203 protein-coding genes, 7 pseudogenes and 1 other annotated feature (1 of these 211 cut by a window edge) are annotated in these 217029 nt (G+C 45.9%); of the genes and pseudogenes, 106 read left to right on the forward strand and 104 right to left on the reverse strand.

All coding sequences use genetic code 11. The annotated features are described in order from the left end of the window. The 5 genes from FZD51_RS13020 to FZD51_RS13040 form a co-directional block, all read left to right on the forward strand. Positions 1 to 997, forward strand: the 3' portion of a protein-coding gene (locus tag FZD51_RS13020; protein ID WP_148975361.1) for an AMP-binding protein. It extends 659 nt beyond the left edge of the window; only the last 997 of its 1656 coding nucleotides appear in the window; its start codon lies off the left edge, out of view; its stop codon occupies positions 995 to 997. A 392-nt stretch (positions 998 to 1389) separates the two neighbouring features. Further along, positions 1390 to 2268: a gamma-glutamylcyclotransferase gene (locus FZD51_RS13025; protein ID WP_148975170.1), complete on the forward strand. Its 879-nt coding sequence runs from the start codon at positions 1390 to 1392 to the stop codon at positions 2266 to 2268. A gap of 60 nt (positions 2269 to 2328) precedes the next feature. Next, positions 2329 to 2586: a hypothetical protein gene (locus tag FZD51_RS13030; protein ID WP_262380907.1), complete on the forward strand. Its 258-nt coding sequence runs from the start codon at positions 2329 to 2331 to the stop codon at positions 2584 to 2586. Between the two features lie 51 nt (positions 2587 to 2637). Next, positions 2638 to 2841 (forward strand): DUF6501 family protein, encoded by a 204-nt coding sequence (locus tag FZD51_RS13035; RefSeq protein WP_009793789.1) that lies wholly within the window; start codon positions 2638 to 2640, stop codon positions 2839 to 2841. A gap of 106 nt (positions 2842 to 2947) precedes the next feature. Further along, a complete protein-coding gene (locus tag FZD51_RS13040) occupies positions 2948 to 3550 on the forward strand; it encodes a GNAT family N-acetyltransferase (RefSeq protein WP_148975171.1) in 603 nt (200 codons plus the stop codon). Here the strand turns inward: FZD51_RS13040 and FZD51_RS13045 are convergent. The 3 genes from FZD51_RS13045 to FZD51_RS13055 all read right to left on the reverse strand — a co-directional run bounded on the left by FZD51_RS13045 (position 3543) and on the right by FZD51_RS13055 (position 5296). Continuing rightward, positions 3543 to 4085 carry a YhcN/YlaJ family sporulation lipoprotein gene (locus FZD51_RS13045; protein ID WP_187445744.1) on the reverse strand — a complete coding sequence of 181 codons (543 nt, stop codon included), beginning with the start codon at positions 4083 to 4085 and terminating at the stop codon, positions 3543 to 3545. The two genes, FZD51_RS13040 and FZD51_RS13045, sit on opposite strands and share 8 nt — an antisense overlap. Before the next feature lie 94 nt (positions 4086 to 4179). Beyond that, positions 4180 to 4968 carry a membrane protein insertase YidC gene (yidC, locus tag FZD51_RS13050; protein WP_148975173.1) on the reverse strand — a complete coding sequence of 263 codons (789 nt, stop codon included), beginning with the start codon at positions 4966 to 4968 and terminating at the stop codon, positions 4180 to 4182. Positions 4969 to 4993: 25 nt separating this feature from the next. Next, positions 4994 to 5296 carry a hypothetical protein gene (locus FZD51_RS13055; protein WP_148975174.1) on the reverse strand — a complete coding sequence of 101 codons (303 nt, stop codon included), beginning with the start codon at positions 5294 to 5296 and terminating at the stop codon, positions 4994 to 4996. A 168-nt stretch (positions 5297 to 5464) separates the two neighbouring features. Between FZD51_RS13055 and FZD51_RS13060 the strand changes: the two genes are divergently transcribed. Further along, positions 5465 to 6361 (forward strand): lysylphosphatidylglycerol synthase domain-containing protein, encoded by an 897-nt coding sequence (locus FZD51_RS13060; RefSeq protein WP_148975175.1) that lies wholly within the window; start codon positions 5465 to 5467, stop codon positions 6359 to 6361. A gap of 42 nt (positions 6362 to 6403) precedes the next feature. Here FZD51_RS13060 and FZD51_RS13065 read toward each other — a convergent pair whose 3' ends face one another. Together FZD51_RS13065 and FZD51_RS13070 are read right to left on the reverse strand one after the other, a co-directional pair. Beyond that, positions 6404 to 6982, reverse strand: a complete 579-nt coding sequence (locus tag FZD51_RS13065) for a biotin transporter BioY (protein ID WP_148975176.1) — start codon at positions 6980 to 6982, stop codon at positions 6404 to 6406. Positions 6983 to 7123: 141 nt separating this feature from the next. Continuing rightward, on the reverse strand, positions 7124 to 7900 hold the full coding sequence (locus tag FZD51_RS13070) for a glycoside hydrolase domain-containing protein (RefSeq protein ID WP_129612188.1): 777 nt from the start codon (positions 7898 to 7900) through the stop codon (positions 7124 to 7126). Between the two features lie 221 nt (positions 7901 to 8121). Here FZD51_RS13070 and FZD51_RS13075 point away from each other — a divergent pair, with 221 nt between their 5' ends. Genes FZD51_RS13075 through nadE form a run of 3 tightly spaced genes read left to right on the forward strand, consistent with a single transcriptional unit; the run spans position 8122 to position 10987 of the window. Further along, entirely contained in the window at positions 8122 to 8667 is a 546-nt protein-coding gene (locus FZD51_RS13075) for a cysteine hydrolase family protein (protein ID WP_148975177.1), read from the forward strand. 16 nt (positions 8668 to 8683) lie between these two features. After that, positions 8684 to 10147: a nicotinate phosphoribosyltransferase gene (locus tag FZD51_RS13080; RefSeq protein WP_148975178.1), complete on the forward strand. Its 1464-nt coding sequence runs from the start codon at positions 8684 to 8686 to the stop codon at positions 10145 to 10147. Positions 10148 to 10162: 15 nt separating this feature from the next. Further along, positions 10163 to 10987: an ammonia-dependent NAD(+) synthetase gene (gene nadE, locus FZD51_RS13085; protein WP_148975179.1), complete on the forward strand. Its 825-nt coding sequence runs from the start codon at positions 10163 to 10165 to the stop codon at positions 10985 to 10987. Positions 10988 to 11066: 79 nt separating this feature from the next. On the opposite strand, the gene FZD51_RS13090 is transcribed toward nadE, so the two are convergent. After that, a complete protein-coding gene (locus FZD51_RS13090; RefSeq protein WP_148975180.1) occupies positions 11067 to 12116 on the reverse strand; it encodes a hypothetical protein in 1050 nt (349 codons plus the stop codon). A 184-nt stretch (positions 12117 to 12300) separates the two neighbouring features. Here FZD51_RS13090 and safA point away from each other — a divergent pair, with 184 nt between their 5' ends. Beyond that, a complete protein-coding gene (safA, locus tag FZD51_RS13095) occupies positions 12301 to 12924 on the forward strand; it encodes a SafA/ExsA family spore coat assembly protein (RefSeq protein ID WP_148975181.1) in 624 nt (207 codons plus the stop codon). 637 nt (positions 12925 to 13561) lie between these two features. Here the strand turns inward: safA and FZD51_RS13100 are convergent. Further along, on the reverse strand, positions 13562 to 14017 hold the full coding sequence (locus FZD51_RS13100; RefSeq protein ID WP_148975182.1) for a cupredoxin domain-containing protein: 456 nt from the start codon (positions 14015 to 14017) through the stop codon (positions 13562 to 13564). Between the two features lie 166 nt (positions 14018 to 14183). Here FZD51_RS13100 and FZD51_RS13105 point away from each other — a divergent pair, with 166 nt between their 5' ends. From FZD51_RS13105 to FZD51_RS13115, 3 genes are all read left to right on the forward strand, one after another. Further along, the gene (locus tag FZD51_RS13105; protein WP_148975183.1) at positions 14184 to 15401 is read left to right on the forward strand and encodes a DHH family phosphoesterase; all 1218 of its coding nucleotides are present in this window, start codon (positions 14184 to 14186) and stop codon (positions 15399 to 15401) included. Between the two features lie 76 nt (positions 15402 to 15477). After that, positions 15478 to 16464, forward strand: a complete 987-nt coding sequence (locus FZD51_RS13110; RefSeq protein WP_262380908.1) for a glycine-rich domain-containing protein — start codon at positions 15478 to 15480, stop codon at positions 16462 to 16464. 250 nt (positions 16465 to 16714) lie between these two features. Next, entirely contained in the window at positions 16715 to 17878 is a 1164-nt protein-coding gene (locus tag FZD51_RS13115) for a D-alanyl-D-alanine carboxypeptidase family protein (RefSeq protein ID WP_148975184.1), read from the forward strand. A gap of 67 nt (positions 17879 to 17945) precedes the next feature. Here the strand turns inward: FZD51_RS13115 and FZD51_RS13120 are convergent, their stop codons facing one another. Beyond that, a complete protein-coding gene (locus FZD51_RS13120; protein WP_148975185.1) occupies positions 17946 to 18191 on the reverse strand; it encodes a YkuS family protein in 246 nt (81 codons plus the stop codon). 105 nt (positions 18192 to 18296) lie between these two features. On the opposite strand from FZD51_RS13120, the gene FZD51_RS13125 reads away from it, so the two are divergent. Continuing rightward, the gene (locus tag FZD51_RS13125; RefSeq protein WP_148975186.1) at positions 18297 to 18434 is read left to right on the forward strand and encodes a YuzL family protein; all 138 of its coding nucleotides are present in this window, start codon (positions 18297 to 18299) and stop codon (positions 18432 to 18434) included. 85 nt (positions 18435 to 18519) lie between these two features. Here FZD51_RS13125 and FZD51_RS13130 read toward each other — a convergent pair whose 3' ends face one another. Beyond that, entirely contained in the window at positions 18520 to 20139 is a 1620-nt protein-coding gene (locus tag FZD51_RS13130; RefSeq protein ID WP_148975187.1) for an ABC-F family ATP-binding cassette domain-containing protein, read from the reverse strand. Between the two features lie 307 nt (positions 20140 to 20446). On the opposite strand from FZD51_RS13130, the gene FZD51_RS26615 reads away from it, so the two are divergent. Beyond that, complete coding sequence (locus tag FZD51_RS26615; protein ID WP_009793811.1) at positions 20447 to 20581, forward strand: hypothetical protein; 135 nt, start codon at positions 20447 to 20449, stop codon at positions 20579 to 20581. 168 nt (positions 20582 to 20749) lie between these two features. Here FZD51_RS26615 and FZD51_RS13135 read toward each other — a convergent pair whose 3' ends face one another. From FZD51_RS13135 to FZD51_RS13145, 3 genes are all read right to left on the reverse strand, one after another. Then, on the reverse strand, positions 20750 to 21349 hold the full coding sequence (locus FZD51_RS13135; RefSeq protein WP_148975188.1) for an SCO family protein: 600 nt from the start codon (positions 21347 to 21349) through the stop codon (positions 20750 to 20752). Positions 21350 to 21548: 199 nt separating this feature from the next. After that, positions 21549 to 23033 (reverse strand): aldehyde dehydrogenase family protein, encoded by a 1485-nt coding sequence (locus FZD51_RS13140; RefSeq protein WP_148975189.1) that lies wholly within the window; start codon positions 23031 to 23033, stop codon positions 21549 to 21551. A 383-nt stretch (positions 23034 to 23416) separates the two neighbouring features. Continuing rightward, positions 23417 to 24634, reverse strand: coding sequence for a NupC/NupG family nucleoside CNT transporter (locus FZD51_RS13145; RefSeq protein ID WP_148975364.1), 1218 nt, complete (start codon positions 24632 to 24634; stop codon positions 23417 to 23419). Between the two features lie 277 nt (positions 24635 to 24911). Here FZD51_RS13145 and FZD51_RS13150 point away from each other — a divergent pair, with 277 nt between their 5' ends. The 4 genes from FZD51_RS13150 to FZD51_RS26200 all read left to right on the forward strand — a co-directional run bounded on the left by FZD51_RS13150 (position 24912) and on the right by FZD51_RS26200 (position 26514). After that, on the forward strand, positions 24912 to 25565 hold the full coding sequence (locus FZD51_RS13150; protein WP_148975190.1) for a phospholipid phosphatase: 654 nt from the start codon (positions 24912 to 24914) through the stop codon (positions 25563 to 25565). Between the two features lie 154 nt (positions 25566 to 25719). Further along, positions 25720 to 25998 carry a hypothetical protein gene (locus FZD51_RS13155; protein WP_148975191.1) on the forward strand — a complete coding sequence of 93 codons (279 nt, stop codon included), beginning with the start codon at positions 25720 to 25722 and terminating at the stop codon, positions 25996 to 25998. 94 nt (positions 25999 to 26092) lie between these two features. Beyond that, positions 26093 to 26200, forward strand: a complete 108-nt coding sequence (locus FZD51_RS13160) for a YjcZ family sporulation protein (RefSeq protein ID WP_009793819.1) — start codon at positions 26093 to 26095, stop codon at positions 26198 to 26200. Positions 26201 to 26355: 155 nt separating this feature from the next. Further along, positions 26356 to 26514, forward strand: a complete 159-nt coding sequence (locus tag FZD51_RS26200) for a hypothetical protein (protein WP_009793820.1) — start codon at positions 26356 to 26358, stop codon at positions 26512 to 26514. A 39-nt stretch (positions 26515 to 26553) separates the two neighbouring features. Here FZD51_RS26200 and FZD51_RS13165 read toward each other — a convergent pair whose 3' ends face one another. After that, on the reverse strand, positions 26554 to 27585 hold the full coding sequence (locus FZD51_RS13165; protein ID WP_148975192.1) for a class I SAM-dependent methyltransferase: 1032 nt from the start codon (positions 27583 to 27585) through the stop codon (positions 26554 to 26556). Between the two features lie 256 nt (positions 27586 to 27841). Beyond that, entirely contained in the window at positions 27842 to 29068 is a 1227-nt protein-coding gene (locus FZD51_RS13170) for an MFS transporter (RefSeq protein WP_148975193.1), read from the reverse strand. Positions 29069 to 29363: 295 nt separating this feature from the next. Between FZD51_RS13170 and FZD51_RS13175 the strand changes: the two genes are divergently transcribed. Beyond that, complete coding sequence (locus FZD51_RS13175) at positions 29364 to 30197, forward strand: manganese catalase (protein WP_148975194.1); 834 nt, start codon at positions 29364 to 29366, stop codon at positions 30195 to 30197. A gap of 188 nt (positions 30198 to 30385) precedes the next feature. Here FZD51_RS13175 and FZD51_RS26620 read toward each other — a convergent pair whose 3' ends face one another. Continuing rightward, positions 30386 to 30520: a hypothetical protein gene (locus FZD51_RS26620; protein WP_262380909.1), complete on the reverse strand. Its 135-nt coding sequence runs from the start codon at positions 30518 to 30520 to the stop codon at positions 30386 to 30388. An 82-nt stretch (positions 30521 to 30602) separates the two neighbouring features. On the opposite strand from FZD51_RS26620, the gene FZD51_RS13180 reads away from it, so the two are divergent. Then, the gene (locus FZD51_RS13180; protein WP_083783107.1) at positions 30603 to 30788 is read left to right on the forward strand and encodes a cold-inducible protein YdjO-related protein; all 186 of its coding nucleotides are present in this window, start codon (positions 30603 to 30605) and stop codon (positions 30786 to 30788) included. Between the two features lie 546 nt (positions 30789 to 31334). Here the strand turns inward: FZD51_RS13180 and FZD51_RS13185 are convergent. Together FZD51_RS13185 and FZD51_RS13190 are read right to left on the reverse strand one after the other, a co-directional pair. After that, positions 31335 to 31571 (reverse strand): transcriptional regulator SplA domain-containing protein, encoded by a 237-nt coding sequence (locus FZD51_RS13185; protein WP_009793826.1) that lies wholly within the window; start codon positions 31569 to 31571, stop codon positions 31335 to 31337. Between the two features lie 14 nt (positions 31572 to 31585). Beyond that, entirely contained in the window at positions 31586 to 31777 is a 192-nt protein-coding gene (locus tag FZD51_RS13190; protein WP_262380910.1) for a hypothetical protein, read from the reverse strand. Positions 31778 to 31926: 149 nt separating this feature from the next. Between FZD51_RS13190 and FZD51_RS13195 the strand changes: the two genes are divergently transcribed. Next, the gene (locus tag FZD51_RS13195) at positions 31927 to 33177 is read left to right on the forward strand and encodes an erythromycin esterase family protein (RefSeq protein WP_148975195.1); all 1251 of its coding nucleotides are present in this window, start codon (positions 31927 to 31929) and stop codon (positions 33175 to 33177) included. Positions 33178 to 33215: 38 nt separating this feature from the next. Here the strand turns inward: FZD51_RS13195 and pepF are convergent, their stop codons facing one another. Both pepF and yhfH read right to left on the reverse strand, forming a co-directional pair. After that, the gene (gene pepF, locus FZD51_RS13200) at positions 33216 to 35033 is read right to left on the reverse strand and encodes an oligoendopeptidase F (protein ID WP_148975196.1); all 1818 of its coding nucleotides are present in this window, start codon (positions 35031 to 35033) and stop codon (positions 33216 to 33218) included. A 144-nt stretch (positions 35034 to 35177) separates the two neighbouring features. Continuing rightward, positions 35178 to 35312: a protein YhfH gene (yhfH, locus tag FZD51_RS13205; protein ID WP_148975197.1), complete on the reverse strand. Its 135-nt coding sequence runs from the start codon at positions 35310 to 35312 to the stop codon at positions 35178 to 35180. A gap of 274 nt (positions 35313 to 35586) precedes the next feature. On the opposite strand from yhfH, the gene FZD51_RS13210 reads away from it, so the two are divergent. Beyond that, complete coding sequence (locus FZD51_RS13210; protein WP_148975198.1) at positions 35587 to 36432, forward strand: 3D domain-containing protein; 846 nt, start codon at positions 35587 to 35589, stop codon at positions 36430 to 36432. Positions 36433 to 36483: 51 nt separating this feature from the next. Here the strand turns inward: FZD51_RS13210 and FZD51_RS13215 are convergent, their stop codons facing one another. After that, positions 36484 to 37131, reverse strand: a complete 648-nt coding sequence (locus FZD51_RS13215; RefSeq protein WP_148975199.1) for a hypothetical protein — start codon at positions 37129 to 37131, stop codon at positions 36484 to 36486. A 159-nt stretch (positions 37132 to 37290) separates the two neighbouring features. Here FZD51_RS13215 and FZD51_RS13220 point away from each other — a divergent pair, with 159 nt between their 5' ends. Then, complete coding sequence (locus FZD51_RS13220) at positions 37291 to 37710, forward strand: hypothetical protein (RefSeq protein WP_148975200.1); 420 nt, start codon at positions 37291 to 37293, stop codon at positions 37708 to 37710. Positions 37711 to 37739: 29 nt separating this feature from the next. On the opposite strand, the gene FZD51_RS13225 is transcribed toward FZD51_RS13220, so the two are convergent. Beyond that, positions 37740 to 37943 carry a DUF2188 domain-containing protein gene (locus FZD51_RS13225; RefSeq protein ID WP_022543855.1) on the reverse strand — a complete coding sequence of 68 codons (204 nt, stop codon included), beginning with the start codon at positions 37941 to 37943 and terminating at the stop codon, positions 37740 to 37742. A gap of 112 nt (positions 37944 to 38055) precedes the next feature. Between FZD51_RS13225 and FZD51_RS26205 the strand changes: the two genes are divergently transcribed. From FZD51_RS26205 to FZD51_RS13235, 3 genes are all read left to right on the forward strand, one after another. Further along, positions 38056 to 38202, forward strand: coding sequence for a hypothetical protein (locus tag FZD51_RS26205; RefSeq protein ID WP_022543854.1), 147 nt, complete (start codon positions 38056 to 38058; stop codon positions 38200 to 38202). Positions 38203 to 38270: 68 nt separating this feature from the next. Next, positions 38271 to 38417, forward strand: a complete 147-nt coding sequence (locus tag FZD51_RS13230; RefSeq protein WP_022543853.1) for a lmo0937 family membrane protein — start codon at positions 38271 to 38273, stop codon at positions 38415 to 38417. A gap of 295 nt (positions 38418 to 38712) precedes the next feature. Further along, complete coding sequence (locus FZD51_RS13235; RefSeq protein ID WP_148975201.1) at positions 38713 to 39210, forward strand: hypothetical protein; 498 nt, start codon at positions 38713 to 38715, stop codon at positions 39208 to 39210. A 68-nt stretch (positions 39211 to 39278) separates the two neighbouring features. Here FZD51_RS13235 and FZD51_RS13240 read toward each other — a convergent pair whose 3' ends face one another. Both FZD51_RS13240 and FZD51_RS13245 read right to left on the reverse strand, forming a co-directional pair. Further along, positions 39279 to 40181: an aldo/keto reductase gene (locus tag FZD51_RS13240; protein WP_148975202.1), complete on the reverse strand. Its 903-nt coding sequence runs from the start codon at positions 40179 to 40181 to the stop codon at positions 39279 to 39281. Positions 40182 to 40232: 51 nt separating this feature from the next. Next, positions 40233 to 41195: a 3'-5' exonuclease gene (locus tag FZD51_RS13245; RefSeq protein WP_148975203.1), complete on the reverse strand. Its 963-nt coding sequence runs from the start codon at positions 41193 to 41195 to the stop codon at positions 40233 to 40235. Positions 41196 to 41513: 318 nt separating this feature from the next. Between FZD51_RS13245 and FZD51_RS13250 the strand changes: the two genes are divergently transcribed. The 22 genes and pseudogenes from FZD51_RS13250 (at position 41514) to dacB (ending at position 65976) form a co-directional block, all read left to right on the forward strand. Further along, positions 41514 to 41945: a hypothetical protein gene (locus tag FZD51_RS13250; RefSeq protein ID WP_262380911.1), complete on the forward strand. Its 432-nt coding sequence runs from the start codon at positions 41514 to 41516 to the stop codon at positions 41943 to 41945. A 44-nt stretch (positions 41946 to 41989) separates the two neighbouring features. Next, positions 41990 to 42259 carry a hypothetical protein gene (locus tag FZD51_RS13255; RefSeq protein WP_148975205.1) on the forward strand — a complete coding sequence of 90 codons (270 nt, stop codon included), beginning with the start codon at positions 41990 to 41992 and terminating at the stop codon, positions 42257 to 42259. Positions 42260 to 42388: 129 nt separating this feature from the next. After that, positions 42389 to 43660: a glycosyl hydrolase family 18 protein gene (locus tag FZD51_RS13260; RefSeq protein ID WP_148975206.1), complete on the forward strand. Its 1272-nt coding sequence runs from the start codon at positions 42389 to 42391 to the stop codon at positions 43658 to 43660. A 625-nt stretch (positions 43661 to 44285) separates the two neighbouring features. Then, positions 44286 to 44651 (forward strand): annotated as a pseudogene (locus FZD51_RS26875) (CAP domain-containing protein); the annotation flags it as partial. A 114-nt stretch (positions 44652 to 44765) separates the two neighbouring features. Beyond that, positions 44766 to 45986, forward strand: a complete 1221-nt coding sequence (locus FZD51_RS13270) for an MFS transporter (RefSeq protein ID WP_148975207.1) — start codon at positions 44766 to 44768, stop codon at positions 45984 to 45986. A 108-nt stretch (positions 45987 to 46094) separates the two neighbouring features. Next, the gene (locus FZD51_RS13275; protein ID WP_148975208.1) at positions 46095 to 48332 is read left to right on the forward strand and encodes an AAA domain-containing protein; all 2238 of its coding nucleotides are present in this window, start codon (positions 46095 to 46097) and stop codon (positions 48330 to 48332) included. Between the two features lie 294 nt (positions 48333 to 48626). Then, complete coding sequence (locus tag FZD51_RS13280; RefSeq protein ID WP_148975209.1) at positions 48627 to 49607, forward strand: ring-cleaving dioxygenase; 981 nt, start codon at positions 48627 to 48629, stop codon at positions 49605 to 49607. A 198-nt stretch (positions 49608 to 49805) separates the two neighbouring features. Continuing rightward, positions 49806 to 50546 (forward strand): STAS domain-containing protein, encoded by a 741-nt coding sequence (locus FZD51_RS13285; protein WP_148975210.1) that lies wholly within the window; start codon positions 49806 to 49808, stop codon positions 50544 to 50546. A 93-nt stretch (positions 50547 to 50639) separates the two neighbouring features. Beyond that, positions 50640 to 52709 (forward strand): transglycosylase domain-containing protein, encoded by a 2070-nt coding sequence (locus FZD51_RS13290; RefSeq protein ID WP_148975211.1) that lies wholly within the window; start codon positions 50640 to 50642, stop codon positions 52707 to 52709. A gap of 210 nt (positions 52710 to 52919) precedes the next feature. Then, entirely contained in the window at positions 52920 to 53117 is a 198-nt protein-coding gene (locus FZD51_RS13295) for a hypothetical protein (RefSeq protein WP_148975212.1), read from the forward strand. 119 nt (positions 53118 to 53236) lie between these two features. Continuing rightward, positions 53237 to 53755 carry an HD domain-containing protein gene (locus FZD51_RS13300; protein WP_148975213.1) on the forward strand — a complete coding sequence of 173 codons (519 nt, stop codon included), beginning with the start codon at positions 53237 to 53239 and terminating at the stop codon, positions 53753 to 53755. A gap of 192 nt (positions 53756 to 53947) precedes the next feature. Further along, a pseudogene (locus tag FZD51_RS26880) lies at positions 53948 to 54487 on the forward strand (protoglobin domain-containing protein); the annotation flags it as partial. A 294-nt stretch (positions 54488 to 54781) separates the two neighbouring features. Next, a pseudogene (locus FZD51_RS26885) lies at positions 54782 to 55252 on the forward strand (methyl-accepting chemotaxis protein); the annotation flags it as partial. Positions 55253 to 55650: 398 nt separating this feature from the next. Then, positions 55651 to 56064, forward strand: a complete 414-nt coding sequence (locus tag FZD51_RS13310; protein WP_187445766.1) for a peptidylprolyl isomerase — start codon at positions 55651 to 55653, stop codon at positions 56062 to 56064. A gap of 97 nt (positions 56065 to 56161) precedes the next feature. After that, on the forward strand, positions 56162 to 56701 hold the full coding sequence (locus FZD51_RS13315) for a mismatch-specific DNA-glycosylase (RefSeq protein ID WP_148975216.1): 540 nt from the start codon (positions 56162 to 56164) through the stop codon (positions 56699 to 56701). 23 nt (positions 56702 to 56724) lie between these two features. After that, complete coding sequence (locus tag FZD51_RS13320; protein WP_148975217.1) at positions 56725 to 57480, forward strand: exodeoxyribonuclease III; 756 nt, start codon at positions 56725 to 56727, stop codon at positions 57478 to 57480. Between the two features lie 113 nt (positions 57481 to 57593). Further along, positions 57594 to 58667, forward strand: a complete 1074-nt coding sequence (locus FZD51_RS13325; RefSeq protein WP_187445745.1) for an undecaprenyldiphospho-muramoylpentapeptide beta-N-acetylglucosaminyltransferase — start codon at positions 57594 to 57596, stop codon at positions 58665 to 58667. A 145-nt stretch (positions 58668 to 58812) separates the two neighbouring features. Next, a complete protein-coding gene (locus FZD51_RS13330; RefSeq protein ID WP_148975219.1) occupies positions 58813 to 59775 on the forward strand; it encodes a S8 family peptidase in 963 nt (320 codons plus the stop codon). Beyond that, positions 59772 to 60581, forward strand: coding sequence for an endonuclease I family protein (locus tag FZD51_RS13335; protein WP_148975220.1), 810 nt, complete (start codon positions 59772 to 59774; stop codon positions 60579 to 60581). Before FZD51_RS13330 ends, FZD51_RS13335 begins: the two co-directional genes overlap by 4 nt. 30 nt (positions 60582 to 60611) lie before the next feature. Beyond that, on the forward strand, positions 60612 to 60941 hold the full coding sequence (locus FZD51_RS13340) for an MGMT family protein (RefSeq protein WP_148975221.1): 330 nt from the start codon (positions 60612 to 60614) through the stop codon (positions 60939 to 60941). 22 nt (positions 60942 to 60963) lie between these two features. After that, positions 60964 to 61200: a binding site (T-box leader), on the forward strand. Positions 61201 to 61258: 58 nt separating this feature from the next. Beyond that, positions 61259 to 64324 (forward strand): isoleucine--tRNA ligase, encoded by a 3066-nt coding sequence (gene ileS, locus FZD51_RS13345; protein WP_148975222.1) that lies wholly within the window; start codon positions 61259 to 61261, stop codon positions 64322 to 64324. Between the two features lie 167 nt (positions 64325 to 64491). After that, entirely contained in the window at positions 64492 to 65976 is a 1485-nt protein-coding gene (gene dacB / locus FZD51_RS13350) for a D-alanyl-D-alanine carboxypeptidase/D-alanyl-D-alanine endopeptidase (protein WP_187445746.1), read from the forward strand. A 188-nt stretch (positions 65977 to 66164) separates the two neighbouring features. Here the strand turns inward: dacB and FZD51_RS13355 are convergent, their stop codons facing one another. Next, complete coding sequence (locus FZD51_RS13355; RefSeq protein ID WP_148975224.1) at positions 66165 to 66422, reverse strand: YpbS family protein; 258 nt, start codon at positions 66420 to 66422, stop codon at positions 66165 to 66167. A 183-nt stretch (positions 66423 to 66605) separates the two neighbouring features. On the opposite strand from FZD51_RS13355, the gene FZD51_RS13360 reads away from it, so the two are divergent. From FZD51_RS13360 to FZD51_RS13375, 4 genes are all read left to right on the forward strand, one after another. Further along, positions 66606 to 69188, forward strand: a complete 2583-nt coding sequence (locus FZD51_RS13360) for a helicase-related protein (RefSeq protein ID WP_148975225.1) — start codon at positions 66606 to 66608, stop codon at positions 69186 to 69188. A 267-nt stretch (positions 69189 to 69455) separates the two neighbouring features. Further along, entirely contained in the window at positions 69456 to 69842 is a 387-nt protein-coding gene (locus FZD51_RS13365) for an IDEAL domain-containing protein (protein WP_148975226.1), read from the forward strand. 37 nt (positions 69843 to 69879) lie between these two features. After that, positions 69880 to 70848 (forward strand): LLM class flavin-dependent oxidoreductase, encoded by a 969-nt coding sequence (locus FZD51_RS13370; RefSeq protein WP_148975227.1) that lies wholly within the window; start codon positions 69880 to 69882, stop codon positions 70846 to 70848. Positions 70849 to 70910: 62 nt separating this feature from the next. Continuing rightward, positions 70911 to 71903 (forward strand): LLM class flavin-dependent oxidoreductase, encoded by a 993-nt coding sequence (locus FZD51_RS13375; protein WP_148975228.1) that lies wholly within the window; start codon positions 70911 to 70913, stop codon positions 71901 to 71903. A gap of 773 nt (positions 71904 to 72676) precedes the next feature. On the opposite strand, the gene FZD51_RS13385 is transcribed toward FZD51_RS13375, so the two are convergent. Continuing rightward, positions 72677 to 74086, reverse strand: a complete 1410-nt coding sequence (locus FZD51_RS13385) for an aldehyde dehydrogenase (RefSeq protein ID WP_148975230.1) — start codon at positions 74084 to 74086, stop codon at positions 72677 to 72679. Positions 74087 to 74242: 156 nt separating this feature from the next. Between FZD51_RS13385 and FZD51_RS13390 the strand changes: the two genes are divergently transcribed. From FZD51_RS13390 to FZD51_RS13440, 11 genes are all read left to right on the forward strand, one after another. Continuing rightward, positions 74243 to 75421: a M20 family metallopeptidase gene (locus tag FZD51_RS13390; RefSeq protein WP_148975231.1), complete on the forward strand. Its 1179-nt coding sequence runs from the start codon at positions 74243 to 74245 to the stop codon at positions 75419 to 75421. 221 nt (positions 75422 to 75642) lie between these two features. Further along, complete coding sequence (speD, locus tag FZD51_RS13395) at positions 75643 to 76458, forward strand: adenosylmethionine decarboxylase (protein ID WP_148975232.1); 816 nt, start codon at positions 75643 to 75645, stop codon at positions 76456 to 76458. Positions 76459 to 76757: 299 nt separating this feature from the next. Beyond that, the gene (locus FZD51_RS13400; RefSeq protein ID WP_148975233.1) at positions 76758 to 77648 is read left to right on the forward strand and encodes a nitrilase-related carbon-nitrogen hydrolase; all 891 of its coding nucleotides are present in this window, start codon (positions 76758 to 76760) and stop codon (positions 77646 to 77648) included. Positions 77649 to 77716: 68 nt separating this feature from the next. Continuing rightward, a complete protein-coding gene (locus tag FZD51_RS13405) occupies positions 77717 to 79096 on the forward strand; it encodes an NAD(P)-dependent oxidoreductase (RefSeq protein WP_148975234.1) in 1380 nt (459 codons plus the stop codon). After that, on the forward strand, positions 79089 to 80378 hold the full coding sequence (gene preA / locus FZD51_RS13410; RefSeq protein WP_148975235.1) for an NAD-dependent dihydropyrimidine dehydrogenase subunit PreA: 1290 nt from the start codon (positions 79089 to 79091) through the stop codon (positions 80376 to 80378). Before FZD51_RS13405 ends, preA begins: the two co-directional genes overlap by 8 nt. A 23-nt stretch (positions 80379 to 80401) precedes the next feature. Then, positions 80402 to 81817, forward strand: a complete 1416-nt coding sequence (gene hydA, locus FZD51_RS13415) for a dihydropyrimidinase (protein WP_148975236.1) — start codon at positions 80402 to 80404, stop codon at positions 81815 to 81817. A gap of 141 nt (positions 81818 to 81958) precedes the next feature. Further along, the gene (locus FZD51_RS13420; protein WP_148975237.1) at positions 81959 to 83413 is read left to right on the forward strand and encodes an NCS1 family transporter; all 1455 of its coding nucleotides are present in this window, start codon (positions 81959 to 81961) and stop codon (positions 83411 to 83413) included. Between the two features lie 21 nt (positions 83414 to 83434). Continuing rightward, on the forward strand, positions 83435 to 83662 hold the full coding sequence (locus tag FZD51_RS13425; RefSeq protein WP_148975238.1) for a hypothetical protein: 228 nt from the start codon (positions 83435 to 83437) through the stop codon (positions 83660 to 83662). Positions 83663 to 83790: 128 nt separating this feature from the next. Beyond that, a complete protein-coding gene (locus FZD51_RS13430) occupies positions 83791 to 85254 on the forward strand; it encodes a CoA-acylating methylmalonate-semialdehyde dehydrogenase (protein ID WP_148975239.1) in 1464 nt (487 codons plus the stop codon). Between the two features lie 31 nt (positions 85255 to 85285). Then, the gene (locus FZD51_RS13435) at positions 85286 to 86641 is read left to right on the forward strand and encodes an aspartate aminotransferase family protein (protein ID WP_148975240.1); all 1356 of its coding nucleotides are present in this window, start codon (positions 85286 to 85288) and stop codon (positions 86639 to 86641) included. Positions 86642 to 86731: 90 nt separating this feature from the next. Next, positions 86732 to 87196 carry an SRPBCC family protein gene (locus FZD51_RS13440; protein ID WP_148975241.1) on the forward strand — a complete coding sequence of 155 codons (465 nt, stop codon included), beginning with the start codon at positions 86732 to 86734 and terminating at the stop codon, positions 87194 to 87196. A 5-nt stretch (positions 87197 to 87201) separates the two neighbouring features. Here the strand turns inward: FZD51_RS13440 and FZD51_RS13445 are convergent, their stop codons facing one another. Next, on the reverse strand, positions 87202 to 87738 hold the full coding sequence (locus FZD51_RS13445) for a ribonuclease H-like YkuK family protein (RefSeq protein ID WP_148975242.1): 537 nt from the start codon (positions 87736 to 87738) through the stop codon (positions 87202 to 87204). 232 nt (positions 87739 to 87970) lie between these two features. Between FZD51_RS13445 and FZD51_RS13450 the strand changes: the two genes are divergently transcribed. The 7 genes from FZD51_RS13450 to FZD51_RS13480 all read left to right on the forward strand — a co-directional run bounded on the left by FZD51_RS13450 (position 87971) and on the right by FZD51_RS13480 (position 95654). After that, complete coding sequence (locus FZD51_RS13450) at positions 87971 to 88597, forward strand: flavodoxin family protein (protein ID WP_148975243.1); 627 nt, start codon at positions 87971 to 87973, stop codon at positions 88595 to 88597. A 161-nt stretch (positions 88598 to 88758) separates the two neighbouring features. Continuing rightward, on the forward strand, positions 88759 to 90171 hold the full coding sequence (locus tag FZD51_RS13455; RefSeq protein ID WP_148975244.1) for a flavin monoamine oxidase family protein: 1413 nt from the start codon (positions 88759 to 88761) through the stop codon (positions 90169 to 90171). Positions 90172 to 90305: 134 nt separating this feature from the next. Continuing rightward, positions 90306 to 90902 (forward strand): branched-chain amino acid aminotransferase, encoded by a 597-nt coding sequence (locus tag FZD51_RS13460; protein ID WP_148975245.1) that lies wholly within the window; start codon positions 90306 to 90308, stop codon positions 90900 to 90902. Positions 90903 to 91088: 186 nt separating this feature from the next. Then, on the forward strand, positions 91089 to 92183 hold the full coding sequence (locus tag FZD51_RS13465) for a branched-chain amino acid aminotransferase (protein WP_148975246.1): 1095 nt from the start codon (positions 91089 to 91091) through the stop codon (positions 92181 to 92183). A gap of 168 nt (positions 92184 to 92351) precedes the next feature. After that, positions 92352 to 93776 (forward strand): FAD-binding domain-containing protein, encoded by a 1425-nt coding sequence (locus tag FZD51_RS13470; RefSeq protein ID WP_148975247.1) that lies wholly within the window; start codon positions 92352 to 92354, stop codon positions 93774 to 93776. A gap of 217 nt (positions 93777 to 93993) precedes the next feature. Next, positions 93994 to 95040: a tRNA 2-selenouridine(34) synthase MnmH gene (mnmH, locus tag FZD51_RS13475; protein WP_148975248.1), complete on the forward strand. Its 1047-nt coding sequence runs from the start codon at positions 93994 to 93996 to the stop codon at positions 95038 to 95040. Between the two features lie 98 nt (positions 95041 to 95138). After that, complete coding sequence (locus FZD51_RS13480) at positions 95139 to 95654, forward strand: NUDIX domain-containing protein (RefSeq protein ID WP_148975249.1); 516 nt, start codon at positions 95139 to 95141, stop codon at positions 95652 to 95654. Positions 95655 to 95675: 21 nt separating this feature from the next. On the opposite strand, the gene FZD51_RS13485 is transcribed toward FZD51_RS13480, so the two are convergent. The 6 genes from FZD51_RS13485 to FZD51_RS13510 form a co-directional block, all read right to left on the reverse strand. Further along, a complete protein-coding gene (locus FZD51_RS13485; protein WP_262380914.1) occupies positions 95676 to 96302 on the reverse strand; it encodes a polysaccharide deacetylase family protein in 627 nt (208 codons plus the stop codon). 58 nt (positions 96303 to 96360) lie between these two features. Beyond that, entirely contained in the window at positions 96361 to 97113 is a 753-nt protein-coding gene (phnC, locus tag FZD51_RS13490; protein WP_148975251.1) for a phosphonate ABC transporter ATP-binding protein, read from the reverse strand. 15 nt (positions 97114 to 97128) lie between these two features. Further along, on the reverse strand, positions 97129 to 97884 hold the full coding sequence (gene phnE / locus FZD51_RS13495) for a phosphonate ABC transporter, permease protein PhnE (RefSeq protein ID WP_148975252.1): 756 nt from the start codon (positions 97882 to 97884) through the stop codon (positions 97129 to 97131). Positions 97885 to 97895: 11 nt separating this feature from the next. Next, the gene (phnD, locus tag FZD51_RS13500; RefSeq protein ID WP_148975253.1) at positions 97896 to 98798 is read right to left on the reverse strand and encodes a phosphate/phosphite/phosphonate ABC transporter substrate-binding protein; all 903 of its coding nucleotides are present in this window, start codon (positions 98796 to 98798) and stop codon (positions 97896 to 97898) included. Positions 98799 to 98918: 120 nt separating this feature from the next. Next, positions 98919 to 99968: a selenide, water dikinase SelD gene (selD, locus tag FZD51_RS13505; protein WP_187445748.1), complete on the reverse strand. Its 1050-nt coding sequence runs from the start codon at positions 99966 to 99968 to the stop codon at positions 98919 to 98921. Positions 99969 to 100014: 46 nt separating this feature from the next. Then, positions 100015 to 101010 carry a glycosyltransferase family 4 protein gene (locus FZD51_RS13510; RefSeq protein ID WP_187445749.1) on the reverse strand — a complete coding sequence of 332 codons (996 nt, stop codon included), beginning with the start codon at positions 101008 to 101010 and terminating at the stop codon, positions 100015 to 100017. A 246-nt stretch (positions 101011 to 101256) separates the two neighbouring features. Here FZD51_RS13510 and htpG point away from each other — a divergent pair, with 246 nt between their 5' ends. Both htpG and FZD51_RS13520 read left to right on the forward strand, forming a co-directional pair. Continuing rightward, on the forward strand, positions 101257 to 103128 hold the full coding sequence (gene htpG / locus FZD51_RS13515; RefSeq protein WP_148975255.1) for a molecular chaperone HtpG: 1872 nt from the start codon (positions 101257 to 101259) through the stop codon (positions 103126 to 103128). A gap of 150 nt (positions 103129 to 103278) precedes the next feature. Further along, positions 103279 to 104166 (forward strand): vanadium-dependent haloperoxidase, encoded by an 888-nt coding sequence (locus FZD51_RS13520; protein ID WP_148975256.1) that lies wholly within the window; start codon positions 103279 to 103281, stop codon positions 104164 to 104166. Positions 104167 to 104246: 80 nt separating this feature from the next. On the opposite strand, the gene ade is transcribed toward FZD51_RS13520, so the two are convergent. Further along, positions 104247 to 105998, reverse strand: coding sequence for an adenine deaminase (gene ade, locus FZD51_RS13525; protein WP_148975257.1), 1752 nt, complete (start codon positions 105996 to 105998; stop codon positions 104247 to 104249). Between the two features lie 32 nt (positions 105999 to 106030). After that, positions 106031 to 106483: a nucleoside deaminase gene (locus FZD51_RS13530; protein WP_148975367.1), complete on the reverse strand. Its 453-nt coding sequence runs from the start codon at positions 106481 to 106483 to the stop codon at positions 106031 to 106033. 245 nt (positions 106484 to 106728) lie between these two features. On the opposite strand from FZD51_RS13530, the gene FZD51_RS13535 reads away from it, so the two are divergent. Further along, a complete protein-coding gene (locus tag FZD51_RS13535) occupies positions 106729 to 107100 on the forward strand; it encodes an rRNA methyltransferase (RefSeq protein WP_148975258.1) in 372 nt (123 codons plus the stop codon). Between the two features lie 526 nt (positions 107101 to 107626). Here the strand turns inward: FZD51_RS13535 and FZD51_RS13540 are convergent. The 11 genes from FZD51_RS13540 to FZD51_RS13590 form a co-directional block, all read right to left on the reverse strand. Next, positions 107627 to 108103, reverse strand: a complete 477-nt coding sequence (locus FZD51_RS13540) for a staygreen family protein (protein ID WP_148975259.1) — start codon at positions 108101 to 108103, stop codon at positions 107627 to 107629. Between the two features lie 77 nt (positions 108104 to 108180). After that, a complete protein-coding gene (locus FZD51_RS13545) occupies positions 108181 to 108951 on the reverse strand; it encodes a hypothetical protein (RefSeq protein ID WP_148975260.1) in 771 nt (256 codons plus the stop codon). A gap of 266 nt (positions 108952 to 109217) precedes the next feature. Then, on the reverse strand, positions 109218 to 110663 hold the full coding sequence (locus tag FZD51_RS13550; protein ID WP_148975261.1) for an alanine/glycine:cation symporter family protein: 1446 nt from the start codon (positions 110661 to 110663) through the stop codon (positions 109218 to 109220). Positions 110664 to 110902: 239 nt separating this feature from the next. Next, on the reverse strand, positions 110903 to 113335 hold the full coding sequence (gene parC / locus FZD51_RS13555) for a DNA topoisomerase IV subunit A (protein WP_148975262.1): 2433 nt from the start codon (positions 113333 to 113335) through the stop codon (positions 110903 to 110905). Continuing rightward, positions 113332 to 115311, reverse strand: a complete 1980-nt coding sequence (gene parE, locus FZD51_RS13560; protein ID WP_148975263.1) for a DNA topoisomerase IV subunit B — start codon at positions 115309 to 115311, stop codon at positions 113332 to 113334. Before parE ends, parC begins: the two co-directional genes overlap by 4 nt. A gap of 349 nt (positions 115312 to 115660) precedes the next feature. Continuing rightward, positions 115661 to 116074: a CoA-binding protein gene (locus tag FZD51_RS13565; protein ID WP_148975264.1), complete on the reverse strand. Its 414-nt coding sequence runs from the start codon at positions 116072 to 116074 to the stop codon at positions 115661 to 115663. 179 nt (positions 116075 to 116253) lie between these two features. After that, on the reverse strand, positions 116254 to 117117 hold the full coding sequence (locus FZD51_RS13570) for a GNAT family N-acetyltransferase (protein ID WP_148975265.1): 864 nt from the start codon (positions 117115 to 117117) through the stop codon (positions 116254 to 116256). A 108-nt stretch (positions 117118 to 117225) separates the two neighbouring features. Then, complete coding sequence (locus FZD51_RS13575; RefSeq protein ID WP_148975266.1) at positions 117226 to 118530, reverse strand: purine/pyrimidine permease; 1305 nt, start codon at positions 118528 to 118530, stop codon at positions 117226 to 117228. A 96-nt stretch (positions 118531 to 118626) separates the two neighbouring features. Further along, positions 118627 to 120345 carry a glycosyl hydrolase family 18 protein gene (locus FZD51_RS13580; RefSeq protein WP_148975267.1) on the reverse strand — a complete coding sequence of 573 codons (1719 nt, stop codon included), beginning with the start codon at positions 120343 to 120345 and terminating at the stop codon, positions 118627 to 118629. A gap of 213 nt (positions 120346 to 120558) precedes the next feature. Further along, positions 120559 to 121995, reverse strand: coding sequence for a phospholipase D family protein (locus tag FZD51_RS13585; protein WP_148975268.1), 1437 nt, complete (start codon positions 121993 to 121995; stop codon positions 120559 to 120561). A 126-nt stretch (positions 121996 to 122121) separates the two neighbouring features. Continuing rightward, positions 122122 to 122442, reverse strand: coding sequence for a DUF3243 domain-containing protein (locus tag FZD51_RS13590; RefSeq protein ID WP_148975269.1), 321 nt, complete (start codon positions 122440 to 122442; stop codon positions 122122 to 122124). 195 nt (positions 122443 to 122637) lie between these two features. Here FZD51_RS13590 and FZD51_RS13595 point away from each other — a divergent pair, with 195 nt between their 5' ends. Beyond that, positions 122638 to 123111 carry a DinB family protein gene (locus FZD51_RS13595; RefSeq protein ID WP_148975270.1) on the forward strand — a complete coding sequence of 158 codons (474 nt, stop codon included), beginning with the start codon at positions 122638 to 122640 and terminating at the stop codon, positions 123109 to 123111. A 59-nt stretch (positions 123112 to 123170) separates the two neighbouring features. Here FZD51_RS13595 and FZD51_RS13600 read toward each other — a convergent pair whose 3' ends face one another. Next, positions 123171 to 123428, reverse strand: coding sequence for a type B 50S ribosomal protein L31 (locus tag FZD51_RS13600; protein WP_101547710.1), 258 nt, complete (start codon positions 123426 to 123428; stop codon positions 123171 to 123173). A 261-nt stretch (positions 123429 to 123689) separates the two neighbouring features. Here FZD51_RS13600 and plsY point away from each other — a divergent pair, with 261 nt between their 5' ends. Continuing rightward, complete coding sequence (gene plsY / locus FZD51_RS13605; protein WP_148975271.1) at positions 123690 to 124277, forward strand: glycerol-3-phosphate 1-O-acyltransferase PlsY; 588 nt, start codon at positions 123690 to 123692, stop codon at positions 124275 to 124277. A 323-nt stretch (positions 124278 to 124600) separates the two neighbouring features. Further along, positions 124601 to 125737 (forward strand): two-component system sensor histidine kinase NtrB, encoded by a 1137-nt coding sequence (locus tag FZD51_RS13610; RefSeq protein ID WP_148975272.1) that lies wholly within the window; start codon positions 124601 to 124603, stop codon positions 125735 to 125737. Between the two features lie 475 nt (positions 125738 to 126212). Here FZD51_RS13610 and FZD51_RS13615 read toward each other — a convergent pair whose 3' ends face one another. Then, on the reverse strand, positions 126213 to 126473 hold the full coding sequence (locus FZD51_RS13615) for a hypothetical protein (RefSeq protein ID WP_148975273.1): 261 nt from the start codon (positions 126471 to 126473) through the stop codon (positions 126213 to 126215). Positions 126474 to 126709: 236 nt separating this feature from the next. Here FZD51_RS13615 and FZD51_RS13620 point away from each other — a divergent pair, with 236 nt between their 5' ends. Beyond that, on the forward strand, positions 126710 to 127000 hold the full coding sequence (locus FZD51_RS13620; RefSeq protein ID WP_148975274.1) for a HesB/YadR/YfhF family protein: 291 nt from the start codon (positions 126710 to 126712) through the stop codon (positions 126998 to 127000). A gap of 40 nt (positions 127001 to 127040) precedes the next feature. Here the strand turns inward: FZD51_RS13620 and FZD51_RS13625 are convergent, their stop codons facing one another. From FZD51_RS13625 to acnA, 10 genes are all read right to left on the reverse strand, one after another. After that, a complete protein-coding gene (locus tag FZD51_RS13625; RefSeq protein WP_148975275.1) occupies positions 127041 to 127331 on the reverse strand; it encodes a hypothetical protein in 291 nt (96 codons plus the stop codon). Positions 127332 to 127339: 8 nt separating this feature from the next. Further along, entirely contained in the window at positions 127340 to 127774 is a 435-nt protein-coding gene (locus tag FZD51_RS13630) for an acyl-CoA thioesterase (RefSeq protein ID WP_148975276.1), read from the reverse strand. Further along, complete coding sequence (locus FZD51_RS13635; protein WP_148975368.1) at positions 127749 to 130112, reverse strand: AAA family ATPase; 2364 nt, start codon at positions 130110 to 130112, stop codon at positions 127749 to 127751. The genes FZD51_RS13630 and FZD51_RS13635 overlap by 26 nt, the downstream gene beginning before the upstream one ends. 158 nt (positions 130113 to 130270) lie before the next feature. Beyond that, the gene (gene tlp, locus FZD51_RS13640; protein WP_148975277.1) at positions 130271 to 130507 is read right to left on the reverse strand and encodes a small acid-soluble spore protein Tlp; all 237 of its coding nucleotides are present in this window, start codon (positions 130505 to 130507) and stop codon (positions 130271 to 130273) included. Between the two features lie 172 nt (positions 130508 to 130679). After that, positions 130680 to 130823 carry an acid-soluble spore protein N gene (locus FZD51_RS13645; protein ID WP_009790921.1) on the reverse strand — a complete coding sequence of 48 codons (144 nt, stop codon included), beginning with the start codon at positions 130821 to 130823 and terminating at the stop codon, positions 130680 to 130682. Positions 130824 to 130879: 56 nt separating this feature from the next. Further along, on the reverse strand, positions 130880 to 131011 hold the full coding sequence (locus FZD51_RS13650) for an FbpB family small basic protein (protein ID WP_022543828.1): 132 nt from the start codon (positions 131009 to 131011) through the stop codon (positions 130880 to 130882). A gap of 821 nt (positions 131012 to 131832) precedes the next feature. After that, positions 131833 to 132339 carry a peroxiredoxin family protein gene (locus FZD51_RS13655; protein ID WP_148975278.1) on the reverse strand — a complete coding sequence of 169 codons (507 nt, stop codon included), beginning with the start codon at positions 132337 to 132339 and terminating at the stop codon, positions 131833 to 131835. A 24-nt stretch (positions 132340 to 132363) separates the two neighbouring features. Beyond that, on the reverse strand, positions 132364 to 132780 hold the full coding sequence (locus FZD51_RS13660; RefSeq protein WP_148975279.1) for a hypothetical protein: 417 nt from the start codon (positions 132778 to 132780) through the stop codon (positions 132364 to 132366). A gap of 83 nt (positions 132781 to 132863) precedes the next feature. Next, entirely contained in the window at positions 132864 to 133913 is a 1050-nt protein-coding gene (mtnA, locus tag FZD51_RS13665) for an S-methyl-5-thioribose-1-phosphate isomerase (RefSeq protein ID WP_148975280.1), read from the reverse strand. 137 nt (positions 133914 to 134050) lie between these two features. After that, a complete protein-coding gene (gene acnA / locus FZD51_RS13670; RefSeq protein ID WP_148975281.1) occupies positions 134051 to 136759 on the reverse strand; it encodes an aconitate hydratase AcnA in 2709 nt (902 codons plus the stop codon). A gap of 331 nt (positions 136760 to 137090) precedes the next feature. On the opposite strand from acnA, the gene sspO reads away from it, so the two are divergent. After that, on the forward strand, positions 137091 to 137240 hold the full coding sequence (gene sspO, locus FZD51_RS13675; protein ID WP_035400962.1) for a small acid-soluble spore protein O: 150 nt from the start codon (positions 137091 to 137093) through the stop codon (positions 137238 to 137240). Positions 137241 to 137315: 75 nt separating this feature from the next. On the opposite strand, the gene FZD51_RS13680 is transcribed toward sspO, so the two are convergent. Further along, positions 137316 to 137576 carry a hypothetical protein gene (locus tag FZD51_RS13680; RefSeq protein WP_148975282.1) on the reverse strand — a complete coding sequence of 87 codons (261 nt, stop codon included), beginning with the start codon at positions 137574 to 137576 and terminating at the stop codon, positions 137316 to 137318. 110 nt (positions 137577 to 137686) lie between these two features. Here FZD51_RS13680 and FZD51_RS13685 point away from each other — a divergent pair, with 110 nt between their 5' ends. After that, positions 137687 to 137830 carry a small acid-soluble spore protein P gene (locus FZD51_RS13685; RefSeq protein WP_009790913.1) on the forward strand — a complete coding sequence of 48 codons (144 nt, stop codon included), beginning with the start codon at positions 137687 to 137689 and terminating at the stop codon, positions 137828 to 137830. 25 nt (positions 137831 to 137855) lie between these two features. Here the strand turns inward: FZD51_RS13685 and selA are convergent, their stop codons facing one another. Then, on the reverse strand, positions 137856 to 139280 hold the full coding sequence (gene selA / locus FZD51_RS13690) for an L-seryl-tRNA(Sec) selenium transferase (protein WP_148975283.1): 1425 nt from the start codon (positions 139278 to 139280) through the stop codon (positions 137856 to 137858). 96 nt (positions 139281 to 139376) lie between these two features. Between selA and FZD51_RS13695 the strand changes: the two genes are divergently transcribed. Further along, positions 139377 to 139748: an Hsp20/alpha crystallin family protein gene (locus tag FZD51_RS13695; protein ID WP_148975284.1), complete on the forward strand. Its 372-nt coding sequence runs from the start codon at positions 139377 to 139379 to the stop codon at positions 139746 to 139748. Between the two features lie 65 nt (positions 139749 to 139813). Here FZD51_RS13695 and FZD51_RS13700 read toward each other — a convergent pair. Continuing rightward, a pseudogene (locus FZD51_RS13700) lies at positions 139814 to 139993 on the reverse strand (Rdx family protein); the annotation flags it as partial. Positions 139994 to 140349: 356 nt separating this feature from the next. On the opposite strand from FZD51_RS13700, the gene FZD51_RS13705 reads away from it, so the two are divergent. Then, positions 140350 to 141090: an arylamine N-acetyltransferase family protein gene (locus tag FZD51_RS13705; protein ID WP_148975285.1), complete on the forward strand. Its 741-nt coding sequence runs from the start codon at positions 140350 to 140352 to the stop codon at positions 141088 to 141090. A gap of 53 nt (positions 141091 to 141143) precedes the next feature. On the opposite strand, the gene FZD51_RS13710 is transcribed toward FZD51_RS13705, so the two are convergent. The 4 genes from FZD51_RS13710 to FZD51_RS13725 all read right to left on the reverse strand — a co-directional run bounded on the left by FZD51_RS13710 (position 141144) and on the right by FZD51_RS13725 (position 145185). Beyond that, positions 141144 to 142091 carry an L-threonine 3-dehydrogenase gene (locus FZD51_RS13710; protein WP_148975286.1) on the reverse strand — a complete coding sequence of 316 codons (948 nt, stop codon included), beginning with the start codon at positions 142089 to 142091 and terminating at the stop codon, positions 141144 to 141146. A gap of 47 nt (positions 142092 to 142138) precedes the next feature. Continuing rightward, entirely contained in the window at positions 142139 to 143329 is a 1191-nt protein-coding gene (locus FZD51_RS13715) for a glycine C-acetyltransferase (RefSeq protein ID WP_148975287.1), read from the reverse strand. A 619-nt stretch (positions 143330 to 143948) separates the two neighbouring features. Continuing rightward, on the reverse strand, positions 143949 to 144269 hold the full coding sequence (locus FZD51_RS13720; RefSeq protein WP_187445752.1) for an 8-amino-7-oxononanoate synthase: 321 nt from the start codon (positions 144267 to 144269) through the stop codon (positions 143949 to 143951). A gap of 19 nt (positions 144270 to 144288) precedes the next feature. After that, on the reverse strand, positions 144289 to 145185 hold the full coding sequence (locus tag FZD51_RS13725; protein ID WP_148975288.1) for an HD domain-containing phosphohydrolase: 897 nt from the start codon (positions 145183 to 145185) through the stop codon (positions 144289 to 144291). Between the two features lie 389 nt (positions 145186 to 145574). Here FZD51_RS13725 and arcA point away from each other — a divergent pair, with 389 nt between their 5' ends. Beyond that, positions 145575 to 146804 (forward strand): arginine deiminase, encoded by a 1230-nt coding sequence (arcA, locus tag FZD51_RS13730; RefSeq protein WP_148975289.1) that lies wholly within the window; start codon positions 145575 to 145577, stop codon positions 146802 to 146804. A 31-nt stretch (positions 146805 to 146835) separates the two neighbouring features. Here arcA and pdxR read toward each other — a convergent pair whose 3' ends face one another. Then, a complete protein-coding gene (pdxR, locus tag FZD51_RS13735; protein ID WP_148975290.1) occupies positions 146836 to 148212 on the reverse strand; it encodes a MocR-like pyridoxine biosynthesis transcription factor PdxR in 1377 nt (458 codons plus the stop codon). Positions 148213 to 148318: 106 nt separating this feature from the next. Here pdxR and FZD51_RS13740 point away from each other — a divergent pair, with 106 nt between their 5' ends. Next, the gene (locus FZD51_RS13740; protein WP_187445753.1) at positions 148319 to 148867 is read left to right on the forward strand and encodes a pyridoxamine 5'-phosphate oxidase family protein; all 549 of its coding nucleotides are present in this window, start codon (positions 148319 to 148321) and stop codon (positions 148865 to 148867) included. A gap of 61 nt (positions 148868 to 148928) precedes the next feature. On the opposite strand, the gene trhO is transcribed toward FZD51_RS13740, so the two are convergent. Next, positions 148929 to 149894 (reverse strand): oxygen-dependent tRNA uridine(34) hydroxylase TrhO, encoded by a 966-nt coding sequence (trhO, locus tag FZD51_RS13745; protein WP_148975291.1) that lies wholly within the window; start codon positions 149892 to 149894, stop codon positions 148929 to 148931. A 292-nt stretch (positions 149895 to 150186) separates the two neighbouring features. On the opposite strand from trhO, the gene FZD51_RS13750 reads away from it, so the two are divergent. Then, positions 150187 to 150531 (forward strand): ATP-binding cassette domain-containing protein, encoded by a 345-nt coding sequence (locus FZD51_RS13750; protein ID WP_262380919.1) that lies wholly within the window; start codon positions 150187 to 150189, stop codon positions 150529 to 150531. A gap of 621 nt (positions 150532 to 151152) precedes the next feature. On the opposite strand, the gene FZD51_RS13755 is transcribed toward FZD51_RS13750, so the two are convergent. Genes FZD51_RS13755 through FZD51_RS13770 form a run of 4 tightly spaced genes read right to left on the reverse strand, consistent with a single transcriptional unit; the run spans position 151153 to position 155897 of the window. Then, positions 151153 to 152712, reverse strand: coding sequence for a fatty acid--CoA ligase (locus tag FZD51_RS13755; RefSeq protein WP_148975292.1), 1560 nt, complete (start codon positions 152710 to 152712; stop codon positions 151153 to 151155). 42 nt (positions 152713 to 152754) lie between these two features. Then, a complete protein-coding gene (locus FZD51_RS13760) occupies positions 152755 to 153903 on the reverse strand; it encodes a thiolase family protein (RefSeq protein ID WP_148975293.1) in 1149 nt (382 codons plus the stop codon). Between the two features lie 29 nt (positions 153904 to 153932). Beyond that, complete coding sequence (locus tag FZD51_RS13765) at positions 153933 to 155084, reverse strand: acyl-CoA dehydrogenase family protein (RefSeq protein WP_148975294.1); 1152 nt, start codon at positions 155082 to 155084, stop codon at positions 153933 to 153935. Between the two features lie 45 nt (positions 155085 to 155129). Continuing rightward, a complete protein-coding gene (locus FZD51_RS13770) occupies positions 155130 to 155897 on the reverse strand; it encodes a 3-hydroxyacyl-CoA dehydrogenase (protein WP_148975295.1) in 768 nt (255 codons plus the stop codon). A 212-nt stretch (positions 155898 to 156109) separates the two neighbouring features. Here FZD51_RS13770 and FZD51_RS13775 point away from each other — a divergent pair, with 212 nt between their 5' ends. Both FZD51_RS13775 and FZD51_RS13780 read left to right on the forward strand, forming a co-directional pair. Further along, complete coding sequence (locus FZD51_RS13775) at positions 156110 to 156961, forward strand: DegV family protein (protein WP_148975296.1); 852 nt, start codon at positions 156110 to 156112, stop codon at positions 156959 to 156961. 102 nt (positions 156962 to 157063) lie between these two features. Beyond that, a complete protein-coding gene (locus tag FZD51_RS13780) occupies positions 157064 to 157810 on the forward strand; it encodes a metallophosphoesterase family protein (RefSeq protein WP_148975297.1) in 747 nt (248 codons plus the stop codon). Between the two features lie 422 nt (positions 157811 to 158232). Here FZD51_RS13780 and FZD51_RS13785 read toward each other — a convergent pair whose 3' ends face one another. The 18 genes and pseudogenes from FZD51_RS13785 to FZD51_RS13865 form a co-directional block, all read right to left on the reverse strand. Beyond that, complete coding sequence (locus FZD51_RS13785) at positions 158233 to 159369, reverse strand: homogentisate 1,2-dioxygenase (RefSeq protein ID WP_187445768.1); 1137 nt, start codon at positions 159367 to 159369, stop codon at positions 158233 to 158235. A gap of 29 nt (positions 159370 to 159398) precedes the next feature. Further along, a complete protein-coding gene (locus FZD51_RS13790) occupies positions 159399 to 160316 on the reverse strand; it encodes a fumarylacetoacetate hydrolase family protein (RefSeq protein ID WP_148975299.1) in 918 nt (305 codons plus the stop codon). Between the two features lie 4 nt (positions 160317 to 160320). Beyond that, positions 160321 to 160941, reverse strand: coding sequence for a flavin reductase family protein (locus FZD51_RS13795; RefSeq protein ID WP_148975300.1), 621 nt, complete (start codon positions 160939 to 160941; stop codon positions 160321 to 160323). Between the two features lie 2 nt (positions 160942 to 160943). Next, a complete protein-coding gene (gene hisC, locus FZD51_RS13800) occupies positions 160944 to 162035 on the reverse strand; it encodes a histidinol-phosphate transaminase (RefSeq protein WP_148975301.1) in 1092 nt (363 codons plus the stop codon). 28 nt (positions 162036 to 162063) lie between these two features. Continuing rightward, on the reverse strand, positions 162064 to 163179 hold the full coding sequence (gene hppD / locus FZD51_RS13805) for a 4-hydroxyphenylpyruvate dioxygenase (protein ID WP_148975302.1): 1116 nt from the start codon (positions 163177 to 163179) through the stop codon (positions 162064 to 162066). A gap of 101 nt (positions 163180 to 163280) precedes the next feature. Further along, complete coding sequence (locus tag FZD51_RS26625) at positions 163281 to 163694, reverse strand: hypothetical protein (RefSeq protein ID WP_420886251.1); 414 nt, start codon at positions 163692 to 163694, stop codon at positions 163281 to 163283. A gap of 39 nt (positions 163695 to 163733) precedes the next feature. Beyond that, positions 163734 to 164711: pseudogene (locus tag FZD51_RS26630) on the reverse strand (dihydrolipoyl dehydrogenase family protein); the annotation flags it as partial. Continuing rightward, positions 164711 to 165886 (reverse strand): dihydrolipoamide acetyltransferase family protein, encoded by a 1176-nt coding sequence (locus FZD51_RS13815; RefSeq protein WP_148975303.1) that lies wholly within the window; start codon positions 165884 to 165886, stop codon positions 164711 to 164713. The gene FZD51_RS13815 and the pseudogene FZD51_RS26630, both read right to left, overlap by 1 nt. Before the next feature lie 37 nt (positions 165887 to 165923). Next, complete coding sequence (locus tag FZD51_RS13820; protein ID WP_148975304.1) at positions 165924 to 166919, reverse strand: alpha-ketoacid dehydrogenase subunit beta; 996 nt, start codon at positions 166917 to 166919, stop codon at positions 165924 to 165926. Positions 166920 to 166921: 2 nt separating this feature from the next. Next, a complete protein-coding gene (pdhA, locus tag FZD51_RS13825; RefSeq protein WP_148975305.1) occupies positions 166922 to 167980 on the reverse strand; it encodes a pyruvate dehydrogenase (acetyl-transferring) E1 component subunit alpha in 1059 nt (352 codons plus the stop codon). 36 nt (positions 167981 to 168016) lie between these two features. Beyond that, positions 168017 to 169123, reverse strand: a complete 1107-nt coding sequence (locus FZD51_RS13830) for a Leu/Phe/Val dehydrogenase (RefSeq protein ID WP_148975306.1) — start codon at positions 169121 to 169123, stop codon at positions 168017 to 168019. A gap of 56 nt (positions 169124 to 169179) precedes the next feature. Further along, a complete protein-coding gene (locus FZD51_RS13835) occupies positions 169180 to 169578 on the reverse strand; it encodes a thioesterase family protein (protein WP_148975307.1) in 399 nt (132 codons plus the stop codon). Positions 169579 to 169740: 162 nt separating this feature from the next. Beyond that, the gene (locus FZD51_RS13840; RefSeq protein ID WP_148975308.1) at positions 169741 to 170535 is read right to left on the reverse strand and encodes an ABC transporter ATP-binding protein; all 795 of its coding nucleotides are present in this window, start codon (positions 170533 to 170535) and stop codon (positions 169741 to 169743) included. Beyond that, positions 170519 to 171541, reverse strand: coding sequence for an ABC transporter permease (locus FZD51_RS13845; RefSeq protein ID WP_148975309.1), 1023 nt, complete (start codon positions 171539 to 171541; stop codon positions 170519 to 170521). The genes FZD51_RS13840 and FZD51_RS13845 overlap by 17 nt, the downstream gene beginning before the upstream one ends. 19 nt (positions 171542 to 171560) lie before the next feature. After that, entirely contained in the window at positions 171561 to 172568 is a 1008-nt protein-coding gene (locus FZD51_RS13850; RefSeq protein WP_148975310.1) for an ABC transporter substrate-binding protein, read from the reverse strand. Between the two features lie 179 nt (positions 172569 to 172747). Next, the gene (locus FZD51_RS13855) at positions 172748 to 173731 is read right to left on the reverse strand and encodes an NAD(P)H-dependent flavin oxidoreductase (RefSeq protein ID WP_148975311.1); all 984 of its coding nucleotides are present in this window, start codon (positions 173729 to 173731) and stop codon (positions 172748 to 172750) included. A 492-nt stretch (positions 173732 to 174223) separates the two neighbouring features. Next, positions 174224 to 174421, reverse strand: coding sequence for a hypothetical protein (locus FZD51_RS13860; RefSeq protein WP_094769206.1), 198 nt, complete (start codon positions 174419 to 174421; stop codon positions 174224 to 174226). A 36-nt stretch (positions 174422 to 174457) separates the two neighbouring features. Next, positions 174458 to 175951, reverse strand: coding sequence for a hypothetical protein (locus tag FZD51_RS13865; RefSeq protein WP_148975312.1), 1494 nt, complete (start codon positions 175949 to 175951; stop codon positions 174458 to 174460). Between the two features lie 119 nt (positions 175952 to 176070). Between FZD51_RS13865 and FZD51_RS13870 the strand changes: the two genes are divergently transcribed. From FZD51_RS13870 to FZD51_RS26645, 4 genes and pseudogenes are all read left to right on the forward strand, one after another. Further along, positions 176071 to 176688 (forward strand): hypothetical protein, encoded by a 618-nt coding sequence (locus FZD51_RS13870; protein ID WP_148975313.1) that lies wholly within the window; start codon positions 176071 to 176073, stop codon positions 176686 to 176688. Between the two features lie 28 nt (positions 176689 to 176716). Next, complete coding sequence (locus tag FZD51_RS13875; protein ID WP_262380915.1) at positions 176717 to 177619, forward strand: glycosyltransferase; 903 nt, start codon at positions 176717 to 176719, stop codon at positions 177617 to 177619. Between the two features lie 552 nt (positions 177620 to 178171). Beyond that, positions 178172 to 179261 (forward strand): annotated as a pseudogene (locus tag FZD51_RS26640) (Gly-Xaa-Xaa repeat protein); the annotation flags it as partial. A 457-nt stretch (positions 179262 to 179718) separates the two neighbouring features. After that, entirely contained in the window at positions 179719 to 180699 is a 981-nt protein-coding gene (locus tag FZD51_RS26645; protein WP_262380916.1) for a collagen-like protein, read from the forward strand. A 167-nt stretch (positions 180700 to 180866) separates the two neighbouring features. On the opposite strand, the gene FZD51_RS13890 is transcribed toward FZD51_RS26645, so the two are convergent. Further along, positions 180867 to 181610, reverse strand: a complete 744-nt coding sequence (locus FZD51_RS13890) for a glycosyltransferase (RefSeq protein ID WP_148975315.1) — start codon at positions 181608 to 181610, stop codon at positions 180867 to 180869. A gap of 143 nt (positions 181611 to 181753) precedes the next feature. Here FZD51_RS13890 and FZD51_RS13895 point away from each other — a divergent pair, with 143 nt between their 5' ends. Next, positions 181754 to 182848 (forward strand): glycosyltransferase family 4 protein, encoded by a 1095-nt coding sequence (locus FZD51_RS13895; RefSeq protein ID WP_148975316.1) that lies wholly within the window; start codon positions 181754 to 181756, stop codon positions 182846 to 182848. An 86-nt stretch (positions 182849 to 182934) separates the two neighbouring features. Here FZD51_RS13895 and FZD51_RS13900 read toward each other — a convergent pair whose 3' ends face one another. After that, positions 182935 to 184170: a BMQ_0737 family morphogenetic spore coat protein gene (locus tag FZD51_RS13900; RefSeq protein ID WP_187445754.1), complete on the reverse strand. Its 1236-nt coding sequence runs from the start codon at positions 184168 to 184170 to the stop codon at positions 182935 to 182937. Between the two features lie 160 nt (positions 184171 to 184330). Here FZD51_RS13900 and FZD51_RS13905 point away from each other — a divergent pair, with 160 nt between their 5' ends. Together FZD51_RS13905 and FZD51_RS13910 are read left to right on the forward strand one after the other, a co-directional pair. After that, on the forward strand, positions 184331 to 185536 hold the full coding sequence (locus FZD51_RS13905) for a hypothetical protein (RefSeq protein WP_148975317.1): 1206 nt from the start codon (positions 184331 to 184333) through the stop codon (positions 185534 to 185536). A 96-nt stretch (positions 185537 to 185632) separates the two neighbouring features. After that, on the forward strand, positions 185633 to 186475 hold the full coding sequence (locus tag FZD51_RS13910) for a hypothetical protein (protein WP_148975318.1): 843 nt from the start codon (positions 185633 to 185635) through the stop codon (positions 186473 to 186475). A gap of 85 nt (positions 186476 to 186560) precedes the next feature. Here the strand turns inward: FZD51_RS13910 and FZD51_RS13915 are convergent, their stop codons facing one another. Further along, positions 186561 to 187301, reverse strand: a complete 741-nt coding sequence (locus FZD51_RS13915; protein ID WP_148975319.1) for a glycosyltransferase family 2 protein — start codon at positions 187299 to 187301, stop codon at positions 186561 to 186563. A 21-nt stretch (positions 187302 to 187322) separates the two neighbouring features. Next, the gene (locus FZD51_RS13920; protein WP_148975320.1) at positions 187323 to 188183 is read right to left on the reverse strand and encodes a glycosyltransferase family 2 protein; all 861 of its coding nucleotides are present in this window, start codon (positions 188181 to 188183) and stop codon (positions 187323 to 187325) included. A 187-nt stretch (positions 188184 to 188370) separates the two neighbouring features. Between FZD51_RS13920 and FZD51_RS13925 the strand changes: the two genes are divergently transcribed. After that, positions 188371 to 189906 (forward strand): glycosyltransferase, encoded by a 1536-nt coding sequence (locus tag FZD51_RS13925; protein ID WP_148975321.1) that lies wholly within the window; start codon positions 188371 to 188373, stop codon positions 189904 to 189906. Between the two features lie 272 nt (positions 189907 to 190178). Here FZD51_RS13925 and FZD51_RS26405 read toward each other — a convergent pair whose 3' ends face one another. From FZD51_RS26405 to FZD51_RS13945, 4 genes and pseudogenes are all read right to left on the reverse strand, one after another. Beyond that, positions 190179 to 190508 carry a hypothetical protein gene (locus FZD51_RS26405; protein WP_222928619.1) on the reverse strand — a complete coding sequence of 110 codons (330 nt, stop codon included), beginning with the start codon at positions 190506 to 190508 and terminating at the stop codon, positions 190179 to 190181. A gap of 69 nt (positions 190509 to 190577) precedes the next feature. Continuing rightward, positions 190578 to 192429, reverse strand: a pseudogene (locus FZD51_RS26650) (hypothetical protein); the annotation flags it as partial. Positions 192430 to 193276: 847 nt separating this feature from the next. Further along, a complete protein-coding gene (locus FZD51_RS13940; protein ID WP_148975322.1) occupies positions 193277 to 193633 on the reverse strand; it encodes a hypothetical protein in 357 nt (118 codons plus the stop codon). 500 nt (positions 193634 to 194133) lie between these two features. Next, positions 194134 to 196305 (reverse strand): glycosyltransferase family protein, encoded by a 2172-nt coding sequence (locus FZD51_RS13945; protein ID WP_148975323.1) that lies wholly within the window; start codon positions 196303 to 196305, stop codon positions 194134 to 194136. Positions 196306 to 196510: 205 nt separating this feature from the next. On the opposite strand from FZD51_RS13945, the gene FZD51_RS13950 reads away from it, so the two are divergent. Genes FZD51_RS13950 through FZD51_RS13975 form a run of 6 tightly spaced genes read left to right on the forward strand, consistent with a single transcriptional unit; the run spans position 196511 to position 201450 of the window. After that, a complete protein-coding gene (locus FZD51_RS13950; RefSeq protein ID WP_148975373.1) occupies positions 196511 to 197635 on the forward strand; it encodes a DegT/DnrJ/EryC1/StrS family aminotransferase in 1125 nt (374 codons plus the stop codon). After that, entirely contained in the window at positions 197586 to 198266 is a 681-nt protein-coding gene (locus tag FZD51_RS13955; RefSeq protein WP_338120382.1) for an acetyltransferase, read from the forward strand. Before FZD51_RS13950 ends, FZD51_RS13955 begins: the two co-directional genes overlap by 50 nt. Positions 198267 to 198307: 41 nt before the next feature. Then, positions 198308 to 199195, forward strand: a complete 888-nt coding sequence (gene rfbA / locus FZD51_RS13960; RefSeq protein ID WP_148975324.1) for a glucose-1-phosphate thymidylyltransferase RfbA — start codon at positions 198308 to 198310, stop codon at positions 199193 to 199195. 2 nt (positions 199196 to 199197) lie between these two features. Next, on the forward strand, positions 199198 to 200154 hold the full coding sequence (gene rfbB / locus FZD51_RS13965; RefSeq protein ID WP_148975325.1) for a dTDP-glucose 4,6-dehydratase: 957 nt from the start codon (positions 199198 to 199200) through the stop codon (positions 200152 to 200154). Continuing rightward, positions 200151 to 201002 (forward strand): dTDP-4-dehydrorhamnose reductase, encoded by an 852-nt coding sequence (gene rfbD, locus FZD51_RS13970; RefSeq protein WP_148975326.1) that lies wholly within the window; start codon positions 200151 to 200153, stop codon positions 201000 to 201002. Before rfbB ends, rfbD begins: the two co-directional genes overlap by 4 nt. Beyond that, the gene (locus tag FZD51_RS13975) at positions 200992 to 201450 is read left to right on the forward strand and encodes a dTDP-4-dehydrorhamnose 3,5-epimerase family protein (protein ID WP_148975327.1); all 459 of its coding nucleotides are present in this window, start codon (positions 200992 to 200994) and stop codon (positions 201448 to 201450) included. The genes rfbD and FZD51_RS13975 overlap by 11 nt, the downstream gene beginning before the upstream one ends. 46 nt (positions 201451 to 201496) lie before the next feature. On the opposite strand, the gene FZD51_RS13980 is transcribed toward FZD51_RS13975, so the two are convergent. Beyond that, positions 201497 to 202729, reverse strand: coding sequence for a glycosyltransferase family 4 protein (locus tag FZD51_RS13980; protein WP_148975328.1), 1233 nt, complete (start codon positions 202727 to 202729; stop codon positions 201497 to 201499). 155 nt (positions 202730 to 202884) lie between these two features. Here FZD51_RS13980 and FZD51_RS13985 point away from each other — a divergent pair, with 155 nt between their 5' ends. Beyond that, positions 202885 to 203589 (forward strand): glycosyltransferase, encoded by a 705-nt coding sequence (locus tag FZD51_RS13985; RefSeq protein WP_148975329.1) that lies wholly within the window; start codon positions 202885 to 202887, stop codon positions 203587 to 203589. A 2-nt stretch (positions 203590 to 203591) separates the two neighbouring features. On the opposite strand, the gene FZD51_RS13990 is transcribed toward FZD51_RS13985, so the two are convergent. The 4 genes from FZD51_RS13990 to wecB are packed head-to-tail and all read right to left on the reverse strand — an operon-like array spanning position 203592 to position 207412. Continuing rightward, the gene (locus FZD51_RS13990; protein WP_187445755.1) at positions 203592 to 204518 is read right to left on the reverse strand and encodes an NAD-dependent epimerase/dehydratase family protein; all 927 of its coding nucleotides are present in this window, start codon (positions 204516 to 204518) and stop codon (positions 203592 to 203594) included. Further along, positions 204515 to 205342, reverse strand: coding sequence for an SDR family oxidoreductase (locus FZD51_RS13995; protein ID WP_148975331.1), 828 nt, complete (start codon positions 205340 to 205342; stop codon positions 204515 to 204517). The genes FZD51_RS13990 and FZD51_RS13995 overlap by 4 nt, the downstream gene beginning before the upstream one ends. After that, positions 205339 to 206328 (reverse strand): polysaccharide biosynthesis protein, encoded by a 990-nt coding sequence (locus FZD51_RS14000; RefSeq protein ID WP_148975332.1) that lies wholly within the window; start codon positions 206326 to 206328, stop codon positions 205339 to 205341. The genes FZD51_RS13995 and FZD51_RS14000 overlap by 4 nt, the downstream gene beginning before the upstream one ends. Beyond that, complete coding sequence (gene wecB, locus FZD51_RS14005) at positions 206321 to 207412, reverse strand: non-hydrolyzing UDP-N-acetylglucosamine 2-epimerase (RefSeq protein ID WP_148975333.1); 1092 nt, start codon at positions 207410 to 207412, stop codon at positions 206321 to 206323. The genes FZD51_RS14000 and wecB overlap by 8 nt, the downstream gene beginning before the upstream one ends. Positions 207413 to 207718: 306 nt before the next feature. Between wecB and FZD51_RS14010 the strand changes: the two genes are divergently transcribed. The 4 genes from FZD51_RS14010 (at position 207719) to FZD51_RS14025 (ending at position 212959) form a co-directional block, all read left to right on the forward strand. Further along, entirely contained in the window at positions 207719 to 209482 is a 1764-nt protein-coding gene (locus tag FZD51_RS14010) for an SLC13 family permease (RefSeq protein WP_148975334.1), read from the forward strand. A gap of 15 nt (positions 209483 to 209497) precedes the next feature. After that, complete coding sequence (gene cysC, locus FZD51_RS14015; protein ID WP_148975335.1) at positions 209498 to 210112, forward strand: adenylyl-sulfate kinase; 615 nt, start codon at positions 209498 to 209500, stop codon at positions 210110 to 210112. Between the two features lie 5 nt (positions 210113 to 210117). Then, positions 210118 to 211254, forward strand: a complete 1137-nt coding sequence (gene sat, locus FZD51_RS14020) for a sulfate adenylyltransferase (protein ID WP_148975336.1) — start codon at positions 210118 to 210120, stop codon at positions 211252 to 211254. Between the two features lie 193 nt (positions 211255 to 211447). Next, on the forward strand, positions 211448 to 212959 hold the full coding sequence (locus tag FZD51_RS14025) for a glycine betaine uptake BCCT transporter (RefSeq protein WP_148975337.1): 1512 nt from the start codon (positions 211448 to 211450) through the stop codon (positions 212957 to 212959). Between the two features lie 704 nt (positions 212960 to 213663). On the opposite strand, the gene paaX is transcribed toward FZD51_RS14025, so the two are convergent. From paaX to FZD51_RS14040, 3 genes are all read right to left on the reverse strand, one after another. After that, entirely contained in the window at positions 213664 to 214539 is an 876-nt protein-coding gene (gene paaX / locus FZD51_RS14030; RefSeq protein ID WP_148975338.1) for a phenylacetic acid degradation operon negative regulatory protein PaaX, read from the reverse strand. 126 nt (positions 214540 to 214665) lie between these two features. Next, positions 214666 to 215868, reverse strand: coding sequence for an acetyl-CoA C-acyltransferase (locus FZD51_RS14035; RefSeq protein ID WP_148975339.1), 1203 nt, complete (start codon positions 215866 to 215868; stop codon positions 214666 to 214668). After that, positions 215865 to 216728, reverse strand: a complete 864-nt coding sequence (locus FZD51_RS14040; RefSeq protein ID WP_148975340.1) for a 3-hydroxyacyl-CoA dehydrogenase — start codon at positions 216726 to 216728, stop codon at positions 215865 to 215867. Before FZD51_RS14040 ends, FZD51_RS14035 begins: the two co-directional genes overlap by 4 nt. Positions 216729 to 217029: the final 301 nt, after the last annotated feature.

The following is a 217029-nucleotide window of genomic DNA, read 5'->3' on the forward strand; positions in this document are numbered from 1 at the left end:
AGGCTGCATGGAACTGGGAAAAGAGGACCGTCTATGCATTCCTGTCCCTTTTTTCCACTGCTTTGGATGCGTGCTTGGCACCCTCGCCTGCGTCTCTGTAGGAGCTACTATGATCCCTGTCCGGGAATTCAGCCCGAAAGAGGTGCTGCTGACCGTCCAGAATGAAAAGTGCACCGGCCTTCATGGTGTCCCGACGATGTTCATTGCCGAGCTTAACGACCCCTCCTTTGGCGAATATGACCTTTCTTCACTGAGGACAGGGATCATGGCCGGCTCCAACTGCCCGATTGAGGTGATGAAAGCTGTCATTGAGAAAATGGGAGCGGCTGAAATTACGATTGCATACGGACAGACAGAATCATCCCCGGTCATCACACAGACAAGGACAGACGACCCCATAGAGCTTCGGGTAGAGTCAGTTGGGAAGGCGCTGCCGCATGTCGAAGTCAAGGTTGTTACTCCAGGGACTTCACACGAAGTTCCCCGGGGAACCCAAGGTGAATTATGTACAAGGGGCTATCATGTCATGAAAGGCTACTACAACAATCCTTATGCGACAAAAGAGGCCATTGACAGTGAAGGCTGGCTTCATACAGGGGACCTTGCTGTGATGGATGAGAACGGCTATTGCAGCATCACCGGCCGCCTGAAGGATATGGTGATCAGGGGAGGAGAAAATATATATCCCCGTGAAATTGAAGAATTCATATATACCCATCCCAAGGTACTTGACGTGCAGGTTACCGGGGTTCCTGACCCGATTTTCGGCGAAGAGCTGATGGCATGGATCATCCTGAAGGAAGGGGAAACCGCCGGGAAAGAGGAACTCAGGTCATTCTGCAGGGGAAAAATATCCAGGCACAAAATTCCCCGGTATTTTGAGTTTGTCAAAGAATATCCGATGACAGCCTCCGGGAAAATCCAAAAGTTTAAATTAAGGGAAAAAGCTAGAGAGATTGCAGAAAAAGAACAAGAAGCCCTGTTACGGCAGAAATAAGATACTTCCTTTTTCAATCAAAAGTCTGATAACTGTTCCTCCTTCCCGCCAATGATGCAGAATGCTCTGCGGATTATAATGAGAATATCATAAAGCGGGAGGCGCAGAACGATGTATGAAGAGACGTATGTATTTGAGAAGCTCAGTCAAAACAAGGAAAAGGAATTGGCAAGTATGGTGTTTTTAGAAAAGGAAAAAAGAAAAAAACCCCCTTTTTACTGTCACTTTTCATTATTTAGGAATAGGCCGGCATGCCAATGCAGCCAGCTTAATCTGTAGCCAGGGAAAGCAGGGTCTTCATTAGCCCCTGCTTTTTATTTTCTGTATAATAGGCGTAAGGCAGGAATGACGGGAATCTACATTTCATCTTATATCATTATGGAGGTTTGACATTGTCTTACGTAAAGCTGTTTGTGTACGGTACATTGAGAAAGCATGAAGAGAATCACTTTCTGCTGGAAACCGGCAGGTGCCTGGCAGAGCAGGCATGGGTATACGGGGAACTGTATGACACAGGGCTGGGCTATCCTTCCATGAAGGCCTCTGCCAACCAGAAAGTATACGGGGAATTATATGAAGTGCACTTGGATCAATTCAAGGACCTTGATGAATTGGAGGATTATATTCCCGGCCGGAAGGATAATCTCTATGACAGGGTGGAGCAGGACATCCATACGGATGCCGGCTCCTTCAGGGGTTTTGTTTATATATCCAATAGAGATGATCTTTTGGTGAAGCCGATTCTTCATGGCGATTGGAAACTTTACAGATTTTTGGAAGAACGCCCTGCAGATGTATTATATTTTGCTTACGGTTCCTGTATGGACGATGAACGCTTCAGACTGGCAAAGGTGGATCATTTTTTTCAGCAGATCATTGGATCAGGCATCTTAGAAGGCTACTCAATGAAATATCTTCTGGAGAGGCCGGACGGGGGCAGGGGAGATATCATTGAGGATGGCGGATCGACTGAAGGGATCCTTTACCGATTGCCGTATGATGCAGTCGAATACCTGTTCATCCGTGAAGGTTTTCATGGAGGACTGTACAGGCCTGTTTTCCTTGATATCAAATCAGAAGGCATTTTGCATAAAAATGTCCTTTCCTTTCATGTTTATAATAAACGGGATGAGCTTGCACCTCCTGACCATTATGCTGCAGAGATCCTTCGGGGTGCAAAGGGGAGGCTTAGCGGGGAATATTTCAAGAAGCTAGAAGGAAAGATCGCCGCTCTCCGCTCCCAAAGCCCTTTAGCAGGCCAAAAGGAATAAAAATTTCTGCTATAGCATATCCATAGGTTTAATACTGGCTCCCCGGGTGGTAAATAACCTTTGCCATCATCTCAGAAAGAGGGTCAGCATATGTATATGATTATGGATAATGGCTTGCTGATTGAAGTAATCTATAAGAAAAAACTTTATCAATACTTAGAATTCATCCGGCTAGATAATATTTGCCAAAAAACATATGTAACATGCAAGAATATTGTGACAGGTGAAATGTACACGTTTGATGAAGAATATATTGATAACATCATCACTAATATCCAGCCAAAACCGGATGAAGAGGAAAATCCAGTTGCTATATAGGCTCCCGATTCTTTATACTAAAAGGTGAAAAAGCTGAAGGAGTGGCAAAAGATGATCCATTTAGACTGGCATGAACGCCCAACATTAAAAACAGTAAAATGCGTCCATACGAATGCAGCCAAATATATTGTGAACAGGGCGCTTACTGAGGGCAAAGAGTATGAAGTGAAAAATGAGACAGAAGAGTTTTATTTTGTCGTAGACAATTCCGGAAAAGTGAGCGGTTTTTATAAAGATTACTTTCAGGAAGCTTAAGAAGAGAGCCCCGGGCATATGCCTGGGGCTTTTTGTTTTTGAAAAAGGATTTTTCTCACCCATTGTCGAATATAGTTTTTCTTAGCAGAACAGGAGGAGAACTTTTATGGCATTATGGATAGATCCGCCCATCCTTGAAGGAAATTCCATCAGGCTGAGCCCGATGCGTGAGGAACAAAGCAGTTTGCTCTGGGAGGCGGCTGATTATAAGGAGATCTGGGAATATACTGCATCAAAAATCTTTAGTCTTGATGAAATGAAATCAGATATCCGGAAAGCGGAGGCTTTGGAGAAAGAAGGGAAACTTCTTGCTTTTTCGGTGGCCCTGAGGGAATCCGGCAGGCTTGTGGGCAGTACCAGGTTTCTGGACATCCTGCCGGAAAACAAAACACTAGAAATCGGCTCAACTTGGTATACGCCAGAGGTCTGGAGGACTTCTGTGAATACGGAATGCAAGTTTCTCCTTCTTAGGCACGCTTTTGAACAATGGGATATGAACAGGGTCCAGCTAAAAACGGACAGCAGGAATGTCAGATCCCAGAAGGCCATTGAAAGGCTCGGTGCAGTTAAAGAGGGCATTCTTCGGAAAGACAGGATCATAGCAGATGGATACGCCAGGAATACTGTATTTTACAGCATCTTAAGAGAAGAATGGCCGGAAGTAAAAGAAAATCTTATACAGAAAATGGGGAATCTCTATCCTATTTAGGATTTGGAAATGTTTTTTCTGCAAGCATTATAAACTCCCGGTACAGCTGATCAACCGGCTTTCCGGCATTGATTGCATCCTGATAGGATTTTAGGTGCTTATAAAACTCTGCATCCTCTGTTATATAAACATTTCTTGCAGAGTTTTCGGCCTGCATTGCCTGTTTGATTTCCTGCCTGGAGTTTTCGGCAAGCTGGTAATCATTACCTGGCTTTACCGCGACAAACGTGCGGTTATTCGTTTTAATAACGACCGCATCATTAACCATGTCCATACTGCTGATCCTTTTAGAAGCATTTTCATCCAGGATCAGCCTGGGCGCTTCATTTTTCCCTTCATAAGATGTCCTTGTTGGATCCGTCAGCTTCGTGTTTGTTTCACTGTCTTCCTTCGGGGTGCTGACGAGATTTTCAGTCTGTTTGCTTCCCATATCCCTGATAGCTGTATCATCATATGTATCTTTTTCATTGATACCGCAGCCAGGCAGAACAGAGAGGGCTGCAAATCCCGTTAGAAATAGTCTTTTGCTGATCAAAATCCCACATCCTTTCTATTCATCATTATTTCAGAGTTCCATGCCATTTATACAAAAAAGAAGCATGAAGATTTCCCTCATGCTTCTTTCGATATTATTTGGATATTTCCGCTTCTTTGGCTGCAGGAGCCGTCTGATAAAGCCTGCGTCCGATAAGGGTCTGCAGGATAAGGAAAGTTCCTCCTACAGTCCAGTATAAAGGAAGGGCTGCTGGAGCACTGAAAGAGAAGACCACAATCATGACCGGCGAGAGCAGTCCCATGAACTTCATCTGGTTCTGCTGCTGGACCGGCATATTGGCCTGAGTCACTTTAAACTGCAGATAATAGACTATGCCTGCTGCAGCTGTTATGAGCAGATCAGGCTGTCCAAGGTTGAACCATAGAAAAGAATGTGCAGCAATTTCATGAGAACTTCTGATGGCATAGTAAAAGCCCATCAGAATAGGCATTTGAATCAGGATAGGAAGACAGCCCATATTGAGCGGGTTGACTCCATGCTTGCGGTAAAGGGCAAACATTTCCTGCTGCAGCTTTTGCTGTTCTTTTTGATCTTTCGTCTTTTTCAACTGGGCCTGTATTTTGTCCATTTCCGGCTTCATCAGATCCATTTTACCTTTCATATCCTGCTGCCTTTTGTACTGCTTAAGCATGAGCGGCATAAGGGCAAGGCGGATGATCAGCGTAATAAGAATGATGGAAAGGCCGAAATTGCCATTGAATAATTCAGCGACCATGTGGATGGCACTCGCAAACGGCTGGACGAGATAGGTGTTGAAGAAGCCATCACTCTGCTGGCCAGGCTGTGATGCCTGGCATGCGGAAAGAAGGATAGCTGTTAAAGATAGAACAAGAAATGCAGCAGGATTTTTTTTCGATTTCAATTTAATTCCTCCATTAGTTTAAATTTTAGATAACAAATTTAAGCTTGATGGAGGAGTCTGCATCCTCAGAATCGCTGCCCGATCCTTCCTTGGCGCGTATATGTTTGGCAATCCAGCGGAGAAGGGGGCTAAAGGGCATGCCGCAAGCTTCATAAAGCTTAAGGCCTGCGGAACCGGCTCCCAGTTCGGCTGGCCTGCAAGTAGATTCCATAAAAGAGTATTCAATATTCCATGCCCATAAGAACTTTACTGTAAGGCCAAGCATGAAGCTCGCATACAGAGTATATTCAGCCGGAATATTTGTAAAATCCATTAAAAGATCAAACATTCATTCACCCCATACATTAGTAGGCCAATACTGTCATTATATGCTATTTCAGCACTAAAGGCAATGTTGCCCGGCGGCGGCCCAACTGATTCAGGAGGCTGCAGATTCTTTTTAAAGGAAAGAATGAATAGGATAAGTTATAGCAGATTAACAGGGAGGAGGTAAAGGGTGGCAATAAAAAATAAATATATCTTTCTACTGAAACTTGCCCTGCCAGCCTTATTTTTCATTGTCTTAGGCTATGAGGCAAAAGGCATGCTCTCCAAATTGGACTGGGATGCTTCTGCCGGATTGGCCCGCAGTCTTTCATTCCTGGATTTGCTCTATATATTTACTCTTGGAATCGCCGCCCTTACTCCTATGTACTTTTATGATGTTGTATTGCTTCAGATGTTTTCTGTCCATATACCGAAAACAAAATTATTCTTTTATTCACTTTCAGCAAACGCGTATTCCAATATCGTGGGTCTGGGCGGCATAGCAGGGGCCACCCTCAGGACATATTTCTATAAGAAATATCTTCCAAAGGACAGTCCGCTGGTCTTGACGGCTGCCAAGCTCTCGTTCTTCTTTTTAACAGGTCTTTCTTTTTTTGCAATTGCTGTTCTAACCAATTCTGCAGGGCCGCTGGATGGCTGGGAGAGTGTGCCCTTATGGGCGATTGCACTTTACAACCCGTTTTTTTTGGCACTTTACTGGCGCCGGAAGCCTTTTTGGGATATTCCAGGAAACCGGAAGGGCTTTGTATCTGAACTGGTTGCCATTTCAATCTTTGAATGGCTGTTCATCGTCCTATGCATATGGGGGATATCCCATACAATCGGGGTGAACATATCCTTTTTTCAGCTGTTCCCAATCGTCATCATCGCGCTGTGTACTGGAATTATCAGCATGATTCCGGGCGGTGCGGGATCATTTGATCTGATCTTCCTCTTAATGATGCAGAGGGAGGGGGTTGCAGGTGAAGCTGCCATGCTTATCCTGTTTTTGTACAGGCTCAGCTATTATCTATTCCCAGTTCTTCTGGGAACACCGTTTATTCTAAAAAAAATACTGGGAAAATAAAAAGGCTGCCCTCATAACGGACAGCCTTCAATTTTTATCATATTATGCAGACTCTTTTACTGCGGGTCCTGAAGTGAAGAGGAGCCTTGCGCTTACAAGCCTGCGCCTTACAATGATCCCGGCCCAGGCTGCCAGGGCCGCTTTTATGACTCCTACAGCAAGGAAAGGCGTAAATCCTCCTGCAAATGCAGCACCCCATCCAAGCCCCGCTGCAATCTTAAGCCAGGCAGTTCCAAAGATCAGGGTTACGAACATCCCGATTATGTTGGCCACTAAAGCATGCTTGAAGGTAAAACCCGTTTTTTCAATATACAGCCCGGTGATAAAAGCGGCAGGAATAAAGCCGACAAGATACCCTCCCGTTGGACCGGCCAGCTTTGAAATGCCTCCTGAAAATTCAGCAAAAACAGGAACACCGGCAGCGCCGATAATCAGATAAAGAATAACCGATAAAGTTCCGTAACGGGAGCCAAGTATGGTAGCTGCCAGTCCGATTGCCAGCGTCTGGCCGGTAATTGGCACGAGAGGCAGCGGGACAGTAATCTGTGCCAGCACCCCGATGATCGCTGCAAATAATGCAGTCACAATCATTGACCTAAGTTTAAGTTGATCTTTCGTCATCATGATTCTCCTTTTCAGTAAACTATAATCTTATGTATGTTAACAATTAAAATGTAAACCTTTCAGAATTTAATGTCAACCAAAAAATATATAAGTTTACTTAAAAGTAAAGTCCGGCTTCATGAAGCCGGACTGACGGTTCTACTTCCATATATATTCAATCATACGCCCCTTAAATAGATTGGTATCAATATTGCAGGCTTCGGCATCTAGTCCATATTGCCAGCCCAACACAGCTGACCCTTCCGGTGCTTCCGGACTGTAGGCAGGTGCCTCGCTTTCAGTGGAAATCCCAGCTTGAGGATAAGCTGTCCAAATAATTACATTCTCCTTCAATCCCGCTGAGTCTGCGGCAGCATTATTATAAGCGGCATACAGAGTGCTGTTGCTGGAAAAAACACCATAAATCCCTGCCTCATATGGAGATTCACTCATAGCGCCGTAATAGCCTCTAATAAAGTCAGAGTCAACCGGATAGTCAGGTTCTATATCAGCAAAAATGGCTGTACCATCCGGAACCCCCAGCTCACTGGCAAGCTGAATCCCCAGATTCCCTATTTCTGTTCCATTTTCCATGCCTGTAGCATCTGTGAATTGGTTATTGATCAGCAGGATTCCGGCATTATTGGATTGCAGAAAGGCCGCTTCCTCTTTTGTCAGTCCTTGTGAAACTCCTTCTTTAGTTCCCAGATATCTTCCCCAGATCTGAGGGTTCCCAAAGTTATCTCTAACACAGGAAAATAGTTCCTCTGTCGTCAGGCTGGCGGAATCGACTCCCCACACCACCGATTCGGGATCGGTCTCATTTCCGCCGCTGTCATCTCCCTTTGAAGGACCCCAGTGGAAAATAATAAAAGGAATGGCCGCTATCAGAAGGACCGGGATCAATACAGCAAAGAACTGCTTCCAATTAATCATCTGTCACACTCCTTTCATCGTTACATGATATTCTCAGGCCCGGGAGTGTGCTTGGGCTGTCAAAGATTCTGAGCCGGTTGCAGGGCTTTATAAGAGTAAATAGCTTTAAGTTGGGGTATCATCGTAAAAGATGAACCATTTTGGAGAAAGCTCCGGGATGATTCCTTCCATGAATTGGCTTATAATAGATTTATTCTTAAGAAGCAAGGGAGGAATTCTGTATGAAAAAAGCATTAATCAATATTGATTACACTTATGATTTTGTAATCGGAGCCCTGCCGTGCGGCAAGCCTGCCCAGGAAATCGAAGAATACATAACAAACCTTACTGAGACCTTCATAAAGGAAGGGCATTATACCGTTTTTGCCATTGATCTGCACAAAGAAAATGATCCTTTTCATCCTGAAACAGAGCTATATCCGCCCCATAACATAGAAGGGACTAAAGGGCGGGATTTATATGGCAGCCTGAAAAATGTGTTTATGCAGCACCAGAGTAAGGAAAATGTCTACTGGATGGACAAAACGCGCTATAGCGCCTTTGCAGGAACCGATCTCGAGCTTAAGCTGCGGGAGCGGGGGATAGAAGAACTCCACCTGGCAGGTGTCTGTACCGATATCTGTGTTCTTCATACAGCTGTGGATGCTTATAATAAAGGCTTTAAAATCATCGTGCATGAGAAGGCGGTCGCAAGCTTTAACCAGGCAGGCCACAGCTGGGCCCTGGAACATTTTAAAGGCAGCCTGAATGCTTCGGTAATACAGTAATCTTTGGAGGTAGGACATGACTGGAAAGTATATGGACGACAGTATGACTCTTCATACTGACTTATATCAAATCAATATGGCTGAAACTTACTGGGAGGATGGTGTACATAACCGTAAAGCGGTTTTTGAACTGTTTTTCCGTAAACTTCCGTTTGGGAACGGCTATGGTATTTTTGCCGGCCTTGAAAGGGTGATAAGCTATCTGGAAGATTTCCGTTTTACAGAAAGTGATATTGCTTATTTAAGGGATGAGCTTCACTATAGGGAAGATTTCCTGGAGTATCTGGCTGGATTGCGATTCACCGGGTCTGTCCGTTCCATGGCAGAAGGTGAACTTGTTTTCGGAAACGAGCCGATCATGAGGGTAGAGGCCCCGCTTGCCCAGGCGCAATTGGTTGAAACGGCGCTTTTGAATATTATTAATTACCAGACTCTCATTGCAACCAAGGCTTCCCGCATCAAGCAGGTGGTCGGCGAGGAAACGGCAATGGAATTCGGAACGAGAAGAGCACAGGAAATGGATGCTGCGATCTGGGGAACAAGAGCAGCCTATATAGGAGGCTTCAATGCTACCTCCAATGTGCGGGCAGGCAAGCTGTTCGGCATCCCTGTTTCCGGTACACATGCACATGCGCTTGTACAGGCTTACCGGGATGAATATACAGCATTCCACAAATATGCACGCCGGCATAAAGACTGTGTATTCCTGGTAGATACTTATGACACCCTGAAATCCGGTGTTCCAAACGCCATTAAGGTTGCGAAGGAACTTGGCGATAAGATCAACTTTATAGGGATAAGGCTGGACAGCGGCGACCTTGCCTATCTTTCAAAAGAAGCCAGAAGGATGCTGGATGAAGCCGGGTTCCCTAATGCAAAGATAGTGGCATCCAATGACCTCGATGAATACACCATCATGAACCTGAAAGCCCAGGGAGCAAAAATAGACACATGGGGCATTGGGACAAAGCTTATCACAGCTTATGAGCAGCCTGCACTCGGTGCCGTTTATAAGCTTGTATCCATTGAGGACGAAGAAGGCAACATGAAAGACACCATCAAAATCAGCGGCAATCCTGAAAAGGTCACAACCCCTGGCCTGAAAAAGGTTTACAGAATCATCAATACGGCTAATCAAAAATCAGAGGGCGACTATATTGCCATGGAGCATGAACGGCCTGAAGAAGAAGAAAGGCTGAAAATGTTCCATCCGGTCCATACCTTTATCAGCAAATTCATCACCAGCTTTAAGGCACAGGAGCTGCATCATGATATTTTCCGTGATGGCAAGCTTGTATATGAAACCCCTGAGCTTAACAAAATACAGGCTTTTGCAAAGAGCAATCTGCATGTGCTCTGGGATGAATATAAGCGCTCCCTCAATCCTGAGGAATATCCGGTCGATCTGAGCACATTATGCTGGGAAAATAAAATGCGCAATATTGAGCAAGTCAGAGAAAAGGTGAAACGGAATCAATAAAGGAGGAGAAACAAAATGAATCTGCAAAAAAGAATTATGGAAGAGTTGAATATTAAGCCAGAAATTAATCCTTCTGAAGAAATCAGAAATAGAGTCCAATTCTTGAAGGATTACCTGGTGGCCTCCAAGGCAAAAGGATATGTGCTCGGAATCAGCGGGGGCCAGGATTCAACCCTTGCCGGCAGGCTGGCCCAGATGGCAGTGGAGGAATTGAGGAGTGAAGGGCATGAGGCACGCTTCATAGCCGTCCGCCTTCCGTATGGAGTGCAGCAGGATGAGGATGACGCGCAGCTTGCTCTTTCATTTATCAAGGCTGACTCAGAATACTCTTTCAATGTAAAAAATGCTGTAGATGCCGTTAAAGAAGAATTTGACACAATCACAAAAGGCGAGCCTTTGTCTGATTATCATAAGGGTAATGTAAAAGCCAGGATGCGCATGATTGCCCAGTATGCTATTGGCGGCCAGGAAGGACTACTTGTCATCGGCACAGACCATGCAGCAGAGGCAGTTACCGGCTTCTTTACGAAATATGGCGACGGCGGAGCAGATATACTTCCTCTCACAGGCCTCACGAAACGCCAGGGGAAGGCGCTCCTGAAGGAAATGGGTGCAGAAGAACGCCTCTACCTCAAGACTCCTACTGCCGACCTTCTTGATAATAAGCCGGGACAGGCGGATGAGACTGAGCTGGGGATCAGCTATGATGAGCTCGATGATTACCTGGAAGGAAAAGAGGTTTCATCTGAATCAGCAGAAAAGATTGAACAAAGATACCTGATCACCGAACATAAAAGACAGCTGCCTGCTTCCATGTTTGACAGCTGGTGGAAAAAATAAAAAACGGACCAATGGCAGAAATGCCGGACGGAGCCAGTAAATACTAATAAAAAGCCGTCCAATCAGTGGACGGCTTTTCTTACTTTGGAAGCCTGGATTTAAGTTCTTCGGCGAATGCCTGCGGATCATCAGCATCCAGAACAATCCGGTCAGCCTGCTGGACAATTCCGAAAGGCATCAGTACTTTCCCAGGCTCCTTAAGCCTGATTTCGATCTGCGGCTTTTCCTGCATAAAGTCAATAGCCCTTGCATCATAGAGAGTTTGCAGTTCTGTTTTTGTAAACTTTTCGGGACCTTCGTAAAAAGATATGCTCTCAATATTGCCGAGTTTCACTTCCATGCTTTTAGAAAGACCTGTTTGCAGCAAAAGGACTTCTTGTGTCAATAGATAAGGGGTCAGCCGCATGGCATGCAGCTCTGCGATGAAATACAATACTGCATACACATTCAATATAAGAAGAATATAAGAAATAGCCGCATTCCATTGATGCAGAAAGAAGTGCAGTCCAACCGATTCCAAAACTGTTGCATGAATCAGCATGATATAAACGGCCGATGAGCTTTTCTTTTTATGATAGGTAAATACAGTGCCAGTGTCTGTGACAGGCTTTCTTTTCCAAGAAAATAAGGAATAGTGGAAAAGGGCGATTTCAGACATTAAAAGCCTGAGAGCCGCTGAATCAGAAAAATGTTTTTCTGCGGTTTTTTCAAGATTATATTTCAGGAAAGAATCTTGGCGGTTCCGCTCTTTAAGTTCTTTAAAAAACCGCCAAAATTTTTCTTTGTTTCCCAGCAGTGCTGCTGAGAGGACAAAGACTTCTCCCAGAACAAGCATAAAACGCAGCATATTGGCTGATTGCAGATGCCCGTCAGGGATGATGAGTTGCGAGAGCCCATAAGCGGCAAGAAGGACGGGGCTTAAGTACAGAATAGAGTGTTTTTTCCTTAGAAGGAGAAAATAAACCATAGCTGGCAGGACAATATACAAATCCACCAACGTGCCCCAATAAACTCCCTTAGGGACAGGAGCTAAATAAGATGTCCGATAAAGCAGGCAGTTTGCTGCGATAACCATGCCTGCAAGTACTGCAAAAATACTTTTATCATACCTTTTAATGGACAACAACATAGTTCTCACCTCATTTCCATTATATAGGAAACAAGGGAGTGCAAGAAGGTCTTTGATTGCAGCTTTGTGAAAAGTTTATGAATATTTGACTTCTTTTCCAAGTTTCATCAGAGAGGGTAAATCCCGCAAAAATGGCCAATATTTACCGCTGGCTCCGAGACTATCTATCTGGTTAAATAGCAGTATGAAAACATTACTGAAATATTCTATCATTTTATTGCTTTCCGTCACCTTTGTCTTTGGAACACGCTTAACAGCGGACGCTTCAACCGTACATACTGTACAAAAAGGGGATACGATGTGGAAAATAGCCCAGCAGTACCAGGCGGGCATCACAGAAATCATCAATCTGAATTCACATATCACAAACCCTCATTTTATTTATCCTGGCCAGAGGATCACCATTCCTTCCGCAGCAGCCGAACAATCAGCCGAAGAACAGGTAGTCCAGCTGGTAAACAAAGAAAGGGCGAAATACGGCCTGAAGCCTTTAAAGTCCAATTGGGAGCTTTCAAGGACGGCAAGGTACAAATCACAGGATATGATCAGCAGAAACTATTTTGACCACAACTCTCCAACCTATGGTACGCCGTTTGATATGATGAAGAGCTTTGGAATCTCCTACAGGACAGCAGGAGAAAATATCGCTGCCGGCCAATCCACACCTCAGGCAGCAGTCACCGCCTGGATGAACAGTGAAGGCCACCGCAAAAACATCCTCAGCAGCAGCTTCACCGAAATCGGCGTCGGATACGCCAAAGGAGGCAGCTACGGCCATTACTGGACACAGATGTTTATTGGGCGATAGGAAGGCATTGGCGGCTGTTAACGTGAACGAATAAAGGGCCAAGCTCTCATTCAGTGACAATATCGAGTAATATACATTCCAGCGGCCATCAGTTAAGCTAAGGCTATATAAAACAGCAGATTGTTTCTCATAAAAAAAGGGTTCCAGCCTAGTGCGCTGAAGCCCTCTGTTTCGTAAAATGCTCACCAGAGGGGCTTAGTCGGCTGAACTAGAACCCTCTGTTTCGTAAAATGCTCACCAGAGGGGCTTAGTCGGCTGAACTGGAACCCTCTGTTTCCTGAAATGCTCACCAGAGGGTCTTAGTCGGCTGAACTGGAACCCTCTGTTTCGTGAAATGCTCACCAGAGGGTCTTAGTCGGATAATATGAAGCACTCTAATCCGAGAAATGCTAGGCAGAGTGTCTCAAATGGATGATATGAAGCACTCTGATCCGAGAAATGCTAAGCAGAGTGTCTCTGGTAGAATACATCAGGCACTCTGATCTGAGATCTTAATTTCTCCACTAATCGGAACCGCCTTTGTTTTATCAAATAGGTTTCAAGATATCCTTCCTTCCAAGCAGAAAAAAACAAAAATTTCAACATATTCCCTTTCCCAATCTCAACCACCCGGCAAACATAAAGGCGGAGGTCCCTTTCAATCCACAACAATATACCCGATCATCGGCCCGTTGCTGTCTCTATCAGGATGGGTAAGGCAGACCAGGCGGTAAATGCCTTCTTTATCAATCTTGACCGGAACTGATGTTTCACCGCCTTTTTTCACAATCCCTTTTATATCAGTTCCTTCAATGATGAATGGATGCTCCATGCCGTTGATGCCGGAAATCTTTAAAACGACCTCTTCGCCTTCCTTGATGAAAATCGTTCCAGGATCCCAGCGGTATGCTTCAAGTTCCTTGCCATCAGGCAGCGTCGCCTTGAATTCGCCAGTGACCATGTGTATTTCCCTTGGTGCCGTCGCTGCTTTATCCTGGCTGAACACACTTAAGCTGTCCTTCCCCAGAAAAAACCAGCCTGCTGCCGACACGACAGCTGCCAGCAGAACCAGTGCGAAAATAACGGTACTTCTTTTTAAAACTAAAAATGGCATATAAGATCCCCCTTTGAATTGATCTATATTAAAGATATGCCAGGGGGACGGGGGAACTTGTCTTATTGCACAAAATATTTTTAATTTTTGTTCCAGCTGGGTAAAAGGCATAAAACAGGAAAGTTTCACCACACTATTCAGGACAACAATTTTGGCGAGGTGTAGTATGTACCGATTATTTACACATAACGATCTTGATGGGATAGGCTGCGGCATTTTAGCAAAGCTTGCATATGGTGACAAGGCAGAAGTCCGCTATAATTCGGTCTCCGGATTGGATATACAGATCAGCCGGCATTTGGACCGGCTGAAAAACAAAGAAAAGAAACAGGATATACTGCTGATTACAGATTTATCTGTTAATGAAGAAAATGAACAGCGGTTAAGCCAGCTGCAAAAGGAAGGCGGGACCGTAAAGCTGATCGATCATCACAAGTCGGCTCTGCATCTGAATGCCAGCAGCTGGGCGAGCGTTACCGTGGAATATGATGACGGAAGGCTGGCTTCAGCCACCTCCCTTTTCTTTGATTACCTGATAAATGAAAATCATATTACCCCAACAGAAGCGCTTCAAGAATTTGTAGAGCTCGTCAGGCAATATGATACATGGGAATGGGACCAGAACGGGAACATGAAGGCAAAACAGCTGAATGATCTCTTCTTCCTTCTTTCCATAGAAGAATTTGAAGAGAAAATGCTCGACCGGCTTAAAGACAGCGCATCATTCGAGTTTGATGAATTTGAGAAAAAACTTCTCGAAATGGAAGAAGGCAAGATTGAGCGTTATATGAGAAGAAAAAAGCGGGAAATCGTCCAGGCTTTTATAGGGGATCATTGTGCGGGAATTGTCCACGCGGAATCTTACCATTCCGAGCTTGGCAATGAGCTTGGAAAGGAATTCCCTCACCTGGACTATATTGCCCTGCTCAGCATAGGCGGTAAAAGGATAAGCTACAGGACCATCCATGATCATATCGATGTTTCAGAAATAGCGGGAAGGTTCGGAGGCGGCGGGCATGCCAAAGCATCAGGCAGCAGCATGACTGAAGAGGCATTTTCCCTTTTTGTGAAGGACGTTTTTTCAGATGAACCCATTAAGGGTGACGCCTATAAAAATGAACATAATCATAAAGAATCCGGTTCAGGCTCTCTTTTTGAGAACAAAAAGGGAGATCATTTCCTCATCTTCAAGGACAACGGCTCATGGAGAATTGATGTGAATGGCCGCACGGCAGGGGAAGAATATGACAGCTTTACGGCTGCGGAACATGACCTTAAAAGGAACCATTCCGCCTGGCTGGCCAGGGACGAAATTTTCATCGATTATTTAAAAGATTTTTTCCTTGAAGCAAAATTGAATTCCAGCAAGGAAAACCGCCATTAATAATATGGCGGTTTTTTCCTGTAAAAAACAGGCATGACAGAATATAATGGTAGTATCAGTCATAAGGAGGGGGAAAATGGCAGGTTTCATTGTATTTATCATCGTTTTCGTATTCATCTTAGGTATGGCGGTTTCTATCATCAGCGGCAATAAAGGAAAAAGGCGTCCGAGGCTGTATGCGGATGAATTGCCTGAAGGGCTTGGCATCGAAAATGATGCAGCCAAATCGCTTGCACAGCATTTAGAAAAGGCGCTGTCTGACGGATTTCAGTCCAATATAAAAAACAGAATGCTTAAAGAGCATCCTTCCTGGTCGGAAAAGCATTTTGACTGGGTATTCTTTGAGCTTAAAAGATTCTTTGTGCTAAGCAGCATCTTAAAATCGGTGCCGATGTTCAGCGGGAAAGTGGACGCAGTCTGGCATGAGATGCTTATGTTCACTAGAGATTATGAGAATTTCTCGAAAAAGTTCTACAACAGCTTTTTGCACCACACACCTAATATGGAGACAGTTCCCATCCCAGGGGAAAGAGCCTTTTTCGACTGGGTCTACCTTCAGGTATTTTCTCCGGCAAGAAACAGCCGCTTGATTTGGGGAGAATTTTTAAGAACACCGATAGAGCAGGGCATTTTGCATGATTTCAGAACCAAATCTGAAGGAGAGCTTATGGCAAAGTATTTCAGGGAAGGAGAAGCAGCAAGAGATGTTCAGCTTTATCTGATCCGGCAGCTCAAAATTGACATCCGGGAAGCAGAAATGACTTTCAGCAAAAATGAAAAAAAGCCATTCACGCGGATTTCTTCTTCCCATGATATGAGCATGCTTCTTCCGGCAGCCGTATTTTTCTCGATGTATGAGCATGATGATTATTCATCACATATTGAAGAGGTGCTTCCTGTGGAAATGATGAAGAGCGGGTATGCGGGTGCGACCTCTTGTTCCGGTTTTGCCTGCAGCACTGATCATGATTCAGATTCCGGCAGCTGTTCAGGGGGTTCGAACTGTTCAAGCGGATCCAGCTGCTCAAGCTGCGGAGGAGGTGGCGGCTGCGGGGGAAGCTAGAACTCTGCTGCGCTGGAAAAAAGTGTTCAAACTGAATATGCAGCTTTTTAAAAAAGCAGACTGTTTGAAGCCGTCATAATAGATGGCTTTTAAATTTGGCCAGCTGCCTGCCCAGTCTCAACATTCACCAAATTTGTTATTTTTCATTTTTGTAACAATTCATAAACAAGCCCATTTGCCGCAAAATATTTTGGTACAATCAAAATTAGGGAATTTAGCACTATCAAAATCAGCAAATGGAGATTGACAGATGAAGAAATTTTTATCCGCTTTAATGATTTTCATGCTTACTGTACACGCCGGACAAAACGCTGATGCAAAAGAAGAAAAGGAACCTGCCATAGTGAGTGAGGCTGCGGTTTTAATTGATTCGCAATCAAATGCTATTTTATACAGCAAAAATGGATCTGACCGGATGTATCCAGCCAGCCTGACAAAGATTGCCACTGCTATTTATGCAATAAAAAAAGGAAATCTGGATGACATGGTGACTGTCAGCAGGAGTGCTGTTGAAACAGAAGGGACCAAGGTTTATTTAGAAGAAGGCGAGAAGACAACACTCAGGCACCTGATCGAGGGGATGCTGATAAACTCAGGGAATGATGCTGCTGCGGCAATTGCCGAGCATCTTGACGGAAGTATGGAAGAGTTTGAGAAAAATTTGAACACATTCCTGGAAAAAGAAGTGCATGTCCATAATACTCATTTCACAAACCCGCATGGCTTGTTTGATGAAAGACATTATACAACAGCTGAGGACATGGCTCTTATTACCAGCTATGCCTTGAAAAACAATGCCTTCAGAACGATCTACGGGACAAAAGAGCTCGCATGGGATGGAGAAAGCTGGGATACAACGATATTTACCCACCATCGGATGCTTAAAGGGGAAGTGCCATATACCGGGATAACCGGCGGAAAGACAGGGTTTGTGAACGAAAGCAAGCAGACGCTGGCCACATCGGCAGAAAACGGAAAAATACAGCTGACTGCAATCGTCATGAAAGCAGATTTCAAGAGGGATATCTATAATGATACAAAAACCTTATTTGACTACGGCTTCAGCCGTTTCAAGTCTTCGGTGATCAGCAAAGAAACTTCCTTTCAAAAAGGGGACCAGCGTTATTTTAGCGGAAAAGACCGCTTTGTCACATTACCGCTGAATCATTTTGAAAAAATTGTCACCGAAGAAGGCCTTTTGAAAATTGTTGATGGAAGCGGAAAACTGATTCAAATCTTCCCCCTCGAGCCGGAGGCCGTAAAAGCAGCAGGTCCTTCTGAAGCGGTCCAGGCACAGAAAATTGAGGAGACACCGGTTAAGTCAGGGGTCTTTTACATGGTATTTGTGCTGGTACTGGCTTCTCTTTACATTATGTCACGGAAAATATACCGCAGAATCAAACAAAGGCATTGAATCAGCTGATTCAATGCCTTTTTATAAAAGAAAAGACTAAAGAGTAACCTTTAGTCTTCTGCGCCATTTATTGAAGCCTTGATTCAACCTGCTGGCAAACTTCATCTGCCGATAACCCGTTTGCCTCGATGACTGAAGATTGAGTGAAAGTATCCTGCATTCCCATTACATTGGAGTCCAGTCCTGTCACTACACAGCAGGAGCAATTCTGGGCATCCTCCTGTGTTTTCATGTCAACTACATCATAGCCTTTCGCACGGAGTGCCTCCTGGATATTGGTAAGAGATTGTTCTACCGCAATACGTTTCGCCATAACTAACACCTCCTCTGAATGTTATGATGCCTGAAAGAGCGTGGTCTTATTCCCAGGAATGAGATGGGGCTTGGGAGTTAAAAGTAATTAATGGAGGTGTTTAAGATGGCCAAGCATAAAAAAGATCCTTCCAAAACCGGCTTAAGCTCGCCTGATGTCGAGGGACAGGGCACGACCAATAGTGAAACAGGCAGGATCAAAGCTGATTCAGCAAGAAAAAAGACAAAAAAACAAGATGTCTGACACCTGAAAACCTTAGCCTGATACTAGAACGGAACTGGATCAGGAATAAGAAAAACCAGGAAAGCAGTGCTTTCCTGGTTCATTTTTATTTATACATTTCAGCTACCTGTTTTTGCAGGTCTGCGTTTTCCAAGTATTCATCATAAGTCATTTGCTTATCAACAGTGCCATTCGGAGTGATTTCAATGATCCGGTTTGCAATGGTCTGGATGAACTGATGGTCATGAGAAGCGAAGATCATGGAACCTTTGTAGCTTGTCAGTCCGTTATTCAATGCAGTGATGGATTCAAGATCCAAATGGTTTGTCGGCTCATCAAGAAGAAGCACATTTGCACCGCTCAGCATCATCTTTGAAAGCATGCAGCGGACTTTTTCTCCACCGGAAAGCACGCTGGCTTTTTTCAGCACTTCTTCGCCTGAGAACAGCATTCTGCCAAGGAATCCGCGCAGGAAGCTTTCACTCTCATCCTGAGGGGAGAATTGGCGCAGCCAGTCAACAAGGTTGAGTTCGCTGTTTTCAAAATACTGCGAGTTGTCTTTAGGGAAATACGCCTGCGAAGTCGTGATGCCCCATTTGAATGAACCGCTGTCCGGTTCCATTTCTCCGGTAAGGATTTTGAATAATGCCGTTTTTGCAATTTCATCTGTACCGACAAGGGCGATCTTGTCGTCTTTATTCATGATGAAGCTGACATTGTCGAGCACCTTCACACCGTCGATCGTCTTGCTGATGCTGTCCACCCTTAAAAGATCATTTCCGATTTCGCGCTCAGGCGTGAATCCAACATAAGGATAACGGCGGGAAGAAGGCTTGATATCATCAAGGGAGATCTTATCGAGCAGCTTTTTCCGGGAAGTTGCCTGCTTGGATTTTGACGCATTTGCACTGAAACGGGCAATAAAGCTTTGCAGCTCTTTGATTTTTTCTTCTTTTTTCTTATTTGCATCAGAAGCCATCCTGGAAGCCAGCTGGCTTGATTCATACCAGAAATCATAGTTCCCGACATAAACCTGGATTTTTCCGAAATCAAGATCGGCAATATGCGTACAAACTTTATTGAGGAAGTGCCTGTCATGGGAAACAACAATGACGGTGTTTTCGAAGTTGATCAGGAACTCCTCAAGCCAGCGGATTGCTTTGATATCCAAGTGGTTTGTAGGCTCATCGAGCAGAAGGACATCAGGCTTGCCAAAAAGTGCCTGTGCAAGCAGGACTTTTACCTTATCTGATCCTGTAAGATCTTCCATCTTTTTATTATGGAGCTCTTCGCCAATGCCAAGGCCTTTAAGCAGGATGGCCGCTTCAGATTCAGCTTCCCAGCCGTTCAATTCAGCAAATTCACCTTCCAGCTCAGCTGCCTTCATTCCATCTTCATCAGAGAAATCAGCTTTCATATAGATGGCGTCTTTTTCCTGCATAACCTGGTATAGGCGGGCATGGCCCATGATGACCGTCGTAAGTACCTCATGCTCCTCATACTCATAATGGTTCTGCTTTAATACTGCAAGGCGTTCTCCTGGGCCAAGTGATACATTACCCGTCTGGGACTCGATTTCTCCAGAGAGGATTTTCAGGAAAGTCGACTTCCCGGCACCATTGGCGCCGATAAGGCCATAGCAGTTCCCGGGATTGAATTTAATATTAACATCTTCGAACAGCTTCCTGTCGCCATAACGAAGACCTACGTTGCTCACAGTTATCATATAGGTTTGATTCCTCCAAAAAAACAATATCGTAAGAATTATAACACTTTCAGCGTCCAAGAGCGAATCTTTCCGACAGGTCCTGATGAAAAGAAAAAGGCAGAAAAAGAAGAAAGGCAAGAGAAAAAGTTTCAGCTGAGAAGAAATGGGAAATAGATAGAGTAAATCAGCTGACTCAGAATGCTTGCCAATTTTTATAAATAAAATTATCAAAAATTATTCACATTTAATTTGCCGAATGTCATAGTTTTTTCATATTTTTCATGTAAAATGAAAACATACAGGCAAAACAAAGGAGTTTTTTGACATGGCTAAAAAGCAGCTCGTCGATTTAGTTAACCGTTTGAAAAAATCCGGCATAAAGATAAGCTTCACTAAGCCAAAATCTGACTACCTGCTGCACATTAACCAGGCCGGAAAGATATCTTCCTCAACGAACTGAGACCAGAGAGGTACAGGAGACAGGCATATATACAGCTGTCTCCTGTTGTGCAGCCTGAAGAACATAAGAAACATACGAATGAATATATTACAAAAGGCTGATCTGCCTCTCCGGCAGTCAGCCTTTTTCGTGCTTCAAGTAAAAATCCCGGCCGTGGGAACCTGGATTTTACAGCTCCTTCAAAATCTTCTTATATACTTCTTTTCTATCAAAACTTTCACCCATTGGGAACTTTTTAATATATTTATTATCTTTATCCAGGAGATAAACATAGGTGCTGTGCACATAGAAGCCATCCCCGGGATCACGGTACTGAAACTGGAAAGCATTGGCGAGCTCCTGTATTTCCTGCTGGTCTTCTTTCATGCTGTCTTGGTCTCCAGTCAGGAACACCCAGTTCCCGTCTTTTTTGATATCAAAAGTGTCCATATACTTACTCAGCACTTCAGGTGTGTCGCGATAAGGATCGATGGTTACTGTCATGAATTTTACTTTATTGCCAAAAACATGATCTTTCTCCAGATCGCTTCTGAGCATATTCATTTTTTGCGTTGTTGTGGGACAGATATCAGGACAATGGGTATAAATAAATTCAACTAATGTTAAGGTCTGTCCACGCTCGCCGAAATCGTAGGTTTCACCATTTTCATCAATTAATGATAGATCTTCAGGAATTTCTGCTGAATGATCCCTGATGACAAAAAAAGCAATCCCGGCAGAAATCCCGGCAGCAATAAGGATAGAGCTGATCCAATAAAGTTTCTTCATTTCGTTCCCTCCCACTTAAGAATAGGGAAGAGAAGGAAAAAATGACATGGATATTATGTGAAATTTTAAAAGCAGGAGCAAAAATATCTTCTTCCGGACCTTTTCGTATGGAACGCACTTTCTGGATGATTCGATAATTTAAAAAGGGGGGTTCTAAAAGAAAAAAAGGAGCCCGCAGGCCCCTCTTTTGATGATCGAATCAGTTCATTCCAATCCAGACGCTCTTTACTTCTGTGTAATTATTCAAGGCGTAGGACCCCATTTCCCGGCCCATGCCAGACTGCTTATAGCCGCCAAATGGGGAGGCTGCGTCAAAGGCATTATAGCAGTTGACCCAAACAGTTCCTGCCCTGAGCTGGCTGGCGATATAATGGGCTTTGGAGACGTCCTTCGTCCAGACGCCCGCCGCCAGGCCGTATTCGCTGTTATTTGCCCTGGCAATCAGCTCATCAAGATCTTCATACGGCATCGCCGAGATGACAGGACCAAAGATTTCTTCTTTGGCGATCGTCATTTCGTCCCGGACATCGGCAAAAATGGTAGGGGAGACAAAATAGCCTTCCTCGTACGGCTTATTTCCGCCAACAAGCAGTTCTGCCCCTTCGCTGACGCCTTTTTCAATATATCCAAGGACCCTGTTCTGCTGTTCCGTCGAAACGAGAGGGCCGATCTGCGTATCAGCATGAAGCCCCGCACCCTGCTTGATCTTCTTGGCATGATCAACCATATCTGACACTACATTATCAAACTGCTTTTTCTGGATGAATACACGCGATCCTGCACAGCATACCTGGCCCTGGTTGAACATGACTCCGTTCAATGCGCCTGGGATGGCCTTTGTCATGTCGGCATCAGGAAGGATGATATTCGGGGACTTCCCGCCAAGTTCCAGCGTGACACGCTTCAGTGTCTTGGAAGCCCTTTGCATGATCATTTTTCCGACCTCTGTAGAACCGGTGAACGCAATTTTATCGACCTGAGGATGATCCACAAGCGGCTGGCCTGCTGTTTCACCAAAACCAGGGACGATATTCACGACTCCTTCAGGGAAGCCAGCTTCCTGGATTAATTCCGCCAGATACAGGGCGGAGAGAGGTGTCTGCTCTGCCGGCTTGAGGACAACCGTACATCCTGTGGCGAGTGCCGCCCCAAGCTTCCACATTGCCATGAGGAGAGGGAAGTTCCAAGGGATGATCTGTCCGACCACTCCAACAGCCTCGTGGCGTGTATAGTTAAAGAATGGGCCGTTTACCGGGATTGTCTGTCCGACGATTTTTGTCGTCCAGCCCGCATAATAGCGCATATGCTCAACGGCAAGCGGGATATCAGCTGCAGAGGTTTCCCTGATTGGCTTTCCGTTGTCCAGGGTTTCAAGCTGTGCCAGCTCTTCTTTGTGTTCTTCCATCAAGTCTGCGAGTTTATACATTAATCTGCTTCTTTTAGCGCTGCCCATCTTGGACCATTTTCCTTCGTCAAATGCCTTCCTTGCAGCGAGCACGGCTTTATCAATATCTTCAGGACCTGCTTCATACAGGGTCGCCAGAACTTCACCGGTAGCAGGGTTATAGCTTTCAAATGTTTTCTGAGAGGCGCTTTCCACGAATTCTCCATTAATGAAAAGCTTTTTCTTTCCGGCCAGGAACTTTTCTACTTTTTCCTTCAAATTAATTGTTAATTGGGTCATTGCAATTCCTCCCTAAAATTAATTTATGTAGCCAAAAGCCTATTTTGATAGCGCTTCCATAAACTATGTTAGCATTTACAGATTCTATTATTCAAATAAAAAGAGAACAAATTTTCAGATAGTTTTCGACAATATTTTATAGAGTCGCCTTTTCGGGAGATTCAATCCTTTGAGAAACGTAAAAAAACCATAAAAATGAAAGGCTTTAATGGCATGAAAGGAGATTCCCCCTTTAAAATAGCAAAAAATATGGATGCTTAAAGGCAGGCAGACAAGTCAACCTTAATGTGAAGTTGTGATTTTGAAAAAAGGATGATTCATTCACGTAAAAAAGGAAAGAAGCGGAGTGCTTCTTTCCTTTTTTACATAATTGTCGAGGTTTCTTATAACAGCATCCCTGCAATTGCTGCGCTCAGCAATGAAGCCAGCGCACCTGCTGCGACTGCTTTGAATCCTAGTTTAGCGATATCGCCTCTCCGGTCGGGAGCCAGGTTTCCAAGACCGCCAAGAAGGATGGCCATCGATGAAATATTGGCAAATCCGCAAAGAGCGAAGCTGATGATGGCTGAAGTTTTTTCAGATAGATTCCCGATTTCAGGGGCAAAGGAAGAATAGGCCACAAATTCATTCAGAACAAGCTTTTGACCGATATATCCTCCAGCCTGTACTGCTTCTGACCACGGCACACCGACCGCAAATGCAATTGGCGAGAAAACATAGCCGAGAATCATTTCAAGAGACAGATTATCAATACCAAACCTTCCGCCGACAAAGCCGATCAGTCCGTTGATCATGGCAACAAGCGCTATGAAAGCCAATAGCATGGCACCGATATTCAACGCAAGCTGAAGACCGACACTGGCGCCTTTTGCGGCTGCATCCACTACATTGACAGACTCTGTATCTTTCTCAATCGTAATCTCTTTATCTGTCTGTGATTGTTCTGTTTCCGGAATCATGATCTTTGCCATTACCAAGCCTGCAGGAGCAGCCATGAAGCTGGCAGCAAGGAGATATTCCAGCGGCACGCCCAGCAGGGAATAACCGATAAGGACTGAACCTGCAACTGAAGCAAGTCCGCCCGTCATGACAGCGAATAATTCCGACCGGGTCATCTTACTGATGAATGGACGGACAATGAGAGGAGCTTCTGTCTGGCCCACAAAAATATTTGCAGCTGCAGAAATGGATTCTGCCTTGCTTGTCCCCAGCAGTTTTGAAAGGCCTCCGCCGATAATCTTGATAACCCACTGCATGACACCAATGTAATAAAGAACAGAAATTAAAGACGAGAAGAAAATGACAGTCGGCAGAACCTGAAAGGCAAATACCATCCCGATATTCGTTCCATCAGCAAACAGGCCGCCAAACAGGAAGTTAATTCCTTCGTTCGCATATCCTACGATATTGTTCACCTTTTCGGTGAGCAGCTCAAGTGCTTTTTTTCCTGCACTCCATTTAAGTACAGCAAAAGCAAAAATCAGCTGAATGGCAAGGCCACCAGCAATTGTCCTAAGATTGATCGCTTTTCTGTTTGAAGAGAAGAGAAGTGCGATTCCAAGAACGACTGCTATCCCAAATAGTCCCCAAAGTAAATTCATCATTTCCACCCCTTAAAAACTAATAGTAATCTCTAGCTTATAAAAATCTTCATAAACGTCTTCCAAATGTTGTATGAGAACAGACGTCAGACATCCAACTAATTAACCTGTTTCATTTTAACATGAATCCGTTTACAGTCCAGTATTTTGTTTAATAAAATTGTTTAGAAAATTAATACATGGATTCTGTTTTCCATATATGCCATTGCGGAAAATTAAATATGGTTAGTCTGATCAGGTTCAGGGAAACAGAAGAAAAAAACAAAGGGGGGATTGGATGGATCCTTATTTTTTCGGTATTTATGCTTTCATTTACACTCTGCTGCTTGTTTGGGGAATTTATCTTTTATTTAAAAAGGGAAGGCCCGCATACGGAGATGTGCTGCTAGTTGTGATTGCCGGCCTGATCTACGATAATAGCATCCTTGCAGCAGGACAGATAGCCGGGGAATCTGAAATGCTTCTGTCCCTCAATAGAATGCGATTTATTTTACATGCCGCCGCAACACCTCTCCTAGTTCTCTTTGCCTGGTATGCTGCAAAAGAATCGGGTGCAAGGGTGCTTGATCAAAAGAGAAGCCTGGGGTTTGCCTGGATATTGACCATTGCTTTAATGTCCATAGAATTCTTGGCCATCAGGGATCTTCAGCTTGAGGCAGTAACTGAATACGGGGTGCTGAAATATGCACCATTGCATGCTCACGGTCCTCCTGTAATGGTGATCGGCGTATCGGTCTTTCTCTTGATATCCGGAGTTATTGTCTGGAAAAAAACAGGCTGGTTCTGGATGTTTGCGGGAATTGCTATTATGACTGCAGGAAGTGCTGTACCATTTGATCCAGGCAGTGCCGCTGTTACGAATCTGTTTGAGCTTATCTTAATTGCCAGCCTGCTTTTGACAAAAAGATATTTGGATAGGAGTGGCGGATGAAAATGCGGGGCAGAAATTGCTCCGCATTTTTTTCCGCAAAATATACTGGTCCAGCTTTTGGCTAATATCCGCATTTGCCCCCTGACGTTTGTCCATTAGCTGACAGGCCCTCCTGCATATGATGTTAGCGGACAACATATCGGAGGTGATTGAAATGTCAAGAAGCTATTACAATCAGTGCAGAGGCGGCATGGGCCGAATGGTGCGGATCCGGACTGTGCATGGAAGAGAGCATGTGGGAGTTATAGAACGTGTTACACCTTCAAAGGTTTTTATCAGACCTGCGGGCGGCAGAAATTACGGCGGTTACGGCTATGGAGAGTTTGATGGATTTGCGTATCCTTACGGCTGGGGCTGGGGCTGGGGAGGCTTTGGCATCGGCATTGCGTTCGGAGCCATTGCCGCTTTAGCTTTTGTCCCATTTCTATGGTAAGAGCTCAATTAAGCACAAAGATACTATTAGCCCATTCAAAACAGCCATCCTTCTCATACAATACCCTAGGTCGTGCATAAAGGGGGTGCAATGAATGAGCGGTGGAGCTGGTTACGGCTACGGCGGAGGGTTTGCCCTTATCGTCGTGCTTTTCATCCTTTTGATTATCGTTGGTGCTGCTTATGTTGGGGGAGGCTTCTAATCCTTTCTGAATCAAGAGCAAAAAGGAATCTGTTTTCAGACAGATTCCTTTTTTCGTTTTACTCCGAAACAATTCTTGCTCGCAAGGACGGTCTCTCTGAATTAAAATCCTGAAAAAGAAAACAATATAATGACAGCCGCAAGGAGGGATTCATCATGCCAAAAGAAGCACAGGATGACATGTCACAATACAAAATGCCGGATGCGTTAAAGAAACAGCGCAATTCATCCTACCAAGTCGGCTATACCGCTACAACAGGCAATCAGACCGGCGGAGAACCTGAAGTGGGCAAAAGGGCAGACTATAAGAATTAACTTGAATCAAGCTGCGCTATGCAGCTTGATTCTGTCATTTTATCTTGCTCTTGCTACAATGCCATTGTGCACTTTTATAAAGCCGTGCTGAAGAATTTCCAGTCCGTTTTCATACAAATAAAGCCCCATCTGTTCGACTGTCATAAGCTCCCGGTACGTGTGGTTCATGACATCGGCCATTATTTCATAATAAAGCTTGGACCTGAGCTGAGCTCTTGGGGTCGTCATGATGATATAACCTGATGGTTTCACAAAACTTCTATGCCAATCGACCACCTCGGGCTTCATTTTGTCAGGGAAATGCTCCAGCAGGCCCACACTTAAGACAATATCAAATTCCTTCCCATAAGGCAGATTCCTGATATCCTCCACTACATAGTCGATCTGGAAATCATTTTTGTAAAAAGCTTTTCTGCCTCCTGTTTGTATATTCTGGCCAAGGAATGGATATGATTCCGGAAATTCTTCAAAGCGTGCATCCCTGCAAAACGGATCATAATCCACCAGTACTGCTTCTCCGCCCGGATACATGGCAGACAGCTGCATTGCTTCATATCCTTCTGCAGCACCTAAAAACAGGATACGGGGCTTTTCAAGGTCCAAGTTGGCAAATAGGCCTCTTTTTCCGCGCGGATCCCATATGCCATCCTGAATCCTGTGAACATAATTCCATAGTGACAGCCTTACCAGCTCGCCCAAAGCTGATTTCGCTGCACGGGGCTTCATCAGAGCTGCATTTTTCAAGAAATCCTTCTTAGACCTGTCCATTTCGGCTGGGACATCTTTAACAAACCACTGATGAAAAGAGCGGTTGAACATTTCCCATGATGTATGGACGGGAAGTTCCTTTTCATTCTCCCTTTCCCAATCATGCTTTTCTTTTGCAAATGATGTCACCTCATATGGCTTCCCGATGTCTTTCCACGAGAGCAAGGACCAATCCCTAACAGTGTTCATCTTAATGAATCTGCCGGCCTGCTTTTCCGTATACTCGCGCATATCTCTCCTGTAAGAGGGAAGGAGAGAGGTTTCTTCCTGAATCTCGTCTGCTGTTATTTCGGTTTCAAGCAATAATACCACCCCGTTTGAAAGCGTTATCGATTTATATTCAACACAGGAAATGTCAATCCCTTTAATAGGCAGAAATAAAACGACTTCCCTATGGCTCTGCTGCTGGATATTGTGATGGGGCCATTTAGCCGGATGATCTATGTGTGCCTAATAGTGTGTTAACAGGTTTGTAAAATTTTGTTTCACAAATATGATTTTATAATTAGCAGCAATGACAAAAACCGTCTAAAGATAAAAAGAGCAGGAAATCCTGCTCTTAAAGTGCCGGCAGCATCTTTTTTCTTTCTAATGTTAGAGCCGCAAACAGGAAGGAAAGCGCTGCTGCAAAACGGACAGCTGAAGTTATGCTCATAGCCGATAACATACCGAAATGATCAAGCAGGAACACTCCGAATTGCGGGGCGATAAAACCGACAAGGGATAACAAAAAGTTATAGTTGGCAATATAGCTGGTCCTGTTTTTTTCCGGCGAAGCATTAAGAAGCTGATTGAACAATAGCAGATTGGTTCCCGAAACAAAAAGGCCGATCCAGAGATTGATTAACGTCAAGTAAACGAGATTGGCTGAAGCGACTGTAAGGAGAGGGGCCGTTGCCATGCCAGCTGCGGCGATGAACAGGATAAAGCTGTTGCCTTTCCTGTCTGCCGCTTTTGCCCACCACTTGATGCTGGCAATCTGGGCCAGCTGGTTGGTCACAGAAAACAGGGAAAGCCACAGGGCAGTTGCTCCCGCTTCCTTTATTTGATATATGCTGAAAATCGACCATGCCATCTGGGCACCAAAATTGAATAAAAGGCCGCAGATAACAAATGTAAGGAAGGGCTTGTGACTGAAAAACGCCAGTGATAGTTTCTTTGGCCTGATAGCTTCTTCCGGCTTTTCTTTTATCACCGGGCTTTCTTTATGCTTAAACAAGTAATAAACCTCCAGCAGAGCGAACAGGAAACCAGCCGCAAACAGAATTTGATAAGGTAAAGGGGAGCTCTGGTCAAACTGCTGAAGGAAAAACCCTGTACCGAACGTTATTATCATTGCAGCAATAGTGTTATAGCGGTTCCGGCTGCTGAAGAATTCACCGCGTCTTTTTTCAGGAACCAGATCTCCGATCATGGACTGCCAGGAAAGTCCGGAAACAGCTCCCGGAAAATTAAGCAAGCCAATAAGGCCGATGAGAATCCATGGCGCATATTCCTTTGGCAGGAACGGGACAAATAAGATCAGCATAAAAAGGAATCTTGTCGCAAGTGTTGAGGCAACGGCAACCCTTTTTTTGCTTGGGGAACGATTGATCCAGATTGCTCCAGGAATGATGGCCAGAAGGCCAATGATAGAAGGAAGGGAGCTTATCAGGCCCATCTGCTGATTTGTAGCTCCAAGCACACTGATGGCCAGGAGGGGGATATAGCCGTTGACCGCATTGGTAGATATAGTAGAAGCCAGGCCATTATAGATGCTCAGCTTTTCATTTTGTGTATATTTCAATCATTAATCTCCTTTTTACTTTTTCTTTGCCGCAATGGATTGTATGCTTTCGCTTCTCAAAAAACAATACATTTGGCATAAAAAGGGTAAAAGGTGGGACCTTCTCGATCGAGAACATAGACCTATCGAAGGACTTACGACGCATGACTAAATTATTATATTAACCGGAAAAATTTAACTGTAAAGGTAAAATCTTTCCGTGTTTCCTCTATAGTTTATGTTTTTCCACCAGGGGTACTTATTCTAGGAAGGCTTATCCAGCCGAACTAAAATACACCTGTCGAGGAGGAATTTTATGTTTTATCATGTAAAAGAACTGCAATTCGAAGCAAGGCCGGAACGTCCGGATCCTTTGTTTGCCAAGAAGCTGCAAGAGCTGATCGGCGGGCAGTATGGAGAAATGACAGTTGCCATGCAATACATGTTTCAGGGTTGGGCCACACGCGGCAACGAAAAGTACCGGGACCTGCTTTTGGATATAGGGACAGAAGAAATCGGGCATGTTGAAATGCTTGCGACAATGGTTGCACGCCTGCTCGATAACGCGCCTGTCAAGGACCAGGAAGATGCAGCAAAAGATCCTGTCATTGGTGCAGTCCTCGGCGGGATGAATCCGCAGCACGCGATTGTAAGCGGACTTGGTGCCCGCCCGAGCGACAGTGTCGGCAACCCTTGGATGGGCAGCTATACCATTGCAAGCGGCAACCTTCTGGCTGACTTCAGGGCCAACCTGAATGCAGAATCCCAAGGACGCCTGCAGGCAGTACGCCTCTATGAAATGTCTGATGATGCGGGAGTTAAAGATTTGCTATCTACCCTCATTGCCCGCGATTCTTACCACCAAAACCAATGGATGGCAGCAATCGCTGAACTAGAGGAAAAGGAAGGCATCATTACACCAAGCACATTCCCTCGCGACCTTGAGAAAAAGGATATTGCTTATAAACTATATAATCTTTCTGAAGGCCAGGAAAGCGGCGCAGGACGGTGGGCAAGCGGACCTGCACTTGATGGCCAGGGAGAATATGAATATGTTGCTGATCCTAAACCGAATGCCGAAAAGCCATTCCTGAACCCGGCTCCTAAAAGCCTGCATAATACGCTGCCGGAAGACCTGAAAAATCAATAACCGAGGATCATGGGCCCGGAGCAGCCAGCTCCGGGCTTTTCTGCATGCAAAAAAGAGGGGAGCAGTGACTCACTTTTTCCGCCTGAGCTTGAAGGCTCAGCCGTAGAAACACCTATTATTTCGAGCCATACCGCCTGCATCTGGTTGTGAAAGCTGGATTGAAAAATAACAGCCGCCAGATGCGGCTGTTATTTATTCCTGCTCTGATGCTTTTCTGCCAGCTGCCTTTTGACTTCGTTGTAAGACAGTCCCGAAGCTGCATTTTTCTTCTTAACTTCTTCAATATCTGTTCCAGCAGCAGTATACCTTTTATTAGACTCCAAGCATATTCCCCTCCAGTTCTTTTTATTTTACAGGTTAAAAAGGCAGAACCTGCACATACTAGAAAAAAAGGAGGCGGTTCCTATTTTTTTCAACAAGAGAGCACAAGAAGAAAAGCCTGAAGATATCTTGATGGATACTGAAGTATACTCCTGCGCCGGTGAATCCTGCAATGGGTGGATGAGGAAGGATTTCGCATCCGATGACTTATTATGCCCCCTTTGCGGAACAGGCATGACTGCTGAAATAAGAGAGCTCCCAAAGATTTGATGCTGCACGCTCAATGGGAAGAAGCCTGAACCTTTGTCAGGCTTCTTTTTGTTGGCATGGCGCAGAGTTCTTAGCCAGCGTTCCTTATTAGGAACAAGGCTTATACACTTTTCTATTGTCCAGCTCCGGGCGCTAGCCCTTCGAGTCATAAGCCAATCAGGCCAGAAGGTCAAAGTACAACCTTCCGCCCTGCTCGTCTTATGTTTGTCAGGGCTGAGCGAGCGCCCTCCGCTTTTCTATTTGTCCAGCTCCGGCTCCTAGGTGCTCGAGTCATAAGCCACGCAAGGATTAAAGGCAAAGAACGCCTTCAATTCCAAAGCGTCTTATGCTGGGCCCGCAGGACGCGGGTCATGCAGGCGTTGCCACAGGACGTGGCGTCTTTAGCCTGCGTTCCTTAATTCTGAACGGTCGCCTCCGCTTTTCTATTTGTCCAGCTCCGGCTCCTAGGTGCTCGAGTCATAAGCCACTTTGGAACCGAAGGCAAAGAACGCCTTCAATTCCAAAGCGTCTTATGCTTGTCGCACCTGAACAGTCGCCTACGCTTTTCTATTCATAATGTTCTTCAAATGCTTTTTCTGCGGCGGCTTGTGAGGTGAACAGGGCGTCGTCGTCTTCGATTACGTGAAAGGTTTCGTTTAGGAATAGGGCATAAGCGTTAGGATCTTTAGGATGCTGAACGATTTCTGCTGCCCGGATATTTGAGACGGTAGGGGTATGGGGGTTGTTATATATGACAAATACCTCGTCCCCGGCTTTTACTTCTTTAGGATTGATCATATCCATATTGGCATTCTCCTTTATAAGTTCTCGTTTTGCTGTCCGATTTCGCCTGCAGCTATGATGCTATTGGCTGTTTCCAGTGATTCATGCTCATTGACAGAGTCTCCGGGCGTATTTCTTTCGTTTATTCCGCGTGCATCAGTGTCTATTGCCATTTCAGGCTCAGAAGGTGCAAAATTCTTAGGGTCTTCTGTTTTTTTCTCCTGCAAGTATATCGCCTCCTTTTTTTCAAACCTTCTATTTAAAAGTTTTTCCTGATGTATCTCCACTATGCATTACGACCAAATTAAAGCAGAGGCTTTAGGATGTGAGCAGCGGGGAATACGCATAACAGATAGAAAAAAAGAGGAGGCAGGGAATGTTTAAAAATAATGCAGAAAGAATAATCTCAGATATCCGGAAACACAGCATTAGGATTGATGATTTTAATGACTTGGATGCAGCAGCAGAAGCTGCCGGCAGTTCCCAGTTCGTCCTCCTGGGGGAAGCTTCCCATGGAACATCTGAATTTTATACCTGGAGGGCAGAGCTGACGAAGAAGCTTATCGGACAATACGGCTTCAAGGCTGTCTGTGTAGAAGGGGACTGGCCCTCCTGTTTCGAGATCAACAGCTATATTAAGTCGTATAATCAGCGCTTGCCTCAGGATGTATTGAAAGCAGCATTTAACCGATGGCCTGAGTGGATGTGGGCCAATCAGGAAATCCAGGATTTTATCGTATGGCTCAGGAATTATAATGAGCAGGCAAAAGAAGGTAGTATTGGCTTTTACGGGTTGGATGTCTACAGTTTGTGGGAATCAATGGAGGAAGTCATCCAGTATCTTGAAAAAGACAGCTCCAATGATGCAGAAGCTGCCAAAAAAGCTTTTTCCTGTTTTGAGCCTTATTACAGGAATCCTGAAGATTATGCGGTGTCGTCAGGGTTTTATGGAGAATCGTGCGAGGAAGAAGTCATGGCGCTGCAGCTTAATATCCGCAGAAATATGACAAAATACCCTCCTCAAAATGAAATGGCGCTTAATCTTTCAGTCAACAGCCTTGTGGCACTTCATGCGGAAAGTTATTACCGGTCAATGGTAAAAGGCGGATCTGAGGACTGGAACATTAGGGACAGGCATATGGTCAGCGCAATGGAGGAAATCATCAAATATTATGGTGAAGATACAAAGGTTGTTGTCTGGGAGCACAATACGCATATCGGTGATGCAAGAGCGACTGATATGGAAAGTCATGGGATGACAAATGTCGGCCAGATTCTCAGGGAGAGGTATGCCGGCAAAGTATTTGCGCTCGGTCTGGGAACATACGATGGGACCGTGATTGCCGGACGCAGCTGGGGGGAGAGAAGGGAAGTGATGCTTCTGCCTCCTGCAGCAGAAGGGAGCTGGGAGGATTTGCTTCACCGGGCAGGTGCACATAATAAACTGATTCTCTTCAACAGTGAAAATCGCAGCCTTTTTCAAGAAAAGATTGGACACAGAGCAGTGGGGGTTGTATATAATCCGGAATTTGAACTAAATGGAAATTATGTTCCTTCACAAATCTCTGACCGGTATGATGGGTTTCTTTTCATTGACCGCACTTCAGCTTTAAGGCCGCTTGACTAAAAAGGGTGAGCCTGAATCAGGCTCACCCTCTATTATTATTATTGATAGCTGTCTGCCAATTCATCAACCAGAGAACCGACAAAAGAAACGGCTTTCCGGATCGAATCCGGCTTGCTCATATCAACTCCAGCGTCCCTGATAAGCTCCAGCGGCTTTTTCGTTCCTCCGGCTTTCAGTACATCGATCCACTGTTCAACGGCAGGCTGTCCTTCTTCCTTGATCCTTTGTGCAACAGCAGTTGATACAGTCAATCCCGCAGAGTAAGTATAAGGGTACAGACCCATGTAGTAATGAGGCTGCCTCATCCATGTCAGGCTTGCCCCTTCATCGATTTCAACTGAACTGCCCCAGAAATCTTCAAGCACCTGTTTCTTTTCCCTGGATAATAAAGCAGCCGTCAGGGGAACCCCTTGCTCCGCCAAAGAGTAGACTCTTCTCTGGTATCTGCCTTCCAGGAGATGTGTAACAAAGTTATGATAATAGGTTCCAAGCAGCTGAAGGATGACCCAGCGCTTCATCCGCGGATCTTCTGTGCCTTCCAGAAGATGCTGGCCCAGCAGAAGCTCATTGATCGTCGATGGCGCTTCTACAAAGTAAGTAGAGGGACGGGTATTCATGATCCGCTGATTTTTATTTGCCAGGTAGAAATGGCCGGCATGGCCTAATTCATGTGCCAGTACGAATGCCCCGCGCATTGTATCTGTCCATGTGATCAGGATATAAGGGTGAGAACCATATGGGCTTGAGCAGAACGCACCTGTCGATTTGCCGATATTGTCAGCAAGGTCGACCCATCTGTCTTCAAGGCCTTTTTTCATAATTTCTGTATACTCTGGACCCATCACCTGAAGGGCTTCCAGGATGACTTCACTTGCAGACTCATAGGTGGTGGCCGGGTTGAATTCAGGGTCAAGCGGTGCCTTTAGGTCAGCAAATGTCATCTTATCAAGGCCAAGTACCGTCTTTTTCAGTTCTGCATATTTGCGCATGATAGGGGCCAATTCTTCCCCGATGATATCAAGCTGATTATGGTACATTTCCTCTGTAACCTGCTGAGGCTCCAGCAGCATTTCTGTTGCAGATCCATACTTTCTTGCCCGGGACAGAACCACCTGTCTTTTAACTTCCGCCGAATAGGCGGCAGCAAACGTGTTCTTGTACTGCTTCAGTGTACCAGTGAAAGATTCATAAGCTGCTCTTCTTGTATGTGTATCAGGCGAAAATTCATAACGGTCTTCAAATAGAGCAAAAGAGTTTGGCAGCACATTGCCTTCCTTGTCCTCAAATGAAGCAAACTGCATATCTGCCAGCTTGCTGTTCTGATAAACCTGATATGGAGACGCATGAACCTCGCCAAGTGAGGCAAGGACTTCCTCAGTCTCTGGGCTGAGCTTATGTTTTTTTGTTTCAAGAAGCTCTTCAAGACTCTTTCTGAATGCTTCCAGCTCCGGCTGTTCTTTTATGTATTTCTCAAGCATCCCGTCTTCAAAAGCCAGGATTTCCGATTCAATGAAGGAAAGGGCGGAATTTACTTTTGCCCGGAGCGAAGCTGCCAGGGAAGCGTTGGACTGATTGTCAGGATCAGATCCATCTTCCGATTGGCGGAGGGAAGCATAGGTTCCGGCCTGGACCATCCGTATTGAATAAGCTTCCTGTGCCAGCAGGCATTCCTTCAGGACGGCAGAGTCGCCGGCAAGTCTGCCTTTATATGAATCAAACTGGGACAGGTCCGCTTCCAGGCTTTTAAGCTCACTCTTCCAGCTTTCTTCAGACGAAAACAAATCATTCAAATCCCATGTAACAGCCTCTGAGACCTCTGAGCGTGCGAGTCTTTTAACAAGTGTTTTTTCAGTCATTTATAAAGACCTCCTTTAGGTAAATCGGGAAAATGCTTCGGTACCCTAAGGAAATTATACTTCATCGGAAGGCATTTTCATATCATTTATCTAAATATTTTTAATTTTTGCCACAAAAAAACGGGCTCAGCCCGTTTCTGAATGCTATTCATGTTTTTTAGCCAGGCATCTGTCGCATTCCAGCAAATAGGATTCTGCCTGCTCTTCCATATGCTCGCCGCATTCCGGACATTCCTTCATCGGAAGGTTCCTGAAAAATTCAACCGGGTTCTTAATCAATGTTATTTCCTCCTTTTATAATACAATTAATTTTATTTACTTCTGTTATAGTACAGTATACATTCAATTCTGTTATTTGTGAAGGGAATTATCAAATAATTTTAGAATTTTCCACATCCGACAAAAATTAGGAGATAATTCGAGAAGCGAAATATTGCTGTTAAATGCTTGTCATGAACGTAAAGGATTTATTATCTCTCTGTTCTTTTTCTCAGATTTTTTCATGCTATGATAGATTCCGTTAGCGAGAAATAGCTATCAGGAGGTTATCAGAATGAAAAAACAAATCTTATCTTTAGTAGCGGCAGCAGCCATGGCCGGATCTGCCGGAGCGAATGCACAAGCAGATGAAATTTCCGTAAAAAAGGGAGATACCCTTTGGTGGCTTTCCCAAAAATATGAAGTAACAGTAAATGATATTAAGCAGTGGAATGACTTATCTTCAGACATGATCAGGGCAGAAACCACTCTTTCTATTTTTCCAGAAAAAAAATACATAATTAAATCCGGGGATACGCTTTGGGCTATCAGCAGGAATTATGGCGTTTCCGTCAGTGATTTAATGCACTGGAATAATCTGTCGTCAGACTTGATCTACCCTGAACAGGTCCTTGTCATCCATCCAAAAGGAAGCATAAAGGAAAAACCGGCAGCATCAGCGCCTCAAAAGCAGGAACAGACTGAAAAACAGCAGGCCGTACAAGCTGCTGAAAAGTCTCCTGCTCCAGAAAAAACAGCCCCTGCTGAGTCTAAGCCTGCTGAAAGCGAAGCTTCTGCAAGCACCAAGCCTTCTCCTGAAGCCAGTGCACCAGCTGCACAGGAAGAGGAGGGCAAGGAAATCACCGTTACAGCAACCGCTTATACTGCCAGCTGTGAAGGCTGTTCCGGCGTAACATCTACTGGAATTGATTTAAATGCAAATCCAGATCAGAAAGTCATATCGGTAGATCCCAATGTCATTCCTTTAGGCTCCAAGGTATATGTTGAAGGATACGGCAATGCGATTGCCGGAGATACAGGGGGCAGCATCAAAGGCAATAAAATTGATGTATTTATCCCGACTAAAGAAGAAGCAATCAAGTTTGGCAGACAGACATTGACGGTCAGGATACTTGATTGATATATGTAATGTAAGAAAGAGGCCGGAGACACCATTCGGCCTCTTTCTTTTTTATACTATTGTTCTTTCATCTTCCTCTTTTTGCATTTGTTTATCTTTAATCATGAAACGCTGCACAGGCTGTGTCAGCTGATAAAAGCGGTCTTCAAGGAAACTGCTGACAGCACCAAATCGATCATGCATGCCAGAACGCAGCTCTTCGAAATGCCTGCCCAGTTTCTGAAGCAGATCTTCCTGTTTATCCAGACGTTCCATAATGGTCAGATGGGTCATTTCATGCAGATCTCCGAGAGAAGCCACTTTATTCTTCAAGTCTTCCTGTTCTTCTAAAAGGCCTTTATGCGGAAGCAGGTTATCCATCTTTCTGGAGAGTTCCAGCATCATCGCTTCCTGGATGATTTGCTGGTCATTCCATTTCTCCTGCCGGGCATTTTTCTGCTCCACACTTTCTGCAAGCTGCAGGTGATGCTCTTCCATCAGTTCCAGCCGCTGAAGGATTCTCAAGCCAGCTTCTTCCTGCTTTAGCATACATTCTTTCAGCTGTTTTAAATAAACTTCTTCGAGCCCGGCCAGGTCCTCAGAATGCTGGTCTGCTGCAGCGAGCATATCGGCCTTAAAAGATTCGATTGACCGTGTGACAGCCTCTCTGAATAGACTGTTTTTGTAGATCACCTGATTCCCGAGGGCAGATTCTTTCAAATTCTCAGTAAATATGATGGGCGAAATTCCTGAATTAGCATGGTTGCTGATAGGGCACAGCTCCTTTCTGATTTTAGGTTATCCTATGTAATGAATGCAGAAAAGCTGCAAATAATAGGCAGGTGACCCATTCAGGGAAGAACAGATCGGGAGGCGGATATGGAAATATTTTCGTTTGATGAAGGCAGTCAGGCTGACATTGCAGGAACCATCATGATTTCGCCTGAAGAAAGATCTTTTTGGCTGGCATTTTGCACCTTTAACATTCATTGGAGGGGGGAAGTGATTCAAACCAGGGATGATATTCTAATAGGTGAGAGGGAGCAGCTGAAAAGGGAGTACAGCATTTTTCATGATCTTTATCAGCAGCTTTTGATGCAGCTGCCGTGGAAAGATGCAGCTGGTCTGAAAATGAATCTGAAGCTTGACGAAGGGCTGTTATACTTGATCTTTACGGAAATGGATACTTTCAGGGAATACTGCTGGGAAGCTGGGGACACAGAAGGGGAAGAACTTTGCAGCTCTTACAGGATACTTCTAAAGTCTCTGATTGAAGAGGATTTAAGCAGCAAAAGATAAGCCCGGCCATATAAGGCCGGGCTTTTACTTTATTGAAATAATTTTTCATCGATGACCTCATGATTATCGTCCATTACGGTCACCTTGCTCGGCTTATTTTCTTTAGCCATCTTTTCAGCTTCTTCCACTGCTGCCGTACGGCTGCCGAATTGTGCTGCAGGTGCTGCATCTTCCAGCTTGACCAGCCAGAGGTTTTCGTCCTTATTTGGTACAACTGCGTATTCTTTAATCATATAAAAAACTCCTTTCGCTGTCTTATTGTTTTTTTCCCTTTCCGCACCGTGCTAAACCGGGAATATGATTTCTCTGAAAGGAGATAGTAAACATAAAAAAGGAGTGATTAACTTGCCTGAGGACAAAAAAGAACCGACTATGGCGCCGGGCATAGATGACAGTGATGAACTGAACCAGGATGCCTCCGCACAGGAAAGACAAAAAGGGGAATATACCAATGTGACTGCATTAGTTCTGGATGAAGCGGATCCAAGCTGATTACGTGTGTTTATGCTAAAGTATCAAAGGGTATTTAAATGCTACCATGAATAGAAAGGAAGATAATAATGCTGAAATTTATCATAGGTGCACTTCTCGTGCTGTGGCTGCTTGGCTTCATTTTTAAGATTGCTGGAGGGATCATCCACATTCTCCTCGTAATTGCTGCTGTTCTGCTCGTCATCAATCTTATCAAAGGAAGAAGAACCAGCTAGGTAAGGCCTCCAGGCGGAGGTCTTTTTTTGTTCAACATTGTTGTCGATTTTGGACTCGATTCGTTAAAGCTGAAATTAGCCCAAAATCAACAAGATGCACTAAAACAGTCTTTTTACTAAATATAAAATATTTACTCAATTCATAATATTTAAAAATTATATAAAAATATCTTTGTGTTTCGACTTTCGAACAAAAAAGGGTTGAAAAAAGTATGAAAACTAGTTAAATTATAAATTGTCAGTAAATAACCTATTTTTAAAAAAAAGGGTCAACAGAAAAAGGAGAGAGAAAAGAATGAAAAAATTAATGGCATTATTAATGGCTTCCCTTATGACTGCCGGCTTGGCAGCGTGTTCCGATGACACGTCTAAAGAGGCTGACACCGAAAAGGACACTTCAGCCGCTGAGACTGAAACAGCTGAAAAGGCTGACAGCAGCAAAGAACAAAAATCTGCGCTTCTCAGCTACCAATCTGAAGTCACAAAGCTGATCCGCAGTACTGAGGCATCTTTTGCAGAAGAAGGTAAAGATCCTGCAGAAGCAGCTTCTGCTTTTGAACCTGGTCTAGACGGAATTGAGATTCCTGAAGAATTGGGCGACTATTCTGCAGATATCGAAGGTGCATCTGACAGCCTCGTTCAATATTTCACAAAAAAAGGTGAGCTTCTTAAGGCCGGGTCAGAGGACCTTGCCGAAGCTGAAGCATTTAAAGAAGACTATATTGCTGACATGACAAAGGTTTTTGAGGGTGTTGATATTTCTACTCCAGCTTTCAAAGGCATGTTCCAATAAACAGGTTGATATTCTTGCAGCATCAGAAAGGCCGGTCCACTCTTGTGGCCGGCCTTTCTGTTTGTCAATTATGGAACATCATGACCCATGGAGCTTTGAAGGATATCAAACCACTGATGATTGTCCAGCTTCAGTTTCATGCTATTAACTGCTTTTTTAATTCTGTGCTGTTTGCCTGATCCAATGATCGGCATAATCCGCGCAGGATGGTTCAGGAGCCATGCATAGAGGACTTCATCAATGTCACCCGCTCCTATTTCCCCTGCGATATCTTTCAGGGCAGCCTGAAGCCTTTTAGCCCTCTCATCCTGAGCCGAAAAGATTCTCCCGCCCGCCAGAGGAGACCAGGCCATAGGCGCAATCCTTTTTTCCAGGCAATGATTAAGTGTTCCATCTTCAAAATTTTCAAGATGATAAGCTGAAAGCTCAATCTGATTTGTGACCAGCTGAAAAGGCAGATAAGATTGAAGCATATCGAATTGGTGGTTTTTAAAGTTGGAAACGCCAAAGTTTCTGACCTTTCCCGCTTTTTTCAGTTCAATGAAAGCCTGTGCGGTCTGTTCAGGATCCATGAAAGGATCAGGACGATGTATAAGCAGTGCATCCAGATAGTCTGTCCCTAAATTCTTTAAAGAATAGTTGACCGACTCTATGATATGCTCACGGCTGGTATTATAGTGGTGTGATTTATGCTGCGGCCTGTTGGGTGATTGGAGGACGATTCCGCATTTAGTGACAAGCTCCATCTTTTCCCTTAATTCAGGCTTCAGAGCAAGAGCTCTTCCAAACAGATCCTCACAGGTGTAGCCTCCATAAATATCGGCATGGTCAAAGGTTGTGATGCCCATCTCCAGGCAGTATTCTATAAGCGAAAGTGTTTCCTGGTCTGACTGTTTCCAGTCAGCAAGCCTCCAAAGACCATGGATGATCCGTGAAAAAGATAAATCCTCATTCAGTTTTATTCTTTCCATCTTATACAGCTCCTCATGACGTAAATTTAATGAATATGTATCCGAAAAGCCTTAAACGGCCTTACGGTCTTGTCCATCCAGGGAGGCTCTTGCCAAAAGGGTCTTCCTGTAGGAAAAGCTCTCTTCATCCAGAATCAGTATTCGGGATGAATAGGTGATATGCTCCAAATAATTCTTCTTAAGGCCTTCGTAAAAAAGCAAAAAGTCATTAGTATCGCTGCGGACTTCTTCATCAAAGATGCCGGAGCTGCTGCCTGCGACATTTTTATACCTTTTGCATATTCTTTTCGCTTTTTTGACAAGCTGCTGAGCTTCTTTCATTTTGTAGATCCATTGCAGACTGGAAAAAAACTCTTCCATATCCTTGGCGAACTGGCTTTTCACCTCTACATTTATCTGATCAACTGTGAGTGTTCTCCCCGGCAGTATAAATCTTTCAGCCATTATTTTTTCAGTGAGCTGGGGATTGCGCTCAAAAGCAAAAAATATCCGCAATGTGTTATAAGAATCAAACATCGGGTTATGCGTTTCACCGACGAAATCCAGCCCATACAGTGCAAGGGCGTTTTCAACAGAGGGTGTATTATTAGCCGCACGGTTTGAAAACACTTCCTGAAAATCGACATATCTGGAATTGATTTTTTCAATTGTGGACGATGGGATCCTATGTCTGTCAGCATCTGCATTCAGGCGGGACAGATCGCTTTTGGACCATGAAAAGAACCTGGTTTTCTTCACTCCATTCACCCAGTAAAGAAAAGTGGAAAATACATCCGCAAATCCGTCTGCATCCCTGAGATCTTTATCTTCAATGCCGGTCAGCCTTTTGCAGAACATACTGAGCGGCTTATGATTTTCAGGCTTTATATACTCGTCGAAAAATGAAAGCTTCTCTGTAAGCAGATCATATTTTACTGCACCAAGCCTGATTGCCTCCATATCTTCAAACAGCATCCCTTTGTTCGAGCAGAGCATCTCAAAGTCAAAAAAGACATATTGCGTAAGTTCAGCCATTTTACACCCTCCTTTCCTAACAGTTCATTATAGTTGAATTCACGGTTTTAGGAAAGGAGATATTTTTCCAAATAAACAACCGGATTCTTACTTGTGCTGTGTGTTAAGCGCCGCTGTTGATTCAGGGCTCACTTAGCCATACATACAGCACACATGAACGGCATATGGCACAACATCACAGAAATGCCGGATCAGCACATAACACTTACAGAGCCTTTAATGAACCTCCCGCTGCAAAGAAACGCTTTTAAGACGAATGTTCTTTGCAGAAACGGGTATTAACATTGTAACAAAACAAATTGCAGAGGAGTGGAGCCGGTGAAAAAGATATACACCCTGGCAGCCGCTGCAGCCTTAGTGCTTTCAGGCTGCGGCGCCGAGGATGACAAAGAAACCGTTTCAGATGAGCAGAATACGACAGAAGGATATAACGACCAGACAAATACGGAAGGAGAGGAGAAAAAGTTAAGCGCAGGAGAGCTGGATGACCGCATTACAGAAGGAATGGATTATGGGACATATTCAGCAGAGGTTCAGTCATGGGCTGAAAAAGGACAGCTGGAATTTAAAGAATCGGTGAAGCTGGATGGCGGCGAGGAAGGGACGCTGGCTGACATCCATCAGCTTGCAGACGGATTCCTTGCAGTATCACATGATGGGCAGCAGGTAACGGACGTACTTGTTTTCACTACCATCGAAGAAGCAAAGGAAACATTGAAGGGTGAAACAACCCCCGGCACATCTTCATGATATATGAAGCAAAAATAACTTAATTAATGAAAGGACGGATCATTATGATCACTGTCAATGCAGAGCTTCGCTTTGAAGGAAAAATAGATAGCGATGATATGAGGACAAAGCTGGAAGGATACTTGCAGGGGACTGAGTTCGAGATTCTTTCTATTGATGAGATAGATCACAGCCAGACCCCTTTGGCCGATGAAAACAACAAAGAATATAAACATCATAAACTTCCTTCCCAGCCTGAAGGCGTTGACCCGGATGTTAATACTTCCGGGGCAGGCGGAATGGTTTCTCCGGATACAGATGACTACCAAAAATGAATGAAAGATCAACACAGGGCGCCGAAAGCCCTGTTTTTTTCTTATGAAAAGAAATCTGGATGTTATCTTATATTCTATTATTCAAGAGAGTTCCATATGATGGTATAAAAACCTATTTGAGGTGCTGAAATGGGAATTCATGTTGTAACATACGGTGACACCATATGGCAGATTGCCAATGAATATTCTGTTTCCCCAGCCGACATCTTACTTCTTAATGGATTGAAGGACGCCAATGAAATAGTGCCCGGGCTGGCGCTGTATATTCCTCTGGGCACTCTGCCTGTCAGATCTCATATAATAAGGGAGGGAGACACCGTTTATCGGTTATCCCTTTTTTATCAGACGCAAATTGATTCTATTCTTAAAGCAAATCCCGGCTTAAATCCATATAATCTTCAGCAAGGACAGAACATATTCATCCCCTCACCACTTAAATACGGCATTCAGACGCTTGGTTTTATATTGCCTTATAATACTGAGGCTCTTTTCCCCATACTTGAAGGAATTTCACCCCTCCTTACCTATCTTGCCATCACTGCCTATTCATTCCGGGCAGACGGAACTGCCTATAGGCTTCTTGATGACACATCTGTTATCAAGAAAAGCAAAGACCTGGGCATCCTCCCGCTGCTCATGATCCGCAACTACCAGAATGGCGACTTTGATCCGGAACTGGCCGGAAGCGTGCTGGGAAATAGAAGATATACAGCCAATCTGGTCAGCAGTATTGCCAGCCTGGCTAAAGAGAAGGGATACAGCGGTGTCAGCATTGATTTCGAATTCATACCTCCGCCGCAAAGGAACAGCTTTTCCCGATTTCTTGCTGAGCTGAAGCTTGCCCTTGGAAATCTGGTTCTTCATGTCAATGTCCATGCTAAAACAGAGGATATCCCTGCAAACAGGATCATTGGCGCCTATGATTATGAGGCAATCAGTGCTGCAGCAGACATTGTTGCCGTCATGACAATCGATTACGGTTATCCCGGCGGCCCGCCTGAGCCTGTTTCACCGCTGCCATGGATGGAGGATGTCGTCAAGTACGCCATTACCCAGATTCCTCCGCGTAAGCTGCAGATTGCCCTGCCTCTATACGGGTATGACAAATCCGGACCGGACAACAAAACTGTCTCTCTGTCAGTTCTCCAGGCACAGAACCGTGCAATAGAACAAGGCGCTAATATCCAGTATGACAGCAATAGGGCAGCACCATTCTTTACTTTTTACGAAGATGGACAGCTCCACATTGTCTGGTTTGATGATATCCGCAGCTATATGCAGAAGTACCTGCTTATGGACCGGTATCAGCTCCTTGGGACCACCTTCTGGCAAATCAGCCTCCGTGCCCCGCAAAGCTGGCTCGCTCTTAATGATAATTATCATGTTGTGCGCCAGGAATAAGGCCGTCTTTTTTTGCTGAAAATAATTCCATTCATAATAATTGGGTCCAAAAGTGCAAAATAAGACCGTTACATTATTATGAAAAGGGGTTAACAGAATGAGCAAAATGAAATTCAGCTTTTTGCCGGCGGTTTTTGCAGTGATGCTGGTTTCTGCCTGCGCTTCTAATAATGCTGCAGATGACAGGCAAGGCGGCCTCAACACACTGAATGCCGGTAATGGCAGACAGGGCCAGACCAACTTTTTAAATGACCGCAGCAGCGAGCAGTCAAAAGGAATGATGGAAAGCCTTCAGGAAATCAACAATGGCTTTATTACGATTGATCCGAATGCTTACAGCACAGGCATGCCAAGCAAAGAATTCCCGCATGGCGAAATGCAGGAAAATGGCATGTTCCGTTTTTATACGGGTGAAGAAAGAGGGCAGGAAGGCCAGCAGGCAGCTCCTGGCCAGAATCAGGCAGATCAGGGAACAGGCATGGAGCCCGGCACACAGTACGGGGCTGGTCAGGGTACAGCGCCTGGCGGACAAGGTGGAGCCGGACAGCCTGAGCAAGGGCAGAATGGTGCCAAGGAACAAGCACAGCAAAAAACAGGAGACACTGACCAAAGCATCAGTGATATGGAATCCAAAGTCATTGAGCTGACAAATGCAGAAAGAACGAAGAACGGCCTTGCTGCACTGAAGGCAGATAACTCTCTAAGCGGAGTAGCCAAGGAAAAATCGGATGATATGCAGGCGAAAAATTATTTCTCCCACACCAGTCCGACTTACGGCTCTCCATTTGATATGATGAGGGACTTTGGAGTAGAGTACTCAACTGCAGGCGAAAACATTGCCATGGGCCAAAGATCCGCAGAAGAAGTCGTCGATGCCTGGATGAAAAGTGAAGGGCACCGCAAGAACATCCTCAGCAGCAATTTTACCCATATAGGAGTCGGGCATACTGGCGAAGGTAATTACTGGACTCAAATGTTCATTGGAAAATAGAAGGAGAAAAGAAGTGCTTTTCATGGGCAATTCTTTTTATTTGCCTGAAAATTTCGCATTGCGAAATTTTCAGATACCGGATAAAATAGACAAAAAATGCACTGGAGTAAAGGAATGAACAGAAAAGTAATATTATATGTAAAATCTTTTTCAGACTTTGGCACCTTTATGGATACAATCGTCCTCAACGTCCTCATTTATGCTGCTACAGGGAGCACAGGATGGATGGCTGCCGCTATGGCATTCAGGACGGCCGGCGGTGTGTTTTCAAGCATTTTTTCAGGCATACTGGCAGACCGGTTCGACAGAAGAAAGATCATGATCATCAGCGACCTGGCCAGGGGCATTCTGATTTTGTCCCTGATCCCTTTTCCATCACCCTATATGATCTTATTCGTATCCTTTGCTATTGGGTTCTCCAACAGCAGCTTTATGGTCAGCTTTAATCCGGAAATCCCCCAGATCTTTGGCGAAAATAAGGTGCTTGAGACAAATGCTCTTATTTCCAGACTCACTTCCGCCAGCCTGGTCGCCGGATTTTTGGCCGCCGGCATCCTGACAGATATTATAGGCTACCATATAACACTGATTATCGATTCAGCTACCTACTTCCTGTCTGCCGCTGTATTGATGCTGCTAAAATGGGAATCGGCACCTGGCAGGAAAGCTGGTGTTCAATCGCCCCTTCAAGGGAGGCTGTCATCAATTTTCTCTGATATAAAAGAGGTCCATGCCTATTTAAAGCTGGCTCCGATGCTTATGCTCGTCAACCTTGTCTTCCTCGCAGGATCTTTTGCCGGAAGCTCCCATAACCTTGGTATTCCGATTTTGGCAGAGGCCATTAATCCTGACAGACAAAGCTTTTATTATGGGCTGATTTGGAGTACATGGGGAATCGGGTCAATCCTGTCTGCTTTCCTCCTGCCGAGGCTCCGATGGGCAAGGGGCATCAGAATCTATCTTGCGTGCTTCATTTCTGCCATCCTGATGTCATCAGGTTTTATCATCTTTTTATCAAGCAGCTATATCCCTGCAATATTGCTGGTTGCTTTTCTTACCGGTATTTTTGACGCAGCTTTTACAACCCTGCATGCAACCATTCTCCAAAAATCCGCTAACCATATAAGGGGGAGGATATTCGGGGTAGGCATGCTTTTGAAGTCACTCGGTTTCGCATGCGGATTTATTCTGGCTCCTGCTGTCTTAGACAGTACCAGCCTGCCGGCGCTTGCTGCATTCTTTCATGGCACCCTGATCGTCATTACGCTATTGATCATGGTACGTACATACCTATTTGCCAGGACAAAAAATCAGCACGAAGCGGGGAGTGCCTAACCAGATTGGATTTTTGGCTATAGCCGTGTTATATTATCTTTCATTAAAATGGCCGGCGTTTCCTCCAAAAAGAAGCAATGGTGATTGTTGAGTAAAGGAAGAAATAGGATGAGCAGCACAAAAAGATATATAGCAGAATGGCAAAAGGCCCTTCAGTCAGAAATACAGCTTATGAAAAATTTCGGAAGCAGCAAATACTCCCTTCACAATGGCATTCTGATATCGAGCCATGAAGGGTTTGTTTATTTTTTTGAAACAGAATCCGCACTCCAAGTGCCGATCGGATCACAGGTGAAAATCAGCTGGGGGCATAAAAAAGCAGAAGGGAGGATCCTGTCTTCTGAAGGCAGGAATATCATTGTCTCTGCTGACCAGTATCTGGGTGAGGAACTGCGATACGCATCCCTGCAGCATGATCCCTGGGAGCTGATCGATCAGCTCATACAGCGGCTGGATGATATAAAAAAAAGCAAAACGAAGAGGCTTCGGATCAAAAAACTGATGGATCCCTCCATGCCGGCAGCCCATCCGGGAGGAAAGGCCAAATCCCCTGTCCATGAACTTATTTTGAGATCCAAGTATAACCCGGTTACATTTGTATGGGGCCCTCCGGGGACAGGGAAAACATATACGCTTGCCCGGACAGCAGCTAATAAATATTTCAAAAAGCTGAAGGTGCTTGTTCTATCACACAGCAACCAGGCGGTAGATGTACTGATGGCCGAAATTGCCTCTTTTTCGTCCCGCAAATCTGAACCCAATGACGGGGATATTCTCAGGTATGGAACGAGAAGCAGCAGTGAAGCACATGCAGGGGGGCTGTTTCATTCCGACAGGCTCATTGAAAAGCACCATCCGGATCTGGCTGATAAAAAATCTGATCTGATGGAAGAAAAAAGGCTGTTAAAATCCGATTTGGGGCGCTCTTTCAGTAAAAGGGATTCTGAAAAGCTCGTTGAAATTGAAACTAAGCTTGCAGCCGTTCTGGAGAAGATCCGAAAGAAGGAAATTGAATATGTTAAGGATGCAGGCATCATTGGAACCACTCTTGCCAGGGCAGCGGGCGATCCGGCGATTTATGAAAGCCAATTTGATCTTGTCATCGTAGATGAAGCAAGCATGGCTTATGTCCCGCAGGCTGCATTTGCTGCCTCTCTGGGTAAAAGGATCATCATTTGCGGAGACTTCAAACAGCTTCCGCCTATAGCCGCCTCCAGGAGTGAACTGGCAGGCAAATGGCTGAAAGAGGATATTTTCCACCATTCAGGGGCAGCTTCTGCAGTCGGTAATGGCCAGATGCATCCCCATTTGTTTTTGCTGAAAGAACAAAGGAGGATGCATCCGGATATTTCAGCTTTTACCAATAAACATGTTTACCATTCCCTTGTGACTGATTTTGAAGGCACGGCCGAACTGCGGGCAGGTATTTCCAAATTAAAGCCATTCAAAGACATGGCATCTATTATGGTTGACAGCTCTGAGATGGGAATGTACGGAATTAAGGATAACAACAGCGGCTCCAGAAGCAATCTTCTTCATCTTGCGCTTTCTTTCCAGCTGATTCACGAGGCCTATTTGGATGGGGCCAGGTCAATAGGTTATGCCACACCTTACAGGGTTCAAGCTTCCTTGATGGAACAGTTTATGGAAGAGGTATACAGCTCTGAAGCTGCCGCAGCAGGCATTGTAGCGGCAACCGTCCATCGTTTCCAGGGAAGCGAAAGAGATATAATGGTCTTTGACACCGTTGACAGCTTCCCTTTTGAAAAAGCAGGGATGCTTATGACAGGAAAAGACAGTGAAAGGCTGATCAATGTAGCCGTAACAAGGACAAGGGGAAAATTCATACAGGTGGGGAATATCCGTTTTATCAAAGAAAAAGTATATACAGGAAAAACATGGCGGAAACTGGCAGAACACCAGCTTAAGATGGATCAGGCTGTTACTCCCTCCAGTATCGGAAAATGGATCAGGAACCAGCACCCGGCCCTGCAATGGATTCACAGCAGGAAAACCGGCAAAGTTGAAAATGATTTATCACAGGCAAAATCAGCCATCATTATTTCGCTGCCAGCCACCCATGCATTGGACGAGGAATGGACAAAAATAGTGAACGGAATGACTGGAAAAGCCAGTGTCACACTGATTTCAGACAAAAGGCATGAGGCGTTAAAGCATGCCGCTTTCATTAAAAAAGAGGTACCGTTTCCTTTCATCAGCATTGACAGCCGCATCTTATGGCTGGGAATGCCCTTTTGCAGACATGAAGGCATCAGGCCTCCATATATTGCTGTCAGATTTCTATCGGAAAACATTGCCGGCTATGTTGAATCGCAATTTCTGTGAAAAAGCCTGGTACATGCAAGCCAACTAAACATAAAAAGACCCCCTGAAACAGGGGGTCTTGCGTATTGAGGCGGCAGGCTGCACGCCACATCGTGCATTTCCAATAAAGGAGCGCCCGCCGGCTTATTCAATTAGCTCATCGCTCAATAAATATATCACCAATCATCCGCGGATGCAAGATTAAATTTTTCCAGAAGGTCTATTATAATACAAACATATAGGTTTCATAATAATAGAAAAAGAAGTAAAATTATCTCGAAGTAAAGATTTTTTCTTGAAAAGGAAGTGCATATAATGAATTTGCAAGCATTGAAAGGCATCCACCATGTTTCTGCCATAACAGCAAACGCAAAAAAGAACTATGAATTCTACACTGACACTTTAGGCATGAGGCTCGTAAAGAAGACGGTGAACCAGGATGATACTTCTGTTTACCATTTGTTTTATGCAGATGAAAGGGGAAACCCGGGAACTGACTTAACCTTTTTTGAAATTCCGAATGCAGGGCACACCTACCCCGGAACCAACAGCATCAGCCTCACTTCCCTGAGAGTTCCTAGTGACCGCTCCCTTGAATATTGGCAGGGCCGGTTTAAGGAACACGGGGTCGAATATACGGCCATTACTTCTGACAGCGGAAGAAACATGCTGTTTTTCACTGACTTTGAAGATCAAAGACTGGCACTTATTTCTGATGAAGCGAACACTGGGGAAGAAGGAGGGCGCCCTTGGGAGCAAAGCCCTGTTCCCGCAGAGCATGGAATCACAGGTCTTGGACCCGTATTCCTGACTGTCGCCGAACTGAGCCGGACAGAAGATACCCTTGTCAGTCTTTTAGGATTCCGAAAGAAAGATTCTTATTCCGCATCAGCGCTTGGCGGCCATACAGTACATGTGTATGAAACAGGAAAGGGAGGGTCAGGGACCGAGGTACACATCATTGTCCGGGATGACTTGCCAAAGGAAAGGCCAGGCCGCGGAAGCGTACACCATGTAGCTTTCCGTGTTGAAAGCCAGGAAGAGCTGAATAAATGGGTTGCCCTCCTGAAAGAAAAAAGAATCCCCAGCTCTGGGTTTGTAGAGCGCTATTATTTTAAATCACTATACTTCAGGGAGCCGAATGGCATTCTTTTTGAGCTGGCGACTGACGGGCCAGGGTTCGAAAGTGATGAGCCATTTGAAGAGCTGGGGCAGAATCTTGCTCTGCCCCCTTATTTTGAAGACCGGAGAGAAGAGATAGAAGCTAAATTGAAGCCTCTTGAGACAGGAAGATAGGCGGAATCCGCCTGCTTTGTACTCACTTTAATCATTTGGGCGCGCTATCGGCAGTCTTCGTCATTTCTTTAAGTTTTGGTGCGGCTCAATCAGCTTCGTGACAAACAAGAAACCCGGCAGTATTTTATGCCGAGATTATTATCTCCTTCTCTTTCCTGCTATGTTAAGATGAAGTTAACAAAAGCGGGGAGATAACTGATGGATTCTATTGTTTTGAATCATTTGTCGGTTGCTGTCATGGCAATTGACGAAAATTTTACTATTAAAGTAGCCAATAAAAGGTGCAAGGAAATATTGGGAATAGATCCTGAAGAAGCGATTGGGCAGAATATCGACGAATTTTTTGGCCATCCGCCTGAATTTACCAGGACCGTTCAGCACACCCTTGAACAGGGAAAGAACTTCCGATACGATGTGTTCCCTTATACATGGGGTAAGTATGAATTGACACTGAGCCAGCGTTCCACCCTGCTCAAGGACGATCATAACCAGATAAAAGGTGCTATGGTTGAATTTGAAGACATCACAGAGCGGCATAAGATGGAGGAGCAATATAAAAACTTCATAGAGGAAAGCACAGTAAACATCATTCTTGTAGATGATAAGATTGGCATGCTTTCTCTCCATGCGCTGCCATATGATGTGTCACCGGCCAAAATGGCAGACCTTGCTGCTAAAGCCATGCAATCAGCAAGCCAAAAACAGATCAGGGGCCTGATTCTCGATATGTCTAAACTGTTCACGATTAAATTGCTTGCCAATGCTGCAGGGTTTGTAAAGCTTATGCAGGGGTTCAGGATGATTGGCATTGAAGTTGTATTTGCGGGCATACGGCCGGATATTGCAGTACAGTCAGTACAGGCCGGAATCAGGCTGGAAGGAATCGAAACATTTTCTCAGCTTGATTCAGCCATCAGGCACTTAAAGGAAAAGTATTAGCAGAAGGAAGGAAAATTTCATTTTCCTTCCTTTTTTCTGTATAAGTTGGTTAAAATAGAGTATTGAATATGATTTTTTAAGGAGAAAATTAAAATGGAAAGACTCAAACAGGTCTGGGAATATATTAAACGCTTTTGGAAGAGAAAGCATATTACACAGATCCTGCTGCTTGCCGCCCTGACGGCCCTGCTTCTCGCCATATTGTTTTTTGCCTACCTTGCAGCCACGGCCAATGTCCAATCCTTGAAGGATGGCCTGAAGCAGTCGACCGTCCTCTATGATAAAGACGGAGATGAAGCCGGAAAGCTTGCCGCTAACAGGACCGGGGGAGCAAAAATAGAAGAGTTGCCTGACCATATGAAGGAAGCTGTCGTCAGTATTGAAGACGAGCGTTTTTACAAGCATAATGGCTTTGATATAAAAGGGATTGCACGGGCCTTTTTCAGTAATTTGTTTGCAGGGAGGATCACTGGCGGCGGCAGCACCATCACACAGCAGCTCGCCAAAAATGCATTGCTGTCGCCGGAACAAACATACAGAAGAAAAGCTGAGGAGATTTTCCTGGCGGTCGAAATAGAAAAGAATTACAAAAAAGAAGATATCCTGCTGATGTACCTGAACCAGGTTTATTTTGGCAGCGGGGCATGGGGCATTGACAGGGCCGCAAGAACATATTTCAATAAACCGATAAGCGGAGTCACCATCAGCGAAGCAGCGCTGCTCGCTGGACTGCTGCAGTCTCCATCCGCATTGGATCCTTACCAGCATTATGACAGGAGCATCAGCAGGCGTGACACGGTGCTTGGAAAAATGCAGGAACTTGGATACATCTCAAATAATGAATACGAAAAGGCAATCGCGGAGAAAATTGTCCTGGAAGATGGAAGTTCAAATACAGAAGCAAGAAAGTATCCTTATTATGTAGATGCAGTCCTTGATGAGGCAACAAGCAAGTACGGCCTTACTCAGGAGGAGATATTTACAAGAGGCTATACCATTTATACAGAACTGGATCAAAATATACAATCCGGCCTTGAAAAGGTATATGACAGAGACTCCCTTTTCCCGTCAGGCAGAGGAGGACAGCTGGTGCAGAGCGGCTCAGTCCTTTTAGATCCGTCGACCGGCGGTGTCCGTGCCATTGTTGGAGGCCGGGGTGAGCATGTATTCAGAGGCTTTAACAGAGGGACACATATTAAGGCTCAGCCAGGGTCCACTTTGAAGCCGCTCGCAGTTTATACGCCTGCCATAGAAGAAGGCTATCACGCCTCTTCTATCCTGAAGGATGAGCCGATGACCTTCGGTGATTATAAGCCGGAAAATTTTTCACGCTCATACGCCGGCGAGGTGCCGATGTATAAAGCAGTTGAAGAGTCGCTGAACATCCCCGCGGTCTGGCTGCTCAATGAAATCGGGATTGATAAAGGCATGGATTCTTTAAAGCGTTTCGGAATCCCGACAGAGAAGGAAGACAGAGCGCTTGGCATTGCTCTTGGCGGAATGAGAAAAGGAATTTCGCCGCTGCAGCTCGCAGAAGCATATGCAGCTTTTCCTAATCAAGGAAAAAGGCATGATGGCCACTTCATCACCAAGATAGTCGGACCGACAGGAAATGTTATTGCAGAAAGAAAGAAAAAAACGGTCAAAGTCACTTCCAAGGCAGCGGCAAGGGAGATGACATCCATGCTCCTTAATGTAGTCGAAAGCGGAACCGGCCAAAGGACCAGGATTCCGGATGTACAGATAGCGGGCAAAACCGGCTCCACACAGCTGCCTTACAATGATATCGACGGCACGAAGGATCAATGGTTTGTAGGCTATACACCATCATTGGTAGGTGCTGTATGGCTGGGCTATGATAAAACAGACCGGGAGCATTATTTATCAACAAGCAGCTCTGAAACTGTAGTGCCTATATTCAGGAGCATCATGGAACAGGTGCTTCCTTATACCCAACAGAAAGACTTTGGAACAGAGTCAGTTAATGATCAGCTCGCAGAAGAAGCTGAACCTGATATCGATCTTCAGGAGCGGGCTGAAGAATTCAGCGAGCGATTGAAGGAAGAATTGCCGGAATGGAAAGAAAAATGGCAGGATGCCCGGGAGCTGCTCGACAAAACAGAAGAAAAACTAAATGAGATTTGGGACAAAATTGGGAATTAGCTGGTTTTTAACACGAATATAATCAATATGTTGATTCAAAAGGAAAACATCATCGAATGTTTTCCTTTTTCTATTCGGCAAATTATTTTGTAACATGATTTTATTCGACAATCTCCGAAACTCTTGCGCACCAAGAGGTATATCAAATTGCTAGCAAATGATTAGCTATTTGATATCAGTATGGTATCCTATAAATAGGAGGTGCTATCATTGCCGAATGAACAAAGAACACAATTGAATGTCCGGCTGCAGAAAGAAACGCTGCAGAAGCTGGATGAAATTGTAGAATATTATCAGGAAAACACTAAGATTGGCCGAATATACAAAGCAGACGTGCTTGCTGACATTATTGAAAAATCATATGAAGTGATGAAGAAACAGAAATCCGTGAATGCCAGAAAATTTTAAAAGGCACGAAATGTTTTGAACTGCTTGGATCTGGAAAAATTAATTAGAACTTCTTCAGGAAGTCCCTTTGCCGATCTCAGGCAAGTACCTCATAGAAATTATTAAAAGGAATGGTTTTATTGAGAGATGTCACTTTAGAACAGATTTTCAAACACAGAATCGCCCAAAAGTATTTGACACGATCCGGGGTGGCCCATGCAGTTGCGGTTTCCAATCACAGCTTCAAGCTTGCGGCAGAAAGAGGCGCTGATCCTGACATGGCTGCTAAAGCAGGGCTACTGCATGATATGGGGCATTACACTTGGTATAAAAATGGAAAGTGGGATTATGATCTCTACAAAAAGAATGATATACATGCGATAAAAGGTGCCGAGAGGGCACATAAACTTTTAATCAGGCTGGGTGAAAATCCTGTTAAAGCAAAAGAAATAGCTCTTGCCATCCTCTTTCATACAGATTCCTTTCTTCCTGGAGGGGAAGTCATCCGGACGCCTCTTCAAACAATTGTAAAATTGGCCGACGAATTTGATGAAGAACCTGGCGGCGCCCACCATTACAGAAAAGTTGATGAAGAGAGGGCACTTGAAAGCCTTCGAAGGCTTGATAAGAAAATCGACAGTCTTCTGGAAGCTGAATAAAGGAATCCGCTGATCAAGCAGATTCCTTTTTTATTTATTTGAAATATTCGATTCTCAGCATTTTGTTTAAAAATCATTCTTTTATGAGTCTTTATACCCATTACTTTATCCATGAATAGATTGTGAGCCTTCGCAGATTCTTTTAAACTAATATACAAAGGTATGTAAAAATATTCCGATAGGAGAATCGGCATGGAAATCACATTATTTAAAAAAAGCAGAAACAGGCAAGAGTTTTCTTTCAAACTTAATGATCACGGGAATATCGGAATCGATCAGTCTCTTAGTGAAGAGGTATTAAGGCAAATTGATATGATAGGCCTTCAGGACAGTGACCTGAACTATATACACTCCCTGCAGCCTTATGTGAAAGAAAAGCTCCCTGCTATCATAGAACAATTCTATAAGAATTTAGAAAACGAAAACACACTGACGAAAATTATCAGCGATAATAGTTCAATCGAGAGGCTGAAAAATACTTTGAGCGCCCACATTTATGAGATGTTCAGCGGAAAAATAGATACGGAATTCATTCAGCAGCGTTTTGTCATTGCTCATGTCCACGTGAAAATCGGGCTGCAGCCTAAATGGTATATGTGTGCTTTCCAGGATCTATATTTGTCCTTATGCAGCATGATCATAGATACAATCTCCGAGAAGGGCGCATGTACTGAGGCGATGCTGGCTGTTTCAAAGATTATCAGCCTTGAGCAGCAGATAGTGCTTGAAGCTTATGAACAGGAAATAAGCCGCATCAGGAAAGAGTCTGAAAGCTACAAAGAGCAGCTGAAGCATCAGGTAACAGAAGCAGCCGGGGAGCTGGCGGCCATCAGCGAACAGACAAGCGCCGCAATCCAGCAGGCAGCCGGAAGAACAGAGGACATTAGGGCTGATACGAAGTCTGGCTCTGATATAGCTGTTGTTGCCGAGGAGAAATCAGAAGAAGGAATGAAAAAACTCATCGGGCTTGGCAGTACTTTAGGTCAGGCCGAGGACAAAATCAGCAGCATCAGCCAGAACATGGAGCAGCTGATTGACAGCTCTAAGCAAATCGAGCAGATTGCTGCGATTGTTACTTCTATTGCCGATCAGACGAACCTGCTGGCTCTCAATGCAGCAATAGAAGCTGCCAGGGCAGGCGAACATGGCAAAGGCTTTGCGGTAGTGGCTGATGAGGTGAGAAAGCTGGCGGAGAATACGAAAAATGCTGTTTCTGAAGTTTCAGGATTGATCGGTGAAATGGAAACCCGTTCAAGCATCATGGCCAAATCCATCGAAGAGGCCAGCGTAAATATCAAATCAGGCTCGGTTCAGTCTAAGGCAGTTAATGAATACTTCTCTCTCATCCTGGAATCGATGCGGCAGGTAAAAGAAAAGAACCTGGCCATCGTAAAGGAAATGGAGGATCTGAATAAAGTGTTTGACGATATCGGGGAGGCCTCAGGCCAGGTAGCAGCATCATCTGATATGCTTTCCGGGTTGACCTTGACTTTATAAAGGAAAGGCCCTGTGAGTGTTGCATGCTGATTTTGGACTCATTCTAATGAAACAGCTGAAAATGCAGCCATAGAATTGGAAATGAAAATGGCGGCTGCAAAAGCAGCCGCCAGCCCTTTCCGTCCGTACAGTGGTTAAGTGTCCCGCAACAAGCGAATGTCCGGAAAGGGCTTTTTAAGCTTAACATATGCTTTAAGGAAAATCAAAAGGGGAAAAAAGCCAAGTTATTTTATTTCCTTCACAAAAAATGATATGATAATCAATGATTTTTAAATCTTGGCGATGCTGTTGATCAAAGCTGGTTCTCCGGAACATCAGCCGGTACTGAACTCAGTCAGGATACAGATGGCCAACAATCCAAGGAGATGATTTCATTGACAAAAAAAGGATACATACAAATGAAAGACGGCGAGAAAATCGAGTTTGAATTATACCCTAACGAAGCGCCCGGCACAGTAGCAAACTTTGAAAAGCTTGCAAACGAAGGCTTCTATAACGGTTTGAACTTCCACCGCGTGATTCCTGGATTCGTAAGCCAGGGCGGCTGCCCGAATGGCACTGGGACTGGCGGACCAGGCTACACAATCAATTGTGAAACAGAAGGAAACCCGCATAAGCATGAAGCCGGATCTCTATCAATGGCACATGCCGGCAAAAATACAGGCGGAAGCCAGTTCTTCATCGTACATGACCCTCAGCCGCACTTGAACGGAGTCCACACTGTCTTCGGTAAAGTAACATCAGGCCTGGAAGCGGCAAAAGCGATGAAAAACGGCGATATCATGGAAAAAGTAGAAGTTTACAACGCCTAATCATGAAAAAGAGCCTCCGGCTCTTTTTTATTTTTCAATAGCTGCTCTGCAGACCATGACTATGAGCCGGTGATTTTTGATCAAGAAAGGAGCAGGTATGCTAAAACCAATAAAAGACCATCTCAAGCCTGGCTTGGATATCATTTTTGTCGGCTTTAACCCCAGCATCCGGTCGGCAGAGACCGGACACCATTTTGCCAATCCGAATAACCGGTTTTGGAAAATCCTTTATGAAGCGGGTTTAACCCCTAAAAAATTTCTCCCTCAAGAAGACAGCCTGCTCCTGGATCTGAATATGGGCCTGACTAACATTGTCCCCAGGCCCACCAAAGCAGCAGACGAAATAACCAGGGAAGAATATAAAGAAGGCAGAGAAAGGCTTATCGCTCTCATAACCGAGCTGAAGCCTAAGGCAATCTGTTTCGTAGGAAAAGGAGTTTATCTCGAGTACAGCGGCCGCAAGAAAGCACCATGGGGACGCCAGGAAAATTCTGTTGTTCCAGGGGTTATTGAATTTGCAGCTCCTTCTTCCAGCGGACTGGTGCGGATGAAAATGGACGAAGTGATTGATATATATAAAGCATTGCCTGCCATCGTTTATGGACAGGCACCCTCCCGGCATGGAGAGGACAGCTAAAGGAAAATACGGGGGAATATAGAATGAAATTAGTATCTTGGAATGTTAACGGAATCCGGGCCTGCGTCAAAAAAGGCTTCCTGGATTTTTTCATGGAAGAAAATGCAGACATATTCTGCATTCAGGAATCAAAACTGCAGGAGGGACAGATTGAACTCGATCTGGATGGCTATCACCAGTACTGGAACTATGCAGAGAAAAAAGGCTATTCCGGGACCGCACTTTTTACAAAAGAAAAGCCCCTCCATGTATCCTATGGGATAGCCGGAAGAGAAACAGAACCGGAAGGACGGAGCCTGACTCTTGAGTTTGAAAATTTTTACCTTCTGAATGTGTATACACCCAACTCTAAGAGGGACCTGGCAAGGCTTCCTTACCGGCTGGAATGGGAGGATGAGATTCGGGGATATATCCTTGAGCTTGAACAAAAGAAGCCAGTCATACTCTGCGGTGACCTGAACGTCGCCCATCAGGACATAGACCTGAAAAATGCCAGGTCTAACAGAGGCAACTCCGGATTTACGGATGAAGAGCGCGGAAAAATGACATCTCTTCTGTCAGAAGGATTTGTAGACTCCTTCAGATACCTTTATCCAGAGCAGGAAGGCGCTTATACGTGGTGGTCCTATATGGCCAAGGTCAGGGAACGGAATATCGGATGGCGCATCGACTATTTTATCGTATCTGATAATCTGAAAGAACATATTCTAGATTCAAAGATTTATTGTGACATCATGGGCAGCGACCACTGCCCGATCATGCTCGAAATGGCCCTTTAGATGATAAAGGGCTTTTTTTCTGTATATAATGGAGACAGATTATATTAAAATAGGCGCCAGTGAAGGTGTGCAGGAGAGCCTGCCATTCCGGACAGCCATGACAGGAAGGTATTATGAAAAAGACACTAGTTTTGACGGGCGGGGGCTCAGCCGGCCATGTTACCCCAAATATGGCTTTGATAAAGGAGCTTGAGGGGGAAAATATAGACATCCATTATATTGGCAGCAGAGAGGGCATTGAAAAAGAACTTATCAGCGGGCTTTCCATTCCCTATCATTCGATTTCAAGCGGGAAACTAAGGAGGTATGCCGACTTTGAAAATTTAAAGGATATATTCAAAGTGGCAAAAGGATGTACTGAAGCGCTCCGGATCCTTAAAAAGCTCAAGCCTGGCCTCGTTTTTTCCAAAGGCGGTTTTGTATCCGTACCTGTCATCGCGGCAGCAAAGCTCCTCGGAATTCCGATATTCATCCATGAAAGCGATCTAACACCGGGCCTTGCTAACCGGATTTCAAAAAGATTTGCTTCAAAGATATATACTTCATTTGAAGAAACCCTGCAGTACCTCCCAAATGGAAAAGCACAGGCAATCGGCTCGCCGATCAGAAGGGAAATCCTTTCTGGCATCAAAGAGAAGGGGCTTGAATTCCTCGGTTTTGACAGATCCAGGCCGGTTCTTGCCATTATGGGAGGCAGCCTTGGGGCAAAGAAGATTAACGAAGCAGTGCGGCAGGAAATTGAACAAATCGGCGGCCAGTTTCAAGTGGTGCATCTTTGCGGAAAAGGAAATCTTGATCCTGATTTGGAAGGCCGGCCAGGATACAGGCAATTCGAATTCCTGAACAGTGAACTTTCAGATGTACTTGCCTGTACAGATTTGATGGTAACCAGAGGAGGTTCTAATGCTATTTTTGAATTCCTTGCCCTCCGCATACCGATGCTTATTATTCCTTTGAGCAGGAAACAAAGCAGGGGCGACCAGATTCTGAATGCGAAAAGCTTTGAGGAAAAAGGCTATTCATTGACCCTGCAGGAAGAAGACCTGACAGCAGCATCTTTAGCCGGGTATATTGCCCTTTTAAGTGAACACAGGGAAAGCATTCTGAAACAGATGGAAGAATCAAGGATAAAGGATGCTTTATCCGTCATGGCTGGTGACATCAGGGATAAAGTGCAGCAGCAGTAAGCCTCCTGGGTCTTTGTTCGCTTTTTTGTTCGGTTCCAAAAAAGAAAATCAAGCCTATCTCCTTATCTGAATATTCCATCGAATTTGCTATAATGGAGATACATCTTGTTTCTGCATCCTGAATTACTCTGAAGGAGGGAAAATAATGAAAGAATGTGTACGTGTGATCCCGTATCAGGTAATTGAACAATCAGAGGCTGTGTCAGGCATTCCGGAAGGCATCGGATTGATCCAGGCGCCAAAAATCTGGGAAGAAACAAGGGGAGAAGGCATTACAATCGCTGTACTTGATACCGGATGCGACATCAGCCACCGTGATTTAAAGAATCAAATCATCGGCGGCAGGAACTTTACTGGCGATGATTCCGGAAATCCGGATATTTATAAAGATTATAACGGCCATGGCACCCATGTCGCGGGAACCATTGCCGCAGAAGGCAAAGAGCCAGGCATAACGGGGGTTGCGCCGGGTTCAAAGCTGCTCATCGTCAAAGTGCTTGATAGAAACGGCTCCGGCCAATATGACTGGATCATTCAAGGAATCCGCTACGCCATTGACCAAAAAGCTGATATCATTTCCATGTCGCTCGGCGGCCCGAATGACATGCCTGAACTCCATGAAGTGATAAAGGAAGCCGTCCGGAACAACATATCTGTTGTATGTGCAGCCGGCAATGAAGGGGACGGGAAAGATTCGACTGATGAGTTCGCCTATCCTGGCTGCTATAACGAAGTAATCAGTGTAGGCGCAATCGACCTGGACAGGAATTCTTCACCATTTACCAATTCACATAATGAAATCGACCTTGTAGCACCAGGTGAAGAAATACAATCAACCTTCCCGAATGGGAAGTATGCAACCTTAAGCGGCACTTCCATGGCTGCCCCGCATGTATCAGGCTCAATGGCGCTAATTAAAAATGTGGCCAACAAAAGCTTTGACAGGAAGCTGTCAGAAGCCGAACTGTTCGCCCAGCTCATCAGGCGCACCGTCCCGCTCGGCAATTCAGCTAAGCTTGAAGGCAATGGCCTGGTTTATTTAACACTGCTTGAGCATCTTTCAGATATATTTACACCTAAAGTTCTGCCGATGGTCTTAAAATCATGAACAGCCTGGCTGAACAGCTCGCTGCTGAACAGGAGGCTGCACTGGCGAACCTGCAGATTCAAAGCGCAGAGCGGATATACTATGATGAAGCTGCTGACCTTGAGAAATGCAAAGCTTATTATGCTTCCATCGATTTTGAGGCAGCGGCGGCCAAAGAAGATCTTCAGAAGCTTGTGGAGAAAACCCACAAGACCATTCTGAAATATTCTCCTCATCTCTATTTATATCCCTGGGTGGACCTGCAGGAGAACTTTGCTCTCAAAAGCCTTTATTCAGGCGGCAGAATGGATCCTGCTGAAAGCATTAAACACGATGCAGAGATCCTGCTGAAGCGGAACCGGACAGGAGACACGCAGACAAAGCTGAATTGCGAGCATGTGATTCCACAGTCCTGGTTCAGTGAACAGCAGCCGATGAAGGGGGACCTCCATCATTTGTTCGCCTGTGAGCCAGACTGCAACAGCATGAGGAGCAATTTTCCTTATGAAGACTTCCCCTCCTATAAACCGGAAGCTTCTGCTTTCGGAATAAGAGACGGCTGCGGCATGGCTGAAGAAGGGAAGTTTGAGCCGGAATACGGCAAAGGAATCGCAGCCCGGGCATGCTTTTACTTTTTCCTGAGGTATAAGAATTTTAAGCCTGCAGAACACGGGATCAGCTGCAGCCTCCTTCATAAATGGCATCTTGAATTTCCTGTATCACTTTATGAAAAGCACAGGAATGCGGCCATTGAGGAGCTGCAGGGCAATCGCAATCCATTCATTGATTTTCCGGAACTTGCAGGGAAATTGACTGATTCAAATTAATAAAAATCCGGAGGTTTTGTTTTTAGATTTATGCAGCCTTTTACACAAAGAACGATAAAAATCATTAAAGAAATACCTGCCGGAAAGGTGATGACATACGGCCAGATAGCCGCTCTTGCCGGAAGCCCCCGGGCAGCCAGGCAGGTCGTCAGGATTCTTCATTCGCTGAGCAGGCAGGAGAAGCTTCCATGGCACAGAGTCATCAGCAAAATGGGCGAAATCAGTATAAAAGATCCTATGCTCCGGGAGGAACAGAGATTTCTCCTTGAAGCGGAGGGCATCACTGTAGGCGCCAAAGGAATAATCAGCCTGGAAAATTTTCTGCATGAGCCGAAAAAAGGGCTGGATAAAAATACCTGATTTTGATATGATAATAAAAATCTTAAATTCTATGACGAGAACAAGTAGGAAAGGGAATGTTCCTTCAGCGAGCCGGGTATGGTGAGAGCCGGCGGAAACGATCTTTCTGAAACATCATCTCTGAGAAGCAGGGCTGAAATCAGTAAGTCCTGACGGGTGTCCGCCGTTAGAAGGAACGCGTATGATGGTACGTTGATGAGCGCTATTGCGTCTGCAATAGAATTTGGGTGGTAACGCGGGTATAACACTCGTCCCTTTACAGGGGCGGGTGTTTTTTGTTTTCCCTAAAAAAATAAAAAAGAAAGGCAGGTACTGAAATGGAAAGCACACAGGCAAGAGAACACAGAATCAGAGAGTATTGGAGGGAAGAAAATATTTTTGCCAAATCTGTTTTTAATCGTGCAGGCAGAACTCCTTTCGTTTTTTATGAAGGTCCTCCGACCGCCAATGGCCTGCCGCATGCCGGCCATGCGCTCGGCAGGACATACAAGGATCTGACTGCCCGCTACTGGACAATGAAAGGGAGGCAGGTAATCAGGAAAGCCGGCTGGGATACACATGGGCTGCCGGTTGAACTGGGAGTGGAGAAAGCACTTGGCATTTCAGGAAAGAAGGAAATCGAGGATTATGGTGTGGGGGCTTTTATCGAAAAATGCCGTGAGAGTGTATTTCAATATGAAAAACAGTGGAGGGCATTCACAGAGCAGCTTGGCTACTGGACGGATATGGATGACCCTTACATGACTCTAAGCAATGAATATATCGAGTCGGTATGGCATATCCTTGGGACAATCCACGAAAAGGGGCTGCTTTACAAAGGGCACCGGGTATCTCCCTACTGTCCAAGCTGCCAGACTTCCTTGAGTTCCCATGAAACAGCACAGGGCTATAAGGATGTAAAAGATTTGAGCGCCACCGTCACCTTCAGGCTGAAAGGAAGGGAAAATGAATATATCCTCGGCTGGACCACAACGCCATGGACACTTCCGGCCAATGTGGCACTGGCTGTACACCCGCAGGTCCGGTATGCAAGAGTAAAGAGCGGAGACAAAATATTTATCGCTGCTGAAAACAGGGTGGCAGACCTTTTTCACAGCTTTGATGCAATCCTTGAAACGTTGGAAGGCAAGGAGATCGCTGGAATGGAATATGAGCCTCCCTTTCAAGTTGATGGGCTGGAAGGTGCGCACAGAGTCATTGCTGCTGAATTTGTTACTGAAAACAGCGGCACTGGTATCGTCCATCTTGCTCCCGCTTACGGAGAAGACGATTACCGGGCCATAAAGGAAAGCGGGCTTCCTTTCATCAATATCGTTGATGCCAAAGGCTGTTATACTGATGAATTTCCGCCGCTTGCAGGGAAGTTCGTCAAAGACTGTGATGTTGATATCTTAAAAATGCTGGGAAGCATGGACCTGTTATTCCACAAAGAAAAGTATGAACACAGCTATCCATTTTGCTGGCGGTGCGACTCTCCGCTCCTTTATTACGCAGCTGACAGCTGGTTCATCAAAACCTCTACCCTGAAAGAGAAATTCCTTGAGCTCAACAGCCAGGCAGAATGGCATCCAAGCCATATGAAGAACGGCCGTTTCGGCAACTTCCTTGAAGGGATGGTGGATTGGAATATCAGCAGGAGCCGCTATTGGGGCACGCCTCTCAATGTTTGGGTCTGCCAAGATTGCGGGGCGGAGAAAGCCCCAAAAAGCTTTCAGGAGCTGCAGGAGCTGGCAGAAGCCAATGGAAAGCTCACTGATTATCATAAGCCTTATGTCGATAGAGTGAAAATCCCTTGCCATGACTGCAATGGTTACATGGACCGGACACCGGAGGTCATCGATGTCTGGTTTGACTCCGGAAGCATGCCATATGCCCAGCTTCATTACCCTTTTGAACATAAAGAGGAATTTTCAAAGCTATTTCCTGCAGATGCAGTCATAGAGGGTGTGGATCAGACCAGGGGCTGGTTTTACTCCTTGCTCGCGGTTTCAGTCTTATACAAGGGGCAATTGCCTTATAAAAATGTCCTGGCCCTTGAACATGTACTGGATGAAAATGGACAGAAAATGTCTAAGAGCAAAGGAAATGCCCTTGATCCGGCAGAGCTGATCACGGAATATGGAGCCGATGCTTTAAGATGGGCACTGGTGGAGGACAGCAGTGCTTGGAAGCCCAAGAAGTTTTCCGGCAAAAATGCGGCAGAGGCAAAATCAAAGCTGGTCGACTCGCTAGCAAGCATTCATCATTTTTACAGCCTTTACAGTACAATCGATCATTTTGTGCCAGACAGCTCTCAAACTTCCGGCAACATCATGGACCGGTGGATTCTTTCGCGATTGCACAGTGTCATTGAAACGGTAAACAAGGAGATGGACAGCTGCCAGGCTACAAATGCCGCCAGGGCAGCAGGCACGCTGATCGAAGAGGTCAGCAACTGGTATATCAGAAGAAACAGGGAAAGGTTCTGGGCGAGGGGCATGGCAGAGGACAAAATTTCTGCATTCCAGACACTGTATACACTATTGGACAATATCTCCCGCATGCTGGCACCATTCGTGCCTTTCATAGCTGAAAGCGTCTATTTGGACCTGACAGGCAAAAGCGTACACCTTGAAGACTACCCGGAGGCTGATACCTGCTTGATTGACAGGGAGCTGGAGGAAAGCATGGTTGAAGTCATGGATCTGGTTGAGCTGGGCAGAAGCATCCGGCATTCAAAGCAGCTGAAGACAAAGCAGCCGCTGGCCGAAATGCTTGTACAATGCAGCAAAGAAAAGGAAGAGAAATTAAAAGATTTCAGCAGGATCCTCATGGAAGAACTGAATGTAAAAGATATCTCATGGGCGGAAAGCTTGCAGGATAAATACATCTGCCGGCTGAAGCTGAACTTCAAAGCAGCAGGAAAGAAGTACGGAAAGAATGCCAATCTCGTTCATCAGTCGCTGCAGCAGCTCTCTGAAACAGATATCCGCCAGCTGCTGGAAACAGGGAGCCTCATTCTGCAGGCTGGCGATGAAGAGCTGAAGGTCCAAAATAGTGATACAACAGTGGAAAGACTTCCAAAGAAAGGCTACGCGGAAAGCAGCGGACGAAATATGACAGTTCTTTTGAAAACAGAGTTGACTGAGGAATTGAAGAGGGAAGGCTATGTAAGGGATTTTATCAGAGGAATACAGGATTTAAGGAAGAAGTTGGAGCTTCCTATCGATAAAAGAGTTATGCTGCATATCGAAACAACCTCTGAAGCAGAAGGAATACTGCGTGATTTTGAGGATCTTTTATACGCTAATATCGTTCTTGAAGGAATTGCTTTCAAGCCACTGCAAGCCCCGATGCTGAATGGCAGGCTTGGCGGGGAACTGATAGCTGTCTCATTGACATAATCACTGCCTGCCCGGCACCTTTTAAAAACACTACTTTTTCCTCACAATGAAAATAAAGGAAATGCAGCATTCAAAGCGAAGTAACTGTTAATACTTTTAAATCCGGCAAAGTTTAACTTCTGATTTTGGATCTGAATTTAAGTTTTGCCCCAGGAAGGTGCTGCTGCTTGTTGAGAAAGTGGAAAATAATCATCTTTATTACAGCTTTATTATTCATTTCAGCCTCTCCCTACGCTTATGAACTATCCCGCCAGGCTTCGGCGGTTGAAGAAGGAGGACTGACAGCAGACCTGAATCAGCTTCTCAATAATGATCCCATCCTCTCTGGAGCACTTGCGGGAGTAAGCATCAGGAATGCAGAGACCGGGGAACTGATGTATGACCATATCGGCGGGATCCGTCTTAGGCCGGCCTCTAATATGAAGCTGCTCACAGCCGCCGCTTCTCTTCAGGTTCTTGGCGAAGAATACCGGTTTACCACTGAGGTACTGACAGACGGACTCCACAAAAAGGGCAATCTTCATGGAAATCTATATTTGAAAGGCAAAGGCGATCCGACCCTATTAAAAAGCGATTTTGACAAGATGGCAGCCGGGTTAAAGCAAAAGGGCATTAAAACGATTCATGGCAGCCTGATTGCTGATGACAGCTGGTATGATGACATAAGGCTATCAAAAGATCTGCCCTGGAGCGATGAGTCCTACTATTACGGCGGCCAGGTATCAGCACTGACAGCGTCGCCAAATGAAGATTATGATGCAGGCACGGTCATTGTAGAGGTGAATCCGGGGAAATCTGCAGGAGAACAGCCGGCAGTCTCCCTGACCCCTGAAACAGGTTATGTAAAAATCATCAACGAGGCAGCGACCGTCCCGGCTGACGGCAAAAAGGACATCACCATAGAACGGGACCATGGCACGAACACGATCCGAATTACCGGGACAATACCTGAAAAGGCAAGCAGGTCAAGGGAATGGATTGCCGTGTGGGAGCCTGCCGGCTATGCGCTTGATCTGTTCAGTCAGTCATTGAAGGAACATGATATACGCGTAACCGGAAAAATGGAGCAAGGGAAAGCCCCTGAGAAAAGTTCTCTGCTTCTGGCACATCAATCCATTGCATTGAAGGACTTGCTGATTCCTTTTATGAAACTCAGCAACAACAGCCATGCAGAAGTTCTGGTCAAGGAAATGGGCAAAAAGGTGAAGAATGAAGGAAGCTGGGAAAAAGGCCTTGAAGTTGTCTCAGAACAGCTTGCGGGCTGGGGAGTCAATGAAGACACCCTGATCCTCCGAGATGGGTCGGGCATATCCCATGTCAGCCTTATTCCGCCTAATGAGCTGTCACAGCTGTTATACAGCGTCCAGTCTGAGAAGTGGTACCCCTCATTTGAGAAATCACTCCCATTGGCAGGAGCACAGGACAGATTAATTGGCGGCACACTCCGCAACAGAATGAAGAACTCGGCAGCAGAAGGAAAGATTAAAGCCAAGACAGGTTCCATATCAACTGTAAGCTCCCTTTCCGGATATGCAAGAACTCAAAGCGGTGAAAAGCTCGTTTTCAGCATTATCCTCAACAATCTGAAGGATGACAGCAAGGCAAAAATTATAGAAGATAAAATCGCAATCCTGCTGGCAGAACAGCCGTAACGCCAAGAAGCAGGCAGATTCCTTTCAATAGGAAGTCTGCCTGCTTCTTTTTTAATGGCTGTGTTAGTGTACCTTGTTGATTTTGGGCTCATTCGAGTGAAACCCTGTTTCACTCGCATTTCAGCACAGCTGAAATGCAGCCCAAAATCAACAACAATGTTTAACAAAGCTTTTTTAATTATAATAGATTATTTCGTACGCTCTGCATATTCCTCAACCATTTCAGCGGTCACAAGCTTCCTGGAAGGAACAATTCCCTGCCTGGCAAGCTGGTTGATTTCCTCTGTCACATTATTGATTTTTTCTGTAGAAAAAGCTTTTCCTGCTTTGGACAGAGATAATGCTTCTTCAATAAACGCTTCTCTTTTTGCATCAAGCTCAAGAAAACGTGTGATTCTTGTATTTAATTTCCTGGCATGTTCGGTTAAAGCATGGTGTACACTCATCGTTTCACTCCTCATTCAAAAGGCTAATATAATATTAACAACTAACCTACATTTCGTTAAGAAAAACTTTCTGTATTAAAGTCTCAGGAGAACTTTAAAGGATAGGGTGCCGGCCAATACATGATAATATAATATACAGGCTTCTTAAAAGGCGCCGATTAATATTCAAAGGGGGGATTTTCCATGGAAGCATTGGAAACTCTCTATCCTCTTGCAGTAGAACAAGCTAAAGCAAAAATATTAGAGGATATTCATTATTATTTATCAACGAAAAAATCCCTTCCCGAATTTGAAGCATATCTTCAGGACAGGAAGCAGTATTATGAACAGATATGGATTAATGTCTGGCTTAATATGACCAACAATAAAGTGGCGCGCAAATTAAAAAAGGATTATCTTCAGGAAAAGGGATTTTCAACAGAGGGAATCGACAAGAAGGTGATTAACAGCCTTTTCCGAACCGAAGTGAGGAACTATTCACCTTGGAATGCAGAGCAATGGCTGCATGCCCTTTATACCAATGATGCCGGTAAATGGGAACAGAAATATCGGGATGCAAGGGAAAGCTATCTGCTTCAGCAGCAGCATGAGGAGAATGCCGATCGTATTGCCAAGGCTTACACAGCGCTCGATAAGTCAGCCGGAAAAATCATGAGGAAACATACCCGGCTGTTTTATTTAAGGGCAAGATATGAGGCTGCCAGGCAGTTGAAGAATGACTTCAGCAGCGGCACCAAATACGGGCAGGTTGATACATTTGCCCTCGAGGAAAAGCTCAGGCCGGAGGGACATTTCAACCCGAAGCATTATACACTGGCTGCCGATTTCTTTGAAGAGCTTACAGGCGGCATCCATTCAACAAACCATTGGGGCAGGCAGTATTTTGAATACGAAACCTATTATTTTAAATATGAAAAGCTTTTGATGGAATGCATGAAGGATATCGTCCCTGAGACTGTAATCGAACTAATGGATCCTGCCATGCTTGAACAATATAGATCGCTCCATCCGGAAAATGACCCGGAAGCAGCCATCCATTCCATGACTGAATGGCCGTCAGAGGAACTCGCAAAAGAATTCCTGGAGGAAATTGAAAATGAATTCCTGGAAGACTTGCTCCGCCTCAGTTCTTTTCCTTGGGAACCAGCCGTTCATCTTGAAATATTCCGGGCTGATCTCGAGGACCGGGAGCGGAAAAAGGCAGAAGCGAAAGCAGAAGAGGAGCGGAGAAAGCAGGAGGAAGCCAGGATCCTCGATGAAATCTTTGGCCGGGAATACAGCCCTTCTGTGGACAGGAGCGTCAAATACGTCCTTCATATCGGCGATACGAATACAGGCAAGACCTTTCATGCACTTGAAAGCATGAAAAAGGCGGACAGCGGAATTTACCTGGCCCCTTTAAGGCTTTTGGCACTCGAGGTATACGATAAACTTAACGGGGAGAATATCCCCTGTACACTCAAGACCGGGGAGGAAGAAAAAGTGACTCCCGGGGCAAGCCATATTGCTTCCACTGTCGAAATGTTCAGTGAGAAGGAGCGCTTTGATATAATTGTCATTGATGAAGCACAGATGATCACTGACAAAGACAGGGGATTCTCTTGGTATAAGGCCATAACGAAGGCTAACGCAGGCGAAGTCCATATCATTGGAAGCAAAAGCTCCCAGTCAATCCTCCTTCAGCTTTTGGACGGGACTGATCTGGAGATCCATGAATACCATAGAGATACACCGCTCATCGTCGAACCTAACGAATTCAGGCTGAAGCACAGCAGAAAAGGCGATGCCCTGATCTGCTTTTCAAGGAAAAGAGTGCTGGAGACTGCTTCCCGGCTTCAGAATGATGGCCGCACTGTCAGCATGATATATGGCAGCATGCCGCCTGAAACAAGGAAAAAACAGGTGCAGCGCTTCATCGACGGCGAAACCAATATGATAGTGAGTACAGATGCAATCGGAATGGGCCTGAACCTTCCTATCCGCAGGGTCGTCTTTCTTGAAAATGAAAAATTCGACGGAGTCAGCAGGAGGCAGCTCACTTCCCAGGAGGTCAAACAGATTGCCGGAAGGGCCGGCAGGAAAGGCCTCTACAATACAGGCCGGGTCGCATTCATGGAAAACATCAAGGAAATGGGTTCCCTGCTGGAACAGGAAGATGATCCGGTCCATACATTTTCAATCGCGCCAACCAGCGGAGTATTTGACCGCTTCCAGAAATACTATCATGATCTGGGAACTTTCTTTGAACTTTGGGACAAATTCGAAAGTCCCCCTGGAACAGTGAAAGCGTCCCTTGCAGAAGAGAAGGAGCTTTATGAGCTCGTCCAGGGAACAGAAATGGAAGCCAGGCTCAGCCTCGGGGACCTGTATGGATTCCTGCACCTGCCTTTTTCAGCAAGGGAGCCGGAACTGGTCAGGCAATGGAGGATGTCGGTGATGGCATCGGTGCATAACGAAGAACTTCCTGAGCCTTCAATCCGCAAAAGGACACTTGAGGACCTTGAGCTTACGTATAAATCTGTCGGGCTCCATCTGCTGTTTCTTTACCGGCTCGACCAGAGGACAGAAGCTTTATACTGGGAAAGGGTCCGCGATGAACTGGGGACAATGGTCCACGAAAAGCTGAAAACAGATGTTCAGAACATGACCAAAAAATGCCGCAGATGCGGCAAGAAGCTTTCATGGGAGCATCCTTATCCCATTTGCGATGAATGCCATGAGGGCGGGTTCCGGACCAGGAGGAAACCTTCTTATTTTAGAAGATGATGAAAAGGGCAGGCAGCCCGGGGCTGCCTGCCTCTTTCATTGACATACTAAACTGTATCTTTTATTATTACAGTATAAGCAGGATCTATCCTGGTATGAACCAGCTGCTCAAATATACATTAAAAAACCCTATCTGCAGTTTGCGTTATCACACAGAATTAACGGGTAATGTTATAGTATACTGCCGAGAAAAACCGGCTCTGAATCTAAGATCATAAATGTAATGAACATAAAAAATAAATAATCTGATGAGGGCGGTGTTATGATATGAACAAACAAGACATTAAAATGGGCGGATGGATCACAGGGAAGTCGCGGAATGGGGAGCTTGTTCAGGGCTTCGTGGAAGCGGCATTGCCAGAGCGTGAATTCGTGACAGTTTTTGTTGTCGACAGCGACAACCCGGAAGTGATCGGCAGGAAGGTTTATATTGAAAAGAGAAAGGCAGAGACTATGAAAAACGATCTTCTTCCTTCTGCCGACGGTCTTCGCTCCCTTATCGACACAGCATTGCTTACGAGGGACAAGGAATGGTTCATGGAGCTCTCAAATGCACTGAACCGTATTGAACAGGCGAGCTTTGCAAAAACAGAACATGCAGCCGGCAGCGGTACATTTCCTTCGAACGAGGGCAGAATGAATAGGAAATATTAACTGTGTGATATAGAAATAAAAGAAAGAAGGCAGGAAGATGAAGCTCGGTATACTTGATCAATCTCCTGTTCCTGAAGGGAGAACGGCTCATGAGGCCCTTTTAGCCTCACTCGAGCTTGCACAGGAAGCGGAACGGCTCGGTTACAGCCGCTATTGGATTGCAGAGCACCATAATATGACAGGGCTTGCCTGCTCTGCCCCTGAAGTGATGCTTCCCTATATCGGCGCCCAGACTTCACAAATAAAAATTGGAAGCGGAGCCGTTCTTCTTCCTTATTACAAACCTTACAAAGTGGCGGAAACCTATAATATGCTTGCCACCCTTTTTCCCGGAAGAATTGATTTAGGGATCGGAAGGGCGCCAGGCGGATCTGCCGAAACGTCCATGGCTTTATCAGATAATTTCTTGAAGGGTGTCGCTGAAATGCCTGACAAGATTTCTGAGCTTTTGAACTTCCTGCACCAAAGCCATCCTGAAAATGAAATGTTTTCAAAAGTAGCACCGGCTCCGGTACCCCATTCGGCACCGCAGCCCTGGATATTGGGAACAAGCCGAAAAAGCGCGATGCAGGCTGCAGAGAAGGGAGTGGCTTATTGCTTCGGTCATTTTATGAGCGATCAGGAACCGGAAGAAATTGTTTCCCTTTATAAGGATTCTTTCATTCCTTCCAAAAACGAGTCTTACCCATACTGCATAGCCGCTGTCAATGCTATTTGTGCAGAAACAGAAGAACTGGCAGAGGAGCTGGCCTTAAAAAGCCATGCATGGAGGAATATGTTGAGCGGGGAAGAAGGGCTTCAGAAATCTCAAAGTTCCTTAAACAAAGGAGAAATTTTGCAGGACATGAAGAAAAAAATGATCATCGGAAATCCTGTTCAGGCTGCTGAACAGCTTAAAAGCCTGGCCAGCAGGATTGGGGCAGATGAAATTATGATCATCACTCTGACAACAGACTATGAAGACAGGCTGTTATCTTACAGATTAATCGCTGAACAGATGATATAAGAATCCGCTGTGAATAGCTGCAGCGGATTTTTCTTTTAGCTTTTAGAAGGGGGATATGAGATATGAAACTAAGCGTGCTGGATCAGGCTGTCATTCGAAAAGGAGATTCTCCGGGAGATGCACTTAAGCAAACCTCCCACTTGGCGCAAATTGCCGATAATCTGGGATACACCCGCTTTTGGACCGCTGAGCATCACAATTCCAATGGGATGGCAGGATCTTCACCAGATGTCCTGATCTCCCATATAGCAGCAGTCACCAAAAGGATACGGGTAGGCTCTGGAGGGGTCCTCCTACCTCAATACAGCCCGTATAAAGTTGCAGAGACCTTTAAAGTGATGGAAGCTCTGTATCCGGGCAGGATTGACCTCGGTGTCGGCAGATCACCTGGCGGCGGTGCAGACACAAGACTGGCTCTGACAGACGGCATCAGGAGGAGCATGAATGAATTTCCCGGGCAGCTGAGGGATCTCCAGGGCTTTTTAACCAACTCACTGCCAGATAACCATCCTTTTAAGGAGGTAAAAGCCTACCCCGATTTGCAGACTCTGCCGGAACTATGGCTATTGGGGATTACCGAAAGGGGGGCAAGAGCGGCAGCTGAAAACGGGATGCGCTTCACATATGGCCACTTCATCACTCCGGCAAACGGTGAAAAAGCATTCCAATACTATTACCGTCACTTCCAGCCCTCTGCCATGCTGAAAGAGCCTTCGGCAAATGTTTGTGTATTCGTTGTCTGCGCCAAGACCAGCGAAGAAGCCCAACACCTCGCATCCAGCCAGGACCACTGGCTCCTGGACATCGAAAAAGGAGCCGACACAAGAATCATCTCACCGGAAGAAGCCCAGCAAAGGACCTTAACAGCAGCACAAAAAGAAAAGATCCAGCACAACCGAAGCAGAATGGTCATAGGGAACCCTCAAGAAGTAAAAGAACAGCTGCAGCAAATTAGTGCCAAATACAATACAGATGAAATCATGGTTATCAATAATACCTATCATTTCAGAGACAGAGAGAGAAATCTTGAATTATTGTCCAAATTGTTTTTATAAAGCTCTTTGCTCAAAGATTGCTGCTTTTAATTATAAAAAGGAATATTTTACATTTCAGGGTATTGTTTTAGGATAGGCTTATTCAGTTAACGGGCATTTTAGTGATGTAATGGTTTTGAAGTTTTATCCTTATTCGAGTGATCAGAAAGCCTCAAAATAACCGGAGATTTTCCGGTTAGAAGGCTTAATATGGCACGGGTGGGTGTAAATACGCGGAGAATTTCCGGTAATGCGAAGCAAAATTACCCATTTTCCTGTTTTTTAAGGTTATAGAAGGAATTTCTCCTTCTATTTGAGCTATTTTTAGAGCTTTTTTAAAATTAGAGGAAGTTCCTCCGCTTATTTTTTCAACCTGTTGCTGATTCCTCTTTGAAAATTTTTCGCTGTCGCTGAACTTTTGAATCAAAGCCCTGCTAATCGGAATTAGAATGCTATGCACTATTAACTTCTTGGCTTAGTCCTTTTAAGTTAAAACTGCCAAGTAAATTTAAAAACCGCTGATGGTTGGAGTGGAAGACACGCAGACTCCTCATAAAATGCATGCGCATTTTCTTCGTGCGATGCAGATTCCAGGAAGAAGATTCAACGTCCTGCGGGATTGCAGCGGCAGAGCTGAGACCCCACAGCGCGCAAGCTCGAGGAGGCTCAGCGCCGCCCCGCGGAAAGCGAAGTGTCTGGAACGGAAACCATCAGCCCCCGTCAGAAGCACTAACTTTACGTTAAATATCGTCCTGTAAAACAAAAACCTGAACCAAAACCGGTCCAGGCTACCATCACTTCATCAGCTTCCTAATCAGCTTCAGCCCATTCTCTGCAGAAGGATAACGGAACGAAAAATCAAAAAGCGTAGTCTGCTTCAGCACACTCTTATAATGCGAAAACGCACCAAAGCTGCTCTTCCCGTGATAACTCCCAATCCCGCTCTCCCCGACACCTCCGAAAGGAAGATACGGCGTTGCGATATGCATCAAAGTATCATTAATGCACCCGCCTCCAAAAGAAACCGTACCATTCACCTTTTTTTCTATATCCTGGCTTCCCGTAAACAAATACAAAGCAAGCGGCTTCGGGCGAGACTGGATAAAGGAGATGGCCTCATCCAAAGCTGCATACCCGTATACCGGCAGAATCGGGCCGAATATTTCATCCTGCATAACAGGCGAATTAAAAGAAGGGGCATCCATCAGTGTCGGCTCCATTTTCCTAAGCTCACCATTCACCCTTCCCCCGTAAAGAATTGGTCCATCACTCAAATATTCTTCAAGCCTGCTGAAATGACTGCTATTGACGATCTTGGAATAATCCTCATTATCAAGAGGGTTATCATGATAAAATTCCTTGATGCACTTCTTCATCTCTTCCAGCAGCGGCTGTTTTACTTTTTCATGGACAAACAGATAATCCGGGGCAATGCACGTCTGTCCGGCATTTGTAAATTTGCCGAAAACAATCCGCTTCGCCGCCAGGCTGATATTTGCATCCTCATGGACAATGACAGGGCTTTTTCCGCCAAGCTCAAGTGTGACAGGAATCAGCCTTTTGCTTGCTGCCTCCATTACGATCTTGCCGACAGGGACGCTTCCTGTAAAGAATATATAATCAAAATGCTGCTCAAGAAGCTGCTGGCTGGTCTCCACACCGCCTTCAACAGCAGAAATATAATCTTCCGGATAGACTTCCTTAATTAGCCCTGACAGCACACGTGATACATTCGGAGTATGCTCCGATGGCTTGATGACAGCTGTATTCCCGGCAGCAATTGCCCCAATGAGCGGCGAAAGGGCGAGCTGGATCGGGTAATTCCATGGGGCAATGATGAGGGCCGCTCCGTATGGCTCAGGTATAATATAACCCTTGGAGCCGATATGGGTCATGGCTGTCTTCACTTTCTTTGCTTTCATCCACTTTTTCAGATGCTTCAATGCATAGCCGATTTCTTCATATAAAATCCCGATTTCTGTTGAATATGCTTCAAGTTCAGATTTTCCAAGATCTTCTTTTAACGCAGAGATCATCTGCTGTTCATTTTTTTTGATAGCATCCTTAAGCTCCTGCAGCCGGGCAAGCCTGAATGCTTCGGGCTTTGTTCCCTGGTTCACAAAAAAGTTCTTCTGGGCGGCCAGCAGCCTTTTTATTTCTTCTGCTGATGTCTCCGTTACGATGTTCTGCTGCAATACGATCACCTGCTTTCAGCTGGATTCTATGATTAAATTGAGCATACCTTTTCCCTCTTGAATAGGCAATGTGTAAGAACTATAAAAATAATTATTTTCGAATACCGAATTATTTGTTATCCTAGAAAAAAGGAATAAAAATTCACTTTTAAGGATGGTTATACAATGAAGCAGATAATTCAGAACAAAATAGAGAATCTTAAGCAGGAATTCATCAATATCAGTACCTACATAGGTGAAAATCCTGAACTCGGCCATGAGGAGTTCAAGTCTTCGGCGATTTTGATTGAAACATTGGAAAAGAACGGATTTGTTGTAGAAAAGGGTACATGCGGACTTCCGACTGCCTTTCGTGCTGTATATGACAGCGGCAAAGCGGGAGCAGCAATCGGGCTGATGGCTGAATATGATGCCCTTCCTGAGGTAGGACATGCATGCGGGCATAACCTCATCGGCACAATGGCAATTGCCGCAGGAATCGGTCTGAGCAAGGCTGTTGGAGAAACTGGCGGAAAAGTGATTGTGTACGGAACTCCCGCTGAAGAAACAAAGGGCGGGAAAGTGACGATGGCGGAGAACGGGATCTTCGATGAACTGGATGTTGCGATGATGGTCCATCCTTTATCCAAGTATTTGAAAAGCGGCAGATCACTTGCCATGGATGCGATTCAGTTTGAATTCTTCGGAAAAAGTGCCCATGCGGCAGCTAGTCCGGAAAAAGGAATCAATGCCCTTGACGCCGTGCTTCAGACTTTCAACAGCATCAATGCCCTCAGACAGCATATCACTTCTGATGCAAGAATCCATGGCATCATCCCTGAAGGAGGAAAAGCGGCCAATGTAGTTCCTGACTATGCGTCTGCCCAGTTCTATGTAAGAGCCTCAAGCCGCTCCTATGTGAATGAACTGGTTGAAAAAGTGAAAGCATGCGCACAAGGTGCAGCACTTCAGACCGGTGCAGAAATGAAAGCATCTTTCTATGAATTTTCGTATGACGATATGCAAACGAACCAGCAGTTATCAGATGCTTTCACTAAGGAGCTGATCGGGTTAGGCATCGATCCCGGCGAAATCCATGAAGACCGTGACGGCTCAGGATCTCTTGATATGGGAAATGTCAGCCAGGCTGTGCCTTCCATTCATCCTTATATCAAGATCTGCAATGAAGACTTTGCCTGCCATACCCATGAGTTCCGTGAAGCGGCCATGAGCAGCCAGGCACAGGAAGCGATGATTATAGGTGCAAAAGCTATGGCGCTGACCGGTTATGAGATCCTCTCAAGCAAAGAACTGCTTGAATCCATAAAAGAAGAATTCAAAAAGAAAAAACTCGTTAATGCATAATGATGTACGTAAAAAGCTTATCCAAGACGGATAGGCTTTTTTAGATTCAGCATCAGCAGGACACAATTAGGAAAAACCCGTTTTTTTGCCTTTTATAAAGGGTACTCTAGATAGTAATCAGCCTTACCAGCTTGGAATCACTCTCTCGGGAGCTCGCCATAGAAGCGTCCATGGCTGGTGATAAGGCCAACAGACTAACAGAGTTAAAGGGGATTTTGCACATGAAACTGACACCAGAGCAACGGATCGAGCTGCACGGCTTTAATAATCTGACTAAAACCTTAAGCTTTAATATGTATGATATCTGCTATACAAAAACAAAAGAAGAACGGGAAGCTTATATTGATTATATTGATGAACAGTATAGTGCTGAAAGGCTCACCAAAATTCTGACTAATGTGTCCGATATCATCGGGGCACATGTGCTGAATGTCGCCCAGCAGGACTATGTACCACAGGGAGCCAGTGTGACCATGCTCGTATCAGAAGGCCCTGTTGTCGAAGTGCCTGAGGAATCACTGGAGGAATCTCCTGGACCGCTCCCTGACAATGTGGTCCTGCAGCTTGATAAAAGTCATATTACAGTCCATACCTACCCTGAGTTCCATCCGACAGAAGGGATCAGCACCTTCAGGGCAGATATCGATGTTTCCACATGCGGGGAAATTTCCCCCCTGAAAGCCCTGAATTATTTGATCCACTCCTTTGAGACGGATGTAATGACGATTGATTATCGCGTCAGAGGGTTTACACGGGACATCAACGGTGAAAAGCTTTATATCGACCATGATATTAACTCTATACAGAACTATATACCAGATGAAGCAAAAGGCCTGTATGATATGATAGATGTGAATATCTATCAGGAAAAAATTTTCCACACAAAATGCAAACTGAAGGAATTCGACCTGAATAATTATCTGTTTGGCTTTACTAAGGAGAAACTGGATTCAGAAGAAGCGGCCGAAATCACCGACCGACTTAAAACAGAGATGGACGAAATCTTTTATGGCACCAACATATCCTCGCAAAATTAATTTCTAAACTTTTTATTAAGGTAGCATGAGACTGCAAAGGTCCTCTCATAATGGGGACATTTGCAGTCTTTTTTGTATGCACATATCCTTCACACTGTCTTTTTGCTAGAGGATTAGCATTGTCTGGTTGGTTTCTTCCAGCCTTTTTCTTGCTACTCTCTTTAAATTAAGTTTTACAACTTGCCCTTTCTGCGTATGTTAGATTAACGGAACATTCTGAACCATGCTGCTGGAGCCCTGGTGCAAAACAGCCCGGTTCTGCAAAGGATGCTTCTTTTTATTTTAGAGGGGGAGTAAAAATGGCAGACAATGTGAAGATCGGCTTGATACAAGCATCTCATGATGTGGACGGCAGCGAGCCAGTTGCTGTTCATAAGGAGAAGGCAATCGAAAAGCATATAAAGCTTGTTAGGGAAGCGGCAGAAAAGGGCGCCCAGATTGTATGCCTGCAGGAGATCTTTTATGGTCCTTATTTCTGTTCCGAGCAGAATACGAAATGGTATGACGCTGCAGAAGAAATCCCGGACGGCCCGACAACAAAGCTTTTCCAGGAGCTGGCAACGGAGCTTGGGATTGTCATTGTCCTTCCGATTTATGAACGGGAAGGGATAGCTACCTATTATAATACAGCTGCTGTCCTGGATGCCGACGGAACTTACCTGGGAAAGTACCGGAAGCAGCATATTCCGCATGTTGCCGCAGGAGGAAACGGCTGCGGGTTCTGGGAAAAATATTATTTTAAACCGGGGAACCTCGGCTATCCGGTATTTGATACTGCATATGCCAAAATCGGCGTGTATATCTGCTATGACAGGCATTTCCCGGAAGGGGCAAGGCTGCTGGGGCTGAATGGCGCAGAAATCGTCTTCAATCCATCGGCCACGGTCGCCGGCCTGTCCGAATATTTATGGAAACTCGAACAGCCTGCCCATGCAGTCGCCAACGGATATTATGTTGGCGCCATCAACCGCGTCGGCTATGAGGGTCCGTGGAATATGGGAGAATTTTATGGGCAGTCATACCTCGTGGATCCTAAAGGAAGCTTTGTTGCTTCTGCCAGCCGGGATAAGGATGAAGTCATCATAGGTGATATGAACAAGAAGCTGATCAGGGAGGTCAGGGACACCTGGCAGTTTTACCGCGACCGCAGGCCGGAAACATACAGTGAAATGACATCCCTTCTTCCGTAAGGGGCTTTTATGCGAAAAATAAGCTTTTCAATTGCCTGCCTGGCACAGGCAGGATAGGAGGGAACGCTGTGATCGATGCAAAACCAAAGCGAATCTCACACACCGACCTGGAACAGAACTTCAGGGAAGCGGAGCCTGCGCTGTCCAGCAGGGATGCTGTCCATGAAGCCAGCCGCTGTCTGTATTGCTATGATGCCCCTTGTATTAAAGCATGTCCGACCGGAATAGATATCCCTTCATTCATAAAAAAAATCAGCAGCGGAAATATGCTGGGATCCGCCAAAACCATCATGGATGCCAATCCTGTCGGCGCAAGCTGCTCAAGAGTCTGCCCAACAGAAGAGCTCTGTGAAGGGGCGTGTGTATTGAGTTCATCAAAAAGCCCAATTCTGATCGGCAAACTGCAGAGGCATGCGACTGACTGGGCCATAAAAAGCGGGAAGGACTTATTTTTCCCAGGCACCGCCAACGGCAAAAAAGCAGCGGTCATCGGAAGCGGACCTGCGGGATTATCGTCTGCCAGGGAGCTGGCCCGTTTCGGCTATGAGACGGTCATCTATGAAGCCGAGGAAGAAGCCGGAGGGCTGAACACTTACGGTATCGTTTCATTCCGTCTGCCGAAGGCTATTGCCCATTGGGAAGCAGAGCAGGTCAGGCGGATGAATGTAGACATCAGGACAAAAACGAAGATCGGCCGGGATGTTACAGCCGGGGAACTGCTGGACGGATATGACTTTGTGATCCTTGCTGCAGGCATGTCGAAAGTGCCGGACCTTGGAATTGAAGGTGAAAATCTGGAAGGTGTCTTTGATGCGATTGAATTTGTGAAGCAGACAAAAACCGGTGAACTGAGAAGAGATGTGGCAGGCAAGAAAGCAATCGTAATCGGCGCCGGCAACACAGCAATTGACGGGGCAACCTGTGCAGCAAGGCTCGGGGCGGGGAATGTGAAGATCCTTTACAGGAGAACACAGGAAGAAATGACTGCCTATGATTTTGAATATGAGTTTGCAAAGCAGGATGGAGTCGAGTTCCGATGGCTGACGGCACCCAAAAGGATTATCAGCAATGACCGCGGGGAAGCAGCAGGACTGGAGTGCATCCAGATGATGCTTGGCGAGCCGGATCCGGATGGACGGAGAAGGCCCGTACCCATTGAAGGATCTGAGCATCTGCTCCCGGCTGACATCATTATTAAAGCGATCGGCCAGCAAAGGCATGAAAGCCTGATCGATCAATTCGGCCTTGCCCACGATGGGGGAGTTGTAGAAATCAATCCTGAGACCTGCCAGACCTCGAATCCGAAAGTGTTTGCCTGCGGGGATATAGTCTTCGGCAAAGGAAAAGGGGAAGCCATGGTCGTCACCGCTGCCCAGCAGGGGAAACAAGCAGCCCATGCGATCCACAAGCTGATGATGAAGGAAGAAAGGAGAGAAGCAAATGGCTGATTTAAGCATAGAATTGGCAGGCATAAAGTCCCCAAATCCTTTCTGGCTTGCCTCTGCACCCCCTACCAATTCAGGCTATCAGGTTCAGCGTGCATTTGAGGCCGGATGGGGCGGAGCAGTTTGGAAAACGCTGGGTGAGCCCATTTTAAACGTTTCTTCCCGGTTTGCTGCTGTCAGCTTTAATGGACAGCGGGTCGCAGGCTTTAACAATATTGAGCTGATTACAGACAGGCCGCTTGAAGTCAATCTGAAGGAAATCTATGAAACGAAAAAGAAGTTCCCCAATAACACGATCATTGCCTCACTGATGGTAGAGCCGAAACAGGAGAAATGGCATGAAATTGTCAAACGGGTCGAAGAGATTGGGGTAGATGGACTTGAGCTTAACTTCGGCTGCCCGCACGGGATGGCGGAGAGGGGAATGGGATCTGCATCCGGACAGGTGCCGGAGCTGGTCGAAAAACAGACTTATTGGGCAAAGGAAGCGGCCCGGACACCAGTCATCGTGAAGCTTACCCCCAATATAACCGATATTACAGCAACAGCAGAAGCAGCGGTAAAAGGCGGAGCAGATGCGGTCAGTATGATCAACACGATCAACAGCCTTGCCGGGGTGGACCTTGATACCTGGAATACCATTCCGCATGTAGGAGGCAAGGGAGCACATGGAGGCTATTGCGGCCCGGCAGTCAAACCGATCGCCCTGAACATGGTCGCTGAGTGCGCCAGGAATCCAGCAATATCTGTCCCGATTTCAGGCATGGGCGGGATATCGAACTGGCAGAATGCGGTTGAATTCATGCTGATGGGCGCTTCCGGTGTACAGATTTGTACAGCTGCTATGCACCACGGGTTCCGCATCATTGAAGATTTAATGGATGGTTTGAATAATTATCTGGATGAGAGAGGCATCCGGTCAGTCAGGGACATTATCGGAAAATCTGTACCAAGGTATTCGGACTGGGGCAATCTGGACCTTAACTATAATATTGCCGCGAGGATCGACCCTGATATCTGCATCAATTGCAATAAATGCCATATCGCCTGTGAGGACACATCGCATCAATGCATCGATATGCTGGTTGATGAAAACGGAAAAGAATATTTGAAAGTCCGCGAAGAAGACTGTGTCGGCTGCAACCTCTGTTCTATTGTCTGCCCTGAGGAAGGGGCCATATCAATGGTAGAGCTTCCGCACACACAGCCGCCGATGACCTGGAATGAACGGCAGGCCGCGATAGCCGGGGCACAGGCATGTGAATTGGGTCTATCTAAACGGTAAAGGAGTGTAAAGGAGTGCTGAATATGAAGAAAATAATAAAGAACGGCACTATAGTGACAGCTTCTGATACTTTTCAGGCTGATATTTTAATAGAAGAAGGAAAAATCGCCCTGATTGGCAGGGATCTGCAAGATACCGTGGCCGAAATCATCAATGCTGCAGGCCTTTACGTTTTTCCGGGCGGCATAGACCCGCACACCCACCTGGATATGCCATTCGGCGGGACTGTGACAAAGGACGATTTTGAGTCAGGCACGATAGCCGCAGCCTTTGGCGGCACGACGACCATCATAGACTTTTGCCTGACATCTAAAGGAAGGCCTCTCCAGGAAAGCATTGATGAATGGCACCAAAAATCAAGAGACAAGGCTGCCATCGATTACAGCTTCCACCTTATGATCGGGGAAATCAATGATAAAGTACTGGCGGAGCTTCCGAAAGTGATAGATTCTGAGGGAATTACTTCTTTCAAAGTCTTCATGGCTTATAAAAATGTCTTCCAGGCTGATGATGAAACGCTTTTCAAGACGCTGATCGCTGCAAGGGACCTTGGGGCTCTTGTCATGGTGCATGCAGAAAACGGGGATGTCATTGATTATCTTACGAAAAAGGCATTGGAAGAAGGACATACAGAACCCATCTACCATGCGCTGACAAGACCTCCTGAGCTGGAAGGGGAAGCAACGGGGCGTGCGGCTGAGCTGACCGGCCTGGCAGGCTCCCAGCTGTATGTGGTACACGTATCCTGCGCTGAAGCAGCAGAAAAAATTGCCGCTGCCCGCTCCAGGGGCATTGATGTCTGGGGTGAAACCTGCCCGCAGTATCTTGTACTTGACCAGACCAGCCTCGAAAAGCCGGATTTTGAAGGCGCCAAATACGTGTGGTCCCCGCCGCTCCGCGAAAAATGGAATCAGGACATTTTATGGAATGCCCTCAAAAGCGGACAGCTCCAGACGATCGGCTCTGACCAATGCTCTTTTGACTTTAAGGGGCAAAAGGAACTCGGCAGGGAGGATTTCACCAAAATTCCGAACGGAGGCCCGACCATTGAAGACCGGTTCTCGATCCTCTTTTCAGAAGGTGCGGCAAAGGGAAGGATCACCCTCAACCAATTTGTCGACATCACTTCGACCCGGGCTGCGAAGCTATTTGGCCTCTACCCGCAGAAAGGGACGATTGCTGTAGGCTCTGATGCCGATATGGTCCTTTTTGACCCTGAAAAGGAACGAACCATTTCTGCCGGCACCCACCATTTGGCTGTTGATTACAGCGCATTCGAAGGATTATCTGTCAAAGGAGAGCCTGTCACTGTGCTCGTAAGGGGAGAGTATGTGATCAAAGACGGCCAGTTCACTGGAAAAGCGGGCAGCGGGCAATATTTAAAAAGAGCAAAATATTTTAAGCACAAAACCTATAATAACGTGATTACTGCTTATTAAATTATGTGGGTTGGCTGTGGACGGAGATGAATTTTCCCGGCTTTGTTTCAGTGAACAGGATGATGGCATGCACTAACCCGGCTTTTCGGTTTCAATCAGCTTCTCGGCATGACAAAAATTAACCGGACAGGATGTGTACGTATGAAAAAAAGCCATCTGAAATCCCCTGACCTTTATCCGATCCAGCAAAAGGACAGGAATATCACCTCGCTCGGCTATTCATTCATGTGGGTGGGCATGGTGGTCGTACTCGCCACCTTTGCCATCGGAGGCTCCGGGGTCATGAGCCTCCCATTGCCGCTGGTCATCATTGCAACGGTGATCGGCTGCCTAGGAATCGGCTTGTTCATCAGTTTGATTGCAGACATCGGGATAGAGCACGGCCTTTCCTTCCCGGTCTATATGCGCGCCCCTTTCGGCACAGTCGGTACTCATATCCCCTCCATCACGAGGGGCGTCACCGCCTCTATGTGGTTTGGGATCAATACCTACTTCGGCGCCACTGCCATGAATGGCATCATGGATATTTTATTCGGTTTCGATAACTGGTTTATCTGTTTTCTTATTTTCGCAGCTGCACAGCTCATTAATACCTGCCTTGGGATAAAAGCGATAGAGCGTTTTGCTGACATGGCAGCTCCGGTCATTATCCTGATTTCCGTCTGGATGTATCTATCTTTATCTGATACGGCTGAAGAGGCAGGACGGAATATTTGGACATGGGCAGAAAATCCGGCAGCGGGAACCGATGCATTCACTGCTTTCCTTGTTGTGATTTTCAGCAATATGGGCTTTTGGGCGACCTTGAGCGCTGATATCCCTTCCATTTCCCGGTTCATCAAGGCGCCCGTGAATGAAAAAAATTGGTTCAAGCGCAATAAAGGGGCGCTGATCGGCAATCTGGTCGCCATGCCGCTGACACAGACCTTTATGATCATCATAGGAGGGATCGCTTATATTGCCGTCCTGAATTACGATCCTGTCATCGCCCTTCAGGAATCGGCGGGAGGACTGGTCCTGTGCGTCCTGCTTCTGATGATCATCCTGGCGCAATGGTCCACCAACACGGCGGCCAATGTCGTTCCGGCGGCAACGATCTTTTCTAATGTTGGCGGGCCGAAGTTTCCTTTCTGGGCTGGCGTCATTACAGCAGGCATTGTCGGGACAGTCGTCCAGCCATGGAATCTCTTTGGCGTCATCATCCCTGTGCTCCTGTTTGTAGGCGGCATCCTGTCTGCGATTGTCGGAATCCTTTTTGCTGATTATTATTTGCTGAGAAAAAGGCGCGTCAATGTCCCTGAATTATACGAGGACCATGGGCAGTTCAGGTATTTGGGAGGAATCAACCTTGCAGGATTCATCAGCTGGGTCATTGGTGCCGCAGTGGCGTACTGGCTTCCCAACTATTCATTCCTTGCCGGGTTCCTGGCAGGAGCAGGCTCTTATTACCTTCTTGCCCGGTACTGGTGGTTCCGCAAATATCAGCAGGCAGAAATCAATGATCCGGATGACAGCAAATATCTCGGTATCAGTGTGGGGCGCGACTGGATTTTGGAGGATGATCAGGAAAAAGCCGCTGATTCCGAGAAATCTTGACTATTTTCAGGAGGTCAGAGTATGTCAGACTACCAGTTCTTTTTGCATGAAAGAGACAAAATCGATTTTTATATCGAAAAAGGATTCAGAATCCTTCAGGTGAAAGAAGGCTTGGATGGAGCGGCCATCTTGTTTGCCAATCCGGCCAGCGGGATCCAGGAAACGATCCATGTCGGGACAGCAGAGGCACGAAAATATTTCAGCGGGCTTCTGCTCAAGCAGAAAGAGCATGCTGCAGAACAAAAATAGCTGTGATAGAGCGAAGGATTGCGCATTTTATTATTGGCCGCTGATCCTTCGCCTTTCATGTGCAGCTTTCTATCGATGTTTTATAAAAATCTGAAGTGGATATTTTTCATATGAAGGAGATGGAGCATATGGCGATCAGGCATGAAACAAAGGTACTGAGAAATTTTATTGATGGAAATTGGATAGAAGCTTCCTCTCCAGATACATTTGAAGTCATCAACCCTGCCAATGATGAAGTGCTCGCAAGGGTGCCTGCCTCCAGTGCAGAAGATGTCAGCCTTGCTGTCCATGCAGCAGGAAGGGCGTTTGTTTCGTGGAGGAAGGTGCCTGTCCCAAAGAGGGCGAGGCTCCTTTTCAAATATCATAATCTGCTGTCACAGCATCATGAACAGCTTGCTGAGCTGATTGTAAAAGAGAACGGAAAATCCTTCAAAGAAGCATTCGGCGAGGTCCAAAGAGGCATCGAGTGTGTGGAATTTGCCGCAGGTGCCCCGACCTTAATGATGGGTGAGTCGCTTTCAGGGATCGCTGAGGATATTGATTCAGAGATGTTCCGTTACCCGCTTGGCGTGGTTGGGGGGATCACTCCTTTTAACTTCCCGATGATGGTCCCTTTGTGGATGTTCCCTCTTGCTGTTGCCTGCGGGAATACTTTTGTGCTGAAGCCGTCTGAAAGGACGCCGATCCTGGCAGCGCGCCTTGCTGAACTGTTTGCCGAAGCGGGCGCCCCTCCTGGAGTCCTGAACATTGTACACGGCGCACATGGTGTTGTGAATGCACTGCTTGAACATAAAGAGGTTGCCGCCATCTCATTTGTCGGTTCTCAGCGGGTTGCAAAATATGTGTATGAACGGGCCGCTTCTGAAGGAAAGCGGGTACAGGCGCTCTCGGGTGCTAAAAATCACCATATCGTCATGCCTGATGCCGATGCCGAGAAGGCGGCCCAGCATATCATCAGTTCCTCATTCGGCAGTGCCGGCCAGAGGTGCATGGCATGCAGTGCCGTTGTCGTGGTGGGAGATAACGGCAGCTTCATTAAAGAGCTTAAGAAAAAAGCCGATGAGCTCAAGGTCGGCAGCGGTATGGAAGAAGATGCCCTCCTGACGCCCGTCATCCGGAAGGAGCATCTTGAAAAAGTCCTCGGACTCATTGAAAAAGGAGAAGAAGAAGGGGCTGAGCTGATACGGGACGGCCGCACGGAGATGGAGCGGCACCCAGCCGGGAACTTCCTTGGTGCAACGATCTTCGATAGAGTGACATGCGATATGACGATCGCAAAGGAAGAGCTATTTGCACCTGTACTGAGCCTGCTAAGGGCAGGCAGTCTTGATGAAGCGCTGGACTTCATCAGAAGGTCAAGATACGGGAATGGAGCAACCATTTATACAAACGATGCCAGGAGCATCAGGCAATTCCGTGAAGAGGCGGATGCCGGCATGCTCGGCATCAATGTAGGCGTTCCGGCTACAATGGCATTCTTCCCTTTTTCAGGCTGGAAGGATTCCTTCTATGGGGACCTTCATGTCAATGGCAAAGATGGCTTGAATTTTTATACGAAAAAGAAAATGGTCACATCCCGGTTTGAACTTTGAAATAACTTGGCAGCAATGAGGAGGAGATAGGATGGCACAGTCAGTGAACGGAAATAAAACATTGCTTGAACAGGATGATCAATATGTATGGCATTCAATGAAGCCTTACAGCCCGCAGTCGGCAATCGTCGCGGAAAAGGCTGAGGGTTCGTGGATAACTGCAAGTGACGGGAAACGCTATTTGGATGCGATGGCGGGCCTGTGGTGCGTTAATGCTGGTTATGGCAGGAAGGAGCTTGCCGAGGCTGCATATGAACAGCTGAAGGAGATGCCTTATTTTCCGCTGACCCAAAGCCATGCTCCAGCCATCAGGCTTGCTGAGAAGCTGAATAGTCTGCTTGGCGGAGACTATGTTATTTTCTTTTCCAACAGCGGCTCGGAAGCAAATGAAACCGCCTTTAAAATCGCCAGGCAATACCATCAGCAGCGAGGGGAAGCAGGGCGCTATAAAATTGTATCCCGCTACCGCTCCTATCATGGCAATACCATGGGATCGCTCGCCGCGACAGGGCAGGCGCAAAGAAAATACAAATATGAACCTCTCTCCCCGGGATTCATACATGTACAGCCGCCAGACTCTTACAGAGATGAAGTCCACAATGGCAGCCCAACTGACCTGCCTGCAGTCAAAGCGCTTGACCAGGCAATGACTTGGGAACTGAGCGAGACGATTGCTGCCATGATTATGGAACCGATCATCACCGGAGGCGGAATCATCACTCCGCAGGAAGGCTATATGAAGGCTGCCAAAGAGGTGTGCGAAAAGCACGGAGCCCTGCTGATCTCTGACGAGGTGATCTGCGGCTTCGGCCGGACAGGGAAGCCTTTTGGCTTTATGCATGACGGTATAAGGCCTGACATCATCACAATGGCAAAAGGCATCACGAGCGCCTATCTCCCGCTGTCAGCCACTGCTGTGAAGAAAGAGATCTATGAAGCGTTCAAGGGAAGCGGGGAATACGACTATTTCCGGCATATCAATACATTCGGCGGCAATCCGGCTGCCTGCGCACTGGCGCTTAAAAACCTCGAAATTCTTGAAAAGGAAAACCTCTATAAACGTTCGGCCGATCTTGGCGCAAAGTTGAAAGAAAATCTTGCCTCCCGCCTGGCGGATCATCCTTTTGTTGGCGATGTCAGAGGGAAAGGGCTATTGATCGGAATTGAGCTAGTAGGCAGCAAAGAAACGAAAGAGCCTCTCGAGGCAGCCCTTGTCAATAAAGTCATAGCCGCCTGCCGGGAGAAAGGTGTGCTGATTGGGAAAAATGGAGCTACCGTGGCAGGCTTCAATAACGTCCTTGCACTGTCGCCGCCTCTCAACATAGAAGAAGAAGATGCCGGCCTGGTTATCGAGACCCTTAAGGCTGCATTGGAAAGTATATTGTGAACGGCTTCATCCCGGTTTTTTCTGGCATAAGGAAAAATGGTTCAGAATATGATGTGGAATAGAACCTATTCAGAAAAGGGAGTTTGATATATGGCCAGCTGCAGCCATCAGGCAGAAGTAAATATACCGATTGAATCTTTGTGGGAGTTCGTCAGCAATATTGACCGCTGGGCCCCGCTTGTGCCGGGATATATCGACCATACGATCATCAATGATCGGGAATCGACTTGGAGCTTTTATACAGATGTGGGCATCATGAAGAAGAAGATACAGCTGAAGGTGGAAATCGTAACCTGGCAGGAGCCTGAAAAAGTTACATTCAATCTTGAGGGGATCAACGAAAAAATTTCAGGTGAAGGCTATTTCTGGGCAAAAAAAGAAAACCGGACCAATATAATGACCGGCTGCCTGACCATTAGGGCCGAGGGCCTTATGGCAAAGATGGCCAACAGCATATTGAGTTCATCACTGCCTTCCATCACGGTGGAGCTTACTGAGGCTGTTGCCCGGAAAGCTGAAGAAAATTATAACAGAAGAATCAAGACTCCATTATAAATTGCCTATTTAGTAAAACGGTTTGCATAGCTGGATGCCACAAAGGCGTCCGGCTTTATTTTTGGCTCAAGACCCATGGACTCCAGTCTCGCAACCATTTCATTTACGTATTCCCTTGTTTTGTTCCTAGGGCCGGCGCCGATATCGATATGCCCTTCTATCGCAAAAGTAGCTCCTTTGTAGACATGCGGCAGAACGATATCTATCATCCTGTTCTTTTTCTTATCATCAAAGAGGGCCACAACCGCCTCGGTCAGGGAGGTTTCGAACGAAATCCTTTCATGGAGCTGCTGCATCTTCCTGGGGACAGTCGTTTTCCTGATGCAGGCCCAGGCCCCTTTTCCTTCATTCTGGATGACAATCCCTGTTATAAAACGGGTCGACTCGGGATGAACCTGTGAATCTGTACCGACCATCAGCCTGTAATTGCCTGCAGGCTGCCGGGACATAAAGCGCAGGATTCGTTCAAAAACCTGTTCAAAGGTAAGATTGTGCTCCTGCAGGTTCTGAAAGCTGAAAGAAGAAAGATAACCGTGTTTCACTCTTTATCACCGCTTTTCAGTTGGTTTATGGATAGAACCCGTGCATTAGGAGCATACTGGGTTCTTTTTAATCGTACACATGGACCCAAGTGCCTAAAGGTGCTGTAATACATTATATTAATGTATTCAAAGGATGTTGTTCTTTTTTTAAATGGCCTTTTCTGCACATCTCCATGTTTGCCGGATTGCTGTGAGGATATATAACAGGAGAGAACGTAAGGAGGCTACCGTTATGAAGATCAAGAGTTTATTCCTGAATTGCAGTTTAAAAGCAGGGGCAGAGCCCTCAAATACCCAGCGGCTGATGGATGAGGTAATCGGTCACTTTGATACCCTTGGAGTAGAATCAGAAACCATCAGGCTTGCAGATTTCAACATTTCCTACGGGATTTCAGCTGATGAAGGCGAAGGGGATGAATGGCCGGAAATCTTTGAGAAGGTCAAAGAAGCGGATATCCTGGTCATTGGCACGCCGATCTGGCTCGGGGAAAAGAGCAGCATTGCCACACTGGCAATCGAGAGGCTATACGGCGCCAGCAGCATGACAAATGATAAGGGGCAATATCTTTATTATAATAAAGTCGGCGGAGCTGTTGTCACAGGCAATGAAGACGGAGCCAAGGACGCTTCCAAATCCATCATTTACGGTTTATCACATATCGGCTTTACCATCCCGCCGAATGTGGATGCCTATTGGGTAGGGGAAGCCGGCCCGGGTCCATCATTCATCGAGGCGGAAGGCTATAACAACAGTTTTACTAAACAGCACGCAAAAATTTTGGCCTACAACTTATTCCACTTTGCCAATATGCTAAAAAACCATCCCATCCCTGCAGAAGGCAATGTGATTGAAGAATAGCTGTACAGACGAAACAGAGCAGAGCTCCCCTCAGGCTGCTCTGTTTCTTTTTGTTTTCTAAGAAGGATTTACACTTAATCCCTTCAGCAATAAGGATTCAAGAACAGACATTGAGGGAATGCTATATCTTGCAATTTCAAGTTGGCAGCAGGAGTGACATTATGGACAGGTTTGAAATGAAACAGCATGCTATTGCCATCATCGGTGCCGGACTCGCAGGTCTTACCTGTGCTTTCCGGCTGAAGCAGGCAGGAATCGAGGCTGTGGTATTTGAATCACAGGCAGACGCAGGGGGCAGATGCCGGACAAACCGGACTTTTTTTGCGGAAGGGCAGTTTGCTGAATGCGGAGGAGAGTTCATTGATTCCAACCATAAAGAAATACTGGGCTTGATCTCTGAACTCGGTTTGCAGACAGATGACCTTACCAGCTTCGAAAAAAAAGGGGGAAAGCCGCTTTATCTTATTAATGGAAAAAGCATTCCCGGAGATAAGATAGAGGATCTCTACAGCATGATAGCTGACACTGTCAAAGAAGAATACAGGCTTTGCGAATTTCCTCCGCTGTATAACAGGCACTCTAAGCGTGCCAAAGAGCTGGACAGCATGTCGATCGTGGACTGGATCAATCAAAATATAGAGGGAGGAACTGACTCTGAGTTCGGCCAGCTTTTATGCGATGCATACACAATCGAATATGGGGCAGATTGTGCAGAACAGAGCGCCCTTAATCTTATCAGCCTTGTAGGAGGGCTGAATGGATCGCGTTTCAATGTGTTCGGCACCTCTGATGAAAGATACAGGGTGCGGGGCGGGAACGGCCTGATCATTGAGAAATTAAAGCAAAAACTGAACGGATCAATCCTTTATGATCACCAGCTCACAAGCATCCAAGCCATTGGCCAGGGCGGATATCTCCTCGGGTTTCAATCAGCTGGGAAAAGGAAGGAAGTTTTTGCAGACAAAGTCGTGATGGCCATTCCCTTTACTGTTTTAAGACAAACCGATTACACTAAGAGCGGCTTCAGCCCTCTAAAAGCAAAAGCAATAGAAGAGCTTGGCATGGGCCATAATTTAAAAGCGCATTTTCAATTCAGCAGCAGATTATGGGAGAAGTTTGCCAGCACCGGAACAATCTATACCAATGATATGTTCCAATCTGCCTTTGAAGCTACCCGGGCACAAAAGGGGGAAGCCGGGATCCTTGTACATTATGCAGGCGGAAAGGAAGCCGTCCGGTTAATGAAAGAAGGCAAGGAAATGCATAAGCGGAGATTCCTGCAGGATTTATCACGGCTGTTCACAGGTGCAGCAGACCAATTTAATGGCAGGGAGTTGATATCCTACTGGATTGCCGGCAGCTGGACTGGAGGTTCCTATTCCTTCAGGAAGGTCGGCCAGCACAGCGGTTTTGCAGGAGTTGAGATGGAGAAGGAAGGAAGCTGCTATTTTGCCGGGGAGCATACATCCATCCTTTATCAGGGCTATATGAATGGAGCAGTAGAGAGCGGGGGCAGGGCAGCACTGGAAGTGCAGATGGACCTTTTGGACGAACACCATAAAGGTCCTCTATAAAGCTATATCCCCGGGGTCTCTGCCCTGCCCCGGATTCTAGTGTTATGTGAAGCCAGAAAGGAATGGTATACTGCTTATAAGCCGGTTATATTTCCGGGAAGAAATCCGCAAACCGCTAAAAAAGGAGAATATTCATGCTAAAAGAAAATCTTGCTTCCTACATAGAAAAAGAACAAAAAGAGAAAGGGACTGCCCTGATATTTGAAAAAGAAAAAGAATACCTCGGAATGACAGATTCTGATTCAGCTGATGGATTCACAATCGGCAATGAGGGAGACCGCTTCCGGGAGGCATATCTGGAAAGAGGCGATAAGGAAACAGAAGAGATCCTTGCTGAAGAATCGCCGGATTTTCTGGAAAAGCCCATTTCCTATTTCCGTGAGCATAAACGCGAGTTTGTATACATGGAGTCCAGATGGTTTGATGTCATTGGTGCAGATGCTGTCTCTCTTGAAGTGGATGATGTGTTCGGCAACTACGATATTATGCTTGGATTAAAACTGCAGAAGAAGTACCATAAATACCTCAAAGACAGCCTGGATAAAGAGCTTAATGGCAGCGGGGACGCTTATGATCTGATGTTTGATTCAGGTGAAGGCATCTGGAATTTGAATTTTTCCCTCGATGCCCTTCCTGGTTTTCATGGCGGATTGTCAGTCAGGGAAGCATACAGTCTTGTATATGGATTCCTTTTTAAGCTTGCTGAGGGCGCACAAAATCAGCAGAGATAAAGTTCTTGACATTTAATTAAAGGATTGCCATAATATTAAGAATATTATTAATGGTTATTTATTGGAAAAGTAAGCAAGGGAGGGTGCAAATGATAGGGTGCGATACCGCATTCACATCATTTGCTTCTTTTTCCCCGATTCCCTTCATCACTTCAAAGCATAATAGCAGAAAAGGAGTTTTCAAAAATGACAGATTGCCAGATCAGCGTAACTTTAAGGAACGAAAAAAAGGTCAAGCCGGAAGCAGCTGCGCTGGAATTCGGCAGAAATTTCACTGACCATATGTTCGTGATGGACTATAAGGAAGGGTTCGGCTGGCATGATCCCCGCATCATTCCCTACCAGCCGCTCACATTGGATCCGGCAGCCATGATTTTTCATTACGGCCAGAGCGTCTTCGAAGGGCTTAAAGCATACCGGACAAAAGATCAGGAAATCCTTTTATTCAGGCCGGAAAAAAATCTGGAGAGACTGAACCGATCCAACAGCAGGCTTTGCATACCGCCCATTGACGAGGACCTGGCGCTTGAAGCCCTCAAAAAACTGCTGGTCATCGAAGAAGAGTGGGTTCCTTCTGCTGAAGGCACTTCCCTTTATATACGGCCGTTTGTCATCTCCACAGAGCCATATTTGGGAGTGGCTCCATCTGCAAGCTACCAGTTCATCATCATCCTTTCCCCTGTGGGTGCTTATTACAAGGAAGGGATCAATCCCGTAAAGATTGCTGTAGAACGGGAATTTGTCAGGGCCGTGCCAGGCGGCACCGGCAATGCCAAGACAGGAGGCAACTATGCCGGAAGCCTGAAAGCCCAGCAGGGTGCCGGCAAAGGCGGATATGCCCAGGTATTATGGCTGGATGGAAAAGAGAAAAAATATATTGAAGAAGTTGGGAGCATGAATGTCTTTTTCAAAGTGAATGGAGAAATCATCACACCGTCTTTGAATGGAAGCATTCTTGAAGGGGTTACCAGGAATTCAATCATTGCCCTGCTGGAAGAATGGGGGCACCAAGTTACGGAAAAAAGGATTTCCATCGGGGAGCTGGCACAGGCTTACCGGAATGGGGAGCTCGAGGAAGCTTTTGGCACAGGGACTGCAGCAGTCATTTCCCCGATCGGCGAATTTCTTTGGCAGGATGAAAAGCTTGTCATCAACAATGGAGAAACCGGGGAGCTGAGCCGGAAGCTGTATGATACACTGACTGGCATCCAATATGGCAGAGTTGCGGATCCTTTCGGGTGGACGGTGAAGGTGGAAAAGCCGGCAGCAGCGAAAGTGTAAGATTGAATACTGGAAGATGCTTAAATAAGCCCGGCAAATGCCGGGCTTATTTATATTGCTGGCTTCCGGATTGCGTCCAGCCGCTTCCGCTTTTCTTTTACCCAGCTTTTTCTCTCTTATTTCAGTATAATAGATGGAGACGCTATACTAGGTTCGGAGTGATTTCTTATGAATATTGTATGGTTCAGGAAAGATTTAAGGATTCATGACCATCGGCCGCTTGCAGAGGCATGTGCTTCAGCGGAGGAGGTCATCCCTTTATATATAGCAGAACCGCTTTCAAGCGGGAAGGAAGTTTCAAGACGCCATATCCAATTTGCTGCAGAGGGGCTTGAGCAGCTGGATGAGGGCCTCAGGGGTCTTGGAGGAAAATTATTTGCCGCTCAAGGGACCATCATCGATATACTCGAAGAGCTACTGAAAAGATACGGCGATTTCTCTCTTTATTTCCACCTGGAATATGATACGGATACTGACAGATTGGCTTCGGAGTGGATGGGGTCTAAAGGACTGCCTTTCTATTCTTTCCTTCCTCCAGGCCAGCTGGAAAAACCAAAGAGCAAGAGCAGTTTCAGAAAAGGGTGGCAGGAGTCAATGCTTGAGGAGCTGACAGACCCTCCGGCTGCAGTCAGAGTGCCGGAAAAGGTGCCGGATTTTCTTAACCTTTCTATTCAGAAGGCATTAGGCATGAAAGTTAAAGGAGAGGCCATCCGGTTTGGACAGAACGGCGGGGAAAAACGGGGAATAGAAACACTGGAATTTTTCCTCGGGGAACAGCTGGCCAACTATGAAAAAAACTATCAAAGTCCGCTCGCTTCTTCTTTCTCTTCCAGCAGGCTTTCCCCGTACCTGGCATTCGGGAATATTTCAGCACGGCTCGCCTATCATGAAGCCGCAAAAAAGGCGGAAAACTGTACAGAAAGCGAGAAGCAGCAGCTAAGCCTTTTCCAATCAAAGCTGCTTGAGCGGAGTGAGGCATTGCAGTGGCAGGAAAAAGAAACACAAGCGGATGCAGCCGACAGTCATTCCGCCAGAGCGCATGATGCAGAGCTCTTTGAAAAATGGCGGACAGGAAATACCGGAATTCCTTCAGTCGATGCAAGTATGCGCTGCCTGCTCAAAACCGGGTGGCTCAATTACAGCAGCAGAAGGATGCTGGCAGGATTTGCCTGCAATATTCTTCTATTAGATTGGGAGAAGGCTGCACTGGAGCTCGCCCTTTTGTTCCTTGACCACGAGCCTGCTGTTCACACAAAACAAATGGGCATGCTTGCTGGCAGGAGCGGCTCAAAAACCGTCAAAATCATTGATCCGGTCAAATGGGGTAAAGAGCTTGATACCGATGGAAGCTTTATCCGCCGCTATGTTCCAGAGCTGAAGGATGTGGATGCGGCATATATACACGAACCTTGGCTGTACCCTGGTTTTTTTCAGCTTGGATACCCGGCTCCCATTTGCGATGTACGGAAAGCAATTAAGCAAGCAAAAAGGCAGATAGCGGACCAGAAGCAAGACCAGAAACCTAAAGACATACTTAAAAGAAAAAAAGCAGCTCCTGAAAGTGAAGAACAGCTTACCTGGGATTTCGATTAAAGCTGCAAACCGGGCAAGGCTCAAGGGAAAATCTGAAAATATGCTTTTAGCCCCGAAATGTTTTATAATAGGTAAAGGGCAGGATGTTTTATCCGCTGAAGCCCCTCAGTTGAAGAAGATGTTCTTCCAGCTGATCCTCCCCGCGAGTGATCAGCTTTTCTATGTATAGCAGTGAAGGTAAGCTTAGAATGCAGCAGCAGGAAAGGCGGAATAAAAATTGTTCCAGGATGTAGGAATTGAGAAACTTTTAGAACTGAAGAATAAACGGAAGCTTGTGCTGGTAGATGTAAGATCTCCTTCTGAGTATAAGGACAGCACGATACCGGGAAGCATAAATATACCTTTGTTCAATGATGAAGAGCGTGCTGAAATCGGCACCATTTACAAACAGGTGAGTGTTGAAGCTGCCAAAGAACGCGGTCTGGAAATCGTTTCGGCCAAGCTTCCGGATTTTATCAGGGAATTTAATGCCGTTGAAGGCGACAAAGCCGTATTCTGCTGGAGAGGCGGGATGAGGAGCAGAACCTCTGCCACCCTCCTTGATTTGATGGGCATACGCACATACCGGCTTGAGGGCGGTGTAAGGGCGCATCGCAGATGGGTCGTCGAATCACTTGAAGGACTTAAGCTGAAGCCGAAAGCTTTCGTCTTGAACGGCTATACCGGCTCAGGAAAAACAGCCATTCTTAAGAAGCTCGCAGAAAAGGACTATAGTGTGATCGACCTCGAGGGCCTTGCAAGGCACCGCGGTTCCATCTTTGGCCATATCGGCCTTGAACCGAGCAATCAGAAAATGTTCGATAGCAGGCTGCTGAGAAAGGTGCTTGAGGTGCAGGATGCTCCTTTTGTGTTTTTCGAAGCCGAAAGCAAAAGGGTCGGTAAGGTCGTGCTCCCTGAATCCATCATTGAAAAGAAAGAACAGGGAATCCAGCTGTTCATTGAAATGCCGATGGAAGAAAGAGTCCGCCATATCCTGGAGGATTACAAGCCGTGGGATCATCCTGAAGCATGCTTTAATGCGTTCAGCCATATCAAAAACAGGATCCACACACCGATTGCTGCCGAAATAGAACAGAATCTCATTGATGAAGAGTATGGGCCAGCGGTTGCGCTGCTTCTTGAATATTATTATGATCCCCGTTATACGCATACAGCTAAAATGTATCCGGAAGACAGGATCGTGACTATTCACGCCGCAAATATCGAGGATGCTGCCCAAAAGATAGAAGAGTACGTCCTATCACAATCGCCGGTTGCGCAATAAATTTTGTATAAATAGGGCTGCATGCTGTCATGCAGCCCTATTTATTTTTGCTTTTAATGGTAAAATTAACCTAATAAGATGATAAGGTGGGGGTATGATTGGCTTTTCACAAACTTTTGGGCCTATCTTGTACAAACATAGACAGGAAAATTAAAATACGGGAAGCGGTCAGGGCAATCATTGTACAAAATGATCTGATCCTTCTTCTGCAGACCATTACAGGAGGCTATAAATTTCCCGGAGGAGGGGTAGAGGAAGGAGAAACCTGCTCGGAAGCACTGATCAGGGAAGTTGCAGAAGAAACAGGCTACACAAGCTGCAGGGTTAAAGAAAGAGTTGGGGAAGTCGTCGAAAGGCGTATCGACGAATATGATGACCGCTTCCTCTTTCAAATGAATTCACATTTTTATATCTGTGAATTAAATGATTTCGCTATGGCACCGCAGCAGTTGGATACATATGAAGCAGAGCTGGGATTCATGCCCAAATGGGTGCCTATTGATGAAGCAATAGAAGAAAATAAGAAATCCATCGGGAAAATAAAAAATCATACTTGGCTTAAAAGGGAAAATTTTGTACTCGAAGAGCTTAAGGTTATGCTAATCAACCACTAAAAAACAAAAGCACCCGAAGGCTTATGCTCCGGGCGCTTTCCGTTCGTTCTTTCCTGGCTGAAGTGAGGCAAAGCTGTATCCTTTCAGCCTGATCTCCTTTAAAAGCTCAGGCAGGATATCAGCTGTATGCTTTAGTTCATGCAGGAGGATAATGGCTCCATCTTCCAGATGATCTGTTACATTGCAAATGATTTTCTCCGGGTTTCCTTTAAGCTCCCAATCGAGGGATGCAATGCGCCACATGACAGGAATCAATTCGAGTTCATTGGCCGCCTTGAGGGTAGCTTCATTATACTGGCCAAAAGGGGGACGGAAGAATACCGGCGCCTTTCCGGTAACCCGGCGGATCTTCTCTTTGCTGGTTTCCAGGTCCTTATACTGATCCTCACAGGAAAGAGCAGCCAGATTTTTGTGGCGGGATGAATGGGTTCCAATGATATGGCCTTCATCGAGCACTCTCTGCCATGGCCTTTCAGGATACAGAAGCCTTGTCTGCCAGAAAAAAGCGGCTTTCGCATTTTCCGCTGCCAGGCTGTCCAAAATGGAATGCAAATGCCTGCCAGGTCCATCATCAAAGGTTAAAATCACTGACTGTTTATCACCGGGCTGTATTTTTGATATCACTTCAGTATCTGCTGAGTCGTACACGACTCTTGTCTCATCAACCACTCAAGGACTTTTTGTCATAAATATTCTCCTTTCCCCTTCAGACCGGAATAAATTCAGCCCCATAGGTCTTTTCATACAATTCCTCTGTGAATTCATCTGGTTTCCCGTCAAAGATGAGGCTGCCATCTTTTAAGGCAAGAATGCGTGTTGCATAGCGTTTTGCGAGGGAAACATCATGAACATTAATGATGGTCAGAAGGCCATGCTCTCTGTGAAGGGACTGAAGAAGCGAGAAAATCCTCTCTGATGTCCCGGGATCAAGGCTTGCCACAGGTTCATCACCAAGAAACACCTTGGGAGACTGGAGCAGGGCCCTTGCTATGCCGACGCGCTGCTTCTGTCCGCCGCTCAATTGTTCAACTTTCCTTCCGGCAAACTCACTCAGGCCGACATCTTCCATCACACTGCGGGCAAGTCCAATTTCTTTTTTTGAAAAAGCGCCTATCAGATTCTTGAAAGTGCTTCTGTAGCCAAACATTCCTGTCAGGACATTTTGCATGACTGTCAGACGGGGGATGAGATTATAATGCTGAAAGATCATGCCCATTTCCCTCCGTACAAGCCGTTCTTCCTCGGCAGATTTGCCGGATACCGGCTTGCCCTGGAAGTATACTTCCCCAGCAGAAGGCTTCTGGAGCCCATTCATGCAGCGGATAAGTGAAGACTTCCCGGCACCGCTTTTTCCAAGTACACATATGAATTCGCCTTGGTTCAGTTCAAGGTTTATGTTATGCAGGGCAGGGGAGTCAGCCTTCGGATAACGTACGGCAACATTCTCCAGCTTGATCATAAGCCCAGCCTCCTTCTAAATCACTTTATTTCTGACAAAGCTTCCAAACAAATCAACGATCACGACAATGATCATAATGATCAGCACATCGAGAGAAACGGCCGAATAGTGGAAGGTCTTGAAATCATTGAACAATCTCTGTCCTATTCCGCCTCCGCCGATAAAGCCAAGAATCAGAGAGGTGCGGATTGCTACCTCGAACCGGTAGAAAAACTGGGAAAGCACATTCGGCCAGATTTGCGGCAGGATGCTGAACAGGGAGGCAAACCAGCTTTTGGCGCCGACTGCCCGCATGGCTTCCTGGGGTCCGCGCTCTGAAGACTCTATCAGTTCCGATACCAGCTTTCCAAGCACACCTGCATTATGGAACAGAATGGCCAGTACAGCAGGGAAAGGCCCAAGGCCGAGGGCTGTAAGAAGGATCAGCCCAAATACGATTTCCGGCACTGAGCGGACGAAACTGAGGACTAGCCTTGTTACATGATAGACTGCTTTCGATGGGGAAGTGTTCCTTGCGGCCAGGAAACTGAGCGGCAATGCCGCCAGCAGACCGAGGAAGCTCCCAAGAAATGCCATCGCCAAAGTTTCCATGCTGTCCTCGAGCATCCGGGGCAGCAGCGAGAAATCCATTGGAAACCACTGCGATAAAAAATCGATCATATTCCGGAAGTCCCGGAATTTCGAAAGATCGAATTCTGTAAGACGGGCACTGGCTATTACAGCCAGTGCCAGCAGAATAACAGTAAAAATACTACGCTTTTTAAACCACACAATGATCAGCTCTATTCGTTAATGATTCCCTGTTTGACAGCTGCTTCCCTGATGCTTTCATATTGTTCATTGGAAGCCTCGGTAAAACCTGTTGCGCCAAACGCATCAAGCACTTCTTTATCATCGATCGCCAGGAATGTTTCCTGCAGCTTTTCTATTGTTTTTTTATCTGTATCTTTATGGACTGCCCAAGGGTATTGGAAAAGTTTCTCGGATTCCCAGATTGTCTTGAACTGCTCTCCATCGATTTTACCGGACTCTGCAAGCTGGTTATAGATGGCGCTGTCAATCGCACCGGCATCCACCTGCTTGTTTTGGACAGCCAGGGCTGTTGCATCATGGGACCCTGTGAATCTGACTGATTTGAACTTATTTTCATCCTCTGATGTATAAACACCCTGATCCTGCAGTTCGATGGAAGGGATGAGGGAGCCGGAAGTTGAATTGATATCGCCGAAGGCAAAATCAATTTCTCCTGCAGCTGCCACAAGGTCTTCCAGGTTATTGTACGGGCTGTCTTTATGGGTGACGATATAAGAATGATAGAAAGGCTCTCCATCTATCAGCTGAGTGATGATTGCTTCAGCGCCGCTTTTTTCGTGTGCAACCACATATGTAAGCGGTCCAAAATAGGCCATATCGATTTTATCGTAGTTCATCGCTTCAACTACGCCGTTATAATCAGGATAAACCTCAACTTCCACTTTCCTGTCCAGCTCTTTTTCAAGGATCGACTGGAGCTTATCCATGGCCGTTTCCATTGCACCTTCCGTTTGTACCGGTATAACACCGATCGTGAAAGCTTCTTCATTATTAGTGCCGTTTTCTTTTTGTTCTGTGCCTTCCTCTGAACCGCATGCAGCAAGAATCATGATCAGCGTAAAGGCAGCTGCAGTCATTAGCCATTTTTTCATCACTAAAACACCTCTTTAATATAGTTGGCTGTAATGGGAGAGAGGCAGCTGCGGAAAGAACCGCCGCAGCATCTGCCTGACATCCCATACCCCTTAAAAAAGGACTCGAATCGAGTCCTTTTACAGTACTTTAATCTTCCCGGGAGATTGGTCTGTTACTTCCCCGATGATCGCAGAAGTGACATTTCTCTCTTCAAGAGCCTTTTGCAGTGCTTCAGCTTCCGCCTCAGGCACTGAAATCAGCAGTCCGCCTGATGTGATCGCATCACACAGGATCAGCTGGGTTGTTTCATCAATATCAGGATGATACTCAATCCGCCCTGACAGCCATTTGTGGTTCTTCCTCGAACCGCCGGGAATGATATTCTGTTCGGCAAGCTCGCGAGTCCTGGGAAGGACAGGTACACTTCCGCTGTTGATGATGACACCGGCACCGCTGCCTTCAGCAAGCTCGATCGCATGGCCGAGAAGGCCGAAGCCGGTCACATCGGTACAGGCGTTCACCTGGAAGCTTTCCATAGCTTCTGCGGCATCTTTATTAAGCGCAGCCATCACGTTCATGACAAGATCAATATCTTCCTTATCAAGAAGGTCCCGCTTGATCGCTGTCGTAAGGATGCCGACACCGATCGGCTTGGTCAAAATCAAACGGTCGCCAGGCTTAGCGCCGGCATTGGCCCTGATTTTATCCGGATGAACAACACCAGTGACTGAAAGTCCGAATTTGGGCTCCTGGTCATCGATCGAGTGTCCGCCGACCAGGGCAGCCCCTGACTCCATGACTTTGTCTGATGCTCCTGCCAGGATGTCAGCAAGGATGCTCTTATCAAGGGTGCTGATAGGGAAACCGACGATATTCATGACTGTGATCGGTTTTCCGCCCATTGCATAGACATCACTTAAAGAGTTCGCAGCTGCAATCTGGCCGAACATATAAGGATCATCCACAATCGGGGTGAAAAAGTCGAGCGTCTGCACTAAAGCAACATCGTCGCTTATTTTATATACTCCTGCATCATCGGAAGTATCAAGCCCGACAAGCAGATTTGGATCAGGTACAGCTTTGGGCAAATGACGCAGAACCTGCGCCAGGTCCTCAGGACCAATTTTGCAGCCTCAGCCGCCTTTTGTTGATAGTGAAGTCAATTTGACGATTTCTTCTCTGGACATGATTTCCTCTCCTTTCATTAAACAAGGGCTGTCCCAAACAAACTGTTCAGGAAGGGGAAAGCACCCTGCTGTATATCCTCAGCAGACTTTCGGCCTCCGATACACTAGAGTGGTGTTCTGCTATGTATTTTTTAGCAGCAGCTCCAAGTTTTTTTCTTATCTCGTAATTATTGATCATGCGCTCGGCATAAGCAAGAAATTCGACTTCATTCTGATAAACAAACCCTGTAGTCCCGTGCTTTACAAGACTTATGTTTCCTTCATTGGCTGAAACTAATACAGGCAATCCGCAATCCATCGCTTCTATGATGGCTGCCGGCTGTCCCTCGGAAATAGAAGTGTTCAGGAGAACATCTGCACATTCGTAAAGGCTTCCCATCTTGCTGTGGGGAACCTGGCCGATATATTCAATCCATTCTTCCTGTTCCGCCAGTTTTCTCACATATGATCCTTCTTCATCTTCAATGACCGGCCCAGAGATCACCAGGCGGATATGGGGGTATCTGTCATGGAGTTTCTTTAAGGAAAGGATTGCAAACGGGACATTTTTGATTTTCCTGATCCCGGCCGGAAGCAGGAAGACAAATGTATTTTGCTCTTTCTTAAAAACAGGCTCCATCATTTCAAACTGACTTCTTCCCTGTGGAATCACATACACCTTGGCTTCAGCATCGGGAACTTCACTTAGGAGAAGCTGCTTTGCCTGTTCATTGAAGACTGTAACGGCATTTGCTTCCTGAAGCGTCCAGATTACATCCTGCCGCCTTTCATGATGAAAAAGATCCTGATTCAGGTCGGTTCCTGTCATTGTGATCACATAGCTATCTATCGGCATACCAAGCTCTTTCTTGTAAAGGAAAAAGCGGTAAGCATGAAAACCATGGACGATATCTCCCTGTGGAAGGGGTGATGCGGGTCTTTCTGTTGAAGAAACAATTTCTGTATCTGCTCCAAGCCTGCGGAGGCCGTCAGATATTCTTTTAACGGTGATAGTATTTCCACGTTCCTGATGGAAATTGGGAGAAGCCAAAATAATCTTCATCCAGTCACTCCTTTTATGCCGATTCTCTGCTGGAAAAACTGACAGCTGCCTGCCGCTGAAGCATGCACAATCAGTAGTATTTACATACCCTCAAAATTATACCGCAATACCTCTTGAAATCAAGAGAAATGCGCAGGTACCCAAGGGATAGTTGACAGAGCAAAAGGTTATATGATATTAAAAAATTAGCACTCTGCTTTAAAGAGTGCTAACGAAACTTCAATATATTCAGGAGGGGAAAATAAAATGGTAAAGCAGCAATTTAAAGCTGAATCAAAAAGACTGCTGGAGATGATGATCCATTCCATCTATTCCAAAAAAGAAGTATTTTTAAGAGAGCTGATCTCTAACAGCAGCGATGCCATTGACAAGCTGTATTACAAGGCGCTGACAGATGATTCAATCAGCTTCAACAAAGAAAACTATTACATAAAAATTACCCCTGACAAAGAAAGCCGCACTCTTGTCATTAAAGATACCGGGATCGGGATGACAAAGGAAGAACTTGAAGATAATCTCGGCGTCATTGCCAAGAGCGGCTCATTGAATTTCAAGACCAATACTGAGCTTAAAGACGGCTATGATATCATCGGCCAATTCGGCGTCGGCTTTTATGCGGCCTTCATGGCTGCAGATTCCGTTACTGTCATCAGCAGGGCCCATGGAAGCACAGAAGCATACAAATGGGAGTCAGAGGGGGCAGAAGGCTTTTCAATCGAGCCTGCGGTGAAGGAAAAGACAGGAACAGAGATTACTTTGAAAATTAAAGAAAATACAGAAGAAGAGAATTTTGATGATTTTCTTGAAGAGTATTCACTAAAGAGCATCGTCAAAAAGTATTCCGATTTTATCCGCTATCCTATCCTGATGGATGTGTCAGGCAGGCGGCCAAAGGAAGGAACAGATGGTGAATTTGAGGATTACACGGAAGAACAGACCATCAACAGTATGGTGCCGATCTGGAGAAAAAATAAAACTGAGCTGACGGAAGAAGACTATGAAAAGTTTTATGAAGAAAAGCATTTTGGTTTTGATAAGCCGCTGAAGTCCATTCATATCAATGTCGACGGCACGATCCGCTATCATGCAGTGCTCTTCATTCCTGAAAAGATCCCGTTCGATTATTATTCCAAAGAATACGAAAAGGGGCTTGAACTGTACTCAAATGGCGTTCTGATTATGAATAAGTGCGCCGAGCTGCTTCCTGATTATTTCAGCTTTGTGAAAGGAATTGTTGATTCAGAGGATCTGTCGCTGAATATCTCGCGCGAAATCCTCCAGCAGGACCGCCAGCTGAAGCTGATTGCAAAGAATCTCGGCAAAAAGATTAAAAGCGAACTGCAGTCCATGCTGAAGAATGACCGGGAAAAATATGAAGCATTTTACGAGTCTTTCGGCAGGCAGCTGAAGTACGGAGTATACAGCGACTTTGGCAGCAACAAGGAAATGCTCCAGGATCTGCTGATGTTTCATTCTTCAAAAGAAAACAAGCTGGTCACACTGGATGAATATATCTCAAGAATGCCTGAAGACCAGAAATACATCTATTATGCTGCGGGGGAATCCATCAGCCGGATTGAGAAGCTTCCGCAGACAGAGCTTGTTGCCGACAAAGGCTACGAAATCTTGTACTTTACAGAAGATATCGATGAATTTGCCATCAAGATGCTGATGAACTACAAAGAGAAGGAATTCAAATCTGTGTCCAGCTCAGATTTGGGGATTGAAGCAGAGGAAAATGATAAGGGTGAAGAAATAGCCCATCTGGAAATGTTCACAAGCATGAAGGATGTGCTGGCAGGCAAGGTAAAGGAAGTCCGTGCTTCCAGGAGACTGAAAAGCCATCCGGTCTGCCTGGCAGCAGACGGGGATCTGACCATCGAAATGGAAAAGATCCTGAACAGCATGCCTGACAGCCAAAATGTACAAGCTGAGAAAATACTGGAGATCAATCCAAATCATGAGGTTTTTGCTTCACTGCAGAATGCGTTCGCAAACGACAAAGAGAAGCTGGCACTATACACCAATCTATTATACAACCAGGCTTTGCTGATCGAAGGATTGCCGATCAGCGATCCTGTGGAGTTTACGAATGATATTTGCAAGGTTATGAATTGACTTTTGATCCTGCACATTAATGAAAAAAGACGAACTTTCATAGACCATGAGAGTTCGTCTTTTTTGTTATTTTTCTAAATTCAGCTATTACGCCTATCCACATATCAGACTGATTTCATAAACTGTTACATCAGGCAAGGAGGTGAAATAATGAAAGAAAATTATTTGCGCTGGTCAGAGCATCCTTATGCAGGAGAAAGAAATCCGCCAGCTGAGGGTGTTACGCCATATGCCGGTTCCTGGCCCTTGATCTTTTTAAAACGGGACAGCGAAGGCCATTTTCTTGATCCCAATTACAAAAGAATCGTTTTGCCCATTAAAGATCCCCATCATATAGATTTTTACCATGAATTAAAAATCGTTCAGCGGACATTGAACAACCTGACACCTCAGCAAAAGAAAATCGGCATTTATTATGGTACAGGTGTTCCGACAAAGCAATGGACCCCAGTCATCGACAAGCTGATCGACACCTATGGTGCCGGTCCGACACAAGCGGCAAGGATTCTAGCTGTTGTTCATGGTGCTATTAATGACAGTATGGTGGTTACCTGGCATTTAAAATACCTTTGGGATGCAGCAAGGCCTAATCAGTATGACCAGACGCTTAAAACATTGCTGTGCACACCGGGTTTCCCAGCCTATCCTTCAGGGCACGCAGTGGTGTCAGGCTGCGCAGAAGTCATGCTGACCTATTTTTTCCCTAAAGAAGCAGGAAAGATTAAAAGGATCGCAAAAGAAGATGCTATTAGCCGGCTATATGCAGGAGTCCACTTCCCTTCGGATAATGAAGAAGGTCTGAGGCTTGGAAGACATATTGGAAAAGTGATTGTCAGCCACCTGAAAAGCCAGTCAGACGAGCGGGGGCAGATTCTGGACTTATCTGACAGCAAGTACCGGAACGCAAACATACTTTCAGAGGATTACCAGCAGTCTATCCCATTTGACTTTAATGAAAGATGCCGCTCGCTTACAATGGATGATGATGTTAGCGTTAAAAAGAATACTGAAGCTGCTAAACCATACTTGAAATTTTAAACGCTAGTTTTTTACGTCCTACGAAAGCTGGATTTTTAGTCCAGCTTTTCATTTTGAAAATCTTTAGTCGCTTTAAAAAGTCAATCCAGTTTGTCGTTTGCTTCAATTGGAATAAAAGCAGATTGAGAAACACTGTATAAACCGGAGGCAGTTAGTTTAATTTCCGGGATAACAGGGAGAGCCAGGAAGGATAATGCCAGAAAAGGGTTATAATCTTTTTTGGCAAGCAGATGTTTCAGGGCATTATTGACGTCTGCCAGCATAGCCGCTGTTTCTTCATAAGACTGATCGGACATAAGTCCCGAAACAGGCAGCTTCAGGGAGGCAAGCATTTCTCCATCCTTAATGACAGCGAGGCCGCCCTGCATATCCTCCACAGCCCTTAGAGCAGCTAGCATATCTTTATCATTCGTGCCTGCAATGATGAGATTGTGTGAATCATGGGCTACCGTAGAGGCAATCGCTCCGGATTGAAGGCCGAGCCCTTTCACAATTCCCAGTCCGATATGTCCAGCTGCACGGTGGCGTTCAATGACGGCCAGCTTCAGCAGATCCCTTGAAGTGGAGGGCTGAAAGCTGATTTGGCTGTCCAGATTTATTTGCTCAATTATATGCCTGGTAACCAGGCTTCCCGGGATGATTTCTATGACGTTGGCTTTATTTCCTGGTATTTTGATATTTAAATCTTCCTTGCGGATCATGCTTACTCTTACGTTATTTTTCAGCACTGCAGCAGGAGGCCTGCCTTTAAAACAGCCTTTTGGCAAAAGCTTACCAGCAGTTACGACTTCAACGCCTTCTTTAAATACCCGGTCAATGATCAGCTCTTCAAGCGACTCTAGAAAGACCAGATCAGCTTTATACCCAGGGGCCAGCGCTCCCTGATTCTTTAAACCAAAACAATCTGCTGCATTCAGAGTCGCCATTTGAATGGCAGTCATAGGAGGGAGGCCTGACTTCACTGCCAGCCTGATATGGTGGTCAATGCTTCCTTCCTCAAGCAGGTCATCCAAATGCTTGTCATCTGTGACAAACAAACATCTGCGGCTGTTTTGCTGATTGACTGCAGGCAGCAGATTCGCAAGATCCTTTGCTGCAGTTCCTTCGCGAATCATCAAATACATCCCTTTACGCAATCTTTCCTTTGCTTCTTCAGCAGTTATTGCTTCATGATCGGTGCGGATGCCCGCAGCACTATAGACATTTAACTGAAATGCGCCTAAGCCGGCAGCATGGCCATCGATTTTTTTCCCGGCAGATTCTGCTGCAATGATTTTTTCAATCATGTCAGTTTGTGCATTCAATACAGCAGAATAGTTCATTACTTCACCAAGCCCGAGAACTCTGGGATGGCTAAAGAATGGCATTAGATCAAGAGAATCCAGCCTTGCACCGGCATATTCAAAATCAGCAGCAGGAACTGAGGAAGGCAGCATAAAATAAAAATCAAAAGGCAGTCCTTCAGAAGCATCCAGCATAAACTGCAGACCGGAAATCCCTGATACATTAGCAATTTCATGCGGATCAGCCACAGCAGCAGTCACACCATGAGTCAGCAGCACCCTGGCAAATTCACCGGGGGTCAGAAGGGAAGATTCAATATGGACATGGCCATCTATGAATCCAGGAGAAATATAGCTTCCTTTTGCATCAGCAATCTTTTGCCCATCATACTCGCCAATGCCCGCGATATAACCGTCTGCAATGGCGATATCCCCATAAATAACCTCGCCGTTAAAAACATCTATAATCTTTCCATTTTTAATGACCATATCAGCAGGCTCACTGCCGGCAGCCACTGCGATCCGGCGTATCAATCGTTCTCTTATCATTTTTATCCTCCTAAAAGGAAGTTCTTTTTATCTCAATAATCAATCTTAGAAAATGACTTCTCCCACAATTTAAACGGCATCAAAGCTTCCTCCATTTTAACCTGCCGCATTTCTATGCTGCGGTGTTCAAGCGGAAGGGAGAGCTGCTCATAAATAAATTGATCATCAAATCCTGCAGCGGCTGCATCTTCTTTTGTACAGGCAAAATATACTGCTTTTGGGCGAGCCCAGTAGATAGCGCCAAAGCACATTGGGCATGGCTCACAGCTGGTATAGATTTCACAGCCGCTCAGCTGGAAATCCTGAAGATGAAGGCAGGCAGCGCGAATCGCCTGTATTTCTGCATGTGCTGTAGGATCATTAAGCGAAGTGACCCGGTTTGTGCCTGTGCCGATCACCGTGCCATCCTTCACAACAACCGCTCCAAAAGGACCTCCCAGATGGGCAGCAGCATTCTCCAAAGCAGCCTCTACTGCATTTTCCATAAAATAAAGGTTCGTCAACAGGATCACTCCAATTTAAGGTATTTTATATATTATTGGAGTGATAGGGATAAAAAAGCATTCGGTTTGGGAGGAAATCTGACAGCAAATTTATAAAGGGCTTAAAAAATGGAATGAAAGATGACAAAGTGAACAATTTCAGCAAAAAGAACATATGTTCTTTTTGCTGAAAACAGCTCATGCTATAATGATTGATATAGAGTTTCTTATCAGAAAGGTGAATGAATATGTGGAAAAAGGTTGACGGAAAACTGATTCAAAGAACAGATGAATCAAGGGTAAAGTTCAGGACTAATATCAGCAAAGCATTGATAGAAAAGCTGAATGATCTGGCATATGAACATGATACACATGTGAATTATTTACTGGAAACAGGGCTCAAAAAAGTCCTTGAGCAGGATTATATTGATTTTAACAAGAAAAATCGGCCTAAAGACAGAGTTCAGTACAAAACGACATATGACAGCAATTTGATTGAACAGATAAAAACCTTCGCCAAAAAACATGATGTTTTTATCAATGATGTGATAGAGTACAGCGCAGGATACATTGATATAAAGTCAGCAAAAGACAGCGGTCATAAGCACAGGATAGAGTAGGCAGCAGAAGCTGTCCTGTTTTTTAAAACTACGCCCCGAACATAATATATATTATAGGAAGTTATATAAACGAATGAATATCAGGTCTCAATAGTTAAGTATACTTAAGATAGTGAGACGAAAGAAAAAATTTACAGGATTCTACTGTAAATGTGTTTTTGGCAAATTTGCTATGATTTATATTTTTTTAATCTCTTGCTTATTTATTTATAAATTCAAGATTCACTATGATGTTCATCTATTACATTTTTCAATATCTTAATCTCTTTCTGCTGCTGGCTTCCAGCATACTTACAATGCATCTATATGTTACAGCAGTTTTTATTGATTTGGTTATGCATTACCTCATTAGTGGTTTCCCGTGATTTTGACCTTTTTAAATGGTTATTTTCTCTGATACGCCTCTTCTCGGAAAACTCATCTAGTTTACATAATATTTTTATATTCCACTTACTCCCATGCTCTGTCCCATCATATGCAAAACAAGCCCCGGTCAATGCCTGGAGCTTGTTCCCGTGTCATTTTTTCAGATAACCGGCTGCTGTAAACTATTTAAATACTGCCGTGGCGTTCCATAGTAAATAATCTTGCTGAACTGAGGAAAGACGGACTCAAACTGCACGTAAATCGGTGAATCCAGCAGCCATGGATAGCTTGTGAAAAAGCTCCTGTCTCCGTAAATGATTGCTTTCAGCGCTAAATCCATTTCCCGCTGGAATATCATATACCGCATCTTCGAAGTTTTTTCGTCAAACTCTCCCCCGCTCACATATACTGCTGCCTTAAGAACATATTGCCCCATCTGCGGCAGCCACTCAGCCAGAACTTCATCCCTGAATTTTTTATTGACGCTGCTGTAATCATAAACGCTACCTATGCTAAGAAACAGTTCACCAGTCTCATCTGAATGTGTGAGTGTGTATTTCCTAGCATCGACAGGCTTCTGCTCTGTTGCCGGAGCCAGATACCTGACACTCAGTTTCTGAGGATTAAATTGACTCATAGCAAGCTGCTCTCCCTTCGGAAAGAAGTTATTCTTGCTATAACATATGAAGTTAGTCTTACAAGGGTGACAAAAGCCTATCTCTTTTTATGCCCCCTGCCTGTCTCATACAGCTTGGTTTCAAGCAATTTCCATCTGCCATTTTCATATATCCATGTGGATTCAGCAAATGCTATCGAATCAGCGTGATACGCCCCGCTGATTTGCTGAACACCCTTTAAGCCATGCTTACCATTATCAAGCATGATCGGGATAAGTGTCCCAAAAGGATCGACCATCAGTTCAGCCGGCTCGTTCAATTTGCCGTTATGGTAGAGCCCCAGGCGTTCATAGTCATCTTTTCTCTCTGTTAAATCAAAAGTATAAGATTGGCCTGTCGCAGGAATGGAAACGGAGGCTTTATAGCCATCCTTGAATTCACTGTCGATAGCCAAAGGTTCAGGAACAGTCAAATCCTCGAGTTTGAAGTCTTTTAACGTATACAAATAGTAGTTGGAAAGCCCGCCGCTGCCCCCAGTAGGAACTGTTGCGAATAGATCCTTTACTCCATCATGGTTCAAATCGCTGAACTTTACAGAAGGTCCATATCCACCTTCTAAATCAATCCGGTATGTCTGGCCATTTGAAGCCTCAATGATCACATAGACTTCCTTTAAAAAAGCGGCCCCTTCTTCATATGGAATTCCTTTTATATAAATAGTATCTTTTTCTCCATCCCCGGTTATATCTTCTTTCTTCTTTTCGACCGTTTCTGCCTTGTCAGCCTGTTCAACTGCATAGGCACCTGTTATGGCTGAAACTGACATAAAGAAAAACGCCGCAAATGCGAACAATAGTTCCCTTCTCATAAAAACCGCCCTTTCCGAACAATTTTATTCGTATTATGTCCAGATTTGCGAAATCTATGTACCTGTTCAAAGACTATATTTTGTGCTTTTTAACACAGGCTGTTGCTCTGTACTCCAGGCACTCCGCTTTCAAGTGGCGTTGATATTTACACTAGAGGATTTGACTCATCTTTATCAAACGTAGAGGCAAAGATTATTCCTCTATACGGCAAAATCCTTCTCCGCCTAAAAAAAAATGGCCTCCCTGCTCAGGGAAGCCATTTTCCTTAGTTCAGTTTTTTCTTCTTTAGTGCCTGCTCTTTCGTTTCCCAGTATTCTATGTTTTTTAATCCCGGGATGCTGTCAGAATAAAAGACAGGATCTTTTCCTTCCCTGCGCTGAGTTTTGTAGTCCTTCAGTGCAGCAAATGCTATTCTGCCAAGCATGGTGATGGCAATCAGGTTGATGATGGCCATGATGCCCATAAACAGGTCGGCAAGTCCCCATACAACTTCAAGATCGACTGCTGCACCGAAAATGACCATTCCGATCACTGCCAGGCGGTAAATAAAAAGAGCCGTCTTGCTTTCTTTAATAAATTCTATATTCGTCTCACCGTAATAATAATTGCCTATTACAGAGCTGAATGCGAACAAAAGAATCGCGATTGCCACAAAATAGCTTGCCCATGAGCCTATATGCGTTGCCAGGGCTGATTGTGTAAGCTCAATCCCAGTCAGGTTCGTTCCTGCATAATCGCCTGACAAAAGGATGATAAAAGCAGTTGCTGAACAAATCAGGATTGTATCCACGAATACACCAAGAGTCTGGATAAGACCCTGCTTTGCCGGATGTGTAACAGCGGCTGTAGCTGCAGCATTCGGCGCGCTCCCCATACCCGCTTCATTGGAGAAGAGCCCCCGCTTGATCCCCATCATGACGGCAGCGCCCATGGCACCCCCGGCTGCTTCCCTGAAGCCGAATGCACTTTCAATGATCAAACCGAACATAGCCGGTATTTCAGTAACATTCATCATCAGGATCACAATCGCAAGAATCAGGTAGAGTACAGCCATGACCGGTACAAGCACTTGTGATACATGGGCAATCCGTTTGACCCCTCCAAAGATGATGACAGCCGTAAAGACTGCCAGCACGATGCCGATCCACAATCTGCTGATCCCAAAAGACTGATTAAATGCAAGCGAGATGGTGTTGGACTGTACAGAGTTGAATACCAGTCCAAAACAGAAGGTGATGATAACCGCGAACAATATACCCATCCAGCGCTTGTTTAAGCCTCTTTCCATATAGTAGGCCGGACCTCCGCGGAATCCGTCTTTATCTTTTACTTTATAAATCTGGGCAAGCGTGCTCTCAACAAAGCTGGAAGCCGCTCCAAGAAAGGCGATGAGCCACATCCAGAATACCGCTCCAGGGCCTCCCCCAGCAATGGCCGTAGCGACGCCAGCCATATTGCCTGTCCCAATGCGCGAAGCAGCACTGATGCTGAACGCCTGGAATGAAGAAATCCCCCTCTTGCCTTCAGCAGAAACCATCGACTTATCGCCGAGGATCCTGAACATTTCCTTAAAGTATCTCAGCTGCACAAATTTAGTCTTGAAGCTGAAATACAATCCCAGCAGAATCAAACCTGCTATTAAGATATAAGTCCATACAAAATCATTTACCAGGCCAACATATTCCTGAAACTCGTTCACAAAAGTCTCCATTCGTTTCCCCCTTGGCTGTTTGTCAGAAAATTGTTATCTTAAAATAGTAACACCCTTAAATCTATCAGAATTTTTGCTGGCGGACAAGATGAAAAAGCTTTCATGTTCTTGCTGACAGATTAATTTATGTAAACGTAATCTTTATACCCTTATATTAAAATAACAAAACAGGTCTTCTTTCCTGCTTTTTTATTTCAAAGGAAAAAGCCCCTGTCTGTTTAACAGGGGCTTTGCATCAATCATCCGTTAGTATCAGCTGCTTCTTGCCACATCTTTTTCGCTTTTCCGCTGTCAGATTCGTCAAGAATGAAAGATCCGTTCGAATAGCGGTCATTAAAGCGCAGGTCCGAGGCTGACACTTGCTCGATAACGCCTTTATCTGATTCAATAAAAATCTTGTCATGATTTTTTGCCAGCACCATCCCGACAACTCTGTGCGGGTTTGCTTTAAGTTCCCGCAGCATCACCAGTCCTCGTTTGGCACGGGAAGTTCTTTCAAACTCAGCAAGCTTCATCTTTTTGATGGCACCGCGCTGGGTTGCAATGACAACAGCTTCCTCTTTGACATTGCTGACAAGCTTTCCGCTTACCACATAATCGCCGTCCTTCAGATTGATGCCCTTCACACCCGCGGCACGCGCCCCAACGACGCTGACTTCCTCTTCAGGGAACCAAAGGGCATAACCCATAGAAGTTGCAAGCATGAGATCCTGCTTGCCGTCAGTAAGGAAAACATCAGTTACGATATCATCATTTTTAAGATTAACGGCCACAAGCGGCTTTGAATATCGCTGTGCTTTATAATTTTTCAGCTCCGATTTCTTCACCATGCCGTTCTTCGTGATAAACATCAAATAGGCTTCGGCCTCGAAATCTTTAACCGGAATAGCCCCTATGATGGACTCAGTCCGGTCAATCGGCACCAGATTGGCAACATGCTGCCCGAGATCTTTCCAGCGTATATCTGGAAGTTCATGGACAGGCAGATACATATAGCTCCCTTTGTCCGTAAAGACAAGAAGGACATCTGTAGTGTTCATATCAAGTTTTGACATAAGCCTGTCAGAATCCTTCATGCCGAAATCCTGTCCGTTTGAAGCGGCAAAGGATCGCTGGCTTGTCCTTTTGACATAGCCTTCGTTTGTAACGGTAACGATGACATCTTCACTTGCGATCAGCACTTCGAGATTGATTTTAATCTCTTCGATTTCTGCTTCGATAACAGAACGCCGCGCGTCCGCAAATCTTTTCTTCACATCTTTGAGATCCTTTTTAATCACGCTCAGAAGCTTTTTCTCGCTCTGAAGGATGCTAAGCAGTTCTGCTACCTTTTGGGCAAGCTCTTCCGCTTCCGCCCGCAGTGCAGTAATGTCTGTATTCGTCAGCCGGTATAGCTGAAGGGATACAATCGCTTCTGCCTGAGGCTCTGTGAAACCGAACTGGCTGATCAGGTTATCCTTTGCATCGCGTTTATCCTTTGAAGCGCGGATAGCGGCGATGACTTCATCAAGAATCGACAGTGCCTTCATAAGGCCTTCCACGATATGCTGGCGGTCCTGCGCCTTCTTCAGCTCATACTGGGACCTCCGTGTTACAACTTCCTTCTGATGTCCGATATAAGCATCAAGCATTTCCCGCAGCCCGAGCAGCTTTGGATGGCGGTTTGATATCGCGACCATATTGAAGTTGTATGGAATTTGAAGATCCGTGTTTTTATAAAGATAGTTTAAGACACCTGCAGCGTCTGCATCCTTCTTAAGCTCAATGACGATCCTCAAGCCTGTCCGGTCGGTTTCATCCCTGACTTCGCTGATTCCTTCCACTTTCCTGTCCATTTTAAGCTCATCAATCTTCTTGACCAGATTCGCTTTGTTAACTTCGAACGGAATTTCTGTGATGACGATCTGCTGCCTGCCGCCGCGGATGTCTTCTACCTCAGACTTGCCGCGGATGATGATCTTGCCTTTCCCTGTCTCATAGGCCTTCTTGATGCCTTCTGCACCCTGGATGGTTCCCCCGGTCGGGAAATCCGGCCCTTTGATAACCTCCATAAGCTCATCTACTGTACAATCCGGTTTGTCCATGCGCATAATGACGCCGTCTATGATCTCCCCAAGATGATGCGGGGGGATTTCCGTTGCATAACCTGCTGAAATCCCGGTCGATCCATTGACCAGCAGGTTCGGGAACATGGCTGGAAGTACAGTCGGTTCACTCGAAGTATCATCAAAGTTCGGGATAAAGTCGACTGTATGCTTTTCAATATCCCGCAGAAGCTCTGATGAAATTGCCGACAGCCTTGCTTCTGTATAACGCATGGCTGCTGGAGGATCTCCGTCGATGCTTCCGTTATTCCCATGCATTTCAACAAGGAAATTTCTTACCTTCCAGTCCTGGCTCATCCGCACCATAGCATCATATACGGAAGAATCTCCATGCGGATGGTAATTGCCGATAACATTCCCTACCGTTTTGGCAGATTTCCGGAACCCTTTTTCATTTGTGTTGCCTTCTACGTGCATCGCATACAGAATGCGCCGCTGTACAGGCTTCAGCCCGTCCCTGACATCCGGGAGGGCCCTGTCCTGGATAATATATTTACTATAACGCCCAAATCGGTCGCCGAGAACATCCTCGAGGGGAAGATCCCTGAATTTTTCAGAAGAACTCATAGATCAGAAGCCTCCTCTGCAACCGAGATATTTTCATTTTCAAGAATGCTGCCGTCTTCTTCAAGGCCAAAGGCAACATTGGTTTCAATCCATTTTCTTCTCGGCTCGACCTTATCTCCCATCAAGGTCGTAACCCTTCTCTCCGCTCTTGCTGCGTCATCGATCCTGACCCTGATCAGCGTCCTTGATTCCGGATCCATGGTTGTTTCCCACAGCTGATCGGCATTCATTTCGCCGAGACCTTTGTAGCGCTGGATCATATAGCCTTTGCCGATCTTTTTCATGGCACCCTGCAGCTCATCATCGCTCCAGGCGTACTCGATCTTTTCCTTTTTCCCGATCCCTTTGCTCACTTTATACAGAGGAGGCAGGGCAATGAATACCTTGCCGGCTTCAATGAGAGGCTTCATATACCGATAAAAGAATGTTAGGAGCAGCACTTGAATATGCGCCCCGTCTGTATCGGCATCAGTCATGATCACAACTTTCTCATAGTTGACATCTTCAACATTGAAGTCCGCTCCCACCCCTGCGCCGATGGCATGGATGATCGTGTTGATTTCCTCATTCTTAAAAATGTCCTGAAGCTTTGCTTTTTCGGTATTGATGACTTTACCCCTGAGCGGCAGCACTGCCTGGAAGCGCCTGTCGCGTCCCTGTTTGGCAGAGCCTCCCGCTGAGTCTCCCTCTACCAGATACAATTCATTCCTCTGGGGATTGCGGGACTGTGCAGGCGTCAGCTTTCCGGAAAGGACCGCTTCTGAACGCTTCCTTTTCTTGCCGCCGCGCGCTTCCTCCCTTGCCTTCCGCGCTGCTTCTCTTGCCTGATAGGCTTTAATGGCTTTTTTAATGAGCAGAGAGCTGATATTCGGGTTTTCTTCAAGAAAATAGGACAGATGCTCACTCACGACAGCATCAACAGCTGAACGTGCTTCACTGGTGCCCAGCTTCCCTTTTGTCTGTCCTTCAAACTGAAGGAGCTCTTCCGGCACCCTTACGGAAATGATCGCAGAAAAGCCTTCCCTTATATCAGAGCCGTCCAGATTTTTATCTTTTTCCTTCAGCAGTCCGACCTTGCGTGCGTATTCATTGAATACCCTGGTCATGGCTGTTTTGCTTCCGGCTTCGTGTGTTCCGCCGTCTTTTGTACGTACATTATTGACAAAGGAAAGGACGTTTTCGGAATATCCGTCATTAAATTGGAAAGCAAAATCGACTTCGATCTGATTATGCTCTCCTTCAAAGCTGACAACAGGATGCAGAACGTCTTTTTCCTCATTCAGGTACGCAACAAAAGCTTCAATGCCTGTTTCAAAATGGAACAGGTCACGGGCATCGTGCCTTTCATCAATCAGTTCAATTTTCATGCCTTTCATCAGGAATGCGGACTCCCGGAGGCGTTCGCAAAGCGTCTCGTAGTTATAGACAGTCGTTGAAAAAATCGCTGGATCAGGCTTAAAGTGAATCACTGTTCCAGACTGATTGGTCTTACCAACCTTCTCGAGCGTAGTCGCGGGCTTGCCGCCATTTTCGAACCGCTGCTCATATACGAACCCATTCCTGCGGATTTTGACGACGAGCCATTCTGAGAGCGCGTTCACGACTGAGGCGCCGACGCCGTGGAGCCCGCCGCTCGTCTTATATCCTCCCTGGCCGAACTTGCCTCCTGCATGGAGCACAGTCAAAATGATTTCAGGTGTAGGTTTGCCGAGCTTATGCATACCTGTTGGCATGCCCCGGCCTTTATCCTGCACGCTGATGGAGTTATCTTTATGTATTTTGACGATAATGTGGTCTCCATAGCCTGCAAGTGCTTCATCCACTGAGTTATCTACTATTTCATATACGAGATGGTGCAACCCTCTCGCATCGGTGCTTCCAATGTACATCCCAGGGCGTTTTCTAACTGCTTCCAGCCCTTCTAGTACCTGTATGGCATCATCATTGTAATCAAATGCCTGCTGATTTGTTGCCACAAACATACCCCTTTCATTGCTGCACACAACCGTCTTGCCTTTGTATCTATGTTGTCGAACATCACTATAAGTATTCGCCTTTTCACATGATAATCCTTGTCCCCGGCACAGAAATACCGGTATAGGAACAAGTGTTCTATGTTTAAGTTTACCATATTTTCAAAAGACGTCTATGCTTAATTGTATCTATTTATTTGGTTTTGGCAAATGAGTTCTGGATTTTTTTAGATTAAGAATTGATGACACAGATGCTGCCAAAGAGCAGACGAATCCTTTCGAGCCTACTTTCCCCGCAAATGAAAGCACACTAATAGCAGATGTATTAGTGTGCTTTAGGTTCCAATTTTCGTCATTTTGTCATAGCATGCTCTACTTTGATACAGCGATCCATAATGACTGTGTAGCCTTTGTCCTTCAAAAAGTCATAGGCTTCCTGATTAGCAACACCCAGCTGGGCCCAAAAAACATCCGCATCTATTTCTTCAAATTCCCTTGCAAGATCAGGGAGATATTCTGAACGCCTGAAAATATTTACGATATCAATATGCCCCTCTATTTCCTTCAGTGAACCGACAGCCTTTTCACCAAGGATTTCTTCTTCGCCCGGATTGACCGGAATGATGATATATCCTGCATCCTGCATTGCTTTCGACACCATATAAGAAGTCCTGTCCGGATTCCCGCTCAGGCCGACAACAGCCACCTTCTTCGCTTTTTTAAGTATTTTGCCGATTTCTTCCCGGCTTGGATTTTCAATTGCCATTCTTTTCACCACTCCTTATTATTTCATATTCCTTTTATGTTCGCCAGTATTCCTATAACCTGAAGGGATGAGTCTGAAACCTGTCAGGTCTTTACGGCGTAAAAATGCATGATATGCATCCGGATTTGTTGCTTTTTATAAATATGTGTCGGGCAAGGGTTCCTTCAAAATGAGCTGAATCAACACTGCCTTTTATAAAACAGAAGGGTGTTTGTTTCTTTAAAACCCATTTTCTTATAGAGTGAAATTGCGTTTTCGTTGCTGCTGTCGACGCACAATTTAATCCTTTCAATCCCGCTTTCCCTCAGCTTCTTTGCAGCCATAAGGATAAGCCTTGCTCCCGTGCCTTTTCTTCTCTCAACAAGGGAAACGCCCATAAATTCAATGCTTGCAGCCTTTTCTTCTGAGTCCAGTTCCGCGTATAGATAGCCTGACAATCCGCTGTTCTTAGTCAGGGCAAATATAAGATGTTCGTCATCGATTTTTTCGAGCACCTCGCTGCCGGAATAATAGGTGGCTGGAAACAGTGAATCATGAAGAAGGGTAAAATCGGCAAAGAACTCCTTCCGCAAAAAAGATACCGGTTCTCCGCCCTCTGCATCTTCGGGAGTAAGCTCCATGAACATCTGAGATGAAGCAAGCTTGAAGCCCTTCTTCTCAGCAAACAATCTGCACTGTTCATTTTTCCGGCCAATAAAGAGATGCCACTGGTTCAGCCTGTTCCCAAAATATTCTTCCGCTAATGACAGCAGATATGCAGCAGAATCTTCCCAGCTGGGAGCCTCTGCAAATGGCCCCCATAATTCTCCGACACCTCTTTCCAAATCGGCATCCACCCCGAGGAAACCGGTGATTTTTGAGGAACCATCTCTATCTATAAAGCAGGCGGAATCTTCATCTTTAGAAAGGTATGACAGATCTTCTGCAATTTCCTGCGCCTCTGTACCCAGATAGCCAATAAAGGAATCCGGCCGGCTGTTTTTTGCCGCAGCGTAGTCCGCAAGCTCAAGTATGTGTTCTTTCGTTAGCATCGTTTTCAGCATCGTATCAAATCCTTATGTATATTTGCTATAATTTTAACATTATTCAAAAAATAAAGTCCATGATAGATGAAAAAAATGGCAGGTGCCCTATGAGCACCTGCCAACGGGCTATCCGCGGCTTTCCTCAGACTGCCTGCTGTAAACCCTTTTTGTAATCTGATCGGCTGCTATGGCTGTAACAGAACCGAATATCAATCCATTATTCAAAAATGAAGTAATAAGCGGGGAAACCCCTTTAAAAGCCTCAGGCGGCACAAACATAGCACCCACACCTGCAAGGAGGGCAATACCCGCCACAAGGCGGATCCTGCCGGTTTCCGTTTCTTTGTCCAGCTCTCCGAATGCAATGCCTGCCATATTGGCAAAAACCACAAAAGTGACTGAATAGCCTACAGGAGCCGGGAGCGATGCAAAGAAGGACATCAGGGCAGGGAAAAAGCTTGCTGCCGTGATGATTGCCGCCCCAATCATGAATGGGAGGAGCTTAGTAATTTTTGTTGTAGCAATGAACCCGGCTGAGCCAGAGATCGGCACAGGTCCGATTGCCGAGAAAACACCGCCTAGAAGCTGGTTGACCCCTGACACAAAGCCTGATGCCTTGAACCGTGGTGAAGGGGTTATTGCTCCTTCTTTCTTCAGCACCTCATCTGTGACTCGGATGCTTGCAATCATATTGGTAAGCAAAAGAAGTGTCACAAAGACGGCAGTCACGGTCATTCCCGCATCAAACTTCGGAGGGCCGAAGGCGAACAGTTCCGGCATGGAGACCACACTGCCTTCCGATAAAGATACCTCCTTTGACAGTCCGAATAGAGAAAACAGCAGCCAGCCGCCCACAAGGCTGATCAGAATGGAATATTGGCTGACTACCTTGATCCTGTGTTTGGACAAGTAAAACGCAGCGATGACGAGCGCCAGACAGAAAAAGAATACAGGCAGGTCGACGCCTGCCTTGCGATACCCGATTCCGAGCATGCCATTAAAAAAGGACCCGCTGAGCTGCAGGATCAGCAGCAGCAGATAGACTCCTGATACAACCGGTGTAAACAGCAGCGCAAGCCGGTCGATGAGTTTAAAGATGCTAAGGAGGATGAAGACAGCGCCTGAGACAAGCATCGCTCCTTCCAATGCCTGGAGGGTTTCACCTGCTGAAGAAAACAATGAGGCGCTTAGCCCTGCGTATATGGCAAACACTCCCCACCAGAGCCCTGCTGGCCCTTCATTTATAGGCAGCCTGTGCCCGAAGAACCCCTGAAGGAGGCTTGATATCCCAAGTACAAAAATAGTGCGCTGGACGAGGCCCGCTGCCTCGGCTGGATTCAATCCGAATAGATCGGCAATCGCTATGGGTGCGACGATCGTCCCGGCAACCATGAATAGCATCCACTGCAGCGCTGAAAAACCAACTTTCATGAAAAAGACTCCAATCGTTAGTAAAATTAAAAAGAAAATGGCCCTTATCCGGCCATTTCCTATTATAAAGTATATAATGCTGTTTTTGGAGACTTCTTACTTTTTGGCAGCCTGGCCCTTACCGGGGGAAAGGGCCAGCCAGGCTGACTGATCCGCAAAATACCTGGACCAGCTGCCGACTCCGGCCAGTCCATGGCGATCTGCTATCTCAGCTCTTTTCCTCAAGGACATTTCATCCTCCAGCCAGATTTTATAGGTTGCCTTATCTTTCTCAGAATAATATTCTGCATAGTTTTGCCCGGATGCCTCATCATAAGCCGGCACGGCTCCTGTTTCATTGAGCCACTCTTTCACTTCCTTCATGGACAGCGCCTTTGAGGAAATGCCGCCTTCATCCTTTTCCTCCCACAGCCTGGCATAGAGGGGAACGCCCAGTATGAGCTTTTCTTTCGGCACCACTTCAAGCAATGCCTGAAGATTGCTTTCCACCCAAGGAAGGCTTGCAACACTTCCGGCAACTGGAGAAGTGGCCCAGTGCTCATCGTATGCCATTACCGCCAAATAATCGACTATACCTGCCAGCTTATCTCTTTCGTAGAAGGCTGACCAGTTTCCGCTTGAAGAAATGAAGGTGATATCCATTGAAACAGTCAGTCCTGCCTGATGAAAATAAGGCGTCGCTTCCCGGACAAACTGGGTCACCAGCGGTCCATCTTCCTGGTTTACATTTTCAATATCAAGATTGATGCCGTCCAGCTTATAAATTTGGCTGTAGTGCAGAAGCGAGCGGATGATTTTTTGCCTTGTTTCAAAATCCTTGAATGTCTGATGGGTCAATTCCGCGTCAAAAGCATTGGAAAACAGGCCCCAGACCTGATAGCCGCGGCCATGTGCCCATTTCACATAATCTGCCGAGCCCAGATTTTTTACAGATCCATCCTCACCTGCCAGCTCGAACCAAGTGGGGGAAACAACATTGACGCCTGGCATAGAGGGAAGGGCAGCATGATCGGGATTTTTCGAATAAACCGCTTCCCATGTCAGATGGATCGGGCCGTCGATTTTCTTCAATTCAGGTTTGTATTCCTCTACTTTGGCAGACACTTCTGTTTGTTCACCTTTCATGACATACTCTTTTTTTATATATCCTGCTCTTCCGTCACTTTTTCTTGCAAAATAGTATTCTCCTTTGGTCTCTTCAATATACAGTTCCTCATTCGCCTTGGCATCAGCTGTATATGGTGATTGAAGATCAGGTTCTGTCCTTAACCGCAGCCTTTCCTTGCTGATGTCCTGATCGCGGATGGTTGCCTTCTGCACCGTCTCGCCGTCCTTTTGAATCCAAATTGCCCCTGTGTCCTCGAGGACTGTATAAGCAAGAGGATAATAACGCCTGATTTCTTCGAGTGAAATATACAGGTTGCCTGACTTATTCCTTGCTGCAGGCAGCTGCAGTTCGACCGGCTTGCTGTTTACATAATATGACAAGGCATCCGTCGGCATTTGGACGACTTTATTTTTGGTAGTCAGGATAATAGATTGAGAGCTCTCATCAAATACAATGGAATCATCCAGGTTTTCCTGGAGTAATGACAGCGGCAGATAGACATTTCCGTTATCAGTCCAGGCATTTCCTTCCTGTTTTCCTTCGAAGATGATCGGTTTCTCCCCTGAGAAATAATCTTCTTTAACTGTTGATGCAAAGGGGTAAAGCCAAAAAATGATGCCGGAAATAACAGCCAGCAGCACGAGAACAGCTCCTGCAGCGAGGCCCCTTTTCTTTGCCGGCTTTCTATTAAGTTCAATATTGGCCATAAAATAAATTCCTCCCGGATACTATCGTAACGAATCTATGCAGCAAAGGGAAGGACGAATCTGCTAAAATATCCTGCCTGTTTTTTCTTGCAGCACTCTTTAATATTAACGATTGGAAAAGGCAAAAAGTTTCAAAGCATTTTGCTAATGGCACAGTAAAAAACCTTCCAGGCTAAGCGTGCCGGAAGGTTTTTGAGGGAACTGGCTATTTTTCTAATAAGTGGTAAAACCAAGCATCTTTTGAAGGCTGTAAACGATATATCTGAACACAGGAAGCTCTTCCTGGGTAGCATAGTCGAGCGTATAGATGCCATCTTCATTCTCCCATATCCTTTTGAAATAGGCATCAGCATCCTCCATGACAGGCGTGTCATTGGGGGCCGCTATCTTCAGATCCGTTTCAAGATTCAAATCATCCAGATTCCTTTTTGTAAAATTGGCTGAACCGCCGATCAACACACTGTCAGTTTTCTTATGGATGAACATCAGCTTCGGATGGTACTGCTCCTCATCTGTATTGTACCAGCGGATAGAGATATTTTCTTTACCGAGTTTTTCAAGCTCAGAAGCAACCGGAATATTCGGAAGGCCTGTCTTTTCCGAGCCAAAGGCATTCTGATTCGGGTCGAATACGAGATTGACCTGCACTCCGCGGTCTGCCGCTTCCTCCAGGCCGCCAATAACATCCCGGTCGGCAAGATAGAACATGCCAAGCCATATGATATCTCCTTTCCGGCTTTCATCTATTTCTTGAACGATATGTTTGAGAATCTTCCCTTCTGTCAAAACCTGCAGGCTGACAGGTCCGCCTTCCTCTGCATCCTGCTGCTGGTACTTTGGCAGCTGAATATCATAGCCGGAATAATCAATGACCGCCTGTTCTGTCTGAAGCAAGTCTTCTATGAAGCTGCCGCTTCCTTCAAAAGCAATATTTGAATGATAGCCGCTTGCATCATGGGGGTTCCCTGAGGAAACGATGGCAGTCTTCTCTGACACGAAGACTTTGCGGTGATTAGCCTTGATGTTCAGCAGATCAAGATATGACCGCGCTGTTACATCAGGTGCAGTATTGGCAAGCGGATTGGGCAGCCAGCCTTTGCCGTCCTGTCCGAACCACTGCAAAAACATCCGCCAGAAACCTGAATAGAGCGGGTTGGAATCGCGCAGCGGCTCTAACTCCGTCATTACCACCTCTATGCCGTTCTTCTTCAGCTCCTCCAGTTCAGGTGCTTTATGGGACCCATATGTAGTATTGATTTTATCTGTAATGACGATTATTGGCATTTCGGGATTTTGCTTCTTCTTCATGATCAGTCTGTCGGTTATATTCTGGCTCAGCGGAGGAAACTTTTCCTCTTTGTCGTAATAGCCGCTATACAGGAACATGTCCATAACGATATATTCCTCTGCTTCTTCAATAGCCTCCTGCATTCTTTCAAAAATCTCCTGTTCATGCTGCCTCTTTCCTTTCTTGTCTTCGTATGATAAATCAGTCAGCAGCTGCAAATCATCAACCTGATGGACTTTCCCTTCATAAGACAATCCTTCAGGCAGTTTTTTATTTGTATGGTAAATGACTGTAACGCTGTATACGATCAGAAGCAGCACTACAGCCGGAACCCAAATTTTTTTCTCTTTTAGCGGCCCCATATCCGTTCCCCCCCATTTTTTCTGCCAAGCGGCTGAATGCCTATATAATAACCTTTTTTTCAAAATAAAAATTTTTCACAAAAAAAGAGCAAAGCAATGATTGCTTTGCTCCTGCTGCTTTTCAGATTAGCCTACCAGCTTAACCAGCAGATGGGAAAGGGCATGCTGCTCTTCTTCGTTGCCGGACTTCCACAGCTCCTGAAGCAGCTTTTCCTCCCTGTTGCGAGGCTCTTCCTTCTTCGCCAGATAGTCGCCTACCTTCTGTGCAGCATTTGCCAGCTGCTCTTCATTCAGCCCCATCTTCTTGCCTAGTGAGACCTTGCCTCCTAAATAATCCTTGAAGCCTTCAAAGCTTGATAGAATTTCGTCTTTTTTCTCAGATCCCATATTATCCAGTTTGTTTTCTACTTTGCTGTTTGTTTCTGCTGAACCGTTAGTATGTTCCATTAATAATCTCTCCTTTAAATTAAAGTAATGGTTGCTTCTGTTCTATAGATACCCGATTTGGTCTATGCGAAACACAGAAAAGCATATTGAAAGATTCTTGAAATATATTTACAACAAAGCGTATATTTATTGATAGATTGGGCCGGCCGGCATCAGCTCCCGGCTCATACTGAAAAAACATAAGGGGGTCCTTATATGGAACATCTGATTTTCAGGCATATGGAGACGGTGAAGGCTATTACAGAAAAATCGCTCAAGCGCATACCGGAGGAGGCAGCTGATTTTATTCCAGACGGCTTCAATAACAGCATCCGCTGGAATTTCGGACATATTGTTTATATCCAGGAAAAGATCGCATTTATGCTGCTGAAAGAAAAATCGGGGCTGCCTCCAGCTTATGAAGAGCTCTTCAGTGCAGGAACCAGCCCGCATACATGGGAGCAGAAGCCTCCGAGCCTGAAGGAAATAGCCGATATTATGGAAGATCAAAAGAAAAGGATCCTCCAATTGATGCCCGGACGCCTTGAAGAACAGCTGCCAGAGCCTTTTACTAATAAAGCCGGCATCACGTTCCATACAGCAGGGGAGGCCTTTCTCTTCAGCTTTTACCATGAAGCTCTACATATGGAAGCAATTAAAAAGATCTACCAGATCTACAGGAAAGAATAAGTCTTAGAACTCTCTGTCAAAAAAATGCCCGCCAGGCTGGGAAGCCGGCGGGCCGCTTTCTATTTTTCTTTGTTTTCCATATTATATTTTTTCATAAAACGGTCTACACGGCCGCCTTTATCGGCAAATTTCTGTTTGCCGGTATAAAACGGATGAGTGTCAGAGCTTACCTCTACCTTCAAAAGCGGATAAGTGTTGCCATCTTCCCATTCTATCGTTTCATTCGTCTTCTTTGTAGAGCCGCTTAAAAATTTATAGCCGCTGTTCACGTCCATAAATACTACCTGCCTGTAATCCGGATGAATATCCTGTCTCATTGGAGTCACCTCTTTATATAAGATAATCTAATTGTATTCGAAACGATTCCGATTATCAATATTATTGCTCAACTCTTACCTATTAATCATTTTCCCGGGTTCAGCATCCATAAACATGGATTAGTACCTGGTGCTAAGTTGTCCTCACATGGTACAATATAAAGACCTGGCTAATCCTCTTTGAATTGATACCAGAACAAGCAATCAGATTTCTGCCAAATAAAGGCGGTAATCGCGGATTTTGAATAAAGGAGAGAAGTTATGACAGCAGGCATTATCATTGTACTGGCTTATTTGCTCGGATCGATTCCTTCCGGGCTCTGGATCGGAAAGGCGTTTTACGGGACAGACATCCGCCAGCATGGCAGCGGCAATCTTGGCGGAACAAATACATTCAGGACGCTTGGCGTCAAAGCAGGCATCATTGTAACAACTGCGGATATTTTAAAAGGGACCCTGGCAGCTCTCCTTCCCTATTTCCTGGGATCGGATTTTAATTGGCTTGTAGCAGGCATTTTTGCTGTAATAGGGCATATGTATCCTATTTTTGCCGGATTCAGAGGCGGAAAGGCAGTGGCAACATCCGGAGGAGTGCTGCTTGCATGTGCACCGCTTATGTTTGCAGTGATCGTGGCAATCTTTTTCCTCAGCTTATACATAACCAAATATGTATCCCTTTCATCTATGATGGCAGCCGCTGCAGCGGTGGTTTATTCCCTTTTCGTAGGTGAATGGGATCCGCTGCTCACTGTAGTTGTATCCATCCTTGCCTTTTTTGTCATCTACAGGCACAGGGCCAATATCAAACGCATAAAAGATAAAACAGAGCCAAAGATCTCCTGGCTTTAGACCAAAAAATAAACGGCTGGAAGGCCGTTTATTTTTTTCCTTCCCGGCCCCTCAGCCAATGCAATCAATCAAGCAAACAAAAAACACCAAAAAACAGCTGTTCTGCAAAAGAAAAATATCGTGCGTTATTGTAGTGGACATACCAGTTTTGTATAATGGTATAAAAGTCATATTTATCCGTCATTTCGACTTAAAACTTTCTTTTTTATCAAATTACGCACATAATACGGAAAAAGATTCATATATTACGCTAAGGCCCCTGACTGCTGAGCGGCTGAAAAAATGGATTTCGCATACATTACTCGTTTTAAGGAGGGTATATTGTGATACCCGTAAACTCTTTATCTCAAGAATCGTTTCCTTTTCCCTATTTTATTTTATCCCATGATTTATACATCATCTCGGCTTCAGGAGCCCATCAGCATCATTGCCAAAAGCATATCTCGGCACTTCTGGCCGACGGCGGAAATGTACATGAGCTCCAGGCATTCCTTTTCGGAAGCAAAGCAGAAAGCCTTGATTATCAGTTTAAGGACGGCTGGTTCCGTATTTACCGGGCTGACGGACCTGAAAACGAAACAATCCATCTATTCTGCTTTCCGATTGAACCATTGGCTGCGGAAATTGAACAAGTACTGGCGGAATTCGAGGAAAAAGCGGCTGTTTTTTCCAAAGCATTGAAGAAAAAAAAGGAAAAGCTTGTACAGACTGCAGAACAGGTACAGGAAATGGCAGTCGCCTATGAATTTCAGGCAAATCTCGGTAAGCTGGCGGCTGGCATCGCTCACGAAATCCGGAATCCGCTCACAACGGTCAAAGGCTTCCTTCAGCTGCTCAAGCCGCAGCTCAGGGAAATCGGAAAAGAGGAATATGCCAGTATTGCTTTAGGGGAGATCAGCCGGGCAAACGAAATTATCGGCAGTTTTCTGAATGCCAATAAACCTTCCGAGAACAAAATGAAAAAAGTGCATATCAATCAGATTGTCAAAGAGATTGTCATGCTTTACGAAAGCGAGGCCGTTTTAAGGGGAAGCCTGCTTTTATTCGAACCTTCACCTGATGATCCGACAATGGCAGCTGTTCCCGGGGAGCTCAAGCAGGTGCTCTCCAACCTGTTCAAAAATGCAATGGAAGCAATGACCATGCAGAGCATGGCCGGTTCTGTGCAGGCAAAGGTTGAATGCTGCAGCCAGCATGCTGTCATTACCATTCAGGATAATGGATGCGGCATGCCGGAAGAAACACTGCAAAGGATTTATGAGCCGTTTTATACGACTAAAGAAACCGGAACAGGCATTGGCATGTCAGTCTGCAAGAAAATTGTCGAGGAACTGGGGGGCAGCATTGAAATATCAAGCAGGCCGGGAGAAGGAACGGCTGTGAAGGTTATTCTCCCCATTGATGCTGAGGCAGCAGAGAAATTGGCAGAGCCGGAAATAATTCCGGAGAGAAGGAATTAAAAAAACTGTTCCTCCAAATGATACCCGCAAATACAGCGGAAAGCACCGGACGACAAGCCGGGTGAATTGCCCGCCTCGATGACCGCTGAGACGAAAAAAGCGGATGCCCGCATGAGACATCCGCTTGCCTGCCTGTTTGAAGCTATAACTTAATCAATTGGAACTTGGCATTTCCAAAGACATCTTTTACATAATCAAGCTTAGTATGATCGAAATAGACAAAATCCTTCTCATGGATCAATACAGAAAGATCGCCGAATTCAAAAGTTTTGTCATCGGTAATGGGCTGCTCTTCCAGAGACAGCTTAAGCTGAGGGCCGCCTCAGCCGATCCCCATTGAAAGGCGCACATACAGCTTCTCCTCCGCTGTCTTTCTTTCCTTTTCAACAGAATCAAGCAGCTTACCGGCTGCAGCACCAGTCATTTTAAACATCGTCCCACCCCCTTTTGCTGTAACTTCATGCAGGCTGTTTTTTTAATGATGCGATCCGAAGAAGAATCCCTGCAGAAAAATCATGCTGACCGCCAAGACTGCCAGCACCCCGATAACTGGTATAAAAATGCTCCGGTTTTTCTCGCAGATTGCAGCAAGAACAAAATAAATGACTGCCATGACAGCGGCAAAAGCGCCCGCTTCAATGGCCTTTTCTGCTTTATCTGTCTGCAGTACGACAAGAAGCCCTATTCCTCCGAATATAAAAATGCCGATCATATTCATTAATCGATATTGAGACAAATTGACACATCCTTCACTGTATTTTTTCTTTACCCTGTCCATCCATTCTGTCAAACGGCCTTGGAGCAATCAAAGTGCTTGTGCAAATTACCCTGATAAGGGGTATTTTTTGCAATTAAAACATAAAGTATAATTAAGCCTGTTTCACTTGTGCAGCCTGATTCAATTATTCGCTTTACACTGCATACTCCATTATAATGATTATGGAAAACAGATTGCGGGAAAGGAGACTTCACATGAACATACATATAAAGGACGATGCCGCACAATGGTACAAAGATGAACTTTCACTGGAAAAAGGTGACCATCTCCGTTTTTTTGCCCGCTATGGCGGATGCAGCACCGTTCAGCAGGGTTTCTCTCTCGGAGTTGCTAATGAAGAGCCTGTAAATACAGGTGCAGCAACGGAAAAAGGCGGCATTACATTTTTTATTGAAGAAAAAGACCTTTGGTTTTTTAATGATCAAGATCTGTATGTAGAAATGAATTACAAGGCCAATGAGCCTGTATTCAAATATGAAGAGTAAGCAGCTGCCTTTCTAAGCAGCTGCTTTCTTCTTTTTCAGTTCAGTCCAGGGGATTGCGGATTCCTTCTTTGGCAAGAATCTGTTTCTGCCTGTCACCCAGCAGATCAAAATGTGAATAGCCGTCCTTTCTAATATCAATCCATTCCGGCTTAAGGCCATGGGAATGCCCCCATCTTTTCAGCTTACCCAAATCGCTGCAGCCTACCTTTGTCACTGTTTTGCAGCCGGGGAAGCGGTCATCCAGCCAGTAATGAGTCAGAAAAGCAATTTCCCCTTTATCAATTGTTTCTTTCCATTCTCTCAATTCTTTCTTTCCGATTCCAAATGCCACTGGATCACCTACTCACCAGCTTCAGGAGCTTTTTTCGCTTTTTCATAAGCTTCGTGCCAATCAGGATATTTCCGTTTGATTGAAATGGGGCGGAAGTTTTCCTTTTTTACACAAACATGCTTGGAAATGCCTTCTACAGATAATTCGCCGCCCTCTGTCAATATTTCATATCCGTATGTGACACGGAATCCGTCATACTCTTCGATCCAGGTCCTGATGACTGCTTTTTCACCATATCTGACAGGCTTTTTATAGGAAGCGGCAATATCGATTACTGGAGAAATGATTCCGTCTTTTTCAAGCTCTGCGTAATTGAAGCCCAGCTCCTCGATCAGCCTGGTGCGTCCAAGCTCCATCCAGACCAGATAATTGGCATGGTACACCACGCCCATTTGATCGGTTTCCGCATATCGGACTTCAATTTCTTTCGTTGATATCAGCATCTTTATTCCCCTTTGTGATTTTCTTTACCGCTTTTTCAAAATCTTCTTTCTCCAGAAGGGAAGCATTCTCCTTCAATTGATTCTCATCGCCTTCTATGAGCCTGAAGGCCTGGAACTGGATGGATTCATCAGCCAGGTTGGCTGCCAGGCGCCCGTTGCCTCCAGCTTTTATGCCAGGCAATGCTTCATCCAGATAAGCGATAGCTCCATCCGTCAAATCATACTTGTATTGAGCAGCGTAGTTCTTGATGATCTGGATAAGTTCTTCTGGATTATAGTCTTTAAAATGAAAGAACTTCTTAAAGCGGGATTTCAGGCCAGGGTTGCTCTGCAGCAGCCTTTCCATTTCTTTGGAATAGCCGGCAAGTACGACAACCAGGTTTTCATTATGCTTTGTCATTTCATCAACCAGAGTGTCGATTGCTTCTTTGCCAAAGTCACCAGGCGATTCGCCTAAGAGGGCATACGCTTCGTCTATAAAAAGGACGCCGCCCAATGCTTCCCTGATGATCTTCTTTGTCTTGATCGCTGTTTGTCCTACATAGCCTGCAACAAGATCGGAACGGCCGGCAACGATGAGATGCCCTCTTTTCAGCATCCCGCATTTATGAAGCAGCTCTGCATAAATCTTCGCCACTGTTGTTTTCCCTGTTCCGGGATTGCCGGTGAATACAGAATGAAGCTGTATAGGCACTGATGGGAGACCCTGTTCGCGGCGGTACTGCTGCATTTTAACAAACGATATCAGCGATTCTACTTCTTCTTTGATGTTTTCAAGTCCGACAAGCCTTTCCAGCTGTTTCTCAGGGTTACTTCGTTTTCCTTCATCCTGGTGAAGAATGAAGTCCTCTTTTTCGAGCAGTGTATAAGGAAGCAGGTGATCAGTGGCTTCGGTTTGCGCCCCTTTTTCAAAAACGGCGTCGAGGATGATATTTTTGGCTGTCCGCGCATTTCCGAAAGTGTCATCCACTTTTTCCTTCTCAAGTCTGCCTTTAAGCTCTGATTTTGCTTCATCAGTAAGGATATAGTCATTATCCTTTGCTATTCTGTCAGCGATTTCCACGAGCTCTTCTTCTGTATAATCTGGAAGATGAAGCTGGTTGGATTGAGGGAAGCGGCTCCTGAGACCTGGATTGGCATCAAGGAACTGCCGCATTTCTTCCGGATACCCTGCCAGGATCACTGCAAACTTGCCGCCATATTCCGAACCGGTCATCATTGATACCAGGGTATCAATCGCTGTCTGGCCATAATCATTCCCTGTCTGGCCTTCCCGTTTCAGGCTGTATGCTTCGTCGATGAAAAGGACGCCGCCGAGAGCCCTCTCAACAGCAGAGCGGACATTTTCCTCTGTCTGGCCGACGTATGCCCCTACAAGCTGGGAGCGGTCTGCTTCTACCACTTCTTCCCGCGGCAGGACGCCAAGTTCATGATAAATTTTTGCAAGCAGCCTTGCGAGTGTCGTTTTTCCTGTTCCGGGGTTGCCCGTCAGGATCATATGGAGGCTCATTTCATCTTTGATCTGAAAGCCCAGCTGCTTTCTTTTTTTCTGATACTTGAGGAATTTATAGAAATCATTCACCCGGCTTTTTACTTTTTCCATGCCGATCATACTGTTTAGGCTTTCAAGTGCGCTGATTTCTTCAGTTACTTCATCTTCACTCTGGAATAAAGCATGCCACTCTTCTTTCAGCCCGGCAATTCTGTCTATATGCTTTTTCATGTCGTTGACATGGGTTGCTGTATGGAAAACCCCTGAAATCGATTCTTCATATTCTTCAGCAGCCTTTAGCAGCAAAGCTGTTTCATCAGCAGCCGATTCGAGCAGACTGATCAGGCTGGCGTATATATCTTGGAACTTCTGGTCTGTCAGTTCCTCTGACACTTCCCTTTTGCCTGATAATCTTTCCTTCTCTTCTTCAGATGCATCGAGAAAGCTGCGGCAGATGCTGATATACTGCTCGGCAATTTTCCGCTTGGCTGTCCGGTTGTCGGTTTCCCTGATCGAGGGAAATACGAGCATGTCAAGAAGCTCACGGTGCTTCTTCCAATCCCTTTGCGCCATAAATCTACGGGCCTGTCCATTTTGCGGATCCAGCTCTAAAGCTTTGTCCATCCAGGCAGCGGCAAGGCTGTCATCTTTATTCCTGCCAAGCCTTGAAAGACCGGCAAGCGTAAGGATTGCAGAAACAGACGCAGGATCTTCATCAGTGTTTATTTCCTTCAGCAGGCTTAACAGTCTGCCTTCATTGGATATATATCCGTTCTCGCTGTACTCTTTTTCCCATTCCGCAATACGGGCGGAGATTGGGGAAGCATGTTGTTTCCTTTGGTTCATCACTATCACATCTTCTTTTACAAAAATTATTTACTCTCCGCTTTTCGCGTCCGCTATTATTTTACCATATATTCTTGTATGTACTAAGCATTCTGCCGCGCTGTCCGTGATATGGAAAGGGCCCGGGTTCTGGTGGATATCCCGGGCCGATGGCTTCATTATTCTATTCCGTTTTCCTGCTGTGCGCGGTATTCGTCCTTTACCTCTGACCGGAAAGCATCCAGGCTGTCCCGGCGGCGCTCGTTCTTAGCTTCGATGCGCTTTTTGTCTTCTTCGTTTGCGAACTCCAAAGAAGCCTCTGCTTCCTGCATATTTTCAATTGTATGGACGATCATTGATTGCAGCTTCTCAACGTTATCGCTTCTGTCATCGGGATTTGGCCTCTTATGTGCCATAACGTAACCCTCCTTGGCGGTAGTGGATTCTTGCCTGATTAGTTTGCGGAATATGTTGTTTTTTCATGTAGGAAAAGAGTGGGTAAAAGGGGAGGCATAAACATGCACTTAAAGATAAATAAGTGATCATACAAACAGCCGCCCTTGAATAGGGACGGCTGTGATTTATCATCTATTCGCCTTTAGTTTGAATAACCTGTGCGTGCTTTCCTGATGTATCCTGCATCTTCTTGCCTTTGTTGCCGCCGAATCCTCTTGATTTAGTTCCTATATGGTTCGGCACAAACTGGCTGCTGTCTTTTTTCGGATTGCCCATGCTTATCCCTCCTCCCTTTTAATATCTCCTTAAGAGGGGGAGTTACGAATGGGAATTTATTCAGCTTTGCCCATACGTTTTTCTTCAAGCCTTACTTCAATGCGATCTATGGCAGCCTGATCTTTCAGAAGCTGGCGCTTGTTTTCAAGGACAAGCTCTGCAAATGTCTGTTTTCTAGGTTTTCTCATTTCTTTCACCTTCCTTATTTCCTATTCTAACAGTTAATATGCCCAATAAATCCTGTAATTATTACAACTTTTTGAAAATTTAAAGTAAAAGGGAGTAGTTGAAGGATAATTGCTTAAGACTTGTGGTTATTTAGGAATTTTTTAGAAGTGGGTTACATGACTAGCTTCTCGTGGCAATCCCATGTATCCTGTATCCCGGGGACTGTTTAGATGCATGACTGGCTTTTACGCAGCCATTTCGTGTACTTCGGGAAACTGTTGGGAAACATGACTTGCCTTCTTGCAGCCATTTCGTGTACTCCGGAAACCTTCTTGGGAGACATGATTAGCCTTCTTACAGTTATATCATGTATCCCGGAAACCTGTTGGGATACATAACTAGCCTTCTTGCAGCTATATCATGTATCTCGGAGACCTCTTGGGATACATGACCAGCCTTCTTGCAGCCATATCATGTATCTCGGAGACCTCTTGGGATACATGACCAACCTTCTTACAGTCATATCATGTATCCCGGAAACCTGTTGGGATACATGACTTGCCTTCTTGCAGCCATATCATGTATCTCGGAGACCTCTTGGGAAACATGACTTGCCTTCTTGCAGCCATATCATGTATCCCGGAAACCTGTTGGCATACACGACTGGCCTTCTTGCAGTCATACCATGTATCCCGGAAACCAATGACTGCTAGAAGGCTAGTCATCTATGCCAAGTTACCATGTATCCCGGTGGCCTGAAAGGATACATTACCTCCCTTATCGCAGCTGCATGACCTCTGCTAAAAAATAAAAAATAAGCACCCAACAGGATGCTTACACTTCATTTCATTTTTTCAGTCATTTCCCACATGGTTTCAGCTTCCATCGCAGATAAATATTTATCCCGGATTATACCTTTTTCGTCAATAAAATAAGTAGCAGGAACCGTCATGACTTTATACATGGTATTCACCTCGTCTTTCTCATCCAGAAGGATCGGAAAGGTGATTCCCATTTTTCCAATAAATTTTGCTGAATTGTATTGCGGATCGATATTGACAGCCAGGATGCTGATCTTATTCCCCGCTGCTTCATGGAATTTTTGCATCTCAGGCATCTCCTGTTTGCAGGGCGGGCACCATGGAGCCCAAAAATTGAGCATGACCTTTTTTCCGCGGAAATCAGAGAGCTTAACAGACCGCCCCTGAAGATCCTTCAGCTGAAAATCAGGTGCCTCTGTGCCAACTGCAAGACCGGGCAAGTCCGCTTTAGCAGCATACAGCGGAAATAGGCCTGATATATGCACAAGCACTAAGAAGGCCATCAGCATTATCAGTTTTCTGGCCATAGCTAATTTTCCTCCTTAAAAAGCTTATTTGATGAAGAGATAAAGAATGCTTAACAGCCAAAATCCGCATAAAAAAGTAAGTAGCGCATAAATAACCAAATAGACCACTTCCCTGGCAGCCCACCCTTGCTTTCTGCACTGTCCGATGAAATAAAGAGCGGCACCGAGCAGGCCGAGAATAGCTTCTTTGATTCCTCCATTGAAATAAAGCAAACCAAGGGGATTGGTCCATAAAAGGGACGGCTGAAAAAGCAGCCTGCCAAATTTATATATAAGAAACCAAATCAGCACTGCTGTAAAAAGCTTGTCTTCGAAAATTTTTCGAAACTCTTGTCTGTTTTTCAAATGAAAGAAGAAAAACAGATGGACGATCACCAGGGAAAGAAGGGATACCAGCAGGTCAGCCTTAAGGTTAAAGGACCCTATTTCAATTGTCTCCATTATTACGTTGCCCCCGTTAGAAAAATATATGAGCGGAAAGAGCCCGCAGAAAAAAGCAAGCATGGCTGCTTGCTTCCTGGATATTATGAATGGAAAAGCTTCTTCAATTCTTCAGAATAATTCCCTTGAATGATCCCTTTTTCGGTGATGATGGCTGTAATCAGCTCAGCAGGCGTTACATCAAATGCCGGATTAAATACCTTTACTCCGTCCGGTGCCGTGTTTTTGCCGAAACCATGAGTAATTTCTTCAGCGCCTCTCATTTCAATCGGGATAGCATCTCCTGATTCTGTTTTCATATCAATGGTAGATGTAGGCGCAGCTACGTAAAAAGGGATATTATGTGCTTTGGCAAGCAGGGCAAGCCCGTATGTCCCAATTTTATTGGCAGTGTCCCCATTGGCGGCCACCCTGTCACAGCCAACAAAGACAGCTTCTGCCATTCCCTTTTGCATGACCATGGCAGCCATGCTGTCTGTGATAAGAGTCACATCAATGCCTGCCTGCTGGAGTTCCCATGCCGTCAGCCTTGCGCCTTGAAGGAGCGGCCGCGTTTCATCTGCATACACTTTTAGTTCCCAGCCCTTTTCCTTGGCAAGATAGAAAGGTGCCAGTGCTGTACCATATCTCGCTGTGGCAATGCCGCCTGCATTGCAATGTGTCAGCACGCCCATCCCATCCTTCAAGAGGGCAAGCCCGTGAATGCCGATCATGCGGCATACCTCCTCATCCTCTTTTCTGATCTGGTGTGCCTCTTCCTCAAGCTTTTTCTTTATCATGGCAACTGGCTGGTCTTTTTCCGCCAGGGCACGCTCATCCATCCTCTGTAACGCCCAGAAAAGATTAACGGCAGTAGGACGGGAGGTTGCCAGGTAATCAAGGTTTTCTTTGAATTCTTTGTAAAATGCTGAGAAATCTCCCTCAGGAGCCTTGTTGACGGCCAGTACAAGTCCGTAAGCAGCAGCAATCCCTATGGCCGGAGCCCCTCTGACTTTCAGCTGTTTGATCGCGTCCCAGGCATCCTCCACCTTGGTGATTTCAAGAAATTCTGTGACAGATGGCAGCAGGGTCTGATCCAAAATATATAATGTGCCGTTATCATATGTAACGGATTGAAGGAATGACTGTTCCACTTTTTGTTCCCCTCTCGAAGACTTTTCAAATTTTTCTGATGCTAGAGCTATTGTAGCAAGAATTATGTTATAAGCCTATATTTTATTTTTATAAAAGGAAAAAGCGCCGCAGCAAGGCCGCGGCGCCCGTACATCTATTAGTTTTTCAGTCTTTCGCGCAGAACCATCTGCAGGATGCCGCCATGGCGGTAGTAGTCGATTTCAACTTCAGAGTCGAAGCGGACAAGCACTTCAAAAGTAAGCCTGTTGCCATCTTCGTCTGTTGCTGTAACTTTTACGAAATCGCGAGGCCTTACATTTTCATCGATCTGTACATCGAATGTTTCCTTGCCAGTCAGGCCAAGGACCTCTGCATTTTCCCCTGCTTTGAATTGAAGCGGAAGGACACCCATAAGAACAAGGTTGGAACGGTGGATACGCTCATAGCTCTCGGCAATGACTGTCTTGATGCCCAGAAGGTTTGTACCTTTGGCAGCCCAGTCACGGGAAGAGCCCATTCCATAGTCCTTGCCTGCAAGAACGGCAAGGCCGGTTCCATCTTCTTTGTACTTCATGCAAGCATCATAGATGCTTGTCACTTCACCGGTAGGCCAGTAAGTCGTGAAGCCGCCTTCAGTGCCAGGGGCAACCTGGTTGCGGATGCGGATGTTCGCAAATGTTCCACGCATCATCACTTCATGGTTACCGCGGCGTGAGCCATAAGAGTTGAAATCGCGCGGCTCAACGCCATTCTCGCGCAGATATCTTCCTGCTGGAGTATCCTTGCCGATTGCGCCTGCAGGTGAGATATGGTCAGTTGTAACAGAGTCGCCGAATTTGCCGACTACACGGAGTCCGTTAAGCGGCTTGACTTCATCCGCATTTGGCGTAAGCCCTTCAAAGAACGGCGGGTTTTGGATGTAAGTTGAGTTCTCATCGAAAGAATACAGCGGTTCATTGCTGGTCTGGATTTCATTCCAGCGCTCGTTGTCACTGAATACATGCTCATATTCTTTCTTGAACAGCTCAGGTGTTACAGTCCTGCTGACAACCTCGTTGACTTCAGCAGTAGATGGCCAGATATCCTTGAAGAATACATCGTTGCCATCTTTGTCTTTTCCGAGTGATTCATTCTGAAGGTCAATATCGACAGTTCCAGCCAGTGCATAAGCGACTACAAGCGGCGGTGAAGCCAGGTAGTTTCCTTTTACAAGCGGGTGGATACGGCCTTCAAAGTTTCTGTTCCCTGAAAGGACGGAAGTAACAAGAAGATCGCTGTCAGCTACTGCCTTCTCGATTTCCTCTCTCAGCGGCCCGGAGTTTCCGATACAGGTTGTGCAGCCGTAACCGACCAGGTTGAAACCGATCTGCTCAAGGTATGGAAGCAATCCGGAATCACGCAGATAGCCTGTAACAACCTTAGATCCAGGTGCAAGAGAAGTTTTTACATATTTAGGCACTTCAAGGCCAAGCTCGACCGCTTTCTTAGCTACCAGGCCGGCGCCTACAAGCACATATGGATTTGAAGTGTTTGTACAGCTGGTGATCGCAGCAATGGCGATAGCACCTGTTTTCATTTTTGTTGAATCTCCATTATGGAAATCAACTGTCACTTCTTTATTGATCTCTTTCTTGCTTAAACCGAAGCCCTGGTTCCCTTGAGGAGCGGTAAGCGCCTGATTGAATTCTTCTTTCATGGCAGAAAGAGGGATCAGATCCTGCGGGCGTTTAGGACCGGAAAGGTTTGCTTCGATTTCAGCGAGATTGATCTCAACTACTTCAGTGTATACCGGTTCAAGGGAAGGATCGAAGAACAACCCATTCTCTCTGCAGTACTTTTCAACAAGCTTGATCTGCTCTTCAGATCTGCCTGTCAGACGCATGTAATTAAGTGATTCTGAATCAACCGGGAAGAATCCGCAGGTTGCACCATATTCAGGAGCCATGTTGGCAATTGTCGCACGGTCAGCTAGCGGCAGTGCCGTTACACCTGATCCGAAGAACTCGACGAATTTGCCGACAACGCCCTGCTGGCGAAGAACCTGTGTCACCTTAAGCGCAAGGTCTGTTGCTGTAGCTCCGTTAGGAAGCTCACCAGTCAGCTTTACCCCTACTACTTCAGGCACAGGGAAATACGAAGGCTGGCCGAGCATTCCTGCTTCAGCTTCAATTCCGCCTACACCCCAGCCAAGTACGCCGATTCCGTTGATCATGGTTGTATGGGAATCTGTACCTACAAGTGAATCAGGGAAAGCTTCAAAATCGCCATCCGGCGTTTCCACTGCATGAACCACGTTTGCAAGGAATTCCAGGTTAACCTGGTGAACGATCCCGGTTGCCGGCGGAACAGCACGGTAGTTGTCAAATGCTTTCTGTGCCCAGCTAAGGAACTGATAACGCTCGGCATTACGTTCAAATTCAAGAACCATATTTGCTTCCAGGGAATCTGGAGTGCCGTACTTATCAACCTGTACAGAGTGGTCGATAACCAGGTCAACGGGTTTTTCCGGGTTGATTCTGTCCGGATCTCCGCCCATGTCAGCCATTGCTTTCCTTAATGAAGCAAGGTCAACAACCGCAGGAACGCCTGTAAAATCCTGAAGGATGACACGTGAAGGCTTGAAAGGAACGTCTACTTCCTTCACTTGGTCAGATCCCCATTTTGCCAGGTTCTCTACATGCTCTTGTGTAATAACGCGTCCGTCAAACTGGCGCAGGACAGACTCAAGCAAAACTTTAATGGAATAAGGCAACCTTGATACGCTGCCGATTCCTGCTTCTTCCAAAGCTGCTAATTGATAGTAATGATAGCGTTTACCGTCTAGTTCAAATGATTTCCTAGAATTAAAAACATCATTTTTAGACATATGTATTACCCCCTCTAATGATAATCATATACCAAAATTATAATAATTGTCGAAAAGTTTGAATTGTCATTTTCATCGCCACTTTTCTCACAATTCTTATCTTAATACAACCTTTTATATAAGTAAATAACAAGAAAGTTATTGTTTTTGATAAGTTTTACTTATTATATTTTCGATTGCATTATCTTCCGGCTGGATTGGACAGCTAACAGAGTCAATTTCTATATACCTTTTTGGAGAATTTTAAAACAATCATTATTGCAAAAAAGCAATTTTTTACCGAATGAGGGTCGGTGTACAGGCGAAAGATAAGGAGGCGGAGGTGAGAATATTGGCGAAAAGAAAGGCAAATCATGTGCGGCCAGGCATGAACGCAGCTAAAAGCCAGGGGCAGGGCGCCGGGTTTAATGAGGAATTTTCAAACGAGCCATTGACAGAAGCCCAGAAACAAAACAATAAAAAACGCAAGAAAAACCAGTAATAGCTTCTATGGGGTCATGCCCCCTCTGATAGCAGGACATAAAAAAACCCCTGAAACAGGGGTTTTTACATTTTATCATTCCGACGTATTAACTTCCTGGATGATCCTCGATAAATCGCGCTGAAATTGCTCGAGCTGGCCACGCTGATGTTCACTCGCTGTTTCAAGGGCATTTTCGATTTGCGCAAATGCTTCATTGACCTCATTTTCCAGATGCTTCAGCTGATGCCCGTAGCTTGCACTGTCATTCACGATTTCATTATATAAGCCGCTGGCTTCGGCGAAGCCTTGCTCTGCCGCCTGGAAAGCCTGCTGTTTGTCTTTATGGTATGGCATGTTTTCACTCCTGTTAATCAAGATGTAGTGTTAAATTGTGCAGTCGGCCGGGAAAATATTCGGTATAAAAACAACTGCAAAAAACATCCTAATGTTAGGAGGGATGCTAAATGAACAAAAACGACAGCAAAGACATGCACAAAAATGCGCCAAAAGGAAATAACCCTGGTCAGCCTGAACCTTTAAGCGGCTCCAAGAAAGTAAAAAACCGCAACCATACAAGACAAAAACATAATTCAGGGCACGATATGTAATGGTCCTGCAGAAGAAGGCCTGTCCCTACTCGGGAGACAGGCCTTTTGCAATCCTGCCCAGGCAGGCAGCAATGATATCTGCTTCTTCTTCCGAAACGGTCCGAAGATCGAATATCGTTTCTTCCTGGCGTATTCTTGCAATGACCGGCGTTCCCTCATGCTCCCTTAGCCTGACAGCCAGATCATCAGCTGAAATGCCGGGCATTCTGATTGCTGCGGCATAGGTCGGCAGCTCCACATCCGGCATTGTGCCCCCGCCGACCATGCTGGTGCTTTCCATCACCTTCACTTCAGAGCCGGGACACAGCAGACGAACAGCTTCGGCAAATGCTTCTGCCCTCTTCTTAAGGTCCTCCTTGCCGGCTAGCATATCGCGGATGACAGGAATCTCCATTAATGCTTTCTCATTTTTTACATATGCAGAAAGCGTCGCTTCCAAAGCCGCCAAGGTCATCTTATCCACTCTTAGCACTCTTGCCAGCTGATGCTTCTTCAGCTTATCGATTAAATCTTTCCGTCCTGCGATGATTCCTGCCTGGGGCCCTCCGAGCAGCTTATCACCGCTGAAACTCACAATGCTCGCACCGGCTTTCAGCACCTCGCTTACCACAGGTTCTTCCCCTATCCCGTGCTTGCTGTAATCATACAGAACCCCGCTGCCAAGATCTTCGTAATAAATCAGCCCGCTTTTTGAAGCTTCTTCTGCCAGTTCACTGGCAGAGACACTTTTAGTAAAGCCCATGATCTTGAAGTTGCTCGTATGCACCTTCATCAGCATCGCGGTTGCCTCAGTCACTGCTTCCTGATAATCCCGGAGGTGGGTTTTATTCGTTGTTCCCACTTCTACCAGCCTGGCCCCTGATTCCTCCATGATGGATGAAATCCGAAAAGAACCGCCAATTTCAACAAGCTCCCCCCGTGAAACAATGACCTCGCTGTCAGAAGCCAATGCCCTCAGAACGAGGAATACGGCAGCCGCATTATTATTGACGATCATCGCCGCTTCTGCACCCGTAATATCCTTTATCAAACCTTCCACGAGGTCATGGCGGGACCCCCTGCTGCCTTTTTCCAAATTGTATTCTAGATTGGAATAATTCCTGGCAATGCTGGCCATATGTTCAACAGCAGTCTCTGAAAGCCTTGCCCTTCCCAGATTGGTGTGAAGAATGGTGCCTGTTGCATTGATCACTTTTTGTAAGGCAAAGCTGTATTTTTGCTCAGCGGCAGCTTCTATATCATTAAATAAACCGGCCAGGAATTCCCTGCTTCCCGGTTCAGGGCCGCTGTACCTCCCTGAGAGAATCGCCTGTCTTACTGAGTCAAGCGCCATCTTGATCAGCTCGGCAAAACGTGCGGGCTCAAGCCCCAGCCTTTCCTGCAGGCTGAGCGCCCTTTCATCCCTCTGCAGCTCATGTACAGGTGGGATCTGTCTGAGAATATTGTTCACTTTTGTAATCCTCCAGCATATTAATTAGAAGTATTATACCATTTTCACCCTGTGCGGTTCTAATGAATATACTGGTCGCAACAAGGGGGCATTATTATGGGAAGAAACAGCGAAGACAATCCATTCAAGGAAATGGAAAAATGGCTGGAGCATTTCTTTCTTGATCCGCTGACATCTTATCTTGATCAGTCGGCTTTCCGGATCGACATTTTTGAGACAGATGCGGAATATATTGTGGAAGCTCTGCTGACAGATTACACAGCGGCGATGCTTTCTGTTATATTAAACGGCCATGAGCTGATCATCAGGGCTGAGAAAGATAAGGAAACAGTCAGCCGGGAGGTCGATTTTCCATTTCTTTTAACAGACAAACAGGTCACCTCCCGTTTTTCATGCGGCATACTGGAAATTTTCATTTCAAAGACCAGTAAAGGATCCGGCAAAAATCGCAGGGTGCCTATACAATAACCGTCATTTGGAAGTTAACATTAACGTAAGCCCCGCTTCAAAAGAAGGCGGGGCTGTTTCTATCGTCATTTCATTTTATCAATGATTTCCTGGCTTTTTGGAAAGACGCCTGTCTCAAGCTTTGAATAGATTTTGCTTCCATTCACCGTCACTTCAAAGGCGCCGCCTGAACTGGGAACCAGCTCCATTTTACCTATTTCAGACCGGAAATGATTAAAAAGGTCCTCCGCGAAACTCGCGGCTTTTGGTGCGTAGTTTCACATCATGCAGAATTCAACCTTCACTTCATAATTTGCCATCAATTTTCCTCCTCTCCCGCCAAGTTTGTTTTTATTGTAGTACAAGCACACCAGAGCCTGCAACCGTGCTGTCTTCTCTTACTTTCAAGTTTATAAATTGGAATTGACTCATTTTATAAACAGTGTACTCCTTTTCGAAACCCGCTGCTGCCAGATTCAATTCATCACGATTAATAATGGCCAAATAGACAGCAGGCAGTATGAGATCTAATATTAGACAGCATGTTAAAATAACTATAAGGGCCAGCCCAATACAGTATAAATTTAAGTTTTTTTACTCTAATATAGAAGGTGAAATCGACATGAATATTGAACGCTATCTGGCCAGGATACAGGCAGATAAAAAGGAGCCTGGACTTGAAGCGCTGGCACAGCTGCAAAAAAGTCATATGAAAAGCATACCTTTTGAAAATCTGGATGTCATCAGGAAGGTCCCGATCAGATTGGACACTGATCAATTTTATAAAAAAGTGGTGGAAAACGGCCGGGGCGGTTTTTGCTATGAGCTGAACGGCCTTTTCCAAACCTTTCTCTCAGCGATGGGCTACAGCTCTGCCCTCATCTCGTGTACAGTCAAAACACCGGGCGGATGGGCCAAGGAAAACAGCCATGCTGCCATACTGGTCTATCTTGACCAGCCCTATTTGACGGACGTAGGCTTCGGAGACTCAGCAAGACAGCCCATCCCGCTTGATGGCACTATAAAAGAGGATGAGAGCGGAAAATATAAAGTCAGGGATCTGGGAGACGGCTGCTACGATTTGATGCACTATGCAAGCGGGGAATGGCAGATTAAGTACCGGTTTTCTGAGGAAAAAAGAAGCCTTGGTTTCTTCGAGGATTCCTGCACCTTTAACCAGACATCAGCAGAATCGCCATTCACCAAAGATGATATCATCACAATCGCTAATGAGAACGGGAGAATCACGCTTTCAGGGCATTCCCTGATAAAAACAGAGAACGGGGAAAAAATTAAAACTGAATTAGACAAGAGTTCAAAAATAGAGGCGCTAAAAAAGTTCTTTGGAATAACTGCGGAATAATCGCTTTATATAAAAAAGCTGGCAGAGAGTGTCTCCTGCCAGCTTTTTTAAAATCAAACTGTTGTTACTTTCAGCTTTTCAAGCATATCTGCCGTCATTTTAGCAAGATTGTATTCAGCCTTAAAACCCCATTCTTCTTTTGCTGCTGTGCAATCGATAGAATTGGGCCAGCTGTCTGCAATCGCCTGGCGGACAGGATCCACTTCATAGCTGAGCTCAAATGAAGGAATATGCTGACGGATAGCTTCAGCAATCTCTTCAGGCTCAAAGCTCATTGCCGCAACATTGAATGAGTTGCGGTGTTTGAGCCGTCCTGCATCAGCTTCCATTAAATTGATGATCGCATCAAGGGCATCCGGCATATACATCATATCCATATAAGTCCCTTTGTCGATATAGGAAGTGTACTTGCCTTCTTCAATCGCTTTATAATAGATTTCTACAGCATAGTCGGTAGTTCCGCCGCCTGGAGGAGTCACATATGAAATCAGGCCGGGGAAGCGCAAGCCTCTCGTATCCAGGCCGAATTTGTGAAAATAATAATCGCAAAGGAGCTCGCCGGCAACTTTATTGACCCCGTACATAGTCGTTGGACGCTGAATGGTATCCTGCGGAGTGGAATCCTTAGGCGTAGTTGGACCGAAAGCGCCGATTGAGCTAGGCGTAAAGAACTGGCTGTTCAGTTCCCGTGCAGCTTCCAGTGCATTCATGAGGCCGCCCATATTAAGGTTCCAAGCAAAAACCGGATTTGCCTCAGCCGTCGCAGACAGCAAGGCTGCCATATGGATGACTGTATCCGCATTATGCTTCTTTGCGGTATCAAACATAGATTTAGCATCTGTAACATCCACGATTTCAAAAGGGCCGGACTGGGCAGCCTCAGAATCATTCCTCCGGATATCTGTTGCAATGACATTATCGGTACCATATATGTTTCTAAGCTTGACAGTCAGCTCTGAACCGATCTGGCCAAGAGCACCTGTAATAAAGATCTTTTTCATCGTTTTCCTCCACCTGAATCCGTCGTTTCATATCTATATTTTGAATCTTAGATAATACCCATTTCCTTGCCGACCTTCTTATAGATCGAAAGTGCCTGATCCAGCATTTCCTTTGTATGCGCGGCTGTCGGCATGTTGCGGACACGCCCAGTGCCCCGCGGAACAGTCGGGAACACGATTGATTTAGCATAGACGCCTTCATCATTCAATTTTTTGCTGAATTCCTGGGTAGCCACTTCATCCCCGATGATGCAAGGAGTGATAGGCGTTTCACTGTCTCCAATATTGAAGCCGAGCTCCTTCAGCCCTTTTTTCAGATAATCGGCATTTTCCCAAAGCTTCTCATTCAGCTCAGTGCTTTCCATTAGGATGCTGATGGATTCGATGCACGCAGCTACATCAGCAGGTGTAAGTGAAGTCGAAAATAGGAACGGGCGGCTTCTCACTTTCAGCCAGTCAATCAGCTGTTTCTTGCCGGCCACATATCCGCCGACAACACCGATGGCCTTGGAGAGCGTACCGATTTGGAAGTCCACTTTATCGGATAAGCCAAAATGCTTAACTGTACCTGCACCTTTGCCGAGCACACCAGATCCGTGTGCATCATCCACATAAGTGATAAGGTCGAACTCTTCGGCGATTTCCACGATTTCAGGGAGCTTCGCAATATCTCCATCCATGGAGAAGACTCCGTCTGTGATCACCATGACTTTATTATATAGTCCTGACTCTGTCGCTTCCTTTGCTTTTGCACGCAAATCTTCCATATCAGAGTGGTTGAAGCGGATGATCTTTGCACGGGACAGCCTGCAGCCGTCAATGATGGAAGCATGGTTCAGTTCATCGGAAAGAATAGCATCATTTTTGTCCATGACTGCAGAGATGGCAGCCATATTACAGTTAAAGCCTGATTGGTAAGCGATGGCTGCTTCTGTATGCTTGAATTCTGCCAGTTTTTCTTCCAATTTGATATGAATGTCCATTGTGCCATTGATCGTTCTGACAGCACCTGCTCCTACACCGTATGTATCAATTGCTTTTTTGGCAGCATTTTTAAGCCTGTCGCTTGTAGCAAGGCCCAAATAATTGTTGGATGATAAGTTGATCAATTCTCTGCCATTAATTTTAATGATAGGACCGTTGGGGCTTTCCAGCGGGTCAATTACATTGTAAAGACCCCTGCTTTTAAGATCCTCGAGATTTTCATTTAAAAAGCTATCCAAAGTTTTGCTGGACATATAGATCCCTCTCTTTATATAGAATAGAATGTCATCTGCAAACAAACAACTGTACTCCTTAGATGGACATTTCGATGTCCGTAAAAGACTTATGTATCAAGGAGTTCCTTACTAGTTACTTTAACATATTTGATGAATTTGTACACTTGAAAAGGACAAAACAGCAGGTACTTTATTTTCCCCAGCAGGAGTGAATTTTAGTTATAAATTAAAAGAAGGAAGCCTTTAAGCTTCCTGAAAATTGTAGAATTATTTTTAATGAGTATGTCGGGGGTTTAGCTTATCAACTTTGCTGCTGATTTACGTTCCAGGCACTTCGCTTTCCACGGGGCGGCGCTGAGCCTCCTCTTTGTTCATGCGGGGTCTCAGCTTTGCTGCTATTTCCCGCAGGTCTTCGAACCTTCCACTGCAATCAACAGGGGTTACAAAAGTTTTTTCTTATGTAAAAACAAAGCAGTTATAAAGTTATAATGAAGGAACGCCCATTTAAATAAAAAGTTCTTACTCGGACATAGGATGTTTTTTTGTATTATATTTGTTTTCCGACTGTTAGTTGAAGGATCTCTTGAAATTATCTTATAAATAAAAAAACTCGCCTGAAAATCAGGCAAGTTTCTTTTTAGTATTGTGGTACTGGAGGATCAAATCCTAAAACTTTTTCACCGTCAACTGTCAGCCATACATAATAATGGTCGATTTCAGTCTTAAGGAGTTTTTCAAGCTTTTTGATAATTTTCTCTTGTGCTTCAAAAGTTATCTGAGCTGTTTCTTCTCCAAGCTCGATACCTTCTAATCCAAGCAAATCAGCAATAGCTCTTGCTTCATCATAAGATACCTCTACATACTTGTCGTACTCAGGCAGATAAGCTGCTTCTGCAGGCTTAATGCTGAAAACTGCACCAATTAAGAGTGCCATGACCAAAATACTGATCTTCTTCATTACTAACTTTTCCCCCTTTTTAAATCTTGTCTTTCATTTTAAGGAATATATCTACAATGTACGGATTGTACATAGTTCCTTTGCATCTAAGAATTTCTTCAAATGCCTCTTCTTTTGTTTTTCCTTTGCGGTAAACCCTATCGCTTATAATGGCATCATAGGAATCTACAACTGCTATAATAGAAGCTTCAATGGAAATATCGTCGCCTTTAAGTCCATTCGGATAACCTTTTCCGTCATATCTTTCATGATGCTGCTCCACTATTTTCCCTGCCTGGACCAAGATTGGCAGGCCTGTCTGCTCAAGGATTTCCCGCCCGAACTCGGAATGCTTTTTCATTATTTCCCATTCCTCGTTAGTCAGTTTTCCTGGCTTTCTCAAAATCTCTAGAGGTATTTTCAACTTGCCAACATCATGCAGAAAGGATGCTATATTTAGACTCATCAGCTGTTTTGAGTTAAATCCCAAATATTCTCCAAACAACATGGACAACTTATTAATCCTGCTGCAATGGTCTACGGTGTATCCATCTTTTTCTTCTATTGATACAGCCAGATCCATAAGGTTTTTGGTTATCATGCTGTAATGGTGAAAAACCGGCTGTGATGTAACATATAAGAATTCTGTCGTTTCTTCAGCCTGAAAGTAATAATGCTCCTTGACAGGAGTTTTGTAAAAGGAATCTCCAGCTTTATACGATTTCTTGGGATTGTCTGATTGGAGAATCAGCTCCCCTGAAAGGATATGTATAAATTCCATAGCATTCCAGTCTTCCTGTGGTTCAAGGCCCCATCTCGTATCGGCATGCAGCTTATGATAAATAACTTCTGTACCATCGCCAGATGCGAGGAGGGAGATCTGCAAGCCTTTCATGTGGACTGTTTCAATGAAACGATCTTCATTTATAATGCCCACTGTGTTACCCTCATTTCTATTTCTAAGATTGCTGTCGAAACAAGAAGAAAAGAATGTCAAAATTTCTTCTATTCTCCAACATTATAATACATAAAGTTAAATAGTAATATAGAGAATTAGAAAAATAAACAAGAATTTACATATTTTTTTTGGTAAATAATGAGAAAGTCCTATAAATAGCGCAGCGGCGCTCTCTTAACCATCAATCTTTGCTGCTGAGGGTACCAAAAGACGCCATGGTTTAATGTTTTCATTGCCAAATTCCTCATCACCATCTGAATATTCATACAAAAAAATGATTAGTTTACTCACAATGCTTTAAAGGAAAATGAACAGTACACATGAAACCAGTCAAAACTGGCTCGTATACATATTTGGAGGTTATATAAATGAAGCATCCGTTACATGTTACTTCGGAGATAGGAGAGTTGAAGTCGGTCCTTCTGCACAGGCCCGGCAAGGAGGTAGAAAACCTTACCCCTCAATATTTAAAAAGGCTGTTATTTGATGATATTCCCTATTTGCCGGCGATTCAAAAGGAACATGATTATTTTGCAGGTGTTCTGAGCAATCGGGGCATTGAAGTGATTTATCTTGATAAGCTGATGACAGAGACGCTTTCACAGCCTGACATCCGCGGCCGGTTCACGGAACAGATTCTGATGGAAAGCCAGTCCAATGTGAATGGCTCTTTTGAGGCAGTCTCTGAATATTTGAATTCACTGCCGGCAGATGAACTAGTGAGGAAAGTGATGGCGGGGGTACGGAAGAATGAAATAGATTTAAAGGAAAAAGTGCACCTTCATGAGATCATGGCGGATTCTTACCCATTCTTCCTTGATCCGATGCCAAATTTATATTTTACCAGAGATCCTGCAGCAGTCATTGGCAAAGGCATAACCATTAACAATATGAATGAACCGGCCAGAAGACGGGAATCCATTTTTATGGATTATATCATTAAGCACCATCCCCGCTTCAAAGAACATGATATTCCTGTTTTCTTTAATCGGGATGAACATTATACACTAGAAGGCGGAGATGAGCTGGTGCTGAGCAGGGAAGTTGCTGCCATTGGTGTCAGTGCCAGGACATCTGCCCAGGGAATTGAAAAGCTGGCAAGGGAATTGTTTGCCCGCCAGGAGGATATAAAGAAAGTAGTAGCTGTCGAAATCCCTAAATCACGGGCATTCATGCATCTGGATACTGTGTTTACCATGATTGACCATGATAAGTTCACCTACCATCCAGCAATTGAATCCAGCGACGGGAAAATGAAAATTTATATTCTGGAGCAGGGGAACTCTGGTGAACTGAAAATTACAGAAAAAGACAGCCTTGTGGAAACACTGAAGGAAGTCCTGAATCTTCCTGAGCTTGTCCTCTTGCCTTGCGGAGGCGGAGATGTCATTGCAGCAGCCAGGGAGCAATGGAATGACGGCTCCAATACCCTGGCAATTGCCCCCGGAGTAGTGGTTACCTATGACCGTAATTATGTTTCCAATGATATGATGAGGCAAAATGGCATCGAGGTGCTTGAAATCATGAGCTCTGAACTTTCACGCGGCAGGGGCGGCCCTCGCTGTATGAGCATGCCGATAGTCAGAGGAGAACTGTAAAGGGGCCTTGATGGCCCTTTTCTTTCGCTTTTTATTCAAACAATGTTTCGGTAATAAGCTTAATTCCCTCAACAATTTCTTCGGGAGAAAGTCCTCCAAACCCCAGCATGATCAAGTCATTAGCTTCTCCATCTGCCCAATACGGGTTCGCAGGATACACTTTTACTCCTTTTTTGGCAGCTTTGACAGCCAGTTCTTCACTCTTCCTCCCTTCAAGCTTTATAAGGATATGAAGCCCTGACTTTTGCCCAATCACGACTGCTTTATCTTCCATCATAGAACTTATTGTTTCCAGCAGTATTTTATGCTTTGCCTGATAAAGGACACGCATTTTCCGGATATGCTGGTCAAAGTACCCTTTCTTCATAAAACGTGCTGCAGCTTCTTGGATAATGGGAGAGACTGGCTGGCTGTACAGGCTGAAGTCCCTTTTATAGCCAGCCATAAGGGCCGGCGGCAAAACAACGTAGCTCAGACGGGCAGCAGGAAGAAAGGATTTGGAAAAAGTACCAAGATAAATGACGCGTTCATTAGGATCCAGACTTTTAAGAGGCGGAATCGGCTGTCCCTGATATCTGAACTCGCTGTCATAATCATCCTCTACTATATAACCGCCAGTTTCCGCTGCCCACTTCAGCAGTTTCAGCCGTTTATTGATGGGCAGGACCATACCCAGCGGAAATTGATGGGAAGGTGTAACATAAACCGCCTTCGCCCTTTTTTCTGCAAGCTCTTCAACACTGATTCCATCCTCCTCCACAGTGACTGGCTCTACTATTCCACCCTGATGCATCAGCACTTTTCTCACCCCATCATAGCCTGGATTTTCCATCGCTATTACTTCTCCGCGAAGCTCGAGTATGCTCATAATCACTGAAATGCTGTTTTGGGTTCCTGAAGTGATGATGATTTGTTCTGGAGTGCACTCTATACCCCTGGACCTGTACAAATACCCTGTCAGCTCGCTCCTCAGGGAAAATTGGCCTTGTTTGTCTCCATATTGCAAAAAAGAGAGATCAAAGGCTGCTTCAGACAGGGCGTTTTTCCATCCCCTGGCTGGGAAAGCTTTTGCATCAATATGGCCATATTGGAAATCTATCTTGGGTTTTTCCAGCTCTTCGTTTAAAATAACTGGCAATTGTTCTTTCTCCTGCTTCAATGGAAATTCATCTAATTTGTTTACAATGATCCCGCTCTTCGGCCTGCTTTCGGCATAGCCTTCTGCCATCAGCTGCTGATACGCCTCTTCCACTGTATTTTTGCTTACGTCCAGAAATCGGGAAAACCTGCGGATGGAAGGCAGCTTTTCCCCTGGCTTTATTTTTCCTGACTCGATTTCCGACTTGATATACTGATAAAGCTGAACATATAAAGGCATCTGGCTCTCTCTGTCTAAAAACGGCGTCATACGGCACTCCCATCTGTCCCCATAAGATATTATAAATCTGTCACTTTTAAGGCGGTCACATTTACATTAATCTGAATATATCACAAATTTCTAGGGAGTGGAGTAAATGTTTCCAATGCGCCAATCAATGCTTAAAGTCGAAGATCCGGAGAAAATCAGCACCTTCCTTAAGGGGGCTAGAACAGGATATCTTGGACTAAATGACAATTCTTACCCTTATGTGGTGCCTCTTAATTTTATTTGGCAGGATGATTGTATCTATTTTCATGGAGCTTCTGAGGGAAGGAAAATGGAGCTGCTGCAAAACAATCCGCAGGTCTGCTTTACGGTAAGCGAAGATTTCGGCACACTGACCGACCCCGTCCCCGCAAAAACAGATACAGCTTATATAAGTGTCATGATATTTGGAAAAGCATTTGTGCTATCCGATATAGAGGAAGCAACTATGGTTATGCAGAACATGCTCGACAAGTATGTACCCGGCTACTTTCAGGCACCGCTGCCAAAGGCCCATGTAGATAAATACCGCTCCTCGCTTGGAAGCAGGACGGCCGTCATTAAAATCATTCCTGATGCTATAACAGCGAAAGGAAATATGGCTGAAGAAGAAAGAAAGTACTATCCAGGTAAAACAGCGGCTGCCGACCTTAAGTGAAGAACAGTTTGGCCCAATTTTTAATATAAAAATGACGTGCAGCCTCCTGCACGTCATTTTATCAAGATTGAACAGCTTCTTCTTCTAGCTTCTTCATTCTCTCAGCCACTTCTTCTTCTGTTAGGCCATGTTCGCTGATATAGCGGTTGCGAGGATGCACCCGGCATTCATGGCTGCAGCTCCGCAGATATTTATGCTCATTTTCCTCAGAGGTCAGGATTTGCTTGTTGCATTCTGGGTTTGCGCATCTAACATATCTTTCGCAAGGCTTGCCAGTGTAATAATCACGGCCGACGATGACATGCTCCTCCTGGTTGACAGGAACACTGATCCGGTCATCGAACACATAGCATTGGCCATCCCACAGCTTGCCGCGCACCTCAGGATCTTTGCCGTACGTAACGATGCCCCCATGGAGCTGGCCGACATCCTCAAATCCTTCTTTAAGAAGCCACCCGGAGAACTTTTCGCAGCGGACGCCTCCAGTACAATACGTCAGGATCTTTTTCCCCTCAAACTTATCTTTGTTTTCCTTGATCCATTCAGGAAGCTCACGGAAATTTTGGATATCCGGCTTAATTGCCCCCTTGAAATGTCCGAGGTCGTATTCATAGTCATTTCTCGCATCGAGGACGACTGTATCCGGGTCCTGCATCTTTTCAAAAAATTCTTTCGGTTCTAAATGTGTCCCTGTCAGCTTTAATGGATCAACATCATCTTCAAGACTCAGGTTCACGAGTTCTTTTCTTACTCTGACACGCATTTTTCTGAATGCATGCTCCTCGGACTCGTCAATTTTGAAGACAGTATCTTTAAATAATGGATGATTGTCCATCATGTCGATATAGGCCTGTGTCTGCTCCACTGTGCCTGACACGGTGCCGTTGATGCCCTCTTCTGAAATCAGCACACGCCCCTTAAGGCCGATGCCGTTGCAGAAATTCAAATGCTCTTCCCTTTGTGCAGCAGGATCTTCTATATGAACGTATTTGTAATAAAGCAAGATTCTATATGATTGTGTATCCATGATTTTTTCTTTCCTTTCCAGACCGTATACAAGATTCAATTCCGGCAGGCAGCCCCGTACCGGATTTTTTCACCTATTTCATTATAACAGCCAAATAAAGGGTGTCAAAAACATTGTTTCCCGTAACCGGTGATAAATGGGGTGCTACTAATGGTGATTGGAATCATTTTCGCTATTGTTTTTTAGTATGATGAAATAATGGATCAGACATGCAAAGCGAGGAATATAAACGATGAGTTTGTTAACTGTAGACACTTAAGCCATACTTTTGCTGATAGAACTTTACTCAAAGATGTGTCCTTCCGTCATCTCCAGGGTGCAAAAAGCCGACAAAAGCAGCTGGACCGGATGGAGCGGATTGAAAAATGAACAAACCTCCCGCCCGCTGAATCAATTGAGCGGAGGCGAGCAGGCGAAGGTCCGCCTTTGCAAGCTCCTGATGAATGACAGCAATTGGCTCTTATTCGATGAGCCGACAAACCACCTGGATATTTTTGCAAAAGAAGAGCTTAAGCGTGCACTGAAAGCTTATAAAGGTACCGTTGTGCTTGTATGCCATGAGCCAGACTTTTATGAAGACTGGGTAACTAAGACCTGGGAGGTTGAAGAATGGTCCCAAAAGATGAACCAGGCATAAAGATCAACGTCCCTTGCTTTTAAAGTAAGCAGTTCTGATCTTGTGGGGATAACTTAAAATTACAGCTAGATTTGTTTTCAATAAAAAGCTTGGGCTATCCCAAGCTTTTACTTTTTTAAATATGTTGTTATCATTCAATAAGATCAATAATCTCAGAATAGTAGAACAACTACCCTTCATTAACCAGTGCATTTATTAAACACTGAAACAAGATTCACAGGAAAGTGAGTTTAATAAAGGGAAAACTTACCCTTATTTTAAAAATAGTACGGAAAACAGCTTACAAGAGGGAGATATTCCTCTTATTAGCCTGAAAGACGTGAAAATAGGCAGTTTTGCGATGGATAGCGGGAAAAACTCCTTTTATTTTCACAAAAACTGCTCCTGCTCTGCAAATAACAGTAAAATCTCCCCGTATTTTTCTTTCACTTTTCATCTTCCCATCTCATTGATAAAACAACATAATCAATTATTTGTTCCCAAGTTATATAAGGTATGCTGACTCATTTGCCAGTTTCAGTGCTGCTCCACGAAAACTCTGCTGCTTACTTTCAACGCATGATGCTTTTCAGGTTTATGCAGGAATATCTCGTTCTGCCAAAATACACATGAAGCTCTATTTTAAGATTTCGCCGATTGGGACAGTTCACTCCTCAATACAAATTTCTGCAGCTTTCCGCTGGCGTTCCGCGGCAGGCTTTCACAGAAAATATATTTTCTCGGCCGCTTATAATTGGCAAGCCTGCTGCTTTCCTTGCACCAGCTGTCCAATTCTTCCTCTGATACAGAAGGTTCTTTTTTAACAACGAATGCCGTCACAGTCTCTCCCCATCTGTCATCAGGCTGGCCGATGACTGCTGCGTCCAGGACTCCGCTATGTTCAAACAGGACGTCCTCAATTTCCCTCGGGTAGATATTCTCACCGCCGCTGATGATCATATCATCCACCCTGTCCCTTACCCAAAGATAGCCATCTTCATCCAGAGCCCCGATGTCACCGGAATGGTACCATCCTTTATATAATGCTTTTTCTGTCGTTTCTTCCATATTGTAATATCCCTTCATCATGCTGGGACCTTTGACAATGATCTCCCCTGCTTCCCCTGCAGGAAGGATATCTTCAGGATCTGATGGCCCGTTTTCGTTCGGCCTGACGATTCTGATTTCATGATTCAGGCATGCCTGCCCGGCTGATCCCGCTTTAGAAAGCTGATCATGCTCAGATAGGAATGTGATGGCCGGTCCCATCTCTGTCATCCCGTAAGCCTGGACCAATAAGATCCCAAGCTTCTCCCTGCACAGCTTAACAAGTGCGGGTGCCATCGGTGCCGCTCCGTACAAGCCAAGCTTCAGGCTGTCAAGGCAGTAAGCCATAAGATCTTCCTGCAGAATCATATTCCACATAGTCGGAGCAGCGAAAAACTTAGTGATACCCTCCTCCTCTATCAGCTGCAGCACCATTTTAGGATTGAACTGATGGAGAATGACATTTCCAGCCCCGACATGGATCCGGGGAAGAAAGGCGCAATGCAGCTCTGCACAATGAAACATCGGTGCAGTGACCAGCCCTTTGTCAGATGGTTCAAGCTTTGTCGCTGCGATCACGGTCAAGCTCTGTTCAGCCATATGCCTGTGTGTATGAATGACTCCTTTAGGCCGGCCGGTCGTTCCGCTTGTATACATGATCGCATAATCATCATCTTCGCTGACATCAGCAAAAACCGGGCTGTCCGAGGCTTCCGAGACTTTTTCATCAAATGAGGCCGCAAAGGAAGGCGGTTCCTCATCAATATACCAGAAAGCTGTTGCAGGAAATTGTCCTTCAAGAGCGGAAACCACGGGTTCAAGAGCCTTCTCGAAAACTAAAACCTTCGGGCTGGCATCCCTAAGGATATATGCTGCTTCTTCAGCCTGAAGGCGAAAATTGATTGGATTGAAAACAGCCCCGATTTTAGCACAGGCAAAAAAGACAGCCGCCAGTTCTTCTGTGTTATATAAAAATACAGAAACCCTGTCCCCCTTGCTGACACCTTCAGCAGCGAGCGCATGTGCGACCCGGTTGATGCGCAGATTCCATTCACTATAAGTGTATCGCCTGTTCTTCCTGACATCGTATACGACCTCTTTTGCCGGAAATTTCATTACAGCAAGATCTAAAATCCTTCCTATCGTCACTGTCATGGCGTACCTCCTGAACTTATTTTTCAGAACCTTCCCAGTCTGTCACAATCGTTCTATGATGGTCGCATTTGCCATTCCATAGCCTTCGCACATTGTCTGCAGCCCGTACCTTCCTCCTGTCCTTTCCAGTTCATAAATCAGTCCTGTCATGATCCTGGCGCCGCTAGCCCCGAGCGGATGACCGAGTGCAATGGCCCCGCCGTTTGGATTCAGCTTAGCCGGATCGGCTCCCGTCTCCTTCAGCCACGCCAGAGGCACTGAAGCAAAGGCTTCATTCACTTCGAATATATCAATATCCTGGATCGAGAGCCCTGCTTTTTGCAGCGCCTTTTCTGTTGCCGGGATCGGACCTGTCAGCATAAGGGTCGGGTCTGATCCTACAACCGTTCTTGTCAGGATTCGGAACCTCGGACGAAGGCCCAGGCTTTCTGCCTTATCCCTTGACATGATTAAAAGGGCGGCTGCCCCGTCGCTTATTTGGCTGGAATTGCCTGCATGGATCCTGCCATTCTCCATGAATGCCGGCTTCAAGGTTCCCAGCAGCTCAAGCGATGTGTCCTTCCGCGGGCCTGAATCCTCTGATGCAACAAGCATCTTCCCATCATCCTGCAGCGCCTCGATTGGGGCAAGCTCTCTTTCGAATTTGCCCTCCGCCTGTGCTTTAAGCGCCTTCCCGTGGCTTTCAAGAGAAAATTCATCAAGCTGCTGCCGGGAGAATCCGTATTTTTCAGCGATTCTCTCTGCTGAAAGGCCCTGGTGGATCATCTCATGTTTCCTTTGAAGATTTTCACTTAATTTGGCTCCCTGGAAACTCGAGCCAATCGGGACACGGGACATGCTCTCCACTCCGCCTGCTATGACGATATCCATATCTCCCGCTAATATGGCCTGTGCTGCAAAATGGACTGCCTGCTGGCTGGAGCCGCATTGCCTGTCAATGGCAACGCCTGGCACCTCAACTGGGAATCCTGCAATCAAAGCGGCAATCCTCGCTATGTCGCCTGACTGTTCACCGGTTTGGCTGACACAGCCCATAATGACATCATCAACTAAAGAAGAGTTGAGGCCCGCCCTTTCAGTCAGCTCATTCAATATGAAAGCAGCCAGCTCATCTGGTCTGATATTCTTCAGGATGCCATTCTTCTTTCCTATCGGCGTCCGTACTGCTTCAACGATAACCGCTTCCCTCATCCGCCTATCTCCTTTCTATCAGCATATTCCTAAAGGCCAAGCCCTTTGGCTATGATGGATTTCATGATTTCATTGGTACCGGCATAAATGCTCGCAACCGGAATATCTCTATATCTTCTCGCAATCTCATATTCTTCCATATATCCATAGCCGCCATGAAGCTGCAGGCATTCAGCGGCAATCCTTCTGGCATTATCTGTGAGCTTCCATTTAGCCATAGACACTTTTTGCGTGATATCCTTGCCTTCCATATGCTCCTTATTCAAGGTGTCGAGGAAGCTTCTTCCCATTTCGATATCAGTGGCCATTTCTGCCATTTTAAATTGGGTGTTCTGGAAATTTCCGACCGGTCTGCCGAAGGCCTCCCTGCTTTTCACATAAGATAATGTAAGCTCCAGCATGACTTCAGAAGCAGCTTGTGCAGCAATGGCAACAACAAGCCTTTCCTGCTGCAGCTTTTTCATCATATATTGAAACCCTTGCCCTTCTTCTCCTATCAAATTTTCTTTAGGGACGAGGCAGTCTTCAAAAATCAGCTCAGCAGTATCCTGGCAGTGAAGGCCGATTTTATCCAGCTTTCTTCCCCTTGAAAAACCTTTGCATCCCCTGTCTACCGCAAGCAGGCTGATTCCCTTATATTTGGGGACCGCTTGAGGATCTGTTTTGCAGGCAACAATGACCAAATCGGCGTGCATTCCATTTGTGATGAAGGTTTTTTGCCCGTTGAGGCGATAATGTTCACCTTCATCAACCGCAATTGTGCTAATGCCTGCAAGATCAGAACCTGCACCAGGCTCTGTCATCGCTATCGCTGTAATGATATCACCGGAAGCACATTTAGGGAGCCACCCTTTCTTCTGTTTTTCAGATCCAAATTCAGAAATATAGGGCACGGCTATATCATTATGCAGCCCTATGCCAACCAGTCCTGAACCCACTCTTTCCAATTCTTCATTTATAATGACGGAAAAACCCCAATCGGCTCCGCTGCCCCCATATACTTCATCTAAATCAGGACAGAGAAAGCCCTGCTCTCCCATCTTCCTCCATAAATCCCTTGGTATAAGCCGCTCTTGCTCCCATTGACTGTAGAAAGGATAGGCTTCCTTTTCCAGAAATTTCTTTAATGCCTTATGAAAAATCTGATGTTCCGCTTTAAGAAATCCTGTCGTCTTTTCCATGCTCCTCCCCCTCTTTAGAAAACGCTTACAAAAATGATTATTATCTCATTTCGGCTGCATGCGGATGGCTCCGTCAAGCCTGATGGTCTCCCCGTTAAGCATCGGGTTTTCTATTATACTTTGTGCCAGCATGGCAAATTCCTCAGGAAAGCCAAGACGGCGGGGAAATGGGACCGTTTTGCCAAGTGCAGCTTTTGATTCCTCTGGCAAAGAATCAAACATTGGGGTATGAAACAGCCCGGGAGCAATCGCCATTACCCTGATGCCGTATTCAGCCAGTTCCCTGGCAATCGGAAGAGTCATGCTTGCCACGCCTCCTTTGGAAGCACTGTAGGCTGCCTGCCCGATCTGACCTTCAAAGGCAGCAACAGATGAGGTGCTGATGATGACGCCTCTTTCCCCTCCTTCATTTGGTTCATTATTCTTCATCTTTTCTGCCGCCAGCCGGATCATGTTGAAGGTGCCAATCAAATTGACTGATATCACTTTTGAGAATAATTCGAGATCATGTACCCCCTTCCTGCTTATTACCTTTTGACCTGCTGCAATGCCTGCGCAGTTGATGCATACGTTTATGCTTCCAAAGCTCTCAATGGCTGAGTTGAAAGCTTCGGATGCCTGATGGGCATCTGTTACATCTGCTTTGGCAAACAGGCAGCTGCTGCCAAGCTCTTTTTGCATATTTGTTCCCTTTTCCTCGTCCATGTCAACGATGCATACCCGGCCGCCCCTATCCAGTATTCTTCTTGCAGCCGCCTCTCCAAGACCCGATGCTCCGCCAGTCACAATGGCAACAATATTTCCCATCTGCATACGGCTCCCCCCCTTTTTTTAAAAGAATATTCTGAATATACAATTCTAGCTCCCTGCTGAATTCTCCTTTTTCTTCCTATAGAATATTGCTATTTGCTTTGTTTAAAGTTACCATTGGCGTTCACAAAACTTTTGAAACATTCATTGAGAAGTTCGTGTATAATGAAATGGCTTACAATAGCACGACAAACTTTCTGAAAAGGATATGTTAAATGACAAATAAACGAATTGCCTGGATTACAGACAGTACAGCATTTATCACCAAGGAGCTTGAGCAGCATCAGGATGTCTATGTAATGCCGTTGACCATTGCATTTTCATCGGGCACCTATGAGGATGGCATCGACCTATCCTCTGATGATTTATATATGAAACTAAAAGCTGAAAAAGAAGTTCCGAAAACCTCACAGCCTTCTGTCGGCAAATTCGCAGAGCTGTTTGAAAAACTAAAGGCTGATTATGACTGCGCGATCGCTGTCCACATCTCTTCCAAATTGAGCGGAACCCTCAATAGCTGCAAGCAGGGCGCAGAGATTGCTGGCTTTCCAGTTGAAACAGTAGACTCAAAGATGATGTCTTATATCATTACCGGCCTGCTGAATAAGGGGATCGAGCTTCAATCCAAAGATATGGACTGGAAAGAAATTGCCCAAACACTGAGGCTTGAAGCCAATCAGTATGAAAATTATATCCTGCTGGGCAATCTTGACCAATTCTACAAGGGCGGAAGAATGTCCGGGACTCAGTATCTCCTGGGAAGCATTCTGAAAGTAAAGCCGATTATCCACGTGGACCGGAATGGAGAATTCCAGCTTTTTGATAAGGTGCGTTCGGAGAAAAAAGCCATACGGCGGATGATGGAGCTTCTTGAAGAATCTGCAGAAAAACACAGGATAAAGCAAGTGCAGATCATGCATGGCAATGTCCTTGGAAAAGCTCAGGAAATTGAAAAAGAGATTTTAACCAGATTTCCTGAAATGGGTACCTTCATCGGGGAAATCAGTTCAACAATCGCTGTGCATGCCGGAGAAGGCACCGTTGCTGTCGTCTGGCATTTTGAATAAACATACTGTACCTTCCGAACAGGAATCTTCTTGTTTTGGGAGGTTTTTTTATTAAAAAAGCGAAACCATTAGTATGAGATGCAGCAAAGGGAGATGAGCGGGATGAGCATTGCAGTAATTTCAGATATACACGGAAATATCACTGCACTCGATCGGGTGCTGGATTATTTAGAGGAGCGGAAGATCGAAAAGATCTTTTGTCTCGGCGACCTTGTCGGGAAAGGGCCGAATTCAAAGAAAGCGATAGAGCGGGTTCAAGAAAACTGTGAAGTGGTTGTGCGCGGAAATTGGGATGACTTTATCCAGAAGCCGGCCGACTTCGCTGATCTGCAGTGGCATCAGGAACAGATTGGCAAGGAAGGCATGGACTATTTAAGCACCCTGCCGTTTCACCATGACTTTAAAATGAGCGGAAAGTATGTCAGGCTTTTTCATGCTTCTGCAAAAAGCATCTACCACCGGGTAGTGCCGATGCGCCATCCGATTGAAGAACGGGAGGCTATGTTCGGGAATAGTGAATTCATTGATGAAGACAAAAGAGGGATGATTCCGGATGTCGTCGGGTATGGAGATATCCACGCGGCCATGCTGGAGCCGATTGATCCCAAAAAGGTCCTGTTCAACACTGGAAGCGTCGGCAATCCGCTTGATGTGCCGGAAGCCTCTTTTGTTATCCTGCACGGTACATATCTTTCAGAAGAGCCGGCCCCTTTTTCAATCGAGATGGTCCGCCTGCCTTATGATATTGAAAAAGAAATCAGCAGGGCCCGAGAAATGGGCATGCCAAACCTTGAACCCTATGCGCTTGAATTGAGGGAGGCTATTTATAGAGGCAGGCAGAAGGCTTAGGCTGGATAAAGAAATGTCTGCCGGAGCTAAGGGAAGTTTAGTGTTGTTGCTATCTATATATAGAACTTCTAGGCAACAGCCGGGAAAACCATCAAGTATGAATGTTGGAATTAACGATGTTATTAAAGAATATGAAAAGAGAAAAAGGATTGCGAAAAATTATAGAAACCCTTAGCTTAAAAGGTATTACTGCACAAAAACTTTAAGAACCCTGTTGCTTGGAGTGGAAGGCACGTAGACTCCTGCGGGATTGCAGCGGCAAAGCTGAGATCCCGCAGGAGCGGCAGCGACGAGGAAGCTCAGCGCCGCCCCGCGGAAAGCGAAGTGCCTGGAACGCAAAGCAACAGCCCCATCCTCAAACAAAACAGACTGTACACATATAGCATACAGTCCGTACATTTTTTAAAAAATCACAACTTCCCTCACTTCTCCAGCCAGGAATACATATAATTTTCATCTTCATATTTCCTTGCCTTCTTCACAACCTTTAAAGGCCTGAAAGTATCTATCATAACAGCCAGCTCCAGTGTTTCTTTTTTGCCGATGCTTGCCTCTGTTTTCCCCGGGTGCGGGCCATGCGGGATTCCTCCGGGATGAAGGGTAATGGAGCCTTCTTTGATCCCTTTTCGGCTCATGAAATTCCCTTCGACATAATATAACAGCTCATCACTGTTCACATTGCTGTGGTAATAGGGTGCCGGTATGCTTTCCGGATGATAATCATATAATCGCGGGACAAATGAGCAGACGACAAAATTATGCCCTTCAAATGTCTGGTGGACAGGCGGCGGCTGGTGGACACGGCCCGTGATCGGTTCAAAATCGGAAATATTGAAGGCCCAGGGGTATAGATATCCGTCCCACCCCTCAACATCAAGAGGATGATGGGCAAGAATATGTTCATGAAGATGACCCCTCGTTTTTGTGACTATCTTATGGGGTCCTCTGTCTGTATGGGTCTCCAGTTTTTCAGGGCCGCGTATATCCCGCTCGCAGAACGGACTGTGCTCAAGCAGCTGCCCGTACTCATTTCTGTACCTTTTTGGAGTTGTAATCTGGCTGAATGATTCAACGATTAGGGCCTTTGTGTCTTTTTCCGGAATGATCCTGAAAATTGTGCCGATCGGAATGACAACATAGTCCCCCGGCCCATAGCTGATCGTCCCGAACATCGTTTCAAACATGCCGTTTCCATAGTGGATATAGTACATCTCATCTCCATCGCTGTTCCGGTAATAATCCTGCATGTTTTCTGAGATATTAGCATAAGCGATCAGCAGATCATCATTTCCAAGCAGATATTCCCTTGCTTGAAGGGCATTTCCTCCGTTCTTGATGTTCTCCGTCAGCAGATGGCGGTGTTTAAGTGCCGCCATTTCCTCATATTCAGGCAGATAGCTGCCTGAAAGGGATACCTCTTCTGTTTCTGTCGGCATAAAATGATGATACAAAATTGACTGAGTCCCCGAAAAGCCCTTAGTTCCCATAACCTGCTCCCTGAAAAGGGACCCGTCTTCTTTTTTGAACATCGTGTGGCGTTTGTGCGGGATCCTCCCCATTTGCCTGTAGTACAAGCCTTCTCCCCCTTTCAGTCTGAAATCGTATTTAACAGCTTCCCAAGACCCGTGATTTCCAGCTCTACCGTATCGCCGGGCTTAAGCCAGCGGTGAACATCTTCCCCGAGCTCAAGGATGCAGCCGGTCCCTACTGTACCTGAACCAATCAGCTCCCCAGGGTAAAGTGTGGTATTCTCTGAAGCTCTCTCTATCATTTCACTGAATGAATAATAGATATCCTTAAGATTTCCGTCTGACAGCAGGACACCGTTCACCTTTGCTGTCATATCCAAATCATAGCCATCTTCCACCCGATAGCTCTCCAGCTCATCTTTTGTCACAATATATGGGCCGATCGAGGTGGCAAAATCCTTTCCTTTTGCCGGTCCAAGACCGACCTTCATTTCTTTTCTTTGAATATCCCTGGCACTCCAGTCATTTAAGATGCAGTAGCCAAAAATAAATCCGTCCGCCTCTTTGGCAGGAATATTTTGGCCTTCTTTGCCGATGATGCAGGCAATTTCCAATTCATAGTCCAGCTTGCTGCAGCCGGCAGGAAATGTAATGGGCTCACCTGTCCCTTTTATTGATAGATGATTGGAAAAATAGAAAACCGGCAGCTCATACCATTCTTTTATCATTTCCAGGCCTCTGTTTTCCCGGGCAGTTTTGACATGCTCCTCAAAAGCATAAAAGTCACGGAAACTTTTTGGGCATGGAAGCGGAGCCTTCAGTATTACTTCCTCCAAACGGTAAGCACCGCTGCCGGATTCTTTCCATTCAGGATGTGACTCAATCTGCTCCACGAAAAACGGATGATTTTCTAAAAACGCCAATAAGGTTTTTGGGAGGATTCCCTTCGAAGCTTCATGCATATCGATAGCAGCATTGCCCTCCAGCCAGCCTGACCGGACCGATCCATCCTGTTTTTGAAAGGTTATGAACTTCATTCCATCACCCCGGATCTGATTTTCTGATAATCTCGAAAACATCTGCAAGCGGGCCGGTATACATATGTCCCGCCAGCCTTCCAACCGGATCCAGCTTTTCAGTGTCGATTTTTCCGTTATGATATAAATCATCATTCACCTGTACATGCTTTACCCTGCCAATCACCAGGCTGCCTGACCCAGGGCCGTCTCCAAAGTGGAGAAGCTGATGGAGGGTGCATTCAAGATGGCCCTTTGACATCTTGATTCTCGGCACTTTCACGTAAACACTTTTTTCCTGCACAAGCCCTGCCTCTTCCAGTTCATTTACTTCTCGGGCATAATCCGCTGCACAGATATTCATTTTTTCAGCCATATCCCTGCTGACAATATTGATGACAAACTCCCCGGTTTCTTCAATATTGAGTAAGGTATCTTTCTTCTTTCCGTCTGTTCCCTTGCGCATGGGTGAAAAGCAAATGAGCAGTGGGTTCGCGCAAATAGCTGTAAAAAAGCTGAACGGTGCCGCATTGACGTTGCCGCTATTGTCCATGGTCGTCACAAAGGCAATGGGACGGGGGAGAATGGAGCCTGACAGGATTTTGTATCCCTCCTGCCAGGATAGGGAAGACACCGGGATTTCCACTTTTATACTCTCCTCCCGCTCACAGCCTGGCCGATAGCTTCCAGAACTGCATCATTATCTTCCTCTGTACCGATTGTCAATCTGACAGCCTCTCCCTGAAAGCTTGCATGAGTAAATTTCCTGACAATGATGCCTGACTCCAGGAGCTTTTCAGCAAGTGCCCCTTGAATAAAAAGAAAATTAGCTTCAGAGGCATAACACATGAATCCAAGCTCTTCAATCCGGCCGCGCATTCTTTCTCTTTCCGTTCTATTCTTTTCTGCACTCATCCGGACAAAATACTGATCCTCCAGCGCTGCTATGGCGGCAGCCTGGGACAGGGCATTCACATTGAATACCTCCCGCACCTTATCCAGCTCTGCTATGATGGATGGATGCATCATTCCATATCCTGCCCGGAGCCCTGCAAGCCCGTATGCTTTTGAAAATGTACGCAAGACTGCAACATTGTCGTGGAAGGTCAGCAGTTTTTCTGCCTCTGTCCTTATTTCATGGTCCATATATTCATAATAGGCTTCATCCAGAACGATAAGTATATGTGCCGGTACAGAAGATATGAATTGCTGGATAGCTTCTTTACTTACTGCAGTACCGGTCGGGTTGTTCGGATTACAGATAAAGATCATCTTTGTTCTGGAGCTAATGCGGCTGCCCATCTCCACTAGATCATGTACAGCATCCTTGAGCGGGACTTCAACAGCCTTTCCGCCTTCAATCACCACATTTGCCTTATATCTCGGAAATGTCAGGTCTGCCATGATCGCTTCATCGCCTGCATTGATATAGGCTCTTGCCAGAAGCCTGATGAGTTCCTCAGAACCGTTTCCTATTGCAATAAATTCAGGAGGAAGATTGAGGAATGTGCCCAATGTCCGTTTGATAGCTGAACATGCCCCATCAGGGTAGCGGAATAGGTTTCCGGCCTGTTTGCTCAAGGCAAGACTGACTAGCTTTGAGCAGCCGTAGGCATTTTCATTGTCTGCAAGGCTTCTGATTCGGGAAAGCTTGTATTTTTCTTTTAATTCTCCTGGAGTCATCCCTAAAGGATAAGGGGTGATTCCCCTGATGCTTTCCTTCGTTAAAATCCGATCCATAGGAGAACCCCCTTTCTGTTTAGAAGAATTACAGGTTTCCGCGTCTTTCCTGCTCTCTTTCAATCGACTCGAACAGCGCCTTGAAATTGCCTTCGCCAAACCCTCTTGCTCCTTTGCGCTGGATGATTTCGATGAATAAAGTCGGCCTGTCGACGACCGGCTTTGTAAAGATCTGCAAGAGATAGCCTTCATCATCCCTGTCTACCAGAATGCTGAGCTCTTTCAGCTTATCAATCTCTTCGTCTATTTTGCCGACCCTCTCAGACAGCATTTCATAATAGGAAGAAGGAGTATCAAGGAATTCAACCCCATTTTTTCTGAGGACGGAAACCGTCTGGACAATATCCTCTGTCAGGATGGCCAGATGCTGAACGCCTGCCCCATTATAGAATTCCAGGAACTCCTGGATCTGTGATTTTCTTTTCCCTTCTGCAGGTTCATTGATCGGGAACTTGATCCTTCCGCCGTTATGCATAACTTTGGACATGAGTGCGGAATATTCTGTGCTGATGTCAGAATCGGTGAAATGCTTCATTTCCTTGAATCCCATGACATTTGCATAATAGTTCACCCATTCTTCCATTTCTTCCACATTTCCGACCACATGATCGATGCCGATGAAGCCGGCATCCTCGAATGGGGCCTTCGTTTCGTAAGGCTCATAACCCGGCATAAAGGCACCCTTATAATGATTCCGTTCCACCAAAGTGTGTATGGTATCTCCATATGTACCGATCACTGCCTTTTTGAGCTTGCCATGGTCATCTTCCAGCTCAAATGGCGGAACCAGTTCAATTGCGCCGCGCTCTACCGCACCTTTGTAAGCACTTTCAACATCATCAACTGCAAGGGCGATATCTTTGACGCCGTCACCATGCTTCTTCACAAAAGCAGCTACCTTTGTTTCCTCTGTGAGCGAGCCTGTCACTACCAGCCTGATTTTTCGCTGCTGCAGTACATATGACACTGTCTCCCTGTTTCCTGTCTCAAGCCCTGAATAAGCGACAGGCTTGAAGCCAAAGCATGTGCAGAGGTAATGGCTGGCCTGTTTGGCATTGCCTGTATAAATTTCAAGATAGTCGACTTCCTTGACCGGAAAAATTTCTTCTGCCTTTTGCGATGGCGAAACCGTTCTTTGTTCCATCCTAACCCCTCCAATTATTTTAATTTTCAGATTTATATTAAAATATTTCACTTCCTTCAGGCAAGAGCGCAGTGTGAAGCTCTGCTGCTGTAAAGCAGTTCTTATGTTTTCGCTTTTTCCCTCGCAGGCAGATGGATGCTTCTTGCTTTAAGAGACTCCACCGCTTCCAGCAGGGCTTCGGCTGAGCTTGGGTGAGCATACACAGGAAACAGCATATCTTCTTCCCTTGCAGCCATTTCAAGCAAAGAGACACCAGCATAAATCAGTTCCTGTGCGCCATCTCCTATCATATGAACGCCTAAAAGAAAGCCTGTTTCCTTTTCAAAAATCACTTTGGCCATTCCTTCCCTGCTCCCCTTCACACTTGCATAGCCCAAAGAAGAAAAAGGAAAGGTTCCCGTGTCTATTTGATAACCCGCTTCCAGTGCCTCTTGCCCGGTCAGGCCTGCATAAGCAATAGGCGGCTGGGTATGGATGACAACAGGGGCAAAACGCAAGTCAGCCTCTGTTGTCAAACCGGCAATCGTTTCGGCTGCAGCCTTTCCCTGTCTGATTGCCTTTGAAGCGAGCGGCGGTCCTCCTGCCACGTCCCCAGCTGCAAAAATATGGGTGACAGAGGTTTTCCCCTGCTGGTCTATCTTAATAAATCCCGCAGTGTCTATTTCCACTCCCGCTCTATCAAGCCCCAGATTGGCAGTATTGGGCCGGAAGCCGGCTGCAGTTAAGAAACAGCTTCCTTTCAGCTGCTTATTTTCTCCGCCCAGTTCATAATTCATCTCGACACCCGAACCGCTTTCTTCTACAGAAAGCAGCTTAGCCCCGCGGTAAACTTTTATTCTATTTTTCTTCAAGATTCTGCCAATCTCCCTGTTCACAGCCGCATCAAATCCAAAATCATCTTTTTCCTGATCCAGCATAATTGTTGTCCTGGCCCCGAAAGCCTGAAAACTCATGGCCATTTCCAGGGCGATATAGCCGCTCCCGTAAATAATGAGCTCATCAGGAAGCTTTTTCAGGGAAAATACAGACCAGCAGTCCAAAAGCCTTTCGGAACGCGGGGAAACTTCTGATGGCCACTTTGGTGTGCTTCCGGTTGCTATAAGGCAGTGTTTGAAGCGGAATACCTAATATGCTTCGCCATTTTCAATGCCTATCCGGTCAGCTGAGAGAAAAAAGGCATTGCCTTTCACCAGCTCAATCTCATTGCTTTTGCACAGCTCTTCAACTCCTTTTTTCAGCTGCGCTGTTTTCCGGTCTTTTTCATTCATGAGCTTTTCCAGCTGGAAAGCGGAAAAAGACAGTTCAATGCCGTATTCACCTGCAGCCTTTATCTTCCTGATCCGGTCTGCAGCTTCGGTATAAAGCTTGGAAGGAATGCACCCCTTATGGAGGCACACACCGCCAATGTCCGCTTTTTCAATCAGTGTAACCTTCCTGCCTAGCTGTGCCGCCCTGATGGCTGCCTGGTAGCCGCCGGGTCCACCTCCGATGATCACAACATCCTTTTCATAAGCCAGTTCCCCTACTACCATCACACCAGCTCCAATAGCATCAGTTTAGGATTCTCGATCAGTTCCGCAAAACGGTTAGTAAAACCGACAGCAGCAGCGCCATCTGCTATCCTGTGGTCAAATGACATGGAAAGCTTCATGATGGAGCGGATGACAATCTGATCCTCCTTATCGACCACCGGCATTTTTTTTGTCTTATGCAAAGAAATAATGCTTGTCTGCGGGTGCAGGATGATCGGGGTGGCGCCGGTGCTGCCGTTCAATGGCCCCACATTGCTTACGGTGAAAGTGCCTCCGGCCGTTTCCTTTAGCATCAGGCTGCCATCCAGCGCCTTCCTGGTCAATCTCTGCAAATCCGCTGCAATTTCGGCAATACTCTTTTCCTCCGCATTCCGGATGACCGGCACGATAAGGCCATCCTCCGCATTGACGGCCACCCCAATATGGTGCTCCGGCAGCAAATGGATCAGTCCAGCCTTCTCATCAAGTCTGCTGTTAAACACAGGAAAGTGTTTGAGAGCCATTGATAAAGCTTTTATATAAAAAGCTGTCATCGTCACTTGCTTTTCCTGCTTTTTGAGCTCTTCCCGGAATACGGAAAGCTCTGTGACATCCACATCCTCAAAATGGGTGCAATGAGGAATAAGGGAAAGCGATTGAACCATCTTCTCGGCAGTCATTTTCCGCCGTCCGGAGTAAGAGATAGCAGAATCATAAGCGGCTGCGGGTTTCTCTGCATCTTTTTTTAACTTGCCGGACACTTTTTCCCTTGCAGACACATCACCTTGTCCGGCCATCCTGAAAATATCGGTGTCCACCACTCTTCCGCCAGGACCTGATCCTTCAATATCTTCTATGTTTATATCATTTTCTCTTGCCAGCTTCCTTGTGTAAGGTGATGCTAGGATTCTCTTCGCTTGTTTACCAGCATGTGATCTCTCTTCAATTTCTGCTTGGCAGCTGTTTTCCGGTTCCAGCAGCAGCAGTACTGCCCCAACTTCTACCGTCTCCCCTGGCTTTACCACAAACTCACGGATTATGCCCGCTCTTGGCGCAGGTATTTCTGCTGTCATTTTATCGGTTTGAACCTCGACCAGGGGCTCATCCGCCCGCACAAAATCACCCTGTTTGACTAGGAAACAATTGATTTCTGCTTCTGACATCCCTTCCCCGATATCATGGAGCTTCACTTCCATATTTAAAACACCTCCTGATAAAAGCTCAGTTGATTGCTTAGAACGTCCAGACCTTTTCAATCGCACGGCAGACTCGTTCAGCAGTCGGCAGATAATGATCTTCAAAACCGAAATAGGGAACAGGTGCATCAAAGCCTGCAACCAATTCGGCTGGTGCTTTCTGATATAAAAAGGAGGTATCATTAATAATGGCCAGTACATCATTGCCAACAGAGGTAGAAGCATGAGCCTCCTGGACAATGACGGTGCGCCCCGTTTTCTGAACAGATGCAGCGATGATATCTTTTTCCAGCGGATACAAGGTGCGGAGGTCAAGAACATCACATAAGATACCTTTTGCCTTCATGGCCTCAGCCGCCTTCAGGGCAATCGGCACCATGGCCCCCCAGGTGATGACCGTCACGTCATTCCCTTCCATTAATTTACTTCCCTTGCCAATCTCGATGACATACTTCCCAGCCGGCACTTCAGCACGCAGTGACCGGTAGCTTTTCATCGGTTCTAAAAACAGGACAGGGTCAGGATCCTCGATTGCGGCAATCAAGAGCCCTTTTGCATCTGCGGGATTGGACGGACAGACAACCTTAATGCCCGGCATATGGGTAAAAAGGGCTTCGGTACTGTCACAATGGATTTCCGGTGCTCTTACTCCTGCACCATATGGGGCCCTTATCACAAGCGGGACTGTATAATGCCCCATCGTCCTCATTCGGAGCCGGGAGGCGTGAGTCATGATCTGTTCAAAGGCAGGATAGATAAAACCAAGGAACTGGATTTCAGCCACAGGCCTGAATCCATTAACAGCCATCCCGATGCTTGCGCCGATGAATCCCGCTTCACTCAGCGGTGTATCCATGACCCGCTCTTCTCCGTATTTTTCCTGCAGACCTTCCGTCGCCCGGAAAACCCCTCCATTTTTTCCTATATCCTCTCCGAGCAGCAGAACTTCATCATTTTCCGCCAGCATGATGTCCAATGCTTCATTTACTGCCTGTACAAGCGTCAGGGTGCTGGTCTTGACTGCTGTTTCCATCTTTAAGCACCCCCAAGCTGGCTAAGGTATTTTTCCTTTTGCTCTTTGAGCGGCCATATCAGCTCAGAAAACACATGGTCAAAAATATCAGCGGGATCAGCAGGCGGGAACGCCTCCATTTCTGCAATGGCCTCATCAATTTCAGCGGCAGCTTCCTCTTCTATTCCCTTTGTCCGGCTTTCCTCATGCAGCCCATGATTTTTCATCCACCGTTCAATTCTCAGGATAGGATCGATTTTTTCTCTCAAAGAGCTGCTTTCCTGCTGGTCCCTGTATTTGGCGGGATCATCGGCAGTGGTATGGGCCCCGTATCTCCATGTTACCGCTTCTATCAGAGTAGGCCCTCCGCCTTCCCTGGCCCTCTCAAGTGCTTTTTTTGTCTCATTGTAGACAGCAAATACGTCATTTCCATCAACCCGGACACCTGGGATATCATATGCCAGGCTTTTCTGGGCAATTGTCCTGGTGTTCATCTGCTTTGACAGCGGGACGGAAATCGCATATTGATTGTTTTGATTGAAAAAGACAACAGGCGCCTTAACGATACTGGCAAAATTCAGGCCCTCATGAAAATCCCCTTCAGACGTCGCCCCATCTCCAAAATAGACAATGGCCGCTTTTTTCGTTCCTTTGCGCTTTTCCGCATATGCAGCTCCGGCTGCATGGGGAATCTGGGTGGCGATCGGAATTGCAGGAGGAAAGATATTCTTCCCTTCAGGGGGGATGCATCCTTCATTTCGTCCGTTCCAGAATAGCAGCACGTTTCTCATTGAATGCCCGAAAGCCAAAGCTGCTCCATGGTCCCGATAGGTAGGGAACATCCAATCAGATTCTTCGAGCGCCATCGCGCTCCCTATCTGGGCAGCTTCCTGGCCTTCAAACGGGGCATATGTCCCTATCCTTCCCTGGCGCTGCAGGCTGACCGCTTTCCGGTCAAAGACCCTGATCCGGACAAGCTGCCTGTAGAACTCCAGAGCCAGCTCTGTGTCAAACCCTGAGGTACCGGATACCTCGTTTCCATTTTCATCAATCATCCTATTGACTGGAAATTGGCTCTCCATCCTATCACCCTTTTCAGTGTAGTCATTGGCATACAGTTATGTCCGGACTGCCCATTTCGGCCGCTTCATATGGGAGAAAAAGCTGTTTCTCCTTGTTCTCGCTTCAATCCTCAGCTCGCAGAACTGGTTGGCAGCCTCAATGGTTGTAATCCCTTCGGCTGCCGAATAGGCGTACACATTAAGCAGGGCACTATATATCGCCTTTGTTTTCCGCAGGACCCTTTCTTTATTAGGGGAATACAGTTCATCTGCCACCTGGATAAGGCCGCCGGCATTCACAATATAGTCCGGTGCATAAAGAATTCCTTTTTGCTGGAGCATGCCGCCATGCCTAATTTCAAGCAGCTGATTATTCGCCGACCCGGCAACCGCTCTGACCCGGAGCTGTTCTATACTTTCATCGTTGAGGATGCCTCCCAGAGCACAGGGGACAAAGACATCCGCATCTGCACGGTAAATTTCTTCAGAGCTGACCGCTTTAAGGCCCGCTCCCATTTTTCCCGCCTTTGCCATCAGCTCATTGATGGCTTCTTCGTTGATATCAGCAACATAAAGATCAGCGCCTTCCTCCAGCAGCTTTTCTGCCACTTTGAACCCTACCTTGCCGAGCCCCTGGATGCTGTAGGACCGTCCGCCAAGGTCCGATGTCCCATAAAGAACCTGGTTTGTGGCTTTTAGCCCATAAATCACCCCTTGGGCAGTCGGAACAGAAGAGTCCCCGCTTCCCCCATATTCTTCGTCAGCACCTACAATGCAATTGGTTTCCTTCATTGCGTGGACAAAGTCTTCAGGAGTGGTCCCCATATCTGTGCCTGTGTAAAATCTTCCATTTAATGATTCAACGAACTGGCCGAATGCCCTGAAAAGCTCTGGCGTCTTATCCTTTGAAGGATCGCCGATGATGACCGCTTTCCCTCCGCCAAAATCAACATCTGCTGCAGCGCACTTATAAGTCATCCCCTTGGACAGACGCAGTACATCTTCAAGTGCTGCGTCTGCCGAAGGATAGGGAAACATCCTGCAGCCGCCCAGCGCCGGTCCAAGCCTTGTGCTGTGGATCGCAATGATCGCCTTAAGGCCTGTTGCTTCGTCGTTGCAGAACACCACCTGTTCATGCTCGCGGATTGTACTAAACATATCCATGGTTTCTCATTCCCCCTCTTTATGTTAGCGCTTTCATTTAATGATGCATAAAAGCTTTAATCCAACCGGATTTTCTCTGTAAATCTGTTAATCCTGCTCCTCGGAAGGATTGCCTGAGTGACTTCCCCTTTGCCAATCACTGTATCCCCATGTAGAGCCTTGACGGATGTAAAAACCAGATTCCATTCCAGCCTGACGACTTCCGCAGTGATATCCAATATGCTCTCCTCTGCAGCAGGAGCAAGATGCTTGACTGTGACTGCGTACCCCATCCCTTCTTCGCTCTCTTCTAAAAATGGGAGGATTACTTTTCTTGATGCCCACTCCATATAATAGACCATGCTGGCTGTGGAAAAGAGCGGGTGTACAATCTCACCGCCAAACTGCGCGAACATCTCCCGGCCGACTTTCAGCTGGATGGTTGCAGCCGCTCCTTCTTTTAAACCCGGCTTCACTGAACAACACCCTCAAATATGTATGACGTATTTTTAACGTTATAATAACATTATGACAAATAAGTAGTCAATTAATTGCAAATTTTCTTAATTCATCCAGCAAAAGAAAAAGGATTAACATAAGGCAAAATCCCGCCTGCTTAATCCTTTTCCTTCATTCAGCTACGAGAGAAGCGCCCTGTCACTTGCCAGCTGCCGGCCGCGGATCCGCTGGAACTCACTGAGCAAATCTTCAATCCCTAATTTTTTCTTTTTATCTTCTTCAATCTCCAGGATGATTTGCCCTTTATCCATCATGATAAGCCGATTCCCGAGATCCAAAGCCTGCTGCATATTATGGGTGACCATGATGGTGGAAAGCTTGTAATTGCTGACAATCTCCTTTGTGAGGCAGGTGATCAGCTCAGCCCTGGCAGGATCAAGGGCCGCAGTGTGTTCATCAAGCAGGAGGATGGAAGGCTCTGTGAAGGTGGCCATAAGCAGGGATAAAGCCTGCCTTTCACCCCCGGATAACAGTCCAACCTTGGCATTCAGCCTATTTTCAAGACCGAGATGAAGGGACTCAAGGACTTCCCTGAAATTTTCCCTCCGCTTTTTAGTGACGCCCCGTTTAAAAGTCCTGCCTTTATTGCGGGAATAAGCCATGGCCAGATTTTCTTCTATCGTCATGCTTGGTGCTGTTCCTGCCATTGGATCCTGAAAAACCCTCCCGATCAGAAATGACCTTTTATGCTCGGGCATCATCACCACATTTTTACCATTGATCAGCACGCTTCCTGCATCTGGAATCATGACGCCTGAAATAATATTCATCAGTGTCGACTTCCCCGCCCCATTTGAACCGATGACAGTGACAAAATCGCCAGCAGTTAAAGAAAGGCTCACACTGTCAAGAGCATTTTTCTCATCAGGCGTCCCTTCATTGAAGATTTTGCTGATATTATTTAGCTGCAGCACGCTGATTCTCCTCCCTTTCTCCGGAAAGATAGCCTTCACCGGGCTGAGTGCGAAGCCTCTTGGCCTTTCTTCTTCCTTCCCTTATCCGATCAAGTGTTTTAGGCATGATCAGGGCAATGATCACAATGACAGCTGTAATGAGCTTCATGTCCCCCGGTTCAAGGAAATCTGCACGCAGGGCAAGTGTGACGACGATCCTGTAGATGATTGCTCCGCCAATTACGGCAAGAGTTGTCCTTGCTATGGTTTTTGTGCCAAATAAAGCTTCCCCGATGATGACCGATGCCAGACCGATGATGATCATCCCGATGCCCATCCCGACATCTGCAAATCCGCCCTGCTGGGCAATCAATGCGCCAGAGAAAGCGACAAGGCTGTTAGACAGCCCCAGGCCGAGTATGACCATCAGATTTGTATCTGCTGAGAGGCTTCTGATCATCCTTTTATTGTCGCCGGTTGCCCTTAAAGCAAGGCCTATCTCCGTTTTCAGGAACTGATCCGCCAGAAGCTTGATGGCAAATGCAGTGAACAGCATCATTATAAGGATCCCCCATGTCCTTGGAAGGCTGTCCCCCAGCCCTACGGCTGCAAGAATGCCATTCAGCATGGGATCGATCCCTGTTTTATCCCATGCATCCCTGATGCCTGTCATGGCTGTCTCTGTATTGAGAAGAGGTACATTGGACTTTCCCATGATCCTTAAATTAAGGGAATACAAAGCGATCATCATCAGGATGCCGGAAAGCAGGCTGTTTATTTTTCCATAAGCATGCAGAATGCCGGTAAGGCAGCCGGCGGCAAAGCCTGCAATAAGTGCAGCCGCAGTAGCGAAAAAGGGATTGACGCCGCTTACGATCAGGGTTGCTGCAACAGCAGCACCCGTCACAAAGCTGCCGTCCACTGTAAGATCCGGAAAATCCAGCACCCTGAAAGAAAGATAGACACCGAGCGCCATGATGCTGTAGATGATGCCCGACTCAAAAGCTCCGAAGATTGCTGTAAACATCTAGAGACCACGCCCTTCGCTATTCTTCATAGAACTCAGCTATGTCTTTCCACTCTTCCTTAATTTCAAGGCCTTGCTCTTCTGCAGCCTTCGGATTGAACACAAGTTTGATATTTTCAGGCAGCCCTACCGGGATATCACTCGGCTTCTTATCGCCCTTAAGGATGTCTGCCGCCATTTTTCCGGTCTGGTAGCCTATTTCAAAATAATCAAATCCGCTCGCTGCTACCCCGCCGCGCTTGAGGGAGTCCAGCTCTCCAACGAAGAGAGGGATTTTCTTGCTTTGTGCTACACCTATGACAGATTCAAGTGCAGAAACGACCGTATTATCTGTCGGGACATAAATGGCATCTGCCCTTCCTACTAAAGACTCTGCAGCCTGCTTGACTTCTGCGGAAGTGGAGACGGACGCCTCTACCACCTCGGCCCCATTTTTTTCTGCCAGTTCTTTGACTTTCTCGACCTGTACTTCAGAGTTCTGCTCTCCGGCGTTGAAAATGACGCCAATCTTTTTGGCACCTGCTTCCTTTGTCATGAAATCGATCGTTCTGCCGGTAGCATCAGGATGATTATCTGTCGTGCCGGTGATATTATCGCCCGGTTCATCAAATGACTTTACAAGCCCGGCACCGACAGGATCTGTTACAGAGGTAAATACGATGGGAATATCCTTTGTCGCATTCAATGCACTGACCGCACTTGGCGTGGCATTGGCAAAAATGAGGTCAACCTGGTCACCCGCGAAATTGTTGGCAATGGTCTGTGTGTTATTCATATCTGCCTGGGCATTCTGGAAGTCATATTCAACATTATCGCCTTCTTTGAAGCCTGCTTCCTCCAGCGCCTTTTTGAAGCCTTCAGTTGCTGCATCCAGTGAAGGATGCTCGGCAAATTGAGTCAATCCGATCTGATAAACCTTCTTGTCCCCATTTTTGCCATCGCCGCCTGAAGCCTCATCGCTCCCGCAGCCAGACAGGAGCAGGCTTCCTGCCAGCAGTAAAGAAGCAGCTTTGATCGATTTTTTCATGACAATCCCCCTTGCAAGATTTATTGGCGCTTCACACTGACTCTCACTTCTGCCGCTTTTATGTAATCGCTTACATAAAAATATGATAAATTATCGCATCAGCGTTTTTACACCGTTATATTATCACCTGATTGAAAAATATGTCAATAACATTCTAAAGATTTAATCAATTAAAACCATTAATCTTCATCTTGCTTATTGCTGCCGGGCTTTACAGAAACTCTAAACTGGCTTGCTGTTTTTTCAATAGCTTCTTCCGCCTCTTCCATCATCCGCTTGAAGAGATCGGCAACCGCAGGTATATCTGCAATAAGCCCTGCGGTCTGCCCGGCATTCATGAACCCTCTCACCCTATCTCCTTCAAGAGCGCCTTTTTTGTGATAATCTTCATTCGTAAAAAAGCTGTATTCAGAAGGATTTTCTGTTTCTTTCTGCAGCAGAAAATCAGCATACTCTGTATGCAGTATTCTTCGGATCTGCCCTGCACTTCTGCCGACTATGACCGTGCTTGCATCGCTGGCATCAAGCAGCGCCTTTTTATAATTTTCGTGGAAAGGTGCCTCTTTGACCGCGATGAGGCGCGTGCCGATCTGCACAGCGCTTGCACCCAGCATGAATACAGAAGCCATTCCTCTTCCATCGCTGATCCCGCCTGCTGCCGCCACCGGAATGTTGACCCTGCTGCAGATCTGGGGGATAAGAGAAAGCGTTGTCGTTTCCAGCCTGGAATTGATGCCTGCTGCCTCATAGCCTTCAGCAGAAATAATGTCCGCTCCTGCCGCTTCTGCCTTTTCAGCCTGTCTGACCGATGCAGTGACAGCAATGGTTTTGATTCCTTTAGACTTCAGCCGGCTTATATATGGTGCGGGATTTCCAGCAGAAAGCGATACAGCTGCTGCGCCGTATTTTTCAGCCAGCTCCATTGCCTCTTCCGCAAAAGGGGAAACAGTGATGGGAATATTGACAGCGAATGGCCTGCTCGTCAGGTTCATCAGCGCAAGCAGCTTAGCCTCAATTTCATCAGGAAGCATTGTCCCTACCCCGACGGTGCCAAGCCCTCCAGCATTGGAAACCGCGGCTGCAAGCCGGCTGCTGCTGATATTTCCCATGCCTCCTTGTATGATCGGATACTTGATTTGTAAAATCTCCGTCAACCTATTCAACAGATTACCCCTTCCGTGAAAATAGTGTTATACTATTTTGAAAATTAACATAATATAAACAAAACCGCAAGGTACTTTCCATAAACTCCTATAATGTGTACGCTTGAGGGAATCTGTTTTGCAAAGTTTAAGAAATCGCTCCGGTCTCCTGAAGGACACGAAAAAGACTCCTGGATTTCCCGTATCCAGGAGCCTTTCTTATACGCTCTTTTACACAACTTATTCTTATTATTAGAAAGGATCTGTCACTAACTCTATTTTATGTGAAACTTTATTTTGGCTATAACTGTATTAGTGTACTGGTCAGCGCAAAGTTTTCCAGAAGGGATCTATGCTTATATTCATATCGCAGATAGAAAGACCAGAAGCGGGTCAGCTCTGTCTGAGTCTATCCTTATAATGCTGCAGCTTCTTTCTGCCCTGCAGACAGCTTATTATTTCTGTGGCTGTGATGCTGGTGTTTGAAGCAGGAAGGACAAATGATTAATCAGTCTAACGGCCGCAGCAGGTTCTGCGGCGCGGGCGTGTACCGCCGGCAGCGCCTGAGACATAAGTTGTGCTGTCACCGCTTGGAAGCAGCTGGTTTTTATTTTCCAGCAAATTTTTCTTTTTGGCTTCGCCGGTAATTTTTCCGGCAGGAAACTTCTTTCCTTTTTTGAAGCTTTCATAGAATTTTCTGGCCTGTTCCATTTCTCTCACTCCCTGATTATTTTACCCGGATAAAGATCAATTTTTAAATGGATTGAAAACACTTGATTGGGATTTTGCTTGGGGATAATATTTTTGGATCAGCTCCATCTTGTTGTCCTGGTTCTGATTTTTATCATTCCTTGCTTTGTCCCTGGCCCTTCTGATAAGTGCCTCAGCCATTTCTGCTGTCTGATCTTTTGCGGATTCGGGCTTTCTTGGCGGCATCATCATTGCTGCGCTTCTCTGGGAATTTCCCATTAAATTCTGGTTTTGCCGCGGATGCATTTTATCCTGGTCCTGCCTTTGGGAAGCGGCATTTTTTGCCTGCTGGATTTTGCCTGCAGATCTCTTTTTCATGGTTTCCACTTTGGTCTTGAGTTCTTTATCACGCTGCTCCATTTCTTTCACTTTGCCGCCAAGCTTCAAGTTCTGTTCTTTATAATCGGCAAGTTCGGCCTCCAGCTCTTTCGTTTTCTGAAGGTATTCCTCATCCCTTTTGATGAAATCGCGGATCTGTTCTTTCAGCTCTTTCATTTCGCTTGTATATTGCACTTCATTTTCTTCATAACGCTCAAAATGCCCGTTCATATCGCTTAGCAGATTTTCATATGAGCTTAAAAGAGAATGCAGTTCCTTGATTTTATCCTGAAGCTCCTCAAGCTTTGCTAAACTTTGCGTCTGACTTTCATTATTCCACCAAGACCTTAGCAAATGTATCCAGCTCCCTCTTTTCATAGTATTCACGTCTTGCTCTTCTGGAGTAGGCATTGTGAATCCATCAGTCACCCATTTTTCTGTTATATGTTGAAAGGTGCCTTTCATTTCTCCGAACCATTTGGTTTGTTCTTCCCTCATAGTCATCATCCCTGCCAGGCTGGACTGAAGATGCATGAGGATGTTTCTTCTGTCTTCGTGATATTTACTGCCGGTCAGTTCACCCGCCTTTAAGGCGATGCTGGAAAGCTTTTGTGTTTCTTCCTCCAGCTTGATGGCCATATCTTCCTCAAATTTTCCAGTCTCCTTCAGCTTCTTTTTATACTCCCATTCCCTTCGTCTCAGCTCTTTCTCCAGCTCCTGGTTTTTCTGCGCGGAGGAAGTCAATAAAAACTCGAGGTTTGAAATTTGATTGTACATATCCATTCTCTGCCGGGCATATTCATTAATGGTTTGGTTTTTCTTTTTCATATCCCGCCTGAGTTCTTGATCTTCCGCCTGGATCTGATTGATTTTTATCAAAATGTCCTTAAGCAGCTCATCTGCCCTGAAGTCATTCTCCTGGCCGGAAACTGCTTCCTCTTCTTCTTGTTCTGGCCGGTCAATTGCCGGGCCCGGAACCGCGGCTGTCTCCTGCTCTAATATCGCGATATCTGACAGAAGTTCTTTTGTTTTCCCATTGTAAAAGAGCAGAGATTTCTTTATGCTGTTTAAATTATGCCTGGAGGTATCCAAAAAATTGAAAATGCTTTCCGGCTCCCATGACTCCAGATCTTCAATTTCTTCCGGTGCTGATTGACCTGCATCCTTTTTCATTGCATCCCCTCCTTCTGAGGCATTTATCTTATTTATCTATATGTGAATTTTACTTCTCCGTTACACGATACAGGCACGAAAAGAATGATCGGCAATATGTATATGCAGGGGTGATCTAAATGAAAAAAAGCTTTCTGCTTGACCGCTTTCTGACTGTGGATTATATGGAACAGCTTGTAGTAAGAAACGGGTTCAGCCTTGTCAACAAGCCTCCGAAAGATCTAAAAAAGACACTGCTTTATTATAAAAATAAACTCGATTCCGGGAATGAAGCCCCTTATATAGTAAATGAAGATGAAATGGTAATGGCAGAAATCCCATTAAATGACACGGAATATTATCAGATCAAATGGAATATCCCGAAACTCCTGCACTTGATAGAAAGAGAGCAGATACTGAAGACCGCATTGCCTGAGGATCTGGCAGAAAAGCTCAGCCGGAAATCAAATATAGAAAAATTCCCCGCAGATGCTGAAAACAAAGATATCATTCTGCTGTCTTATCCGCCTATTTCCAGGAAATTCATCATTGCCCAGGGCGATACGAAGAAATTGGCAGAAAGCCCGAAAACAATCACCGCCTATATTCTCCCTCCTTATATCCATCTTAAAGCTGCTGCCCATTCGCTGGACAGGAACTTATTCAGCATTCATTTCAATTATTCGCTCATTTGCAGCTATTTGGCTGGACAGATAACGCTTGAAGAAGCTGAAAAAAGGGTCTTCCCGGTTTTTTGAATGATATTGCAATCAGCCATAAAGGAGAGTGAGTAAATTGACTGAAACTGTACTTGCTTCAATCATCTTTCCCGTGAAAAACGAAGGAGAAAATGTAAAAAAAACGCTGGAATCATTCTTCTCGGCCCCTATTCGCCAGCCTTATGAATTGATAATTGTCGATGATTATTCAACTGATCAATGCTGTGACTTTTTGAAAGCTGATTATTTGGATAAAAACATCAGTCTCATCACGACAGACGGTGTCGGAGCAGCCAACGCGAGGAATGAAGGAGCCAAGCTTGCAAAAGGACAAGTGCTCGTCTTCTGTGATGCCCATCTGGAGTTTGAAGACTATTGGCTGGACCTGTTGATCGAGCCTCTTCTAACAGGCCTGACCGATGCCGTCACACCTGCCATCGGGGCCATCGGCAACCCCCATTTCACCGGCTATGGCCAGACATTATGGGTAAATGAGAGATCTTCAAAGATCCGGACACACTGGAATGTCAAACAGGACGATCTTTTTGAAACTGCCATCCTGCCGGGAGGCTGCTTTGCCATCAACCGATCGGTTTTTGAGGATGCAGGAGGTTTCGAAACAGGATTTCCGGTTTGGGGATATGAGGATGTGGAGATTTCAATCAAGCTTTGGCTGTTCGGGTATAAATGCCATGTCCAGCCAAAAGCTAAAGTGCTTCACTTATTCAGGAAGGTACAGCCTTACAGAGTCGAGCTTGATGAATACTTCTATAATTTGCTCAGACTTGCTTACCTTCACTTCAGCCCTGCAAGAATCTACAAAACCAGGAAAATGCTGATCAATGGGAATGAAAAAGAAATTGAGAGAAAAGTGCTTGCGCAAGGTGCACTGGAAAAGAAGCAGGCTTATCTTGCAAGGCGCAGGTATGATGATGACTGGTTTTTTGCCAAATTCAAAATAGATTTCTAATTCTCTGCCGCTTTCCGGGAATAATTCCGGGGCGGCATTTTTGTCTGCTCTGCCAATAGAATTTAAATAAAAATCCGCAGCAGTACAGGGACAAAGTCACTGACAAAACTATTGCTCAAAAATACGATATAGAGAAATACGATAGCTTGTCATAATCGTATTGACTAGAACTCACGTTTGAAGGGAGGTTATTATATGGCAATATTGTCAACCGGCCCAATTCTTAATCCCGCAGTAGGCGGTTCAAGGCAAACAAGGACGGTCACAATTAAAATAGACAACAGGAATTTAGCAAGCCCAGGCACGATATTGATTCAGGGCTATCAGCTGAATGGATCGCGCACTCTTTATGTCTCTGAACTGCTAAATGTTCCTGCAAACTCTGTCATCACAAGAAACTACTTTGCAAATTTTGATAGCTTTGAATTTGTGTTCACAACTGGAGGAGCAGCTGAAGCAGATATCCAGATTTCCGTCTGGGGACGTGATGCTGCTGGAGGATTGGTAACTGCACACCGCATCGTTTCAGATGAACTATTAGGTTCAGATCAAGGTGCTCAAGGGCCTCAAGGTCCTATTGGCGTTCAAGGTGCTCAAGGGCCTACCGGTGCGACTGGTGCACAGGGGTCTCAAGGTCCTCAAGGAGTAACTGGAGCCACTGGCGCTCAAGGTCCTCAAGGCACTACCGGTGCTCAAGGTTCACAGGGTCCAACTGGAGTAACGGGGGCTCAAGGCGCTCAAGGTCCTCAAGGAGCCACTGGGGCTCAAGGTTCACAGGGTCCGACTGGAGTAACAGGGGCTCAAGGCCCTCAAGGTCCTCAAGGAGCTACTGGAGCCCAAGGTGCAACTGGCCCTCAAGGAGAGCAAGGCCCTCAAGGAGAGCAAGGCCCTCAAGGAGAACAAGGCCCTCAAGGAGAGMAAGGYCCTCAAGGAGAGCAAGGYCCTCAAGGAGAGCAAGGCCCTCWAGGGGAACAAGGCCCTCAAGGAGAACAAGGCCCTCAAGGAGAACAAGGCCCTCAAGGAGAGCAAGGCCCTCAAGGGGAACAAGGCCCTCAAGGAGAGCAAGGYCCTCAAGGAGAGCAAGGYCCTCAAGGAGAGCAAGGCCCTCAAGGAGAGCAAGGCCCTCAAGGAGAGCAAGGCCCTCAAGGAGAGCAAGGTCCTCAAGGAGAGCAAGGTCCTCAAGGAGAGCAAGGCCCTCAAGGAGAGCAAGGCCCTCAAGGGGAGCAAGGCCCTCAAGGAGAGCAAGGCCCTCAAGGAGAGCAAGGCCCTCAAGGAGAGCAAGGCCCTCAAGGAGANAGGCCCTCAAGGAGAGCAAGGCCCTCAAGGGGAGCAAGGCCCTCAAGGGGAGCAAGGCCCTCAAGGAGAGCAAGGCCCTCAAGGAGAGCAAGGCCCTCAAGGAGAGCAAGGCCCTCAAGGAGAGCAAGGCCCTCAAGGGGAACAAGGCCCTCAAGGGGAACAAGGCCCTCAAGGAGAGCAAGGCCCTCAAGGAGAGCAAGGCCCTCAAGGAGAGCAAGGCCCTCAAGGAGAACAAGGCCCTCAAGGAGAACAAGGCCCTCAAGGAGAACAAGGCCCTCAAGGAGAGCAAGGCCCTCAAGGAGAACAAGGCCCTCAAGGGGAACAAGGCCCTCAAGGAGAGCAAGGTCCTTAGGAAAAACCCGAACCTAAGCCCCTCCTGAGTCTTCAAGGCCAAACAGGGGCCTGATAGTCCAGAAGATTTTAGGACCCTTTTCCATCTATTTACTAAAAAATGCCTGCAGGTTTGATTTAAGGAGCCTGCAGGCATTTTTATATATCTGAACTGAAAGAAAAATCCAGCAATAAAACCAGCAGTGAATCCTCTCCCTGCTTATATCTTTCTACTACGGATTTTAAAATCCGCTACGCCGGATGGACAAACTCACAAGCAATGTCCAAATATAAAAATAAAATAAATGTGAGAATGAAAGAGTTTAATAGGATTTCATCTCTAAAATTAATTAGCAAAGGAGGACAATTTATGGCTGTTTTATCTACTGGACCAATTTCCAATACACCTGTAGGCGGCAACAAGGACAGTAAATATTAAGATAGATAACAGGGATGCAGTAAACGCTTCTACAGTGCTGCTTCAGGGATACAGGCTGAATGCTACCAGGATATTATATGCACTTGAAAACATCAATATCGGACCAAACCAGGTTATTACCAGGAACCTTACCGCTAATTTTGATGCATTTGAATTTGTATTCACAACCAGCGGCCCAGCTGAAGCCAGTACTCAAATTTCTGTCTGGGGCAGAGATGTTGCAGGACAGCTTGTTGCTGCACATCGTGTAGTATCAGACGAGCTTCTTGGATCTAACCAAGGGGTGCAAGGGCCTCAGGGACCTCAAGGCAGCAACGGGGCTACCGGTGCTCAAGGTCCTCAAGGCAGCACTGGCGCCACTGGCGCTCAAGGCCCCCAAGGCGAACAAGGTCCTCAAGGTCCAAGCGACTTCCTACGGGGAGAAGAAACGGTATTCTGGGCAGACTCAAGTGCACCCGGACCAGGCCACGGCTCCCCTCTCAATCCATTCAACTCTCTGCAGGCCGCCATTACAGCTGACACAAGCAGTCCTTTGGCAGTCACATTCGGGATGCGTGCAAGGCTGGTTATTCTGATTGCAGCTAATTCTGTGTTTGATGAAGATATTACGATTCCGCCGGCACGGCATGTCCAGCTGTTGGGGCTTGGACCATGGGTGCTTGGGAACGCCGATCTGGCAAACTTTGGGTCTTCAACACCCAGAAATGTGACAATCCAAACGAGCCAGGTAACCGTCATCCACAATGGCCTGAGGCTTCAGCGCATGGTGGACAGCCGCTCAGACAGCAAGATACAGATAGCCGTCTACAGTAATATCCTTAACTCGTTTATCGGCGGGAATGTAACAGCCAATCCTGCAGCGGATGTTCCGCCAATCGGCATCTTCGGCAGCCAGTTCGGTACGATTACCTGGACCGGAAATCTGACATTAGACGGAGCTTCAAACTACTATTTCGTCAACTCCGTGTCTTCTGTAACTGGTACGAAACTTGTTTGGTTCAACGGAACCTTATAAAGCTTAAGGAAATTATTGCAAAATACTGCCAGGCTGGTGACACAATAACCTGGCAGCACATTTTACTATTTTGCTTTCGCATGTCTAATTTCAATGATGAAAAGATTCCAGAACATGTTTACAGTAATAGGCCAGGCGATGCCCGCCATAAGCTTAAGTAGGAACAGTCATTTTGCCCTTTTCCATCCATGGAAATTATTTAAAATATGACCATACTGTTTTTGTATTCTATCCGTTTCCTCACTGATTTTTCGTAAATGCTTTTTTGTCCCCATCCGGTTATGGATTCGATAAAAGGTAAGAGGCTCTTTAAGAAAAGCAAGGTCATGCTTCAAATAAGCCCTGATCCAGTATTCATAGTCATGGGCATACCTGTATGAAGTGTCGAAAACGCCAACACTTGCGAACAGATCCCTCTTCATCATGATAGTTGATCCATTGATTGTGCAGTTTGTTTTCAGTCCATCCAGGATTGATTCCCTGCTGTAGCTGCTAAGGATGCCGGAAGCAGTCAGGTTTTCATTTTTATCATTGATGAGTTTGTAATCAGTAAAAGAAAATGCGGCCTTCTCTTTTTTCATAAACTTAAGCTGCTTTTCGATTTTATCTGGAAGCATTATATCATCAGAACTCAGCCATACCATATAATTGCCTTTTGCTATTTTAAACCCTTTATTTAATGCAGACGCCGTCCCTCCATTTGTCTTCTTTATATAGACAATTTGGCTTAGAAATGGCTTTACTGACTGCAAATGAGCTGTGGAGCCATCATCTACTACGATTATTTCAATATTATTATAGGTTTGCTGCAATGCACTGGCGATGCTATTGCCAATATAGCTGCAGTTATAGAATGGAATAATGATGGAGACAAGATCACTTGGCTTTGAATCGGAACTTGAAAGCGCCATTTGGTTCCCCCTTCTTATAATTAATCTGAAATTCCATTGTGGAGAAAGGTTTCCGCAAGACCTTCTAACATTATAGTTTATGGTTTCAAAAAGGTGTCTAACTGATGCTGTATACATTAACAGGAATGGGGTGAGAAATTATAATGAGTGGTCAGGAACTGAATGTTCTCTTTACCTTTTATATACCCAGCGGAGGCGTTGAAACATTAAACAGGCAGAGACTATATGCCCTCAGCCAGGTAGGCATCAACTGCCATTTCCTCTACAGTCAAAGCGGTACAGGGCTGCAGAACAAGACGGATGCCACTTTATATGTGACCAATACCGATTTAGGCATAAAAGAAATTCTTCAAAAAGGCAATTATGATGCAATCGTTGTCGGTTCTGACCTTGCTATGCTTCAGCGCCTCCGGTCGCTGGGCTATGGAGGGATCCTGATATTTGAAAGCCAGGGCATCGGCCATGATAAGGACTATGCAGAAAAGTTCGTCAAAGCAAATGCACTGCCGATCATAAATCCTTATTGTGATGCAATCCTTTATCCAAAAACACCTCATCTGATCAAAGCGTTTGAAACCTATTTTCCTGCCAAGAAAAAGTATTCATTTCACAACTGCTTTAACTCCAGGGACTTTCATTACAGGCACCTTCCGAAAAAGCCCAACCCCATAATAGGCTGGGTTGGAAGACTCGAAGAAAACAAGAATTGGAGAGACTTCCTTATGATCGGAGCTAAACTGATCAGGAAGAACCCTTCTATACGGCTTTGGATGTTCGAAGACAGCACCCTTGCCCCGCCGGACCAGCGAAATGCGTTCGAAACAGTCATTAAGCAGCTGAACCTCCAGTCCCACTTGACTGTATTTGCCAACCTTCCGCATGACCGGATGGCTGACCATTATTCCATGATTGGAGATTCAGGAGGGTTTCTCTGTTCAACCTCCAAAGTGGAAGGATTCGGATATGCCGTATTAGAAGCAATGATATGCAGATGCCCTGTCCTTTCCACAGATTCTGATGGGGTCAGGCATTTTATCATCCATAATGTAACAGGAAAGTTTTTCACGCTGGGCAATATCCAGCATGCCGTCAAAGAAGGGCATGACCTGATTGCCAATACTTCACTCCGGGAAGCAATCAGGCAAAGGGCATCACAGCATATCCAGCAAAACTTTTCGCCCGGGGAGTACGCTGACCACTTTTTAAATATGATCACTGAATTGAAACAAATGAAATAGCTGCACCTCATAAGAAATCTCATCTTGAGAGGAAATAAAACAGAAAAAAAGAAGGGTTTCCCCTTCTTTCGAAATTAAACCAAGAATTATAGAGGCTGGCCGCCCAATAGATTCGGGAATGTTACGCAATCCTGGATGATCAGGTCTTCATCTGGCACAAAACCAGTACCTGCACCTGCAAATGTCACCAGCGGAGCTCCAGCGATATCAGTAAGAGTGATAGAGTAAGCATCCAGATCAGTGCCAATATTTTCGACCAGAGTTAGTGTGAACAAAGCAGTGCGGTCTGTCACGCTTGGATCAGAGAAAACAATTGTACCTGCACCAGTTACCGTCAATGTGGTGATTCCCAATACAGTCGAACAGGTTGGCATATTGAATTCTTCTGCTGTAAAGACAAAGCTTTGGTCAACAGCTAGCGTACCAGTTCCAGTCGGCACAACGAAATCCTCCACAATCCATTGCAGTGTGCTGCCAGTCAGCTGGCAGTTGTCGCAGATTTCGGCTCTCAGCTCTGTTGTATAAGTCCCTGCAGCCAAATCTTCTGCAAACAGAATCGGGCTGAACACAATAGGAACTGGACCTGTAATAGGGTCTGTATCCACAAACGCCTGGCAGTCACAGTTGTCGCGCGGGAAAAAGTCGCATTGCTCCGGCCATTCAAACGGCGGGCAGACCCCACCAGGAGGAATGACGATATCGTTTGGACGCGGGAAGCAGAATTTAGCCAGGACTTCCAGCTTCACATCTGCTTCAACCTGGATTTCGAAGCAAATATCCAGCATAATTTGCAATCCAACATCAGGAATGCCAGTTTCAATGAAGTTTGTTTCACAGTTCAGAGAAATCAGGCGGCAGAACACATTGTCGCTTGTGAATGGCTCAGGTGCACAGACAACTAGCCGGCGCGATTCACTGATAGTTGGACGGAAGCTGCAAATCACAGCTCCTGTGCTGTCATAGATTGTGACAAGCGGCCTGATAGTGAAGATGACCTTCACAATAGCCAGGTCTGTCATGACGCCGTTTACCGGGATTTTGCGCCTTTCAATACGGGATGAAACAGTGCAAGTAGCATTTCCGTCTGTGTCTGGAGGATCAAGCGGGAAAAATCCTCCTACATCAGGAACACTGCATGTTACATCAAGCGGGGTTCTCCCTTCTGCAACTGCCAGCGCAACTGCTGCTTCACAATCGGGCGGCAAGGTAATGCCTGTATCAGTTGTAATCGCATCAAATACCCAGTCATATACCTTGGAAACCCGAATACATTCTTCTTGAACGTTATTAGGGGTCAGTTGTGGTCTCTTATGAGGCTTCAACTAAATCATCCTTTCTAATAGGTTGTGTATTCAATTCATCATATGGATATTCGGGATAAATGGTTCTAATCAACGAGCCTGTTTTTTCAGTATGAGGATCTTGGGCTTATTTTCATATATTCATATTTTGGACTAATGCCGGTTTAAAGGAGTGAATGCCATGAATATATCTGTTTTTCTGGAAGAGGAAACATTGGGAGAAGCTCTGTCTTCATCACTAATAAGCATCACGCTTTTTTGCGAAGCCCATGGGTATAACACTAGATGGGAGATTGCTGATAGAAGACTTTATATAAACCCAGGGAGAATGCTGGAGTCCATCTTATGCCAGCCTCTTCCAGCAGACTTTTCAAATACAGCGCTGGTGGAAGAGCTGAGAAATTACCTGGAGGCAGAGGGCTTCATCACTTTTACAAATGGCAATGAGGAAGCAAGGGATAAGCCGCATATAATGTTAGAGATGATTGAAGAAGAACATATATCGCTTCCGCAGCTCACCATCGAGCATCCCAGTCACCTGGATGACCGGGTGAAGAATGCTCTTCTATCCGAGCTGAATAAGAGGTCACTTCACTTCCAGTTCAGAGAATTGAAGTATATAAAAGCCAATTCCCCCCTTCGCTTGAAAATGGTCTGCAAGCTGCCTAAAAAAAATACTGCAGTCAGTAACCTAGCTTCTATCCTGACCAGGGCATTTGTCTGCTACTCAATCTACAGTCAAAAAGGGCAAAATCAAAAAGGGTCTTTCCTGCCCATGCCTGTCTTGAAAACCTTAATCAAAGGGTTCCTCCTGCCTAAGACCGGAAAAGACCATACTGCTTCTGCTGAAAAGCCGGCAGAGCAGCCTTTGCAGCCTGTCCCAGCACTTCTGAGTGGCAAGCAGGAAGAAATGAAGGCAGATGCAGAAATTGCCATGAATTATACCCTTCTCCTTCCAAGGCCAGGAGATAACGCTCAGGAAGTAATGATAAATGGCGCACTGCTTATGAAGAATATTGGAAATGCCAGTCTCATTGATCCAGTGATATGCATTAAAGTCCCTGTGGAAAAAGGGATATCATTGCAAGGCCAGATCCTCCCTCCTAAAATGGTCGAAGGAATGGCTGTCAAAGGGAGCGGCGGAGACAAAGGCTGGAAATATGTTTATGATAATTGGCGTGAAAGAGTTAAAACAAAAGGCGAATATTGGATTACCAGCATCCATCAGCTGGAAATTTCACCGGGGGAAACGAGTATATTCAATGCCCTTAACTTATCAATCAAAGAGCCGGAGGAAGATTCCTCAGTTCTTATTCAGGCGTTTGTTTATTTTAATGAAGGAAAGCATCGTTTTGCTTCAAGCAACAGCATATCTCTTTCCTTTTAAAACCTGCCAAGCGCCAGGTTTTCTTTTTTATCACCATTTTCATATTCCTGCATAGGATGGCAATACCATTACAGCCCAGAAAGCAGAGGTGGCGAAATGCTCCGATCCAGCGTGTATAGAGAAGATGATTATCACATGCTTAAGCAGAAAATCATCCACCTGAATTCCGAGCTGTCCCGTTACAAAGCAAAGGTAAAAGAATACCAGGATGACTATCATTACAGCCAGCTGGAAACATTAAAAGAAAAAAATCTGCTCCTCGAAAAAGAACTGGCAGAGCTGGTGCACAGCCGGGATGAAGAAAGAAAGGCTTTTGTAAAAAAGCATGAGGAAGAGTCACGAAACAGTTTGTCGTCCATCAGCCATTTAGAGGACTATATTGGAGATCTGGAAGAAAAATGCAGCAAAAGCAGTGAGAGGATAATAGAACTGGAAGAAGAATTGCTGACCCAGGGGGAGGCAAATGACAGGCTGCAGGCTGAACTTGCAGAATTCAAAGAGAAAACTTATCCCAAGCAAGAAGAGGTGGTCAGGTTAAAGGCAGAATTAAAAGCTGTGGAAAAGTCTCTTGAAGACCAGCTGGAGGAATTTAATATCTTAAAAAAGGACAGGAACAGGCTGCTTGAAGACAATAATCAGCTGGTTCAAATGCAGCAGAACACCATGAATGAGCTATTAAGTTTTAGAACAAAGATTGGAATGGCCATTCCGGTTTCTAAGGAACGTGAAAACTCAACTCTGTCACCCTCCCGGCCGGAAAATAAAGATCCCGGCTTAACTGATAAGCTGAAACAGCTCCAAGGCAAAGTGAAGGAATATGAGTCCTCCATTTCTATATGCCTTCAGCAGATCACAGAGCTCGAAGGACAAATCGGCCTCCTTTCCGCTTTCATTCTAAAAATGGAAGCGATCAGCCCAGAGAACTTTAAGCACCATTGAAGAGGCATCCAGCAGGATGCTTTTTCTTTACAATAAAAAAGATGGCTCCCTGGCCACCTCTTTCCTGATATATTTCCAAGTATTCTCATCCGGATACCGCTTCAAGCTTCCGGATATGTTCGGAAATTTTAGGTTTATAAATTTGATGAAGAGCTGCAATTTCTACAGTGGAATCGTGTGCACGAACCTTGCTGCCCATCCTTTCATGAACCCTGTAATGTGTCAAAGGCACATCCAGGAACCCAAATTCGTATTGCAAAGCGATTCTCAGCCACATCTCATAATCCTGGGTATTTTTTAACTTTTCATTGAACGGCCCTATACTCCGCATGACTTTCATATGAGCCATTACAGTAGAACCGTTGACAGGACAAAAATCCTTCAAGTCACGGTAAAAGGTAAGCTGGTCGGTATATTTCCTATTGAGAGAAGCTCTGATCATTCTGCCTTGGCTGTCGATCTGATTGAAATTTGTAAAGGAGATCATATTTCCCCTTCTCTGCATAAAAGCAAGCTGGGCCCGGACCTTAGACGGCTGGATCTCATCATCTGAGCTCAGCCAGGCAAAATATGTCCCCCTTGCCTGCTTTATTCCTTCGTTAAGGGCTGATGCTGTCCCGCCATTATTTTTCCGTATATAGCGGATGCTGTTCATATAAGGAGCCAGCTGCTCAGTATACATAGTGGAGCCATCGTCCACTACAATAATTTCAACATATGGGTAGCTTTGCCTTTGTGCACTCTCGACTGCCCTCGCAATATATTGGCAATTGTAAAACGGAATGACAATTGACACAAGTTCCTTTGCAGCCGCTTTATTGACCATAACACTCTCCCCCCCTCCATGCTATAAGTCTTTGATAATCTGGTCAATTCGACTGATATCCGTGGTATACCGTTCAATCCCCGCCACTCTGGAGCGATAATTTAACAGTCCCTGTTTATACAGTTCATCCAATGCAAGAAACCCTTTTTCCCTCGCAGCAACCAGGAGATCAAGCCATTCACTGAATGCGGCTGGTCCAAGAACATTATTGTTCTGATTTGCATGCAGGCGGAAAAAGCTCAAAGGTTCAGGCATATAAACCGCCCTGCCATCGGACAGAAGATTCAGCCAGGCTGCCATATCATTCAGGAGTGAATATTGCTGGTCTGCAAAAACCCCAAACGGCTCTTTCAAGTCCTCTTTCTTAAACAAAACGGTCGTGGGCTCCCCTATGATATTCAAACAGCGGGAAAGGGCCATATCAGCAAGAACCTTCCCGTCCATCACCCTTGTTTCATGGAAAAGCCTTTCAGTTGCATACAGCGGAGACAGCCAATTCCCCTTTTCATCAATTGTCTGCCTATAGGAGGTGACTAGCTTTATATCCAGGAACTCTTGGAAGTAATACATCATTTTCTCGATTTTATATTTATCGAAAACATCGTCATCCATTAAGTAATTGACATATTCTCCTGAAGCCAGGTCAAGCAGCTTATGCCAGTTTTTCAAAAATAAATTTTTCTCATTTTTATAATAGCGGATATTGTCTGTACCGCTGAAGCAGGCTTTCATCATCTCTTCTACCCTGTTGTCAGAGCTGTCATCACAAATAATAATCTCTTTGCAGGGATAAGTCTGCTTTAGCGCGCTCTCGATTGCTGTCTTAAGAGTAACCGGCCGATTATAGGCAGGAATTAGAATGCTCACAAGGGGCAAAGACATAGATAATCTCCTTCCGGTGATTTTTGGATTTCTCGCTTTAATTACTCTATTCCGTATCCCCTTCCTGTGTTCAGTTCTCCGCCCAGTTCTGCTGAAATTCCGCCCTGCCCCAGTTTTGGCAACAAGGTTTGAGGTGTGCATATAAATAATAGAAGAGTATGCCACTTTATAGAATAGGAGATTACCTATGCAGGATAAAATGACCCCAATGCTTAAGGCTTATTTTTTTATTGCAGAAGATGTCCCTTTGGAAGAATTGGACACCCTTCAAACAAAACTATACGAAGATCACATCTTTGTCATTTTGTGCGGAAACGAGGACGAACCTACAGACATAAACTCGAAATTGCCGAGGATTTATGTCTCGATAGGCAGAGATTGGAGGGATTTCCCAGGTCTCATCAGCATGCCGGCCCACGAAAAAAAACGCTGGCTGCACTTTGAGTCACCCGATAAAATTGAACCCGGTAAGCTTTTTTATTGCTGGCTCTCAGCGACCGATCCTCTTCCTGAGAATAAAACCGTGCCGCTTTCAAGCTTCACTTCTGACAAACCCCTTGTGTCTGTTTTTACGGCTGCCTTCAGATCAAAAGAAAAGATTCAGAGGCCCTTCAAATCACTGCAGGCACAGACATATGCTAATTGGGAATGGGTCATAGTCGATGATTCCGGTGATAACGAAGAAACTTACAGGGATTATTTAAGCAAGCTGGACGACCCGAGAATCCGGAGATACAGGCAGGACAGCTATAATGGTTATATAGGCTCTATCAAACGATATGCAGCCGGCCTTTGTACGGGTGAGATTCTTGTTGAATTAGACCATGATGATGAATTAACACCAGACTGCCTGGAAAAGATTGTCCGTGCCTTTCAGGAAAACCCTGATTGCGGCTTTGTTTACGGCGACTGTACAGAGGTATTCGCTGAAAACCTCCACGCCCACTGGTACGGATGGGACTGTGGCTTCGGCTACAGCGTCTATTATCGGATCTGGCTGCACTCAATGAACCGGTGGCAAAACATATTGCGCCATACAACCATCAATGGAAATACCATCCGCCATCTGGTCGGGCTTCCTAACCACCCCCGCGCCTGGACTAGAGAATGCTATCACCTTGTAGGCGGGCATCGTGAGGAGCTCCTTGTCAGCGATGATTACGACCTCCTTGTCAGGACTTTCTTGTCTACTAAATATGCTTCTGTTCCAGACCTTCTGTATATCCAGTACAGAAATAAAGGGGGAAGCAACTCAACCTTTACAAGAAACGGACAAATACAGATTCTCGTCAGGGAGCTGAAGAACTATTATCACAATCGGATTTACGAAAAAATCAGGAGCATGGAGATGCCTGAGCTGGTCCCGTACAGCAGAATCTGGGAAACCGGCCGGGACGACCCGGCCAGAAAAACAGCACACGCTATCCGTGAAGACAGGTCAAAGAAATCAATCATTTTTCCGATTCCCTATTCTTCTGATGAGAAGGAGCACATACAGCTGTACGAGATTTTAAATAAAGGCTTAAAAAATGGATTCAGAGATTTCGAAGTGATTATAATCGGGAATATTCCTGCTGATATCAATCTCTTTGCTTCAAAAGCACCTTCCGGCAGCATCCGCTGGTGGCCGATGGAAGCTTCCGATCCGATTGAGTTTTATGTTGAATATGGGAAGTTTTGTGCTTCATGCTGGGATAAAATTGTCATAATGCCCACTCATTAAAAAAAAGGCTGCCTTATATGAGCAGCCTTTTTCCTTTATAAAATTTAAATATCATGTTTTCAGACTTATTGCTCCAGCTTTTTCATTGAGTATTATTGCAAGGATTTCTTTTAACACTGAGAGGCATCCGGAGCTTACAACTCTATAAGATAGTTTACTATGCTTTTGCGTACATTCAATTTGATTCGCTGCACAAAAATAACTGATTCATTGGAAGTAAAACTACCCTTGAATCAGTCACTAGATTTAAATCTATGACTTACTCTAGTCTATTAAAATTTGATTAAATTTAGGTTCCGCTGATTCACAGTAGCAGCCGTATAGTTTGATTGAGCAGTGACAATGACCCTTAATTGATAGGTAGAAGCAGGGTTCGTGGCCGGAGCTGTATCTACATATGTGTCTGCAATATCAAAGGTTTGATTTCCTGCGGCAGCTAAAACCCTTGAAAGTGTTCTTGTCGTCAGGAGAGTGCCACCTCGATACAATCTGAACTGTACTGTTATTGAGTTATTCGCATTTGCAGTAGTGTCCAATTGGACAGCGGAATCAATTTTAATATTTTGTCCAGCTGTTACACTGGTTGTTACACTTGCTACCACTACTTCACTTCCAGCTGGGAGTACACTAATACCGCCCGAATTATTAACAAATGCTAATATTGGCTGGGTTCCTGATGGTCCTTGTGGTCCCTGAGCTCCGGTTGCTCCTTGTGGGCCTTGCGGACCTTGAGATCCTGTGGCCCCTGTGGCTCCTTGTGGACCTGTAGCACCTTGGGCTCCTGTGGATCCTTGAGGTCCCTGTTCTCCTTGAGGACCTGTCGCTCCTTGTGCACCAGTTGCGCCTTGAGGACCTTGCTCTCCTTGCGGACCTGTAGCWCCTTGGGCTCCCGTGGCYCCTTGAGGTCCCTGTTCTCCTTGGGGACCTGTCGCTCCTTGGGCTCCCGTGGCTCCTTGAGGTCCCTGTTCTCCTTGAGGACCTGTCGCTCCTTGGGCTCCCGTGGCTCCTTGAGGTCCCTGTTCTCCTTGAGGACCTGTCGCTCCTTGGGCTCCCGTGGCTCCTTGTGGGCCTTGCTCTCCTTGAGGACCGGTCGCTCCTTGAGGTCCCTGTTCTCCTTGGGGACCTGAAGCTCCTTGTGCACCAGTTGCGCCTTGAGGACCTTGCTCTCCTTGCGGACCGGTTGCTCCTTGGGTTCCTGTGGCCCCTTGAGGTCCCTGTTCTCCTTGGGGACCTGTCGCTCCTTGGGCTCCCGTGGCTCCTTGAGGTCCCTGTTCTCCTTGGGGACCTGTAGCACCTTGGGCTCCCGTGGCTCCTTGAGGTCCCTGTTCTCCTTGAGGACCTGTAGCACCTTGGGCTCCAGTGGMTCCTTGAGGTCCCTGTTCTCCTTGAGGACCTGTCGCTCCTTGGGCTCCAGTTGCGCCTTGAGGACCTTGCTCTCCTTGCGGACCTGTAGCACCTTGGGCTCCYGTGGCCCCTTGAGGTCCCTGTTCTCCTTGGGGACCTGTTGCACCTTGGGCTCCAGTGGCTCCTTGAGGTCCCTGTTCTCCTTGCGGACCTGTCGCTCCTTGGGCTCCCGTGGCCCCTTGAGGTCCCTGTTCTCCTTGGGGACCTGTTGCACCTTGGGCTCCAGTGGNCTCCTTGAGGTCCCTGTTCTCCTTGAGGACCTGTCGCTCCTTGGGCTCCCGTGGCTCCTTGTGGGCCTTGCTCTCCTTGAGGACCGGTCGCTCCTTGAGGTCCCTGTTCTCCTTGGGGACCTGAAGCTCCTTGTGCACCAGTTGCGCCTTGAGGACCTTGCTCTCCTTGCGGACCGGTTGCTCCTTGGGTTCCTGTGGCCCCTTGAGGTCCCTGTTCTCCTTGGGGACCTGTCGCTCCTTGGGCTCCCGTGGCTCCTTGAGGTCCCTGTTCTCCTTGGGGACCTGTAGCACCTTGGGCTCCCGTGGCTCCTTGAGGTCCCTGTTCTCCTTGAGGACCTGTAGCACCTTGGGCTCCAGTGGCTCCTTGAGGTCCCTGTTCTCCTTGAGGACCTGTCGCTCCTTGGGCTCCAGTTGCGCCTTGAGGACCTTGCTCTCCTTGCGGACCTGTAGCACCTTGGGCTCCYGTGGCCCCTTGAGGTCCCTGTTCTCCTTGGGGACCTGTTGCACCTTGGGCTCCAGTGGCTCCTTGAGGTCCCTGTTCTCCTTGCGGACCTGTCGCTCCTTGGGCTCCAGTTGCGCCTTGAGGACCTTGCTCTCCTTGCGGACCGGTTGTTCCTTGGGTTCCTGTGGCTCCTTGAGGTCCCTGTTCTCCTTGAGGACCTGTCGCTCCTTGGGCTCCAGTTGCGCCTTGTGGGCCTTGCTCTCCTTGAGGTCCGGTCGCTCCTTGGGCTCCMGTGGCTCCTTGAGGTCCCTGTTCTCCTTGAGGACCTGTCGCTCCTTGTGACCCGGTTGCTCCTTGTGGTCCCTGGGCTCCCGTTGCACCAGTTGCTCCTTGTGGTCCCTGGGCTCCCATTGCGCCAGTTGCTCCTTGTGGTCCCTGGGCTCCCATTGCGCCGGTTGCTCCTTGCGGCCCTTGCRCTCCTTGTGACCCGGTTGCTCCTTGTGGTCCTTGCACTCCTTGTGMYCCRGTTGCTCCTTGTGGTCCCTGGGCTCCCATTGAGCCAGTTGCTCCTTGCGGTCCTTGCACTCCTTGTGMSCCAGTTGCTCCTTGYGGTCCTTGTGMGCCAGTTGCTCCTTGCGGTCCTTGSASTCCTTGTGWCCCAGTTGCTCCTTGTGGTCCTTGGGCTCCTTGTGCGCCAGTTGCTCCTTGCGGCCCTTGCACTCCTTGTGACCCGGTTGCTCCTTGTGGTCCTTGGGCGCCAGTTGCTCCTTGAGGCCCTTGTGGCCCTTGAGTTCCTTGTGACCCGGTCGCTCCTTGCGGGCCTTGTGGGCCCTGAACACCTTGATTAGATCCTAATAGTTCATCTGATACAAGCCTGTGGGCAGCAACAAGCTGGCCATTTACATCCCTTCCCCAGACAGAAATCTGGGTGCTGGCTTCTGCAGATCCTCCAGTTGTAAATACGAATTCATATCCATCAAAGTTCGCAAAATATTCTCTTGTCACAACTTGATTCGGTGCCAGACTCACTTGTTCAATAACATAGGCAATTCTTGAACCATTCAAAAAGTACCCTTGTATCAATACGGTGGAAAAATTAACACTGTCCCTATTATCAACTTTGATTAAAACTGTCCTGGTCAGCCTTGTCCCCGCTGCAATGGGATTGGCAATAGGGCCTGTGGAAAGTACCGCCAATGTATTCCCTCCTTTTTTTCCTAATTAAAAACTGAATTGCCTAGGGCAATTCATAATAGTCCTTTATGAGGTACACCTGATTTAAGTTTGTTTCAGTCTAAAGTTGTCCTAATATTTCATCGGATACAAGACGCTGGGTGAAGGTAATAGCTCCAACTGCTGATCTGCCCCAAAGAGAAATTTGGGTGCTTGCTTCGGCTGGCCCGCTTGTCGTAAAAACAAATTCAAATGCATCAACATTTCCAAAGTAATTACGAGTTGCCACCTGGTTTGGACCAAGATTTACAACTTCTGAAACATAAAGGGTTCTTGTCCCATTTAAAATGTAGCCCTGAATAAGGACTGAAGAAGCACTTACTGAGCTTCTGTTATCCGCAATCACGGTAATCTGGGTAACCTGCCTAACGCCTCCGACTGCCGGATTCTCAATCGGCCCTGTTGAAATAACTGCCATTCTACTAAACCCCCTTCTAATAAAATTGTTCTTTAGCTGCCAGCAGACTGGTTATGATCTCATAAGTTATCGCATACTTGGGTATTTACTATAAAACTGCTGAGTGCTGCACAGGCCAAATAGCCTTCCTTTTGAGGAATACAGCGTGCATTTTCTTCCTCACCTCATATTATTCAACCCTTGCTTTATGTGAAGCTCTATTAGCCTATTATCAGAAATAAAGGCTTATATACTATCCATGATTTATATAGAAGGAATGCGGAAAAACAAACTTTTTCTTTTCTTGTTTGAATAAACGCTAATAAGCAAAAGCCTAAAAAGGCTTTTGCTTAGAATTGATATATATTGGGTGAATGTTAAAATACCTGCAGCAATAAGAACCAATGGCTTCAGGTATTGGATGAAGGAAAGTGTTACTTTAGAGAGTTTTTCTAAAAGCAAGCCAGTTTCATAAAACGTCCCGCCTTTTACATAGTATGCCCAGCACTTCGCTGACAAGTTTACTCGCTAAATGGATCTGGCTTGAAGATCATATCTAATATGGTCATTGCCCTGCGATAATAAGAATGTTCTTTGAAGATTCTTTCATGGCCTTTTTTGGCAATCTTCGTTCTTTCTTTTTCATGCTTGAGATAATATTCTATTTTCGCAATCAGCTCTTCAGAAGAAGAATACGTTTCTATTTCACTTCCTATTTCTAAGAAGCGGGACAGCTCACCTTTTTTATCTGTAAGCTGAAAAACTCCATATGCTGAAATCCCTAAGGTCCCTGGATTAGAGGATAAGTCTGAAAACTGCTGAATCTCTCTGAGCAGATCAGTTTCCTCTTGTGATCCGTGATGATTGATGACTATCTTTGACTCCTTCATTACTTGCGAGGGATCACTTTGCGAAAAGGCTTCGATCCTTACCTTGTCGGGATACAGTTTGTATTGGTAAAAATCCTCCCCTCCAGTTCCTGCAATAACGGCCTTTTTTTCCGCTAAGTAAGGTGCAAGCTTAGCAGCTATATCAAGCCTGCTTTTCCCGGCTGTACCCAGAATGCATACATCATGAGTAAAAGACACATCTTCTTCGCGGCTAAAATACTGAGTACTTATACCAAGCGGCATATAATGGACATTTCTGCATCCCGCCATATAATAATCGGTCACGCTGCTTTTTTCCTGTGTAAAAACATAGTCATAATAAGGTGCAAGTTTCATCGTTACATCTGGATAATAAAGATCGTCTATAAACCAAATAGCAGTTTTTATTCCCATTTCAGCAATTGCCCTCGCCTGCTGCACCGGAAAAGAATCCCCCAATAAAACAAAAAGAAGATCCGGCTTTATTTTTGCCGCTAAATCTGCAGCGTTTTCTTTCGGCTGCAGTTCAAGGACATCAGCACCCAGACCTCGGAAACCCTCAATGATTCCCTCGGATATAACCTTATAAATTCCTCCATAGAGCGGGTGGATAAAAAGTATTCTTTTTAAGGTGAAATCACCAGGGCGCCCAGAGAGGCCACCCTTCAAGAACGTTTGAATAATGGGAACAAGAGGCTTTTTCTCATTAATTTCCTTAACAGTCAACCCCTGATCGGCTTGCTGGACTCCAAAAATAAGTGCAAGCTTCCGGTCTACTATATGCGCAGCATTAAAGTGCTCACGTATTTTCTTAGCCCCTGCTTCTGCAATCCTCATGGCTTCATCAAAGTTCTCATAAGCCCAGTTTATGTGTCTTAAGAAGGAATCAGCGGAATCAGAGGCTTCGATGTATTCCTGCCTATCTATTAAAAGGCTGTGATCATTCCGGGGATTGGTCGTTATAAGCAGACAGCCGGAAGCCATTGCATCACAGGCAGAGGTAGTGGGAAACCCATCCAGAGTATAAGGATCAGCAATGCCGCAATAAAGAAAGATGTGTGTATGCTCATAAATCTCTTTTATTTGTTCAGGGTTAAGTTTCTCATAAAATGTATAATTGGAATTCTTCAATAGATGCAGTTCAGTTTCCCAATCTCCAATGATATTCAATTGGAAACGTTCGTCTATCCTGTTGAAGATATCGGCAAGCAAAGGAAAGTTTTTTCTTACGGCCTTGTATGTGCAAAAGGTGATCTGAAGCGGAACCGTTTTTTCCTTAGCAGTAAACGTATAGAAGTCAGTATTGATAACAACTGGCATGTAGACACTTTTCGAAATACTTTTTCTGACTTCCTGAATATTGGTGAAAACTGTCTCACAATGGCTGCCAGCAATATTGAGAAATTCCTCTTCAGTGCCCGGCATTAAGCCACCGCCAGGGTAAAGCATCGCATGGACCCTGATGCCCAGATCATCAATCAGATTTCTAATGCTTACAAGTGGATTGGCACCAGGCATCATGGTTCCTTCTGAACTTCTAATTTCGCCTAACAGGCTCAAAAGATGGTTCAGAAAAACGCAGTAAATATCCGTTATTCCCTCCCTCTCAGCCATTGCACCAAAAGAGCGGATGTCATGAACTTTGGCTGGGAAGTCATCATAATATAATTTGGTGGCAAAAAAGAGAGTATCCGGCCTCTGCTTCCATATCTCAACATTCTCCCAATACCTGAAACCGCTCTGCTTCCAGGGAAAATTCGTGTCAATTACTGCCAGCCTCCGTGCCGGTGAGTTTGAAGTATGCATCCCATTATTATGCAGCATATTCTGCCTTCCTCCTTACCAGTTATATTTACAAGGAGAGCTGCTTTTCCTGTATTCAAGTTATGCAGCTTGAAGAGGAACGATGCTTACCTCCCCATATTGCTCAGATGATATTGCGAATAAGAGGCAGATGATCTTTTGTTCTTTTCTTGCCGTGAATTACCCCCTGCCATATATCAAAGAAACGGAGATGGTAAGAAACCGTATGAAAAACATTCCGTTTTTACAGCCAAATCTTGTCAAACAGGAATCCTTTTCACACTATTTGAGCCAGATTGAAAAAACGAAAAAGTACAGCAACTATGGGCCGTTAAACACTCAGTTCGAAAACAGGGTGATCGCAGAGTTTTTTGATGGAAATGGCGAAGCACTTACAGTGAACAATGCTACAATCGGCCTGATGCTCGCAATCAGCGGAAGCATGCGAAAAGATGGCCGCTATGCCATCATGCCAAGCTTTACCTTTTCAGCAACGCCGCTGGCAGCGATGTGGTGCGGACTGGAGCCTTATTTCATTGATGTCGATGAAGACAGCTGGTGCATGGATGAAGACCAGCTGGCCGATACACTCGATATTCTTGGGGACGAGGCAGCTGTCGTTGTCCCTTATGCTACCTTTGGCACTAATTTGAATTTGGATTATTACAATAAGCTTCAGAGTCATGGCATCCCTGTAGTGATTGATGCAGCCCCCTGCTTTGGCTCAAGCGGCAGGGATGGCTCTTTTTCAAAAGGGTTTACTGGTATAAGCGTATTCAGCTTTCATGCTACCAAGTCATTTGGCATCGGCGAAGGCGGCCTTTTGTACAGCGGGGACAAGAACATCATTCAGGAACTAAGAAAAGCAGGAAATTTTGGCTTTTCTGCCGACCGGGAATCAGTTCAAATGGGATTGAACAGCAAGCTGTCAGAATATGCGGCAGCCATAGCCCTTGCCACACTGGATGTATATCCCGCGAAAGTGCAGGAAAGGCAGAAAATTCACCAATGGTATATTGAAGCCTTCAATGCCCTGCCTTCCTTGAACGGATGGAAGATGCAAAAAGCAAAAGGCACAATCGCGCACCAATTCTTTCCCATCCTTTGCCCGGAAAATGAAAATAGTGAATTCTATGTCAAGCTGCTGGCAGCAGACGGCATCGAAGCCCGCACCTACTTTTCACCGGCCTGCCACCAGCAGAAGCTCTTCTCTTCCTGCAGGATGACCGGTATGCCGGTTACGGCTAGCCTGGCAGGCAGAATCCTCAGCCTGCCGCTTTGGGAAGGGATGAAACAGGAGGATGTCAGCAGGGTTGCTGCTGCTCTTTCTAAGGGAACAGCAGATGAATAAGCTGATTCTATGGGGCTGCGGCGGCCATGCCAGGGAGGTGCTTCACCTCTGCGGGCAATTAGGCATGGAGGTGGCAGGATTCCTGGATGAACGTCCGGAAATGAAAGGCAAGTTTGTCGATGATATTGAGGTGCTTGGCACTTTGGATGATATTGCCCATTTAAGAGACCATGCTAAAATCCTCTGTGCAGGCGTAGGAGATCCCGCTTTAAAGAAAAGGTTCTCAGAGATGACAGCAAGCGCGGGCTTTGAAATGATGGGCCCGCTTGTACATCCCGGTGTCTATATTTCTCCCAGAAACAGGATCGGCTCAGGTTCGGTGATTTGTGAAGGAACCATCATGACTACCAATATAATGATCGGCAATCATGTTATTATCAACCGGGGATCAAACATCAGCCATGATAATAACATAGAGGATTATGCAACCGTCGGTCCCGGTGTAAGTATTGCCGGCAATGTGACGATCAAGGAAGGGGCATATATCGGGATAGGCTCCTCCATCAGAGAAAAAACGGCCATCGGGGCATGGTCCGTCATCGGCGGCGGTGCTTTTGTTAAAGAAAACGTGCCGGAAAGTTGTTTGTACGCAGGAGTGCCTGCTGTTTTTAAAAAGAGAATACAGAGATGATGCCCTGGGGAGGTCTGCAAAATATTAAGGATGTGAACAGGATGAAAGGAATCATATTGGCAGGCGGCCATGGCACTCGCCTTTATCCGCTTACAAAAGCAGTTTCCAAACAGCTGCTTCCTGTATATGATAAACCATTAATCTATTATCCCCTTTCTGTATTGATGCTCGCAGGAATCAAAGATATCCTGATTATTTCAACCAGGGAGGATATCCCCCGGTTCCAAAACCTCCTGGGAGACGGGTCGCAGCTTGGCATCAGCCTGAGCTATATCATCCAGGCTGAGCCGGAAGGAATCGCCCAGGCGTTTATCATCGGCGAAGATTTCATCGGAGACGATTCTGTATCATTGATTCTCGGCGACAATATTTTTTACGGCCATAACTTTACCAAAATCCTCGAACAGGCTGTAAACAGCAATCAAGGCGCAACCATATTTGGCTATCAGGTGAAAGATCCGGAAAGGTTTGGCGTGGTAGAGTTCGATAAAAATCAGAATGTCATTTCGCTCGAGGAGAAGCCGCTCAAGCCGAAATCGCAGTATGCCATAACCGGCCTTTATTTCTATGATAACCAGGTGGTCGACTTTGCGAAGAGCATTGAAAAGTCGGCAAGGGGCGAATACGAAATCACCTCGGTCAATGAGCTTTATCTAAAGCAGGGTTCACTCAGGGCCGAGCTGCTTGGCCGGGGGTTCAGCTGGCTTGATACAGGCACCCATAAATCATTGATGGAGGCTTCCTCTTTTATCGAAACAATCCAGAGCAGGCAGAATATCCGGATATCCTGCATTGAAGAAATTGCCTACAGAAAAGGATTCATTACAGCAGAGCAGCTGCTCGATCTTGCAAAGCCTTTGAAGAAGAATGATTACGGCCAGTATCTTGAAAAGCTCGTTAAATCTGATTCTGCTGTGGAAAGGAGCTAGCCATGGAACTTCTAGTAACAGGCGCTGCCGGGTTCATCGGATTAAATTTCGTCCATCTTGCCCTGAAAAATCCATCTGTCAGCGTGACGGTCATTGATGCACTAACCTATGCCAGCCATCCGGAGGAAATGAAAAGATTGTCACTCCATCCCCGCTTCCGTTTCATTAAAGGCAGCATAGCGAATGAACGGGAGCTTGAGGCAGCTTTTGACCGGAACTATGACAGCATCATCCACTTCGCTGCCGAATCGCATGTTGACAACAGCATCAAGAATGCCAGCTTATTCATTGAAACCAATATAAGCGGCACCTATCTGCTTCTATTAAATATGCTGAAAGGACGTGCGGGAAAAATGATCCATATATCTACAGATGAAGTGTACGGGACTCTTGAAGCAGGCCAGCCGGCTTTCACAGAGCACTCTCCCCTTTCACCCAACAATCCTTATTCTGCAACCAAGGCAAGCTCAGATCTTCTTGTCCGTTCTTTCCGTGAAACCTACAAGCTTCCTGTCATCACCACAAGATGCAGCAATAATTACGGTCCCTACCAGCATAGCGAGAAATTCATTCCGACCATTGTCCTCAAAGCGCTCAATAATGAAAAAATCCCCGTTTATGGCGATGGCCTTCAGATCAGGGACTGGCTTTATGTCGGGGATCACTGCAAAGCCATTTGGATGATACTCGAAAAAGGAAATTTGGGAGAAGTCTATAATATCGGCGGAGGCAATGAAAAGACAAATATTGAGGTTGTAAAGCATATCCTGGACCTGCTCGGAAAGCCGGAAAGTCTGATTGAATATGTTGAGGACAGGAAAGGCCATGACCGCAGATATGCCATCGACTCCGCCAAGCTTCAGTCTGAGCTGGGGTGGAAGCAGGAATTGCCTTTTGAAAAGGCGCTTCAAACAACGGTTGACTGGTATAAAAATCGGCTGACGGGATCTGCAGGATGAGGGTCGCGATAACAGGCGCCGGCGGGCAATTAGGAAAGGAGCTGGCTTCCACACTGGCCAAACTCGGATGCACTGTATTCCCTTTTGGCAGGAACGAATGGGATATAACGGATGCCCATTTCTCAGCTGAGCGTCTGCAGGAATTGCAGCCGGATGTTCTGATCAATGCAGCAGCATTTACGGCAGTCGACCAATGCGAAACCCAAAGGGAGAAAGCCTTCCTCATAAATAGCATCGCACCGTTTTCTTTGGCGCGGGAGGCAAAAAGGGTGCAGGCCCGGTTCATCCATATCAGCACAGACTATGTCTTTTCTGGTGATAAATCCATCCCATGGGAAGAGCATGATCCTCCTTTCCCATTGAATGTGTACGGAGAAAGCAAATGGGCCGGCGAAACGCTCTCCATGGCTGCCAATCCGGATACCCTGATCATCAGGACCTCGTGGCTGTACGGGCACGGCGGGAAGAATTTCGTCAGTACCATCGCAAAGCTGCTGCAAAGCAAAAACCAACTGGAGGTCGTGGCAGACCAGATCGGCTCTCCTACCTATACAAAAGATCTTGCTGAAGCTATATATTTTCTTCTTGAGCAGCCTGCAGGCATTTACCATGTTTCCAATAGCGGGAGCTGCAGCTGGCATACATTCGCAAAGGAAATTGCTGGTTATCTAAAAAGCGGCGCAGAAATCTCGCCAGTTTCATCAGAAAACTATGGCCTTCCCGCACGCAGGCCATCTTATTCTGTGCTGGGTAATCAGAAATTGACTAAATGCGGATTGACTATGAGGAACTGGAAGGAAGCATTATACGAATTCTTGGCTAAGGAGGCTGATAAGGATGCAAATTGAAGGTGTTATAACAAAGAAGCTTACCAAGCATTGTGATGACAGGGGATTTTTTGCAGAAGTGGTGCGTGATGATGAAAATCTGCTATCCCATTTCGGCCAGCTTTCCTGGTCCACCTCCTATCCTGGTGTGATCAAGGCCTTTCATTATCACGAAAAGCAGGATGACCTTTGGTTCTTCCCGTCCGGCAATGCGCAGGTCGTGCTGTATGATTTGAGAGAGAACTCAAAATCCTTTGGAGAAACGAATGTATTTTATCTGGGTGAACATAATCCGATGATTCTCCTGATACCCAAAGGGGTTGCGCATGGCTACAGGGTGCTTGGCAATACACCTGCTACGGTAGTCTATTGCACAACACAATCCTATAATGCTGCAGCACCAGACGAGAAAAGAATACCCTGGAATGATCCTTCCATTGGGTTTGATTGGGAAACAGAGAATAGGTAAAAATAGAAAAGAGCCGGCCCCATATAGCCAGGGGCCAGCTCTTTTACTATTGCGTTTTTTTCATTGCTATTGCCCTGTTGAACATGGAAAGGATATTTGTAACAAGAGCATCATAACTCCATCTCGTCCTTGCCCACTGAAGCGCATTCTGCCCCATCACAGCCCGTTTTCCGTCATTCTGGATCAGGCTGCGCAGCTGCATGAGCAGGGCCTCACTGTTGCCTGCAGGGAAGATCATCCCGTTCACCTGGTTGTGGACCATTTCCGGGAGGCCGGCCGCATCACTTACAATGACAGGCAGGCCGGCGAGCTGCGCTTCCATGACAGAATGTGGCTGTGTATCCTGAAGCCCCGGCAGGACGAAAATATCTGCACTATTCAAGTAAGGAAGTACGTTTTCAACTGTACCAAAGAATAACACAGAACCAGCAATCCCAAAATTCCGGCATGCCTGTTCCAGTTCTGCCCTTATTCCTCCCTCTCCCAGAATCCAGCATTCCCAATCCTGCCTTTCTTTATATAGCTTACCTAGCGCGGGCAGCAGAGTATGCAGACCTTTTAAAGTAACAAGCCTGCCCGTAAATAATATAATTTTCTTCCCTTTTTTGTTGAGCTTTCCGCTTCCTTGAATTTCCCGGAGGAAGCTGTCGGTTTCCATCCCGTACGGAAACAGCAGCACCTTATCAGCAGGAACCTGGCAGCCATTGATGATCAGCCCCTTCATCCACTCGGATTGTGAGTGAATCAAGTCACTGGAGTTATAGCCCAGCCTTTCCAGCTTATGAAAGTAATTATATACATCTGACTGCCGGAGCTCCAGATCGGCTGCACCAGGCCGCAGGCTTTTCAGATTATAAAAAATCTCGCCTGATAAATACCCATGGGCACTCATGACAAGCGGTACTCCAGGAGGCTTTATTTTGCCAATGACACCTGCCGACATGGCGTCTTGTGCATAAATGATATCATACCCTGCCAGACCGTAATGAAGAGCTGCCGATTCCAGGAACCCTCTGGAGACTTCTGTCTGGAATATATAGCTTCCCGTTTGATAGCCCGGGTAAGCTTTCTTTACCTTTTCATGCAGACCACCTGACACATGTTTTTCTGTCAGCTCTTCAGGGCGGCCGAGTATCCTGTAATTTAAGGTATCCTGGTTGAGGCTCAAAATCGTGATGATGTGACCCATGCTCTCAAGGCGCTGTTTCAGCTTTGAAACAAAGCTCCAGATTCCTCCCGGATATGGGAGGGGATAGAAGGAGGTGATTAAGATCTTCATGGGCTATACCACCTGGCTGCAGACTTCTTCATTGTGCTCACCCTTTCTCTTTCCTCTTTCGACCTTCGGCAGGCTGCAAAAGGCACATACCCTTTGGAAAACTGGCGTATATATAAATAACAGCCTTTTGTTAAATCAGTTAGGAGGCAGGTCCAGTGGCAGAGCCTAAGGTGTCGATCATCATTCCATTTTATAATTGCGAATATATTGCACAGTCCATCTCCAGTGCAGTCAATCAAACCTATCTTAACAAGGAAGTCATTGTCGTCAATGACGGCTCAGACAGGCATATTGAGAAAATATCCCCTTTCCGTGACAGGATCATCTACCTGGAAAAGGAAAATGGAGGAACAGCCAGTGCTGTTAATATGGGCATCCAGCATTCCACTGGAGAGTATTTTTCATGGCTGAGCTCGGATGATCTTTTTAACTTGCGAAAAACAGAATTGCAAATGGCTTTTATGAAAAAAGTGAATGCAAGTGCCTCTTATACAAACTTTCATATCATCAATAACCAGTCAGATATTACACAGCTGTCCGCCGGAAAAACCATCTTGGATAAAAAGGCGTTCTATTCGTATTTAAGAACTTCCTGCCATATAAACGGCTGTACAGTCATCATGAAGTCCAGCCTTTTTAAAAAGACTGGGCTGTTCAATGAGAAGCTTCTTTACACCCAGGATTATGATATGTGGCTACGCGTCCTCCATCATGAAGAATTCCATTTCCTGAATGCACCGCTGGTCCTTCACAGACTCCATGAAAACATGGGAACCATAAAGCATCTCAATGAATTATGGGAGGAGTTCGCAGAAGTAAGAAAGAGATATGACTCTTTTCTTTTAAACAAATTAAATTAAGACTATAAATTTTTCCTATAGCTTTGCTTCTCATTACACAAAGTCTTCCTATAATAGTTTAATAGATCTTCAAAGGTTTGCTCTCTGCTTATCTCCGGATCCCAGCCCAGCTTTTTCAATTCACCGGAGTCAAGCTTATACCGCTCAGAATCAGGTTCAGAAGATTTCGCCTCCACGATAAAATCTGTTTTTGCTTTGGCTTTTAAAAAGCAGACCACCTCTTCTAAAGTAAGGGAGGAACCAGATGACACATCATAGATTCCTCCCCGCTCACCTTTTTCCAGAATAATTCCGTAAGCGCGGACTGCATCCCGCACGTCCAAAAAATCACGGCTCGATTGAAGGCTGTTGACAGAAAGCACTTTATCCTCTTTGCCTGACTCCATCCTGGCAATCCTGCTTGCAAATAAAGAACAGACTCCATTGGAATTCCCAGGACCGATCAGATTGCAGGGCTTAGCAATCATCACATCCATTTTGTAAAGAGACTCCCATGCCCGGGCCAGTGCTGTCTGCATCGACTTTGTCAGGCTGTAGGGATGCGGGTGTTCTTCAGTGCCGCTCTGCAGCGCAGAACCTGTGACCAGCACCCTGGCTTCAGGCTTTAACCTGCGGAGTGCTTCCAGCAGATATAGTGTTGAAAGTACATTCGCTTCAAAGGAAGCAGAAGGATCCTCCCAGGATTTCCCTACATGGTTTTGGGCTGCCAGATGAAGGACATAGCCGGGATCTGTCTTTTTGACAAGCTGATCCAGAGAATGTTTATCAAGCAGATTGCAGATTTCTATCTGATCTGCCTCGCCTTCCTGCAAATTTCCGCGATGCACAGAAGCTGCTGTAAAAAAACCCTTTTTCCTGAAATAAGAACAGGCATGCCTGCCCGTGAAACCTGAAGCTCCTGTAATCAGGATTCTCTTTGCGTCTTTCAATGTCTGTCCATCCATTCTTTCAGCTCAAGGAGCATCTCGTCATAGCCGGGGACATGATAGTCAAAATCGGTTCTTGTGTTCACAATGGTCCTGTCCAGCACAAAACCGCTGTCCGGAACGATTTCTACTCCGTCCTTATTGAATATCGCCTTGATCAACACAAGTAGATCATGCTTGGCAATTTTCCTTTCGCCGCCCAGATGGCACAGGCCGCTAAGTCCAGTTTCAATAATGCCGCGCACTGCTTTGGCCAATTCAAGTGTTGTGACGCCGTTCCATAAGGCTTCCGTATACCCATTGATCCTGCCATGCTGCTTCATGAACCATAAAAACAGGCCGATTCCGTCATCCTTCAGCTCAGGTCCGATAATGCTGGTCCTGATTGTCAGATGCCTGCTGTCCACAATTTCCCCAAGCTGCTTGGACTGGGCATAAATCGATGACCCATCAGGTGTATCTTCTTCCTTATAGCTGCCTATCCCGCCGGAAAACACGCAATCTGTACTGATATGGATGAGCTTTCCCCCATAGCGTTCTGCAAACCTTGCAATCTGGTGGGGCAAAAGGCTGTTCAGCTGAAAAGCGAGCTTGGGATTCTCAGCTGCCTGGCCATTCAACAGGCCGATGCAGTTGATGATGATGTCAGGCCTAAGCTGATCTATTACTATTTCCAGCATGGATGAATCCGCTGCATCCAGATAAATGCCTTCCCTATCAGCACGGTCCCTTGTGGTAAAAAAAACCTGGTAATCAGTGTTTTCCCTAAGATAGGCAGCCATCATATGGCCTGCCATGCCCCTTCCCCCAAGGATCAGTATCTTCACTGAATAAAACCGCCTTTCTTCAGCATTTCTTTGATTTCTTCCCGGCCCATGAGTCCTTTGCTGGAATTATAGGTTTCAAGTTCAGCAGGCTTGCAGGCTGAATAGGCTTCTTTCAGCCCCGGAATATGGATTGGCGGCAGAATAACAAAGTATTCCTCGTCAAAAATGACAGTGGTGCCTGCTTCATACTCTGAAAGGAGGAGCTCATGAATTTTTTCACCGGGCCTTGTGCCAAGTACTTCAACCTCAATATCCTGCTTCCCGGCATCACCAGCAAGCACATAAGCCAGATCAAGAATTTTGCATGCAGGCATTTTCATAACAAAGATCTCACCGCCGACGCTTTCTTTTGTTGCCTTAAATACAAGCTTGATCGCATCCTCAAGCGTTAAAAAGAACCGGGTCATCTCCATATCTGTTATACCGATCTTTCCTTTTGACATGATCTGCTTTTTAAATACATGGATGACGCTTCCGTTAGTTCCAAGCACATTCCCGCCGCGAATGCATACAAATTTTGTGTTTGTATTCAGCGTATTTGCATGGATGATGAGCCTCTCACCCATTGCTTTTGATAGTCCATAGAAATTAGAAGGGTTGGATGCTTTGTCGGTTGAAATATAGATTACGCTCTCGACATCATTTGCGATGGCAGCGTCAATGACATTCTGTGTGCCATGAACATTTGTTTTCAATGCTTCAAGTGGCTGATCCTCACAAACAGGTACATGCTTCAGGGCCGCCAGATGAAAAACATAGTCCACCCCGCAGCATGCCTCTGTAAGTTCATCTTTTTCTTTAATGTCGCCAATTACAAAATGGAGAAGAGGGTTATTATCAAATTCTTGCTTCATCGTAAACTGGTTAGATTCATTTCTTGAAAATACCCTGATTTCTCTTGGATTCGCCTCCAGCAGCTGTCTTATAAGCTCATATCCCCATGAGCCCGTTCCTCCTGTCACCAGGATTTTCTTATCCTTAAACATTTTCCATTCCTCCCATTAGAATTTTAATGACTTTGTCAGATACAGCGGGCTCTTCATAACCGATCGGGAAGCTCCATTTCCTGTCTGAAGCAGCCATTACTTCCACGCATCGCAGGATATTCTCAGCGTTAAGCCCAGAAACCATATTGCTTCCACACTCAATTGTTTCGGGCCTTTCGGTTGTTTTTCTGATGGTTACTGCAGGCACATGAAACAAGCAGCATTCTTCCTGGACAGTTCCGCTGTCAGTAAGTGCACCAAAAGCATTCTTCTCCAATTTCACAAAATCAAAAAAACCAAATGGCTCATGAAACTCAACCAGGGGGTTCATTTCCAGCGCACCGATTTGCGACAGCTTGGACCTGGTGCGCGGATGGATACTGCAGATGATGCGTACCTTGAATTTTTCTGCCGTAAGGTTTAATCCTTTCATGATTTGTATAAGGCGGTCTGCCCGGTCGACATTTTCAGCTCTGTGAATGGTTGCCAGGAAATATCCTCCTGGTTCAAGCTTCAATCCCTCCAGTACCGAACTATGATCGATCTGGCTTTTATAATGTTCAAGCACTTCATAAATTGGATTTCCTGAAACGATGATTCTGCTGGAAGGGATTCCTTCCCTCAGCAGGTTTTCTCTGCTTTGAGGAGTATAAGGGAGATTATAGGTAGAAATGGCATCAATTACTTTACGGTTTTTTTCTTCAGGGACTTCAAGATCAAAGCAGCGGTTTCCTGCTTCCATATGAATGACAGGGACGCCCATTCTTTCCGCTATAATAGCACCCAGGCCGCTGTTCGTATCGCCAAGTACGAGGACACGATCAGGGCGCTCAGCAAGAATGATTTTCTCCAGCTCCGAGAATATTGCTGAAAGCTGTTCCCCTAATGAATGCTGCTTACCCAGCAGAATAAAGTCAGGTTTCCTCACTTTCATTTCCTGAAAAAACACATCACTCAGATTGCCTGTAAAATTCTGACCGGTATGAACAAGGATATGCCTGCTGCATAACTGATCCAGCTTATTGATTATCAGGCTCAGCCGGATGATCTCCGGTCTTGTACCCAATATGGTCATTACTTTCATCGATTTATCACTCCCTGCCCTGCATTCCCGAAAAACACAGTTATCTAGTTATTAAATTATGCTTGTATAGTTGGATGGTTCTAGGCATCCCTACCAATTTATTCGCACGGTATAGCATCCTCCTAGGGGCTGCTGGAGTTGTAGATACACCCAGACACTCTCCCATTACTGCCCTGAAAAAGAAAAAACAGGGCCAGAGAAGCACCCTGTTTATATAGAAGATAGGTTTACTAGGTTACTGCCGTGTACAAACCTGCAAGCATCTCATAAAATATATAAATTTTTAAATCTCAAGGAGAATTGCCGATGTCCTATTCCGCTGCCGTTCTTTGTGTAATGCTCGCCATCATGTTCTTTGTCCTTGTCAAAGAATGGCTGCCTGCAGAAATCACCGTTTTTTCAACCCTCGCCCTCTTGATTGTCAGCGGCATCCTGCCCGCCGGTGAGGCTTTATCCGGCTTTTCCAACACAAGCGTCCATACTGTTGCCCTCTTATTTATAGCAGGAGCTGCCGTTTCAAAAAGCGGGCTGATACAGGATGCTGCCGGCAGATTTCTCAGCAGGAGCAGGACACTGCCTGGAGCACTGTTTCGTATCATGGTGCCGGTAAGCACTGCCTCGGCTTTCATTAATAACACTCCATTGGTGACTCTTTTTCTTCCTTTTCTGCAAAAGTGGGCAATTGAGAACAGGATCCAGCCTTCAAAGGTGCTGATCCCACTTTCATATGCTTCCATTCTCGGAGGGACCATTACACTGATAGGCACTTCTACTAACTTATTGGTTAACGGGCTTATGATTGAGAGAGGCGAGGAAGGATTCCACTTGTTTTCTTTTTCCGTCATTGGGGTCCCTATAGCTGCGGCTGGCATTCTCTATATGATTGTCTTCGGACACCGCCTTCTTCCTGACCGGTCGCATAATATCCAATTGTTTGAAGAAGAAGAGCATCTTCATATCCATTATTATGAAGTGCTTGCCGGCTCCCCTCTTGCCGGAAAAACGGTGACAGAAGCTTTGCTGCGGAATCTAAACCACTTTTTCCTGATTGAGATCATCCGAGGTAACACAGTTAAAACTCCAGCCGCCAATGATGAAGTTGTTCAGACTGGGGATATTCTGGTGTTTTCAGGAAATCCGCAAAAAGCGCTCCCCTCCGTTCATCTTCTCGGGCTTAAGCCCTGGCCAGCCGGACCCTCTTCTCGCCCTAAAAGGAAAGGGAGCGGATTATTTGAAGTGGGAATTCCCCCTGGTTCCTTTCTCGTCAATAAAAGAATCAAGGATATCCATTTCCGTTCAAGGTATCAGGCTGTCATTGTGGGTGTGAAAAGAAAGGGAGAATTGATCTCCAGCGGCTTTGGCAGCCTGACAGCGGCCCAGGGAGATACCTTCATCCTCCTGGCAAGGCAGGGTTTTGGCGAAATATGGGCGGGCAGCGACGATTTTTATTTTGTCTCCTCCTCAGCTGCAGCTAAAAACAGCCGGAGGCAGAAGCTCTCAGTCTCCCTGATCCTCGCAGGATTTATCGTATGCTCGCTCATTCAGGCTGCACCCATATATCATCTGGCTCTCCTTGCAGCTGCGTTTATCATTGCGATAGGGACACTGTCTTTTTCAGAGGCCTTGAAAGCGTTGAATTGGCGGATCATTATCTTGATGGGAAGCTCCATCGGCCTCGGAAAAGCAATTGAATCAACCGGCCTTGCATCAACCGCTGCTTCATTCCTCCTTAAATGGCAGGATGAACTGAGCTTGCTTGGCATTATTTGCATCTATTATTTGCTTACAATGCTCATGACTGAAATCCTGAATAATTTGGCTACAGCGTCCCTTATGTTCCCGATTGGCTACACGATGGCAGAAGGCCTGCAGATAGATCCGGCTATGTTTGCCATGCTTACTGCCATTGCCGCTTCATGCAGTTTTTTAACCCCTATCGGCTATCAGACCAATCTTCTTGTATATGGACCCGGCGGATACAGATTTACGGATTATATGAGAGTCGGACTGCCTTTAAGCCTCGTTTCAATGGCAGCCGCCATTACCATGCTTTATATTAGATGGCTTTAGAAAGGGAGTGTTCCTTTGGAAGAGAAACATATCACCTGGCATTGCTCAGCCATAACCAAAAGTCTCCGGCAAAAGCAAAATGAGCATAAAAGTGCTGTCCTTTGGTTTACGGGGCTGTCAGGATCAGGCAAATCGACGATTGCAAACGCGGTCCAGGCAATGCTTTTCAAACGGGGAATCCAGGCCTATTTGCTGGATGGGGATAATCTGCGCCACGGCATCAATGGGAATTTATCGTTCAGCCAGGAAGACCGGAAGGAGAATATCAGGAGGACTGCCGAAATGGCAAAACTCTTTTCAGATGCAGGCTTTGTCGTGCTTGCATCGCTCATTTCTCCTTACAAAGCAGACAGAATGATGGCCAGGGAACTGATGGATGATGGGGAATTCATTGAGATCCATGTTGACTGCCCTGTAGAAGAGTGTGAAAAGCGGGATCCTAAAGGACTGTACAAAAAAGTCAGAAATGGCGAAATCAAAGGATTTACGGGCATTGATGCCTCATATGAAAAGCCGGAGAAGCCGGAGATTATTTTGGATACAGGAAAGCATTCTCTTCAAGAATGCGTTCAATCCGTGATGAAGTATTTAGATGATGTTTATAAACTGAAGACTTTTAATGAGGAGTGAAAAGAATGCCGTGCAGAATACCTCATGGTGGAACACTGATCAACAAAGTCGATTTGAAGAGGAGCCGGGAGGAAATTGAAAAGGAAACAGAATTGGATGAGGCAGCTTTATCCGACCTTGTTCTGATCGCTACTGGAGCATACAGCCCGCTCGAAGGCTTTATGACTAAAGAAGACTATGGCTCTGTTCTTGAAAAGATGAGATTGGCCGACGGTACAGCCTGGAGCCTTCCCATCACTTTACCGGTTCATGAAGCAATGGCTTCCTCACTTTCCCCAGGTGATTCTCTGCGGCTTACCTTTAAGGGAATCACCTATGGGATCATAGAGCTCAGCGAGATCTACCAGCCTGATAAACGGGAGGAAGCACTAAAAGTATTCCGGTCTGATGACCGGCATCATCCGGGAGTTCAAAAGCTTTTTGAACGAGGTGATGTCTATTTGGCCGGCCCGGTTACCCTTGTAAAATTCCCCGCTGCTGATCCGGAATGGGCAGAGTACCTATTCACCCCTGCAGAATTGAGAGAAAAGATACACAGTAAAGGCTGGGACTCAACAGTCGGCTTCCAGACCAGGAACCCTGTTCACCGGGCGCACGAACATATCCAGAAAACAGCCATGGAAATGACTGATGGGCTGCTGCTGCACCCCCTTGTCGGAGAAACGAAAAAAGATGATATCCCCGCAGATGTGAGGATGAAAAGCTATAAAGTCCTTCTTGACAACTATTATCCTTCAGACAGGGCCATACTCGCCGTATTTCCGGCAAGCATGAGATATGCAGGGCCGCGTGAGGCCATTTTTCATGCAATAGTCCGTAAAAACTATGGCTGCACACATTTTATTGTAGGAAGGGATCATGCCGGTGTCGGGAATTATTATGGGACTTATGATGCTCAAAATATCTTCCGGCAGTTTACCGAAGAAGAGCTGGGGATCATCATCATGCCGTTTGAGCACAGCTTTTACTGCAAAACCTGCGATCAGATGGCTTCAGCCAAAACCTGTCCGCACGGCCCAGAGCATCATCTCCACCTTTCAGGGACAAAGGTGAGGGAAATGCTGAGGAACGGCCAGCCCCTTCCTTCCAAGTTCAGCCGTCCTGAGGTTTTTGCCATACTCTCGGAGGGTATGAGGAAATGAAGCTGGCGTATATGCCTGCAGCTGCTAAAGGAAGCCCCCTTCCTTTTCTTTTACAGGGGGCTTTGCTAAAATACTTTAGATGAGGGCCTTTCTTTATTACATAATCCATCAGCGTTCGAAAACAATATACATATGCTATATGCTCGACTGATGAAGAAGGCCTGTTCATCTGTGAAAGAAGGGAGAATAAATTTTGAAGCAAAAACTCGCGGTTTTCTACATATCCGTACTATTATTACTTGTACTTGTACTTGTTGGAATTTTTGCACCTAATCAGCTTGAAAATGTGACTGCCGGACTCCAGGACTTCATCAGCAACGCTTTCGGATGGTATTACCTCATTCTCGTTACACTGCTGGTCATTGTCTGCCTCTACTTCCTGATCAGTCCGATCGGAAGGCTGAAGCTTGGAAAACCTGAGGACAAGCCTGAGTTTTCAAGGGTTACCTGGCTTGCCATGCTGTTCAGCGCAGGGATGGGTATCGGATTGGTCTTCTGGGGAGCGGCCGAACCTCTTTCCCATTATGCTGTCAGCTCGCCAACCGGAGAGACCGGCACTGCGGAAGCATTGAAAGATTCTATGAGATTTACCTACTTCCATTGGGGAATCCACGCCTGGGCTATTTATGGCATTGTCGCACTTGTACTTGCCTATTTTAATTTCAGGCATGGCGAACCCGGATTGATCAGCGCAACCCTGAAGCCCATCTTCGGCGATGCCGTTAAAGGTCCGCTTGGCAAGGTCATCGATGTTGTCGCTGTTCTTGCAACCGTGATTGGTGTTGCCACCACCCTTGGCTTTGGAGCTGTACAGATAAACGGAGGCTTGTCTTTCCTTTTTGACATCCCTTCCAATTTCATTGTGCAGCTGATCATCATATCCATCGTGACCGTACTTTTCATGATTTCCGCCTGGTCGGGACTCGGTAAGGGCATCAAGATTCTCAGCAATGCCAACATGGGACTGGCCCTGGTCTTATTCGTTCTCATGTTTTTCATTGGCCCTACCCTGTTCATCCTGAACTTGTTCACCAATACAATCGGGACCTATCTGCAGTCTCTCCTTCAGATGAGCTTCCGGATTGCTCCATTGGATCCCGGCACTCGTGAGTGGATCAATGGATGGACTATTTTTTATTGGGCATGGTGGATTGCCTGGTCGCCTTTCGTCGGGATATTCATTGCCCGCGTCTCCAAGGGACGCAGTATTAGGGAGTTTGTATTTGGCGTCCTTCTCGTGCCGACTGTCATCGGGTTTTTGTGGTTTTCCACGTTCGGCGGCTCGGCCATGTATCTTGAGCATGTGAAGAATATTTCAATTTCGGGACTGGCAACTGAGGAAACCCTTTTCGCTGTTTTCTCAAACTTTCCGCTTGGAATGGTTCTTTCCATCATTGCCATCATTCTTGTCAGTACATTTTTCATTACGTCAGCTGACTCCGGCACCTATGTCCTTGGCATGATGACAACAAACGGGTCCCATACGCCCGGCAACAGAATTAAACTTACTTGGGGCATCCTGCTTGCCGTCATTTCACTTGTACTCCTGTACAGCGGCGGGCTGCAGGCACTTCAGAATACCATGATTGTAGCCGCCCTCCCGTTCTCGGTCATCATGGCCCTCATGACCATATCCCTTATCAAAGCATTGTATAAGGAATCCAAAGAACTGGGGATCGGTCAGATAAAAAGACGGAAACAGTAGAAAAGCGGAGGGCGCTTGCTCAGCCCCGACAAGCTTAAGACGAGCAGATTGGAAGGTTGTTCTTTAACCTTCTGATCTGCTTGGCTTAAGACTCGAGGGGCTAGCGCCCGGAGCTGGACAATGAAAAGCGGAAGCGGCTTGCCCAGAATTAAGGAACGCAGGCTAAAGGCGCCACGTCCTGCGGGCCCAGCATAAGACGCGCAAGAATAAAAGGCGTTCTTTGCCTTTAAATTCTTGCGTGGCTTATGACTCGAGGCTCTAGCCGCTGGAGCTGGACAATGAGAAGCGGAAGCCGCTTGCTCAGAATTAAGGAACGCAGGCTAGAGGCGCCACGTCCTGTGGCAAGGGCCTCCATGAGGGGGGGGAGTGACTGGCTGACAAATAAGCGGAAAAATTCCCCCTAATTTCAAAAAGACGCAAATAATAGCTATAATAGACGGAGAAATTCCGGCTATCGACTCAAAAAACAGGAAAAAAGGCAACTTCGCTCCGATTAACCGGAAATTTTCCTCTTATTTACGTCTGCCTGGGTCAAATTCAGCAGCTTAACGGGAAATTCTCCGCTTATTTTAAGGCTTCCAGGTCACTCAAATAAGGATAAGACTTCCTGTTTTTTTACCCTTTTATGAAAACTATTCCTTACTATGGAAAGCACCATTCTTTACGAAAAGAAAAAAAAAGAGACCTTAACGGGTCTCTTCTTTTCATTCAAGGATATAAGGATGATCCAAAACGTCATAACCATCTTCCCTGCTCCCGATCTCATTGCCGTCTTTAAATACAGCTTCAAAGAAACGGGATGCCGGTTCTGCCAGTTCTTTATAATAATCGCTGAACAAGGAGGCTGCATGGGCGCCGAGCCACTGATCCGGAAGAAGCTCGGCAGGCAGTCCGGGATCGACGAAGAGGAACTTCCTGTATTCATGGACCAGTCCCGTCCTCTCTACAAAACAGTCTGCATCTGTCATAAGCCCTTTCTGGATCCTGCTTTTGGCAATAATGTATTTCTCGCTGTATTCACTAATGAAGCTCTGATATTTCCCATTGATTTCGTTAAGGTCCCAGCTTTTCGCGACAATCCTGCTGTTCTCATGCGGGCCTTCATATTCAGCGACGAAAAAATCAACATAATCTTCAATCTTATATTTTTCAATCAAGTCGGAAACCTGCTTTTCCAGATTGTTTGCAGAAATCCAGCAGCTGCTGGAAAAAGAGCCGAATCCGCTCCAGACCAGCTCTTTTCTCAGTTCATCCCTGACAGATCTGATTTCTTCCGGTATCGTATACATGAGCATGCGCCATTTGCCGTCCCACTCTTCCGGCTTAAGCTTGAAGATCCGCTTTCCCGCTTCTTCTATTCTTTTCTGGCCCCGATCGGTCAAAGAATAATAGCTCTTATTGCCAGCCTTTTCGGCTTGCACCCATCCTTGCTTATTCATTCTGGAAATTGCTGCCCTAACCGACTGGTCATTATGCCCGAATTCACTTAAAAGCCTGATCAGGCTGCCTATCCAGATTTTGCTCCCGTAGTGTGAGATATAATCTCCATACAATGTAAAAATCATCGATCTTGTATTCAAAGCTCTTCATCCTTTTCTTTCCCTCTGCCATATGCTGTCCCATGCTGTAGAGACTGATGGCCCGGCCTCTATTAGTGCAATACATATATATTACATGAAAATTCTTATTTTTGAAACAGAGGGATCTTATTCTTCCCAGCGCTCCAGAATCGCTGCAATCCCCTGGCCCACACCGACACACATCGCCGCCATGGCATAACGGCCGTTTCTTCTTTTCATTTCATGGACCAATGAAGTCAATATCCTTGCCCCGCTTGCACCAAGGGGATGGCCAAAGGCGATGGCCCCTCCATTCACATTCACACGGGCTGGATCCAGGCCGAGCTGATCAATGCAGGCAATAGACTGGGCGGCAAAAGCCTCGTTCAACTCAATAAGGTCTATCTCTTCGAGTGAAATCCCGGCCCGTACAATAGCCTTTCGAACTGCCGGCACAGGGCCGATTCCCATGATAGAAGGTTCAACACCTGCAACAGCTGAAGCTGAGTATTTGGCAAGCGGGCTAAGCCCAAGCTCAGCCGCTTTTTCTGCACTCATCAGCAAAAGGACAGAGGCCCCATCATTGATCCCGGATGAATTTCCTGCCGTTATTGTGCCTCCGGGAAACAGGGGCTTCAGCTGGCTAAGCTTCTCAAAGGTAGTAGTCGGACGCGGATGCTCATCAACCGAGAAGGTTTTGAACTCACCTTTGTTTAATAGGTCAACGGGGATGATTTCATCGGTCAGCCTCCCCTCCTCCATCGCTGCCTTCGCCTTCATCTGGCTTTCAAATGCAAAAAGGTCCTGCCTTTCCCTGGTTAACCCGAATTTCTTTGCTACATTTTCAGCCGTTTCCGGCATCGACTCTGCTCCATACATCTTCATCAATGCCGGGTTTGTAAAACGCCAGCCGATCGTTGTGTCGTAAAGCTGCATGTTCCCTCGCTGAAATTCATTTTCAGGCTTGGCCATGACAAAGGGAGCTCTTGTCATGCTTTCTGTTCCCCCTGCAATAAATATATCTCCTTCACCCGCCAAAATCGCTCTTGCCGCATAATTGACCGCATCAAGTCCTGAACCGCAGAGCCGATTAACCGTCGTACCCGCTGTTTCGACCGGCAGCCCTGCCAGAAGGGCTGCCATCCTGGCGACATTCCGGTTATCTTCACCGGCCTGGTTGGCATTTCCCAATATAACTTCCTCAATATCCTCAGGAAGGACCCGGGGATTCCTTGCCAGCAATCCTTTTATGCTAACAGCTGCCAGATCATCCGGCCTGACATTTTTCAGGCTTCCTTTATACCTGCCGATCGGAGTGCGGACAGCATCAATGATGACAGCTTCCCTCATCTTTTCAGCTCCTTTTCCCCATAATCATAAACGCCGCGGCCTGACTTCCTGCCAAGCCGCCCTGCTTTCACATACTGCTCCAGAAGAGGTGCAGGCCTGTATTTTTCCCCAAGCTTCTCATGAAGATATTTAAGATTGTTCAGCCTTGTATCCAGGCCTACCAGGTCCCCCAGTTCAAAGGGTCCCATAGGATAATGAAGCCCCAATTTTATGGCTTTATCGATTTCCTCAGCAGACCCTACCCCTTCCTGCAGCATATAGAAGGCTTCGTTGCCGACAAGGGCGCTGATGCGGCTCGTAACAAACCCGGGAAATTCATTGATGATGACGGTTTCTTTGCCCATCTCTTCGGCAGTCTGGCGTATAAATTCCACAGAGTCATCGCTCGTCTCAAGCCCTTTGACAATCTCTACAAGAGGCATTTTATGGACCGGGTTGAAAAAATGCATGGCCAGCACCTTGTCCGGCCTGCCGGTAAAAGAGCCGATTTCCGTCGGGCTCATTGTCGATGTATTTGAAGCAAAAATGCAGTCTGCTGAAGCATGCTGATCGATTACTTCAAATATGTTCCTCTTAATATCAAGCCTTTCAGGGACTGCTTCAATGATGAGATCGGCCTCGGCAGCATTGCTTGCCAGGCTTATTGAAAAATGCAGCTTCTCCCAAGTGTTTGAAACCTCATTTTCTGTCAGCTTGCCCCTTTGCACACCTTTTTGCATGATAGATGAGATTTCTTTTTCAGCATCCTTCAGCTGGGCATCGCTGATGTCGACCAAGACAGTCTGGAAACCGCTGGCTGCACTAACATAGGCTATGCCCCTGCCCATGACCCCGGAGCCGATGACCACTATCTTTTTCATCCTTATCCCCCCGTACGTGAATTCGTATTGTCAAAACTTTTATAAGAAATAGGCTATAAAATCCTATCAGAGAGGGCTTTTTAAGCAAAAAAATTGCCACCCCCTGAATTCTGAAGATAATTGAGGTTACCACACACCCAATTCCCAGAAAGGAAGTGACAAGTTGTACCCTCAAATTATAACCTATTTATTAACTTTTATTAAGTACCAAGATCAAATTCTGCGAACTCTTCTCACCCTGCTTATCGGCAAAAATATGTTTGATAAGCCCAAGGAACAGCCGGTGAACCAGCCTTACCGA

This window comes from Bacillus infantis (assembly GCF_008180445.1).
GTDB lineage: Bacteria > Bacillota > Bacilli > Bacillales > Cytobacillaceae > Bacillus_AB > Bacillus_AB infantis_B.

Coding starts and splice junctions, on each gene's coding strand:
- FZD51_RS13035 (WP_009793789.1), top strand. CDS start 2,638: ATGATCCATTTAGACTGGCATGAACGCCCAACATTAAAAACAGTAAAA.
- FZD51_RS13040 (WP_148975171.1), top strand. CDS start 2,948: ATGGCATTATGGATAGATCCGCCCATCCTTGAAGGAAATTCCATCAGG.
- FZD51_RS13055 (WP_148975174.1), bottom strand. CDS start 5,296: ATGTTTGATCTTTTAATGGATTTTACAAATATTCCGGCTGAATATACT.
- FZD51_RS13065 (WP_148975176.1), bottom strand. CDS start 6,982: ATGACGAAAGATCAACTTAAACTTAGGTCAATGATTGTGACTGCATTA.
- FZD51_RS13070 (WP_129612188.1), bottom strand. CDS start 7,900: ATGATTAATTGGAAGCAGTTCTTTGCTGTATTGATCCCGGTCCTTCTG.
- FZD51_RS13075 (WP_148975177.1), top strand. CDS start 8,122: ATGAAAAAAGCATTAATCAATATTGATTACACTTATGATTTTGTAATC.
- FZD51_RS13080 (WP_148975178.1), top strand. CDS start 8,684: ATGACTGGAAAGTATATGGACGACAGTATGACTCTTCATACTGACTTA.
- nadE (WP_148975179.1), top strand. CDS start 10,163: ATGAATCTGCAAAAAAGAATTATGGAAGAGTTGAATATTAAGCCAGAA.
- FZD51_RS13090 (WP_148975180.1), bottom strand. CDS start 12,116: ATGTTGTTGTCCATTAAAAGGTATGATAAAAGTATTTTTGCAGTACTT.
- safA (WP_148975181.1), top strand. CDS start 12,301: ATGAAAACATTACTGAAATATTCTATCATTTTATTGCTTTCCGTCACC.
- FZD51_RS13100 (WP_148975182.1), bottom strand. CDS start 14,017: ATGCCATTTTTAGTTTTAAAAAGAAGTACCGTTATTTTCGCACTGGTT.
- FZD51_RS13105 (WP_148975183.1), top strand. CDS start 14,184: ATGTACCGATTATTTACACATAACGATCTTGATGGGATAGGCTGCGGC.
- FZD51_RS13110 (WP_262380908.1), top strand. CDS start 15,478: ATGGCAGGTTTCATTGTATTTATCATCGTTTTCGTATTCATCTTAGGT.
- FZD51_RS13115 (WP_148975184.1), top strand. CDS start 16,715: ATGAAGAAATTTTTATCCGCTTTAATGATTTTCATGCTTACTGTACAC.
- FZD51_RS13120 (WP_148975185.1), bottom strand. CDS start 18,191: ATGGCGAAACGTATTGCGGTAGAACAATCTCTTACCAATATCCAGGAG.
- FZD51_RS13125 (WP_148975186.1), top strand. CDS start 18,297: ATGGCCAAGCATAAAAAAGATCCTTCCAAAACCGGCTTAAGCTCGCCT.
- FZD51_RS13130 (WP_148975187.1), bottom strand. CDS start 20,139: ATGATAACTGTGAGCAACGTAGGTCTTCGTTATGGCGACAGGAAGCTG.
- FZD51_RS26615 (WP_009793811.1), top strand. CDS start 20,447: ATGGCTAAAAAGCAGCTCGTCGATTTAGTTAACCGTTTGAAAAAATCC.
- FZD51_RS13135 (WP_148975188.1), bottom strand. CDS start 21,349: ATGAAGAAACTTTATTGGATCAGCTCTATCCTTATTGCTGCCGGGATT.
- FZD51_RS13140 (WP_148975189.1), bottom strand. CDS start 23,033: ATGACCCAATTAACAATTAATTTGAAGGAAAAAGTAGAAAAGTTCCTG.
- FZD51_RS13145 (WP_148975364.1), bottom strand. CDS start 24,634: ATGAATTTACTTTGGGGACTATTTGGGATAGCAGTCGTTCTTGGAATC.
- FZD51_RS13150 (WP_148975190.1), top strand. CDS start 24,912: ATGGATCCTTATTTTTTCGGTATTTATGCTTTCATTTACACTCTGCTG.
- FZD51_RS13155 (WP_148975191.1), top strand. CDS start 25,720: ATGTCAAGAAGCTATTACAATCAGTGCAGAGGCGGCATGGGCCGAATG.
- FZD51_RS13160 (WP_009793819.1), top strand. CDS start 26,093: ATGAGCGGTGGAGCTGGTTACGGCTACGGCGGAGGGTTTGCCCTTATC.
- FZD51_RS26200 (WP_009793820.1), top strand. CDS start 26,356: ATGCCAAAAGAAGCACAGGATGACATGTCACAATACAAAATGCCGGAT.
- FZD51_RS13175 (WP_148975194.1), top strand. CDS start 29,364: ATGTTTTATCATGTAAAAGAACTGCAATTCGAAGCAAGGCCGGAACGT.
- FZD51_RS13185 (WP_009793826.1), bottom strand. CDS start 31,571: ATGGATATGATCAATCCTAAAGAAGTAAAAGCCGGGGACGAGGTATTT.
- FZD51_RS13195 (WP_148975195.1), top strand. CDS start 31,927: ATGTTTAAAAATAATGCAGAAAGAATAATCTCAGATATCCGGAAACAC.
- pepF (WP_148975196.1), bottom strand. CDS start 35,033: ATGACTGAAAAAACACTTGTTAAAAGACTCGCACGCTCAGAGGTCTCA.
- FZD51_RS13210 (WP_148975198.1), top strand. CDS start 35,587: ATGAAAAAACAAATCTTATCTTTAGTAGCGGCAGCAGCCATGGCCGGA.
- FZD51_RS13220 (WP_148975200.1), top strand. CDS start 37,291: ATGGAAATATTTTCGTTTGATGAAGGCAGTCAGGCTGACATTGCAGGA.
- FZD51_RS13225 (WP_022543855.1), bottom strand. CDS start 37,943: ATGATTAAAGAATACGCAGTTGTACCAAATAAGGACGAAAACCTCTGG.
- FZD51_RS13230 (WP_022543853.1), top strand. CDS start 38,271: ATGCTGAAATTTATCATAGGTGCACTTCTCGTGCTGTGGCTGCTTGGC.
- FZD51_RS13235 (WP_148975201.1), top strand. CDS start 38,713: ATGAAAAAATTAATGGCATTATTAATGGCTTCCCTTATGACTGCCGGC.
- FZD51_RS13240 (WP_148975202.1), bottom strand. CDS start 40,181: ATGGAAAGAATAAAACTGAATGAGGATTTATCTTTTTCACGGATCATC.
- FZD51_RS13245 (WP_148975203.1), bottom strand. CDS start 41,195: ATGGCTGAACTTACGCAATATGTCTTTTTTGACTTTGAGATGCTCTGC.
- FZD51_RS13255 (WP_148975205.1), top strand. CDS start 41,990: ATGATCACTGTCAATGCAGAGCTTCGCTTTGAAGGAAAAATAGATAGC.
- FZD51_RS13260 (WP_148975206.1), top strand. CDS start 42,389: ATGGGAATTCATGTTGTAACATACGGTGACACCATATGGCAGATTGCC.
- FZD51_RS13270 (WP_148975207.1), top strand. CDS start 44,766: ATGAACAGAAAAGTAATATTATATGTAAAATCTTTTTCAGACTTTGGC.
- FZD51_RS13275 (WP_148975208.1), top strand. CDS start 46,095: ATGAGCAGCACAAAAAGATATATAGCAGAATGGCAAAAGGCCCTTCAG.
- FZD51_RS13280 (WP_148975209.1), top strand. CDS start 48,627: ATGAATTTGCAAGCATTGAAAGGCATCCACCATGTTTCTGCCATAACA.
- FZD51_RS13285 (WP_148975210.1), top strand. CDS start 49,806: ATGGATTCTATTGTTTTGAATCATTTGTCGGTTGCTGTCATGGCAATT.
- FZD51_RS13290 (WP_148975211.1), top strand. CDS start 50,640: ATGGAAAGACTCAAACAGGTCTGGGAATATATTAAACGCTTTTGGAAG.
- FZD51_RS13310 (WP_187445766.1), top strand. CDS start 55,651: ATGAAAGACGGCGAGAAAATCGAGTTTGAATTATACCCTAACGAAGCG.
- FZD51_RS13315 (WP_148975216.1), top strand. CDS start 56,162: ATGCTAAAACCAATAAAAGACCATCTCAAGCCTGGCTTGGATATCATT.
- FZD51_RS13320 (WP_148975217.1), top strand. CDS start 56,725: ATGAAATTAGTATCTTGGAATGTTAACGGAATCCGGGCCTGCGTCAAA.
- FZD51_RS13325 (WP_187445745.1), top strand. CDS start 57,594: ATGAAAAAGACACTAGTTTTGACGGGCGGGGGCTCAGCCGGCCATGTT.
- FZD51_RS13330 (WP_148975219.1), top strand. CDS start 58,813: ATGAAAGAATGTGTACGTGTGATCCCGTATCAGGTAATTGAACAATCA.
- FZD51_RS13335 (WP_148975220.1), top strand. CDS start 59,772: ATGAACAGCCTGGCTGAACAGCTCGCTGCTGAACAGGAGGCTGCACTG.
- FZD51_RS13340 (WP_148975221.1), top strand. CDS start 60,612: ATGCAGCCTTTTACACAAAGAACGATAAAAATCATTAAAGAAATACCT.
- ileS (WP_148975222.1), top strand. CDS start 61,259: ATGGAAAGCACACAGGCAAGAGAACACAGAATCAGAGAGTATTGGAGG.
- FZD51_RS13355 (WP_148975224.1), bottom strand. CDS start 66,422: ATGAGTGTACACCATGCTTTAACCGAACATGCCAGGAAATTAAATACA.
- FZD51_RS13360 (WP_148975225.1), top strand. CDS start 66,606: ATGGAAGCATTGGAAACTCTCTATCCTCTTGCAGTAGAACAAGCTAAA.
- FZD51_RS13365 (WP_148975226.1), top strand. CDS start 69,456: ATGAACAAACAAGACATTAAAATGGGCGGATGGATCACAGGGAAGTCG.
- FZD51_RS13370 (WP_148975227.1), top strand. CDS start 69,880: ATGAAGCTCGGTATACTTGATCAATCTCCTGTTCCTGAAGGGAGAACG.
- FZD51_RS13375 (WP_148975228.1), top strand. CDS start 70,911: ATGAAACTAAGCGTGCTGGATCAGGCTGTCATTCGAAAAGGAGATTCT.
- FZD51_RS13390 (WP_148975231.1), top strand. CDS start 74,243: ATGAAGCAGATAATTCAGAACAAAATAGAGAATCTTAAGCAGGAATTC.
- speD (WP_148975232.1), top strand. CDS start 75,643: ATGAAACTGACACCAGAGCAACGGATCGAGCTGCACGGCTTTAATAAT.
- FZD51_RS13400 (WP_148975233.1), top strand. CDS start 76,758: ATGGCAGACAATGTGAAGATCGGCTTGATACAAGCATCTCATGATGTG.
- preA (WP_148975235.1), top strand. CDS start 79,089: ATGGCTGATTTAAGCATAGAATTGGCAGGCATAAAGTCCCCAAATCCT.
- hydA (WP_148975236.1), top strand. CDS start 80,402: ATGAAGAAAATAATAAAGAACGGCACTATAGTGACAGCTTCTGATACT.
- FZD51_RS13420 (WP_148975237.1), top strand. CDS start 81,959: ATGAAAAAAAGCCATCTGAAATCCCCTGACCTTTATCCGATCCAGCAA.
- FZD51_RS13425 (WP_148975238.1), top strand. CDS start 83,435: ATGTCAGACTACCAGTTCTTTTTGCATGAAAGAGACAAAATCGATTTT.
- FZD51_RS13430 (WP_148975239.1), top strand. CDS start 83,791: ATGGCGATCAGGCATGAAACAAAGGTACTGAGAAATTTTATTGATGGA.
- FZD51_RS13435 (WP_148975240.1), top strand. CDS start 85,286: ATGGCACAGTCAGTGAACGGAAATAAAACATTGCTTGAACAGGATGAT.
- FZD51_RS13440 (WP_148975241.1), top strand. CDS start 86,732: ATGGCCAGCTGCAGCCATCAGGCAGAAGTAAATATACCGATTGAATCT.
- FZD51_RS13450 (WP_148975243.1), top strand. CDS start 87,971: ATGAAGATCAAGAGTTTATTCCTGAATTGCAGTTTAAAAGCAGGGGCA.
- FZD51_RS13455 (WP_148975244.1), top strand. CDS start 88,759: ATGGACAGGTTTGAAATGAAACAGCATGCTATTGCCATCATCGGTGCC.
- FZD51_RS13460 (WP_148975245.1), top strand. CDS start 90,306: ATGCTAAAAGAAAATCTTGCTTCCTACATAGAAAAAGAACAAAAAGAG.
- FZD51_RS13465 (WP_148975246.1), top strand. CDS start 91,089: ATGACAGATTGCCAGATCAGCGTAACTTTAAGGAACGAAAAAAAGGTC.
- FZD51_RS13470 (WP_148975247.1), top strand. CDS start 92,352: ATGAATATTGTATGGTTCAGGAAAGATTTAAGGATTCATGACCATCGG.
- phnC (WP_148975251.1), bottom strand. CDS start 97,113: ATGATCAAGCTGGAGAATGTTGCCGTACGTTATCCGAAGGCTGACTCC.
- phnD (WP_148975253.1), bottom strand. CDS start 98,798: ATGAAAAAATGGCTAATGACTGCAGCTGCCTTTACGCTGATCATGATT.
- FZD51_RS13510 (WP_187445749.1), bottom strand. CDS start 101,010: ATGAAGATTATTTTGGCTTCTCCCAATTTCCATCAGGAACGTGGAAAT.
- htpG (WP_148975255.1), top strand. CDS start 101,257: ATGGTAAAGCAGCAATTTAAAGCTGAATCAAAAAGACTGCTGGAGATG.
- FZD51_RS13520 (WP_148975256.1), top strand. CDS start 103,279: ATGAAAGAAAATTATTTGCGCTGGTCAGAGCATCCTTATGCAGGAGAA.
- ade (WP_148975257.1), bottom strand. CDS start 105,998: ATGATAAGAGAACGATTGATACGCCGGATCGCAGTGGCTGCCGGCAGT.
- FZD51_RS13530 (WP_148975367.1), bottom strand. CDS start 106,483: ATGGAAAATGCAGTAGAGGCTGCTTTGGAGAATGCTGCTGCCCATCTG.
- FZD51_RS13535 (WP_148975258.1), top strand. CDS start 106,729: ATGTGGAAAAAGGTTGACGGAAAACTGATTCAAAGAACAGATGAATCA.
- FZD51_RS13540 (WP_148975259.1), bottom strand. CDS start 108,103: ATGAGTCAATTTAATCCTCAGAAACTGAGTGTCAGGTATCTGGCTCCG.
- FZD51_RS13545 (WP_148975260.1), bottom strand. CDS start 108,951: ATGAGAAGGGAACTATTGTTCGCATTTGCGGCGTTTTTCTTTATGTCA.
- FZD51_RS13550 (WP_148975261.1), bottom strand. CDS start 110,663: ATGGAGACTTTTGTGAACGAGTTTCAGGAATATGTTGGCCTGGTAAAT.
- parC (WP_148975262.1), bottom strand. CDS start 113,335: ATGAGTTCTTCTGAAAAATTCAGGGATCTTCCCCTCGAGGATGTTCTC.
- FZD51_RS13565 (WP_148975264.1), bottom strand. CDS start 116,074: ATGGCAATTGAAAATCCAAGCCGGGAAGAAATCGGCAAAATACTTAAA.
- FZD51_RS13570 (WP_148975265.1), bottom strand. CDS start 117,117: ATGCTGAAAACGATGCTAACGAAAGAACACATACTTGAGCTTGCGGAC.
- FZD51_RS13575 (WP_148975266.1), bottom strand. CDS start 118,530: ATGAAAGTTGGTTTTTCAGCGCTGCAGTGGATGCTATTCATGGTTGCC.
- FZD51_RS13580 (WP_148975267.1), bottom strand. CDS start 120,345: ATGGCCAATATTGAACTTAATAGAAAGCCGGCAAAGAAAAGGGGCCTC.
- FZD51_RS13585 (WP_148975268.1), bottom strand. CDS start 121,995: ATGGGGCCGCTAAAAGAGAAAAAAATTTGGGTTCCGGCTGTAGTGCTG.
- FZD51_RS13590 (WP_148975269.1), bottom strand. CDS start 122,442: ATGGAACATACTAACGGTTCAGCAGAAACAAACAGCAAAGTAGAAAAC.
- FZD51_RS13595 (WP_148975270.1), top strand. CDS start 122,638: ATGGAACATCTGATTTTCAGGCATATGGAGACGGTGAAGGCTATTACA.
- FZD51_RS13600 (WP_101547710.1), bottom strand. CDS start 123,428: ATGAGACAGGATATTCATCCGGATTACAGGCAGGTAGTATTTATGGAC.
- plsY (WP_148975271.1), top strand. CDS start 123,690: ATGACAGCAGGCATTATCATTGTACTGGCTTATTTGCTCGGATCGATT.
- FZD51_RS13620 (WP_148975274.1), top strand. CDS start 126,710: ATGAACATACATATAAAGGACGATGCCGCACAATGGTACAAAGATGAA.
- FZD51_RS13630 (WP_148975276.1), bottom strand. CDS start 127,774: ATGCTGATATCAACGAAAGAAATTGAAGTCCGATATGCGGAAACCGAT.
- FZD51_RS13635 (WP_148975368.1), bottom strand. CDS start 130,112: ATGAACCAAAGGAAACAACATGCTTCCCCAATCTCCGCCCGTATTGCG.
- tlp (WP_148975277.1), bottom strand. CDS start 130,507: ATGGCACATAAGAGGCCAAATCCCGATGACAGAAGCGATAACGTTGAG.
- FZD51_RS13645 (WP_009790921.1), bottom strand. CDS start 130,823: ATGGGCAATCCGAAAAAAGACAGCAGCCAGTTTGTGCCGAACCATATA.
- FZD51_RS13650 (WP_022543828.1), bottom strand. CDS start 131,011: ATGAGAAAACCTAGAAAACAGACATTTGCAGAGCTTGTCCTTGAAAAC.
- FZD51_RS13655 (WP_148975278.1), bottom strand. CDS start 132,339: ATGGCCAGAAAACTGATAATGCTGATGGCCTTCTTAGTGCTTGTGCAT.
- FZD51_RS13660 (WP_148975279.1), bottom strand. CDS start 132,780: ATGGAGACAATTGAAATAGGGTCCTTTAACCTTAAGGCTGACCTGCTG.
- acnA (WP_148975281.1), bottom strand. CDS start 136,759: ATGTCTAAAAATGATGTTTTTAATTCTAGGAAATCATTTGAACTAGAC.
- FZD51_RS13680 (WP_148975282.1), bottom strand. CDS start 137,576: ATGCCATACCATAAAGACAAACAGCAGGCTTTCCAGGCGGCAGAGCAA.
- FZD51_RS13685 (WP_009790913.1), top strand. CDS start 137,687: ATGAACAAAAACGACAGCAAAGACATGCACAAAAATGCGCCAAAAGGA.
- FZD51_RS13695 (WP_148975284.1), top strand. CDS start 139,377: ATGGGAAGAAACAGCGAAGACAATCCATTCAAGGAAATGGAAAAATGG.
- FZD51_RS13705 (WP_148975285.1), top strand. CDS start 140,350: ATGAATATTGAACGCTATCTGGCCAGGATACAGGCAGATAAAAAGGAG.
- FZD51_RS13710 (WP_148975286.1), bottom strand. CDS start 142,091: ATGAAAAAGATCTTTATTACAGGTGCTCTTGGCCAGATCGGTTCAGAG.
- FZD51_RS13715 (WP_148975287.1), bottom strand. CDS start 143,329: ATGTCCAGCAAAACTTTGGATAGCTTTTTAAATGAAAATCTCGAGGAT.
- FZD51_RS13720 (WP_187445752.1), bottom strand. CDS start 144,269: ATGAAGAAGATCAGTATTTTGGTCATGGCACTCTTAATTGGTGCAGTT.
- arcA (WP_148975289.1), top strand. CDS start 145,575: ATGAAGCATCCGTTACATGTTACTTCGGAGATAGGAGAGTTGAAGTCG.
- pdxR (WP_148975290.1), bottom strand. CDS start 148,212: ATGACGCCGTTTTTAGACAGAGAGAGCCAGATGCCTTTATATGTTCAG.
- FZD51_RS13740 (WP_187445753.1), top strand. CDS start 148,319: ATGTTTCCAATGCGCCAATCAATGCTTAAAGTCGAAGATCCGGAGAAA.
- trhO (WP_148975291.1), bottom strand. CDS start 149,894: ATGGATACACAATCATATAGAATCTTGCTTTATTACAAATACGTTCAT.
- FZD51_RS13750 (WP_262380919.1), top strand. CDS start 150,187: ATGTGTCCTTCCGTCATCTCCAGGGTGCAAAAAGCCGACAAAAGCAGC.
- FZD51_RS13755 (WP_148975292.1), bottom strand. CDS start 152,712: ATGACAGTGACGATAGGAAGGATTTTAGATCTTGCTGTAATGAAATTT.
- FZD51_RS13760 (WP_148975293.1), bottom strand. CDS start 153,903: ATGAGGGAAGCGGTTATCGTTGAAGCAGTACGGACGCCGATAGGAAAG.
- FZD51_RS13765 (WP_148975294.1), bottom strand. CDS start 155,084: ATGGAAAAGACGACAGGATTTCTTAAAGCGGAACATCAGATTTTTCAT.
- FZD51_RS13770 (WP_148975295.1), bottom strand. CDS start 155,897: ATGCAGATGGGAAATATTGTTGCCATTGTGACTGGCGGAGCATCGGGT.
- FZD51_RS13775 (WP_148975296.1), top strand. CDS start 156,110: ATGACAAATAAACGAATTGCCTGGATTACAGACAGTACAGCATTTATC.
- FZD51_RS13780 (WP_148975297.1), top strand. CDS start 157,064: ATGAGCATTGCAGTAATTTCAGATATACACGGAAATATCACTGCACTC.
- FZD51_RS13785 (WP_187445768.1), bottom strand. CDS start 159,369: ATGGGGAGGATCCCGCACAAACGCCACACGATGTTCAAAAAAGAAGAC.
- FZD51_RS13790 (WP_148975299.1), bottom strand. CDS start 160,316: ATGAAGTTCATAACCTTTCAAAAACAGGATGGATCGGTCCGGTCAGGC.
- hisC (WP_148975301.1), bottom strand. CDS start 162,035: ATGGATCGGATTTTAACGAAGGAAAGCATCAGGGGAATCACCCCTTAT.
- hppD (WP_148975302.1), bottom strand. CDS start 163,179: ATGGAACAAAGAACGGTTTCGCCATCGCAAAAGGCAGAAGAAATTTTT.
- FZD51_RS13815 (WP_148975303.1), bottom strand. CDS start 165,886: ATGGAAGTGAAGCTCCATGATATCGGGGAAGGGATGTCAGAAGCAGAA.
- FZD51_RS13820 (WP_148975304.1), bottom strand. CDS start 166,919: ATGGAAACAGCAGTCAAGACCAGCACCCTGACGCTTGTACAGGCAGTA.
- pdhA (WP_148975305.1), bottom strand. CDS start 167,980: ATGGAGAGCCAATTTCCAGTCAATAGGATGATTGATGAAAATGGAAAC.
- FZD51_RS13830 (WP_148975306.1), bottom strand. CDS start 169,123: ATGGATATGTTTAGTACAATCCGCGAGCATGAACAGGTGGTGTTCTGC.
- FZD51_RS13845 (WP_148975309.1), bottom strand. CDS start 171,541: ATGTTTACAGCAATCTTCGGAGCTTTTGAGTCGGGCATCATCTACAGC.
- FZD51_RS13850 (WP_148975310.1), bottom strand. CDS start 172,568: ATGAAAAAATCGATCAAAGCTGCTTCTTTACTGCTGGCAGGAAGCCTG.
- FZD51_RS13860 (WP_094769206.1), bottom strand. CDS start 174,421: ATGGAACAGGCCAGAAAATTCTATGAAAGCTTCAAAAAAGGAAAGAAG.
- FZD51_RS13865 (WP_148975312.1), bottom strand. CDS start 175,951: ATGAAAAAGGATGCAGGTCAATCAGCACCGGAAGAAATTGAAGATCTG.
- FZD51_RS13870 (WP_148975313.1), top strand. CDS start 176,071: ATGAAAAAAAGCTTTCTGCTTGACCGCTTTCTGACTGTGGATTATATG.
- FZD51_RS13890 (WP_148975315.1), bottom strand. CDS start 181,610: ATGGCGCTTTCAAGTTCCGATTCAAAGCCAAGTGATCTTGTCTCCATC.
- FZD51_RS13895 (WP_148975316.1), top strand. CDS start 181,754: ATGAGTGGTCAGGAACTGAATGTTCTCTTTACCTTTTATATACCCAGC.
- FZD51_RS13905 (WP_148975317.1), top strand. CDS start 184,331: ATGAATATATCTGTTTTTCTGGAAGAGGAAACATTGGGAGAAGCTCTG.
- FZD51_RS13910 (WP_148975318.1), top strand. CDS start 185,633: ATGCTCCGATCCAGCGTGTATAGAGAAGATGATTATCACATGCTTAAG.
- FZD51_RS13915 (WP_148975319.1), bottom strand. CDS start 187,301: ATGGTCAATAAAGCGGCTGCAAAGGAACTTGTGTCAATTGTCATTCCG.
- FZD51_RS13920 (WP_148975320.1), bottom strand. CDS start 188,183: ATGTCTTTGCCCCTTGTGAGCATTCTAATTCCTGCCTATAATCGGCCG.
- FZD51_RS13925 (WP_148975321.1), top strand. CDS start 188,371: ATGCAGGATAAAATGACCCCAATGCTTAAGGCTTATTTTTTTATTGCA.
- FZD51_RS13940 (WP_148975322.1), bottom strand. CDS start 193,633: ATGGCAGTTATTTCAACAGGGCCGATTGAGAATCCGGCAGTCGGAGGC.
- FZD51_RS13945 (WP_148975323.1), bottom strand. CDS start 196,305: ATGCTGCATAATAATGGGATGCATACTTCAAACTCACCGGCACGGAGG.
- FZD51_RS13950 (WP_148975373.1), top strand. CDS start 196,511: ATGAAAAACATTCCGTTTTTACAGCCAAATCTTGTCAAACAGGAATCC.
- FZD51_RS13955 (WP_338120382.1), top strand. CDS start 197,586: ATGTCAGCAGGGTTGCTGCTGCTCTTTCTAAGGGAACAGCAGATGAAT.
- rfbA (WP_148975324.1), top strand. CDS start 198,308: ATGAAAGGAATCATATTGGCAGGCGGCCATGGCACTCGCCTTTATCCG.
- rfbB (WP_148975325.1), top strand. CDS start 199,198: ATGGAACTTCTAGTAACAGGCGCTGCCGGGTTCATCGGATTAAATTTC.
- rfbD (WP_148975326.1), top strand. CDS start 200,151: ATGAGGGTCGCGATAACAGGCGCCGGCGGGCAATTAGGAAAGGAGCTG.
- FZD51_RS13975 (WP_148975327.1), top strand. CDS start 200,992: ATGCAAATTGAAGGTGTTATAACAAAGAAGCTTACCAAGCATTGTGAT.
- FZD51_RS13980 (WP_148975328.1), bottom strand. CDS start 202,729: ATGAAGATCTTAATCACCTCCTTCTATCCCCTCCCATATCCGGGAGGA.
- FZD51_RS14000 (WP_148975332.1), bottom strand. CDS start 206,328: ATGTTTAAGGATAAGAAAATCCTGGTGACAGGAGGAACGGGCTCATGG.
- wecB (WP_148975333.1), bottom strand. CDS start 207,412: ATGAAAGTAATGACCATATTGGGTACAAGACCGGAGATCATCCGGCTG.
- FZD51_RS14010 (WP_148975334.1), top strand. CDS start 207,719: ATGTCCTATTCCGCTGCCGTTCTTTGTGTAATGCTCGCCATCATGTTC.
- sat (WP_148975336.1), top strand. CDS start 210,118: ATGCCGTGCAGAATACCTCATGGTGGAACACTGATCAACAAAGTCGAT.
- FZD51_RS14035 (WP_148975339.1), bottom strand. CDS start 215,868: ATGAGGGAAGCTGTCATCATTGATGCTGTCCGCACTCCGATCGGCAGG.
- FZD51_RS14040 (WP_148975340.1), bottom strand. CDS start 216,728: ATGAAAAAGATAGTGGTCATCGGCTCCGGGGTCATGGGCAGGGGCATA.